The sequence below is a fragment of the Flavobacterium sp. MMS24-S5 genome (assembly GCF_050320125.1).
Classification (GTDB): Bacteria; Bacteroidota; Bacteroidia; order Flavobacteriales; family Flavobacteriaceae; genus Flavobacterium; species Flavobacterium tyrosinilyticum.
This window is the reverse complement of sequence record NZ_CP190016.1, coordinates 3,001,453-3,232,138: the sequence shown is the minus strand read 5'-3', so window position 1 is coordinate 3,232,138 and position 230,686 is coordinate 3,001,453. Positions and strand designations below refer to the sequence as shown.

Sequence of the window (230,686 nt, the reverse complement as noted above, 5' to 3'; positions counted from 1 at the left end):
TCTTTCCGTCAGTTGTAATAGCCGTAGATTTTTTTGATGCTACGTCGTATACATATAAGTTATTTTCTTTTGCGTAAGCGATTTTTGTTCCGTCAGGTGAGAATGTTGGCTCTTGAATTTGAAAATCAACAAGTTTGATCAGAGATTTTGCTGCGATATCATAAAGGTAGTAATCGGCAGTAAAAGAGTGACGGAAGATTTTAGAAGAATGACAAGCAATTAAGATCTTTTTTTCAGAAGCATCAAAAGTATAGCTGTCAATTCCGTCGGCAAGTTCTTTATGGTTCTTAGTATCAATAAGATTGGATACTTTTTTCAGGGTAGCAAAATCGTATAAATCAATCTGCATACTTCTGCTCGCTTGGTCAATATTTAAAACAGTATATTGATTTGTATTTTTCAGCGATTGTAGTTCATCCATTCCTTTAGCCCGGAAAGTACCGCTAAAAACATTTTCGACAGTTATTTTCTGCTGTCCAAAAACAACCGCAGTTAAGAATAAAAGTACTGCAGTAAATTTGCTTGTATTCATTAGAATTATTTTAAATATAAAAAGAGCCCAATTTTAGTAAAAAAAATAAACATAATACACATTTTAAGTGTTAAATGTTAAAAAAAATAACGATTGCGTACTTTCATGTCTGAAATAGATTGCAATCAAAACTCTTAAAATAGTATCTTTGTGCACACAATATTATTTAATACATTGAGAATGAACAACGCTGTTGCCGGATTTTCTAAATTATCCAAAAAAGAAAAAATTAACTGGATTGCAAATGAATATTTTTCAAATCCTGAAGAGGCACAAAATATTATAAGAAATTACTGGAATTCAGACGAAAAGCTTCAGCAGCTTCATGACGAATTTATAGAAAACACCATTACAAACCTTTATATTCCACTTGGAGTTGCCCCTAACTTTTTGATTAACGGAAAATACAAAACAATTCCGATGGCAATCGAAGAGAGTTCTGTAGTCGCAGCAGCATCAAAAGCCGCAAAATACTGGTCTACAAGAGGCGGATTTAAAGCTACTATTATCAATACTGAAAAAATTGGTCAGGTGCATTTTACTTATAGTGGAGATGCAGAAAAATTAACTGAATTTTTCGATCAATTAAAACCAAAATTCTTTTCAGAAACGCAAAGCATTACCAAAAACATGCAGCAGCGTGGGGGAGGAATTTTAGATATTAAACTAAAAGACAAAAGAAGTTTACTTGAAAACTACTATCAGCTTCATGCTACTTTTGAAACCAAAGACAGCATGGGAGCCAATTTCATCAATTCTTGCTTAGAGCAATTTGCTTCAACTTTAAAAGAAGAAGCTCAAAATTCTGATTTATGTGAAAATGGTGAAAGTTTAGAGGTCATAATGAGTATTCTTTCTAACTACGTGCCACACTGCCTGGTTAGAGCCGAAGTTTCTTGCCCAATTGAAGAATTGGCAGAAAAGCACATCACCAATCCTCAAGAGTTTGCTGAACGTTTTGTACAAGCCGTTCAAATTGCAGAAGTAGAACCTTTTAGAGCGGTTACCCATAACAAAGGGATTATGAATGGTGTCGATGCTGTAATTCTAGCAACAGGAAACGACTTTAGAGCCGTAGAAGCTGGTGTTCACGCTTATGCAGCACGAAATGGTCAATACGCGAGTTTATCTCACGCCAAAATAAAAGAAGGAATCTTTACTTTTTGGCTTGAAATTCCGCTTGCAGTTGGTACAGTTGGTGGCTTAACTTCTTTACATCCATTAGTAAAATTGTGCTTAGAAATTTTAGAAAAACCATCCGCACCAGAATTAATGCAGATTGTAGCAGTTGCAGGTTTAGCACAAAATTTTGCTGCCTTACGCTCGCTAACCACAACTGGAATTCAGGAAGGCCATATGAAAATGCACCTTAACAACATTATCAATCAATTTGAAGCTACCGATGAAGAGCGTCATTTAATTAAAACACACTTCAAAAAAACAGCAGTTTCTCATAGCGCTGTGGTAGAATTTATTGAAAACTTAAGAAAATAACAAAGTCAAAAAATTCCAATATTTAAAGTTCCAAATTCCAAATTTCCTACTTGGAATTTGGAATTTCACATTTGGAATTTGAAATTTAGATTTAGAATTTAAATAATAAACAAGTATGTCAACAACCTTTTATAGTAACGGAAAACTTTTTATAGCTGGAGAATATCTGGTTTTAGATGGAGCAGATGCTTTTGCGTTGCCTACAAAATTTGGTCAAGATTTAGTGATTGAAGATTCAGAAGACAAACAAATCGAATGGAAAAGTTATGATTACAACAAACACTTATGGTTTGAAGAGACTATTTCATTTGACGAAGTTATAAAAGGTTTAGACTCTCAGATTGACACGGTAAAATCGACTTTAGTCAACATACTGCATGAAGCTTATATCTTAAATCCAAAATTTATTGATAACGCTACAGGCTATAAAGTAAGCACACATTTGAGTTTTCCAAAAAACTGGGGATTAGGAACTTCTTCGACTCTTATAAATAATATTGCACAGTGGACTGAAATTAATGCTTTTACGCTACTAAATAATAGTTTTGGCGGAAGCGGTTATGATATTGCGTGCGCACAAAACAACACCCCTGTTTTATACAGAATAAAAGATAATTTTGTACAGCAAGTTGAATTTAACCCAGACTTTAAGGAGCACATTTATTTTGTTTATTTGAATAAAAAACAAAATAGCAAATCTGCTATTTTTTCTTACAACAACCATAAAAACAATCATTTAGCAGACCGAGTTGCAGAAAACAATAAAATTACAAATGCGATTCTTCATGCTCAAACATTAAAAGATTTTGCTTCTGCTGTTCAGAAACATGAAATTCATTTGAGCAAAGTCTTAGAAATGCAAACTATAAAAGAAGCTATTTTTCCTGATTTTAATGGTGTCATTAAAAGTCTAGGAGCTTGGGGCGGCGATTTTGTTATGGTAGTTTCTAAAGAAAATCCAAAAAACTATTTCTTTAATAAAGGATATGAGACGATTTTAACTTATGAAGAAATGATTTTATAAAATCAATTTTGAAAAAAAGACATTAATTAGCCTTTTTAGTGCTTTTAACGTGCTTTGTCTCCAAACGGCGCACAGCTTTGCTTTCTTGCTCATTAGACTCTATAAGCCTATTGTGCAAGCGTTCAGCCATTTTTTCGATGCTGTTTGTAATAGAATCGTAAACCACTTCCATTCGGCGGTGTTTCTCCTCTTTTACTGCCCTTAAAACATCTTCTACAAAAACTTTATCATATTTTTCGGCAACAGAATCATGTGTATTTGTCAATCTGATCACATAGTCGTTACTCAAAATAGTAACTTTAAAATGCTGCTCTTCATTACTCAAATAATACTTTCCACCCAATTCATCAACATTGATGTCGGTGCTGCCCACTTTTAAAAGTTCGATAATAATCCCATAAATATGACTCTCTATTTTGGTGTATACTCTCGGCTTCTTTCTAAAAAAATTAAAAGTAAAAAACATTAAATGATTAATTATTAAGGATATTGCTTTTGGTTTTGGATTCTTTCTTTTTTCATTTCCAGCAAAAGCCAAAAATATGTTAAAATGAAAAATCGAGCAAATAAACTGTAATATTTTGAAAATCACAAGTTTTTCAAATTAAATTTCGATAATCCCTATATACTTTAAGAAAATTAACACAAAGTAAAATATTTGCTTCAATAAGGACAGAAAACCTTTACCAATTTCTTGTTCGTGTTTTTATCTAATCTTGAAATAAAACTTATTTTTTAAAAATAAATAAACTCTTGATTAGATCTATAAAAATTAAAATACGCTAATTACCGAACCAAAATTTTAGCAAAGTCACTAAAACAAAAAAAGCCCAAAACTAAAATGTTTTGGGCTTTTATATATATTAACCTTTTTAACGCAATAAAACTAGTAGTTAAATTGTAATCTGTTATCTTCAATTTTAGCATTGTTTTTCAACGCTGGTAATACTCTACTTGCATCATTAGCACTTTGAGCTTTTACTTTCTCTACATAAGCAGCATGATTAGCAATTGCAGGAGCTTTTACAGTTTTAATGTTTTTAACAACATATACACCTGTATTTCCTTCAATTGGAGCAGAGATTTTGTTTGCTGCTAAAGCAAATGCATTACCTACTACTCTTGGCTCTTGTCCAACTCCGCCTGGCAATACAGGATTATCAAGAGTTACATCTGTAGCTTGTTGAACCGCAACACCTGCAGCTTTAGCAATAGCTTCAATGCTAGAACCTTGCATTTTAGCTTTTAACAATTCTGCTTTTTTCTTGTTTTTCAAGATTGGCTCAACATAAGGTCTTGCCATATCTACAGAAACTAAACCAGATTTGTTTTCCCCTTTATATTGTGCGATAACGTGTCCGATGTTTGCAATTTCAAAACGTTTTACATCTCCTTTGTCAGTTTCTTTATCAAAAGCCCACCTTACAATGTTACGTTGGTTTCCTAATGGTTCAAACGCTTCATCCATAGCTTTTGCATTCACTGGCTGAGCAACTTTTAAACCTAATTCTTTTGCTGCAGCATTGAAATCTTTATCAGCAGCATCCATTTCGAATTTAGTCGCTAATGTAAATACTTTATCAGATGTAGCTTCAGAAGGCTCGATTTTTTGAGCGATTGTAGCTAAACGAATTCCGTCTTGTTTGTCTGTAATTTTGATAATGTGAAATCCGAAAGGAGTTTCTACTAAACCAACTTTACCAATTCCGTTGCTGAATACAAAATCATTGAAAGGTTTTACCATTTGGTTTGGTCCAAAATATCCTAAATCACCACCTTGCTGTGCAGATGAATCATCAGAACTTGTAAAAGCCAACATCATAAAACTATCTGGATTAGCTTGAACTTGAGCTAAAATTTCTTCTGCTTTAGCTTTAGCTTCTTCTTTAGTTCTTTTTTCTTTTGGATTTGGAGTTTGAGATCCTTCATAACCAATTAAGATATGACTTGCTTTTGCATTAACACCCGCTTTAAACCCTAAAGATTTAGAGATCGCATAATATCTTCCGTAAACGTATGGTCCGTAGATTGCTCCAGCTGGCAAGCTAAATAATTTATCAGCATCAACTGCTGGCAATGCATTTTTAGGAACATAAGTAGAATCGTAAGGCACATCAGAATTTGCATTTACAAATTCAGCAATGTTTGTAGCACTTTTAAATCCTGGCAATGTATCGTTTTTACCTGTTTTTGCATTGTAAACAACACTTCCTGATAATAAAGCAGTTAATTTAGCTTTAATTTCAGCCTCATCTTCTTTAGAAGCTTTATCTTCAACTAAAACGTACTGAATTTCGCGAGTTGCATCAGCTTTGAATTTTTTCTCGTTTTTCTTCATGTAAGCTACGATCTCATCATCAGAGATTTTTACTTCACTATCTTTAATAGAAGAATAAGGAGCTGCTGCATAAGCAAAACTCACTTTATTAGCTTCCATTTCATACTTTAATTTTCCTTCACTAGCAGTTGTGTAAAGTCCTGATTTAATTAAAGTATTATAGATTTGAAACTTAGCATTCAATTCAGCATCTTTCTCTTTCTCAGCGATGTATTGTGCAGCTTCTGGATTTGTTTTAAAATAATCTTTAAACTTAACAACATCAAAAATTCCTGCTGCGTTTAAGAACATTGGGTTTTTACCAATATTTGGATCTGATTTCAAAACCTCTAAAATGTGTTTTTCACCAACTCTCAATCCTAATTTATCAAATTGAGATGACAATAAAGCGATTGAAACTTCTTGATCCCAAACTCTGTTTGCAGCTTCAGTGGAAGTTATACCTTGCCCACTTTTTTCAACATTACTAACTTTAACTCTAAAGTCTTCAAATGAAATATCTTTTCCATCGATGCTTCCTACATCTTTTGAACTTTGACCAAATGTTCCTCTTGTAAATAGATCTTGTATTATAAATGCAAATAATGCAAGTGCAATAACTCCTATCAATAAAGCGGAACGCTGTCTAATTTTTGCTAAAACTGCCATTTTATTATCGTTAATTTTATATTCAGTTTGCGAAAATACAATTATCTAGTTAATAACAATACAACTAGCGTTTTATTTTCAACATTTTTTTTCATTAATTTAAAAAATCAGTCTTTAATTGTCATTTTGACTAGTTCTATTTTCTTACTTGAAGCCTCTTCAATAGAAAAATGGAACTTATCTACTACAATTTTATCTCCTTTTTGTGGGATTTCTTTTGTATGATTGACAATAAAACCTCCTAAGGTACCATAAGAATCTTCTTCTGGAATCATTAATTTATAGGTCTCATTCAAATACTCAACATCTAATCGTGTTGAAAACAAATACTTGCCTTCTCCAATTTGCTCTTCGATCAACTCTTCATCTAAATCGTGCTCGTCTTCAATTTCTCCAAAAAGCTCTTCTACAATATCTTCAATTGTAATAATTCCTGAAGTCCCACCATATTCATCTAAAACTACTGCAACATTTTTTCGTTTTTTGATCAATAAATTCAGAACATCTTTAATCAAAATGGTTTCTGGAACAAATTCAACGGTCATTAAAACCGATTTTATTGTAGCTGGTTTTTTAAACAAATCGAAGGAATGAACATAACCTACAATATCGTCTAATGAATTCTGGCTTATGATAATTTTAGAATATCCTGTTTCGATAAATAAGGCTCTAAGATCGTCTACAGTATCAAACAAATCTATGTCGACAATCTCTGTTCGAGGCGTCATAATATCGCGTGCCTTAACGGCTGAAAATTCTAAAGCATTTTGAAAAATCTGAATTTCAGAATCTACCTCTTCATCTTCTTCAACCGTGCTCATTTGCTCTGTGATGTAATTTCCTAGCTCAATTCGACTAAACAAATGAATTTGACTGCCTTCTGTTTTAAAAAATTTACTCAACACAAAATCTGCAATCCAAATAAAGAAAGTCGAGATATAATAAAACAATCGGTAAAATAAATAAGCAGGAAGAGCCAAAATCTTAATTAAAGAATTGGCATATATTTGAAAAAATACCTTCGGAAAAAATTCTGAAGTCAGTAGCACTACAAATGTAGCCAGAAGTGTCTGGATAAGGATATTCCACCAATCAGAAAAAACTAAACCAAAATAAGCCATCCAATCTAAAATCAGATCGCCCATAAAAAAACCGTAAATCACCAAAGCTACATTGTTGCCTATAAGCATGGCAGCGATAAACTTAGAAGGATTTTCGGTTAATTTTGTTAAGATTCGAGACAAGAAATCGTCTTGTTTCTTTTCTATTTCGAGATAAATTTTATTGGCGGATGTAAAAGCAATTTCCATCCCAGAAAAAAAGGCAGCTAGTATTAAACAGAGTATTATAATACTAATTTCCATTTTTATTGTTTTTTGTTACGGTCATTATGCCTATTAAGAAATCTTCTCCTAAAGAAAAACATAAAAACAGCCATACCTGCAATTACAAAATAGAAAGGATAACTCTCATCGCTTTCATTTAGTTTTACAATACCATCATAAGTAAAGAAAACCGCAAAAAGGATGTAAACGTATTGTGTATATTTTAAATAACTCATAATATTATAATTCTTCGTCTGATTCAATTTCACCGCTTATTCGCTGCGAATTAATCACTTTAAAATCTTTACTAAAATCTATTCCCTGACCATAGGAAACCCCTTTTTTATCGGTCAATTTGAACTTTCGTTCTGTATAAAACCACTCGTTTTTCTGATCGAAATACAATTGTTCTGTTTCTAAAACCTGTCCTTCTTCAGAAGTAATCTTTACTTTACCGATCAAATCAATAATTCCGGTGTTTTTATAGGAAACAGCATAATTACCTCTGATAAAGGTACGCTTTTGCTTTTTATCATATAAAGTAACATCGATTCCTTTAGGGAATTCTGTAAAAGGAAAATCAAGATTGGAATAATCTAGCATTTTCGGACTGATCAAAACCCCTGTAATGCGTCCAGAATCTGTGTATTTAATATTTACAGTATCGGCATCACTGGCAGGAACAAATTCTGAGAAGTTAATTTTTTGAACTTCTTTAAAATTACTTTCGCATCCAAAAAATAGTGTCACAGCAATAACTATGACAACTAATAGACTATATCTTTTTGGTAAATTCATTTGCCAAATGTAGTAAATTGTAATGAGCTTCTAAAAGATAAAATATTCTGTTTATTGGAATTTGCTCTTCACAAACCATTTGTCGTTGAAAGAGAAACTCACACTAAAATTAACATAATTCTCTTGCACTAAATCTGATGCTGTTGTACCACGTTTACCAAATTCAATTCCGAAATTTAGATTTGAGAAAGATCCTGTAATTGGAATTCCAGCTCCTAAACTCATTCCAACATCTTTAATAGATTCATTATTTACAATAAGACCGATTTTTTCATATTTCAAACCAGCTCTATACGTAATTCTGCTCAAATAACTAGTAAAAGAAGTATAATTTGGAAGGTAATATCCACCAAGAGCGTATTTAGAATAGCTCTCATATCTTACATTACTTGCCTCATTGTAATAATTTGCTAGCTGTCCGTCTCCTTGAAAAGTCATGTTTGCTCCTACAAGCCATTTTCTAGATTCACCAATACCAAAACCAACACTCAATTTATTCGGAAGTTTTAATTTAGTTGTTTCTGTTGGAGAGATATAAGGGTCAGAATCTCCTTGAACCGAAATAGCTCTCCTATTGTCTGAATTCAGATTGCTAGCGAAAGTATAGCTTAAACTAGAAAAAATGCTCGTTTTTTTATCGATTTTTTTCTGATACATCGTACCGAAACTAAATGCCATGCCCGAAAGTTCAGACGTATTCACTTCTGCCGTTCCGCTTTCAACTCCAGTAATACCTTCTATAGTTGTAGTAGTAATTTTTCCAAAATTATATTGTGCATCTGCTCCAATATTCCAGTTTTTCATGATTTTATATGACAAACCAAAATATACTTTATTCACACCACCTTTTCCATCAAGCTGAGAATTTAATGCGCCTTCTGTAGCCGAATTGTCATTACGTATTTTGTATCCTACTGAACTTACCGGGATCAAACCAAATGAAGCACCAAATTTTCCCATCGGAATACCTAATGCTAAATAATCAAAAGTAGTTCTTTGTGCTTTTTCTGATTGAGAAGTCGTCTTTAAATTAGAAGTAGCAAATGTTCCTCCAACTGTAAAAGTTGTCTGAATTAAGCTGGCATAACTTGCCGGGTTTTCTATATTTAAGTGAATCGTATCTTGCTCTACTGCAACTCCTGCCATAGATCTGTTTTCAAGTGTTCCCTTGAATCTCACATCTCCTATTCCGAAAAAAGAATAAGGTGAAGCAGTACCTTGTTGAGCGAATGAAACGAACGATATAAGCAAACAAGCGCTTAGTATTACTTTTTTAATCATTGTCGATTTTATATTGATATGTTTGGCTCAAACTCTCCAGAAGGAAATTTGAATTGGCAAATATGGTATTTTTTAATCGTTTAGCCAAAAAATCTGCATCGCCACCCGTTAAAATTATGATAAAATTTGAAAACTCTTTCCGATATTCATCGATAAAACCGTCAATCTCATAGACGAAACCGTTGACAACACCAGAATGTATAGCCTGTGCCGTTGAGTTTCCTACATAAGAGTCCGGCTCTTCTAAGGTTAGTAACGGCAGTCTGGCCGTAAAATTATGCAGCGATTCATATCGTAAACGAAGCCCTGGAGAAATGGCTCCTCCTAAATAATTATTATTTTCGTCGATGAAATCGTAGGTTATGCAAGTTCCTGCATCGATAACCAAACGGTTTTGTTTTGGAAATTGAAGTGTTGCTCCTGCAGCCAAAATCATTCGATCTATTCCTAAAGTTTTTGGAGTCGCATACTTATTTTGAAAAGGAAAAACATCTTCGTGGGTAAAAAAGTAAACTTTTAGTCTGTTTTCAAAAGTCAAAAAGGACTGTTTTTCGATATTTCCTACCGAAGCAACAACCAAATCGGAGCATTTTGGATATTTTTCTAAAATTTTTTCAATTTTTTTTTCGATTTCATTTTTATCAAAAACAAAATTTTCTAGAGAAGTATTATCCTCAAATACAGACGCTTTAATTCTGGTATTGCCAACATCGATCGTTAAAATCATATTTCCTTTTTTGCTTTTGCGAAGATACGAATAGATTTTTTCTAAAAAATGTTTTGCACAAACCAAAAATGATTATATATTTGCACCCGCAACAAGCACGGTACCTTAGCTCAGATGGTAGAGCAATGGACTGAAAATCCATGTGTCCCTGGTTCGATCCCTGGAGGTACCACGAAACCCACTCAACAGAGTGGGTTTTTTGTTTTTTATACTTTTCTGTTTTTTTTAACCACAAAGAGCGCTAGGGTTTACGCAAAGGTTCGCAAAGTTATTTTTTAAGCTTTGCGAACCCTTTATGTGTTTTACTATTTACTTTTCTAAAAACGTAACTTATATAATATTTTATTTTTTTGTAAGAAATAAGCTTCTGTTTCAAGTATTTTATTCGTACTATTGCGCTTAAAATTAACATCTAAACCATGAAAAAAAAAATTAAAATCTTAGCCTTAGCACTAGTTAGTGTTTTATTAATTCAATCTTGTCAAAAAGATGAACTTCCTCAAAATGCGGAAAAGAGCAGTCTCATAAATGATGGACTAGCAACTGGATACATCCCATCTACACCTGAGCAACTCGCTCAAGTTAAAGAATTAAAAGCATCTTCGTTTACTAAAAAAGAAGCACTTCCCTCAAAATATGTTCTACCTGAACTACCTGCTGCTTTAAACCAAGGAAATAAGGGTGCTTGCGCTTCTTACTCTATTGCACATGCACTTACTATAATAAATGGCGAATCAAAAATATTGGCTAATGGAAGTCCAAATTACAATGCATATGCAAGTCCTGATTACTTACATGAAAAATATAAAGCTTTTAAAAATAGCTGTGAGAGTGGCGCCCAATTCATCGAAGCTCTTGACGCTTTAAAAACAGAAGGCACAACAAGTTACAGCGACATGGGCTATGTAGCTTGTGGCACACTCCCAACTGTAGCGCAAGTAAATAATGCTAAAAAAAATAGAATAAATGATTACTACAGATTAAAATCTGCTACAGGAAAACCTACATTAGAACAAATTAAGGAACAAATAGCAAATGGCAATCCAGTAATAGTTGGAGTAGCCGTTGATTGGGATTTCACATCTTTTTCACTTAGATTATGGGACATAAACAGCACTTCATATTATGGAGCCCATGGTGTTGTTTTAACAGGATACGACAATGAAAAACAAGCTTTTAGACTTCTAAACTCTTGGGGCCTAACTGGGGCGAAAACGGATATATTTGGGCTACTTACAGAAAAATAGAAAAAGCTTTATATGATGATGTCTATGTACTTCAAAAAGACAATCCGTTAACTCTAACAAAAAATGTAAGCGGAACTGCTGTTACATTCATTAAAGACATAAAAAAACGAGCAGACAATGTAAGTTTTTATCCTACTCAGCAAACGTTCACTAATCAGATGGTTCCCTTTATGAATAATGGCGAACTAAACTGGAATAATAATGTAATACTACCTCTTTACCAACAATATAACAATCCTATGCTATCATTGACCTATTGGACTTCAAATGATGGATTTGATATTAGTGGTGATTATACTATTGAAGTAAGAGTACGATTAGAATCTAACAAATCAACTAGCTATCCTGCCAATGCAACAAAAGGTGTTATGCTAGAATTATGGAATGGAGCTTATGGAGGTAGCAAAAGCAAAACCATAGATTGCTTCATGCCAATAACAGAATCTGATGGATGGGCTTATTTAAATAATGATCTAGGCGAAACTTACAAGTGGGGATCAAATTATATATTTAGCAACTATTATGGCAAATTACCGCTATCTAATGATGTAACAATAAGATTCCGTCTAAAAGATGGGCAATTTGTTATAAACAATATTTCTCCAAGCCCTAAACTACCATCAGGAATCAATCGATTATATACTTTTTATATAAACCTTGTTGGTGTAATAGGCGTAGTGAGTGACGTTAGAGTTTATAGAGGAGATAAACAAATTGGTATCGATACCTTTGACGACCGCGCACCAAAAATGCAGTGGTATGAATAACACTTAAAAAGAAGTATTATTAATTATTTTTCCGAAGCCTGTTTCTATAGAGACAGGCTTTTTACTTATAACATTATTGCAACAAAACCAAAAGTCAACAAATAAATAGTTTTTGTTAAAAAAGTATTAAGTGAATAACGAAATATCTTCTATATTCGTAAAACTGTATTTTTAGAATTCATTCACTAACAAGATCTCAAAGCAGTTTTATGAGCAAAACTTCTACTAAGGGCATTTGGAAAGTAATTTCGGCCTCTTCTATGGGCACCATGATCGAATGGTACGATTTTTACATTTTTGGCAGTCTCGCTGTCGTTATTTCAACTAAATTTTTTCCTAGTGACAATCCGACCGCAGCATTTCTATCTACTTTAGCCACATTTGCTGCCGGATTTGTAGTTCGCCCATTTGGAGCTTTGTTTTTTGGAAGGCTTGGCGATATTATTGGGCGTAAATACACTTTCATGGCTACCTTATTATTAATGGGTGGTTCTACTTTTCTAATTGGCTGTATTCCGAGTTATGAATCCATAGGTTTTTTAGCCCCTTTATTGGTTTTAATTTTACGCCTACTGCAAGGACTTGCTCTTGGAGGTGAATATGGCGGGGCAGCTACGTATGTAGCCGAACACGCTCCAGCGGGAGAAAAAGGATATTGGACTTCTTGGATTCAGACCACTGCTACTGTTGGTTTATTTATTTCGCTAATGGTTATTCTAGCTACTAAAAGCGTACTTTCTCCTGAAGCCTTTGATTTATGGGGATGGCGCGTTCCGTTTTGGGTTTCGATTGCTATGGTTGGCGTTTCGTATTTAATTCGAAAAAACATGGACGAATCTCCAGTTTTCGCGAAAGCTAAAAAAGAAGGAACCACAAGCACAAATCCGTTAAAGGAAAGTTTTGGAAACCGATACAATTTAAAATTTGTCCTTTTGGCTTTGTTCGGCGCTACAATGGGACAAGGTGTTGTTTGGTATACGGGTCAATTCTATGCCATGAGCTTTATGAAAACGGTAATGAATGTTGATTCTTCTCAAGTTGATGAATTGTTAGGAATTGCTCTTTTAATTGGAACTCCATTTTTTATTGTTTTTGGTTGGCTTAGCGACAAAATTGGACGCAAATACATTATGATGTTCGGAATGCTATTGGCAATTTTATCTTACAGACCTATTTATAAAGCCATGTACAACACGACAGACATTAGCCAAAAAACAGAAATCGCAGAAAATCCTAGAGAAACAACCGAAAAGAAAGCTGATGGAAGTTCCGTTACAACCACTCAAAAAAAATATACAGATGGTACAACCGTAATCGAGAAAAAAACGTACATGGAGAAAAAAGATGTGCAAACAAGTGTCTCAATTCAAATAACTCCTAATGATAAATGGACTTTAATTTTTCTGGTTTTTATTCAAGTATTATTTGTGACCATGGTTTATGGTCCGATTGCGGCATTTTTAGTGGAGATGTTTCCAACCAAAATTAGATATACTTCTATGTCACTGCCTTATCATGTCGGAAATGGAATTTTTGGAGGATTGCTCCCTGCTATCTCTACTTACTTTGTATCACACGCCAAAACAGCAGGCAAAGCCGATTTTTATCTGGATGGATTATGGTATCCTATAATTATTGCTGGAATCTGCTTTGTTATTGGGATGATTTATATTGACAACAAAAACAAAATTACTCACCTTTAAAATTTACAAAAAAATGAATGCGATTAAACAAGTTTTAGGGGCGTTATGGATTGCTTTGGCCGCAGCTGCTGCTTATTTTTGCGTGTTTGAATTTGGTTTGCCTAAACTTCTTTCAGACCAACAAGACGATTTAGTATTTGGTGTAATAATCTTATTTATACTTACTCCGCTAATCGTTATGGGATTAGGAACATTTGGATATTATTCTCTAATTGGAGAATATAACGACCATAAAAGAAAAACAAATAAATAATTATAAGCTAAACCACAAAAATAATGTCTCGTGATTTAATTACCTCAAAAGACATTAAAACATCAAAATAAAACATTTGCATAAAAAACTACTTAACAAAAAAAGGCTGTCCATTTCTAGACAGCCCTTTTCATTACTAACCAAACCTAATTTTTAATAAACTTCACTACTCGAACCTTATTATATTCGTCAAACGTTTTTACTAGATATAATCCAGATGCTAAACTGCTTACAGAAAATTGATAATCTGTATTTCCGTTTGTATTAAATGTTTTTACTAATTGTCCTGTAAGAGAATAGATCTCTACTTTTGAAGTTTTGAAACCTAAAGTAAAATAATCGGCAACAGGATTTGGATATAAATTAACTTGGTTTCCTTTTTCGAAATCTTCAATTGCCAAGCTTGCTGTTTTATTACCATAAATTCTATACTCTCCAGCTGGTAAATTAATTGGAGCATTTACATCGGTAACATTTATTGTCGTGTTATCCATCAAATTATACCAAGTTCCTGTATATGGAAAACCGGTTGAAATATTTTGTGACGAAGTATCGAAATTAGCCAGAATCAAAACGTCTTTTAACTGTGCTGAAGTAAGATTTGCATTCGTAATCTTTACATTTAAAGTTAATGTATTGGCGTCTGGAATTATGGCTGTACCTAAAAACACGGGCTCCGTCTTTTTAAGCGTAATCATTTTTGCCCAATTATTATAAATCTTATTACGATTTGAATTTCCTAGCCAATTATTTACCCATTGAGGCTGTGGCTTTGTATCTAATTTACAATCTCCACCAACAGCATCAAAATCAGTATTAACAGAATCATCATTGCAGGTAAAAATAGAATTCTCCCAACCTAGTTCACCAAAATGCCAAATCATTTTTGGCCATGGAATTAATAAAGAAACGGCTCCAATGGCAGACATTCTTGACAAAGCTGTATTTAATGTTTTTACATTATAACTTCCGTTTGAAGCTCCGTATTGCACATTTTTATACATTAAACGTTCTTCGTCATGGCTTTCTGCATACCCCATTAAACGATTGGCAGCAAATCCGCGGTTTGCACTATTCATTCTAAAAATATTACTTTCAGAAGCGTATCCCATTGACAATTGATTGTACTCTTTTGTCATTTTTCCCCACATCATCACTCCTTTACTTGGTGTTTCAGAAATTTTATAATCTGCCCATTGTTTTTCTTCGGCGTCACTTCCTAAATGCTCAAAAATGGTATAATGAGTTGGATCTAAACTCCAAGAATAATCGGCATATTTTTTTAAAATATCTACCCTATCTTGCTGATAACCATCGGTACATGCATTATCTGCAGCCGTACAAGCTTGAGTAAATCCTTTGGTTAAATCCCATCGAAATCCATCAATTTTATACTCTTCAATCCATTGTTTAATTACTCTTTCTACATAATATTGCGTTTTAGCCGACTGATGATTAAAGTCCTCACCTACACTATAAGTATGTTTTGCCAAGGTATTAAAATATGGATTTTCTACTGTTGGCGATCCAAAACCATCTCCGTCAGGATCATTCATCCACATTCTCACCATCGGATTTCTTCCAAAAGCGTGATTTAGGGCAACATCTAAAATTACTGCGATCTCATTTTGATGACACAAATCAATAAACTCTTTTAGCTTATCCGAAGTTCCATAAAACTTATCTAAAGCCATATGAAAAGAAGTATTGTAACCCCAGCTTTCATTGCCTTCAAATTCCATTACCGGCATTAGCTGAATAGCATTTATTTTAAGGTTTTTAAAATAATCTATCTTATCTATTAAACTTTGAAAATTGCGAGAAGCATCAAAATCACGAACCAAAACTTCGTAAACCACCAGTTTTTCTTTTTCTGGTTTTACAAAGTTTGTAACCTGCCAGTTGTATGGAGTCTGTCCTGTTTTAAGAACGGTAACTTCAAATTGTTGGCCTGTTGGGTAAACTGGTAAATTTGGATAGGAAGATGCTGGAATCCAAGGATCATCATAAGGAGATAAAACCAAAGTTGAGTAAGGATCTGCTGTTTTTACTATAGATGGTGAATTAGCCAGCGGCGAAGCATCTACAACCCAATATTGAAAAGTATTATTTACACCTGAAACCAATCCAGTCAATTCTAACCAAAACTTTCCCGAAATAGGATCTTTTTTCATGGCATACGCCGATGTAGGCAGCCAGTTATTGAAACTTCCGGCAACGTAAACAAAATCTTTTGATGGCGCATCAAGAACTAATGTTGCTTTTGAAACATCACTAGAATAATTAATTCCATCAACCAAACCTGTTGGCATTGCTTCAGAAACTGTATTCGGATTTACAACAACCGAAAACTTCTTTATAATGGTAACTCCTGCTTGAGTGACACTCAATTCATACATCTGATTGCTTGTAACATTTGTATGAGAATAGGAATAGCTTGCTGTATTTGCATTCGCATTTATAACTACTCCATTTGCTTTTAAAGAATAATTTGCTGCTCCATTTGTATTTGTTGCAACAATATTAAAATTTGATCCCGATGCTAAAATTACAGCACTATTTTCGATTGGCGAAGTGAGATTTACCTGAAAAGCTCCTACTTCAACAACGGCATCTTGAGATTGTTTTGATCCAGATCCATCTTTTGCTTTAACCAAAAAACCTATTCTACCTATTCCGTTTCTACCAAAATATACAGCAGGTATAAATGTTTTGGTATACGTATCGGTTCCTGCGTTGTATGTAAATCTGCTGGCTTCGTTTGAAGCAGTCCAAGATCCGTTTGAAGGAGAATCTGCTTGATTTGCATCATTAACATCATAAGACCATGACCAAAGATATAAGGCATTGTCTGTAATTCCCCAAGCGCCTTCATTAACACTTGTTCCTGCAATTGAAATAGTTATGGAAGTGGTATCTTCAAAAGTGGGCGGATTTATTGAAAAACTAACCGTTTGCTGTTGGGCAAAAGCAGTTAGCGCCATCAATAAAAATATTGATAGTAAAGTTTTTTTCATAATCATTGTGGTTATTTGATTAGTAAGTTTGATTAAAAAAGGGCTATCTGAGATAGCCCTTTTTCAGTTATTAACTGAAGTTTTTATTGATTAGGAATCATTACATAACTTCCGTCTAAATCATTAAAATAAATAAGATATTTAGATTTTGCAACCGGTATGTTTTCACCGTTTCCTCCACCTGCAAAGGCAGTAGTTCCTCCCCATGAAACATCCCAAGCGTCATTTGCTCTAAACTTCATTCCTCCATCATTTAGAGGAGTTACACCTAAAGTCCAAACATGCGCATTAAAAGTTGATTTTACCATTGGTGTTGATGCATCCCATCCTTTAGCAGTTACATCTCCAATAATACCTACAGTGCTGTATGTTGGTGCTGTCGCTCCTGCTGCATATGGCTCTAAAGTGTACGTTAACTTCTCAACATCCATCTTAAATTTGTAGTAACCATCAGAAGGGACTTCTATACTTGCAGGATTTGCATCACCATCTGTTGCTCTATAGATAAGAGAACCGTCTTTGCCTCCATACATTGGAGCCCAATTACCTAAATTTTTAATAGTTTTGAATACACCTTTTTTAAAGTATCCTGTAAATACATATTCATTAGCGTTTTTAGCGCTTCTAAACAAGATTTGATTTCCTTTATTATTGTCCCAACCTGAAACAGTTGCATCTCCAACTAAGTACCAATCAACAAAGTTATAATCTAACTTACCTACGTAAGGAGTTACAGTAATTGAAACTATACCTTTTGAAACTTGAACAAAACCTCCAGAAACATTAGCAGTAATTTTCACATCATACTGAGCCGCTTCTTCTGGTTTTCCTCCTAAATCAATTGCTGCTTGATTTAACTCTTTACCTAGAACAGAAACCTCAGTAAGACTGTTTGTAGTACTCTGCAATGTTTTTGCAGCAGTAAAATCTCCGCCTTTCTTATCAATAAGCAATGTATACTTTATTGCTACATCTGAAGAATATTGTGCAGCCGACCAAGTAAATTTAGCCACTTCGTCTGATGCTTTTTCAACATCAAGAACATAATTTTGACCTGTTGTTGGCGCTGTAATTTCTGGAGCTCCAGCAACATTCAGTACTGGTCTTTCGTCTACAGAGTCCGCATTACACGACACCAATAGCACACCAATAAATGCGATTAAAATTTTATATATATTTTTCATTTTACAGTTCTATTAGATATTAGTACCCAGGATTTTGTTTCAATGTAGGGTTCGCCTGAATTGTCTTAGAAGGAATCGGCATTAAGTCTCTATATGAATCTGTTGCCATACCATTCATTACGCCACCTTTCCATTGCCAGATTTTGCTTCCTCCTGTAAATTTTCCAAAACGAATCAAATCTGTTCTTCTGTGGCACTCCCAGAATAACTCTCTACCTCTTTCTGCCAAAAGAAAATCAAGGGTTAAATTTGCACTAGATATTGTAGTTGCTCCTGCTCTTGTTCTAATTTGGTTAACATAATCTACAGCAGTTGCCAAATTACCTGTAGTTGCACCACGTACAACAGCTTCAGCATACATTAAATAAGCATCAGAAACTCTGAATACTGGAAAATCAGTATCTGGAATATCAGTTCTTTGAGCTGGTGAACCATCCGATTTTTTATTAATATATTTAGTTACAGCATAACCATCTGTAAATGTTGAAATATTAGTAATATCTAAAGCTTGTCCATCAGTATGGAATGTTCCTCTTTTATCTCCAGTAGCAGTTGCATCAGGAAAAAGAGCTACGAATTCTTTACGAGTTCTAGTACCGAACCAACCCCCGTCCATTCCTCTTGAAGCAGCATCTATACTTCCTCCAATAGCAGCGTGAATAATAAAACTCATTCCTCCACCAGTTGCTCTAATTGCATTTCCATCACTTATGATTGGGAAAATAAATTCGTTTTGAGCACCATTTGTATTGTTATCTGCAGAGAATAGGTAAGCATAAGGAACGTTTGCAAATGTATATCCTGAATTAATGATTTCAGAACATAAAGTTGCTACGTCATTGTTTCTTTCTGTTCCTGTATATACCTTAGAGTTCAAATAAATTTGAGCTAATAAAAATTTAGCTGCTACTTTATCAACTCTACCGTATTCATTTGATCTAGCATTTGCTAAACTATTATCTAAATCTTTTAATTCAGACTCTACAAAAGCAAAAACTTCTGCTCTAGATTTTTGTACTGGATAAAAGAATCCAACAGGATCTGCTTCTGTTGTAATTGGCACATTACCAAATAAATCCATTAAGTTTACATAAGAATAAGCTCTTAAGAAACGTGCTTCTGCTCTAAAAGTTGCAATTTCAGCTTTTAGATTGGCATCAACACCTCTTGCTTCTAATTTCTCATCTGTAGTTTGTCTTAAAAATTCATTTGCCAAACTGATATGGTAAGATGCTCTAGAATAAGTTCCGTATAAAAACTCATTTACAGGAGACCATGTTTGTGTGTTTAATGTTGGCAAAGCACCATCAGCCCAAGCAATAACAGCCTCATCAGTAGGTAATTCCTGCGTTACAAAAAGCAAACGCAAGTAACTGCTGAAATCCCCGCTAAGACCAGCAATATCCGCTTGTCCGTCACCATCATTTCCTCCTACATAAAGTCCTGCGTATAATTTTGCTAAAACCTGCTTGTAAGATGCTGGATCTTCAAAAAAAGTTTCCGATAAAAATTCATCATCATCTTTTGGTGTCACGTTTAAATCGTCAGTACACGAAGTAAGCGTCATACTTATTCCTAAAATAAATAGGAAGAAATAAGATATATATTTAAATGATATTTTCATTTTGTATGTTTTAAAATTTTGTTTTTCAATGTACTATTAGAAACTTGCATTTACTCCAAACAAGAATGTTCTTGCTCTCGGATAAACGTTACCATCGATTCCGTTGAATTTCTCCGGATCTAATCCATCATATTTTGTAAGTACAAAAACATTTTGAACACCTGCTGAGAATCTTAAAGAAGCAGCTTTCAATAAAGCTTTATCCAAAGTATAACCAACTGTTACGTTATCTAATTTGATGAAAGAAGCATCTTTTACATAGTAATTAGATAAATAACGTTGAGTTCCATTATCTTCATAAGTAAATCCAGTATTTAAATAATCTGAACTTACGTTTGATAAGTCTGTTTGTCTTCTTAAACCTGCATCTGAATATCCCATGTTAGAATTTACGTTATCAAAAATGTAATTTCCTAAACTTGCTCTCCAGTTCATTGTAAAATCAAACTTTTTGTAGTTTAAAGTTGAGAATAAACCGAAAGTATAATCTGCTGTTGGTTTTTTATATCTGTAACGATCATTTCCATCAATTTTACCATCTCCATTTCTGTCAACATAAGCTCCAGCGATAGGTTTTTTGTTTGCATCATACAATTGCTCGTATACGAAGAATGAATTTGGAGCAGATCCAACTGTATTAATCAAAACTTTATTTCCGTTTCCTCCTTTAATATTATCTCCTACTTCATAACCTTGGAAACCTTCAACAGTCTGACCTAAACTTTCAATTTTTTGGTCTAAATAAGTAGCATTAACCGCTACGTTCCAAGTTAAATCATCTTTTTTGATGATATCTGACTGAAGGCTGAATTCAACCCCTTTAGTTCTTAAATCACCAATATTATTAAATCCTTGGTTTCTCAAGTTAGCACCATCTGGCACCAATACATCAGCTAATAAGTCAGATGATTTTTTATCAAAATAGTTAATAGATCCAGTGATTCTATCTTTTAAGAATCCAAAATCAACTCCGATATTCATCTCAGCCAATTCTTCCCATTTGATATTTTGGTTATATCCTTCTGGTCTAGCTGTTCTGTAAACAACACCATTAAATATATATTGAGTATTAACAGTACCAAGTGTAACTCTTCTTAAATAGTCATACTGAGCAGAAATATCTTGCTGACCTGTAGTACCGTAACCAACTCTTAATTTCAAACTAGAAAGTGTTTCGTTATCTTTTAAGAAAGACTCTTCAGCAATATTCCATGCAAAAGCACCTCCCATAAAGTTACCCCATCTGTTTTCTTCAGAGAAACGAGAAGTTCCGTCTCTTCTGTAATTTAAAGTCAATAAATATTTACTGTCCCAACCTAAGTTTACACGACCAAAATAGGATTGTAAATTGATGTCTGGATCAGTAATAACATCCTCATTTCTACTTTCTGCTGGCTGAGTTAAAGCTCCAGATTGGTATTTTTCTTTTTGGAATAACTGATAATTGTAACCAGCAGTAGCATCCAATTTAAGTTTTCCTAAATTTTTGCTGTAAACAAAATAAGCATTTAAGTTTTTGTTTTGAAGATCATCAGTATACGTATCATAGTTTCCTAAATTCACCCAGTTTCCTGAACTGAATGGATTTGGCTGATATCCTAAAGCACTTTCTGTACTTTGTCTGTTGTATCCGCTACTGTCAAATCTATCGATACCAGCTTCAGCAACAAATCTTAAATCTTCAAAGAAGTGGAATTTATAATCCAAGCTGATGTTACCCCATTTTCTAGTAGATTTAGATCTTTTGTCTTCTTGATTTAATCTTGCAACTGGGTTTTTAGCAGGTAATAATGCTAAGTTTCCGTTTGGTTCCAACCATTCGAAATATCCTCCGTAACGAGAACCCGCTTGGTAAGGAGATTGTGTTGGATCGAAGCTAATTGCAGAACCAATAACTGCATCTTCATCTTGAAATTGATTTTTGCTGAAAGATAAGTTTCCGCTAATATCAATTTTTAAGTGATTATCAAACAATACTGGATTTAACGATATCGATGTCGTTGTTCTTTCAAAAGAAGTGTTTCTTAAGATTCCTGGATTATCAACATTACCAACAGATAAACGCACTGGTAATTTATTGAATAAAGCACCGCTTACAGAGATATTATTATTTGTTGTTAAAGCAGTATGGAAAATTTCATCTTGCCAGTTTGTATTTGCAGTACCCATTAATGCTTTTTGAGCATCAGATCCTTTTGTGTTTACAAAATTTCTGAACTGATCTGCATTTAAAACATCAACTGTATTAGCCACTGTATTGATACCAACTTGAGAGCTGAAGTTCACTTTTACACCACCTTTAGTTCCTTTTTTAGTTGTAATTACGATTACACCATTTGCTGCACGTGAACCATAAATAGCTGCTGCAGAAGCATCTTTAAGAACTGTAAATGACTCAATATCATTTGGGTCAATTGTAGACAATATACTTGTAGCACCACTTGGAACAGCGTTGCTTAAAGGAAGTCCATCTAAAATAATCAATGGGTCGTTTGAAGCACTTAATGAAGATCCTCCACGAATTCTAATATCTGCTTTTGCTCCTGGAGCACCTCCTCCAACAACATTTACACCAGCAATACGCCCACCAATCAAAGATTCTGGAGTAACGTTGATACCTTTATTAAATTCTTTGGCAGAAATTTGAGAAACAGACCCTGTTGCGTCTTTTTTCTTAACAGTTCCGTAACCCACTTGCACTACAACTTCTTGTAATTGATTGGTATCTTCTTCTAAAGATACTGGCAAGTTTTTTTGACCATTAAAGACAATAGTCGTTGTTTTATATCCAATAAATGAAACTAAAATCTTGTCTCCATTTTTTAAATTTGGCAATTGGAATTTACCATCAAAATCTGTAGAGGTACCAACTGCGGAACCTTGTACATTTACATTTACTCCTGGTATAGGCTGACCTGTGGCATGATCAGTTACTACCCCACTTAAAGTACTCTGAGCTAGTACTGTAAACGGAAGCAAAAGGAATAAAAATAACAACTTTTTGTAAATTGTTTTCATACTTTTTGTTTAAATTAGTTTTGAGTTTTTGACTGTTAGTTAAGTTTTTAATTTTACTTCGAATTCCAAAATTATGAATTTATTAACATGCTCAACCAGAGACAATTTTTATTGCTTTACGAAAACGTGGTAGTGTTGAAAACTTTCTATTTTTTGTAATCTTTTAGCGTTAAAATTGCAAATACCAAAAATATTGCACACCTTTATTATTAATTAGATTTTTTTCAATTAACTCCATGAAACGTAAAATAACCCTCAAACAGATTGCAAAAGAGCTTGACGTGTCCATATCAACTGTCTCAAAATCACTTAGAAACAGTCTAGAAATTGGTGAAGAAACACGATTAAAAGTGCAGGCTTTTGCGAAGTTTTACAACTACAAGCCAAACAATATTGCCCTTAGTTTAAAGAACCGAAAAACCAAGAGTATCGGGATTATTATTCCCGAAATCGTACACTACTTTTTCTCTACTGTCATCAATGGAGTAGAACAAGTTGCAAACGAATACGGATACAGCGTAGTTATCTGTGTATCAGATGATTCTTTTGACAAAGAAGTTCTAAATATGGAGATGTTAGCCAACGGAAGTATCGATGGTTTTATCATGTCTCTTTCTAAAGAAACACAATTTAAAGGCGACTTTCATCATATTACCGAAGTGATCAATCAAGGAATGCCTGTCGTAATGTTTGATCGCGTTACAAATGATATATTATGCGATAAAGTAATTATTGATGATAAATCTGCAGCCTATGAAGCAGTTCAAAGTTTAATTGACAATGGCCGCAAGAAGATCGCTCTCGTAACTACAGTCGATTATGTAAGTGTTGGAAAACTGAGAACCGATGGTTACGAAAAAGCATTATTAGACAATGGATTGCCTTTTAATGAAGATTTAATCATAAAAATTGAAGATGTAGAAACTTGCGAAATAACCATTAGTCAGCTTTTGCATGAAAGAGCTTTCGACGCCGTTTTTGCTGTAAATGAGCTTTTTGCCGTAACAATTATCAAAACAGCAAATAAAATGGGGTTAAAAGTTCCAGAAGATTTAGCTGTAATTGCATTTACTGACGGAATCATTTCAAAATACTCAACTCCAACAATTACAACCGTTAGCCAAAGCGGAGAAAAAATGGGCAACAAAGCAGCGAAAATGCTTATTGAAAGACTTGAAGCAGAAGAAGATGACGACGAAGAACATACCGAAAATTACACCACAGAAGTTATAGAAACTCACTTAATAAAAAGAGAATCTACTGACTAAAAAACTTAAAATCAACACTTTCTAAAGCCATAAAAAATATTTATGGCTTTTTTATTAGCATAAATAAAAAAATAATTTATAATTTTACGCCCGTCAAGGCTTTTAGTTTTACTTCGAAAAGAACAAAGTTTTGATAAGCAAGGCGCTTATCGTATAATTTTTCAAATTACGATAATGGAAAAGCGTAAATTAAGTTTCTGGGAAATTTGGAACATGAGTTTCGGTTTCTTAGGAATACAATTTGGTTTTGCACTGCAAAACGCAAATACTTCAAGAATTTTTGAAACCCTTGGTGCTAAAATAGATGAAATCCCAATTTTGTGGATTGCTGCGCCTGTTTCAGGTTTAATTATTCAGCCCGTTATTGGTTATTTCAGCGATAGAACTTGGACTCGTTTAGGGAGACGACGCCCCTATTTTTTAATTGGCGCGATTTTATCATCGATGGCTTTGTTCGTAATGCCGAACTCTCCAACTTTATGGATTGCTGCAGGAACTTTATGGATAATGGATGCATCGATCAACGTTTCAATGGAACCTTTCCGTGCTTTCGTAGGCGATAATTTACCCGACCATCAGCGTGCCTTGGGCTTTGTTATGCAGAGTTTCTTTATTGGTACCGGTGCCGTTGTTGGTTCTGTTCTGCCCTATCTTTTCACAAATGTTTTTGATGTCAGCAATGTTGCGCCAAAAGGAATTATTCCAGATGCGGTAAAATGGTCATTTTATATTGGTGGAATCGTTTTTCTGCTTTCCGTTTTATGGACCGTTTTTAAATCAACCGAATATACGCCTGAAGAACTTCATGCTTTTGAAGCTAACAGCAAAAAAGACTCAGAAGGCATATCAAATTCTGAAACAGAATCTGGCGTTTCTACAAAAAAACAATTGCTTTTAGGATTATTGTTTGCTGGTATCGGAGCATTAATTTCATTTTTAATTTTCGAAAACAGCCTGGCAAAAGAACTTTACATTCTATTTATTGGTCTAATTTTCATGGGTGTTTTATTTTTAATTGCATCGCAATTACGAACAAAAAAAGTTCAGAATGGTTTTACCATAATCATGACCGATTTATTGAATATGCCAAAAACAATGCAAAAATTAGCTTGGGTTCAATTTTTCTCTTGGTTTGCGCTTTTCTCCATGTGGATTTATACGACTCAAGCAGTCACGCAACATATTTTTGGAACTACAGACACAACTTCGAAAACCTACAATGATGCCGCCGACTGGGTTTCGGTATTGTTTACAGTTTACAACGGTATCGCCGCAGCAGTTGCTTTCTTATTACCAGTTATTGCAAAAAAAGTAGGCGTTAGAGCAACACACTTATTGGCTTTATGCGCTGGAGGTGTTGGTTTAATTTCAATTTATTTTATTGGTGACAAACAAATGCTTATCCTTCCAATGCTGGGAGTTGGTATTGCATGGGCGAGTATTTTATCAATGCCTTATGCCATGTTATCTGGTGCTTTGCCAGCTGCAAAAATGGGTTATTATATGGGAGTTTTTAACTTTTTCGTAGTAATTCCGCAAATCGTAGCCGCTACGATATTAGGATTCGTAATCAAACAATTCTTCCATAATGAACCTATTTACGCTCTAATAATTGGAGGTGTATCAATGATTTTCGCAGGATTATTGACTCTTAGAGTAAATAGCAAAACTAAAATTGAAATCCATGAATAATAAAAAAGCATTCATCTTCGATCTTGACGGCGTGATCGTTGATACCGCTAAATACCACTTTTTGGCTTGGCAAAAAATTGCTCAGTCGTTAAATATAAATTTTACGCATGAAGACAACGAACTTTTAAAAGGTGTAAGCCGAGTTCGTTCGTTGGATATTATACTTGGATTAGGAAATGTTCAGGCTTCGCAAGAAGACAAAGACAAATGGTTAATTCAAAAAAACGAAGATTATTTATCTTATTTAGTTGACATGGATGAAAGTGAGGTTCTTCCAGGAGTTTTAAAAATTCTAAAACTATTAAAAGAGAAAAATCAGGGTATTGCATTGGGTTCTGCCAGCAAAAATGCAAGACCAATTTTAGAAAAAACTGGAGTTCTATCTTACTTCGATGTTATTGTTGACGGAAATGACGTTACCAATGCAAAACCAGACCCGGAAGTTTTCTTAAAAGCGGCTCAATTATTACATATTGATCCAAAAAATTCAATCGTATTTGAAGATTCTGTTGCCGGAATTCAGGCAGCAAACATCGCAGAAATGGTAAGTGTTGGAATTGGTGAGGAAACAATTTTACATGAAGCTGATCATATTTTTAAAGATTTTACCCAAATCGAAACAAGCTTTATTAACGATTTAATTAGTCAATGAGAAAATTTGATAATTAGATAATTTCTAAAATGAGAATTATTTAATGATCAAATCGACAAATTATTTCACTTAAAAAAAAACGTAGAACAACCAAGCAGTTCAAAAGGTAAAAAAAGCGTCAAAAAAATAATTATCTAATTATCAAATTGACACATTTTCTAATTCCTAAAATTGCCACATTATCTAATTTAAAAATGAATCAAGATTATATAAAACCAGACAATTGGTCCATAATAGAAGAAGGATTTGATGTCGAAAGAGTAAAATCGTCTGAAAGTCTTTTTAGTATCGGAAACGGTGCTATGGGGCAGCGTGCGAATTTTGAAGAAGCATATTCTGGCGAAACATTCCAGGGAAGTTATATCGCAGGGATTTATTATCCAGATAAAACAAAAGTGGGCTGGTGGAAAAACGGTTATCCGAAATATTTCGCCAAAGTACTAAATGCGCCAAACTGGATTGGAATTGATATTGAAATCAACGAAGAAAACCTTGATTTACACAATTGTACCGAAGTTAAAAATTTCCGCAGAGAATTGAATATGAAAGAAGGATGGTACAATCGTTCTTTTGAAGCTGTTCTTAAAAACGGAACTGAGATTGCGGTAAATATTCGTCGTTTTCTTTCCTTAGATTTAGACGAAGCTGGAGTGATCAAATACGATATTACACCTTTAAATAAAGACGCAAAAATCGTTTACAAACCGTATATCGATGCTGGTGTAACCAATGAAGATGCCAACTGGGAAGAAAAATTCTGGGAACCTTTGGAAGTTAAAAAAGGTACAAATGAAGCTTTTGTAACGGCTCAAACTTTCAAAACGCATTTTAAAGTAACGACTTTTATGCACAATACGATTTTGGCAAATGGAGAAAACATCAATGTTTCGCCATCAACAATCGATTCAACTGTAGATAAAGTTCAGTACACTTACGGTACTATTATCGCAAAAGGACAAACCTCAACAATCCAAAAAATTGGAGGTTATACGGTTTCTTTAAACCACGAAAACACTTTGGCTGGAGCCGAAAAAGTAATCAAATCTGCCGTTGCCTTAGGATATGATACTTTGCTTCAAAATCAAATTGAGGCTTGGGCAAAAGTTTGGGAAATGTCAGATATTACTATTGAAGGTGATGTAAAAGCGCAACAGGGAATTCGTTTTAATATTTTCCAATTAAACCAAACGTATTCAGGAAAAGATTCTCGTTTAAATATTGGTCCAAAAGGATTTACAGGAGAAAAATACGGCGGATCTACTTATTGGGATACTGAAGCATATTGCATTCCGTTTTACATGGCGACAAAAGATCAGCAGGTTGCAAGAAACTTGTTGACATACCGTTACAACCAATTAGACAAAGCAATTGAAAATGCTAAGGATAATTTAGGTTTCAAAAACGGTGCAGCGTTGTATCCAATGGTAACCATGAATGGCGAAGAATGCCACAACGAATGGGAAATCACACACGAAGAAATCCATAGAAATGGTGCGATTGCTTTTGCAATTTACAACTATAATCGTTACACGGGAGATTACTCTTATATTCCAGAAAAAGGTTTAGAAGTTTTAATTGGTATTGCACGTTTCTGGCACCAAAGAGCTTCTTTCTCAAAAGATAAAAATCAGTATGTGATTTTAGGAGTTACAGGTCCGAAATGAATACGAAAACAACATCAACAATAATTTCTACACCAATTATATTGCTAAATGGTGTATTGATTTTGCTGCTGAACAAATTGAAAAAGTAGCTTCAGAATATCCAGCAGATCACAAAAGAGTAATGGAAAAAGTTAATCTTTCATCTGAAGAAATCAAAGAATGGAAAAAAGTGGCAGACGACATGTACTTTCCTATTTCAAAAGAACTTGGAATCTACTTACAGCAAGATGGTTTCTTAGACAAAGATTTAGTTCCGGTAAAAGATTTAGATCGTTCACAGCGTCCAATTAATCAAAAATGGTCTTGGGATCGTGTGTTGCGTTCACCTTACATCAAACAAGCCGACGTTTTACAAGGTTTTTATTTCTTCGAAGATCATTTTTCTAAAGAAGAATTAAAACGCAATTTTGAGTTCTACGAATCATTTACGGTTCATGAAAGTTCACTTTCGCCTTGCGTGCACTCGATTCAAGCTGCAGCTTTAGATAAAATGGACATGGCATATACATTTTATTTAAGAACTTCTCGTCTTGATTTGGATGATTATAATAAAGAAGTGGAAGAAGGTTGCCACATCACGTCAATGGCCGGTACATGGATGAGTATCGTGGAAGGCTTTGGAGGAATGCGTGTTAAAAATGACCAGCTTCATTTCTCACCAAAAATTCCAAAAGAATGGAAGGGATATTCTTTTAAAATTAATTTCAGAAATCAAATTTTAAAAGTAGCTGTAAATCATAACGAAACAACATTTACTGTAGATGGCGATCAAGATTTAACAATTATCGTTAATGGAAAACCTGAAATTGCAAGTAAATTTGTACAAATAAATTAAATTACAATACACTAAAAATCTAAAAAACATGAAAAACTTATTTTTCGCAAGTTTAATTTTGTTTGCGTTTAGCACGGTTGCAAAAGCGCAGCAATTAAAATCACCCGAAGGCAAGTTCGTAATGGAATTTTCTCTTCAAAACGACGGAACTCCAACGTACAACTTAAAATACAAAAACAAAGAAGTTGTAAAAACTAGTAAATTAGGTCTTGAACTAAAAGATGACAAAAAATCTTTATTGAATGACTTTACAATTGCTGATACGAAAACTTCCACTTTTGACGAAACTTGGAAACCGGTTTGGGGAGAAGTAGATCACATTAGAAATCATTATAATGAGTTAGCGGTTACTTTAAACCAAAAAGGAACAGACAGACAAATCATAATTCGTTTCCGTTTATTCGAGGATGGACTTGGATTTAGATATGAATTCCCAGCACAAAAGAATCTTACTTATTTTGTAATTAAAGAAGAAAGATCTCAATTTGCTATGACTGGAGATCATACTGCTTTCTGGATTCCAGGAGATTATGATACTCAGGAATACGATTACACAAAATCGAAACTATCTGAAATTAGAGGATTATCTGAAAAAGCATACACAGCAAACGTTTCACAAAAATCTTTTTCTCCAACAGGAGTTCAGACTTCTTTGATGTTAAAAACAAATGAAGGAATCTACATCAACTTACACGAAGCGGCTTTAATTGACTATTCTTGTATGCACTTGAATTTAGATGATAAAAACATGACTTTCACCTCTTGGTTAACTCCAGATGCAAAAGGAGACAAAGGTCACATGCAGGCGCCAAATCACTCTCCTTGGAGAACGATTATCGTGAGCGATGATGCTAGAGAAATCTTAGCTTCAAAAATGACTTATAACTTAAACGATCCATCAAAAATTGACAATACCTCTTGGATTAAACCAGTAAAATACGTTGGTGTTTGGTGGGAAATGATTACAGGAAAAAGCTCTTGGTCTTACACAAATGATTACCCAACAGTTCAATTGGGTGTTACTGATTTCGCAAAAGCAAAACCAAACGGAACGCACGGAGCAAACAATGCTAATGTGAAAAAATACATTGATTTTGCTGCACAACATGGTTTCGACGCTGTTTTGGTTGAAGGCTGGAACGAAGGCTGGGAAGACTGGTTTGGACATTCTAAAGATTATGTTTTTGATTTCTTGACGCCATACCCAGATTTTGATGTAAAAGGTCTGCATGAATATGCAAAATCTAAAGGTGTAAAAATCATCATGCACCACGAAACTTCAGGTTCTGTTCGTAACTACGAGCGCCACATGGATGCTGCTTACAAATTCATGAATGATAATGGATATGATGCTGTAAAAAGCGGTTACGTAGGTGATATTTTACCAAGAGGTGAAAATCACTACAGCCAATGGATTGTAAACCACTACCAATACGCTATCGAAAAAGCGGCAGATTACAAAATTATGGTGAACGCTCACGAAGCAGTTCGTCCAACCGGAATTGCAAGAACGTATCCTAACTTAATTGGAAATGAAGCCGCAAGAGGAACAGAATATCAAGCTTTTGGAGGTTCTAAACCAAATCACGTAACTGTTTTACCATTTACACGTTTAATTGGTGAACCAATGGATTACACTCCGGGAATCTTCGAAATGGATATCAGCAAAATGAATCCTGAAAACAAATCTCATGTAAATAGTACAATTTGTAATCAATTAGCTTTATACGTAACAATGTATAGTCCTTTACAAATGGCTGCTGATACTCCAGAAAACTACAACCGTTTTCCAGATGCATTCCAATTCATTAAAGATGTGGCAGTAGACTGGTCAGAAAGTAAATATATTGAAGCTGAACCGGGAGATTTTATCACAGTTGCACGTAAAGCAAAAGGAACAAACAACTGGTTTGTTGGAAACGTAAACGGAGAAACTCCTCGTACATCAAACATCGATTTCAGCTTCCTTGAAAAAGGTAAAAAGTATACAGCTACAATTTACGCTGATGCAAAAGATGCGCATTACAAAACGAATCCGCAAGCTTATACAATCAAGAAAATTGCTGTAACGAATAAATCAAAATTATCTCAGTTTTCTGCTCCGGGAGGAGGTTATGCGATAAGCATTATTGAAACTAAATAATTTTAATTAACCATATAAGAAATGTAAGTCCATTTTAAATAGAAATCTCCCCAGTTTTTGTCTTAAATGTTCTTACATTTCTTATATGGTTTAAATTCCTTTTTAAGGGCCTTTACTTTAAAAAATAAGAAAAAACTTATTCATTTGTCTTTTTAGTTAAATTTGCTCAAAATTTCGAAAACCGAAATTCTATGATTAAAAATAATTAATATAAATGAAAAATATTACAGGTTTTTTTTTGACTCTTTTGCTGATTTCATGTCATCACAAAAATGAAAAAATCACTAAAACAAATACTGAAAGTAAGACATTCAATTCGTTAAATAGAATTGATACAAAAAAAAATGAAGAAGACAGCGTTACTATAGATACAACTCTTTTTTCTGTTTATAATTTATCAAAAAAAACAATAGCAATTGTAGCAAATTTAGAGTATGAAGGAGGTGATTATAGCGGAAATGAGTTTGATAAAATTTTTAATCAGGTAGATGCAAAAGATTCTTTATATAATGTTTTAATCGACGACCGTAATAAAGTTCGAAATTTTGAATACTATGATACTTTAGGAACTTTCAAACTCATAAGAAGTAATACATTAGAACTTGAGGTTAAAAAAATTGTAGACAAGAGTTACTACGTTTATGGTACAAAAGGATTTTCAAAAATCACAATAAATAAAGTGGTTTGTGCACTAAATACCTGTAGAACAAATTTTATTGCTTTTCCAATTGAAAAATTTGACACCGCTAAAAATGGAAAAGCGATTTTTTGCTCTAAACAATTACTAAAAATAAACTATCAAAAAAGTTATTCTGATATTGAAAGAAAGATTCGTCAATACGAGGAAAAAGAAAGCAAAAACTATGATTATAAAGATGAAATCAAACCCAAAGTATTTGCTAACATTGGAGATTACTATTTTACCTATAATGATGATTTTCAATGGGGAATGTATCCTGAAAAGTCTAAATGTGATTTTCCTGGAAGAACCATATACATTGTAAAAAAGGATAAACCTATAAAAAAATTCTGGGTCGATGGCTTAGATTTATTTGGAATCCCTTGTGATTAAAAAAAATTAGCAGAGAATTCATTTTTAAAACTATTACCTATTCACTACTGCTTCAAAAATCAATAAAAACATAAATTATGAAAAACCACAAAACATATCTTATAAACCATTCGATTTATAAATTAATCCTATTGGTATTGTTGTTTTCCGCTTCCGCGAAAGCGCAAATTCAAAAAGTAGAACCACCGTTTTGGTACGCAGGAATGAAAAATTCGGAACTGCAGATTATGTTCTACGGAAAAAACATTTCACAGTATGAAGCTTCGGTTTCAAACAATGTTGTAATTAAAAATGTAGAAAAAACAGAAAACCCGAACTATCTTTTCGTGACAATCGATACAAAAGACGTAAAAGCTTCTGAATTGGTTTTCTCTTTCAAAAACAATAATAAAATTGCCTTTAAACAAAAATATGCTCTAAAAGAAAGAAGAGCAAATTCGGCAGACAGAAAGAGTTACGACGCATCTGATTTGATGTACTTAATCATGCCAGATCGTTTTGCTAACGGAAATCCTAAAAATGACAGCGACGCTTCTTTAACTGAAAAAGGAAACCGTCAAGATCCAAGCGGACGTCACGGTGGAGATATTGAAGGAATTATTAAAAACTTAGATTATATTTCGTCTCTTGGTGCAACTACAATTTGGAGTACGCCTTTATGCGAAGACAACGACAAACAGCATTCGTATCATACTTACGGACAATCTGATGTTTACAAAATTGATCCTCGTTACGGAACAAATGATGATTATGCTCGTCTATCGGCAGAAATGCACAAAAAGAACATGAAACTGGTTATGGATTATGTTACCAATCACTGGGGAATTACGCACTGGATGATGAAAGATATTCCAACTAAAACATGGTTCAATCAATTTGAAACTTTTACACAAACGCACCACAGACGTGAAGTAATTACAGATATTCATGCTTCAAAAATAGACCAAGAAGTTTGTGTAGACGGATGGTTCGTTCCTTCAATGCCAGATTTGAATTTAAGAAATCCTTTAGTTGCAAAATACTTAACTCAAAATGCCATTTGGTGGATTGAATTTGCAAATCTTGATGGTTTCAGAGTAGATACTTATAACTACTCAGATAAAACGGCAATGGCAAATTGGGCAAAATCTATTACAGATGAATATCCTAATTTTAATATCGTAGGTGAAATCTGGATGCACAATCAAGCAAATTTAGCTTTTTGGCAAAAAGACAGTAAAATTGGTGCTATTGAAAACTACAATTCAAACCTTCCATCTGTAATGGATTTTACGCTTCAAAGTCAGATTACTTCTGCTTTCAACGAAAATGAACCAAGCTGGGACAATGGATTGATAAAATTCTACAACAATTTTGCAATGGATTTTTTATATCCAAACACGAATAACATTTTGGTTTTTGCAGAAAATCACGATACAGATCGTATGAATGAAAAATTCAAATATGATTTACCAAAATACAAACTGGCAATGACTTTATTGGCAACAGTTCGTGGAATTCCGCAAATCTATTACGGATCAGAAATCGGAATGGGCGGAGATAAAGGCAAAGGCGGAGATGCCGATATTCGTCAGGATTTTCCAGGCGGATGGGCTGGAGACAAAAACAATGCTTTCATCAAAGAAGGAAGAACTGCAGAACAAGCAGCTTACTTTGATTTCAGTGCGAAATTATTCAACTGGAGAAAAACAAACGAAGCGGTTCATTTCGGAAAAATGAAGCATTATATTCCAGAAAACAACACTTATGTATATTTCAGATATACTGATAATAAAACGGTTATGGTAGTTTTCAATAACAATGCAAAAGAACAGGTTGTAAAAACAAACCGTTTTAAAGAAAGCATCAAAAACTACAAATCAGGAAAAGATGTTATTTCAGGAAAAACATTCGATTTAGCTTCTGAAATTACTTTAGAACCAAAATCAGCTTTGGTTTTAGAATTGGAATAATTTTAAACACACAGCATATAACGTAGAGACGCACTGCAGTGCGTCTACGCAAAGTTTTTCCGCCACGAATTCACGAATTTTTATTCTCAAAGATTAAAAAAAATAATTCGTGAATTCGTGGCTATTTTTTTCAACACAATCCATCCTAAAATATTCTAAAATAATGAAAAAATACACTCTTCTTTTTTTATCTTTAGTATACTTAACAATGAGTTGTTCTGGCTCAAAATCAGTTTCAATGAATAAAGACAATACTTCGAAAACACCTTTCGTTTGGGAGGGGGCAAATGTTTATTTTTTACTTACAGATCGTTTTTATAATGGAGATACTTCCAACGACGTCAATTTCAATCGAACTAAAACCCCCGGAAAACTTCGCGGATTTGAAGGCGGAGATATCATAGGAATTACCAAAAAAATAGAATCAGGATATTTTGAAAAACTAGGAATAAATGCCATTTGGCTTACGCCGATAGTCGAGCAAATTCACGATGGCGTTGATGAAGGAACTGGATTGAGTTATGGCTTTCATGGCTATTGGGCAAAAGATTGGACGGCTCTCGATCCAAACTTTGGAACAAAAGAAGATTTAGCCAATCTGGTAAAAAAAACACACGAAAAAGGCATCAGAATAATTCTGGATGGCGTAATCAATCATACTGGCCCTGTAACTCCCGAAGATCCCGTTTGGCCTTCAGATTGGGTTAGAACTGGCGTTGTCTGCGATTATAAATCTTTTGAAAATACTACAATGTGTACTTTAGTTGAAAATCTGCCAGATGTTAGAACTGAAAGTGTACAAGAAGTCGAACTCCCTCCTTTTTTAATAGAAAAATGGAAAAAAGAAGGCCGTTACGAAAAAGAAATTGCTTCGTTGGATGAATTCTTTAAAAGAACTGGTTACCCGAGAACTCCAAAATATTACATCATAAAATGGCTAACCGATTATATTCTTGAATTTGGAATTGACGGCTACCGCGCCGATACAGTAAAACACACCGAAGAAGGAGTTTGGCCGATTTCAAAAAAGAATGCGATTATGCATTTGAGACTTGGAAAAAACACCATCCGATGCAGGTTTTAGATCAGAATCCGTTTTATACTATTGCCGAAGTTTACGGTTACGGAATCAGCGGTGGGCAGGATTATGATTTTGGAGACCGAAAAGTAAATTATTTTCAAAATGGTTTCAACAGCATGATCAATTTTGAGTTCAAATGGAATGCTGCTCAAAACGATTACGAAGGTTTATTTTCTAAATATTCGAATGCACTGAACAATGATTTAAAAGGATATTCTGTCCTTAATTATATGTCTTCTCATGACGACGGACAGCCTTTTGATGCCAACCGAACAAAAAGTATCGAAACAGCCAATAAGCTATTACTTTCTCCAGGAATGTCTCAGGTTTATTATGGAGACGAATCGGCTAGATCTCTAGTTATTGAAGGCACTCAGGGTGATGCAACTCTACGTTCTAATATGAATTGGGAGGATATTCAGAATAATCCAGAAATACAGAAAACGCTTTTGCATTGGCAGAAATTAGGTCAGTTTAGACGAAATCATCCTGCGGTTGGAGCTGGTGTTCACCAACTGATTAATCCGTATCCTTATACTTTTTCCAGAACATTTACAAAAGGCTCGTTTACAGATAAAGTAGTTATGGGAGTAGATTTACCAAAAGGCAGAAAAGAACTTCCAGTTGGCGATGTCTTCCCAAACGGAACAAAACTAAAAGATGCTTATTCAAATCAAGAAGTCGAAGTAATTGATGGGAAAGTGATTATAGACAATGATTTTGATATTGTTTTATTAGAAGAGCTTTAAAAGTTTAACCGCAAAGGTCGCAAGGGAAAATCGCAAGGTTCGCAAAGTTTTTTAGCCACAGATTATTAGGATTAAAAGGATTTTTAAAAATCTGAGGTAATCTGTGTAATCTGTGGCTAACTTTTTTTATAATCCTTGCGACCTTTGCGTAAAACTTTGCGAACTTTGCGGTTAAACACACAACAGATGCTCAAAATTGCACATCGAGGCGCCAAAGCCTACGAACCTGAAAATACTTTACAAGCTTTTCAAAAAGCCTTAGACTTAAACTCAGACGGAATTGAACTTGATGTACATTTAAGCTCTGACGGACATATTATCGTAATTCACGACGAAACCATAGACAGAACCGCCAATGGAAAAGGTCTTGTAAATGATTTTACTTTAGCAGAATTGAAATCATTTTTAATTGATGGGAAATACCAAATTCCAACTTTAAATGAAGTTTTTGATTTGGTTGACAAAAAATGTTTCATCAATATCGAATTAAAAGGTTTAGGAACTGCACCGAAAGTTGTTCCATTAATTGAAGAATATATCTCAAAGAAAAACTGGAATTACAATCAATTCATCATTTCAAGTTTTGATTGGAATATGCTGGAGGAAACTTCAACTTTAAATTCAAATATCCCAATTGGTGTTTTAACAGAAGAAAATCTTGATACCGCTTTGGCTTTCACCGAAAAAATAAAAGCAAAAGCCATAAATCCTGATTTTAATTTATTGAATAAAGAAAATGTGCAACAAATGCAGGAAAAAGGATTTTTGGTTTTACCCTGGACGGTAAACACAGAAGAAGACATTCAAAAAGTAAAAAGTTATAAAGTAAACGGAATTATCTCTGATAATCCAGATAAAATATAAAGTTTAAAATAGCCACGAATTCACGAATTTTTATTGTCAAAGATTATCAAAAAATAATTCGTGAATTCGTGGCTAACAAAAAAAGCATGATCAAAAATTTCGACATAATCATCGTTGGCGGAGGCGCTGCAGGTTTTTTTACCGCGATTAATATTGCAGAGAAAAATCCGAAACTGAAAATTGCTATTTTAGAAAGAGGAAAAGAAGTGCTTTCTAAAGTTCGCGTTTCTGGTGGCGGACGCTGCAACGTTACGCATGCCTGTTTTGAACCCAACGAATTAGTAAAATTTTATCCCCGAGGCGAAAAAGAACTTCGTGGGCCTTTTCATCAATTTTGTTCGGGAGATACAATCGAATGGTTTGAAAAACACGGTGTAGAATTAAAAATCGAAGAAGATGGAAGAATGTTTCCTGTTTCCAATTCTTCACAAACTATTATCGATTGCTTCTTAAAAGCAACCGAAAAATTAGGCATAAAAGTTTTGACAGGACAAAGCGTACAATCGATTTTCAAAAAAGAAAATCATTGGAAAATAGATACACAAAGCGACAATTATGCTGCCGAAAAATTAGTAATGGCAACGGGAAGCAACCCAAAAATTTGGGAAATGCTTCAGGAACATGGACACGCAATTGTGAGCCCCGTTCCTTCCCTATTTACTTTCAATATCAAAGATTCGAGAATTAAAGAACTGCCAGGCGTTGCGGCACAAGTTACCGTAAATGTAAAAGATACCAAATTAGAATCTACAGGGCAGCTTTGTTAATCACCCATTGGGGAATGAGCTGGTCCTGCAATCCTGAAACTTTCGGCTTGGGGCGCACGCATTTTACATGACAAGAACTATCAGTTTACCATTTTTGTAAATTGGTTAAATGATGTTGATTTTGAAGATGCCGAAAAAATCCTAAAAGACTTAAAACAGGAACACGCGAAAAAAGCCGTTTCAAAAAAATCTCCATTTGACTTTCCGAATCGTTTATGGGAAAGTTTAGTTTTGGCTTCGGGAATTGAAGTTGAAACCAAATGGGCCGATTTATCTAAAATTCAATTGCAGAATTTAACTTCACAATTAACAAAAGCCGAATTTAAAGTAAACGGAAAAAGTACTTTTAAAGAAGAATTTGTAACAGCGGGCGGAATCGATTTAAAAGAAATAAATTTCAAAACCATGGAAAGTAAAATTCACGAAAACCTTTATTTTTCTGGTGAAATTGTAAATATAGACGCCATAACGGGAGGGTTTAATTTTCAGAATGCTTGGACAAGCGGGTTTATTCTGGCTCAAAATATTTAATACAAAATGAAATTTAAAGGAATTATTTTCGATTTAGACGGCACATTAGTCAATTCTTTAGAAGACATATCAGATGCGATGAACAAAGTGCTTACCGCTTTAAATTATCCTACACATACTTACGACACTTATCAATATTTTATTGGGAGCGGTTTACGAAATCTAGTAAGTAAAGCTTTACCTGCTACAAACAATTCTGATGATGAAATCGAAAGTTGTTTTGAATGTATGGTCGATGAATACACTAAAATCTGTACGCTGAAAACAAAACCTTATGAAGGTATTGTAGAATTGCTAGAAAATCTCACTTCGCAAAACATCAAAATGGCTGTTTTCTCTAACAAAGCCGATGAATTGACGAAGAAAATAGCTTATGAATTATTTCCAAAACAATTCGACACAGCTATAGGCTTGAGTACAGAATCGCTTAAGAAACCGAATCCGTTTGAAGCGATTGAAATCAGTAAAAAATGGAATCTAAAACCCGAAGAAATCCTTTTTGTCGGAGATTCTGATATTGACATGAAAACGGCCATAAATGCTAATATGTTTCCTGTGGGAGTAACTTGGGGCTACAGAACAGCAGATGAATTGAAATCTAGTGGCGCAAAAGCGGTTATTAATAATGCTTCAGAATTAATCGAAATATTATAAATCGTGAATGCTGAATTACAAAAACAAATACTATCAATCGCTTCGTTTTCTGAAAAAGAAATCGAAAAGATAGATTCTTGTTTTGAATATGAAAAGTTTACAGCCAAAGACTCTCTTTCTTCAATGGGAAAAATCAGCAATAAAATCTTTTTTGTTGTCGAAGGTCTGGCGCGGGTTTATTATTTAAAAGATGGAAAAGAAATTACGACTTATTTAAGCTGTGATGAAGGTTTTATCGCTTCATACTCCAGTTTTATAAATCAATCCGTTTCTTTTGAAAATATTCAGTGTATTGAAGATTGCGAAGTTCTTTCGATTACTTTCGAAAAAATGCAGTTTCTGTATAACGAAATTCCGAATTGGGAACGTGTTGGAAGAATTTTAGCCGAGCAAAATTACCTTTGTATGGCGGATCGTGTTTTAAAACTGCAAATGATTCCGGCAAAAGAAAAGTACCAGACTTTTTTATCTTCGGCTCCAGCCAAAATAATTCAGCGAACGCCTTTAATTTATATCGCTTCTTTTCTCGGAATAACTCCAGAATCTTTGAGCAGAATTCGTCAGGATATTTCTTAACATTTATCAAGTGGATTAAGAATCTGAATTCAAATCTTTGCCAAAATAAAATTTGAAAAAGATGAATATCGCCAAAGACGTTTACCAGATTCCGTTATTTCCACGCAACGCCATTAATTGTTACATAATTGAAGATGTTTTAATCGATGCAGGAATTCGAACTTCTACCCATAAAATAGTAAAAGCAATTAAGGGTAAATCTATTACCAAACACGCCTTGACGCACGCTCACGCCGATCATCAGGGAAGCAGTAAAATAATCTGCGAAACCTTTAATATTCCCTTTTTATGCAGTGAACCTGAAAAGGCATTTGCTGAAAATGGAAATGTAATTACAGAATACCCAAATCCGAATCATATCATTTCTAAATTTCAGAAAAACTTTTGGGCAGGAAAAGGACATCCCGTTTCTGAAACTTTAAAAGAAGGAGATCAGATCGGCGGATTCACGGTTATTGAAACACCGGGACATTCAAGTGGACATATCTCTTTTTTCAGAGAAAAGGATGGCGTTTTAATTGTAGGCGATGTGATGACCAATATGAATCTTCTCACTACAAAAGTCGGTTTGCATGAACCTCCCCATTTATTTACTGCTAATAAAGAAACCAATAGAAAATCAATTCTCAAATTGGCATCATTGCAACCTAAAATATTGTGTTTTGGTCACGGACCAGTTTTATTTAATAATGGAGAACTGGGAAAATTTGTTCAAAATATGCTATAATTTTATTAACAAGAATTTACATATTCCGTAAGTTTTCATTAAGACAATTCTAATAATTTTACTCTCAACTAATTAATCCTATATGAGAGTAAAATTACTTACTACAATTTCTATTTTCACTTATCAGCTCAGCGTTTCTCAAACGGAAAAAGTATTAAACGGAAAAGTTTTTTCGCAAAACATTCCGCTTAATAAAGTAGAGGTAATTAACAAAACCGCTCGAATTAGTACCAGAACAAATGAGCTAGGCGAGTTTTCAATTTTAGTCCGTCCACAAGACAGCCTTCTTTTTTACTCCAAAGACTATTTCTTTAAAAGATTTAAAATTTCTCAGAAAAACATAGATCAAAATAACCTGGTTGTCAATATGATTTTGAAACCAGAAGAACTCGATGAAGTCTTAATTACAACTATAAAATTTCCTCATGTTGGTTAGCTACTCAAGAAGTTTCAGATTCGATTGCATTAATGAGAGCCTCGAGCGATTTACGAAAATATACTGGCGTTTATGACGGTACTATTGCAAACGGAATGAATTTCGCCGCTATGGGAGCAGGTCTTGTAAGTTTGTTTAAAAAAGAAGATAGAGGCAACAAAAAACCTAAAAAGAAAACTCCTGAATTGGATTTCAAAACATTCGCCGAAGCAACTTGTCCTTTAGATTTTTTTACAAAAGATCTAAAATTAAATCCTTATGAAAAAGCTCTTTTCCTAGAATTTTGCACAGCCAATCCGCAATCTGAAATTATTCTAAAACAGAAAAATTTACTTTATACGATGGATTTTTTATATGCTAAAAATGAAGAGTTTAAAAAATTGAATACTGGAATTAAAAACTAAAAAAATCCGTAAATGAAAGTAAAATTACTCACTACAATTTCTTTTCTTACTTATCAGCTTAGCATTTCGCAGACAGAAAAACTACTTCGTGGAAAGGTTATTTCTCAGGAGAATGCGCTTCAAAATGTAGAAGTCATTAATAAAACAGCCAAAACCAGCGCGAGAACAAATGAATTTGGAGAATTTTCAATTTTAGTGAAAGAGCAAGACAGTATATTGTTTTTTTCCAATAATTACTTATTTACAAGATTGAAACTAACCGCGAAAGATCTAGAAAAAAGCTATCTCATTGTCGAAATTGTAAAAGTTACTTATTTCGGTAACGGATTTATCATTTCAATTGGCTTTTTTCCATCAATTCCCTGATGTGGTCTTTCATGATTGTAATAATATAAATATTGCAACAGTTCCTCTTTTAGTTCTTCTTGAGAATCAAAGTCAGTATCTCGTAATAAATCCTCTTCCAGAGTTCTCCAAAATCGCTCTACTTTACCATTTGTCTGCGGACGGTAAGGTCTGGTGTATCTGTGTACAATCCCAAGTTCCATAAGCATTCTTTCAAAAGGATGCTGATTTTTTACCTTGCTTGTTTTAATTCCAAATTCAGCTCCATTGTCAGATAATAACTCTTCAAATTTTATTTCATAATGGCTGCTTAGAATATTTAAGCATTTTAATGAAGCAAACATTACGGTTAAACTGGTTATATCGGGAACCAATTCTGCCCAGGCAATCCGGCTGTAATCATCAATTACACAGACTAAATACAGTTTTTTGTTTTCTCCGCGAATTATGCTTTTACTTAAGTAATGGCAATCAATATGACCCAGCTGTCCCATTCTTTCTTTGATTATTTTCTGATGATTCTTTTTAATCTTCGGAGTTAATCTATTTATTTTATGCCGTTTTAAAATATTATAAACTCCAGAATATGATGGTGTATGTTTTCCTAATTTGGGATTTAAGATACTAACAATTTCATATTTGTTGTTTCCTTTTTCTCTTAATTCAACTACTTTTTGCTCTATAAAAGGCAAAGGGCGCCTGGTTTTATATTTTGGACCTCGCTTTTGAGGCAATAAATCTACAGCCTTACCACTTTGCTTATAGCGGTTATAATACTTTAAAAAACTTTTTCGGCAGGTATCATTTGCTGTGTAAAAATCCATTGCTTTTTTATGCACTGGATGAGTCTTGTTTTTTACCTGCTCGTATTCTCTTATTAAAAAACGATATTTCTCTAAATAGTTTCTCTCTAATGTCGAATCCTGACTGTTATTTCTCATCGCAACAAAATTTATTAAAGTTAAATTTTGTTACCGAATTATCTAACCTTTACAGAAATGACTCCAAAAGCTGAAGAACTGGAGAATGTTACGGTTTCTCGATCCATTTTTAATAAAGCTGAAATTAAAAAAATCGTCAATAATAAGGAAAAAATAAAGGAGATTAAAAATCGTAAACAATTTGACGAAGTGGCTTCAAAATTGAATGTTTATGACGGGAGGATCAAAAATGGGCTAGATTTTAGTTACCCCATTTTTGATAAACCGAAGAAAAAAATTGAGCCACGTGATGACCGTTTTAAAAAACTCGTCATCGCTACTTGTTCTCCGGATTTTTTTATCAAGAATTTGAAAATAAAACCCGAAGAAAAAGAAATTTTCTTAAACTTTTGTAATGCCGATTCGAAATCTAAAACACTTTTAGAAAAATCAAATGATTTGGAATTGATAGACTTTCTATATGCTAAAAATGAGGAATTTAAGAAGCTGAAGTAGACTTTTTCAGCTTCTTCCATTTTATAAAAAATGCAACAAAAGCAATTAATAAAATTAGTATTATCCCCGAAAGGATAACAATAATTATTTCAATTTGAGATATATAACCTGAATATATGTTCCCTTTGCTTTCTCTTAAAGCCCGAAGTTGAGAACCATAACTTTGAGCTCTTTCACTATAATAGTTAATTTCGTTCTGGGAACTATTAATCATTCTTTCTACAATTAAATCTCCCTCATAACCATATTTTCTGGCAGTCCTGTAAGTCTCAAGCGCACTGCTATTTTTTCCTAATAATTCTGCAAGATTTCCAAGTTCAAAGAGTAGAATTGAAATGATTTTATCTTTTGGTTCTATAAATGACATTCTTTCATTTACCTGAAAATAAATTGATTGTGCCAATTCATCAATCTCTTTTTGAGACAATTTTGTCTTAGGCTCATGTGACGTTCCAAAATTTGTATTAATTAGAAACTGACCAGAAACATCTTTTAGGTTCTTGATTTTTGCTTCTAATATTTTCAAGTGAAGCCATTCTGATCCTTTATGGGATTTGGGATTTATAGCAATAGACTTTTTAATCCAATTATAGGCTTTTTGGTTTTCGCCCATTAATTCATAAAGCGTCCCTAAATTTGATGCTGTCGAATATCTATTGGGTTTAATTTTTTCAATGTTCAGATATAATTTTAAAGCTTCATCATATTTCCTCAAAACAATTAAAAGATATCCTTTATCTGATAGATAATCTAGATCTTTGGTTCTCTTATATAAGCTGTCAAGTTCAATTATCAATCTTGGAAAATCTCCTTCGAAAAAATTATGCCCTTGAGGATTAATTCCATCATAATCTTCATAAGCATAAGCTCCATTTTTTAGAATTTTCGTTTCACCATTCAAACAAGCGAACCCTTTAAAGGAAATTAAAACTAAAGCAATAACAAAAACCTTAAATCTATTCATAAAGTAATACGTCTTGATTAAACCTGAAACAAAAAAAAACTTGAAACAAAAAACTACTTATTCAGCCACCAAATACTAGCATTCAAAACTGTAGCAAATCCAACCCAAGCTAAATATGGAATCAATAAATAAGCTGAAGTTTTATTGATTTTGACGAATTTCAAATATGTTTCATAAATCATCAGCCATAAAAGCGCGATTTCGACTAAAGCCAACATCGGGTTTTTTAATCCGAAGAATAAATAAGACCAAATAGCATTTAAAATCAATTGAATGATGAAGAAAAGCAGTGCTTTTTTAACTTCCTCAGTATGTTCTTTTATTCGGTCCCAAACTAGCGCTGCTGCAATTGCCATAAATATGTAAAGAACTGTCCAAACGGGCATAAAAATCCAATTCGGCGGATTAAAAACTGGTTTTTCCAACGTTACATACCAAGTCTCAATACTTGGTCTTGTTACTAAACTAGCAGAATATCCAACTGTTAAACAAATTACTAAAGCTATAGCGATTTTTACAAATTTATTCATGATATCAAATTTTGAATTCAAAAATAGTCAAAAGAAAAGTTTAAACCATATAGATAAAAAATTATCCCTTTAAGGCGAAAAAACTATCTTTGCCAAAATTTTATAATTCATGTTAACAGCAGCCGATTTTATACCAAATTCATATACTTCAGCAATCGAAAACGGAAACTTTGAATGGAGCGCTCCAAGCAACATTGCCTTAGTGAAATACTGGGGGAAAAAAGACAACCAGATTCCAGCAAATCCTTCTGTTAGTTTTACTCTAAATAACTGTAAAACAATTACAAAATTAGGTTTTGAAAAAAGAGACGCTTCGAGTTTACTCAACGTGACAAATGGTTTTTCTTTTGATTTACTTTTTGAAGGAAAACCAAAAGAAGATTTCAAACCAAAAATTCAGAAGTTTTTAGAAAGAGTTGAAGTTTATCTGCCGTTTTTGAAAGAATATCATTTTACAATTGACACTCAAAATACTTTCCCTCATAGTTCAGGAATTGCTTCTTCGGCTTCTGGAATGGCGGCTTTGGCAATGAATTTTATGAGTTTGGAGAGAAAATTGAATCCAGAAATGACCGATGAGTATTTCTATCAAAAAGCTTCATTTCTAGCGCGATTAGGTTCTGGAAGCGCTTGCAGAAGTGTGAAAGGGAATGTTGTCGTTTGGGGAAATCAGGAAAATATTGAAGGAAGCACCGATTTGTTTGGTGTAGAATTTCCATATACGATTCACGAGAATTTCAAGAATTATCAAGATACTATTTTATTGGTTGACAAAGGCGAGAAACAAGTTTCGAGCACAGTTGGGCACGATTTAATGCACAACCATCCGTATGCTGAAAGACGTTTTGCTCAGGCACATGAAAATCTGGATAAATTAATTTCCATTTTTGAAAACGGAGATTTAAACGAGTTTATAAAAGTTGTAGAAAGTGAAGCATTGACACTACACGCTATGATGATGACCTCTATGCCGTACTTTATTTTGATGAAACCAAACACACTGCAAATCATAAATGCGATCTGGAAATTTAGAAATGAAACCCAGATTCCAGTATGTTTTACGCTAGATGCTGGAGCAAATGTGCATGTACTTTATCCCGAAAACGTTAGCGAAAAAGTACTTCAATTTATTCAGGACGAATTAGTTGTATTTTGTCAGAATAGTCAATACATTTGCGACAAAATTGGGAGCGGTGCAATTGCATTATAATTTTCCGTATCTTTAATTAAATTTTCTTGGTTATGGATATTCAATTAGAAAAACGCGAAGCGATGGAGATGTTGAAAAAAACTGATGATCCTTCAATCATTATGGCAGTTGCAAAATTGCTTAGAAAAAACAAAAAAGATTGGTGGAACGATTTGACCGATCAACAAAAAGAGGATATAGCTCAAAGTGAATTAGAATTTGAAAGAGGAGAATTTACGAGCTATGAGGATGTGATGAAAAAATACAGATAGTGGATCTTAAAGTAAGTTTTTCAAAAACAGCGGAGAAAAATTTAGATTCAGTTTTAAAGTTCATTGAAGCAAGATGGTCAGAAAAATCAAAAAAGATTTTTATTGTCAAATTTGAAAAAGCAATTTCAATAATGGTGATGAATCCAGAAATTTTTCCAAATCAACTGTGAATAAAAAATATCGAAAATGTGTTATAACAAAGCAATCGAGCCTATTATATAGTTTTAGTGCAAACGAAATCAGGATTCACAACATTTTCGACACTAGACAAAACCCAAATAAAATAAAGAAAGACATAAAATAAATCATGAAAGGACCACTATTTTACTCAAAAATATTACTCTTTGGAGAATACGGAATTATCCGCGACTCTAAAGGACTTTCTATTCCTTATAATTTTTACAACGGCGCTTTAAAAAAATCTGAAGAGCCTACAGAAGAAGCGATTTCATCAAACAAAAGTTTAAGAAGTTTTGCATCTTATCTTGAAGTGTTGCATACGCAACAGCCAGAATTGGTTACTTTCGATTTAGAAACTTTAAAAAATGATGTTGAAACTGGAATGTATTTCGATTCTAGTATTCCGCAGGGATATGGTGTTGGGAGCAGCGGTGCTCTTGTTGCAGCTATTTACGATAAATATGCTACCAACAAAATCACTGTTCTGGAAAATCTGACTCGTGAAAAATTATTGCACTTAAAAAATATATTTTCTCAAATGGAAAGCTTTTTCCACGGAAAAAGTTCTGGTTTAGATCCTTTAAACAGCTATTTGAGCATTCCAATCTTAATCAATTCGAAAGACAATATTGAAGCAACTGGAATTCCAACTCAAAGTTTTGACGGAAAAGGTGCTGTATTTTTGTTAGACTCAGGAATTGTTGGAGAAACTGCTCCAATGGTAAGTATTTTTATGGAAAACTTAAAAGATAAAGGCTTCCGTGCTATGCTTAAAAATCAGTTTGTGAAATATACAGATGCCTGCGTAGAAAACTTCCTGCATGGCGATATGACATCTTTGTTTACCAATACCAAAAAACTTTCTAAAGTTGTCTTAAATCATTTTAAACCCATGATTCCAGAACAATTTCACGGAATCTGGCAACACGGAATTGACTCTAACGATTATTACCTAAAACTTTGCGGTTCTGGAGGAGGTGGTTATATCCTTGGTTTTACCGAAGATTTAGAAAGAGCCAAAGCATCCTTAAAAGACTATAAATTAGAAGTAGTTTATCAGTTTTAAAGTTAAACCTCTTAAAAATATTGTTGTGATGTATTGAATACCCTTTCCTAACATTTAATCTTAAAAAATTATTGCCTATGAAAAGTATTTTAAAGATTATCAAAGCAACTTTTTTAGGAGGAATTCTTTTTTTAGTGCCTTTAGTTGTACTATTAATTGTTTTGGAAAAAGGATATGGTATTGTACAAAAAACAACACTTCCGTTAGTAAGTGCTTTACCAAAAGTAAGCGTTTTAGGACTTGCAATTCAAGAACTTGTTGGATTATTAATCATAATTCTAATCTGTCTGGTTGCTGGATTATTGGCAAGAACTGCAGCGGCAGAAAAATTGGTTCAGAAATTAGAAGAAGGAATTTTAAGTTTTGTTCCCGGTTATTCATTTATGAAAAGCATGAATGAAAATATATTGGGATTAGAATCTAAAGACGATTTAAAAGTAATATTAGTTCCTACTGATGCTGGTTTACAATTTGCTTTTTTAATAGAACAAATCAGTGATGAGAAATCTACAGTTTTTATACCAGATGCTCCAAACCCTTGGAGCGGGTCGGTCGTTTTTGTAGATAAAAAAGATATTACAGAAATCGATATTACGCAAAAACAAGCTTTGGCCTGCATTCGAAAATTAGGTTACGGATCTGAAGAATTGTTAAAAAACAAGCTCTAGTTTTCAGAATCAAAAAATATACTTTAACTTCCCTACATCAAATTAATCCCACTATATCATCTATGTTAAGCAGACAACAAAAACTTTTAGTAATGAAAATTGTTAGTCTGTTCTCTGTAGTTCGAGGTTACAATATTCCAATTATCGTTTTAGCCCAGTATTTATCGGCAATTTTTATATTGGCGCCAGAAATTAGAGCGCTGGATATTTTGCTTGATTTTCACTTGTTTTTAATTGTTTTTGCTTCGGCTATTACAATCGCTTCAGGATATATCATCAATAATTTTTACGACAGTCAGAAGGATTTGATTAATCGTCCGAATAAATCGATGCTGGATCGTTTGGTTAGTCAGAAAACTAAATTGAACGTTTATTTCAGTTTGAATTTTCTCGCTGTTCTAATGGCTTTTATAGTTTCCTGGAGAGCTTTTTTGTTCTTTTCAGGTTATATTTTTATGATTTGGTTTTATTCTCATAAAATTAAAAAATATCCCATTATTGGAAATTTAATGTCTGCATTGCTTGCTGTAACACCGTTTTTTGCCATTCTTTTATATTTCTATAATAAGATTTCGTTTGAAGAAATTGAGAATCATATGAGTCATTTTGTAGTGATTTCGGCACATGCGGTTTTCTTGTTTCTGCTTTTATTGATTCGCGAAATGATAAAAGATTTAGAAAACCTGAAAGGCGATTTAGTAAGCGACTATAGAACCATTCCGGTTTTATACGGAGAAAAAATTTCTAAGCAAATTATCACGGGGTTGACTTTGTCTACCATTTTACCTGTTTACGTTTTGGTTAATATTTATGATGTAGGCTATATGGACATTTATTTTTATGTGTGTTTTGGAGTTTTGCTTTTCTTCCTGATTTATTTATGGAAATCGGACTCTAAAGAACAATATCTAAGACTACATAATGTTCTTAAGTTCCTGATTGTATCTGGCGTTTGCTGCATTGTTCTGATTAATCCAAGCGTCTTATGGCATGGTCGCGAATTGATTTCTAATTACTAAAGCTTTTTATTTCACAGAGATTCGCAAAGTCTTTTTGTGTAACTCCGCGAAATTCTTTGCGAATCTCTGCGGAACAATCTATTTTAAAAAGACCAATTATATTGCTCCTAAACCTCTTAAAATAAAGCGCTATTAATCTAAGAACATTGAACTTAAGATTTATTAGCAGGAAAAAACTATCTTTGCACAAATTAATGATTCTATGAACAACAAGGAAGGCAACAATAAAAGAGGTGGATCGAGACCAAATAGCTCACGACCAAACTCTAACAAGCCAAAACCTCCTATGGCTAAGCGCGCGCAAGGGCCTAAAAAAGTAAAACCTGAAGTTAAAGCTGCTCAGGAAGCTGCTGCTGAAAAATTGAGAAAACAAAATCAGCCAGCAAAGAGACAAAAGGCTTCAGATGAAATTCGTCTAAACAAATACATCTCTAATTCTGGTGTTTGTTCTCGTCGTGACGCCGACATTTATATTCAGTCTGGAAACGTTAAAGTTAACGGTACTGTAGTTACAGAAATGGGTTATTTGGTAAAACTAAATGATGTTGTAAACTTTGACGGTGTTACATTAACTCCTGAAAAGAAAGAATATATTTTATTAAATAAGCCTAAAAACTTTACGACTGCCTTTGACGAAGGTCAGGAATATCGTAACGTTCTAGAACTTGTTCGTGGCGCTACAAATGCAAAAATTGCTGCTGTAGGAAGAATGGACAAGAATACAACTGGTTTATTATTGTTTACAAACGATACTGATATGATTCGTAAGTTTACATTGCCAAACCAGAAATCGTCTAAAATCTATCAGGTTTCTTTAGACAAAAACTTAAAATTTGAAGATTTAGAAAAAATCAGCAAAGGTTTAGTTCTTGATGGACACCGCGTTTTTGTTGAAGAAGTAAGCTATATTGATAATGAACCAAAAAGCGAAGTTGGTCTTAAACTGCGTACTGCTAACGTAAAAGTGGTGCGTTCAATTTTTGAATCTTTCGAATACAATGTATTGCGTATTGACCGTGTTTCGTTTGCTGGATTAACCAAAAAGAATCTTCCTCGTGGAAATTGGCGCTTTTTGACCGATCAAGAAGTTATCAATTTGAAAAACACATAAGCATTTTTCAAATTTAAGTCATAAATGAATCCTGTTTTCTTCTAGAAAATGGGATTTTTTATTTTTAAAAACTAAAGAAATTATGTCCGAAAAGGGTAAAAATAGATCTTCCGATAGATTGGTTTTTATCTTCTACAGTTTCGTAAGATGAAAAACCTAGGATGATTTTAATTCCGGGAGGAATGCTGTTTAAAATATCTCTTTTTTGGTCTTCTAAAAGGAGTTTTAAACTTTCTATTAATTGAAGATTGTATCTTAAATAAGACATTACAAGTAATGCTGAAAAGTTAAGTATTTCTCTGGCTGTTTCGCTTTTAATGCCAACTTCGTTTGAAACCATTTCTGAAATTCTACCTTTTTTGTTGGAGAATAATTCTTTCAGTAAAGCATTTCCTTCTATGCGGTAACAATCGTCGACTGATAAAATTCTGCCTGCATTAAAGTCTATTTCTTGATAAAAAGTAGAATCTTCTTGGATTAATGAAACGATTTCAGAATAAAAATCAGATTCTTCGGCTTTGTTGTAGAGTCCCATTAAAATTGTACCGATCGAGACGTCTATTCCCTTTATTAAAAGTGCATCATTCTCAAAATAAAACTTGTTTAACTTGGAGACAACATTAGAAGAAATAAAGCGTCTAAGTTCAATTTGTAGGTTTGGGGTCATACTCATAACTTAAAAAATAATTATTTATACTGATTTAAAATAATCGATAAAATGAGGCTTTTTATCGTTTATCGAGATAAAAATATAAAAAATTTTAACATTTCCAAAAATTAAGTTAAAAATTTACCTTCTTAATAACCAGTTCTTAACACTAAAAACGTCTTAACGCTAGTAAACACAACCCTTTCGTTGTCAAACACAAAAGAAAAAAAGTTAAGAAAAGTTTGATGTTTATTTTTGCAAGCAACGCCAAAAAGCTGAAATTGTTATAGAATTAAAATAAAATGTTTCGATATTCCCACACAATATTCAAAAATATGCCCAAATAAACCACCGCAAACAGAAAGTTAACAAAACTTGAAGCGATGAATCCTAATAGAGATCCAGTCGCTGCTTTTAGAGCTCGTTTATGGTTTTGAGAATCATACATTAATTCGCCAATTAAAGCGCCTAAAAATGGTCCAATAATAATTCCAAAAGGAATTGGAGCAAAGATTCCGACAATTAAACCAATGTTGGTTCCCCATACTCCATAAGAGCTTCCTCCGAACTTTTTAGTGCCTTTTGAAGGAATAATATAGTCTAATATAGTAATGATGACCATTAGAACAAAAGTAATCCCTAAAACCCAATAATTATTTTCGACTGCTTTAGTCAGGTAAAGTAATAATATTCCAACCCAAGAACTAGATAATCCAGGAAGAACAGGAAGAAAACTTCCAAAAACACCAACGATTACACATATAAATCCTAGCAGTACTAAAAGTAAATCCATAATATTTTTGTAAGTTTGTACTTATTATTTTAAACATTTTAATAGTATGAGAACTCTTGTAAAAATAGTTTTTTTTCTATTCTTCGTATTCTCCATTAGCGAAAATACGATAGCTTAATCTAAGAAACTTTCTACAGATGACAAAGCAATACAGGACAGTCTTTACACCAGCAATAAGAAAAAAGTAATAAATTTTTCTATGAGAGACTTTGATAATCTGTTTTTCGATTTTTTTAATAAAAAAAACAATCCTAATATCTTTCTGAGTAAAATTGAATTTTACACCTATACGGTTCAAATAGCAGCTTTTTCAGACAGACTTATCAAATTATACCCTGATCAAAAGGAAGTTGCAGAAAAAAACAAAGAAAATTGGCTTTCGGAAAACTATGAAGATTATTTAGAATACAAAGCTTCTCAAAAAAAATAATCGTATTTTTGTTATATCATCCAATTTTAAAACTTTGAGGCAGTTTTTCCCTTTTTTTATTTGTATCCTATTTAATTCTTGTCAATACTTTGAGAAGCAGGTTCCGTCTGAAAAAGAATTACTTCAAAAAGAGTTGAAATCTATTAACTGGAAAGAAGTTGATGAATATCCTTCTTTGCCTGATTGCGATAAAATTGGTGATAAAAAGCTTCGCCAGCAATGTTTTTTTGAAGTGATGTCGAATCTTATTCAAGAAAAACTCAACGTTGATACTTTATCTATTTTATATCCAGAATTGGATACCATCGAAGTAAAAGTAACCGTTTTTCCTAACTCAACTATGAAGTTTGAACCTCAGTTTCCTAAAGATTCTGTAGTGTACGATACCATAAAAATTGACAGCATTCTGCACGCACGACTAGTCGATTTTCCGAAAGTAAATCCAGCCATAAAACGCGGTATTCCGGTAAAAACACAGTTTATTCTGCCTGTTATTATAAAAGCAAAAGAAGAAAAGTAATTATTTTTTAAACTGACGTCCTTTCCATTTATAAGAACCAAATAAACTGTACAAAGCAACAGTCGAACTAAAAAATGGATACCATAGACTACTTAACAAAAGACTTTTAATTCTCTTATTTGCCAAAAATCGATTAGTGATTAAAAGCAAAATAAAGTCAATTGAAATTTTAGAAAAAGCAAAAATTACAAAAATTGGATAAGAGCAAATCCCTAAAAGAAGAGAGAAAAATCCGATTACAAAACTCAGATTTCCGAAGAAAACAATCAATCCAAGAAACTTTCCAAAAGTGCTGTTATACGAACTTGTTTTAGCCGCCCAACGCACTCTTTGATGAAATAAAGATGTCCAGTTTTCAGTTGGTTTTGTTGTTACGATCGCTTCTTCTGCTTTTAAATAATATACTTTTTCAGGACACTTTTGAATCGCTTTTTGCAGTAAAAAAACATCATCTCCGCTGGCAATTTTATCATTCCCTTCAAAACCATTTAAACTTTCGAAGAATGCTTTTGTGTAAGCAAAATTAGCTCCGTTGCACATAAAACCCTTATTTAAACCAAAACTTCCAATTGTAGCGCCTTGCAGACTCGTTAAATCCAATTGCTGAAAATGATCTAGAAATGAGTTTTCACACTGATACGTTACAGCTCCAGCAAGCATGGAAACTTTGTTCTGCTGAATGTAATTATCAAAAGTCAACAGCCAATTTTCGGGAACAATACAATCGGCATCGGTTGTAATAACCCAATCGGTTTTTACGTGCTGCATTGCCGTTGTAATGGCATCTTTTTTAGGAGAATTGGAAATTCTGATATTGTCAATTATCGAAATTTGGAATTTGGAATTTAAAAATTGGAATTTCTCGTTAGAGCTATCATCAACTAAAATTACTTCAAATAAATCTGTTGGATAATTTAGCTTTGAAAGACTTTCCAAAAGTAGGGGCAGATTTTCTTTTTCATTTCTAAAAGGAACAATTATCGTAAAACTTGTTTTTGGCTTTAAATCACTTTTCTGATATTGTTTCACCTTGAAAAAACCATAAATCAGCAAAGAAATGCTAACGATATAAATGGCTAATATGGCAAACAATCCGAAAATCATTCTGGAGTTTTCGTTTTAAAATTCAGCACAAAAAAGCTTCCTAAAACTACTGGAAGAACTACGTTTAAAAACCACATTAAAGTACTTATAAAAACAACAATCCATTCGTTGACACCCAAAATTCCGAAGAAATAAATCGCAACACTTCCTTTTACCGCAAAGTCTAAAAACTGAAAAGTTGGCAATGAAGAAGCTAAAAAGTAAACTGATGTTATCGCTGCCATCAAAGTTAAATAAGGCAAATCGACATCAAAACCTAAAAACAAAAAGTAATACTGATGCGAGAAAACCAAATAACGACAGATACCTAAAAAGATATTTTTCTGATGAACCGATTTGGGAATTTCATTGATTTTATGAATCAGTTTTTCTATCGAATATCCTTTGACTTTTATCTTTTTAATGGAGAACAAAATAATCAGAATCAATAAAAATCCGCCAAAAAGAATCAAGACTGTTTTAGTAGTAATTACATTAAATTGCGCATTGAAATAGAGTAATCCGAAAATTCCAAAAATGATCGTTAAAATCATCTGGATTCCGTTGCAAATCAGGTTTAAGAAAACCACTCTTTTGGCTTCTGATTTCGGATAATACAGCGCTTTTCCTGCATACTCTCCTACTCCATTCGGTGTAAAAATTCCTGCCGTCAAAGCAGCCAAAACCTGTTTTGTCGCTTCATAAACCGATATTTTATGAATAACCTGCGCTAGATTCTGCCATTTCAAAATCTCGAAATAACGGTTCAAAACGCTCAAAAGCAAGATAAATGAAACCCCTAAAACCGACTGATTTTTTTGGAACAAAGCAATAAACTTCTGCCAGTCTAGTTTATCGTTGTTAGCCAACTGATTATAAATAAAATAAAATGCGCCGCCAACAATTAAAAGTTTGACTACGAGAACTAGGAATTGCTTAGCTTTGTGAGGAATTGAAATCATGCCGCAAAAGTAAAGCTATTTCACAAAGATTCGCGAAGAAATCACAAAGATACACGGAGAAAATAAAAACTTTAAGAATCTCTGTGGCAATTTGAAAATGAGAAAATGAATTGTTTCATTTTTCAAAAACTTGAAACTTGAAACAAAAAAACTTGAAACAAAAACTCTCTTGACACAAGAACGCATCATATTAGGTATTGACCCCGGAACCACAATTATGGGGTTTGGATTGATTAAAGTAATCAATAAAAAAATGGAATTTCTGCAATTGAATGAATTGCAGCTTTCCAAATACGACAATCATTACCAAAAACTAAGAATCATTTTTGAAAGAACCATTGAACTTATCGAAACGCATTGTCCAGACGAAATTGCTATTGAAGCACCTTTCTTTGGCAAAAACGTACAATCGATGTTGAAGCTCGGGCGCGCACAAGGCGTTGCAATGGCAGCAGGACTTTCAAGAGGCATTCCGATTACTGAATACGAACCTAAAAAGATAAAAATGGCGATTACCGGAAACGGAAATGCCAGTAAAGAACAAGTTGCCAAAATGTTGCAACAGCTTTTAGGATTAAAAGAATTACCAAAAAATCTCGATTCAACAGATGGTTTGGCTGCTGCGGTTTGTCATTTCTTTAATTCGGGAAAAGTTGTGGCTGGAAAAAGTTATTCGGGTTGGGATGCTTTTGTGAAACAGAATGAGGATTGAGTTAAAAAATGAGTCAATGTGTCAATTTGCCAATTTGATAATTTTATAAACAACGAATAAATTATCTAATTGACATTTTCTCTAATTATCTAATTAAAAAATGAGCGGTATCTACATTCATATTCCTTTTTGCAAGCAGGCTTGTCATTACTGCGACTTTCATTTTTCGACTTCGATGAAGAAAAAAGATGAAATGGTTTTGGCTTTGGCTAAAGAAATTGCTATACGCAAAACCGAAAGTGATAGTGAAATTGAAACCATTTATTTTGGCGGAGGAACTCCTTCTTTTTTAACCAATTACGAAATAAACTTTTTAATTTCTGAAGTTTATAAAAACTATAAAGTTGTAGAAAACCCTGAAATTACACTTGAAGCTAATCCGGATGATTTGTCTGCTGAACGAATTCTGGAATTATCTAAAAGCCCAATAAATAGATTAAGCATCGGAATTCAGTCTTTTTATGAAGAGGATTTAAAGATGATGAATCGTGCCCATAATTCAGCGGAAGCCAAAAAATGTCTAGAAGAAGCGACAAAGTATTTCGATAATATTTCATTGGATTTAATTTACGGAATTCCAGGAATGAGCGACGAGATGTGGAGACATAATATTCAGACTGCTTTAGATTTTGGCATTCCGCATATTTCGAGTTATGCTTTGACTGTTGAACCCAAAACGGCTTTAAGCAAATTAATTCAAACCGGAAAAGTTGCTGAACCACAAGACGAAGTGGCTTCAAATCATTTTATGATTTTGGTTGAAACGCTTCAAAAGAATGGTTTTATTCATTACGAATTATCAAATTTTGGAAAAGAAAAGTACTTCTCCAAAAACAATTCAGCGTATTGGCTGGGCAAGAAATACATCGGAATTGGACCTTCGGCACATAGTTATGATGGCGAAAAAAGAGGCTGGAATATTGCTAATAATTCGTTGTATCTAAAAGCAATTCAAAACAACGAACTTCCAATTGAAACCGAAATCTTAACTGTTTCTGATCGTTATAATGAATATATCATGACGGGTTTGCGAACCATTTGGGGCGTTTCTCTAGAGAGAATTGAAAAGGAATTCGGATCAGAATATTTGAATTATTTACTGGAACAAGCTCAAAAGTTCTTAAAGGACGATTTGCTATCGATCGAAAACAATATTTTAAAACCAACTCTTAAAGGAAAATTTTTAACGGATGGAATTGCTTCAGATTTATTTTATCTAAATTTGGATGAATAAAAATTAGCCACGAAGGCATAAAGGCTCAAATTTATTAAACTTTGTGACTTAGCGTCTTTGCGGCATAAAATCCAAATTTGTGTTAGCAAAAATCAACAACTTCGAAATCGACTTATCAAAACCCATTGATATTTCTATTCCATTAACCAATACAGATGAAAATCCGATTGCCTGGTATATTGAAAAACCAGTCATTGAACCAGTAGTTTTTGGCGATTGGATTGGAAAAGTTTCTGAAGGAAAATCATCTACGAATTTCAATAATATTTTCTTCAATCCGCATGGGCATGGAACGCATACGGAATGCTTGGGGCATATTACCAATGATTTTTACAGTATTAACCAATCTCTAAAACAATTCTTCTTTTTTGCTAAACTGATTACGGTTAAACCTGAAAAGATTGGAGATGATTTTGTGATTACGAAAGAAAACATTTCGACTTCGCTCAATGTGACATCACTGGATAGCGCTTCGACTTCGCTCAGCGTGACAAATGAGGCTTTAATAATTCGGACTCTTCCAAATCAGCTGGAAAAAAAGTCTCGAAAATATTCCAATACCAATCCGCCGTATTTGTCTGAAGATGCTGCAATTTTTATCCGCGAAAGCGAAATTCAGCATTTACTGATTGATCTCCCAAGTGTGGATAAAGAACATGACGAAGGAAAATTATTAGCACATAAAGCATTTTGGAATGTAAAAGACACAAATAATTTAAATCAAGATGCACGGTTCAATGCGACAATTACAGAAATGATTTATGTTGCAGACGAAATTGAAGACGGAAATTATATACTAAATCTTCAAATCGCTTCGTTTGAAAATGATGCAAGTCCAAGCAAACCAATTTTATATAAAATTTAAAAGGCCGCCACTAGTTGCACTAATTTTCGCGAATTTCTTTTTTTATTTGCCACAGATTAAAAAGATTCACACAGATTTAATCATTTTTAATCCTTTAATCTGTGGCAAAAAATAATTCGTGAAAATTAGTGTAATTAGTGACAAAAAAATTAGACAATATGATTAGTGTTTCAACTGACAAAACCAAACTCGATGTCCCATTTATACAGAACTTTTTAAAAGACATTTATTGGGCTGCAGGACGAACGATTGACGAAGTGCAACGAACTATTGATGCTTCGGTTTGTTTTGGAATTTATTTAGAGGACAAACAAATTGGCTTTGCACGTGTGATAACCGATTATGTCGTTTTTGCTTATTTAATGGATGTTTTTATTGATGAAGAACATCGCGGAAAAGGTTATTCTTCCATTTTAATTGAAGCGATGATGAAAGAACCTCAATTGCAAGAAGTTAAAATCTGGCGATTGGCAACAACTGATGCTCACTTTTTATACGAGAAATTCGGATTTACAAAACTAAATCATCCTGAAAAAATGATGGAAAAAATAGTCAAATGAAAACAGTTTTAAAACTTGAGGAAGTCGCATTATTCCTTCTTGGAATCTTTTTGTTCAACCGCTTAAATTATGAATGGTGGTGGTTTCTTACTTTAATTTTAGCTCCCGATTTATCAATGATGGGTTATGTTTTTGGAAACAAATCTGGAGCATTTCTTTATAACATCTTTCATCACAAAGGGATTGCGCTTTTGATTTATGCCATCGGATTTTATTTAAGCATTGAAATGGTGCAATTAGCGGGAATTATTCTATTTTCACATTCGGCAATGGATCGTATTTTTGGATATGGTCTTAAATATGAAAAAGGCTTTAAATACACACATTTAGGTGAAATTGGTAAATAAACAGTTATGAATTTAGAAACGTTTTACGAATATTGTCTTTCAAAAAAAGGAGCCAGCGAACATTTTCCTTTTGATGAAGATACTTTTGTCTTTAAGGTGGGCGGAAAAATGTTTGCTTTGTCTTCTCTTTCTCAATGGGAAAAAAATGAGCAATCAGCAAATTTAAAATGCGACCCAGACCGCGCACAGGAACTTCGAGCAGAGTATGACGAAATACAACCTGGATTTCATATGAGTAAAGTACACTGGAATACCGTGGCTTTGAACGGAAATTTACCTGATAAATTCGTGAAGGAACTTATAGACCATTCATACGAATTGGTTTTCAAAAGTTTGGCAAAGAAAATTCAAAATGAAATTATCGAATTAGAAAATTAGGCATTACATTTGCATCGTAAGAAAAAAAATTTAGCAGCTTAGCCGCTTTGAAACTTAGCAACTAATAAACAATGAAAGAACAATTTAAAAAATTTCTAAACGAAGAACAAGATCCAAAAGCGATTGAAAAAATAACTTCGAAACTTACTGATTTATTAATGAAAGGTGAAGAAGTTGGTTACATCGCCGTGCAAAAAAAGCCTGCAATTACTGTTTTTCCTGATAGTATAATCTTAACCAATAAACGTATTATTATTTGCACGCCTAAAAACTTAGGCCTTTCAATGAATTTTACAGATTATACTTGGGATGATATTACAAGCTCATTTGTAAAAGAAAATATTTTAGGTTCTGAGTTTTCATTTAGCACTAATACAGACCTGATTATTTCTATAGATTATATTCCGAAAATTCAGGCTAGAAAAATGTATACCTATGCTAAAGAGCAATTAGATTTATTAAAAAATCCTGTTCAGACAGCTGCTCCAGTTCAAGAAATTGTGGAAGAAGCAGAAGTTGAAGACGAAATCGAAGAGGTAGAAACAGAAGAAGTAACAAGCTTTGCAGAAATTTTACCTGCAGCTCCAGCTGTGACAGAAACTTTTGAACCGCTTTCGACGCAACCAACTCAACCTGCTGGAGAACGTAGACTAAGTGATTTATCTAAAGAAGAACTTTTTGATAAATTACAGAATTACAAAAAACTTCTTGATAATGGTTTGATCATGCAAGGAGAATATGATGCTTACAAAAAAGAGATTTTAAGTTATATGTAATTTTAAAGTACAAAGTTCTGAGTACAAAGTACAAAGATTATTGACTTTGTCTAAAATAAAAAGCCCGAAATAGAGATTCTATTTCGGGCTTTGCATTTATAACTTTGTACTTAGAAACTTTGCACTTACAAAGTCGCTTTTTGCTTTTCAACAAATTTATGAGATTGTAGTTCCAGTAACTCTTTTGCATTTTTTCGCTGCAGATCGAATAGACCTTTATCTTCTGCAATATCAGCATAAACTTTATCATGCATTTCGGCACTAGTTTTAACCAATAATTCACGTTGGTATTTATTTTGTGTCAAAGTTGCTTTCATTGCAGTTTCGGCTTCTTCTTGCTTGAAATCGAATTCCCCTTTTGGTGCTAATAATTTAGCGATAATCGGAGATGTTTCAATTGCCAGAAACAACAGCATAATGAAAAATGACGGAAGCCAAGGCAGTTTGTTCAATGCATTGATGCGCGCCATTAATCCGTCGAAGCCTTCTATGATCGGTTGTGTCTGCGAAACTTTTTTATCTAAATCGGCCTGAAGCTGTACGCCAGCTTTTTCTTTTTCAGCAATTTTAGCTTCATTTGCCTTTTTAAGCGTTTCAAATTCTTTTAAAGCCGCATCGTGTTTTTCTCGTTTCTCTTTATAAACCGGACCTTTTCCTAATTTTTTAGTTCCGGTTGTTCCTTCAGCTTCAGTAATATAAACTGAATACAAATCGTTTACTTCTTTCTCTTTCTTTAGAATGTCCGCTTTAAGCGCAGCAATTTCAGCTTTATTTTTATCTAAATCTGTTTTGAAGTACGTTCCAATTTGTTTTTTGTTGGCCAATTCCATTTCGTTTTTCTCTTTCAATAAAACGGTATTGATTTCCTTTTCGAAAATTTTAATCTCCAAAGGCTTAGAAATTACAATCGCAATAATAATAGCCAAAGCAATACGCGGAGTTGCCTGAAGGAATTCGTCCAGAAAACGGTCTCTTTTTTTAATCGTAGAAACGATAAATCGGTCTAAATTGAAGATTAGCAAACTCCAAACAAATCCGAAAATTAAAGCGGGATAAATAGAATCGAAAACAGTAAAAAGTGCATAAGCACTAGCTAAAAAAGCCATAACTGCTGTAAAGAACACGGTGGCGCCAATACCAACATATTTGGTTTGTTCGCCTTCTGAGCAGTCTTTCAAGAGATCACGGTCGGCTCCTGAACATAGGATAAAAAATTGTTTTAACATGATTGATGATTTTTGATTGTGATTGATATGGCAAATTTAACGCCAAATTTTCAAATACAGTCAAAATATCAATTTCTTTTTAGTTGTGAATCAAAGGTTTGAAAGCACAATGTTAGTTAAACATTAATAATTATAAGCAATAACTGACTAATCATAACACTATGTTAATTTTTTTTCAAGGCTTTAGTAATACACGGGTCTTAGTTTCGCAACCGAAATTAAACTAAACACACACAATGAAAAAATTTTATCTATTAACAGCATTCTTTTTATTCGCCTTTACAGGTTTTGCTCAGAAAGCTATTATATCTGGAAAGATATTAGATGCCGATGACAAACTGCCTCTTCCTGGAGCAATGGTTCAAATTGTAGGCGAGAAAAAATACACCGTTTCTGACTACAACGGTCGTTTTGAATTATTAAATATTAATGAAGGAACTTACCAAGTTGAAGTAAAATATATTGGATATACTTCTTTAACTCAAGAAATAAAAGTGGAGCAAGGAAAAAACAACGTAATTGATTTTTCTCTTAAAGCTTCTGAGAATGAACTGAAAGAAGTTATCGTTGGAGATATCTTAAAAGGTCAGGCAAAAGCGCTGAATCAACAAAAAAATAACAAAAACATCGGAAACGTAATCTCTTCAGATCAAATGGGTCGTTTTCCTGATGCTAACGTTGGAGACGCTTTAAAACGTGTTCCAGGTATCACAATGCAGAATGATCAAGGTGAAGCTCGTAACATTATTATTAGAGGTTTAGCTCCATCTTTGAACTCTGTAACTTTAAATGGAGACCGTATTCCATCTGCTGAAGGAGATAACAGAAACGTACAAATGGACTTAATTCCGTCTGATATGATTTCTACAATCGAAGTAAACAAAACACTAACATCAGACATGGATGCAGATGCAATTGGAGGTTCTGTAAACTTAATTACAAGAGCAACTCCAAACGGAGAAAGAATTTCTGCAACTCTTGCAGGAGGTTATTTACCAATTCGTGATCACGCTTCTTATACTGCTGGTTTTGTTTATGGTAACCGTTTTGCTAATGATAAATTAGGAGTTGTTTTCAGCGGATCTTATAACAATGTGGATTACGGTTCTGATAACGTCGAAAACGAATGGGTAAAAGATGAGTTTGGAAATGACTATTTACAAGCTTCTGAAATTAGAAAGTATGATGTACAACGTATTCGTCGTAGTGCGTCTGTTGCTTTAGATTATAAATTCAATGACAACAATACCATTTTTGCCAATGCAATCTACAACTGGAGAGATGATAGAGAAAACCGTTTCAGAACTACTTACGATGATATTGAGCCACTTTATAATGGCGAAGAAATTGTTGGTTTTGAAGGCCGTGTAAAACGTCAGACAAAAGGTGGTTTAGACAATAATAGAAACAAAAACAGAAGATTAGAAGATCAAAGAGTTCAAAACTATTCTATTCGTGGAGAACATTTAATCAATTCTACATTAGATTTAGATTGGTCTGCTAACTATGCAAAAGCTAGAGAATACCGTCCAGGTGAGCGTTATATCGAATACCGTCAAAAAGGTCTAGAAATGTTTGAAGATTTATCAGATATCAGATTTCCTTTAATCACTACTGTTGGTGAATCTGTTGACGAATTTAAATTTGACTCTGTTACTGAAAATACAGACGAAACAAGCGAAAGCGAATTTGGTGCTAAAGTAAACATTCGTTTCCCATTCTCTGTAATTGCAGGAGAAAAAGGAAGATTGAGAACGGGTCTTAGACTTCGCCTGAAGGAAAAAGAAAGAAACAATATGTTCTATTCTTATACTCCGCTTAATGATGATATGGAATTATTATCGCAAGTTCCGACATCTTATTATGATGGAAACGGGTTTAATCCAGGAAGCAAATATGTACCGGGAACTTTCGCTTCTGCTAACTATTTAGGAGGTTTAGATTTGAACAATGCTTCTTTATTTGAAAAAGAAACAGATCCAGCAGAATATTTAGCTGTAAATTACAATGCTAAAGAAAGAATTACTGCTGCTTATGTAAGATGGGATCAGGATTTTAACGATAAACTTTCTATGGTTTTAGGTTTCCGTGTGGAGAATACTCATATCGATTATACAGGAAACCGTGTATTAGACGAGGAAGAATTAGAAAGCAAAATCAACAACACCAACTCTTACACTAATTTATTGCCAAGTATTTCATTCCAATACAACGCAACAAAAGATTTAGTTTTGAGAGCTGCTGCTACAACTGCATTGGCTAGACCAAACTATTATGCATTGGCTCCTTATGTAAACAATATCGCTGCCGATAAAGAAATTACAGCTGGAAATCCAGATCTTAAAGCTACCTATTCATACAATTATGATTTCATGGCTGAGAACTATTTCAAATCTGTTGGTTTAATTTCCGGAGGTGTTTTCTACAAAAGATTAAATGATTTCATTTACAATTACAGCGACAATCAATATACAGATGCGAAATTTGCTGCAGATTTCCCTAATCAAGCAAACCCAGTTCCAGCAGGAGAAAATTGGTCTTTCTTACAATCAAGAAATGGAGAAAATGTAGATGTTTACGGGTTTGAAGTTGCATTCCAACGCCAATTGGATTTCTTACCAGGTAAATTCCTAAAAGGCTTTGGAATCTATTTGAATTATACTTACACGCAATCTAAAGCAAAAGGTATTGCCGATGAGGACGGAAACGAAAGAAATGATATTAGTCTTCCAGGTACAACTCCACACATGTTTAACGGATCTTTATCTTGGGAAAACAAACGTTTCTCTGCAAGAATCTCAACCAACTTTACATCTGATTATTTAGATGAATTAGGTTCTGAGTCTTACAAAGACAGCTACTATGACAAGCAGTTTTTCTTAGATGCAAATGCTTCTTATAAAATCACTCCAAAATTGCGCTTTTTTGCTGAAGCTAATAACTTAACAAACCAACCGTTACGTTACTACCAAGGAGTTGCGGCTCATACAAAACAAGCTGAATATTACCAGCCTCGTTACAATTTCGGATTGAAATTAGACTTGTAATCTGCACTTTTTTAAAATTCTTAAATTAGACAGAGTTTAGCGCTCTGTCTAATTGCATTAAAATATATAACATAATGAAAAATAAATCTTTAGTCGCTCTTTTACTTTTAGCTATTTCATTTACAGCTTGTAAAGACGATAAATTAGCGCCAGTTCAGCCAAACGCTGTAAAACCAACAGCCGTTACAGAAGCTTTACCTCACGATACAGACGATCCTTCAATTTGGATAAACCCAACAGATCCTTCAAAAAGTATTATTGTTGGAACAGATAAAGACACAGACGGAGGATTGTATGCTTTTGATTTGAGTGGAAAAATCCTTAAAAAATCAATTCCGTTAAAACGTCCAAACAATGTTGATATCGCTTACGGATTGATTATTGACGGAAAAAAAGTAGACGTTGCGGTTACAACTGAACGTGAAGAAAACAAAATCAGAATTTTCAGTTTACCAGATTTAGAGCCAATTGATAACGGCGGAATTCCTGTTTTTGAAGGAGAAGCGCAACGCGATCCAATGGGAATTTCGTTATATACGCGCCCAAGCGACGGAAAGATTTTTGCCATTGTAGGAAGAAAAACAGGTCCTTCTGGAAGTTATTTATGGCAATATGAACTTTCTGGAAACGGAAAATTTGCTGCAGCAAAAGTGGTTCGCAAATTCGGAACATACAGCGGTAAAAAAGAAATTGAAGCTATTGCTGTAGATAACGAATTAGGTTTTGTGTACTATTGCGATGAGCAGGCTGGAATTAGAAAATACAAAGCAGATCCAGCTTTAAACGATAATAAAGAATTAGCTTTCTTTGGCCAGAAAGATTTCAAAGCAGATCACGAAGGAATTGCGATTTACAAAAAAACAGATTCTACAGGATATATTTTAGTATCCAATCAGCAGGCCAATTCTTTTATGGTTTATCCAAGAGAAGGCGCAAACGGCAATCCAAACAATCATTCTTTATTGGCAGAAGTTCCGACTTCTACAATTGAATGTGACGGTGCAGATGTTACGAGCGTAAACTTAGGCCCAAAATATAAAAACGGACTTTTTGTAGCGATGAGCAACGGAATGACTTTCCATTATTATGCTTGGGATTTGATTCAAAAACGCATCGACGAAGCTAAGAAATAAAGATTCAGTGTTGATTTGAAATTGCAGTTTTTCGGTACTTTCCTTTAAACTGTACTGAAAACTGCGTTTCAATGTCTTTAAAAAGTACTTATTGTCAGGCTGAGCGAAGTCGAAGAATCGGGATCATTCAGGGAGGCACAAGAAGTATCAAACAAACACAAAAACAAAAAAAGCTGTTCATTTCTGAACAGCTTTTTTATTTTGAATTAAATAATTCCTTTTATTCTGTAATCGGTGCTCCTGCTAAGATTTCAGCATTTGCAAACTCTTCAAATTTGGCAAAATTAGCTTTGAATTTCTGAGCTAATTCTAACGCTTTTTTATCGTATAAATCTTTGTCTTCCCAAGTATTTCTAGGATTTAGAATTTCTTCTGGAACATTCGGGCAAGATTGTGGTTTTGCAATTCCAAACACTTTGTGATCTACATACTCTACGTTGTCTAATTCTCCTTTTAAAGCAGCAGTAATCATTGCACGAGTATATTTCAGTTTCATACGGCTTCCCACTCCATAAGGCTCGCCTGTCCAACCTGTGTTGATCAACCAAACTTTTACTCCCGCATCTTTCATTTTCTTGCTCAACATCTCTGCATAACGCGTTGGGTGTAAAGGCATAAATGGCGCTCCAAAACAAGCAGAGAAATTAGGCTGAGGCTCTGTTACACCAGCTTCTGTACCAGCAACTTTTGCTGTATATCCAGAAATAAAGTGGTAAGCCGCCTGACCTGGATTTAATCTTGAAATTGGAGGCAGAATTCCGAAAGAATCGGCCGTTAAGAAAAATATATTTTTAGGATTATGTCCAATCAAACCTGGCTGTACATTATCAATATGTGTAATTGGGTAACTTACACGAGTATTTTGAGTAATAGAAACATCGTCAAAATCAACTACGTTTGTTCCTTCTTTGAAAACCACATTTTCTAAAAGCGCTCCTTTTTTGATTGCTCTAAAAATGTCTGGTTCATTTTCTTCTGTTAAATTAATCACTTTTGCATAACATCCGCCTTCAAAATTGAAAACAGTGTTTTCGTTTGTCCAACCATGTTCGTCGTCTCCAATTAATTTACGCTCTGGATCTGCAGATAAAGTCGTTTTTCCTGTACCAGACAATCCGAAGAAGATTGCTGTATCTCCTGCTTCACCAACATTGGCGCTGCAGTGCATTGGAAGTGTATTTTTGAAAACCGGAAGAATAAAGTTTAATGCAGAGAAAATTCCTTTTTTCATTTCTCCCGTATAACCTGTTCCACCAATTAAAGCAATTTTTTTAGTAAAATCTAAAATAGCAAAATTAGACTGACGTGTTCCGTCTACAGCAGGATCTGCCATAAAACTTGGAGCACAAACTACGGTTCGATTCTGGAGTAAAATTAGCCAGTTCTGAATCTTCTGGACGTAAGAACATATTGTAGCAAAACAAGTTTGACCAAGCAGTTTCTGTTACAACACGAACATTTAATCTATAATTTGGATCAGAACAAACATAAGAATCGCGAACAAAAACTTCTTTGTCTGATAAAAATGCTGTTACCTTATTATAAAGCTTTTCAAAAGCTTGGGGCTCAAAAGGGATATTTACATTTCCCCACCAAACTTGATCTTTAGTGATATCATCTTTTACGATAAAACGATCTTGTGGAGAACGACCTGTAAATTCGCCTGTATTAATTGCTAACGCTCCTGTAGAATTCTCAACACCTTGTCCTGACTGCAAAGTAATCGCATGTAATTCATCTGCAGATAGTTGATAACGAACTTTTGCATTTTCAATTCCTAACTCTTTTAACGAAATCGATTGCGCGAAAACTGTATTAGTGTCCATAAGTTTTTAAGTTGTGTGTGATTTTTTGTTTAAAGCAAAATTACAGATTTATTTTTATTTCTTTTAAAATACTTAAATTTCACTTTAATTTATATGAAAAAAGAGAAATTTCACTTTAAAAATTATAAAAAGAAAAAAATAACTGCCTCTAATTTGTTTATTTACAACCTTATAAGCGAATTTGTTATATTATTTTTGTTTGACAACAGAAAATACAAAAAAGTCACATAAATAAAGTTATATGTTATTTATGTGACAAAATTAAAGATTAATTCTTAGACAGAATTTTTTTTTCGGGATTTTATGATTTTCTCTTCAATATCGTAAAGAATAATAGCGCCCAACCAATAATTAATAGAAAACCACCCACAGGAGTTGCGAATACGATAATTTTAGATTCAAACAAAGTGTAGTCTTTTGTAGACAATACATAAATTGAACCACTGAAAAGAACAACACCTGCTACTACAAAATTATAGATCGTTTTTAAGGTCTTTTCGGCTATATCTTTTTGAGTCGATAAAAAGAGAAGAAATAAGGCATGATACATTTGGTAACGAACACCAACTTCAAAAGTATTTAATTGATCAACTGAAAGATATTTTTTCAATAAGTGAGCACCAAAAGCACCCAAAATAATAGCTAACATACCGATAAAAGCTCCAGTTAAAACGATTCTTCTTTTCATAATATATCTCTTTTGAAATTTGAAACAAAAATACTTCAAACGAACCGAAAAAACACTTTAGTTGTTGGATTATTTAGAACAAAATCAGGTTATTTTTTATCCTATTCCAAAAAATAAATTGAATTTTATTTAATTTGAATTGTTATATTTATAACATTTAAATATATTTGCGTTAAATATTTGAGACATGAGAAACGTTTTAATAATTGGAGCAGGAAGATCTGCATCGTCTTTGATTCGATATTTACTATCAAAATCTAATGAAGAAAAGCTGCATTTAACCGTAGCCGATCTTTCATTGAATCTCGCAAAAGCAAAGACTCAGAATCATCCGAATGCCACACCGCTTGCCTTAGATATTTTTAATTCCGATGAAAGAAAAAAAGCTATTGCAAATGCGTCAATAGTAATTTCTATGCTTCCTGCACATTTGCATATCGAAATTGCAAAAGATTGTTTAGAATTTAAAAAACATCTTGTTACAGCTTCTTATATAAGTGATGGCATGCAAGCTTTAAACGAAGAAGCCATCAAAAACAATCTGATTTTCATGAATGAAATTGGTCTCGATCCAGGCATCGACCACATGAGTGCCATGAAAGTTATTGACGAAATCGGATCGAAAGGCGGTAAAATGCTTTTGTTTGAATCTTTCTGTGGCGGACTTGTAGCTCCTGAATCTGACAATAATTTATGGAATTACAAATTTACTTGGGCACCTCGTAATGTTGTTTTAGCAGGACAAGGCGGCGCTGCGAAGTTTATTCAGGAAGGAACTTATAAATATATTCCGTACAGTGCTTTGTTTAGAAGAACTGAATTTCTAGAAGTAGAAGGTTACGGAAAATTTGAAGCCTATTCGAATCGGGATTCTCTTAAATACCGTTCGGTTTATGGCTTGGATGATATTCTGACATTATATAGAGGCACAATCAGAAGAGTGGGGTATTCTCGCGCTTGGAATATGTTTGTACAGCTCGGGATGACTGATGATAGCTATGTTTTAGAGGGGTCAGAAAATATGAGTTATCGTCAGTTCATCAATTCTTTCCTTCCGTATCATCCAACTGATTCTGTTGAAATTAAAACTCGATTGATTCTAAAAATCGATCAGGACGATATTATGTGGGATAAACTTTTAGAATTGGATTTATTTAACCCAGATAAAAAGGTAAATCTGCCAAATGCTACTCCGGCTCAAATCTTAGAAAAAATTCTGACTGACAGCTGGGCTCTTGAACCAGAGGACAAAGATATGATTGTGATGTATCATAAATTTGGCTATGAACTAAATGGAGAAAAGAAACAAATCGATTCAAAAATGGTTTGTATCGGCGAAGACCAGACCTATACCGCAATGGCAAAAACAGTCGGGCTTCCGGTTGCAATTGCCACTTTATTAATCTTAAACGGAAAAATTACAACTCCAGGCGTTCAGCTTCCTATTAACAAAGAAGTGTATGAACCAATTTTGAAAGAGTTAGAAGAATATGGGGTCATTTTTAACGAACAAAATGTGCCTTATTTTGGATACAATCCGGACCTGTTTTAGTCTGGATCTGCATGTTTATTTTTAGATTTTTTTTTAATTAGTTTTTAATTTTATCCGCTTCTCCCATCAGAAGCGGATTTTTTTCTTTTAAATAGCTGGGGTAAGCGTAATGGGCAATTTATACAATACTCGTACTGGCAAACCATTGTTTGAGCCTGGAATCCATTTAGGAGAAAGTTTTATAACCCTAACAGCTTCTTCACCGGTTCCATACCCTATATCTTCTACTGCTTTAACATCAGATAGCGTACCGTCTTTCTCAATAATAAACTGCAGTTTGACCTTTCCTCCATATTTCAGTGCTTTTTCTGGAACTTTAAAGTTTTTGCCCACAAACCTATAAAACTTGTTTATTCCACCTGGAAAATCAGGCTTTTTCTCAATGCTATCAACCTTCATTTCCAAAGGTCTATCCTCATCTTTCGAAGTATTTTCCTGAGCCATACTTTTCGTACTCATGAAAATCAATATTAGTAATACAAAACTCTGAGTAAATATTCTCTTCATATTTTTAATTGTTTAACCGCTAAATATTATATACTATACTTACAAATATAGATTTTTACTTTAATTAAAGTTGTTCCAATTTTAGCGCCAGAACAAAAAAAAATCCGTTCAAAAAGAACGGATTTTTTTGTTTTTATTTAATGCCCTAAAGGTCTCGCCAATTGAACAACCATCGGTAAAATAAATTTAGAACTTACAGGTTCGCCATCCTTAGTTGCTGGAATCCATTTTGGGCAGATTTTCATAACACGAATAGCTTCGGCACCCAAACCATATCCTAAATCTTTTACAATTTTTATATTAGATAAAGACCCATCTTTTTCAATTGTGAAATGTATATAATACTTTCCATCTACTTTTTTTTCGTAAGCAATCTCAGGCATCTTATAATTTTGAGCATAAAAGATGTAAAAATCGGTTAAACCATTAGGAAATTCTGCCTGAGTTTCTACACTTACAGTATTATCAGATTTAGCAGAAAGATCTATTAGTTCTACTTCTTGTGCCCAACTTTTTGAATTACATGAAAGCAGTAAAAAAAAGGAAAAAGCAACTTTAAATATTAAATTAGAAAATGGTTTCATTTGTAGCATATTTTTTACAAATCTACACTAATTCTTATTTCTTTTAAATTTTTTGCTAATTATTATTTTGAATAGTAATTGGTAAAGTATAAAGGACTCTAACAGGTTTTCCGTGTTCGCTTCCTGGAATCCATTTTGGAGAAAGTTTTAAAACTCGAGTCGCCTCTTCTGCTACTCCATAACCTAAATCTTTTACGACTTTAAATTCAGACAAACTTCCATCTTTTTCGACCATAAACTCAATAAAAATTTTGCCATCCTTTTTTTGTTTCGAAAATTCTTCTGGCATTTTAAAATTTTGTCCCACAAACATATAGAACTTTTCTATTCCACCAGGAAATTGTGGTTGTTTAACATCTGCCTTTTCATTAACGCCAATACTGTTTTTTCCATTAAAACTGGTTTGCGCAGTAGCTTCCGAATTAAAAGCAATTAACAATAAAATAGAAACGACACTTACAGAACTCACTTTTAAAACCATTGCAATTGGCGATTTTTCTTTAGTCATCATGAGCAAACGTTTTTTTGTTATTTGATAATTGATAGTACTTGCCAAAACGACGGTATGTTTATTTGAAGCAAATTGCAACAATAAGTTCTGATAACTTCTAACTTCTCCAAATTTTTTATTTACAGCTTCATCAGCTAAAAATTCATGATTGAGCTTTATGGCTTTTTCAAACAAAACAAATATCGGATTAAACCAAAATACGATTTGCAAAACCTCAACAAAAAGAATATCCAAAGTATGTTTTTGCTCTAAATGTGCTTTTTCATGAGCTATTAATTCTGATGGAATTTTTCCATTTGTAAAATCTTCTTTACTAATAAAAATAGCATTCCAGAAAGAATGTGGTAAAACCGATTCTTTCATTAAAACAAGTTTCTGATTGTCTATAAATTGTACCGAATTCTTTTTCATTTTCAAGAAAAAGGAAGAAACATTTACAGCAAATCGAATCAATAAAATTGTTGCAATGAGAACATAAATTGCACTTAAAAAGAAATATACGATTTCATTGTATGAAACTTTGTTTAAGATTGATTGATTAGACACAATCATTATTTCATCCAGCTGAATTGTTTTAATTTTTGACGAAAAAAATGATGCAATCGAAAACAATTGCAGCGGGATAACTAGACTAAAAACCAAACTTCCGAGAAGATAAGCACGATTGAATCGAAACATTCTTTCGTTTTCTAACAACAATTTATATACCGCATAAAAAACAACAAGCAGTACACCGGATTTTAAAAGATACGTTATCATTTCTTCTTTTTTTGAATTTCTGAATCGATTATTTTTTTAAGATCTTCTAGTTCTGAAGCCGATAAATTGGTCTCAGTTGTAAAGAATGAAGCAAACTGTGAAGCCGAATTATTAAAGAAATTACTAATTAATCCTTTTACGTGTTTTGCAAAATAGTCTGTTTTCTTGACCAGCGGATAATATTCTCTCGAATTTCCGAATTCGGTATACGCCACAAATTTCTTATCGATCATTCGTTTTAAAAGCGTCGCCACGGTTGTTGTTGCTGGTTTTGGTTCAGGATACGCTTCGAGCAAATCTTTCATAAAAGCCTTTTCAAGCTTCCATAAATGCTCCATTAATTGTTCTTCTGCATTTGATAATTGTATCATGGTTTTGTGTTTTCAAGTTTTTCTGTTTCGGCCAATTCCTTTTTATATTCCTCCAAATTCCATTCAACATTCAATTTTGTCGCATATTCGGCCATAGTTCCAAGTCCGACTTCTGCACGCCTTTTATCGACATTATCTGGATCTATCATTGGCGCTATCCGAATTTTATTAGTCTTTTTATTCATTGAACTCTGACTGCCATAAATTTGTTTTTTTCCTTCTCTCAAAGCCACTCTATCTTCCAAATAGGCCAGATTCCCTGGATTGGCATTTCCGTTTTTAACCGCCTCTCTCATCATAGGCAGATATTTTTGTTGGTATTTTAAATCGGCATGCTGAATCACCAGAAACAAAGTCTGATTTCCCTGAGAACCTACAACATTTTTTCCCAACCAGCCTCTTTCGTCCAATATTTTCATCACCTTAATGAGGTTAATACTGTCTTTTCTTTCCATGATTTTACCAATGCTGTCAATTTTCTTTTTATCGGGTTTTGAAGCTCTATAAACATTCATAAATTCTCCTCGAATTTCCTGATCTTCGGTATAAATTTCTGCAAGCTGTTTTTCCAGCACTTTATCATAATTTGCTCCAATAATATCTAACTTCTTTTGCAGCTTATCAATTGTTTTATTCCATTGTTTTTCTGAGTGCAAAGACTTTAAATCGTTATCAATTTTAAGATGGGCAATATTCTCGTATCCGTTATCGATAGAAAGATTCAGCCATTTAAATGCTTTTTTATGCTGCCTTGCCATAGAAGCAGAACAGCCTGCGTTGTATAAGTCTCGATCGTCTTTCTGTTCTATTTTAAACGCTTTTTCATAATACGAAACAGACAATTCATAGTTTTTTGCTGTATAACAAGAATCTGCTTTACGAACCCATTCTTTATACGTTTGGGCTTGCAGAAAAATACAGTTCATCACTAATAAAGAGAGTGTAATTATTTTTTTCATGTTTTAGAGGTTAGTTGGTTTATCTAATATTTTGTTCCGAAATCAATTCTCCTTTTTCGTAATTTTTGATTCCTTTTAATTTTCCTTTGTCCGAATAAAACTTCCATTCTCCAAAATAAAACCAATGCGTTTCAACCGAATTCGTTTCTAATTTTGTTTTCCCTTTCGATTCCAGTTTTCCGTTTTCGTAATAACTTTTTACGATACAGATTCCGTTTTTGTATTTCTCCGTTTTGTAGATTTTTCCGTTAATGTAGGATTTCCACTTTTTTACCGGAAGATCATTTTTATAATATTCATACGATTTATAATCTGTTCCGTCTTGTGAATAGGTATCAATCCAAACACCTTCTTTTTTCTTGTCAATCTTCTGATTAATCGGCTGACTTTTACAACCCAAAAGCATTGAACCTAAAAGAAATAATAAAAAGATGTTTTTCATATTTACGTCTTAATTCTACAACTATAGATGCTGTTCTACAAATGTAGAATTAATTTTCAAACTTGCAAATATTTTTTTTAAGATTCTGATATCTTAAGACTTAAAAGTTCTTATAACCTAAATTTTCTTGATTTACCTAAATGCGTTAGGGATTGAGGCGGCATCCTTTTATGTAGCGGAGCGGAATAAAAGATATAGCCGAAAGCCCGACCGAAGGGAACGCCCATAAAAAAATCCGCTCATTTCTGAACGGATTCTATATCTAAATTCAACTTTGTCAAAGTTTAAAACTTTGACAAAGTATCAAAAAATATTTGCTACTTTGCTACTTTGCGAGCAAAAAAAACTTAGTGCCTTAGCGCCTTCGCGGCAAAAAAACTTATTTACTTAATTCCACAAAATACTTGTAAAACAACGGAATAGTTTCAATACCTTTCAAGTAATTAAAGATCCCGAAATGCTCATTTGGCGAGTGAATCGCATCGCTATCCAAACCAAATCCCATTAAGATTGTTTTACTTTTTAATTCTTTCTCAAACAAAGCCACAATCGGAATACTTCCGCCAGAACGAACCGGAATCGCAGGAACTCCAAACGTTTCTGTATACGCTTTGTTTGCCGCCTGATACCCAATGCTGTCAATTGGCGTAACATAACCTTGACCACCGTGGTGAGGTGTAACTTTTACCGTAACTCCAGCAGGCGCAATGCTTGTAAAATGTTTGGTAAAAAGTTCTGTAATCTCTTCCCATTCCTGATTTGGAACCAAACGCATTGAGATTTTAGCAAAAGCTTTACTCGCAATAACCGTTTTAGCACCTTCGCCAGTGTAACCGCCCCAGATTCCGTTTACGTCTAAAGTCGGACGGATTGAGTTGCGCTCGTTGGTTACATATCCCTTTTCACCATAAATATCAGCAATGTTTAGAGCATTTTTATATTTTTCTAAGCTGAAAGGCGCTTTTGCCATTTCGGCTCTTTCTTCTGCAGATAATTCTTCTACTTTATCGTAGAAACCTGGAATGGTAATATGATTGTTTTCGTCGTGAAGCGAAGCAATCATTTTTGCCAGGATATTAATTGGGTTTGCCACAGCTCCACCGTATAAACCTGAATGCAAATCGCGGTTTGGACCTGTAACTTCTACCTCAACATAACTCAAACCTCTTAAACCTGTCGTGATAGATGGCTGTTGGTTGGAGATCATTCCTGTATCTGAAATCAAGATGACGTCGTTTTTCAATTTTTCCTGATTGCGTTCTACGAACCAAGCCAAACTTGCAGAACCAACTTCTTCTTCACCTTCGATCATGAATTTTACGTTACAAGGCAACGTATTGCTTTGCACCATTAACTCAAGCGCTTTTACGTGCATGTACATCTGACCTTTGTCGTCACATGCTCCACGCGCGAAGATGGCTCCTTCTGGGTGAATATCTGTAGTTTTAATAACGGGTTCAAAAGGTGGTGAAGTCCATAATTCTAATGGATCTGGCGGTTGTACGTCGTAGTGGCCGTAAACTAAAACCGTTGGAAGATTTGGATCTATAATTTTCTCTCCGTAGATAATTGGGTAACCTGGAGTGTCGCAAGTTTCGACATAATCGCACCCTGCTTTTGATAAACTTTCTTTTACAGCCTCTGCTGTGTCAATAACATCTTGAGAATATGCAGTGTCGGCAGAAACCGACGGAATCTTTAATAATTCGATCAATTCGTTGATAAACCGATCTTTATGTTGTTGAACGTAAGACTTAATATTTTCCATTTAAATTATTTTTATAGAAACCCAAAAGTACAAAAAAGAGAATTAAAAAAAATTTTCAAAAAATGCTTTGATAATTCAAAAGTATGCCTATCTTTGCACCCACAATTACCGCGGATATGGCGAAATTGGTAGACGTGCCAGACTTAGGATCTGGTGCCGCAAGGCGTGTAGGTTCGAGTCCTATTATCCGCACAAAAAAAAGCTTCTGAAGATTTTTCAGAAGCTTTTTTGTTTTTACGTTAATTATTCACGCAATTATTGCTTTTTTGAAAATCAAACACTAATTAAATTTCATAAGAATTCTTTTCTATATTTGATTATTTAAAAATAGTAATCACATTTTGATATATTAACTAATGGGGTATGTAATAATAATATTGGTAATACTAATAATTTATTTTTGGTCTTCAAATAATTCTGCTCAAGAAAAATTAATTGAAGAAAAAAGTCGAATAGAGAATTTTATTATTTTATTAAATATATTAAAGGATTTTGATTGCGGGTTTCGTCTAGTATTTCCTTTCCATAATAATGCTACTCTTTATAAAGAAATAAGTCATCCTTCTTCAAAAAGTATTTCCTTCAGAACTACTAAAACTGATTTAAATATTACAATAACACTTACAGATAAAAACAATAAAAAGTTTTCAAAATATCTCAAATATCCAATAAATTTAAATCAACAAGATACTGCAGAAACAGTAAAAGCAGAATTTTTATATTTTGAAAGCAAATTATTAAAAGAGAATTCTCAATTTTATAAAATAACACTTAATTCAAACAAGTAAAATGAACGAATTAATTTCTCCCAAATACTTAATGAAACTTGTTAGATTAGTTGAAAATGCTATTTGGGAAGAGTATAAAACTTATCGAGAAGTTCGGATTTATATTGAGAAATGGCATGATACTGATCATTACAATTGGGAAAATTTCGCAATCGCAGAAAAACCATCAAAGGAAATTGATTTACTTCAAACTTTACACAATATAGATGGCGAAACACTATTAAAAATAGCTATAGATATGGGAGTGGAAACCCCAGATTTTATTCCATCCATTCCTACTTTTAAAAATGAATTAAAATCAGAATTCAAAACAGCCTATTCTACTTTCGAAAAAGCCCTTAAACAAATTAATACCGACCCGAGTTTAGCAATTGGATTAGCTAATTCCGCATTAGAAAGCATTATTAAAGAAATTTTAAAAGATAAAAGATTTAACAACAAAGTAACAGGAAACGAAACATTATACAAACTATCATCAATAATTCTTAAAGAATTTCACTTAAGAGATGATGAAAATCCAATAGAAATTAAAACTATTGGAAGTTCCCTCTTAGCAATTAATCAGGCTATTGAAAAACTTAGAAGTGAAAAAACCCATTTTCACGGAAAAACAGAAGCAGATTATTTAATAAATGATTCTATATATGCTTTCTTTGTTTTAAATTCTGTCACATCGGTTGGCTTGTTTCTAAATTCTTATTATAAAAATAAATTTCCAAAACCTCAAATTGAAAAAATTGAGGAACCTGATGACTTGCCATTTTAAAAGACCATATTTCTTTTAAGTCCTACACTCATATTTTCATAAACGAATTCACCTTGACGAAAGGAGTTTTTCAGCATTACCAACAGGTTGTCAAACTATGAAAAAAAATTGCGGAAATCACTCTGGAATTTTTTGTCGGTTTTGCTTTTTTCTCCTTTCGTCGAAATGAAGATGTTTTAAAACGTTATTTCCTGTTATTCAACTTCCAGATACGGATGCAAAATTTCGGCTAATTCATTCAGCCAATAAAAACCTTTTTCTAGGTTTTCTCTTTGAGCATAGGCATATCCTCTTTCGTCATCCCTCATTACAACCAATGCAATTGCATAATTTAATTGCCGTATTGCTTTTGCCAAATCTTTGGCATCAATAACATTATTAAAAAAATCTAAGAGTTTCTTTTCTGTTTCTTCCGAAAGATCATTTGTAGCCATTGTCTTATTTTTTTATTTGAAGCAAATATAATAATTTGTATGCTAATTAGCCTACATGAACAAAATAAATCTTTCCACTTTTGAAATATGAATATTTCAGAAGAAACTTTTCTCGTTAATCTTGGTATTCACGTTAGACAATTACGTGAAAAGAAAGGCTTATCTCAACAAGGTTTAGCTGACGACTGTAATATTAACAAATCTCAAATAGCAAGATTAGAAGTTGCGAAAGTAAATACTGGCATAAAGACCCTTGCAAAAATTGCCAATGCTTTAGATGTTGAACTTAAAGAATTGTTTGATTTTCCTTCGAAATGATTTTATCAAAATCCATATTGACAAAATTCAAAGATCTTGATCTAACACAGAAATTAGCTATTATAATTCCTATTTTATTTCTTCTTAGTTGCGCTACGAGACATTATCTGGAGAGTTTTAGAGGTACTTTGATATTTGCCTATGGCGCTACTTTTACCTTATTTTTAAATTTATTTCTTGTAGTTTTTTCTTTTATCAATTCCATTGTACTCATTAAAGATTTAAGATTAAAAATTGTTCCAAAATCCTTATGGCTTTTATTAAGCGCATCGATTTTTCTTTATCTATTTATTGCAATGACAATCACAATGTTTATTCTATAATTTTTCTTTCGGCTAAAGCCTTTTCTTTTTTTAAACATAAAAAAAACCTCCAGCTGAAGCAGGAGGTAATTCATTTAACTTTCTTATTTCATAAAGCATATCCGTCTAGTTTGTCATTTCGACGGAGGAGAAATCTCCACAAGAAACTCGACAAAGATTAGCTTTTCGTTGCGGAGCTACTTGTGGAGATTTCTCGTTCCTCGAAATGACAATACTTTATGGTTACAATGCGGAAAAAACTTTGCAGAGTTACTTGTGGAGATTTGCTTCGCCTATTCGCTATCGCTCGAGTCTCGTTCCTCGAAATGACAATACTTTATGGTTACAATGCGTAAAAAATCCTTTTAATCTTAATAATCTGTGGCTAAATAAAAAAAAACTCTGCGACCCTGCGACTTTGCGAGATTAAAAACCACCAAAAACTATAAATTCAGAAATTTCTTTAATTATTTTATGCTTTAGTATTTAAATATTCTTATTTTTAAAACACCAAAAACCTAATTCTCAAAATTTCACTTGTTTTTAAATCTCAAAAAAAACAATTAGAACACATGAGAAAATACAGATTACTAGTCATTTTTTTAGCAATTATTGCTGTCTTTTATTTTGCGAGAACGGTTCGAAGTTTTACTGTTCAGCACGAAACCAAAACTCTTAAATCGGAGCATTTTATTGTTTCCTATAACGGAATTTATAAAAGCGAGGCCGAAAAAGTCAGCAAACATCTCGAGGAAAATTATTCTAGAATAAGAGAAAATCTAAAAGACGTAGAACACGACCCGATAAAGGTTTTTGTTTACGGTTCGCAATTCAAGTTCAATGAAGCTACGGGCTTAAAAGAAAACACGAAAGGCACAAGTCGTGGTCCAAACGAATTTCATTTTGTATGGACGAATTGGTTTAATTCTATCTTTCCAGACGATCCGCTCAAAACGGCTTTGCATGAGTTTACGCATTGCGTTCAGCTGAACCTATTAATACACAAAGCAAAAGATACCATAATCACCCAAGACCGACTGACTTTTGAAAGGGAATTTGATAAAAAATTCAAAGCCAAATATCCGCGTTGGCTTTGGGAATCAATTAGTATGTTTGAAGCAGAAGAAGTAAATATGTTAAGCGTGAAATATGCCAAAAGCAAAAACTTGACTTTAGAAGATCTTAATAACGGCAATCAGATTTATAATATTGGCTACACGATAATCGAATATATGACCCAAAAATGGGGAAAAGACATTCTGCCCAAACTGATTGCGTCTTTTGGCAATATCGAAAAAACATTGAATGTAACGCAAGAGGAATTTGAAAAAGGCTGGATTGCTTTTTTGGAGGAGAAGTATTGATTCTGCTGTAAAAGTCCATCTAGTTTGTCATTTCGACGAAGGAGAAATCCTCGCGAGAAGCTCTACAAAGATTGGCTTTTCGTTACGGAGTTACTTACGGAGATTTCTCCTTCGTCGAAATGACAAGATTGTGGTTACAATATGAAAAAAAAAAAAAACAAACTTTGTCAAAGTTTAAAACTTTGACAAAGGCCTCTCATGCAGATTTGGAATTTGGAATTTTAAGAATTGGAATTTAATATTTCAATAATCTTATCCACATTCACTTCACTATAATCATTAATATAAAAATCACATGGCGGAAGCTGTTCTTTGGTATGCGTGCTCAAAACTCCAACGACTTTCATTCCGGCATTTAGTCCTGCTGTAACACCCGAAAAAGAATCTTCGAAAACCACACAATCAGAAGGAGAAACTCCAACGCGTTCTGCCGATTTTAGATATACTTCGGGATTTGGTTTATGAAATGTAACGTCTTCGCTGGACATCATCGAATCCATTTTTTCGTCTAGTTTCAGGAAATTGGCGATCAAATCCAAATTTGCACGCGGCGCCGATGTGGCAACTGCAGTTTTGAATCCACGAGATTTTAATTCGTTTAAAAAATCCATATAATGCGGAATCGTTTCGACTTTGTCTTTGTAAATCTCACGGAACATTCCTTCTTTCTCGTCTTCAAGCTTAATCAATTCCTCTCCCTCAATTGGACGTTTGAAGAAATGCGTCATGATATAACTATTGTGTTTTCCGTACATATGTTCTTCAAATTCTTCTTGAGTATACGGAACATTATATTTATCGAAAAACTTTTCAAAAGCGATTACATGATGCGGATTGGTGTGCGAAATCACGCCGTCCATATCAAAAATTACACATTGCTGGCTCATAATTTTGTTTTGTTGTTTTAACGGTTGCAAGATAAGTTTTTCCGCAGAGTTGCGCGGAGGTTTTTTTGCAGAGATTAGCTAAGATTATTTTTGAATCTCGCAAAGTCGCGAAGTCGCAAGGTTTTTTTGTTTCACGCAGATTTTAAAAAGATTTAAGCAGATAAGCGCAGATTATTTATTTTTAAAAATCTCAAAAATTAAATCTGCTAAAATCTGCCGAATCTGCGTGAAACAAAAATCCTTTTAATCTTTATAATCTGTGGCTTTAAAAATAAAACTTTACGCCTTTTGGAATTTGGAATTTAAAAAATTGGGATTTGCTTTCTAGCCGATCCAAATTTTACTTTTAACCAGAGTCATGGTTTGTCTTAAATGCTGATTGCATGCAATTAGAATAATCAAAACCACTAAACCATAACCAACAATCGTATAAATTTCCATATCGGCCAATAAAGTCGATTGTTTTGTGATTGTACTGAAAACCTTTTTCATGGCCAAAACATTTGCATTATCTGCCGAATATCCTTTGGCAATAAAACTTTGAGTTGTGCTTGCAATGGTTTGCTGTGCTTCTGGATTTTCACCAGTAACAAATTGACTTAATTTGAGAAAGTGTTTTTTGTTCAAGAAAACCATTGCATTCTGCATGACGCAGAAGCCAATTGTGCTTCCCCAAAAACGTCCAGAAACCCCAACAATTCCCGAAGAAACCGCCATATTTGCCGGAACCGATGATGTGGTAAATAAGATGAGCGGAACAAATAAAAATCCAACACCGATTCCTTGCAAAATATAGGGAATGATAATATCGCTTAGTGCAATATCTGGCACAAAAAGAAACGTAAACCAGAAATGGAAAATAGCAATAAGCGTAAAACCAATCATAAAAATAATTTTAGTCGAAACAGATTTCATCAGAAAAAATGCGGCTAAAATAAGTCCGATTACGTTTCCTAATCCGTTTATATACTGAACGCCCGCAACACGAGAAGGATCCCAATTCCAGATTGAAAACATTGCCGAATGACAAAGACTCAGTGTTGCTCTGCTGATATAGAAAAGGAAAAACAATAAAAATCCTATTCGCAGATTGGCGTATTTTATAACTTCAAAATTAAAACTTGGTCGTTTTACTAAACGTTCTTTAAAAATGAATAATCCGCCCGTAATGAGCGAAATCATCAAGATTAAAACCATTTCTGAAGACTGCAACCAATATTTTTTCTCAGCATAAACAAAAAAGTAGGCACCGCAAAGAATCGAAATTAAAACCAAAAAATAACTCATCCAGTCGATTTGATACAACGGAATCTTCTTTGTAATTCGGTGCCCCCTGAAAGTAACTAAGATTAAAAAGACGTTTAAAACTTGTAGTCCGCCCGAAACATACAACATATATTTCCAGTCGTAATGATCGAGAAACCACACAGCGATATTCATAATAAAAGGCGTAGACAACAACAGCGCGCCGTAGTAAAATGAAAACCCAATAATAATGGCATTTTTAGTATTGAACTGCTCAATAAGCAATTGTCTGATCGTGATTACAGGAAGCGCCATCAGGATTCCTTCGGCAACTCTCATCAATAAAAAAACCGAAAAATTAGTAATATAAGCTGATGAAATAATGGTAATTCCGATTAAGGAATAAACCGCCATCAGGTAATTTTTTGCAGGAAAAAAACTCGAAAATCGGCTTTCTATTAAAATGGTTGCCAGCAGAGTTCCGTACGTAACACACATCGCAAACTGCAAATCTTCTGGCTCAATATCCAGAAAACTCGCCGCATACGTTACGTTTGACGTATAAACTCCCAATAAAATCATGGAATGCAACAAACAAACGAACAAAATAATAATGATCGCCCATTTTGGAACCCATGATTTAAATATACTTTTATCTTCCATTTTATTTGTGTGCAGCAACAACCGTAATGTTCATTCCTGCTCTTAAAAAATCGGTTTGTTTGTCTTGTTCTTTTAACTGAATTCTAACTGGAATTCTTTGTTCAATTTTTACGAAGTTTCCAGTCGCATTATCTGGAGGTAGCAACGAGAATCTCGCACCACTCGCAGGCGATAACGAAGCAATTGTTCCCACAAAAACTTTGTCGCTTATTGCATCTGCTTTGATTTCAACTTCTTGCCCAACAGTTAAATATTGCAATTGCGTTTCTTTAAAGTTCGCTGTAATCCATTTTTCTTTACTTACAATAGAAAGCAAAGATTGTCCTTCTTTTACCATTTGTCCTGGCTGTAAAGTTCTTTTTCCGATCCATCCATCATAAGGCGCTGTGATTACAGTATATGAAAGAAACAATGCCGCATTATCTGCAACAGCTTGTTTTGAAGCAATATTCGTTTGCGTTGTTGGAACATTCGCTTCAGCGACAGAAGTGCTCAAAGTAGCCGAATGAATTCTGTTTTTCATTTCCTGAAAATGCGCTTGTGCCGACTCGTAATCTGCTTTTACTTTTTCCAATTGCTGAGAAGTTGCTGCTTCTTCGTTTACCAAAGCTTTATATCTTTCATATTCTAGTTTAGTTTTCCAAAGATTTGATTTTGCAGCTTCTAATTGCGACTCGTTAATTGCCGTTGCACTTGCTGTATTAATGGCATTTTTTTGAGCCACAACACTATTTTGTTGCGCATTTTGAACATCGGCAAGCGCCACATTCAATTTCGATTTATATTCTCTATTATCGATCACCACCAAAGTATCTCCTTTATGCACAAATTGGTTTTCGTCAAAACGAACTTCCTGCACATAACCTGTAATTCTCGACATAATTGGTGTAACATATTGTTCTACCTGCGCGTCATTGGTTTCTTCATGGTTTCGGTTAAACACATAAAACCAAATTCCCAAAATAACCCCACTTATAACCAGCGTACACGCAATAATTGTTATTAATATATGAAACGTTTTATTTCTCTTAGTTTCATTTTTTATCTTAACCATCTTTTTTATCTCTTTATCTAAGTTCTTTCTTTTAAATCTTTTCTCTTGCTTCTTTCCTCTAAGGCTTTAGCCTAATCTTTAACCAGCATTTAGCTCTGAGGCATGATCCCAGCCGTATGCATCATTTGGTAATGTTTCAAAACAGCATCCAATCGAGTAGAGATTTTGTTGTATTTTGCCTGAAGCAACGCATTATCAGCATCGACCATTTCGGTAATTAAAACCAATTGATTTAAGTATTTCAGCTTTACAATTCGGTAGTTTTCTTCAGCTAAATCCAAAGCTTTGTCAACCACGACAAATTTTTCAAGAATTTCCTGATACTGCGTATGCTCTTTGTATAACTGATCTTGAATTTCTTCTTTTATAATTTCAGTCTGCATTTTCTGCACATCGATTTTAGTACTCGCCTTTGCCACTTTCGTCTTGTTTTTATACAAAGCCGAAAGATCAAAACGCGCCTCGATTCCCACCTGACCTAAAGTATACAAATACGGATTTGGCGGAAAGAATTTGTAGTTTGGATAATAAAAGCCATAATTCCCGAAGAAGTTTACGCTAGGCAGATAATTCCCTTTTACCAATTGCATTTCGGTTTTACTGATGTTTAATTCCTGACTTGCAATTCGCATTTCTTCGTTCTGCATCGCTTTATTCAGATAAAAATCATACGGATCTAAACCGTTCATTTCGTCCAGACTTGCAGTCGTGTCGATTGCAATTTCTTCGTCTTCCGAAATCTGAATTAAAGTCTTCAGATCGTGAAGCGCAATTTTAATGTTTTTGGAGTTTGTAAGCGCGTTCAACTCACGATCTGAAAGCTGTAATTCGGCACGTATAACCTCATTTTTGGTTACCGTTCCGTGTTTTTGAAGCGATTGCACTTCTTTTAATCGGCTTTTTTCTTCTTTGATGTTTTCTTCAAATATCTTTTGAAGTTCCATCATTTTATAAATCGCCAGATAGTTTGCAACAACTTCCAGTTCAATATCATTTTCTGTTTTTTCCGATTTTATTTTTGCAATTTCGTTTTCCTGATTCGCAATTTTTATTGCGTTATTAATCTTGTTTCCAACGTAAATTGGCATTTTAAAAGTTGAATTTACCTCATAGATTTCAGGAATTGCTTTCGTAACTTCTTTTCCGTTTAAGAAACCATCTCCTTTAAATTCTGTAATGTTGGTAATTCTGGAGTACATCCCGTTTAGTTGTACATCCGGTAATCTAAGTTCTTTTCTTTCTTTGATGTTTTGCTCAGCGAGCGTAATCTCCAGTTGAGATTTAAGGATTTTTTTGTTGTTTTCCTTCGCCAGTTTCATCGCTTCTTGTAAAGAAACCGTATGAACTTCCTGAGCTTGTAAACTACTGAATACTAATACCATTAGTAAAATCAATAAGCTTCTGGGAAAACAATCTTCTTTAGAGTTTGTTTTTGTAAGGAACATGAATATTTGAATAATTTATGCTGCAAAGTTCCTTCATTTTTTGCTTGGCGGATGATTCTAAAAAGTCAATAACATATTCATTTCGGACAAATGTTAAAATTTCATTTTCCGAAAACGTTATATTAAATCACTGAAAAACAATTTATTACAAAATATATTTAGATTGTGATTTTTCACGCAGATTTTAATAGATTTTAGCAGATATGCGCAGATTTTTCTTTTTACTCTCGCAGATTTGCCAGATTGTGCAGATTATAAAGCATTTAAAAAAATCTCTCAAATCTGCGGAATCTGCGAGAGATTTTTTTTACGCATGGAACAAAAAAGAATCTGCAAAATCAGCTAAAATCTATTAAAATCTGCGCGAAACAAAAATATCTATTTACCACGCTCCAAAATTTCTTCTCCATTTAAGTAATCAGAAGGTCTTTGTCCTAAAATCTTAAAAAAAGTATTACTGAAAGTCGGAACACTATTGTAACCAACTTCTAGAGCTACCTCTTTTACCGAAAGTTTTCTTTCTAACAAAAGTTCAATTGCTTTAAGGATTCTTCGAATGGTATAATATTGAATAAAAGACATCTTGAGATCTTTTTGAAATAAGCGATACAAAGATCGTTCGCTAAACCCAAATTCATGCGCCACATCGGCAAAGAGAATCGTTTCTCCCAAATTATTTTCGATATGTCGAAGAATTTTTCCTAATCGTTTATCTTTAGGCTGAGGAAGTTCTAAAGGCAAATTCGTATGACATATCTGCGGAAGAATCGCTTTTATGGCTTTTGCAATCACAAAACTAGGACTTCCTTTTTTCAAATCGCCGTTCCACTGATTGGTAAACATCATCATTTGGAGCAGTAGATTATTCACCGGATAAATACCTTCGCTTTTATAGAAATCATCCTCATCCTTCTCAACCGGAAAATACAAATTTCGCATCATCACATGTTCCGACTTGGGCTCGATACTATGCTCTACTCCCGCGGGAATCCAAATAAAATGTCTTGCAGGCAAAAAATATGATTTCGTTTCAGTTGTCACAAAAACCACATCGCCTTCTGCATACAGCATCTGAGCTTTGTTGTGCTTGTGCGTTGGAACCAGTAATTCACCCATTATATCATGATGACAGTAAATGCTTTTCTTATCGGCATCTACTCTCTTGATGTAATATTTGTCTACTTTAAAAGGGGATTGTTCCATAATATAAAGATAGGAAAGAAATAAATTGCTTCGTCTGTTCGCTATCGCTCGGGGCCAATTTTTTAAATTCCAAAACTGGAGTCTAAAAATATTTAACCGCAAAGCACGCAAGGATTTTTTTCCAAGATTACGTTTATAAACGCAAAGTTCGCAAAGCTATATGATATAGCATTGCGAACTTTGCGTAAACCTTTGCGCTCTTTGCGGTTAAATTTCATAAACTGTATAAAAACAAAAAAGCTTCCCATTAAGAGAAGCTTTTTACAAACTTAGGCGGTCTGGACGGGACTCGAACCCGCGACCCCATGCGTGACAGGCATGTATTCTAACCAACTGAACTACCAAACCCTGCGTTATTGTGGGTGCAAAAATACAACAGAATTTCGTTTCTGCAAGTGTTTTTTCAAATAAAATTTAGACAATTTTTTAATTGGTTAAATTCCAATATTTTAAAAACTCAAGTTTTAATCAAAAAGTAGGAACTTTCTTTTACTTAAACGCTAATAGCGCTAAGATTTACGCAAAGTCCGCAAGTTTTTCATTCACATAACCTGTTGTTTCAAACACTCATTTTTAAACATAGCCCGTGATTTCAACCACGGGAGACGTATTTATATACATTGTGTTCCCGTGGTTGAAGCCACGGGCTATGTTTTTATATAATTAATGGAAAATCTTTATAGAGTTACTTGCGGAGATTACTTCGCCAGTTCGCTTTCGCTCGTGCCTTCGTACCTCAGAATTACAAACTGTGGGTTAAAATTAGAATTAAGAAAAAAAAGAAAAACTTTCTCAATTGTAAGCTTTGCGAACTTTGCATTCTTTAGAAAATATCTTTGCGGACTTTGCGTAAAATCTTAGCGCTCTTTGCGGTAAAATTTTCATCGCATTTAAACAAACCAAAAGTGTTTTAAATCAAAAAAGCCATCCACAAAAGTGGAAAGCTTTTCATTGGTCTAACTACTAAACCAGCTACGAGTTACAAAGTCGTAGCAAAACAACACAACTAATCTTAGATACCGTATTTGGACAAAAAAGCCTTTCTGTTAAGAAAGGCTTCCCCAATATTGCGGTCTGGACGGGACTCGAACCCGCGACCCCATGCGTGACAGGCATGTATTCTAACCAACTGAACTACCAAACCTCTGCGTTATTGCGGTTGCAAAGATAGTACAGAATTTCATTTCTGCAAGTGTTTTTGTAAAAAAAATGAAATAAATTTTCAAATATTTATCCAAAGTTTTGTTTTTCAACCAAATATGTAGTCAATATTTTTTCAAAATTATCGCCAACATTTACTGGAACGTACTTAATTTGGTTCTTCGCACAGGTTAAAGCCAAGTTTTTAAAGTAGGCCTCTACCCTTTTTTCATATTCTTCTTTTACGTTGTCAGCAAAAATCGAAACCTCTTCTCCTGATTCTAAGTCAATAAACTTTCTTGGCGTGTTATCAAAATCAAATTTCAATTCGGTTTCATTATCCACTACATGAAATAAAACCACTTTGTGTTTGTTGTGTTTAAGATGCTGTAAAGCGTTAAAAAGCTTTTCATCATCTTCAGTCTGAAACATATCTGTAAACAAAATAATCATCGAACGGCGATGCATTTTCTCTGCAATCTGATGCAGATATGTTATTGTATCGGTCGTTTTTTTGACTTTTGGCTGAACCAATAATTCTTCCAGTTTATTCAAAAGCATTCTATGGTGACGATCACTTCCTTTTTCTGGAGCGTAATATTCATATTTATCCGAGAAAACGCTTAACCCAACGGCATCGCGCTGTTTCTTTAGAATATTCATCAAGACCGCCGAAGCCAAAACCGCAAAACCAATCTTCTTTTCATAAAAAGGCTGATTCGATTTGAGCTCAGGATAATGCATTGATGACGAATTATCTACAATCAAATGACAGCGCAAATTGGTTTCTTCCTCAAAACGTTTCGTGTACAAACGATCCGTTTTGGCGAATAATTTCCAGTCGATATGTTTTGTGCTTTCGCCTGCATTATAAACTTTATGCTCAGCAAATTCGGCCGAAAATCCATGAAACGGACTCTTGTGCATTCCCGATATAAAACCTTCCACAACCTGATTGGCCAGCATTTCAAGATGCTGAAAACTGGAGACTTTCTCTATTTCCGATTCGATTTTCATTCGGTTTCTTTTTTAATATTTTGTGCTTTATAAAGCAAATCTGTCGCCTGAAACAATTTACGTTTCAAGATCGGACTAAAATTAGGGTTTTCTTTTAAGAATCGCTGTACTTCATCAAAAGCAAATTTCGACGAATATTTCCCAACGGTATTATCCAACCAGTCTTTCGGAAAGAAAATATCTCCCGTTCGCTGAATTTCATCAACCAAATCTAATGAAAATCTAATATATTTCTGCGCACTTTCTTGACGAAGCGGATGATTTACATTTGCCAAACCTACAGAAACCCAAGATTCTTTTTCACGATTTGCATCGTCTTTTAAAGATTCTATAAAAGCACTCCGAACCGATTCATCTTTGGATAATGAAGGCAATAAAAACTCAAAACGCTTTTGCTTATCCGGATTCGTAAATGATGTTCTGGTTTTCTCCAAGATTTCATCGGCTTTTGGATGTTCAAAAATAGCCAGATTCATTGCCATATTGGTATAATCGTCTTCGTTTAATTTCAAGTTCGGAATCGAGATTTCTCTGTTCCAAACTTTATACAAACTGGCTTTCGCCGAATCAGAATAGGCAATTGAGCTAAATAATCCGAATAAAGTCTTTTTGATATTCGCAGATAAATTGGCCTGTAAACACTCGTATAAAACACCTTCAAGCTGTTTCTGAACTTTACTTTGCTGTTTTTCTGTCAATAATCTCCAGTAAATCGTATTTAAATTTCCTGAAACAATTCTCAAAACCAATTCGTTTTGTTCTGTTTGAATCCCTTTTAGAAAACAATCAAAAGCTTTTTCTGGCGAAACATTGCCAATCAAAGTATTTTCATAAAGATTACTATAACTAGAAGCTCTTGCCATTTCATCTTTTAAATCAGCAATATAATTTAAATTGTTCCCGTCAAGCGGAAAAACTCCGTATCCAAAACCATTATAATTGTAAACAAGGGCAAGCGGTTTTTCAAGTCCGATAGCTTCTTTTATAACGGTATTTTTGTCATTAATATTAACCGATAAAACCTTTACCTCTTTACCATAAACTAAACCAATCTGAAAAACCTGAGGCCAAATATTCTCTGATTTATCCTCGGCTTGTTGTTGAATTTCAAAACTTTTAATTTGGTTTTTAGCATCATATTCGATTTGATCCGTAAAAATGGCTCTCCCCGATTTATTTACCCAGACATCGCTCCATTTTTTCATATCTAATGGAGTTTCGGCATCGAGAAGTTCTACGAGATTATTCCAATCGGCATTGTCGTTGGCATATTTCTGAATGTATTTTTCGATTCCTTTTTGGAACGCTTCCTTTCCCATCGAAGCCTCTAACTGACGCATCATAATTGGTGCTTTGTTGTAAATAATGGCTCCATATAGTGAACCCGCATCTTTTAAATTCGCCAAATGCTGTTTGATAGGATGTGTTCCTAAAGATCGATCTTCCGCGAAAGCGCTAGGATAATGCGCCGTGAAAAACTGCAGATTATGATTGACTTTCGGAAAAATCGGATTCATGATTTTATCGGCCATAAAGTTGGCAAATACTTCTTTCATCCAAACGTCGTCAAACCATTTCATGGTTACCAAATCGCCAAACCACATGTGTGAGGTTTCGTGTGCGATGAGTTTTGCGCGGTTTAATTTCTCACTGTCGGTTGCGCTGTTGTCTAGAAACAAAGTCGATTCTCTGTATTGAATTGCTCCTACATGCTCCATTCCACCATATTGAAAAACTGGAATAGATGCAAAATCCAATTTCTGAAACGGAAATTTATAATGGGTATATTTTTCTAAAAAATCTAAAGATTGTTGATGCAAATTGAAGATAGTATCAGCGCTTACGCGAAATTTCTCCGGACTATTTTCACGATACAACATCGTCATTTCTAAACCTGGCTTTCGTGTCGCGCTTTTGAATTTTCCGGCAACGAAAGAAAATAAATACGTGCTCATTTTGTCTGATTCTGCAAAAGTGTACAGTGTAAAATCTCCCTTTTCGGTTTTTTCTTTTACATGGGCTCCAGCCAAAACTGACCATTCTTTGGGCACAGAAAGACTTAGTCTATAAGTAGCTTTTATGTCTGGCTGATCGAAACACGGGAACAATGTACTTGCGCGATCTGGAACTAATAAAGTGTATAGAAAATCATCATTTCTATTTAATGATAAATTACCTGCAATAAAAGAAATTGAAATGCTATTTTTTCCTGAAACTAAAGCCGAAGAATCAATCACAATATGGCCATTTTCGTGTACAATTGAAACCTTTTTTCCATTGACTTCAATTGCTTGTATGTTTTCCGTTTTCTCTTTAAAATCTAAATAAACATAACGATAAGGATGATTTGGCAAAGTTACTCCTAAAACCAAATTGGCTTTAATTTGTTCTTCTTTTTTATTCGGAATTTCAAATGAAAGTCCGTAAGTGACATCTGAGATTTCCTGTTTTCTATAATTAGCCAATGACTCTGAAACACCTTTATCCAAAAGATAAACCTGCATTTCTTTTGACTGCGAAAAACCATTAAAAATCAAGATAAAAAAACAAAGAAAGCTGTAGAAAATTTTCATTTTTTAAGGAATATAAGATTTGCTAAAATTAGCAAAAGCATTGATTTTTCGCAAACAATTACTGCAACAACATTGCATTTAAAAATAAGATTTCTATATTTGCAACACTATTGCATTAATTCTGACTTTAAATGAGTCGGAAATAATCTCAACGAATGAAAAAGAAACTTAAACTTATTAATCTTTTAATGCCTTTAATTGTATTGTTCGCAATACTTTTTCCGGCTGTCCATTCGTACGAACACATTTTAGACACTCATAATTGCAAAGAGAAATTAGAGTTTTCTGTTTCCGAAAAACCGCAATTTAAAGCCAAACTGCATTCGTTTCATAAATGTTCGATTTGCGATTTTAAATTCAGTGCTGTTGGCACCTTTGAGTTTACTGCTTTTCAGTTCTTCAAGAATAAACCTGTTGTAAAACACCTTAATTTTTACAACAAACCGCATTTTACATTTTTTAAGGGCTCTTTATTTTCCCTTCGAGCCCCGCCTTTTACACTTTAGTATTTTTTTGTGTTCCCGATTGTTTTGCCATTCGGCTATTTAATTGTTTTTATGATTTCAAAATCCTAAAACATTCAAAGGCTATTTTATTCATTTTAAGCATTTAATACAACATATTGATATTGATATTGATATTGATATTGATATTGATATTGATATTGATATTGATATTGACATTGACATTGACATTGAAATAGCTTTTTCTACACAAAAAACACTTTCCAATTTTTATCGATTTACTGCATTCGAACTAAATCCCAATTTAGGTTTTTAGTTGCGGCTATGCTGTTTTAACTAGAGAAAAGATATATGTCGCTTCTCTGAGGCTTTTTCTTAGGTCGTAAATCTTTTTTCTATAAATATTTCGTCCCTCTGGGACTTAGCCAAATATCCAATTTTCTACCAGCATTCTGTCACAATGGGACTGGAATATTGAAATCGCTATGCCCTTTTTGTAACCCAAATACCCTTTATAAAATGATCAAAATCAAATCAGAAAAAATGAAAAAAACAAAACTCATTTTGGCTTCTCTCTTTGCTGCAATTGCTTTTACAAGCTGTAGCAATGACGATTCCGAAAAAGAACAGGCAATTCCCACCATTGATAAAATCGAACTTGGTCTTGGCAATAACGAAACAGCAACTATTGGTCAGGATTTCCATTTTAATGCAGAAGTGACAGCTGCTGATAAAATCAAAAATGTGCAAGTTAAGATTGTACAAAAAAGCACCGAAACGTATTCTAAAATATGGTCACATGAAATTACATGGACGCAATATGCGGACTCAAAAAATGCTACAGTTCACAAGCACTTTGATATTCCAGAAGATGCTGCAGAAGGCAAATACGACTTCATCATTATCGTAAACGATCAAAATGGAAGTAAGCTAGAAGTGAAGAAAAACCTAACCATTATAAATCAAAAAATATGAAAAAATTAAAATTCCTATTAGGCTTTTTTGCTCTTGCCTTCATTTCTTCCTGCTCAAGCGATAACGCAGAAATCGATACCGAATATCCTGTAATTGACATCACTGGAGCGAATGCTTTTCCGATTCAATGTAGTACAATCGAGCGCGGTCAAACCATCACTTTTAAAGCCATTTTTAATGATAATGTCGCACTTGGTTCTTACAGCCTTGATATTCATCACAATTTCGATCATCATACACACAGTACAGAAGTGACGAGCTGTGAAATGGAAGCGGTAAAAAAACCTGTAAAACCAATGCTTTTCATCAACAATTACACTATTCCTGATGGTTTAAAAAGTTACGAAGCAACAGCACAAATCACCATTCCTGCCGATGTTGATCCTGGAGATTATCATTTTATGATCCGCTTGACGGATAAAGAAGGCTGGCAGACGTTGAAAGGTTTAAGTATTAAAATTTTATAAGATCAGATTAATGAAGAATGCCCTATCCATGTATTGGAAATATTGTTTTTTACTCCTCAGTTTATTGGTTACAGCCGAAGCTTTTTCTCAAAATCAGCCTTCAGAAAAAAAACAAGAAATCAAAGCGCTTGACGAAGTTTTAGTTAACGGAAATTCTGCCGAAAAACGCAAAAAAGAAGAATCGCTGAATGTTGAAACGGTAAACAATAGTTTCATTCAGCGTAACCTTGGCGGAAGTTTAATGCAGTCTTTGCAGAAACTGCCTGGAGTTAAAACTATTTCGATTGGTTCTGGAGGTTCAAAACCGCTTATTCGTGGCTTGAGTTTCAATCAGGTTATTGTGGTGGAGAACGGCTTGAAACACGAAGGACAACAATGGGGCGCAGATCACGGATTGGAAATCGATCAGTATGCTGTCAATCGGGTAGAAATTATAAAAGGTCACTTCTTCATTTATTTACGGATCTGATGCTGTGGGGGGTGCGGTAAATATTAAACCTTTGCCTCTTCCGTTGCAAAACACTTTTGGCGGAAGCGTTGATCTTACTGGAAAAAGCAACAATGCGCAATTTGGAAGTTCTATTAATTTATTTGGAAGAAACGAAAATTGGTTCTTTGATTCTCGAGTAACCACAATGGATTACGGCGATTATCGCGTTCCGACCGATGTGGTTCATGTCTATAGTTATGCTGTTCCATTATACAAAAATCATTTACGAAATACGGCAGGACGAGAACTTGATTTCCACTTGAGTACAGGGTATTCGGGAGAGCATTTTAAATCGGTTTTCTATTTCAGCAATGTGCATACCAAAAGCGGATTTTTCGCGAATGCGCACGGACTCGAACCCCGAAATGTAGATTTAGAATTACACGACAAATCGAGCCGTGATATTTTGATGCCATATCAGCAAGTCAATCATTTAAAGGTGAGCAATACGACTTCTTTTCAATTGGAAAATCATGCTTTTGAGATGCAAATTGGTTTTCAGAATAACTTTAGAAGAGAATATAGCCATTATGTCAATCACGGTTATATGCCTCCAATTTATCCAGAAGATATGTACGCTCCACAAGATTTGGAACGCCAATATGATAAAGATGTTTGGTCGTTTTCTGCTAAAGATGAATTTAGAATTCAAAATCATCAAATTACGGTTGGTTCTAATGTAGTTTTTCAGCAAAACGAAATTGGCGGATGGAGTTTTTTAATTCCCGCTTTCACTCAATTTAATGCAGGTTTATTTGCTTATGACAAAATTGAACTGAACGAAAAATGGTTTTTAAACGGCGCTATTCGTTACGATTACGGAAAAATTAAAATGAAATCGTATTACGATTGGTTTCAAAGTCCGGTTTCTGAAAACAATCAAACCAATTTAGAATATTTACAGCGTTCTCAGGATCTCACGAAAACTTTTGACAGTTTTACATGGTCGGTTGGAGCAAATTACAATCCTGGAAAGCTTTCGCTGAAAGCCAATTTGGGTTCAAGTTTCAGAATGCCGATTGCCAAAGAACTGGCTTCAAACGGTGTAAATTATCATTATTTCCGATTCGAAAAAGGGAATCCGAATCTGGATGCAGAACGTTCGTATCAATTGGATTTGGGAATGGAATGGAAAGCGCAAAACTTCTCTTTTCAGTTTACTCCATTCGTAAATTATTTTCCAAATTTCATTTATCTCAATCCGACTTCAGCTCATGATATTTATTATGGCGCAGGAAATCAGGTTTTTGAATATGAACAAAGCAAAGTCTTTCGTTACGGTGCAGAATTTCAGACTCGTTATTATTTCCTAAAATCTTTAAGTGCAGAAATTGGCGCCGAATATCTTTATTCGGAACAAAAATCAGGAAGTAAAAAAGGCTATACGCTTCCGTTTTCACCTCCACCTTCTGTTTTGTTGGGATTGAATTACGAACCTCAAATTCCTTTTTTAAAAGAACCTTATTTCGCTGTTGATTATCGCTTTACAGCAGAACAAAATAATATCGTTCCGCCTGAAAAAAAGACCGCCGAAAGTCATGTTTTTAATATGGCTTTTGGTTCAAAAATAAAAACAGGAAAACAGGATATCAGCCTCAATATTCAGATCCAGAATTTATTTAATACCAGATATTTAAATCACACTAGCTTTTACAGACTTATCGAACTTCCAGAAGCGGGACGAAACATTATTGTTTCAATGAAGATTCCGTTTTCGTTTTCACGATAAGCAAACCATTCAAAACTCAATTATTTACAAATTTTAAACCCTTTATTACAATGAAAAACAAGTTTTACAAACTACTATTTTTATTTGCAGTTTCGCTTTTTGCAGTTTCGTGCAGCAACGACGATGACAACCACGACGATCATGATCATGACCACGACACTTCAGAAGAACATACATTTGTTCGAGTTTTACTTTCTGACGAAAAAACTACGGAGTTAACGCTTTTTGATCCGCATGAAGATAAAATCAGTTCTTTTACGGCAAAATTCCCAAAATCATCTTTGTACACAACAGAATCTGGACGTTTTGCAGGAATTGTTCACAGAGACAATAATTTTGTAGAAACTTTTGACAGCGGATTGGAATTACACGGCGATCATATTGATGTTGATGATGTTCCGAAATTTGGAATTTTAGCGACAAGCGCATTAAAACCAACACATTTTAAAAGTAAAATTGGAGAAATACTGACTTTTAACGACGGAGACGGAACACTTTCTGTTGGCAAAGAAGCCGATGTAAACAAAGCTGGTTCAACTTTCAAAACCATAAATGCTGGTTTATTGGCGCATCACGGTGCAATGGCAACTTTTACAAACGGAACTTATGCGATTACCGTAAAAGATAATTCGGTTACGGGAACGCTTCCAGAAAAAGTAAAAATCATTGACAACACCGGAAAAACACTTTTTGATGCTAAAATTGCGACAAAAGGAATTCACGGAAATGCTTCAGACGGTGTTTATGCTGTTTTTGGTTCGTCAAGCGGAATTTTGGTTGTAGAAAATAACGGAAACCAAAAACTAATCGATCATCCAGCAGATTTTGGCACAGCTTGGTTTGGAAGTATTTTAGAAACAGCTTCGGCAGGGAAATTTATTGGTTATACTGCTGCAAAAGGCGCTTATTTAATTGATGTTGTGGCTAATACTGTAAAACCAATTATTGCGAACACAACTATTATGCAGTGCAAAACAAGTTACGACCATAAAAAACTGGCTGTTTTATTACATTCTGGGGAATTTAAACTTTACGACATTAGCAGTTTACAAGCAGTAAAAGAAATTAAAGCAACTGCAGAAACGGCTACAGATGCAACATTAAAACCTCAAATGGCAGTTACAGACCGTTTTGCTTATATTACTTCGCCAACAACTGGAGAACTAGTACAGGTAAATCTTTCGACATTGGCAATCAAAAAGACTAAGGTTTCTAGCACGCCTTATATGATTACGGTTTTGGGTTACGAAAACAGCGAAACTCATAATCACTAAAATACTATTTAACTAGTCCTAAAAAATCTCTATCGATTTTTCAGGACTAGTAAATAAAAGTAACTACAATCGCAAGCTCATCTTCAGAACTAATTCTCAGTACAACAATAAAGAATTTAACAGATCAAAATATATAACCCAGACAATTACCAAATCATAATTTATGAAAACAAAACAATTTAGACTCTTGTTTTTCCTATGCATACTTCCCTTTATAGCCTGTAATGATGACGAACACCTAACCCAAAAACCAACAATCGATAAAGTTGAACTTGGACTAGGGAATAATGAAATCGGCGTTATAAATCAGGATTTTCATTTTAATGCTGAAATTACCGCTGGAGAAAAGATAAAAGATGTTAAGATAAAAATAGATCAGATCAATACTGAAACATATTCTAAAGTATGGTCGCATCAAATCATTTGGGAGCAATACGCAGGCGCTAAAAATGCTGTTGTTCATAAGCATTTTAATATTCCAGCAAATGCTGTAGAGGGAAAATATAACTTTATTATTATCGTTACCGACACGAATGGAACCCAACTTGAAGAAAAAAGAACACTAAATATATATGCTCCGGAAAATCTTCCGATTGATTTAAAATTTGAATTCGGAATAGAGGCCGTTGACTCAGATTTTAAGCATATCAGAACATTGTATTCACAGCGTAATATTTATGATACCGAATCTTACAAATCAGAAGAAAATATACAAGAAAATGAATTTCTATCCCCTATTGTTAACATTGCCTCAATAAAGGGAGAAGGAAAAATGTATTGTCTTATTATTAATAAAAAGCATAATCACAAACCGGAGACAATAGGCTCTATAGATTTCTCAAAATCTATTGTTGCTGACTATTGGGAACATAAAAACCTGTCAAAGTCAGAGTTTGGCTCAAATATGTATAACTTTACTACAACCCCATTAACGATACTTTCGCCAGCAATTAAAATCGGAGCTGCTTCTGACAAAAACTTTCCTATACCAAATCCCGTTCAAAATTTAAAAAAATGGGAATCAGGACAATACTATGTGGGTTTTATATATCACAACACCACCTACAATATGACGTTATTCCATTACGGAGAAATTACGGTGCAAATGAAATAGACTATGATTTGCTGAGCAATTAATGATCCGCTGTTATAAATAATGATCTCCTGTGTTTAGTATTTTACAGACGAAAAATATATGTAAGATAGTTCTTTTTAAGTTTATTAAAAGATCAAAAGATTTCTTCTTCACTTCCGTTAGATTTAAGAAGACAAGGAAAGTAGTAGTTTAATACCGTTTTAATATTAATTTTTAATGTAAATTCATTAGCATATATTAGAATTTCGCTTTTCTAATAATGAAAAAAGGTTTGACAATAGTCAAACCTTTTTTCAAATATAAATCGTAATCTAAGATTACAATAAAGCGTCTAAACTATCTGCGTAGGTTTGTTTCGGAGCTACTCCTACTTGTTTTCCTACTACTTCACCGTTATGAAACACCAAAACGGTTGGTATGTTACGCACACCATATTTTGCAGCAAATTCTTGGTTAGCATCTACATCTACTTTACCAACAACTACTTTACCAGCGTACTCTTCGCTTAATTGGTCAATGATTGGACACGAACCATTCTACAAGGGCCACACCATGCTGCCCAAAAATCTACCATTACTGGTTTATCTGATTTCAAAACTACTTCATCAAAAGTAGCATCTGTTATTGCTAATGCCATAATATATTAAGATTAAAATTAGGTTTGAATATTTAACTTTCAAACTACAGTACAAATTTAAAAATTTAAAATAAATCAAACACCATTACTAAATTAGTTTTCGTTATAAATGTATTATCATTAATTATAAGCCACATAGCTTTAAAATTACAATATATTTATCTGAAAATCAAACCAATAAAAAGTTAAAGTTTTTTGTAGTATCTTTAATACATCCAAAATTCGGCTACTATGAAAGAAGCTATATCCAAAACCAAATCCTTTCTGCAATCTGATTCTTTTAAAAAATATGCCAAACGCTTTGGATATTTTATCTTGGGTTTAATTGCAATACTTTTGCTGGCCTGCGGAGGTTTGTCGATTTATTTTAACCGAAATAAAGCCGAAATTATTGCTAAAGTCAATACCAAAATCAACGAAAATATAAATGGCAAATTCCATATTAGAGATTTTCATTATAAGTTTCTTACTGGTTTCCCAAACTTTACATTGGCACTAAGTGATGTCGAAATAAAAGACAATCAATGGCAGAGCCACAAACATACTTTGCTGAGAGCAAAAGAAATCGAAGCGCGTCTGAATATTTGGAGCTTACTGCAGAACGAAATCAACATTCATAAAATCTTAATCAACGACGCTGATATTTATATTTATAAAGCCGAAAATGGTTATTCGAACGCCAATATTTTTAAACCTAAACAGAAAAAAACGCAAACCGATAAAGAAAGACCCGAAACTACGATTGACGAAGTAAACCTCAACGATGTTCGTGTAATTATTGACAATCATTTGGGACATAAATTGTTTGATTTTGATGTGGCAAGTTTAAAATCTAAAGTAAATTATGATGATGACAGCTGGCAGACCAACCTGTATTTGAATACCAAAATCAATAGTCTAGCCTTTAATACCGTTCACGGAAGTTTTGCTAAAGAAAAAATTCTGGAAGGCAATTTTGATATTTCGTATGCCGAAGCCAATCAGAAAATAGATATTAAAACTAAAGGACTTAAAATTGGTTCTGATGCTTTTGACATTATCGCTTTTTTTAATATCGGAAAAAACAATTCGCTTTTCGGAATCAATATCGGAACGGATATTTTATGGCGAAATGCTTCCAATTTATTATCGTCAAACATTAGTTCGAAGCTTAATCAGTTTGACATCAAAAAACCGATTAAGGTAAACTGCGACATTAAAGGCGATTTGAATGTTGAGGGCAATCCGAAAATTGTGGTGCAGGCAGACATTCGAGATAACGAAGTGAGTATTCCTGACGGTTTGTTTACCAATTGCAGTTTCAAAGGAATTTTTACTAACACTTTTAAACCCAAAGAAGAATCCAGCGATCCAAATTCAGCCATTATTCTAACCAATTTTAAAGCTGAATACGAAAGCATTCCTTTAAAAATTACGCAAGCTGTAATTAACAATCTCGAAAAACCAATTGCCACCGGAGTTGTAAATTCCGATTTTGATATTTCGAAACTCAACGGAATGATGAACGAGAAAATCCTTCATTTTGAAAGCGGTCATGCCAAAGCCAATTTGAAATTTCAGTTTGATATTGTCGATTTGTACATCAATAAACCCAAATTTACGGGCGATGTAGATATTGCTGATGCCACATTTGATTATGTTCCGAAAAAGATTCACGCCGAAAAAACGGCTTTGCAATTGTCGTTTACACAAGAGGCGCTTTACATTAAAAAAATAGCTTACAAACACAAAAAGAACATTATCCGCATTGACGGAAAAATCGATAATTTCCTGAATCTCTATTACGATGCACCCGAAAAAATGGTCGTAAATTGGAATATTTATTGTCCGAATATCGATGTAAAACAGTTTTTAGGCGTTCTGCAAAATTCTCCGAAACAAAAAGTGGCAGAGAAAAAACCAGTTAAAAAGAATGTCAATTTTACGAATCAGTTGCGATCGGTAATAGAAAAATGTACGGCTGTAATTAATCTCAAAGCCGATAATATCACCTACGGGGCGCTTACCGCAACCAACACTGGGCCACAATCCAGATGCTAAATTCTAAGATCCTGCTCAAAAACGGAACATTAAATACTTCTGGCGGAAGTATAAACTTTAGCGGTTCTGTAGAGCCAAGCGGAAATCGTTATGTTTTTACTTCAAACGCACAAGTAAACCGAGTTGATATTGCGAGCTTTTTAAGGTCGTTCAATAATTTCGGAATCAAATCTTTTAGTCCAAAAAACATTCGAGGGCGATTGACCAGCAATGCGAATGTTGCAGGTTTAATGAGCAGTACAGGTGATTTGATTGTGAACTCTATGAAAGGAAAACTGGATTTTAATGTCAATCAAGGTGCATTAATCAATTTTGAACCGATTATGAAAGTCGGAAAATTTGCTTTTCCGTTTCGCGATGTAGAGAATATTACTTTCAGCGATTTGTCGGGTTCGCTTAATTTGCGTGGCGAACAAGTCGATGTCAATAAACTTACCATAAGTTCCAGTGTCTTAAATTTTGACATAAATGGTATTTACTCTTTCGGCCGAGGCACCAATCTTGCCCTTACCATTCCGCTAAGAAATTCTAAAAACGACGCCAAACTCGCCACCAAAGAAGAACGAAAAGCCGTTCGCGAAAAGGGTATTGTACTGCATTTGATTGCTTATGATAATGAAGGAAAAATGAAGGTTAAGTGGGGGAAGAAGGATAAGGGGTGATAAAAATGTATTTCTAAAAAAAATATGTTGCCTTATTTAAATGATCTTTAGCGAATTAAAAAAATAAACACTTTTTGTTCCAATTTATAACAAAAAAACAATCTTAATTTGAAAGTTTTTCCTTTAAATTTGTAACCATTGTATAATGTTAAACAACTTGGTTATGAGTGATTATATTTCATTGTCTGAAGCATCAGAATTATTAGGAAAGAGTAAAGAGACTTTAAGACGTTGGGATAATGAAGGAAGACTGAATGCTGTACGTGAACCTATGAGTAATTATAGAATGTACAAAAGATCTGAAATTAATAATTTATTTTCAAGTTTTATAGATAATGACATACAAGAAACCATTTCTAATTATGTAAAACCGCATAATGATTACACTGTTCTTGAACTTTTTGCGGGAGCTGGCGGACTTGCTGTAGGAATGGAAAAAGCAGGTTTAAAATGTGTTGCTTTAAATGAAGTTGATAAATGGGCTTGTGCAACACTAAGAGCTAATAGACCAAATTGGAATGTTTTAGAAGGAGATATAAAAGATTATAGTTTTTCAGAATTTCATAATAAAGTTGATGTTGTAACAGGCGGTTTTCCATGTCAGGCATTTAGTTATGCAGGAAAAAAATTAGGATTATCAGACGCTCGAGGCACATTGTTTTATGAATTTGCGAGAGCTGTAAAAGAAGTAAATCCTCCTATTTGTATTGGAGAAAATGTTCGTGGTTTATTAAGCCATGATAATGGTAAAACTCTGCAAGGAATGATTTCCATCTTAGATGAAATTGGATATAATGTAGTCCCTGTGCAAGTCTTAAAAGCAATTAATTTTAATGTTCCTCAGAAAAGAGAACGATTAATTTTAGTTGGTATTAGAAAAGACATTAATGTAAAATATGAATATCCAAAACCTTATAAAAAAATATACAATCTTGAAGATGCTCTAAAAAAAGGCGATTTATTTGATTGTGATGTTCCACATTCAGGGGGTTCAAAATATCCGCAATCCAAAATTGATGTTTTAAAATTAGTTCCACAAAAAGGTTATTGGAGAGACCTACCATTACACATCCAAAAAGAATTCATGGGTGGAAGTTTTTATCTTGGTGGTGGAAAAACCGGTATTGCTAGAAGAATTGGATGGGATGAACCTTGTCTAACTTTAACTTGTAGTCCGGCACAAAAACAAACGGAAAGATGTCACCCAGAAGAAACTCGACCATTTACTGTTCGAGAATATGCTAGAATACAAACATTTCCAGATGACTGGAAGTTTGAAGGTTCTCTTGCTCAACAATATAAACAAATTGGAAATGCTGTGCCTGTAAACTTAGGAAAGGAAGTCGGTTATTCTATAATAGATTTTTTGAATAAATACTATAATTTATCAAAACCTAAATAATAGCTATAATTTTCAAAAGTGATTTGATCCAAAACAGTTCGTTTAGAAGAATTTGCGATAGTTTTTATTTCATCTATAGCAGAATTATCATTTATCGTCTGATTTTTAGCAATTGAATTTAAATAATCTTCAATTGCAATTGGTAATTTTTTATATAATTGAAAAAATGCATCCTCTTCACCAGTAAGCAAGGCATAAAATCTATCTCCAGAAATTCTATAAACCCGAGAGTGGCTGTATTCTTTTCCATTTATATCACCATGCCATAATGTATTAAAACTTTTTTTCGCTAAAATTTGAACCCAATAACAATTTGCTTTTTTATATGTATCAGCATATCTAGCAAGTTTTTGAAAAAGCGCTTCAGAAGAACTACTATTCATGGTATTATGCTTATTCTTTATATCAGCAAATAATGTATCGTTGGTTGCTTTTATATCGAAACCACTTAGGCTCCCAATTTCATAACCATTTATTCCACCCAAAATTTGTTCGTGAAATGTTCCAATTGAATTATTTATAGATTTGTCTATTTGCCTTAATATTTCTGATTGAATCAGGCTTTCTTCATCAATATCATTAAACTTTGAATCAAGAGTCATTTTTATGGTATCTACCTTATTACTATAAAACTTGTTCTTGGTGATGTTATTTTTAGCTTTTAAATATGATTTATGTAGATTACCTATGCAATTTAAAAAATGCTCATCAGATATGAAGTTTAAATAAGTATTTGCCATAAAGAATAATTTTAGTTGCTAAATTAACTTTTTTTTGGATCTATTAAAATTGAATATATTTTTTAATATAATAATTTTCGTTTAAAAAATACAAATTACACAAAACTTAGCATAACTTTTTATTTTATATTTGAAAGAAAAAAGCCATGATTAGTTTAGCTGAAAAAATTAATTATTTAGAAAGATACTTAACACAGTCAAATAAAAACTATGCAGATAGTTTCAAAGAAGACATTGTATTATTCATTGATAATTTTACTGATAAAAATAAACTTTTACTTTTTTTAAATAAACTTAATTCAGAAAAAGAAATTGAAGAATGGGTTGAAAATTTATGCTCTAAAATAGTTCTAAAATTTGATTCTGAGGACGAACAAATAAATGATTTTATTTATGACTATATTCAATTTGGTTAATTTATGATTGAACATTCAATATTACATATACCAACTTCACTCAATCCTCCTATCAAACTTAATGACATAATTTATAATTGTCCTGTTTGTGACAACGAAATTGAAATAAATATGTTAGCTGATAATGAAAGTTCTATAAAATGTGACTTATGCGATCATATAATTAAATTTGAAATCAAAAAAATCTGAAGATCTTTAGAAAACAAAACACTAAAATAAAAAAAGCCACTTTCCCAAGTGGCTTTTTCTCATTTCTTACTCAATCACCAAATAAGGATCAAGAATTTCTGCTAATTCATTTAGCCAATAGAAACCATCTTCAATATTTACGGTTTCTGTTTTCATAAATCCATCTTCTCGTATGGCATTTAACGCAATTAGGAAATTTACTTGCCTAATGGTTTTTGCCATACTTTTAGAATCAATTGAATTGTTGAAGAATTCAGTTAACCTCAATTCGGTTTCTTTTGAAAGGGTGTTGGTACTCATAATTTTGAAGTTTAGGGAAAATAAAACCCGCACGGGTTAGCTGTCCTACGCCTTCAAATACGCGTTGCAGTTGTTTCCAATACCGCCAGCATTCCGCACGGGCAAAAAGTTTTTTTGTGTTCATTATTTGAAGTTTAGGAATTCCAAATATATGAAAAACAAAAAGAAATTGTAAGTTTTTTCTTTATTTAAAAATAAAATACTCTAAGTATATTTTCTCCAAATCGAAATTACAAAATTGAAAAATAAATCAATTTAAAATTTCATAATATTTCCTTAACCTACTTGTCTTTTATCTTTAAAATCGATAAGTTTGAGAATGAATCATTAAATTTTATTTGTTATGAAAGTACAAATCAACACCGACAAAAACATTGAAGGAAGTGCAAGATTAGAAAGTTATTTTTCTGGAGAAGTAGAAAAAAGCTTAGACCGTTTTCAAGATAAAATTACTCGCGTAGAAATTCATTTTGGAGATGAAAATGGAGAAAAATTCAGCTTGCATGACAAAAAGTGTGTGATTGAAGTTCGTCCTGTAAAACTACAGCCAATTACGGTTACAGAACACGCCGAAAGTCTTGAAAAAGCTTTTAGCGGTGCATTGGCCAAAGCTAAAAAAACATTGACGAGCACTTTCGAAAAAATAAAAGAACATTAATATAATAAGTTGCAAAGTAACAAAGTGACAAAGATTCTAAGTTTTCCTAGAATCTTTGTCACTTTGTTGCTTAATTACTTTGTCACTTTTACTACGATTTTGGCAGCGGTGCTCCAACTGCAATATCGCAACGATGGCCTGGTTTTCCGTGTGGTGGGTTCATTCCGTCTGCTACTGTAGCTTCAGTACCTTCTGTGCTTAACAAAGCTGGAACTGGGTTTGATGCTGGTGGAGTAACCGTAAAATTTTGCGTAACTGTTCCGCTTTGAGCGGTATTTGAAGCTGTTGTTGTTGTAGTTTTTGCAGGAGCAGAATTTAAAGGTGCTCCAACAGGAATATCGCATCTATGTCCTGGCTGTCCGTGTGGCGGATTCATTCCTTTTGCTACTTTAACTGGCGCAGCAGTTGTAGTCGTAACCATTTTCTGCTGGGTCGGATTTACCTGAACGGTTTGTGCTTGAGTTGCCTGCGCTTGCTGTGTTGGTGCAGAATTTAAAGGGGCGCCAACCGCAATATCGCAACGGTGTCCCGGCTGTCCGTGAGCAGGGTTAATTCCTTTTGTATCGCTTAAAACTGTATTTGGGTTTGTTGCAGGTGCTTGCACCAGTGGTGCAGCAGGTTTTGTGGTATCTTTTGCAAGTCCTAATCTTACTAATTCAGAAGTTGCTGTGCTTGCTTGCGGTTCTAATTCCTTTTTGCAGGAAATAAAAAGTAAAGAAGTAACAGCTATTGAGCTTAGAAGTATTTTTGCCTTCATGACTGGGGTATTTTTATTGAGAATCAAATATAGTGGTTTTTGAGATATTACACCATATAAGTATTGTAAGATAATTTAAGCTTTACTTACACTTGCCACAAAGGCACCAAGGCGCAAAGTTTTATTTTAAAGATTCTTAGTGCCTTGGTGCCTTTGCGGCAATAATTCGTTTTCTTTAGTTTTCTTATATCACTTATATGGTTCAAAAAAAATTATACCTTTAAACTCAAATAACATATCTCATGAAAAAAACACTTTTACTTCTTTTATTCGTTGCTTCTTTTGCCAATGCACAAGCAGACAAAAACAAAATCAATCAGACTTTAGATGCGTGGCACAAAGCTGCTGGCGAAGTAAAATTTGATGCTTACTTTAATGTATTGGCAGACGACGCGATTTACATTGGAACCGATGCAACTGAAAATTGAACCAAAAAAGAATTTGCCGTTTGGGCAAAACCCTTTTTCGATAAAGGAACTACATGGAATTTTAAAGCTTTAGAGCGTCATATCTTTTTTGATAAAAGCGGAAAGATTGCTTGGTTTGATGAATTATTAGATACGCAAATGAAAATCTGTCGCGGTTCTGGAGTTTTGGTTAAAGTGGGGAACGAATGGAAAATTCAGCATTATGTTCTATCGATGACCGTTCCAAATGACGAAGTTGATGCTGTAACCAAAATAAAAGCGCCCATTGAAGACGCTTTGATTGCAAAACTTCAGAAAAAATAAAACATTTTACGGTTTTCTTATTATAAACATAACTTTTTGAGCACTTTAGAAGCACTGTTAGCAGATTATTTTTAATTAATTCGGCAAAAACAGTGCTTTTTTGTAACTTTAGAATAAGATACTGTCAAAAAAAGAACCTGTATTTTGTAAATTTCATCAAAATAAAACCTACACCTCTATTTTATCAGCCTTAAAAACAAGAATATTTATTTTTTTCTAACTTTGACCCCAAAAAAAATAGGGTTAAACAAAGTATTTTAAAAATGAAAATAGAAAAACGCTGGATTATCTCCTTTATCATGATAAGCGTCGTATGTACGATAGGGGCTTTTTGGCCAACAGTTACCGAAAATAATTATGTTTTGTCAGAATTTGGAACGACAGATCATATTGTTCCTGCCGATGTTGCCTGGATGCTTACTTCGAGCTGTCTGGTTTTAATCATGACACCAGGATTGTCTTTCTTTTATGGTGGAATGGTAGGAAAGAAAAACGTTATTTCGACCATGCTTCAAAGTTTTATCTGTCTAGGTGTCGTTACGCTTTTATGGGTTGTAGTTGCATTTAGCCTTGCTTTTGGAGAACCGGTTGGTTTTGGTTCTGGCGATCATTTTTACAGCTTTTTTGGTAATCCGACCACTTTTGCTTTTATGGATTATGTTGGCGTTCTGCCTCATAAACAATTGGCCAATACAATTCCGTTTATGCTTTTTGCTTTGTTTCAGATGAAATTTGCCATCATTTGTCCTGCAATTATCACAGGTTCGTTTGCAGAGCGCGTTCGTTTTATTTCTTATTTAGTTTTCATTAGTTTATTTACCATTTTTATATATGCTCCTTTATGTCACGCAGTTTGGTACCCGACTGGCATTTTAGGAAGTTATTTTGGAGTTAAAGATTTTGCAGGAGGAACCGTGGTGCACATGAGTTCTGGTTTTGCAGCTTTAGCCGGAGTTATTGTTTTAGGAAAAAGAAAAAACAGCCAGCATATTCCAACCAATATTCCATTTGTATTATTAGGAACAGGAATGCTTTGGTTTGGATGGTTCGGATTCAACGCTGGATCTGCTCTTGCTGCCAACGGAACTGCTGCTATGGCTTTTGCTACAACCACAACTTCATCGGCTGCAGCGATGTTAACTTGGATTTTCTTTGACAGAATGAACGGAAGAAAAGTTTCTGCTTTAGGGGCTTGTATTGGAGCTGTCGTAGGTTTAGTTGCCATTACGCCTGCTGCAGGATTTATTTCTGTCCCAGAAAGTATGTTCTTCGGATTCATTACAGCTTTGGTTTCTAATACGGCTGTAAATTGTAAATATTCTAAAAAATTCGACGATACGCTTGACGTTTTTGCTTGTCACGGTGTGGGCGGAATTATGGGAATGATCCTAACCGCTATTTTCGCTCACGGCGAAAATGCAAGTTTACTTCACGGCGGATGGAATGTTTTCGGACATCACATGATGGCATTGGTTCTGGTTTCAGTCTTTACTTTCTTTGGAGCTTATTTCTTGTTCAAAGTAACCAATTTCATTATTCCGCTAAGAGTTTCAGAAGAATCAGAACACATCGGATTGGATTTATCACAACATGATGAAACATTAGATCCAAAATCAAAACCAATTACTGAGCCTCATTACGGTTAAAAATATTTTTTTCCGCCACGAATTCACGAATTATTTTAAAAATAAAATCCGTGAATTCGTGGCGGAAAACTTTTTAAACCTAATTACGCTATTTTCATTCGTTTATATTCCTTAATTTTGCGGAAAATTTTTGTAAAAGTGGGAAGTAAAAATAAACTAAAAAGATTCAGAGAAAACGAAACATTTCAAAACGTTTTTCAGCCAACCAGAGAAGAAGTTGTAGGCGATTTAATGCCTTTAAAAGGAAAATGGAACTCTGATTTCTTTAAAAATGATAATCCATTAGTTTTAGAATTAGGATGTGGAAAGGGAGAATATTCTGTTGGATTAGCAGAAAAGTACCCAAACAAAAATTTTATCGGAATTGATATTAAAGGTGCGCGTTTCTGGCGTGGTGCCAAAACTGCTGTTGAAGACGGACTTCATAATGTTGCTTTCGTTCGTACACAAATCGAATTGATCAATCATATTTTTGCTGAAGGCGAAGTAGACGAAATCTGGATTACTTTCCCAGATCCGCAGATCAAATACAAAAGAACAAAGCACAGAATGACCAATTCTGAGTTCTTGAAATTGTATAAAAAAATCCTGAAAAAAGACGGTGTTGTAAACCTTAAAACCGATAGCGAATTTATGCACGGTTATACTCTTGGACTACTTCACGGAGAAGGTCACGAAGTTTTATATGCCAACCATAACGTTTATAAAAACGAAGGAAGCCCAGAAGTGGTAACTTCTATACAGACTTTTTACGAAAAACAATATTTAGAAATTAATAAGGCAATTACGTATATTCGTTTCAAAATTAAAGACTAACTTTAATTTTGAAACTTTTATCTAACCGATTTTAATAACTAAATGACCTATCTTACCCCATTACTTTCAGGCTTTATTGCTGCAGCCATCGGGACTATTCCGCCAGGATTGCTCAACATGACAGCTGCGAAAATAAAAATGAAAGAAGGTAAAAAGAATGCTTTATGGTTTGTAATCGGGGCTGTTTTAGTTATTTTTTTTCAAGCTTATGTTGCCGTATTGTTTGCTCGTGTTATAGACAATCGTCCAGATGTTGTAACCTTATTGCGTGAAGTTGGTTTTGTCATTTTTTCGATCTTAACTATTTACTTTTTGTTTTTTGCAAAAGATCCGATAGCAAAGAAAAAAACGAAAATCAAAAAGAGTAAAAAAAGCAGTTTCTTTCTCGGAATGTTGCTTTCTGGATTAAACTTCTTTCCGATTCCGTATTATGTTGTCGTAAGTGTTACTCTGGCTTCATACAATCTTTTTACATTTCAAAACCCGATTATACTAACATTTGTATTAGGTTCTGTTCTTGGGGCTTTCGGAATTTTATACAGCTATATCGCTTTCTTCGGAAGAATAGAAAAGAAAACCGATTACTTCATGAGAAACATGAATACTATTATCGGGACCATTACTGGATTAGTAGCTCTAGCAACACTTTTTAATATCCTGAATTACTACTTCGGATAATTTTTATAGCCACAGATTAAAGGGATTAAAATGATTTTTTTCTTTGTGGTAATAATTTCTCACGCAGATTTTAGCACATTTTAGCAGATTAATAGTAATTTTAAAATCTTTATAATCCCTTTAATCTGTGGCAAAACATCATGGCAGAAGAGAATTTTTTTGAAAGAGTTTATGTAATCGCCAGACAAATTCCGTTTGGAAAAGTTACTTCTTATGGTGCAATTGCAAAAGCATTAGGCACAGCTCGTTCCGCTCGAATGGTCGGCTGGGCAATGAATGCCTGTCATAATATGGATGATGTTCCTGCGCACAGAGTGGTTAACCAAAAAGGTCTTTTGACAGGAAAACATCACTTTGACGGAACTAATTTAATGCAACAGCTTTTAGAAAATGAGGGAATCAAAGTGGTCAACAATCAAATTGTAGATTTTGAAAAACATTTCTGGAAACCTGAAGTTGAATCTTAAGAAACATTTTCACCATATAAGTAATATAAGTTCATTTAAACGACGTGTTTATATCTCTCGCAAAGACGCGAAGTCGCAAAGAAAATTTAAAATAAGCTTTGCGACTTCTCGTCTTTGCGAGATTAAACCATTATCAATATTTATTCTCTTTGTGTAGACGCACTGCAGTGCGCCTCTACGATAAAATCTTCGCGTCTTGGCGACTTTGCGAGATTAAAACCATTATCAATATTTACTCTCTTTGTGTAGACGCACTGCAGTGCGTCTCTACAATAAAATCTTCGCGTCTTGGCGACTTTGTGGCAAACCCACTAAATCAAGCAAATCACAAAACTCGTTTTATCTTCGTCGGTTTGATAGCTCAGATAACCTCCGTGTGCTTCAATAATATTCTTAGAAAGCGTTAATCCTATTCCGGCTCCGTCTTTTCTGGTGGTGAAAAACGGAAGGAAAACTTTATCTCTAATTTCAGCATCTACTCCTTTTCCGTTATCTGAAATCACAATGAAAAAACGATTATTTTCGGTATAGCTCGAGATTATTAGCTTCTTTTCTGTTTTCTCTTTTAAAGCATGAATACTATTGGTAATCAAATTGATAATTACCTGCTCCATCTGATTTTTATCAATCATAATAGAACGTGAACTGTGTATTTCATTCATCAACTCGATTTTTTCTTCCTTTAAGATCGGACTCATAATTCTAAGACAATCTTCAAACAGCGCATTGATTGGTGTCATTTGTTTATTCGGCGTTGGAAGCATTGCCAGTTTGCGATAATTTTCCACAAAAAACTGTAAATGATCGCTCCTATTTATGATGGTCGAAATACTGCTTTTGATATCTTCAAAATCATCATCTTCCAATTCATCCTGATCTACAATATGAAGCAGATTCTGCGAAAGCGCACGAATAGGCGTTAAAGAATTCATTAGTTCATGCGAAATAATCTTCATCAGATTAATCCATGCTTCTTTTTCTTTCTTCTCAATAACACGCTGAATACTGTCTAGTAAAATAATAAAATACTCTTTGTCATAAGTCTGCGTAAGAGAAGTTTGCAACATAAAAGTCTGCAGATCCTGATCTTCAATTTTAATTGAAATGGCAGTTTTTAATTCTGTAAAACCAACCTTCTCAATTTCGCCACACAAACTCGGAAGATAGTTTTTAAGGTATTTCCAATGACTTACTTTTGGCACTTTGAAAAGATTCGAAAAACAGTCATTCATTATAAAAATGGACCAATCGTCATTTTCTTTTTCTAAGATTAGAGCCGCGGTATCAATACTGTTCAGAATCGAACGGTAGATTAATTCTTTGGATATCTGCTCTTGTTTCTGAACTTTTAAAGTATCATACAAAAGATATAGACTATTAAAATTGTCTTTTTTATGTTCTTCTGGAAAATGGGCAGAAAAGTCGTCATGCAGAATAGAGTTGATCGTTTTGTCGTAAAACAGCAACTGGTTTTTGACAAAAAAATACATTTCGATTAGAAAAATCAAAACAAAAACACCCACTAATAAAGCGTTGTATTGAAATCCTTTATATAACAACAGCGCACTGCAAAGAAAGAGCGCCATGACAAACACAACTCTTATGAACAAAGCATTATAAAACTTCCAATTCTTCATTTATTATTTTTTTTTGCCACAGATTAAAAGGATTAAAAAGGATTTTTTACTTTAAATCTGTGAAAATCTTTTTAATCTGTGGCAAAATTATTATTCCTCTCTAATTCTTCAAGTCGTATTTTTCTATTCTTCTGTACAAAGCAGCGCGCGACAATCCTAATTCTTCGGCCGTTTTACTGATGTTTCCATTATGCTTAAAAAGTGCTTTTTCAATTGCGCCTTTCTCCATTTCCGATAACGGATTTTCATCGTTTTCCTGAATTTCTTCAAAGTCCAAAATATCCAGATCCATTACCGAAATAGTATTGTTTTCAGCTAAAATCAAAGCGCGTTCAATTTTGTTTTCCATTTCTCGGACATTCCCTTTCCATGGATATTTTTCAAGATAGGACGCAGCATTTTCTTCAAAATGCCAATTTTCCTGATTGTATTTTTCGGCAATCTGTTCCAGAATAAAATTGGCCATCGGTACAATATCGTCTTTTCTTTCGCGTAAAGACGGAAGATTGATTTCCATGGTATTAATTCGGTACAGCAAATCTTCACGGAACGTTTTATTTTTGACTTCTGTTTTAATATCACTGTTCGTTGCGGCAATAACACGAACATTCAGCGATCGTGGTTTGCTTTCGCCTAAACGCGTTACGGTTTTGGTTTGTAAAACGTGCAATAATTTAGCTTGAAGATGCAAGGGAATATTTCCAATTTCATCTAAGAAAATAGTTCCGTTTGATGCATTTTCGAAACGGCCAGCGGTATCAATTTTAGCATCCGTAAAAGCACCTTTGGCGTAACCAAAAAGTTCACTTTCAAACAGATTATCGCTTAGAGAGCCCAAATCTACATGGACAAAAGGCTCGTTTTTCCTTTCAGAATGCTGATGAATAAATTCGGCAAAAACATATTTTCCTGTTCCGTTTTCGCCCAAAATCAAAACATTGGCATCTGTTCGGGCGACTTTTTCGGCGATTGAATAAGCTTGCTTTATTTTTGCTGAAGTGCCGACAAAATATTTCTTTTCGGTCTTCTCTGCTTTTTCTGAAGCTGTTTTTTTACTGTTTTTTCTGCTTTCGGTAACAGCTTTATCAATAACTTCTATCAATTTTTCGTTATTCCAGGGCTTTAGCACATAATCAAAAGCTCCAATTTTAATACCCTCTACAGCGGTTTCAATTTTACCAAAAGCGGTCATTAAGATCACAATCGTATTCGGAGAAAGCGTTTTAATTTCTTTCAGCCAATGAATTCCTTCTCGCCCATCTTCAAAACCAATTCGGTAATTCATATCCAGCAACACCACATTTATGTCATTTTCGTTTAAGATCGAAATGATTTTTTTAGGACTATTGGTTGTAAAAATCGTCTCAAAATGTTTTTTAAGAATCATTTTTGCAGAAAAAAGAATTTCTTCCTGATCGTCAACAACTAATATTTGGGCTAGTTTTTTTCTCATTTGGTCTTTTTTCTGTCCGCTTCCGAACGGTCAACTGTTCATTATCGGACACTGCTTTTTAGAAGTGTTTTTTAGAGCCTCTTTAAAATCAATACTTTACAGATAATAAATTTTATGGCACAATATTTACCTATTGATTATCAGTAAAATAATTTAAAAAATGGACACGATAATTCCTCGTAAAAGTAAAAAATTTAGATATCTCGCAATAGCAATTGCTGTTTTTTTAGTTTTGCTCGTAATCGTCCTTTTTGCATTTAACACCAAAAGAACTTTAAATGTAAAAGCCGACGAATTGGTAATTCAAAAAGCAGAAAAAGCCTTTTTTGAAGATTTTGTTGTTTTTCAGGCAAAAGTAGAACCTCTGAATGTTATGCTTGTAAATGTTACTGAAGGAGGTTCTGTAAAAGAAATCTTTGTAGAAAATGGCGCAATGGTTACCAAAGGACAATCGCTGGCTCGTTTATACAATCCGAATACAGAATTGAATTATCTTACTCAGGAAACTGCAATTATTGAGCAAATCAACAATTTGAATACAGGGAAACTAAATATCAGAAATCAAGAATTAAATCTAAACAAAGATTTGGTTTTGATAGAGCATGATTATAACGACGCAAAGAGATTATATGATATGAACGCGAAGTTGTATGAGAAAGATGTAATTTCTAAAAATGACTGGAATACTTTTAAAGAAAGCCTTCGTTTTCAGGAAGAACGCAAAAGAACCATTCAGCAGAGCATTCAAAAAGAAAAACAAAGCAATCAAGTTCAGATTTCGCAAATAAACCGCTCGATCCAGACTATGGAAAAGAGTTTGGATATTCTTAGAAACAACAAAAAGAACTTCCTAATTACAGCGCCAGAAACAGGAAGATTAACCTCTTTTGAACCTGTTTTAGGGAAAACTTTCCAGGCAGGCGCAAGCATTGGAAGAATCGATTCTAACAAAGGATACAAACTTATTGCCGAAGTAGACGAATTTTACCTGGAAAAACTTAGAGAAGGCTTAAAAGGACAGGTAGAATTTAAAGGAAAAAATCTTGAAGTTATCGTGACCAAAGTAATTCCTGAGGTTAAAGGTGGCCGTTTTACTGTAGAACTTGCTTTTGTAAGTAAAGAAAATATTGTCCTGCAGGACGGACTTAGTTTTGGTGTAAAACTGATTTTATCAGAAAAGAATAGAACTTTAGTGATTCCGAGAGGAGCCTTTAATCAGGAAGCAGCTGGAAAATGGATTTTTGTAGTAAACGGAAACAAAGCCGTAAGAAGAAATATCAAATTAGGACGCGAAAATCCTTCTTATTATGAAGTCCTAGAAGGCTTAAAAGAAGGCGAATCTGTAGTAACTTCTTCTTACAGCGATTATAAGGATATCGAAGAGCTTTCTCTAAATAAAGAATAGTTTATTTTGTTTCAAGTTTCTGGTTTCACGTTAACGCTACAACCAACTTGAAACCTGAAACTTGAAACAACAAAAACAAAAAACACAATTTCAATCATCAATCAAAAAACGTATTTAATAACATTTCAAAACCTTAAAAAATTATGATCACAATTCAGAATTTAACCAAAGTTTTTAGAACAGAAGAAATAGAAACTGCTGCTTTGAGCGGTATCAATTTAGAAATAAAAAAAGGAGATTTTTTAACCATTATGGGACCTTCTGGATGTGGAAAATCGACTTTATTAAATATTATCGGACTTTTAGATAGCGCAAGCACAGGAAGCTACAAACTGCTAGACCAAGAAATGATTGGCCTAAAAGAAAAAGGCAGAGCGCAAGTGAGGAAAGAAAACATTGGTTTTATTTTTCAGAATTTCAACTTAATTGATGAGCTTTCTGTTTACGATAATATCGAATTGCCATTGCTTTACAACAACGTAAAAGCTTCTGAGAGAAAACAAAAAATCGAAGCGATTGCCGAAAAACTTAATATCTCTCATCGTTTGAAACATTTTCCGCAACAGCTTTCTGGAGGACAACAGCAGAGAGTCGCGGTTGCAAGAGCTTTGGTAAACGATCCGAAAATTATTTTGGCCGATGAGCCAACAGGAAACCTAGACAGTAAAAACGGTAATGAAGTGATGGAACTTTTAACCGATTTACATGCTAAAGGCGCTACCATTTTGATGGTTACCCACTCTGATTATGACGCTTCTTTTTCGCAAAGAACCATTCATATGAAAGACGGAGTTATATTTTCTGAGAAATTAAATCAACGCAATGTTGATGTTTTTATGGACGCTAAATAATAAAGTGATGATTAAAATTATTGTTACTGCACTTGTAGTTCTGGTAGAGCTAGTATGCAAAATATTTACTATGATGTAAAACCGAAAGGTTTACCAAAAACAACCATATCAACTATAAAAAATATACCACAAAATGATTTTTAACTGGTTTAAAATATTTATATATCATTTAAAACAAAGCAAATTGTTTTCGTTTTTAAATGTTTTAGGACTAAGCATCGGGATTGCTTCTGTCATTTTTGCGATCTTATATTGGAACAATGAAAACGCATACGATCAATGGAATCCTGAAAAAGAGAACACTTATCTTGTTCTAAACAAAATTGGTTCGGGAGATATTTGGGCAACTAGTTCAATCCCTTTTGGCGAGACTTGTAAAGCTACAATCCCTGAAATTGACAAAATTTGTTTTCTCTACAATTGGTACGAAGATGGTGTTGTTAAATTTCAAAATCTAAAAATATTAGATAAAAAAGTTGTTCGTACAGACGAAAACTTTTTTGATTTTTTCCCTTTTGAAATTATAAAAGGAAACAAACAGAACATTTTAAAAGAAAAAAATAGTGTTGCCATATCCGAAGATCAAGCAAAATTGCTTTTCAAAAACGATGATCCAATTGGTAAATCAATTTCGTATGGTAATGGCGATTATATCGTAAAAGCGGTTTTTCGTGTAACTACACCTTCTTCAATTGAACCAAATTATGTCTTTAACGGGGTTAAACGTGAGGGCGACAGAGATCAATGGGGGAATTTTAATTATGCTTTAATGGTCAAAGCTAAAAAAGGAACCAATTCTGCTGCTCTTATAAAGAAAATGCAAAATGTAATTTTTGTTAACAGAACCGTAAAAGATGCCAAAGCCAGCGGTCAGACCGTAGAGCAATATTTAAAAGAAAACGGACAGGTAGAAGTGATCCTAGATCAATTGAAAACGTCTCGTTTATATGGCACAATAAGTTCAGGAGGCCAAAATTTTCCTGAAGGACAGGGCAATTTGAAATTGCTTTACATTATGGGCGGTTTGTCTATTCTAATCTTATTTTTATCTATAGTAAATTATATCAATTTGGCAACTGCATCGGCCATCAAACGCGCCAAAGAAGTAGGTGTGCGTAAAATTGTGGGTGCAACAAAAAAGCAAATTGTTACGCAGTTTATTTTTGAAACTTCTATAATCGTAACACTTGCAATTGTTTTTGCACTTGCTATTGTAGAGCTTTCATTACCCTATTACAATACTTTTTTGAGAAAGACTTTGACTATGAATGGCGGCGAATTTTACCTGCAGCTCATTTTTATATTTGGATTAGTAATCGTTCTTGCGGGTATTTTCCCTGCTGTTTATATCTCAAATTTTGAAACATTAAAGGTTTTAAAAGGGAATTTTTCAAGAAGTAAAAGCGGTATTTGGATTCGAAACTCAATGCTTATCTTTCAATTCGGAATTGCTGCCTTCTTTATCATTGGAGCTTTGATTGTTAATTCGCAGGTTAGTTACATGATGAACAAAGATCTAGGCTTTAGCGGTGATCAGGTACTTTCTATTACGTACAATACAAAAGACCGATTAAGCAGAACAGATAAATATTTAGCAGAGAAACAAGAAATTAAAAAAATCCCAGGAGTTGTAGATGTTACTACATTTGCCGGCACTTTTGGAGGCAATTCGGGATCAAGTTCAGGATTTAAGCATAATGGAATTTTTGTACAGCCAAAAAACATCGAAATGGATTTTGGGTTTCTTGAAATGATGAAGATTAAAATAGTTGAAGGACGCGATTTATCTTCTCAATTTGCTTCAGACACTGTAAACGGCATGCTTATAAACGAGACACTTGCTAAAGAACTAAATCTTAAGAATCCAGTAAACACCATGATAACATCGGGCTGGAGTATTGGAAGCGGCGATAATTTGAAGTTTAAAGTTGTTGGCGTTGTGAAAGACTTTAATTTAATCAATTTACAGAATAAGGTTCCGCCAATGGTTTTTATTAGTTTAAAAACGCTAAAATGGAATAATTTCAATAAAGTGCTTGTAAAGGTTTCTCCAAATAATTTAACAGAAACGTTAGAAAAATTGAAATTATATTGGGAGAAAAACGTCAACCCTGACTATCCGTTTGATTATGAATTTGTTAACAAGGGATTTGCAAAAACTTATGAAGAGCAAGTCAAACAAAAAAACCTCTTTTTCATCCTAAATTTGGTCGTAATCATAATTGCTATATTCGGATTGTTCGCTTTGGCATCATTTTCGATGGAGAGAAGATTGAAAGAAATCGCCATTAGAAAAACATTAGGAGCTGAAACAGATATACTCTTAAAAGAATTGTCGAAACAATATATTGTTTTCTGTTTTATAGGATTTGCAATCGGGATTGTTCCTGCTTATATATTATTACAGAAATGGCTTGAAGATTTCGCTTTTAGAATTGGAATATCGACAGTTCCGTTTATAATTGCCCTGATTTCACTTTTGTTTTTAACATTAGTAATTGTTTTAACAAAAGCATTTCAGGTAACTAGAATAGATGTATTAAAATATCTAAAATACGAATAAGCTTGTAGACCATTTTTTTTAAAGAAGCCCGACAGATTTCAGTAAAATCCGTCGGGCTTTTATTTTTAATCTTTCATTGTAATGGCATCATTATAAATCAACTTATCCAAACTTTGGTCTCGATCGTATACATCTGGGAAAAAATTAACTTCTCCGTTGTCCTGAACCCAGCAGGTAAAATAACCTATATAAACCGGAATTTTACGTTTAAGCATACAGGTTGTTTCTTTTCCGCCATTCATAGCACTCTCAATTTTGTCTGCCGGCCAGTCTGGATCGTCTTTTAAAATATGCAATGCAAGCTGTTTGGCTTCTTTCACATTGATACAGCCGTGGCTAAAAGTACGTTTTTCAAATTCGAATAAACTTTTTGCAGGCGTATCGTGCATATAAATATCGTTTGGATTTGGGAACATGAATTTTACTAATCCCAACGAATTTTTGGCCCTGGTTTTTGTCGCACTTTACCTCCGTTCCATTCCATATTATGTTCTTCCAAATAGTTCTTATCACTTGCAATCTGGAGTTTTAATTCGTTTTGTATAATGCTATTTGGCACGTACCAATAAGGGCTAAAGACGATTCGATCCATGCTACCACTAAAAATCACCGTTTCACTAAGTCTGTTACCCACAAAAATGTCTGAAACCAGATCATATTTTCCGTCCTTAACATAAAACAGCCTAAACGAAGGAATATTAACCATGACGTACTCCTCTGCTTTTGCCAATTTGGTCGGAATCCATCTGCATCTTTCCATGTTTAGCATAATGGTTCTGATTCTCTTGCTAATCGGCTCATTCATTTGATTGATAATATCTCTCGTTAGCGCATAATTTATTTTTAAATTATATCTTTTTTTATAATTTAAAACTCCCGCCATCAATTCTTCATCATAAATATCACTGCCAGAATCTTGTTTTAAATCTCCTACTACAAATAAGCGATTTCTAATTTGTTTAATGGCGATAGCTGTATCGTCTGGTCTTAAATCTTTAAAAGTCGCACTGTCAATCGCAATTTTCTGCCATAGATTATCGGTTTCTATTTTACGGTATTTTTTCAGCGCACCTTTCAATCTGTAGTATTGACTGAATAATAGATTATCATCTTCATTCAATCGATTGGTATCTACCATTAATGAATCTAGAATATGAGTATATGAAATAGATTTTGCAGGCAAATACCATCCTATTTTTTTCAATGTCGCAGGATCAACTCCAGAATACACATTACTCGCATAAAACACATACATACTGGTAAGCAGTAATTCGGTATCAAGTTGAGATGGTTTGTTTGAAGAACTTTCATTAAACGCCTCATCAATTTGTTCTTTATAAGGCATTTTTTCTTCAATTCCCTGATCTTTCAGAACATTTACTTTCTGATACAATAAGGATCCAAATTCAGTGATACTTTTATCATCATACCAAAGAGATTTGTACTGTTTAGCTTTATAAATATCATCGACATCTTTTTGATATTTTTTAAGCTTTGGATATTTCTTGAAGAAGGCATTAATGGAAGCTGCATCAATTGTAATGACCGCAACAGCTTTTCGATCTGACAGATCAGAATTGCTTTTAGCATTGTTAGACAATGAATTGAATGAAAATGCAAAAAAACTGACTGTAACAATAATTAGAGAAAAAGTAAAATTTCGCATATTTTTAAAGTTTAAATTGGTAGAAATAACTTTAAAAAAAATACCGAAAACCCAAAAAATTACTCAAAAAACCTTAGTTTTCACATATTTTTTTCCTGTCTGGTAATCAATCGATTTGGGTAATCAAATATAACGAAGTTTTGTGAGAATTTTATTTATTTGAAAGAAAACTTACATAAAAGAACATTCTTTTAAATTGGAAGAACTTTTCTAAAAGCATCAAAATAGATAATGATCCTTAGATTCCATTTTAATAAAAAGTTATGTTGAATAATTTTGAATAATCTCAATATCAATAATTACAATCCAAAAACGCTTAATTTCCGAACTTAATCTGTTATCTTTGCACCCTGAAATCAGTTTAAATAAATATAATCTTATAAGACTGTTTTTAGAGAATAAAAAAATAGCCCATTACAATGAAACTAGATAGAAAAGAAATTCTAAAAGCCTTAGAGACAATCACTATTGCTGGAGAAGGAAAAAATATGGTTGAAAGCGGTGCTGTAACCAATGTGATTACATTTGGAGATGAAGCTGTTGTAGACCTTGTATTGCATACGCCTGCTATGCACATCAAAAAAAGAGCTGAAGATGATATTAGAAGAACAATTCATGAACTAATATCGCCAGATGCAAAAGTAAAGGTAAATATTAAAGTAGAAGCTCCAGAGAAACCGGAAATTAAAGGCCGTGCTATTCCTGGAATTAAAAATATTATTGCAGTTGCTTCTGGTAAAGGAGGAGTAGGAAAATCTACTGTAACTGCAAACTTAGCTGTTACACTTGCAAAAATGGGCTTTAAAGTTGGTGTTTTAGATGCTGATATCTATGGCCCCTCTATGCCAATTATGTTTGACGTTGAAAACGAAAAACCGATTTCTATAACAGTTGACGGAAAATCAAAAATGAAACCTATTGAAAGCTACGAAATCAAAATGCTTTCAATCGGATTTTTTACAGCGCCAAGCCAAGCCGTAATCTGGAGATGGCAATGGCTGCAAAAGCATTAAACCAAATGATTTTTGATGCAGATTGGGGAGAATTAGATTTCATGCTTCTTGACCTGCCTCCTGGAACTGGAGATATTCACCTTTCTATCATGCAGTCACTTCCAATTACTGGAGCGGTTGTAGTAAGTACTCCGCAAGCGGTAGCACTTGCAGACGCCAAAAAAGGTGTGGCAATGTTTATGCAAGACAACATCAATGTTCCTGTTTTAGGAATTATAGAAAATATGGCTTACTTTACACCAGAAGAATTGCCAGAAAACAAATATTATATCTTTGGACAAGAAGGTGCTAAAAACCTTGCTGAAGATTTAGGAGTTCCGTTTTTAGGAGAAGTTCCAATTGTACAGTCTATTCGCGAAGCAGGAGATTATGGTCGTCCGGCAGCATTGCAGACTGGTTCTCCAATAGAAACAGTTTTTGAAGAAATTACTAGAAATGTTGTACAAGAAACAGTAAACAGAAACGAAAGCTTACCAGCAACAGAAGCCATCAAAATTACAACAATGGCAGGTTGCTCAGCAGTTAAAAAATAATTAGATAATTGAGATAATGAAACTAATGAGATAATGTGAAAATTAGAAAATGAGATAATTTCACGCAACAAAGTGAATTTTCTAATTTTCTAATTGGCACATTTTCGAATTAAAAACATTCTCTAATTGACACATTAATATTATGACAACAGAAGAATTAACAAGTAATGTTTTATTGGCCTTAGATGAGATAAGACCATTTTTAAAATCTGACGGTGGAGATATTTCATTAATTTCTATCGAAGAGGACAAACATGTAAAAGTTCGTTTGGAAGGAGCTTGCATTAGCTGTAGCGTTAATCAAATGACCCTAAAAGCTGGTGTTGAAACTACCATAAAAAAATATGCACCACAAATTGAAACTGTGGTAAATGTAATGTAACAAAAACAGTGTCTTTTTTATCCAAATTAAACCCTCAGAGTTTAACAAGAATAATAGGTAAATTATGGTTTGATTGAAAAAATCATAAAATAACACTGAAAAAAAGATGTTTTTTGCCACATTCACAAAAAACAACGCAAAGATTTAAGAGTTTCCGTTAAGGAATTGTTACATTTTTAACTTAAATTTGTCACAAAACCCTTAAATCTTAAACTTATGAAAAACTATTACGCTCTTTTTTTATTATTGTTTTTTGTTTCTGTAGGATATGCCCAAAGTAAGAATGTTGTGGTTGACAAGGCTTGGGTAAGTGAATCTGAAGAATGGTCTGACTTTCAATATTCAGGTAAGATTATCTTTTCAATCAATCCAAACGAAGCACCTGGAACATTGCGAATTGGAAACTACGATTTCTTATATGATTTTGTAGAAGGAAAAGCAAAATTTACAGTAAAATCAACTTACAGTTCAGCAGAATTCTCAAATCCGAGAAAGCTTTCTGCTTCAACTGACAAACAAGGAGTATTAAACACGACTTACGAAGGAACATTGATTTTCCAGTCTGATAGAGATTATTATTCTGTAATTGCAGTGGTCACAATTCTTGAAAAAAACGATAACGTTCTTGGTGTAAAAATGCACTTAAAGGAGAATGATAGAAAAGAATACGCTTTTAGTACTAAACCTACTAGCTAATATAAATTAGGATTTTTTCACGTTATAAAATCCTGCCAAAAATTCCAATAATTAAAATGGATGTATTAATTAAAATTAAAGATCGAGAAGGAGTTATACACGAATTACAGGCTCCGACTGATATGGCAATGAATATAATGGAGTTATGCAAAGCATACGAACTTCCTGTTGAAGGAACATGCGGAGGTATGGCCATGTGCGCATCTTGCCAGTGTTATGTTCTAAATGATGTTGCATTACCAGAAATGGGAGACGATGAAGAAGCTATGCTTTCGGAAGCATTTTATGTTAAGTCTAATAGCCGTTTGGGTTGTCAGATACCAATTACTGAAGAATTAGAAGGACTAGAATTAGAACTGGCTCCGGAATATTAAAAATAAAAGAAAAGCGAGAATTTATTGATTCTCGCTTTTTTTATTTATATCTCTTCGTATTCTTTTACCAAATTATCTAAAGAAAACTCTCGTAATAATTTATCCAAATATTTACCTCTACTACTCGATTCTCTTTGATACGGTGCAAAAGAACTCGTAGATTTATTAAATTCTACATTAATTTTCTGTAACTCTATTTTTTCATCGTCTGTCAATGAAGTTGATTTCTTTTCTATAAAGCTCAAAATCCTTTTTATAGCGATTTCTTTATCAATAATGGCATTTTCGTTATTGTTTAGAGTACAAATTCCGTAAACGCCATTACAATAGTGATTCCATTCTTCTTCTAAAACCTTTTCGATTTTTTCGTTATCAATATTCCCGTTATCACCGAAAACATTTCCGTATGCAAAAGCTTTGTGGGGGTGATTTTTTAAGTTTGACAACAAATTTTCTTTGAACTCCAATTTAAACTTTTCAGGATTCGCATTATCCGCATTCTTTTTTATAAGTTCTAAAACACTTGGGTGAAAATACTTTTCTTCAACAATAATTCTATGATTATCATTTAATGAAGAACTAATGTTTATTTCTGAATTTATAATATAAGAAGGTTCAGGAACAAGTTTACTTTCAATTAACTGATTTAATTTATCTAATGAAATATTTGCTGTTTTTATTACTTCTTCAAACTCTATATAATTGTCTTTGATGTAATTTAAGTTTATGTCTATCATATTCGTCTAATTTCAAATCAAATATACCATAAAACAGCGCACAAAAAAACCGTAATTACATTGCTGCAATTACGGTTTTCTCTTTATAACAATTTTATTTAATCTCTAGATTATACCAAACCTGCTTTGATTAAGTATTCAGCGATTTGGATTGTATTTGTTGCAGCACCTTTTCTTAAGTTATCAGCAACAATCCACATATTTAAAGTGTTTGGCTGGCTTTCGTCACGACGGATTCTTCCAACAAAAACATCATTTTTACCTTCTGCATATAATGGCATTGGATAAGTAAAAGTATCTAAATTATCTTGTACCGTTACTCCGTCTGTATTGTGAAGGATTTCACGAACTTTGTTTACATCAAAATCATTTGTAAACTCAACGTTTACTGCTTCACTATGTCCGCCTACAACTGGTACACGAACTGCAGTAGCAGTAACTCTAATAGTTTTATCACCAAGAATTTTTTGAGTTTCGCGAACTAATTTCATTTCTTCTTTAGTGTATCCGTTTTCTTCAAAACTATCGCAATGTGGAATTGCATTTCTATGAATTGGATATTTGTAAGCCATCTCGCCTTGAATTCCAGCGTACTCGTTTTCTAATTGTTTTACCGCTTTTACACCAGTTCCTGTAATAGATTGGTAAGTAGAAACTATGATTCTTTTAATGTTGTATTTTTTGTGCAAAGGAGACAAAGCCAAAACCATTTGAATTGTAGAACAGTTTGGATTTGCAATAATTTTGTCTTCTTTAGTTAAAACGTCAGCATTGATTTCTGGAACTACCAATTTTTTAGTAGGATCCATTCTCCATGCAGACGAGTTATCAATAACAGTTGTTCCAGCAGCAGCAAATTTTGGAGCCCATTCTAAAGAAGTATCTCCTCCAGCAGAGAAAACAGCAATATCAGCTTTCATATCAACAGCTGTCTGTAATCCTACTACTTTATATTTGGTTCCTTTGTATTCGATTTCTTTTCCAACTGATCTTTCTGATGCAACAGGAATTAATTCTGTAACAGGAAAATTTCTTTCTGCTAATACTTTAAGCATTACTTCGCCTACCATTCCAGTAGCGCCTACAACTGCAATTCTCATTTTTATATGTTTAAATAATCAATTAATCTAATTTGTAAGGCAAAAGTAAGTATAATAAAAGTTTCCACAAGGCGATTCACAAAAAATAACAAAATGTTATAAAATAAACATTTTGTAAAAAAAACCGCCTCTTTAGAAGGCGGTTAAGTTAGACTTAGTGTAGCGGTATTATATTTTTATTTATTTTTCAATAAATCTCTAATCTGTATCAATAATTCTTCTTGAGTTGGTTCCAGCTGGAGGTGGCGGTGCAACATCTTTCTTTTTAGCATGGTTCATTGCCTTAATTATCAGGAATAAAACAAAAGCCACAATAATAAAGTTAATTACTGCCGATATAAAGACTCCGTACTTTACACCTCCAAAAGCAGTTAATTGCTCAATAGTAGACAAATGTGCAGCATCTAAAGCTGGTTTCAACAGCAATGGCGTAATTACATCTTCAATAAATGAGCTGACAATTTTACCAAAAGCAGCTCCAATGATCACCCCGACAGCCAGGTCAACCACGTTGCCTTTCATTGCAAATTCCTTAAATTCTGAAAAAAATCCCATATCTGATCTGTTTAGTTGAATAATAAATGAATATCGAAAATACGCAATTTTATTGAAAATTCTTAATATTATCTAAAAAATACCCTCTTAACACGTTGCGAAATACTCGTCATTATCTCATATGGAATTGTTTTTAAGGCTACAGCCATCTCTATCACAGTAGGGCTTTCGCCGAAAATAATCACCGAATCGCCTTCTTTACAATCTATGTCGGTTACGTTGACCATTAGCATATCCATACAAACACTTCCAACAATTTTGGCTTTTTGATTTTTGATGGTGACAAAACCCACTTCATTTCCCCATAATCTCGCAATTCCATCAGCATATCCAATTGGAATTGTGGCTATTTTAGTTGCTGCATCGGCCATAAAACGGCGTCCATATCCCACACTGTCACCACCAGGAATGGTTCGGACTTGAGAAATGATGGATTTTAATGTTCCAACATTTTCTAAATACTTTTGCTCTGCGGGATCATTTGAAACGCCATACAATCCAATTCCTAAACGTACCATGCTGTATTGCGCGTCAGGAAAATTACTGATTCCTGAAGTATTCAAAATATGTCGAATTGGATTAGTATTTAATTCTGCTATTAATTTTGAAGACAGTTTTTCGAACAATGCAATCTGCTGTCGCACAAAATCAAAATGTTTTGGATCATCGCTTGTTGCCAAATGCGATAAAATACTTTGAACACGAACCGTTGAATTTCCTTTTAAAGTTGCAATCAATTCGTCGATCGTATTGTTTTCAAAACCTAAACGATGCATTCCTGTATCTATTTTGATATGAATCGGGTACTCTTTTAAGTTCTTTTCGCGAGCTATTTTCAAAAAGGCATTTAGTCCTTTCAGACTATAAATTTCAGGCTCTAATTGATATTGAATAATAGATGGAAAACTGGTCGATTCTGGATTTAAAACCATAATGGGAAGTTTTATTCCGCCATTTTTCAACGCGATTCCTTCATCCGCGAAAGCGACACCCAAATAATCTACTTTTTGATGTTCTAATAATTTAGCAATTTCTAATCCGCCGTTTCCATAACCAAATGCTTTTACCATCACCATCATTTTGACATTTGGCGCTAGTTTTGACTTATAATAATTGAAGTTATGAGTGATCGCATCGAGATTAATTTCAAGAACGGTCTCGTGTGTTTTTTCTTCCAGAAGCGAAACGATTTCTTCAAATTGAAAAGATCTTGCTCCTTTTATTAGAATCGTTTCATTATTGAAATTCAGATTATCGATTTCAGCTATAAAATCGGTCGTGTTTTCAAACATTGTACTGTTTGGAAACTTCGCTTTAAAAGAAGAAATTGTGGATCCGATACCAATTACACGGTTTATTTTATTATCTGAGATTAACTGAGCAACTTTAGAATACAATTCTTCATTGCTGAATCCGCTTTGGAAAATATCAGATAAAATAACCGTTTTTGAAGCGCCTTTCTTCTTCTGACTTTCTAAAAAGTCCAAAGCAATTTTAAGCGATTGAAAATCGGAACTGTAGCTATCGTCAATAATACTGCAATTGTTAATTCCGTTTTTCACTTCCAAACGCATACGAACAGGATATAGCATCTCTATTCGATTCTGAATCGTTTCCTGATCGTAATCAAAATGCAATAAAACCAACAAACAAGAAATCGCATTTTCTACCGAAGCCGAATCGTTAAACGGAATTTCTAAACTGAAAATTTCGTTTTCGTATCGATATTGAATAAAAGTATGGTCATTTTTATGTTCTCGTTTTTCAATAAAAACATCTGCGTTTTGATCGGTAAAACTCCATGAGAAAAGTTTTCGCGGATGCACCATATATTCTGCTGCAAACTGCGTTAAACAAGATTCCACAACTTCGGTTTTTTGATAGATAATGATCGGACAATCTTTAAACAAAAGTAATTTTTCATCAATCTTTTGCACCAAATTTAGAAACCCTTCATCGTGTGCGCTTCCAATATTAGTGAGCACACCTATTGTAGGTTTAATTATTTTTTCCAGATGAATCATTTCGTTAACTGTCGAAATTCCAGCTTCGAAAATGCCTAAATTATGCTTTTCATTAATTGCAATTACCGAAAGCGGAACCCCAACTTGAGAATTGTAACTCTTTGGACTTCTAATAATATTATAATCCGGGCTCAATAAAAAATTAAGCCATTCTTTTACGATCGTTTTACCATTACTTCCCGTTAATCCGATAACTGGAAAATGGAATAAATTTCTATAATAAGCAGCAAATTCCTGAAGTGCAAAAAGCGTATTTTCGACAACCAAAAAATTAGCTTTATCAGCATAACCTTCTGGAATATATTGAACAACAAAATTTTGAACTTTGTTTTCTATTAAATCTGGAATAAACAAATGAGCATCATTATTAACCCCAGCCAGAGCAAAAAATAATGTTTGCGATCCGTTTTGAAGCGAACGGCTGTCAATTGATATATGATCGATTAAAACATCAGCATCTGAGCCAATCCATTTGGCATTTAATACTGAAACAAGGCTTTTTAAATTTAGACTCATTTAGAAATTTCTTTTTTTCAAATTTAAAAAAAGGTTTGCCACGAATGTCCCAAATTTTTACAAATTAATTTCACGCAGATTTAAAAAAATTTAAGCAGATGCGCGCAGATTTTTTTATTAATTAAATTGGCTTAGATCTGCCTAAATCTGCAGAATCTGCGTGAAAATTTTTAGCCACAGATTAAAAGATTATCACTGATTATAATCCTTTTTAATCCTAAAAATCTGTGGCAAAAAAAATAGTTAACCACAAATTCACAGACTAATTTCACGCAGATTAAAAAAGATTTGAGCAAATACACGCAGATTTTTTATTAATTAAATTGGCTTAGATCTGCCTAAATCTGCAGAATCTGCGTGAAAATTTTTAGCCACAGATTAAAAGATTATCACTGATTATAATCCTTTTTAATCCTAAAAATCTGTGGCAAAAAAAAATAATTCCCCTGAATTCATGTAATTCATGGCAGAAAAAATTTATTGATTATATTTGTTTTTACACTACAAATTTCCATGTTTTGAAAAAAGTACTTCCGATATTCTCCTATATATTACATCCGATTTTTATATCGTTATATGCAACTTTGTTTTACCTCTTTTACAAAGACGATATTTTCAGTACAAACGAAAAGTATTTTGTCTTAATTCAGATTTTGGTCATCAACGTCATTGTTCCTGTCTTATTTTATCTGTTGCTAAAATCGACTGGACACGTAAAATCGATAATGCTAAGTCAGACTTCAGAACGAACGATTCCGCTTATTCTGCAATGCTTCCTGTATATTTTATTAGTTAAAAGAAGCATCATAATTACGCGTTATCCAGAGCTTCATTTCTTTTTTCTTGCAGCATTATTCAGTACTATTTTGGCACTGGTATGTGTGCTGTTCAAGACAAAAGCAAGCTTACATATGGTTGCTATCTCAGGTTTAACGATTTTTGTTATCGGATTAAATATTCATCTTCAGCTTCATAATCCGTATTGGCCCGCTTTACTTATTTTATTATCGGGAATTGTGGCCTCATCCCGTTTAGAAATGAATGCGCATACTTCTAGGGAAATATTAATTGGATTGTTTGTTGGCATAATGCCGCAGCTTCTATTTTTATACCTGTGGTTATAAAATGTAAAAGATCAATCCTGCATTTAAGGTTTTCATATTGATTTTTTCGCCAGACAAAGTGGTTGCCGAATTAAACAAAGGACTTAAACCATAATAGATGTAGACATTCCAAGTGTTGTATCCCGCCGAAAGATATGGGCCGTACTGAAATTTATTGATATTATCGTTATTCTTAATTCTATATGTCGTTTCTCCATCATCCAGAATAGAGGAACTTGAAAACACATAACTCAATTTTATACCACCATAAATACGCCAGAATTTAGTGCTCTCGAAAGTCGAATTACGCCATCTAAATTCTATTGGAAGATCTACAGAATATTGTCGGTAACGATTAGAAACAAATTCTCCATAACTGTTAACTCCATATATAATTGTACCTGAAGCATCCTCAGAAATCGTTAAATTTTGATAATAATTCTGATAACTCAATCCCAAACCCGTAGCAATAGCAATAGTTCTCGATTTATTAACCGGCATATCACGCAAGAAACCACCTGAAAGTCCAAGAGAAAACTTATTCTGTTTGAAATTAACTGGAATATCGGTAAACATATTATAGGTAACCGAAAAATAAAACTGATCTTCTCGATACAAAGAATCTATTTTTACAACTGGTTTTATCTCAGGCTTAACGTCTTCTTGTGCAAAAGAGTTAAAAAAAGTGAGTAAAAATAAGCAGCTAAAAATAATTCGCATATCGTAAATTGGGTTTTAAAAGAGGATTTTAAAATAAACGCTTTTTTGGGTTTATTTATTTCATATACAAATATAATACAATGCTATTAGCAACACTAAGAAATGCAAATATTCTTATTTTACCTGCTAATAAAATTATTTGCTGCATATTTTTCAATAAATCGATTGGAAAAGCCAAAAATAAATCAATTATCTTTTTATGTTTTATACCTTTGCAGTAAATGAAGAAAAAACAGCTCATATTAAGTTTATCTTTTGCTGTCACGATATTGTTCTCAATATTGTTTCAGTCTATACATAGTTATGAGCATATTGTAAAACAGCTTTCAGAAAAACAGTGCCATCATAATTACAATGATCCAAACGGCGAAATAACGCATCAGCATCATGATTATGACGTTTGTTTTGTTTGCCATTTTGCTTTTGAATCTTTTATTCTTCCTCAAGATTTCTCTTTTGAATTTCATTCATTTGATAGAGAAACCCCTTATTTCTTCCCATTTTCAGAGAAGATTTTTTCAATTTCAACCACTTCGTATTTCTTACGGGACCGCCTGCCACTATAGTTCCCTAAGTTTCGATTATTCGAAAAAATAGCACATTTCTTTTAATTTAAAATTCAAATAACATTTAGTTTCCTAATCCTATTTTATCAATCGGGATCAGAATGCTTTATTGTTGACTTTTGGTTTTTCATTCGAAGAAAAAATTCCATTTAATTATAGCATCATTTTCAAATGAAAAAATTTATAATAGCCCTTATTTTAGGGTTTTCGAGCATACTTACTGCTCAAAATTCGGTTTCAGGAACCGTAACCGACAATCAGAATAATCCATTGCCCGGAGTTTCTGTTTATGCTCCAGAATTACACAAAGGAACTACAACAGACGCAAACGGAAAATACGAATTGAATAATCTTCCAAATGGAACCTTACGTATTGCTTTTACTTATGTTGGATATGCCAATCAAAATAAGACGATTGCTAAATTATTGAAACAAAACACACTAGATATTGTTCTTGAAGAATCTATTTTAGAAATGGATGAAGTAGTGGTTTCAACGCCTTTTAACAAACTGCAATCACAAAACGTAATGAAGATTGAGCACGAAAGCATTAAAACATTACAGCAAAAAGGAACCTCAACTTTAATTGAAGGTTTGGCAACAATTCCTGGAGTTTCTCAGATTTCTACAGGAACTTCTATCGGAAAACCTGTAATTCGCGGACTTAGTGGTAATCGTGTTTTGGTGTATTCTCAAGGCGTTCGTATAGAAAACCAGCAGTTTGGAGACGAACATGGTTTAGGTTTAAACGATGCAGGAATAGAAAGTGTTGAAGTGATTAAAGGCCCTGCTTCTTTATTGTACGGTTCTGATGCTTTGGGAGGTGTTTTATATTTCAATCCTGAAAAATTTGCAGATGCAGGCGATTTTAAAGCTAATTTCAGTCAAAAATATTTTACAAATACACAAGGAAGCAATTCTTCTATAGGATTGAAAACTTCTACCGATAACTGGAAATTCTTAGCGCGAGGAAGCTACAACACGCACTCTGACTACAAAATTGCTGACGGCGATCGCGTAACCAATTCACGCTATAACGAAACTGATTTTAAAACCGGAATCGGGTATAGCAATTCTACTTTTTCTAGTGTTGTAAGATATAATTTTAACAAACTGGACATTGGAATTCCAGAAGATGGAATTGCAGAACAATCTTCGAGCAAAGACACTCAATTTCCGAGACAAGGAATTTACAATCATTTATTAAGTTTGAATAATGTGATTTTCTTTGAAAACTCAAAATTAGATGTTGATTTAGGATACATCGCAAATGATAGAAGCGAATTTGAAGATAGCAACGAAGCTTCTTTACACATGAAACTGAATACTTTCAATTATAATGCGAAATATCACTTTCCTAAATTCGGAAAAATTGAAACTATTTTTGGCGTTCAAGGGATGCATCAGACCAACAAAAATTCGGGAGAAGAATACTTAATTCCAGATGCCACAACGAATGATTTTGGAGTTTTTGGAACTGCCAATTACGAATGGGATAATAGCGTTATTCAAGCTGGATTGCGTTTTGACAACCGAAACATTACTTCGATAGCACACGGAACAGAAGGCGAAGAAGGCTATTTTCAAGCTTTAGATCGCTCTTTTGATAGCTTTAACGCTTCTTTAGGTTACAAAACAAAATTTGCTGAGCCTCTAACTTTCCGCTTAAATGTTGCAACAGGATTTAGAGCGCCGAATTTGGCAGAATTGACTTCAAACGGTGTTCATGAAGGAACAAATCGTTACGAAATTGGAAATGCAAATCTGAAAACAGAACAAAACGTTCAGACTGATTTGAACTTAGAATATAAAAACTCTCATTTTGAATTCTTTGTAAACGGATTTTATAATCACGTAAACAACTATATCTACACTTCGCCAACAGGAGAGGTTTTAGAAGACAATGATGTTTTTGCTTATATTCAGGATAATGCACAGTTGTACGGTGGAGAAGTCGGCTTTCATTTTCACCCTCATCCATTAGATTGGTTGCATTTTGAAACGAGCTTTGAAACGGTTACTGGTAAAAAAGACAACAAAGATTATCTTCCTTTGATTCCTGCAAACAATTGGAATAATACACTTAGAACTGAATTTAATATCAAAAATTGGCTAAGCGAAGGTTTTGCATCTTTGAATGTTTCTTCTACTTTCAATCAAGATAATGTAAGCGGCTTCGAAACAGCTTCGAAAGGCTATACTTTGGTAAATTTAGGTTTTGGAGGAACGGTCAAACTAGGAAAAACGGCTTTCGACATTAACCTTAACGGAAACAATTTATTTGATAAAAAATACATTGCACACCTTTCTAGATTAAAAACAGACGGTATTCCGAATATTGGAAGAAACATCGTTTTAGGGGTTAATTTCAATTTATAATTTTAAATTTAACCGCAAAGAGCGCAAAGTATTACGCAAGGTTCGCTAAGTTTTATTTTATAAAATGACGATTAAAAGATTCTCGCAAAGACGCCAAGCCGCAAAGAAATTTTAAAACTTTGCACATCCGCGTCTTTACGAGATTAATTTTGCGTGCTTTGCGAAAACTCTTTGCGTTCTTTGCGGTTAGTAACACAACAATCTCACAAAAAGCGCTATTTTTGTTACAACAGATAAAACTAATTATGAAAAAAACATTTTTATTAATGGCACTTACAACTGCAGGGGTTTCATTTGCCCAAACTAAATATCCGGAAACCAAAAAAGGAGAAACTGTTGATGTTTATTTTGATACTAAAATAAGTGATCCGTACCGTTGGTTAGAAGATGATAAATCTGCCGAAACCGGTGCTTGGGTAAAAGCTGAAAACGAAGTTACATATGCGTATTTAGATAAAATTCCGTTTCGCGAAGAACTTAAAAAGCGAATGGAAAAACTATGGAATTACGAAAAAATAGGAGCTCCACATAAAGAAGGGAAATTTACTTATTACTCTAAAAACAACGGACTTCAGAATCAATCAGTAGTTTACAGAAAAGATGCAAACGGAAAAGAAGAAATTTTCTTAGATCCAAATACTTTTTCTAAAGACGGAACAACTTCTCTTGGCGGTCTTGACTTTTCTGAAGATGGAAGCAAAGCAGCTTATGCAATTTCTGAAGGCGGAAGCGACTGGAGAAAAGTGATTATTATTGATGCATTGTCTAAAAAAGTTGTAGAAGACACTTTGGTTGATGTGAAATTTAGTGGTGTTTCATGGTACAAAAATGAAGGTTTCTACTATTCTAGTTATGACAAACCAAAGGGAAGTGAATTATCGGCTAAAACAGATCAGCACAAATTGTATTTCCATAAACTGGGAACTTCTCAAAAAGACGATAAAGTAATTTTTGGAGCAGATCAAAAAAGAAGATATGTAGGCGGATATGTTACTGAAGACGATCGTTATTTAGTAATTACCGCTGCTAACTCAACTTACGGAAATGAATTGTACATTAAAGACTTGACAAAGCCTAACAGTCCAATTGTTACAATCGTAGACAATTTTAACAGCGACAGCAGTGTTATTGACAATGAAGGAAGCAAATTGTTTATCGAAACCGACTTTAATGCTCCTAACAAACGTGTCGTAACGGTTGACGCAGCAAATCCGAAACCTGAAAACTGGAAAGATTTTATTAAAGAAACCAAAGATATCTTATCTCCTTCAACTGGTGCTGGTTATATCTTTGCTAATTATACAAAAGATGCTGTTTCATTTGTACAGCAATATGATTACAACGGAAAATTAGTTCGTGAAATCAAACTTCCTGCTGTTGGAACTGCTGGCGGATTTGGCGGTAAAAAAGAAGATAAGATTTTATACTACAGCTTTACTAACTATACAACTCCAGGAAGCATCTATGCTTTGGAGCCAAAATCTGGTAAATCTGAAGTGTATCAAAAACCAAAAGTAGATTTCAAAAGCGAAGATTACGAATCTAAGCAAGTTTTCTATACATCAAAAGACGGCACAAAAGTTCCTATGATTATTACATATAAAAAAGGAACAAAATTAGACGGTAAAAATCCAACTATTCTTTATGGTTATGGCGGATTCAATATTTCTTTAACTCCAAGTTTCAACATTGCAAATGCTGTTTGGTTGGAAAACGGAGGTATATATGCTGTAGCGAACTTAAGAGGTGGCGGTGAATATGGAAAAAAATGGCATGACGCGGGAACTAAACTTCAAAAACAAAATGTATTTGACGATTTCATTGCTGCTGCAGAATATTTAATTGCTCAAAAATATACTTCTTCTGATTATCTAGCTATTCGCGGAGGATCTAACGGAGGTTTATTGGTTGGTGCAACTATGACACAGCGACCAGATTTAATGAAAGTAGCTTTACCAGCTGTTGGGGTTATGGATATGCTTCGTTACAATGCTTTTACAGCAGGTGCCGGATGGGCTTTTGACTACGGAACTGCTCAAGATAACAAAGAAATGTTTGAATACTTAAAAGGATATTCGCCAGTACACAATGTAAAAAAAGGAATTCATTATCCTGCTACAATGGTAACTACTGGTGATCATGATGATCGTGTTGTTCCTGCGCATAGTTTCAAATTTGCTTCTGAGTTACAGGAAAAACAAACAGGAGAAAATCCGGTTTTAATTAGAATTGATGTTAAAGCAGGACACGGAGCAGGAAAATCTGTTGCGGCTACAATTCAGGAAAATGTAGACATTCAAGCTTTCACGCTTTACAATATGGGTTTTAAAGCTTTGCCTAAAAAGTAAGACTTTAAACTGATTTTTTTTAGCCACGAATTCACGAATTATTTTTGTGAGCTCGTGGCTAATTTATTTTATGCCACAGATTAAAAGGATTAGATAGATTAAAAAATCTGTGAAAATCTTTTCAATCTGTGGCTTTTATTTTTTTTCACGCAGATTCTGCAGATTTAGCAGATTTAATTAAAAAAATCTGCGAGCATCTGCTAAAATTATTTTTAAATCTGCGTGAAATTAGTTCGCATAATTCGATACAGATTTTTTAAACATTCAGATCAAAAAATTCGTGAATTCGTGGCTAATTTTCTTTTAAATTTGAGAAACTTAAAACTTAAACCATGAAAATTATAAAATGGGGAATTATTGGCTGTGGAAATGTAACCGAAGTTAAAAGCGAACCAGCTTTTCAGAAAGCTCCAAATTCGGCTTTAGTTGCAGTTATGCGAAGAGATGCTGCTCTTGCCGAAGATTACGCCAAACGCCATAATGTTCCGAAATGGTATTCTAACGCTGAAGATCTAATAAATGATCCAGAAGTTGATGCCGTTTATATAGCTACTCCTCCGTCTTCTCATAAAGAATACACTATTTTATGCGCCAAAGCTGGAAAACCTGTTTACGTAGAAAAACCAATGGCTTTGACATTTGAAGAATGCAACGAAATGATTAGCGCTTGCAAAGAGCATAATGTTCCTTTGTTTGTTGCTTATTACAGAAGAGCGTTACCTCGTTTTTTAAAAATTAAAGAAATAATCGATCAGGGGAAATTAGGAACTATTAGACACGTAAATTGTGTTTTGTATCATCCTTTTGAAGCACGTTATGATGACGAAATCAATCTTCCTTGGACGGTTCTACCACATATTTCTGGAGGTGGAATTTTTGTTGATTTGGCCTGTCATACTCTAGATTTCCTAGATTTTGTTTTAGGTCCGATAAAATCAGTTCGCGGACATGCCACTTCTCAGTTAATGGCTTATCCTGCCGAAGATGCTGTTTCAATGTCATTTTTATTTGAAAACGGAATTCACGGATCTGGTCTATGGAATTTTGCGAGTTTTGAACGTTATGATAATACTGAAATTGTAGGCGATAAAGGTAAAATCTCATTTTCTACTTTTGGAAATGATCCCGTTCATATTCAATATACAAATGGAGAAAAAGAAAGCATTACAATAGAAAACCCGCTTCACATTCAACAGCCGTTTATTGAAACTGTTATTGCTGAACTTTTAGGGAATGAAAACGCTTCTCCATCAAAAGGTACTTCTGGCGCCAGAACCACTTGGGTTATTGATCAAGTTTTGAAGGAGTTTAGAGATTCGAAATTATAATTATCAATTAAAATACAATATGTCATCCTGACGAAGGAAGGATCACAGACACAGACAAGACTCAAAAAAAAGAGGATATTCTTTCGAATATCCTCTTTTTGTAAACTATAAAAAAAATTGGAAAATTATAGGCTGTATCTTAAACCTAAAGTCAAACCTAAACCAGAAATTCCAACATAAGAACTAATATCATCTGTAGCTCTTGTATTATCAAATCCTGCAGCATTAGTTACTTTACTGTTTGAAGTTGTATTAATTTGATCAACATATTTCGTATGACTTGCAGAGTATGAAGCATCAGGGCGGAAATTAGTTGGTGTATTTAATTTATCCACTCCATTTTCTGTATATACTTCAGTTTCTTTTGTTTTTCCGTGAACAGTAAAGTTACGGTATTCTAACTCTCCAAAAACAGCAATGTGTGTTCCTAATTTATAAGATGTTCCTAATGCAGCCAAAAATCCAACTGTTGGATTAGGTTTTACTACATCTTTAGCATAACTAGTGACAACACCTGCTGGGGTTGTGTAAGCTCTATTTGTTTTAATTGTCAAATCTCCATGAACAGGTACAATAACTCCTACTTTCGTGTAAGGTTCAAAACCGTTAGATTCTCCTAAAAACAAAACAAGAGCTGGAGCAACATCAAAAGCCTGAATTTTTCCTACTGCTTTTCCAGTAGCAAATACAGGACCAGCAGCAACTAATCTGTTAGTAGTTTCAACCATAGTTTTACTAGCACTACTGAAATAGTTAAATCCTACTTCTACTCCCAAACGAGTTGAAAAACGATATCCTGCAGTTATACCTGTACGAAATCCTTCTCCAAATGAACCATGATTTGTTTCTCTCGAAATTAAAGTTGTACCATCTGCTGCATATACATCTGTATTAGGCAATGCACCATTTACAATTGGAAATTCTGTAGCAGCTGTTTGAATAAAATAAGATCCACCCAATTTAAAATACCAGCTTTCTGGTTTTTCTGCTTTTTCTGATTGCGCCATTGTGGCCATAGAGCAAACTAATAACCCTAATAAAAATAGGTTCTTTTTCATAATTTTGATTTATTGATTAGTACAAACTTAGAACATTTTAACACATTCTTACAGTTTGTAAAGTTAGACTTGGAACGAAAACGTTGTAATTTGGGGCAATATTACTAAAAAACTATTATGCATGCATATTTTTAACATAAAAAATTAACATGTGTTTAAATTTTAACTGTTAATTTTTTAGTTCAATTTAAAATTAATCTGCATTTTCTCCAACTCCTGCAGTAATTCAGCAGAAATTTTAACCTTCAAACGACGGCTCGGCATGGTTAATTTGGTGACTACTTTTATCTCTTCAACCTCATTTACCTCTTGAATCTTAGTGTCTTCCATCGCACTATCTTCATTTTCATTTTCGGCTTCAAAAACAGCATCTTCAGCTTCAAAATCGGTTGGAGTTTCTACCTCAACCAATCGCTTTATTTTTTCTAGCTCCATGATTTCAAAAGTCACAGAATTCTCTCCTTTGTATTCAGCAAACAAATGACTCAGCTTATGAATAAATTCAGGATGAAGATCTTTGATATTCAATAATACGATCAATTTCTTAGCGAAAGCTTCTAAAATATCCTGCAACTGACGAATCTCTACAAACTGCATTCTAGGATTTGACTTTTTACCTGTATCATGGTTTACCCATCCGTCTTTGATTAATATTTTCAAAAAGGCAAAATTGTTCTGAATTAAGAAGTGGCGGAATTTTAAATATTCCTCACCAAAAATCTTAAACTCGTAACTTTCGTCATACCCTTCTAAATTGAAAGCAGCCCAACCTTTTCCATTTTTAGCTACACGATGCTGCACGTTATTGATAATTCCGGCAAAATTTAGATTTTTACCTACATATTCATTCATGCTTTTTAATGCTTCTAAACGAGCATTACAGAAGTATTTCATTTCAAACCTAAAATCATCCAGCGGATGTCCAGAAATGTAGATTCCGACAACCTCTTTTTCTTTAGCCAGTTTTTCCATGGTGCTCCAGTCTTCACATGGAGGAACAACAGGTTCTGCGATTTGTACTTCACTGGTTTCTCCAAACAAACTTACCTGAGATGAGTTTTCATTTTCCTGAAACTTCAATCCATAACGCATTGCTTTTTCGTAGAAAGTAATTCCGTCTCCATCATCGTGGAAATATTGTGCTCTGGTTGTTCCTTCGAATGAATCAAAACCTCCAGCCAGTGCTAAGTTTTCAATCGCTTTTTTGTTGGCAGCACGCAAATCAATTCGCTTCGCCAAATCAAAAATCGATTTATATCTTCCGTCTTTTCTATTTTCTACAATTGTTTCAACCGCTCCAGAACCTACTCCTTTAATCGCTCCCATTCCGAAACGAACCGCGTAATCATCATTTACTGTAAATTTATAGTACGATTCGTTTACGTCTGCAACCTAAAACCTGTAATCCCATACGTTTACATTCTTCCATGAAAAACGAAACCTGTTTGATATCGTTCATATTATTCGAAAGTACCGCTGCCATATATTCTGCTGGATAATGCGCTTTCAAATAAGCCGTTTGATACGCAATCCAAGCATAACAAGTCGAGTGCGACTTGTTGAAGGCGTAACTCGCAAAAGCTTCCCAGTCTTTCCAGATTTTCTCTAAAACCTTTGCATCATGACCTTTTGCAGCCGCTTGTTCAACAAACTTCGGCTTCATTTTATCCAGTACGTCTTTTTGTTTCTTACCCATCGCTTTACGCAAGACGTCGGCCTCACCCTTTGTAAATCCTGCCAAAGACTGAGACAAAAGCATTACCTGCTCTTGGTAAACCGTAATTCCGTAGGTTTCAGATAAATATTCGGCACAGGCATCTAAATCGTATTTGATCTCCTCGTCACCATTTTTTCTTCGAACGAAAGACGGAATATATTCCAAAGGTCCCGGACGATACAATGCGTTCATGGCAATTAAATCTCCAAAAACCGTTGGCTTCAGATCTTTCATGTATTTCTGCATCCCAGGCGACTCATATTGGAAGATTCCAACGGTTTCACCTCTTTGGAAAAGCGCATACGTTTCTTCATCATCAATCGGGAAATTATCTGGATCTAGATCAATTCCTGTTCTGTATTTTACCAGTTTTACGGTATCTTTTATCAGCGTAAGGGTCTTCAGACCCAAGAAGTCCATTTTCAGCAATCCGGCACTTTCTGCCACCGAGTTATCAAACTGTGTTACATATAAATCAGAATCTTTTGCTGTTGTTACAGGAACATAATTTGTAATATCCGATGGCGTAATGATAACCCCACAGGCGTGAATTCCCGTATTACGCATCGATCCTTCCAGAATTTTTGCCTGCTGAATGGTTTCTCCTGCCAAATCATCTTCATTGGCAATCGCTATTAATTCTTTTACATTGTCAAATTCGTCAGAACGAAGCGCTTTTTTAACTTCCTCTTCACTCTCAGAAATAAAACGCGCCAAATTCCACTTTGACGGCATCATTCCTGGAATCAGTTTTGCAATTCTATCGGCTTCAAACAATGGTAAATCCAGTACACGCGCCGTATCACGAATTGCCGATTTGGTTGCCATTTTACCATACGTGATAATCTGCGCCACCTGTTTTTGACCGTATTTGTTGATTACATAATCCATTACACGTCCACGACCCTCGTCATCAAAGTCGATATCAATATCGGGCATCGATACACGGTCAGGATTTAGGAAACGCTCAAAAAGCAAATCATATTTAATAGGGTCAATATTGGTAATTCCGAGACAATACGCAACGGCCGAACCCGCTGCAGATCCACGACCTGGCCCTACTGATACGTCCATTTTTCTAGCTTCGGCAATGAAATCCTGTACAATCAAAAAGTAACCTGGATAACCTGAGTTTGAAATCGTCATTAACTCAAAATCCAAACGATCTTGAATCGATTCGGTTATTTCGCCATAACGTCTTTTGGCACCTTCCATAGTAAGGTGTCTCAAGTATTTATTTTCTCCTCTTACACCACCATCTTCTTCATCTTCGGGCACCATAAATTCTTCTGGAATATCAAATTTTGGAAGCAAGACATCACGATAAAGTGAATATATTTCGACCTTATCTATAATTTCCTGAATATTGATAATCGCTTCGGGCAAATCGGCGAAGAGTTTTTTCATCTCGTCTTGCGACTTGAAATAGTATTCCTGATTTGGAAGTCCGTAGCGATAACCACGTCCGCGTCCAATAGGCGTTGCCTGCTTTTCACCGTCTTTTACACAAAGTAAAATATCGTGCGCATTGGCATCTTCTTTATTTAAGTAATAGGTGTTATTTGTCGCAATTAACTTAACATCATGTTTTTTTGAAAACTCAATCAGGGTTTTATTGACACGATTTTCATCTTCCTGATTGTGGCGCATCACTTCTAGATAGAAATCTTCGCCAAATTGTTCTTTCCACCAAATCAGAGCTTCTTCGGCTTGGTTCTCACCAATATTCAGAATTTTACTCGGAATCTCTCCGTATAAATTCCCCGACAAAACCATAATATCTCCCTTATATTGCTCCACAATCGCGCGGTCAATCCTCGGAACATAATAAAATCCGTTTGTATAAGCAATCGAAGCCATTTTAGCCAAGTTGTGGTAACCTGCTTTATTTTTAGCCATTAAAACAACCTGATAACCGTTGTCTTTTTTGCTTTTATCTAAATGGTTTTCGCAGATATTAAACTCACAACCAACAATGGGTTTTACTTCTGTTTCTGTTGGTTCTTCTCCAGCTTCAACCAAAGCTTTATTTTTTCCAGAAGCCGCTTTGTTGTGGTTCATTACAGTACTCACAAAATGGAAAGCTCCCATCATGTTTCCTGTATCGGTCATGGCAACGGCTGGCATTCCGTTTTTAGCGGCAGCGGCAACTATATTCCCAATTCCGATAGTCGATTGAAGTACCGAAAACTGCGTATGATTGTGTAAATGCGCAAATTTTGCTGCTTTAAAATCGGCCTTATCTTCTTCTGAAACGACATTTTGCTGCCCTTCTCCTGCTAAAGCTTTAAGCTGCTCTCTAATTTTATCTGAAGCCGCTTTTAAGTTGATATGTTTTAAACCAATTAACTTAAATGGCTCAGCATTTCTTTCCTGAAATTCTTTGAAATATTCCTTCGGAACGTCTAATTCTTCTTTTGTAAAAACTTCTCTTCTAACCAATTCTAAGAAACAGCGCGTAGTTGCCTCAACGTCGGCAGTTGCGTTGTGCGCTTCCGCGAAAGGCTGATCGAAAAGATAGCTGTGTAATTCGGTCAGAGTTGGAAGTTTGAATTTTCCTCCACGACCTCCAGGAAGCTGTAATAATGAAGCCGTAACTTCGGTACAAGTATCCAGAACAGGCATTGAAGCCATTTGAGACTCCACTCCCATTCTATGGAATTCGGCTCCCATAATATTAACGTCGAAACCTAAATTTTGTCCAACGATAAATTTGGTTTTGCTTAAAGCAATATTGAATTTTTCTAAAACTTCGGCCAAAGTGATTCCATCGGCTTCAGCCAATTCAGTAGAGATTCCGTGAATACGTTCGGCATCATACGGAATATTAAATCCTTCTGGTTTTACCAAATAATCCTGATGTTCGATGAGCTGTCCCATTTCGTCATGAAGCTGCCACGCAATTTGTATACAGCGAGGCCAGTTATCTGAATCGGTAATCGGGGCATCCCAGCGTTTTGGTAATCCGGTTGTTTCGGTATCGAATATTAAATACATAGAGTTGTAAAAGTCAAATTTTAAAGCTCCAAATCTCAAATCTTACACATTGCAAAATATTGACAACATGAAACATAACAAAATGCGAAATGAAAAATGGAAGGAAGTCAAATTTACGCTTTTTTTAGAGAAATAAAGAAGCGAAAGTTGTTAACAAAAGCATTTTTAACACGATTATGAAAGTACACCAAAAACCTTAAAAAGTACATTTAATTTCATTATTTTCTCTTAAAAACTTCAATTATTCATTTTGGATACTCATTGCACCAAAATGAACACTTTTAAGCTGTACTGTATCCTGAACTTTGCTTCATCAAATTAAAACAATTAAAAAGTAATAATCATGAAAACAATTTTTATCACAGGCGCATCATCAGGTTTAGGAAAAGCAACAGCAAAATTATTCCACGAAAAAGGATGGAATGTAATCGCCACAATGAGAACTCCTGAAAAGGAAACAGAACTTTCTCAATTAAAAAATGTAACACTTTTGCCATTAGACGTTACCAATTACGAACAGATACAAACTACAGTTCAAAAAGCTATTAAATTAAACGATATTGACGTTGTTTTTAATAACGCGGGATATGGGTTAATTGGGCCTTTGGAAAGTCTTTCTGACGATCAAATCACCAAACAATTAAACACTAACTTATTAGGAGTTATTCGAGTTACCAATGCTTTTATTCCGTATTTCAGAGAAAGAAAAAGCGGTTTATTTATCTCAACAACTTCTATTGGCGGATTAATTGCTTTCCCTTTAGGATCTGTTTATCACGCAACGAAATGGGGATTGGAAGGCTGGAGCGAAAGTATGGCTTACGAATTAAATCCGTTTGGCGTACATATTAAAACGGTTTCTCCAGGTGGTATTAAAACTGAATTTCTGCATGGCTCTCTTGATACAGGAGCAAAACCCGAATACGAGGCCATGACCAACAGTATGTTTGCAAGTGTTGACACAATGTTTGAAATGGCATCAACTCCAGAACAAATTGCCGATGTGGTTTATGAAGCTGCAACCGACGGAAAAAATCAATTAAGATATCTTGCCGGAGAAGACGCAAAAGCACTTTACAACCAACGATTAGAATTAGGCGCTGAAACTTTCCGCACCGAATTTGGAAAACAGTTTCTTGGAGCATAATAACTTCTAATAAGGCTGTCCAAAAAGCTTTCAATATTATTTTTTTAAGCTCTAGCGGAGCGAAATATTTATAGAAATTCAATTATGAAAGTGCAAAATAGCTCCAGCGGAGCTAAACACAACAGTATTAAAAATATTTCGCTCCGCTGGAGCTCTGCTCTCAATAATAAATACGCTTTCTATAAATATTTCGCTTCACCGAAGCTGATCTTTCAAAATCAAAGAGCTTGTTTAATACTTTTTGGAAAGCCTCATTAGTCTTTTAATTTTCTTATTTTTATATCATGGAAAAGAAAAACAATAATCCGGAAAAAATCTCTTCTATATCACAGTTTCATGACCTACTTCGATTGCCAAAACCGCTTCATCCAATGGTGAGCTTGGTAGACAATACACAATTGGTCATTAATGGAGACTTAGCGAATCATGCCTTTTTGCTTGATTTCTATAAGGTATCTTATAAGTTTTCCACTAATGGCAAAATGGGCTACGGTCAAGGTTATTACGATTTTAATGAAGGCGGACTCCTATTTGCTTCTCCAAAACAGTTAATTTTTACTGAAAATGAAGAAGGTGCTGAATATGGCGGTTACACGCTTTTATTTCATCCCGATTTTATTAGAAATTACCCTTTAGGAAAAGCCATCAAAAAGTATGGTTTCTTTTCTTATGACACCAATGAAGCACTGCATCTTTCAGATAGTGAAAAAACAATTATTATTGGATTATTAAAAAGTATCGACAACGAACTTAACACGGCAATAGACGAAATGAGTCAAGATGTGATTGTTTCTTATATCGATGTTCTGCTGAATTACAGCAATCGCTTTTACAAACGCCAATTTATTACCAGAAAAACCATCAGCCACGATTTGTTATTAAAAGTCGAAGAAACTCTGGATAACTATATCAGTAATGCAGAAACCCTAAAAAGAGGATTACCTACGGTAGAATTTCTAGCTTCACAGATTAATGTTTCTAGTCATTATCTCAGCGATATGCTTCGTAATCTAACCGGATTAAATGCACAACAACATATTCATTCGAAATTAATAGAAAAATCAAAAGATTTTCTGATTACGACTAATCTTTCGGTAGCCGAAATTGCTTATCAATTAGGTTTTGAATATCCGCAGTCGTTTAGTAAATTATTCAAAAAGAAAACTAGTCTTACTCCATTAGAATTTAAAAATTCGTTGAATTAATTTTCAAAAAAACTGCTCTCAAAAAATCAATTTCGGTCTTAAAAAATCATAAAATTTCATAAAAATACACCTCTTGGATGTCGTAGTATTTTGGTGCTTTATTGAATCTAAATAACACCAAAAAAACTCCTTTAAAAGCTTTAAAAAACCAAAAAACTACACTTTTTACAAAGAAATCAAAAATAACAATTATTACTATTTTTATTCATTTTGTTAGATTTTTTCAAACAAATTCTTATATTTTATATTGATTTTGAGATAAATTTGCAAACTATTAAAACAAAAAACAAATAAGAAAAATTAAAGCCGAAAAAGAAAAGCTAAATCAGTTTCTTAATCATTTTTCTTTCAAATTTTAGTTTGCAAAAGCCATTTGGCAATTTGTAATTTAGTTTGGGTATCGTATATAATGAAATATTGAAATTGACGCTTTTTTATCTTTTTTTACTTTTGTTTTGCTATTATAATGAACAGGAAATTGCTGTGGTTATAGAAATTACAATTAAAAAAAATAAAAAATGAGTAAGACATTATTTGACAAAGTATGGGATTCACATGTTGTGCGTAAAATTGAAGATGGACCAGATGTGTTTTTTATTGACCGCCATTTCATTCATGAAGTTACGAGTCCTGTTGCTTTTTTAGGATTAAAGTCAAGAGGCGTTAACGTTTTATACCCACAACGTACTTTTGCAACTGCCGACCACAATACACCAACCATAAACCAACATTTACCAGTTCAGGATCCGCTTTCTGCTAACCAGCTTCAAGCTCTTGAAGACAATGCTAACGAATACGGAATTTCGCACTGGGGATTAGGTCACCAAAAAAATGGAATTGTACACGTAGTAGGTCCTGAAAACGGAATTACTTTGCCAGGTGCTACTATTGTATGCGGGGATTCGCATACGTCTACTCACGGTGCTTTTGGAGCTATTGCTTTTGGTATCGGAACTTCTGAGGTTGAAATGGTACTTTCTACTCAATGTATTATGCAGCCTAAACCAAAGAAAATGCGTATTAACGTAAACGGCAAATTAAGCAAAGGTGTTGGTTGCCAAAAGACGTTGCGCTTTATATTATCGCTCAATTAACTACTTCTGGAGGTACAGGTTATTTTGTTGAATATGCTGGTGATGTTTTTGAAAACATGACTATGGAAGGTCGTATGACAGTTTGTAATTTAAGTATCGAAATGGGTGCTCGTGGAGGAATGATTGCTCCTGACCAAACTACTTTCGATTTCTTAGAAGGAAGACTTTACGCTCCAAAAGGAGAAGCTTGGACAAAAGCTGTTGAATACTGGAAAACTCTTAAAACTGATGCTGATGCTGTGTTTGATGCTGAATTGAACATCAAGGCAGAAGACATCGAACCAATGATTACTTATGGTACTAACCCAGGAATGGGAATTGGTATCACAAAACATATTCCGTCTGCCAACCAAGTTGAAGGTGGTGAGGAAACTTACAAAAAATCTTTAGCTTACATGGGCTTCAATGAAGACGATGTAATGATCGGAAAACAAATTGATTATGTTTTCTTAGGAAGTTGTACAAACGGACGTATTGAAGATTTTAGAGCTTTCGCTGAAATTGTAAAAGGAAGAAAAAAAGCAGATAATGTTACCGCTTGGTTAGTTCCAGGTTCTCACGTTGTTGAAGCACAGATTAAAGAAGAAGGAATTTTAGATATCCTGACAGAAGCTGGTTTCGTATTACGTCAGCCGGGTTGTTCAGCTTGTTTAGCAATGAACGATGATAAAGTTCCTGCTGGAAAATATGCAGTAAGTACTTCAAACAGAAACTTTGAAGGTCGTCAAGTGCTGGTTCAAGAACTTTATTGGCAAGTCCAATTATGGCTGCTGCTGCTGCTGTTACAGGAAAACTAACTGACCCGCGCGAATTATTTTAGATTGCAGATTTTAGATTTTAGATTCCTCACTTTGAGCAATCTTTATCTAAATTTCTTCAAAATAAAATTAACTAACATTATTAAAACAAAACATTTTAGATTCTGTGTTTTAAGTTTTCAAAAGAAAATCTAAAATCTAAAATCTAAAATCTAAAATTCCAAAAAATGGCATACGATAAATTTAATATACTTACCAGCAGTGCAGTGCCACTGCCAATTGAGAACGTAGATACAGATCAAATCATTCCAGCTCGTTTCTTAAAAGCTACAAAACGTGAAGGTTTTGGAGATAATCTTTTTAGAGACTGGAGATACAATGGAGATGATACTCCAAAAGCAGATTTCGTTTTAAACAATTCTACTTACAGCGGAAAAATTTTGGTTGGAGGAAAAAACTTCGGTTCAGGATCTTCTAGAGAGCACGCTGCTTGGGCAGTTTACGATTACGGATTCCGCGCTGTAGTTTCTAGTTTCTTTGCAGATATCTTCAAAGGAAACTGTTTGAATATTGGTGTTTTGCCAGTACAAATCAGCCCTGAGTTTTTGGAAAACATTTTCAAAGCTATCGAGGCTGATCCTAAAACAGAATTAGAAATCAATCTTCCAAACCAAACGATTACTTTATTATCAACTGGTCAGCAAGAATCTTTTGCAATCAACGGATACAAAAAGAATAACATGATTAATGGTTTTGACGACATTGATTATTTACAAGATATGAAGGAAGATATTAAAGCTTTTGCTGATAAACTTCCTTACTAAATAGAAATCTCATTCAGGATATTAGACCCGACAGGTTTCAAAAACCAGTCGGGTCTTTCTAGAATAATAGGACGCTGATTTTATTTTATTCAATATAAAAAATCTGTTTTATCAGGATCTTCGCAAAGCGAATCCGTAAAATCAGCGTCAAAATTAAAACAGGAATATTAAAAATATCCCACCCGTTAGAAACATCAATATGGAAAAAAGAAAAATTGAAATAATGGATACGACGCTTCGTGATGGTGAACAAACCTCAGGAGTATCTTTTTCTGCTGCAGAAAAACTAACCATTGCGCAATTGTTGTTGGAGGAATTAAATATTGATAGAATCGAAATTGCTTCTGCACGTGTAAGCGAAGGAGAATTTCAGGCCGTAAAAGGCATTACTTCTTGGGCTGAAGAAAGAGGCTATATTGAAAGAATTGAAGTGCTAACGTTTGTTGACGGAGGCGTTTCAATCGACTGGATGAAAAAAGCTGGAGCCAAAGTGCAAAATTTGTTGACCAAAGGTTCAATGAATCACTTAACGCATCAATTGAAAAAAACACCCGAACAGCATTTTTCTGAAATTGCTCAGATTATATCTTTAGCTAAAGAAAATAATATAGAAACTAATGTTTATCTGGAAGACTGGAGCAACGGAATGCGAAATTCTCCAGATTATGTTTTTCAATTCCTAGATTTCTTAGCAACTCAGCCAATTAAAAGAGTTTTACTTCCTGATACTTTAGGCGTTTTAATTCCATCTCTAACTTTTGAGTTTATTTCAAAAATTAGAGCGAAATATCCAAACATTCACTTTGATTTCCATGCACATAACGACTACGATTTAAGCGTTGCTAATGTTATGGAAGCGATAAAAGCTGGAATCAACGGACTTCATGTAACGGTAAACGGAATGGGAGAACGTGCTGGAAACGCACCTCTTGAAAGTACTGTTGCCGTAATTAACGATTATTTGCCACAAGTAAACATCAATGTAAAAGAAACTTCTCTGTATTCTGTAAGCAAGTTGGTAGAAACTTTTACAGGCTACAGAATTCCTGCCAACAAACCAATTGTTGGAGATAATGTTTTTACGCAAACTGCAGGAATCCATGCTGACGGAGACAACAAAAACAACTTGTATTTTAATGATCTTCTTCCGGAACGTTTTGGAAGAAAAAGAAAATATGCTCTAGGAAAAACTTCAGGAAAAGCCAATATCGAAAAAAATCTTCAGGAATTAGGTTTAAAACTAAACAACGAAGATTTAAAATTGGTTACCCAAAGAATTATTGAACTAGGCGACAAAAAAGAAACCGTAACTAAGGAAGATCTTCCATACATTATTTCGGATGTTTTGGACAGTCATACTTACGAAGAAAAAATAACTATAAATTCTTATATGCTGGTTCATTCTAAAGGAATGCGCCCATCTACGACTTTATCTTTAAATTTAAACGGAGAAATAATCGAAGAAAATGCACAAGGAGACGGTCAGTTTGATGCTTTTATGAATGCTTTATCCAAGATTTACAAAAGCAAAAAATTAACGCTTCCAAAATTAATTGATTATGCAGTAAGAATCCCTCCAGGAAGTAGTTCTGATGCATTGTGCGAAACCATTATTACATGGGTCAACAATGGAAAAGAATTCAAAACCCGCGGATTAGATTCTGACCAGACTGTTGCAGCAATTATTGCAACACAGAAAATGCTTAACATTATAACTTAATATAGTTGCAAAGTTTCAAAGTAACAAAGTGACAAAGATTTTAGTCTGCTTTTAAAAACTTTGTTACTTTGTCACTTTGTCACTTTGAACCTTAATAACACATATAGAAAATGAAATTAAACATAGCCCTTTTAGCCGGCGACGGAATCGGACCAGAAGTAATAAATGAAGCTGTAAAAGTATCTGATGCTGTTGCAAAAAAGTTCGGACATGAAATTACATGGAAACCGGCTTTAACTGGAGCAGCTGCAATTGATGCAGTTGGAGAACCTTACCCAGATGCAACACACGAAATTTGTAAAAATGCTGATGCCGTTCTTTTTGGAGCAATCGGACACCCAAAATACGATAACGATCCTTCCGCACCAGTACGTCCAGAGCAAGGTTTATTAAAAATGCGTAAAGCATTAGGTTTGTTCGCAAACGTAAGACCAACTTTTACATTCCCATCATTATTGGATAAATCGCCGCTAAAAAGAGAAAGAATTGAAGGAACTGATTTAGTTTTCTTAAGAGAATTAACTGGAGGTATTTACTTTGGTGAAAAAGGAAGAAAAGATAACGGAGATACAGCTTACGACAACTGTGTTTATACAAGAGCAGAAGTTCAACGTTTAGCTAAAAAAGGTTTCGAATTAGCCATGACACGTTCTAAAAAGTTATGCTGCGTTGATAAAGCCAACGTTTTGGAAACTTCTCGTTTGTGGAGAGAAACAGTTCAAGCAATGGAAAAAGATTATCCAGAGGTTGAAGTCAGCTACGAGTTTGTTGATGCGGTTGCTATGCGTTTGGTTCAATGGCCAAATTCTTATGACGTATTGATTACTGAAAACTTATTTGGAGATATCTTAACAGACGAAGCTTCTGTAATTTCGGGTTCAATGGGATTAATGCCTTCTGCTTCTATGGGAGCTGAAGTATCTTTGTTTGAACCTATTCACGGTTCTTATCCACAAGCTACAGGATTAAACATTGCAAATCCAATGGCTACTATTTTATCTGCAGCTATGATGTTTGAAAACTTCGGATTGATGGAAGAAGGAAAAGCAATGAGAGATGCTGTAAACAAAGCTTTAGAAGCTGGAGTTGTTACAGAAGATTTAGCTAATGGAGGTAAAGCATACGGTACTAAAGAAGTTGGTGACTGGTTAGCAGCGAATATATAAGAAATCGTAGAGACGCACCGCAGTGCGTCTTCTCGTTATATTAGACGCACTGCGGTGCGTCTCTACAAAAAAAAACATAAAAAAAGGGATCAACTTTCGTTGATCCCTTTTATATTTTAGAAAAAAAATATTAATATCCTCCTCTGTTTCCGCGGTCATTTCCTCCACGGTTGTTTCCGTAACCACCACGATCGTTTCCTCCGCGGTTGTTATTAAAACTTCTTCTTTCGCCTTCTGGTTTTGGCTCAGATTTATTTACAACGATTGTACGTCCTGATACAACAGCACCGTTCAATTCGTCGATAGCTTTCTGAGCTTCGCTATCATTTGGCATTTCAACAAAACCAAAGCCTTTACTTCTTCCAGTAAATTTATCAGTAATAATTTTAACAGAGTCAACTGTTCCATAAGCCTCAAAAGACTCTCTTAAATCTGCTTCCTCAATACTGAATGGAAGGCTTCCAACAAAAATATTCATAGATATTTATTTAAATAATAAGCAAATGTAGTCTTATTATTCTGTAATCTACTATATATTAGTTTATTTAAGTTTTTATTTTGATTTTGCAAAATATATTTAGACGAAGAACTTAATCGACGGGAACAAAATTCCCTTGTGGTGCAACTGGAATTTTATAAAAAACACCTTCCGAAAAGTGCATTTCTTGCTTCTCAGCACTAGGATCAGTATTAACTAAAGTAAATTTAAACGTTCCCGAAATAGTATTTTCGTCTGTATTATATTCCGTCACTACAATTTGTCCGCTTCCTTTGGCCGTTCCCGTACTAAATTCTGCTTCTTGTCCTTTATAAGTGTTTTTATAAGTCGCTTTTGTAACATCATCTACACCTAAAACATAGGTCTTTACAGTTGGCGTAGGAAGTTTAAAACTTATTTGTTCATTCCCTAGAGAACCATGTATAACAAAAGTTCCGTTCGATTCTGTTCCTGCTTCATAAGCTTGAGCCCTCCAAAAATTATTGTCTTTTAAAGTCTGAAAAGCTGGATTATTAAATCTTACATCTTCTGTACAAGAGATAAGTAAAAGTAAAAATGATAAAAAGTAAAAGTATTTTTTCATGTTTAAAATGAATTTGATGCAAAAGTATTGCATTAAGAACTAAATACTTAAATTAAAAAGTCAAAAAAATGCTAAAAAAACAACTCAAGTATATTTAATCTTCTTTAAAACGTGTTTTTCATAAAAAAATTATATCTTTGCGCCCTTAATTAACAGAGGTCGAGTACCTCAAAATTTAATCAATAAGATTATGTCAGTAAAAATTAGATTACAAAGACACGGTAAAAAAGGAAAACCTTTTTACTGGGTAGTAGCTGCAGATGCACGCTCAAAAAGAGATGGTAAATACTTAGAGAAAATCGGTACTTACAATCCAAACACTAACCCAGCAACTGTTGAGTTAAACCTTGACAGCGCAGTAAAATGGTTACATAATGGTGCTCAACCAACTGATACTGCAAGAGCTATCCTTTCTTACAAAGGTGCTTTATTGAAACACCACCTTGATGGAGGAGTTCGTAAAGGTGCTTTAACGCAAGAGCAAGCAGATGCTAAATTAACTGCTTGGTTAGAATCAAAAGCTGGTAAAGTTGATGCTAAAAAAGATGGTTTATCTAAAGCAAAAGCTGATGCTAAAGCAAAATCTTTAAAAGCTGAGCAAGAAGTTAACGCTAAACGTGTTGCTGATGCTGCTGCTGCACAAGCTGAAGCTGAAGCTGCTGCACAAGCTACTGAGGCTACTGAAGAAGTTGCTGAAGCTACTGAAGAAGCTCCTGCTGCTGAAGAGAATAACGAAACAACTGAAGCATAATTTTACTTAGCGATAATGCGTAAAGAAGACTGTTTTTATTTAGGTAAAATCGCTAAAAAATTTAGTTTCAAAGGTGAAGTCTTGGTCTATTTAGACACAGATGAGCCTGAGTTATACGAAAATCTGGAATCAGTGTTTGTTGAACACAACAAACACTTGGTTCCTTTTTTATTGAAACAAGTTCATTACACAAAAACGACTTTCTAAGAGTTCGTTTTGAAGATGTAAATACCGAAGAAGATGCAGATGCTTTATTAGGAAATGCAATCTACCTTCCTTTAACTATGTTGCCAAAACTTACCGGTAACAAATTTTATTTCCACGAAGTTATTGGCTTTGAAATCGAAGACCAGCGTTTAGGTGTTTTCGGAAAAATAACTTCTATCAACGATTCAACTGCACAGCCTCTTTTTGAAGTTTTAAATGGTGAAGTTGAAATCTTAGTTCCAATGATTGATAATTTCCTTGTAAAAATTGATCGTGAGAACAAAAAAGTAATCATGGATCTTCCTGAAGGTCTTGTGGAGATGTACCTTTAAAGTTAAAAATTCCAATTCTTAAAATTCCAAATTCCAAACCTTAATCAAGGTTAAATTCCAACTTTTTTAAATTTCAAATTCCAAACCTTAAATTAGGTTAAATACCGATTCTTTAAGTTCCAAACCTTAATCAAGGTTAAATTTCAATTTTTTCAAAATTCCAAATTCTGGGTATCAAAGTTTTCTTGTTTATTTTTGAAAGAAAAAACCTTCTTTTTGTGTCTTTTTATTTATATTTACGCTTAATAAATTGAAATTTGGAATTTAAAAAAATTGGAGTTTAGCAACCATGAGTAAACCATACAATCTAGAAGAAAGAACCTTTTTGTTTGCGAAAGAATGCAGAATTTATATTCGTGCTTTACCTAAAACCACCTCTAATATTGAAGACGGAAAACAATTAGTACGTTCATCTGGTTCTGTTGGAGCAAATTATATTGAAGCAAATGAAAACCTTGGAGATAAAGATTTATTGTTTCGTCTTAAAATAGCGCGAAAAGAAGCTAAGGAATCTAAATTTTGGCTTCAGCTCTTAAACGATTTAAATCCTGATCAAAACTCACTTTCAGAATCTTTATTATTTGAAATTGAAGAGTTACGAAAAATTCTTTCTGCCATAATTACTAAAACTTCTAAGCAATAAATTATTATTTAATCTTACTTTTGCAGCTCAACAAAACTATCCACTTCAATTGGAATTTGGAATTTTCATTTTGGATTTTCCGCTCTTAGATTGGAATTTGGTATTTTAAAAATTGGTATTTTAATTTATGTTTCAGTTCAAGCAATTTTCTGTTAAACAAGACAAAACCGCTATGAAAGTAGGCACTGATGGTGTTTTACTTGGCGCTTGGGCTCCCATTCATCATAATCCGTTTAGTGTTTTAGATGTTGGCGCTGGAACAGGAATTATTGCTTTAATGCTAGCACAGAGAAGTCATGCTGAACAAATTGATGCTATAGAAATTGATGAAGACGCTTACGAACAAGCGGTAGAAAATTTTGAAAGTTCTCCTTGGGGCGATCGCTTATTCTGTTTTCATGCTGGTTTAGATGAATTTATTGAAGAACCAGAAGACGAATATGATTTGATTGTTTCGAATCCGCCTTTTTATGCTGAAGATTACAAAACAGATAATGAACAGCGTGATTTAGCTCGTTTTCAAGATGCAATGCCTTTTGAAGAAATTGTTGAAGCTGCCGATTTATTGCTTTCAGAAAACGGAGTTTTAGCAGTTATTCTTCCTTTCAGAGAAGAAGAAAAATTTGTTGCTCTAGCAAAAGAGGCTGAACTATACCCTTTTAAAATTACTCGAGTAAAAGGAACCTCAAAATCTGAAATTAAGCGTAGTTTATTGGCTTTTAGCCGAAATGAAGCTTCAGAAATTGAAATTGATGAATTAATAATCGAAATTGATCGTCATGTTTATACGCCAGAATATGTTGAATTAACTAAGGATTTTTATTTGAAGATGTAATAAAACATCTTTGTCAAAGTTTAAAACTTTGACAAAGATTTATAATTTATTATTTACCATTTTTAGCAAAAAGAATAGCTCGATCTAGAATTTCATCTTTTCCTTGCTGAATGCCTAAAATACTAGGCTTCACTTCAATATCAGGAACAATCCCTATACGTTGCACTTCTTTTTTGTTTGGATAAAAAACTCCGTAAGTTGTAAAGGAAGTCCAAAGGCCTTTTATAATTTGAAATCTATAGTTTCTTCCATCCGTGCCTGCAGTCTGACTACCAATTATAGTCGTTTTTGGAGCTACCATTAGTGTCATAGCAGTAAATTCTGAATGGCTTATCGATTTTTCGTTCACTAAAAGAATTACGTTTCCTTTAAAATAATCCGGATTAACTTTCCCGCAAGGCGTGTCTTCTTTTCTCCAAATATAACGCCCTGGCCAACTTAAATCAGCATCTATAGATTTTACAAAATTTTTCGGTTCTGGGTTTAGATATTCTGCAATTGCAAAATTAGTTCCTTGAGGATAGTTTCGAATGTCGAAAATAATAGCTTTAGCATTTTTAAACTTCTCCATCATAGTAGAAACGTCATCTGGAGTTAAGACAGCCAAATTAGCGTAACCAATATTATTTTCTATGAATTTATATTTCTCACTATTGTTCTCATAATTAATTTTTAAATCTTTATACTCATAATAATTAATTTCTTTTACTCCTATTTTGCCATCTCTCACAAATTCAATTTCTGAAACATTAGATTTTTGACTAAAAATTGGCCATTCTAAATGATTTAATTGCGCAGGATAATTCAATCCTTCGGCATATTTTAAATTTTCTTTTATGAGAACATCTATTGACCTTCCTTGTATTTTTGTGATAACGTCGCCTATTTTTATATCATTTATAGCAGACAAAGAATCATTTTTAAAACCGGTAACAATAGCTTTATTTCCAATAAATTTAAACTCGAAAGGAACCGAATTCCATCCAAAAATTTCGAATAATTTATTTGCTCCAAACAAAGCATGAGTATCATTTAATTTAGCACTCATTTCTTTGAGCAACAAATAAAAATCTACTTCTGAAACAGGATTAATTGTTCTTGGCAAAAGTTCGGTTAGAGCTAAATCCCAGTTTTGATCCATTTGATATTTGTATGGAAAAAAATATTCAACATAATTCCAGAAGCGAAACAAAGCTAAAAGTCGAAAGCTTTTATCTTTATCATCGAATAAATCGTATTCTACTTCATTTGTAAACTCAACACCACTCTCAACATAATATTGTTTTCCCTTAATTCTATTTTGCTCAATAAATTTTAGTTTTTGACACAGACTCTTAGAGAACAGTACTGTATTTTGTGTCCAAGAAAGATCAAAATTTTTGTCAAAATAATCTATTTCTTCATTTGGAAGTTCTGCTTTATAAGCTTTAACCTTACCCAAAGAATTAATCCATTTTTCTATAACATTTGAAAACTGTATATCTGTTTTTGCCTCTTCTATTTTTGGCAAAACTTTAAAAAGCTGGTCGTCCCAATTAAAATTTCCTTTAGCAACATTTGGATGATAGTATTTTAAAAAGCCCCAAACTTTGCACGTTGCGGCTAATTTTTGAGTTTCCGTTATTGGTTTAGAAAAACAAAGTTGAAACAATAATACGAAAGTAATAAGTAATGTTCTTTTCATTTAAAAATTGCGATTCGGGTTCATTATAAAAAGACATCTTTGTCAAAGTTTAAAACTTTGACAAAGACTCTATTTAAATTTTCTATTTACCTTTTTTAGCAAAAAGAACAGCTCTTTCCAAAACCTCATCTCTTCCTTGCTGAATTCCTAAAACAGATGGTTTTACTTCAATATTTGGAACAATCCCTATTCGCTGCGTTTCTTTTTTGTTTGGATAAAAAACTCCATAGCAGGTAAATGAAGAACCAAATCCTTTAATGATTTGGAATCTGTAATTTGCACCATCAGCTCCACCAGTCTGACTTCCAATTACTACACAATTAGGAACCGTTTGTAAACTCATTACAGTAAATTCAGCATGACTTACAGCTTTTTCATTTGTTATCACAATTACTTTTCCTTTGTAATGATCTGGATTGCTTTTCCCGCACTTCTGAATTTCTTCTCTCCAATAATAACGTCCAGGATAATTTACATCTGGATCAAGAAATCTGGCAAATTCTTTCTCTTCAGGATTAAGCCAATCTACAATCGGATACATAACCTCGTGTGGTCGATTTCTATTGTCAAAAATTATTGCATTTGTATTATTTAAGGCTGAAATTAAGGCCGGAACATCTGCTGGATCAAGTTCATTAAAATCAACATAACCGATATTGCCCTCTAAAATTTTCCATTTTTCTTTATCTGGAAACTGAATTTTTAAATCTTCATACTCATATCTATTAATAGACTTTATTGAAGTTTTTCCGTCTCGAATATACTCGATTTCAAATGAAGGTGTTTTACCATTAAAAATTGCCCAATATACATTCCTTAAAACAGACGGCTCGTTAGAGCCTTCTACATACTTTCGGTTTTCATTCAAAATTTCTGCAATAGTCTTCCCTTCTACTTTTGTAATTACGTCGCCAATCTTAATGTCACTAACTTTTGCCAGAGAATCATTTTTCAATGCAACAACAATTGCTTTTTCATCAATGATAGTAACGTCTACAGGAATAAATTTATCGCCAAAATATTCAAACAATTGAGGCATACTAGTTGAGGCGTGAGTATCATTTAGCTTTACAGAGATCTCACGCATTGCCAAATTAAAATCCTTTTCAGATTCTGGCGCATAATATCTTGGCAGCATTTCATTTAATACTTTATCCCAATTTTGATCCATTTGGTATTTGTAGGGAAAGAAATATTCAATGTAATTCCAATATCTGAATAACGCCAAAAGACGAAGATTTTTATCAGTCCATTTAAAATCTGCATATTTTACTTCATTTTTAAATTGCAATGGAGGTCCATTACTTCCGAATTCATAAGCAACATAATACTGTTTTTCCTGAATTCTATTCTCTTCAATAAATTTCAATTTTTTTGAAAGTGATTTCGAGAACAATTCTTTATTATTGACCCAAGACAAATCGAAATTTTTATCAAAATATTCTTTTTTTACAGCAGGTTTTAAAGATTCCTGTTTTTTAATTTCTCCCAAAGAATCAATCCAATTTTCAATTATCAGAGAAAATGCTTCAGAAGTCTTCGCTTCTTCTACTTTTGGCAGAATTTGAAATAATTGTTCATCCCAATTTTTACTGCCATCGGTAACATTTGGATGATAATATTTTAGGAAACCCCAGACTTTGCAGGCTGCAGCAAGCTTTTGAGTTTCAGTTATTGGTTTTGAAAAAGTATATTGAAATAATAATAAAAAGGCAATAAGTACTGTTTTTTTCATTTAAAATTTGTGATTTTGATTAGTGGTTAGGTATGTGGGATTGGTTAATTTTTAAACTTGTTCAAAAATGCTTTTAAACTGATACAGAATTCGCTCAATTAAACGCAGATCTTCGGTTACAATCTCTGCATTTCCTTTCATTTCCTGTTGGAAAGTAATTTGTTTATTGTATGATGTTTTCAAACCGTTTGGAAGCGCAACATCTATAAGCAGATTTCCTTCTTTATCGGGCACTAGCGAAATATTTTTAATCTGTCCTTTTAGAACCCCAAATTCTCTATCAGGAAAATTTGCCAAACGAATATTCACTCTCTGCCCCACTTTTATTTTTCCTGAATTTAAAGCTGGAGCTTTTACTTTTCCTATGAAACTGTTTTTTGCATCTGGAATAATCGAAAACACGTTATCGCCAACATTTATGGTCTGATTTTCATTCCAAACCTGCAAAAAGGTAACCTTTCCGCTAATTGACGATTTTAAGGCATACGCCAACTCCCAATCTCTTATCACTTTTTTCAATTGATAAAAGGACTGCGAAACACTACGATCGAGATTAACTTCTTCTTTAGTGCTATTTATTTGCAAATTCTGGCTTGATTTTGTGTTGTCAATCAAAGAAGACCTCAATTGAGAAATCGAAGACAGCAGGCTTCGATAGTTCTTTTGCGCCTGAAGGAAATTCAATTTTTTAACTTCCATTTCCTGAGCAGAAATAATTCCTTTATTAAACAGCGTTTCAAAACGAGCTACTTCATTTTTCTGAAGTTCCAATTCGCGTTCGTTAATTATTTTTTGCTGTTGCAGGATTTCCAACCTTTCTGTTATTTGAACTTTTTCGGACTGTTGCGCTCTACTTTCGATCTGAAATGGATGCAGATCTTTATTGAGTTCCTGTGCCTGATAATCTTTCTGGAATACAGCATACGCACTTTCTACTTCACCGAATTGCGTATTTTTCAATTGCTCAAAAGGAAATTCTTTTTGCGAGTTGTTGATGTCGTATTTATCAACAATATCCTTTAGTCGAAAAATATCCTTGTAATTGGCTGTATTTTCAATAATAGCCAATGTGCTGTTTTTAGGAACCAGCATTTTATTTTTAACCAAAATAGCCTCAATACGTCCAGAAGATTTTGAAACTATTTTCTCTGGCGGAATATTAGTGGTAATTACAATTTCTGTTTTTACAACATCAGGATATTTGACAAACCAGGAAACAAAAAAAAGTAAAACAATTATGGCAAATATTAAAACCGTACCCCATCGTATCATCCAATGTGGCACTTTGGTCAGGATATCCTGAACCTCTTCGCTTCTTAATTCAAATGTATCTTTGTTCATGATTAATTTCCTAATTGCAGCTGATTTCTAACCAATTCAAAATAACTACCCTTTTGTTCTACCAATGCCGAATGGCTTCCTATCTCTATGATTTTCCCTTTATCTAAAACCACAATCTGATCAGCATTCATAACAGTACTCAATCGATGCGCGATTACCACAACCGTTTTGTCTTTAAAAAAAATATCGAGTTTTTTCATGATTTCTTTTTCATTATTGGCATCTAAGGCTGAAGTCGCTTCATCAAAAAATAAAATTTCGGGGTTTTTATAAACCGCCCTTGCAATAAGCAGACGCTGTTTCTGACCTGTACTCATTCCTAATCCTTCAGAACCAACCTTAGTATTAAAATTTAGAGGCAGCTCACTGATATACTGTTTAATATTTGCCACATCTGCAGCATAAAGCAATCTTTCTTTATCGATTTTATCCACTCCAATAGCAATATTATTAGCAATGGTATCGCTAAAAATAAAACCTTCCTGCATTACAGCTCCAATATTAGCTCTCCATGCATGTTGCGATATATTTTTAAGCTGTGCGTTTCCAATAAGCACTTCTCCTTTTTCAGGTTCGTAAAACTTGAGCAGGAGCTTCATTAAAGTCGTTTTACCGCTTCCGCTAACACCCACTATTGCTGTTACTTTATTGCTCGGAATTACAAGACTTAAATTGTCTAAAACAGGAATATCTGAACCTAAATATCGAAAAGAAAGGTTTTTAATTTCTATATCGACATCTTGCGGAACTTCACTTGTCTGGTTGACCTCTTGTTGGACTTCATCTTCTTTTTGATGAATTTCGGACAATCTGGCTAACGATATTTTAGCATCCTGAAGCTCCCTAACAAATTCAATAAGCTGCGTAATTGGCCCATTTAAACTCCCAACAATCGAACTGATTGCTAGCATCATACCTAAAGTTATAGAACCATCAATCACTAATTTTGCCGAAAGAAATACGATAAAAATGTTTTTTAATTCATTAATAATTGAAGAACCAATAGTTTGAGTCTGCTCCAAAACCAATCCTTTTATCGAAACCCTAAAAAGTCTCGCCTGAACATACTCCCAGCCCCATCGTTTTTGCTTTTCGGCATTATGAAGCTTAATTTCCTGCATTCCGTTTATCAGCTCTATTACTTTACTCTGCTCATTCGATATTTCCGCAAATCGTTTATAATCTAATGCTTCTCTTCTTTTCAAGAATAGAATTATCCAACCAAAGTATAACACACTTCCTGCAAAAAACACTAAGAAAATCTGCAGATTATAATAGGCCAAAACAGCTCCCATTATAAACATATTAATTACAGAAAATAGAACATTGAGTGATGATGTGGTCAGAATCTTTTCGATACGGCGATGATCATTTATTCGCTGCATGATATCTCCAGTCATTCGCACATCGAAGAAGGAAATAGGCAGATTCATTAATTTAATAAAGAAATCTGAAATAAGAGAAATGTTGATTCGGGTTGATAAATGTAGTAGAATCCAGCTCCTAATAAGGTCCAAACCTGTTCTTCCAGCAAAAAGAAAAAGCTGTGCAAAAAGAACCAGATAAATAAAATTAAGATTCTGATTTTGGATTCCGACATCAACAATACTTTGAGTCAAGAAAGGGAAGATAAGCTGCAGTAAACTGCTTGCCAGTAAACCGATACTCAACTGTATCAAAAATGATTTATAGCGAAGAATATAATGCGATAATAGTCCAAAACCTATTTCTCCACCTTCTTGTTTATCAAATTCAGACTGAAAAAAAACTGGTGTTGGCTCTAGCAACAGTGCAACACCTTCTTTGGTTTGATCGTCGGCATTATTGCCAATCCAGAATTTTAAAAAGTCTTCTTTATTATATTGAATTAATCCAAAAGCTGGATCAGAAATGTAATATGTCCCTTTTTTGATTTTATAAAGTACCACATAATGGTTTTGGTTCCAATGCAGCACACAAGGCAAGGGCACCTCTTCTAATCTCTCCAGACTTAGCTTTACCCCTAAAGTTCTAAAGCCTGTTTTTTCGGCAGCATCGCTTAAAAAAAGTAGATTACTTCCCTCACGAGTTGTCTCGCTTGCATCACGCAATTCCTGAATTTTGATTGTTTTTCCGTAATGTTTTGCAATTATTTTTAAACACGTTGGGCCACAATCTTTATAATCTGCCTGTTTATAATGGGGAAATTTTTTCAATTGTCATTCAATTTTTTGTACAGCAATATAATCTAAAATACTTACAAAAAGTATAAAATTATTAGATGAGATAAAAAATAAATCAGTAAACTCTTCTGTCAATATCTATAATCATTTTATACCAAAAATCTCTTTAGAAGCATTTCCTTCAATTTGTTTTTTTTCTAACCTTTTTACCTTTCTTGTTTTTTTATTATCTATGATTATAACTACCTCTGTAACATCATATGCGTTTTTATTAAAAAATAATAATGCAGCTGTTTTTAAATTTTCAAGCCATCTCAAAAATGCGTCTTTTAGATTTAAAATGCTTAAATAAAATTGAAAGAATATCTTATAGAACTTAATTCTAGCGGAGTTCTCGGGATAAGAGGAAAAGTAATTCTTACCGATGTAAAATTTTGAAGGTACTTTTTTCCAAAAAAAAGGTACAAAGTGTGGAAAATTCTTAAATGTGATTAAATGATACAATAGTATTTCGTACTGATCTTTAAAGCTGAGTGTACCATTATCCCAAAGTAAATTTCCTGGAATACCTTCGACAACAAAGAAATCAAAATAGGCTCTAATTTTTTCTTCCTGATTAAGTCTTTTTATCACATGAGTCATTGTTTCTATTTCCGATTCTAATTCAAAAATAGATTCTCCCGCCTGAAGCTCTGAAAACAAGTTGCCACATTCATCAAATACAAAGTTTTTTTCGTTTTGAAAAACAAACTTATAATCTTTACTTTCCTCATATAATTTATTTACAAACTCATTATTTCTAAATAAAGTAAAAAAACCTGTAACGTATTCATCCCTAACACAGATTACATCAAAATTATCTAAAACCTCATCGGTCATAAATGTCCTTATATTTCCAAAGATTAAATCAATGTCTCCATGTCCCCAAAAATCATAATCCGTAATAAATTCTGAAAAAATTACTCCGTATGCAGGTTTAAAATCACATAATTTATAAGGAGATTTCAATGAAACAGAAAAGCCCATTTTCTCACTTATTAATTTTTTCAATTCTAAAAATGAGTATTCAATTACGATTATATTTTTTGGCAGTTCTTCATTAATTTTTATGTCTGTGAAAATTATAAAATCAACTGATGGATTGTACTTACATGATTCAATGAAAAATTTAAAATACCATGGAAATTTCCCATAGTAAGGATACAGCAAAGCTATTTTCTTGGAATTATCCATGCTCTAGTTTATTTAATAAGGGAAGCCGTTATTTTATCATAAAATTTTTGTTTCTCACTTGGATAACCTTCAACTAAAGTTATTTTTTTTGTTTTGTAATTATAAACAAAATAATGAGGCACATAATCGATAACTTCTTTCATTATTTTTTCATTTCTATAAACCTCGCTTGCAAAAAGATGATACCCAACTAAACTGTAATCGCTAATCATTTTCTTCCATAAATCGACACTTGCTTCATTATCAATAGTCACATAAATCGTTTTGATATCCTGTTTGTTTAAGAACAGATGCAATTCGTCATTATATTCAAATTGTTTGATACATGGAGAGCAATATGTTGCCCAAAAATCAATGAATAAATTTTGATTTGGATATTTTTCAGCAATTGCCTCCTCAAAGGATTTCTTTACATCAATACGGCTATTTGAAATCGACAACCCAACAGCTGCGTCATACGAACTTAAACTTCCTATTGGAGAATTATTGTTCTCCTTTTGCTTTAGATCATCTTCAAAAAGAAGATTCTCTATTATTGTATTATAATTGCTTTCAGGGTATTTTTTTATAAAAGCCCTATAAACAGCTATTAAGTCTTTTTTATTTTTTACACAATTGAATCGTATTGACTCAAAAATACAACTTGCAATATATATTTCTTTGTATTGTTCGGGCTCTACAAAATCAATTACACCAAAATTTGATCTGCAACTTTTAAATAGCTCATCAAATTGATTCCAAAACCTGTTGACTTTTTTATTTGTCTTTTTGGCCTGTGCTTCCATATTCCAACCCGTCATATAGAGGTTTTGATCCAATATGGTACTATACAAACTATTTTCGCTAAATACAGAATATTTTGAATTATAAAACTCAACTAATTTTTGAGCTTCTTTAGTATCAAATGCTAATCCTAGTTTTTTTCTCGTTTCCTCGCTTCTTCCGTTTTCTGAATAATTACCCGCAAAAAAATTAATTCGGCCATCTATTTCAGCATTAACTGCTTTCAAACAGTTCGCACTAATTTTTTTCTCTTTGTGTAAAGCTTGGTAAAAATTAAATATTTTTTGTTTTTGAATATCTATATTTTTAATAACATCATCAGCATTTTTGTACTTTTTTAAAACCGTCAAAACATCAAAAACACTATCTGGACTTACTTTTAAATATGAATTATTTGTATAAAGGTTATTAAAAGCTGAATTATTCCCACTTATTTCAATTCTATCTTTCTTTTGTTCTATTATTATGGAATCTCCTTTCTCTACAAAAAAAGAAAAGCTTCCAAACATATATGGATCCTCATAAATGGTAACAAAGCCGTTAGAATCTAATTCTAATTCTTTTACAAATTGTCCATTTTCAACTTTTATATCGTCGCTATTTTTTTTATAAAAACTTTTAGGATAATTTCCAATTGGTTTTGCAACTTTAAGAAGTTTGCCATTTTGTTTATCAAAACCTTTGCCTAGAATAACTGCACTATTTTGCGAAAAAGTTTCCTGATTAAAAAATAGCACAAGAAGCAAAACTAGGAGTCTTTGTTGATATTTATAAATACTTATAATCATAATAATTTGAGGTAATTCTAGAGGCTTTATTGCTGGTTAAAAAAAGGTTTTATAAAGAGTAAGGAGTTGCCTCCTTACCCTACTCTGCAATTTAGCAACTTACATTGCAAGCAGAACAACATGCGCTCGCAGAAGAATACTCTCCTAGATAGCGACCATTGCAAGAGCAAGAAAATCCGCCATTAATACTTTTCATTTCAGCTTTGCTTAAAGCTTTACCAAATTTTTGTAAATTTTTCATAATTTAAAAATGTTATAGTTAAAAAATATTCTGCAGGAATAATTTTAAAATTTTATGATTTGCTCGCGATCAAATTTATAATTTTAAGATTAAACCTACTGTTATTATAAATATAACACTTTTAAACTTACATAATTGCAATATTAGAATTTTAACATAAAAAAACAGAGAAGATATGATCTTCTCTGTTTCGTATTTAAAAACAAATTTTTAGCAACACAATTTCTTTAGGACATGGTCGCGGTTACCCTAACCAAATAAAATTAACACAGCGACCAACTCCTAAGAATCTCAGTACCAATCATCAATACTGAGAATTTGCTCAATGTTCCACGATCGAGCGCCTATACATTCAAAAAAAACATGACTAAATTCTAAATAAGGCTATATCGTATTACTTTTAAAAAAGTTAAAAATCAACAACAAAGACGGCTTGTATCACAAATACCCGATGATGTATTTAGCGGACAAGTTTCGCCTAACGGTATTAAAATGCATCCTGCTTCCAAAGCATAAACCCAACAATCTGGAATTCCTCCTTTCATGGTCTTCTGTACACTTTTGTTAATGTACTGAGCACCTTCGAGTTTTAAGATCTTCTTTAACATATTTAATACCTTTTTTATATAATAACAGTGCTTGATTGTTACTATCTAAACATTAAAATTAGCAAGCATAATATTTCTCGACAGCAGTATCATTGCAATTCAGTTCTTGTGAATACTCACTTCCTAAAATGCTTTTCTGCTCTTTTTTTGTCAGCTTTCTTGTTTCTTTGCTTTTTAAAATTTTTTCTAACATAACTGGTTATTTACATTTTTGAGTTTAAGCCTCAAATCCTTAATAACTTGATGCTTAATATTTTCCTTAACAGCTTCCAACATAACTATTTGGTATGCAGTTCCAATGTGCCGGCACCGTTCCAAATTCTGTACATCTTTTCGCTTTAAATCCATCTTCACAAATAGGAGCATGATCTCCGTTCATTGTTTTCAGCTCATTTGCAGTCAATTCTACCGCACCTTTCAATTTCAAAATATTCTTTAACATAACTGCAGGTTTTAAATCGGGGATTAACATTTTCTATTTGAACAGTCGAAATTTCTGTTTTTTTTATGCTGTCTTCTCTAAAACTTGAACTTCCTCAACAAAATCATTCAAGAAATATTTCAGTTCATTCAATTCATATTCATTTGGAAACAGCCTTTCATTGACAATTTTAATAGGTGTATAATTAAAATTGTTCATAGAGCACCAATCATATTGTTTCTGAATTTCCTGATTTATCATCATGCTTACAGAATCAACATTCCATTTTTTAAGCCATTTTTTATGAACCATTCTCTTGATATACCAATCTGAGATTGCTTCAACTGTTTTTCCTGGCGTTGTTCTATTAATTGTTAATAGTCTTTCTACAACTGCTTTATAAGGATTATCGTTGTTTTCGGGGTTAATATTAAAAAGAACATTCAAAAATATTTTGTCTGGAAACTTCAATACTAAATCAAAAGCTTCTTGAAAAGTTTTATAACAATGTCCACAACTTGGACTAAGAATAACAGAAAGTCTAACTCCTGCATTTTTATTACCAAATGTCAAACCTCTCAAATCTTCAAATCCTTTTGTATATTTTACTTTTTTAGACAAGAAATTTAATAGTGAATAATTTCTTTTAAATTTCTTAAGCTCTTTTAAAGAATTCTCATTATCAAGCATTTTTTTAATCATCACCTTAACTGTCGCCCAGATTGGAATTAAAAGCAGTAAAGAAAACACATAAGGAAAAATGGCATTAAAACTAAAACTCAACGTAAAGAGATCTGACGAAAACCAAACTATACTTTGAACTAAGATTAAAAATGATATTGCTAAGCACATTATACACCATTTTTGAATCTCAAATTTCTGAATCCAAATCGAACAAACTATTATTGGAATGGCTAATAGACTTAAGAATCCAATAAAAATAGCCGAACTTAAAGGCTGAACTAATATGGCGATGATGCTTGATCCAAAGAAAAGCAATGGCAAATCTGAGAAACTCAACCATCTATTTGCAATATCATCATTGAAACTTATTACAGAGTGGCAAGAAGTATTTGAACTTAAATTACAGAATTTAGAAATTACTGTGTTTTTAACTCCCCATTTCTCCTGTACAATAAATATGCTTACGACAAAACCTAATACCGATGTTACCAAAAAGGAAGCGCTAAACCAATCAAAACGATTAAAAAAGAAAGATAATCCAGCTACTAGGGCAAGAGGCAGAAAATATTTCAACCAATTGTATTCTATTTTAAGATTATCTCTTGCTACTACATTGTTTGGTTCAATGGCTACAATTACACCATTCCAGTCTAAAAGAAATTTATCATAAGATAACTTTTGGGTTCCTTTTTTTGTGGTTGTGATTCTAACGCCGCTTTTAATTTTTTCTACCAGTATTAATTCGTCTTTAAAATAAGCCAAAAAGTTTGAAGGCAAATCTTCAATCTGCTCTTTCGAAACTCTCACTGCTGCGTTCTCCACAGAAAGCAAATCAAACGAGTCTGTAATGGCAAACAAACTCGGATAATTTGGATGTGACAAAAACAGATCCTTAAACTCATTTTTGATATCTGAGTAGCGATTGATTTGCAGAAATTTTTGAACAGCTTTAACATCGTTTTGGATCGTTTTTAAATCATAATTACACTGCAAAGATTGGGGTTTTTATTGATTAAAATCGCATGAACACATACATTTTATTAATTATACCACATACAATTTATAAATTATACCAAGTATAGTAACCACTACAAAGTATTGAAATACAAGGTTTTAAATGTTTATTTATTTATCAAAAAGCTTCAAAAGCCCATTTTCGATTAACGGTTTCGCTTTTTATCTAGTTTTGGATAAGTAATAATCTAAACATTAATAAACATGAAAAATAGGCCCTAAAAAAGAGTTGATTTTACAAGAAAAAATCATAAAAAGAGGATGCAAAAAATGACCAATTTTAGTCCATAATCGATCATCCAAAAGAACAAAAAACACTCCCAAAAAAGCAAAGAAAAACAATTTTAAAAAATCGGAATTAACTTATAAATAAATCTTTTTTCTACTGCTTTTAAAGACCAAAAAATAAACCCAAAAAACTTTACATAATCAATTTTTAGCGCTGTTTTTTATCGCATCTGATATGACTGCCAAAAAATATTTATGAAAGATTTATAGTACTAATTTTTAATAATACAAATATCAAAAACATGAAAAATTCAAAATTAACATTCAACGATTTTCAAATAGATAAACTTTCTAAAGAAGAAAAAAAAATAATAAGAGGGGGAAATATAGACCCTAATGATCAAAACGAGCCTAAAAAAACTGGCGGAAACGGGAATCCATAAACAATAGAAAAAACTCTTTAAAAACTCATCCAAAAAAAATAAAGTCATGAAAAATAGCAAATTAACATTCGGAAATTTTCAATTAGAAGCAATCTCTAGAAAAGAGCTAAAAACAATTAAAGGAGGTGATGATCCAATTGACCCAAATAATCAAAACGAGCCTAGAAAAACTGGCGGAAACGGGAATCCATAAACAATAGAAAAAAACTCTTTTAAAAACTAATCCAAAAAATAAAGTCATGAAAAATAACAAATTAACATTCGAAAATTTTCAATTAGAAACAATCTCTAGAAAAGAGCTAAAAACAATTAAAGGAGGTGACGATCCAGTTATTGATCCAAATAACCAAAACGAGCCTAGAAAAACTGGCGGAAACGGGAATCCATAAACAATAGAAAAAACTCTTTTAAAAACTAATCCAAAAAAATAAAGTCATGAAAAATAACAAATTAACATTCGAAAATTTTCAATTAGAAACAATCTCTAGAAAAGAGCAAAAAACAATTAAAGGAGGAGGTGACGATCCAACTATTGATCCAAACGAGCCTAAGAAAACTGGCGGAAATGGAAACAATTAAAAAAGTTATATCATATGAAATTAAATATTATTCGCAAACTGAGCTGGAGACACTCCAGTTCTTTTGCGAAATGATTTTGCAAAAGATACGGCATTTTTAAAACCAACACTTTCTGCAATTGCCTGTGTCGAATATTTTCGATACAAATGGTTTGTAATCATCTGATTGATAACATAGTTAATTTTCAATTCATTAGAATATTCACTAAAAGATTTTCCAAATCTTTTATTCACTACATAAGACAGATAAGTAGTATTGGTCTTTATTTTTTTTGCAGCATACGAAAGCGTAAAATCGGCATTTAAGTATTCTAGCTTTTCTTCCAAAAGCAATAGTTTTTCTACTATTTTATTTTCTTTGGCTTCGTCGATACTCAAATTAGCATTTTCTTTTTTCAAGGCAACATCCTCTACTTCTAGAATTTCTGTTACTATTGCTTCGGCTGCAACTTGCTCAGTTTCTGTTTTTTCAAGTTCTTTCCTTTCCAGATTAGCTTTGAACTCTTCAATTAAAGCGTTCATTTTCTTTTGCGCTTTATTTTTATCCCTAATATTTTTTATGAGAAAAAATACAATTCCAATTACGAGAATAACATAAAATATTTTCAATGCTTTATTCCAAAACACTTCATATTTATACTTCTCCTGAACGCTAAGCATTTCTCCACTAAGATCTGCCGTACCCAATTTATAGTTAACCTCTAATGCTTCATCTCTTAGATTCCCTTCATATTTTTCGTAAGAATCCAAGTATAGCTTAGAGTGCTTATAGGCTAGCTCAGGTTCATTTTTAATACTGTAAATCTTAGCCTGTATATAATTAGACCTAAAAAAACTAATGTCGACCTTTTTATTTTTTTGACTAATAGAATCTACCTTTTTTAAAAATATAAGCGCTCTATCATATTTTTTAATAGAATAATAAAGGTCTCCTAAATTAAAACAAGCAACTTGATATAGAGATTCATTATCCACTTGTTTTGCATAAAAAGAGATATCGTAATAAATTTTTTCGGCGTTGGTAAAGTCCTTTTTAAACACATAAATATTACCTAAACTAAGTTTAGCAGTAGTCTTGTTATCAATAAATTTATCTGAATACGCTACACTTTTTTTATAATAATATTCAGCAGAATCTAATAAATAGCTTTTTTGACGATTTTTAGAATAATATCCTTCATAAGAATTTCCGAGATTGGTATACGTGTTACTTTTAGAATTTTGAAACTGATCTTTTTCATATAGACTCTCATTCTTGTCTAAGAATGCTTCATTTTGTTTTAAGATTTTTATAGATAACTGATAGTTGCCAACACTTTCATTAAGCAAAGCAATATTGGCTTTGAATTTTACAATTTGAACAACATCATTTATTTTAGAAGAAAGCTTAACTCCTTCCTGATAACTGCCTAGAGCCTTACCATAATTAGATCTTTTCCAATAAGTAAGACCTCTATAGTTACACAGATAGGCTTGCAGTTTTGTTTTTTCGTTTGACTCAGGAATCTTGCTTAATTGCTTTATCGCTTCTGCATACATTTTATCAGACTTATCAGCATTTCCTTTTAACTGATACAAATACGAACCTGCCCCATAAGCAAAAGCTTTGTGCATGTCATTTTTAGACTTAAGCATCTGATTAACATAGCCTAAGCCTTCATCATTATCTCCATTAACACTAAAGCGGATTTTATCCTGTAATTCTAAGTACTTTTCTTCTGTAAGTTCTCCATTGTTTTGAGCCGCTCCACTGAAAAGTGTTAGTAATAAAAAGAAAAAAGAGATGATCAGCCTCATTAAGTTTGTTTTTGGAATTCAAAAATAGTCTATAAATTATCAATAAACTACAATTTATTTGCCAAATTCCTATTAATTTTATTTTTACCATAAAAAAATATAACAATTTTATACCTATTTGTTATATTTTTATTATGTAAATTTGCTTTGCTAAAATTAAATAACATGAAACCAGACCTATTTCAATCTCCAGATTACTATAACTTAGACGATTTGCTAACAGACGAACACAAATTAGTTCGCGAATCTGCACGTGCGTGGGTTAAAAGAGAAGTTTCTCCTACAATAGAAGAATATGCTCAAAAAGCCGAATTTCCTAAACAAATTATAAAAGGTCTTGGCGAAATTGGTGGTTTCGGTCCTTATATTCCTGTAGAATATGGAGGCGCAGGACTAGATCAAATTTCTTATGGTTTGATTATGCAGGAAATTGAAAGAGGCGATTCTGGCGTAAGATCTACCTCCTCTGTACAATCTTCTTTGGTCATGTATCCTATATGGAAATACGGAAATGAAGAACAAAGAATGAAATACTTGCCAAAACTAGCTACAGGGGAATTTATTGGCTGTTTTGGTTTAACAGAACCCGATCATGGTTCAGATCCAGGAAGTATGATTACCAATTTTAAAGATATGGGTGATCATTATCTTTTAAATGGTGCCAAAATGTGGATCTCAAATGCTCCGTTTGCCGATATTGCTATTGTTTGGGCTAAAAATGAAGAAGGCCGTATTCACGGATTAATTGTAGAACGTGGCATGGAAGGTTTTTCGACTCCAGAAACGCACAATAAATGGTCGCTTCGTGCATCTGCAACAGGTGAGCTTATTTTTGATAACGTAAAAGTTCCAAAAGAAAACCTTTTACCAAATAAGTCTGGTTTGGGCGCACCGCTTGGCTGTTTAGATTCTGCTCGTTACGGAATCGCATGGGGAGCAATTGGCGCAGCAATGGACTGCTATGACACTGCTTTAAGATATGCAAAAGAGAGAATCCAATTCGGAAAACCAATTGGAGGAACTCAATTACAGCAAAAAAAATTGGCCGAAATGATTACCGAAATCACAAAAGCTCAATTATTAACTTGGCGTTTAGGTGTTTTAAGAAACGAAGGAAAAGCTACGACTGCGCAGATTTCTATGGCAAAACGCAACAACGTAAACATGGCAATTACCATTGCGCGCGAAGCAAGACAAATGCTTGGAGGTATGGGAATCACAGGGGAGTACTCTATTATGCGCCACATGATGAACCTTGAAAGTGTGATTACGTACGAAGGAACTCATGATATACATTTATTAATAACTGGAATGGATGTAACTGGAATCCCTGCGTTTAAATAATTGATAATTATTAAAATATATACAAAATCAATCTTAAAAAGCTTCTTCTAAAAGAGAAGCTTTTTATCTTTGCATTAAAATTTTTTTAAAATGAATATCGAAACGATAAACAAAAGCATACAAACACAAAAAGACCAACTATTACATCATTCTTTATACAATAAGATTCAAAACATAGATGACTTACACAGCTTTCTAGAAACACACGTTTATGCTGTTTGGGATTTTATGTCACTTTTAAAAGCATTGCAGGCCAAACTTACTTGCACAACAACACCTTGGTTTGCAACTAAAAACCCAGAAACTCGTTATTTAATTAACGAAATTGTTCTTGCAGAAGAAACCGATTTGACAATTGACGGAAGAAGACAAAGCCACTACGAAATGTATCTGGAAGCAATGGAAGCTTGTGGAGCCAATACAACTGGAGTTTTAAACTTTTTATCAGATGTACATTCTCTTCAAAATATATTTGTTGCCATCAAACAAAGTTCATTACATCCAAATGTAAAATCTTTCCTTGATTTTACTTTTAGAGTTATCGAAGAAGGAAAACCACACGAAATTGCCGCTGCATTTACCTTTGGAAGAGAAGATTTGATTCCGAGTATGTTTACTCAGATTTTGAAAAATTTCCAGAAAAACCTTCCCGATACAGATCTAACAAAATTGCTTTACTATTTTGAAAGACATATCGAATTGGATGCCGACGAGCATGGACCAATGGCAATGCAAATGATTACAGAATTATGTGAAGAAGATGCTCAAAAATGGAAAGAGGTTGAAGAAGTTTCAATTCTTGCCTTAGAAAGACGTATCGCACTTTGGAACGCCATCGAAGAAGAAATCGTGATGAAAACCGAAATGGTTTAAAAATAAAATAAGTTATTTAACGTAACTCTTCTCTAAAAAATTCCAATAACTGAAACTGTTTTAACAACAGATAAGTTATTGGAATTTTGTTTTTCATACCTTTGACATTCAAACTGTTGAAAACACTTTCAAATGAAAATTATCGATTTCATTCCAACAGAACAATTAAAGCCTTTTGTCAAAACTTACAGAATTATTGAAAGCGAAGACGAATTGACAAACAGGGTTTTGCCCAGCACTTCGCTAGCAATTGCTTTTCGCTGCAAAGGCGACGTCAATTATATTCAAGAAAATCGGCATGATAAATTACCCCTTTCTACAATTTCGGGTATTCGCAAATCTGTACGATTAATTAATTATGCAAAAGATACGGCAACTCTTGTCGTTCAGTTTAAAGAAGCTGGTGCTAAAGCTTTTTTTAAAGAACCGCTTCATGAATTATTTGAAGAAAGTGTTTCGCTCGACAACTTTATTCCACGGCAAAAAATTGCCATTATTGAAGAACTTTTAGCCGAAGTAAAAACCAACAATCAAAAAATTGCAATTATAGAACAGTTTCTTTTATCAAGACTCCACAATTATAAACCAGACGATTTAATCTCGGCTGCCATTAATATCATACAATCTAAAAAAGGCATCGTTAAAATAAAAGAACTTGCCAATGCACTTTTTATCAGTCAAGATGCTTTTGAGAAAAGATTCCGAAAAACAATTGGATCATCTCCAAAACAATTTTGTTATGTTGTTCGTATAAAATCAATTATCGATCACAAACAAAAAAACCAAAACCTTATCGATCTGGCTTTTGATGCGGGTTATTTTGACCAGCCTCACTTCAATAAAGATTTCAAATTGTTTACAGGACAAACTCCAACAGAGTTTTTCAACTTTCCTTCACTTTGGTAAATCAATGATTTTTTACAATGATTAGAGCTTCGTAATTCTGAATTTTACATCAATAAAAACAAGAATTATGAAAACAAATATTTTAATCGGAATTGTCTTTTTGACATTCTTCAGCTATAGAACAAATGCTCAATCAACAACAATCAATTCAGAAATTGAACCTAAAAAATCAGAAACCATGCAGCAAATTTTTATCGATAAATTTATTGTTCCCGAGAAATCAAAACAAGAATTTTTAGAACGAGTGCGAATCAACCGAAACTTTATAAAACATTTAAACGGATTTGTAAATGACAATGCTTACGAACGCGTTGATGAAAAAGGCAATTTAATTTACATTACAATTGCCGTTTGGGAAAATGAAACGGTCTTGAAAAGCGCCAAAGAAGCTGTACAAGCTTACTATAAAAAAGAAAGTTTTAATATTTTTGAAATGTTTGAAAGACTTCACATTACTATGGAAAGAAATATTTACAAAGAAGCCACAAAACCGTAATCAGTCATTTAACGTAACTATTTGTTTAAAGCGACTAGAATATAATTGGAACAAATTATGAAACCACATTTTAAACAAATAGTTATTATTATACTTTCAGTATTTCTTTTGAGCTGCAGTTCAGACGAAACTACTCCCACAACTTCTCCACCAGTTGTAACTCCACCTAAAGCCACAGAACCACCAATTGCCAGCAAAGTAAATTATTTAGCTTTAGGCGACAGTTACACCATTGGTCAAAGCGTGTGTGCTACGTGCCGTTTTCCTGAGCAATTAAAGGCAAGTTTAAACGCCATGTATTCTAGTAGCATTTCTCTTAAAATAATCGCTACAACAGGCTGGACAACATCCAATTTAATTTCGGCCATTGATTCTCAAAATCCAGAATCCAATTATGATCTCGTAACACTTTTAATTGGTGTTAATAATCAATTTCAGCACAGAAGCTTTTCTATTTACGAAAAAGAATTCCCCGAATTAGTCAACAAAGCCATTATGCTAGCCAAAGGCGACAGAAAAAATGTTGTCGTTATTTCTATTCCAGACTACGCGTATACTCCATACGGACAAGCTCTTGCAGGAAATCAAAGCAGCACAATTTCAACAGAAATTAACCAATACAATTCTTTTGCAGAGAAATATTGCAACACCAATCAAATTGCCTTTGTATCGATTACAGAAATCACGCGCGAAGGACTTAACAATCCAATTTTGGTTGCTTCAGATGGTTTGCACCCTTCAGAAACCGCTTATAGAATGTTTGTCGATAAGATGATGCCGAAGGTTAAAATAGCTTTACAGAATTAATATTTTTAATTTTTAGAAGCAGAAAAACTCATTTTCAAAATCACGTTTAGTCCCGTCCCGATAGCTATCGGGACTGTATCTTTTGTGTTGAACCCCAACACAAAAGGATATCGCTTCTATCGGGGCTAGATTAGACGTTTTCTTTTTCATAAATTTGGCTTTTCGAGAATAATTATAAACCGTATCTTACAAAATCTAGCCTGTTTTTTACTGAAATCTATTTTTCTCTAAAAATTTTAAATACCTTTGAAGTATGAGCACAACAACAAGACCAAGTCATATAGGACGCAAAATCAGCCGAATTCGTGAGCTGAAAGACATGAAACAAGAAGCTTTGGCACAAGCTTTAGGAATGAGTCAACAAAGTGTTTCTGCTATGGAAAACAGCGAAACTGTAGACGAAGAGAAGCTTAAAGAAGTTGCAAAAGCACTTGGAATGACTGTTGAAGCTATTAAAAACTTTTCGGAAGAAGCTGTAATTAATTACTTTAATACTATTTACGATAATGACTTTAGTTATAGCAATGGAGCTATTCAATCAAATAATTGTTCTTTCAATCCTCTTGATAAAGTTGTTGAACTTTATGAGCGTTTGGTTCAGGCTGAAAAGGATAAAAATGAGTATTTGGAGAAGTTGTTGAAAGAAAAGTAAAGCCTTTTATAAATATAGTTATAGAAAAGAGAGCTATTAAGCTCTCTTTTTTTGTTTTATCAAATATTATAAACTGTAACTACAGAGGTCAATTTTATTCTGTCTGACCTTTAATATAAATGTAATCAAGCTTCCCAGAACCATTATCAAAAAAATTAATCTCTTTAATGTTCTGAATGTCTTTCCATCTAATAACATTAAAAGGACTATTAAAGTCAGGGTCTGAAACTTTTAAACCTAATAATTCAATTTTTTCAGCTTTTGTGTCAAATTCAGACACATTGTAAATCGTTATCCAATCTGCTTTATCATTAATAAATACAACTTCATATTTCCCTGATTTGTAAGTCAATCTATCACAAGCTCTATTTACACATGGTGTATTGGATGGTTTTATTTTTTCCGTATTTTCTGCCTTGCCCAAAACTTTTTCAACCGTTGTTCTATCTTTTCCTACTATACTTAAAATATTTACAATTAATTCTTTTTTGGATGTTTCCAAATCTTTCTTAGAAACATCTTCAACTTGATATTTCTTTTGATCATTACACGCTGAAATTATAAATAGCAATATTAAAACTGAGATTGATTTTTTCATTCTATTTTAATTTATGATTAATATTATCAAAATTACATTAACTATAACTTGCTATTTTACGGATTACCATAATGAATAAAATCCTGTACAAAAACTTGTTTATGGAAACATAAAAAGTAACTTCTGAAAATTTTCAACATCAAAAACTAATGCTATAAAAAATTCTTAAAGAAGATAAGTCACTAAACATATTAATAAAAAACCCCGAAATACAGATTTCGGGGTTTGGTATTATTTTAAATTAAAATCTTGCAGAAAGGAAGGGATTCGAACCCTCGATACAGTTACCCATATACAAACTTTCCAGGCTTGCTCCGTCAACCACTCGAAAATCTCTTCTAAATTATTAGTTAGATTTCTTTGTAAGTTTATCTTCCAATTGTTTCAACTCTTCTAAATCCTGTTCATCTGCCTTTTGGGCATCAAGTTGTTTACGCTGCTTATTAAATTCTTCATAAATCGCATCAACTTTTTCTTCCATTTGTAAATGCGTCACTTTTCCTTTATGAGTTAAAACTTCTTTGTCATTAAACTCTATAATTCGATCAACATTTGTTTTCCAAAAATTCATTGTAATATCTTGTGCATTCTTTGCTCGTAATTCTGCCGTTTCAAGAAACACTACTACAAATCGATTTAGCAAATCAATCTCATCACTAGTAAGATAATTTTTTGCTATATAAATATCCTGTTTTCGCACAATACCACCTTTCCAACTTGTAAGTGCCATATTTGGAACATCTGCATTGGCACGAGAAACAATTAATTCTGCGGCTGTTTTTCCTGTAATAGCGTAAAGCAATTTATTTTGCGTATCTGCAAAAAACATTTGAGTAGCTTTGTCTGTAGCATCATAATCGCTACTCAAAGCAAAAAGATCTCGAACTTTTTGATAGAATCTTTTTTCAGAAGCACGAATATCCCTAATTCGTTCGAGTAATTCATCAAAATAATCTGTTCTTCCGCTTGGGTTTTTAAGACGTTCGTCATCCATTACAAACCCCTTAATCATATATTCTTGCAGATTTTGATTTGCCCATTGTCTAAACTGTGTACCTCTTATACTTCGCACTCTAAAACCAATTGCCAAAATCATAGGTAAAGAATAAAATACAACATTATATTTTTTGCCATCAGAGGCAGTTGTCAAGTAATCCTTGACAACTGAATTTTCATCTAACTCGTTCTCTTTTAAGATATTTAGAATATGCAGACTAATATTTTGCTTAGAGGTGTCAAAAAGTTCTGCCAATTGGTTTTGGCTCATCCAAACATCACCATCTTTTGCAAAAAGAGCTACATTAGATTTTCCATCAACGGTGTTATAAAAAATAAATTCCTGCTTTTCCATCTTAAAAGGACGTTTAATATGAGTTGCAAAAAAACAATTGTACTACCAATTAATCCTATTCTAGTTAATCTAAATGTACATTGCGCAATTCTAGAAAGTTAATAAAAAAACCTCGAAATATACATTTCGAGGTTTGGTATTATTTTTAATTAAAAACTCGCAGAAAGGAAGGGATTCGAACCCTCGATACAGTTACCCATATACTAGCTTTCCAGGCTAGCTCCTTAAACCACTCGGACACCTTTCTAATTTGGTCTGCAAATAACACAAAAAAAACTGACTTTACAAAGGTAAAATCCAAGTTCCTTTTAAATGCTTTTTTTAAATTCTTCCATAAATAGTTTTACGGCTTTTTTCTGGTAACCTCCCATTGTCAACATGTAGGAATCTCTCTTTGTAGAAACTCCTGTAATTTGAATTGCTTGTAGGCTATCCCAATCTTTTAGAGCCATTTCGGCAACAATTGTGGCCCAATCGCTATTTTCGACCATTTGCAATAATGCGTGAATAGACTGGAGCTCTATCGAAATTTTAGGTTTCATATTAAACTTTTTAAACAATTCTTCGACATATTCTCGCGAATTGGATCCTTTCCCTGGCAATATCAGCGGAATATCCTCTATTTTCTTAAAAGCAATTTTGTCCAAATTGGCTAAAGCATGATTTTTAGAAACCACCATAACCATATTTGAAGTAAATAATGGCACTTTCTGAATCGGCATTTCAATTTCGTGTGACGAAATAACGAATACCAAATCCAATTCGTTGTCAATTAACTTCTGTTCTAAAACCTCGGTAGTTCCATATTCGACAATAATTTTGAGATTTTGGTATTTTTTAGCAAATGCATTAACCACAGGCAAGATCAATAATCCAAAAATATACGTCACGCCAATACGTAATTCGCCGCCAATCATTTCGTTTAAATCCTCAATGGCCTGTTTTCCGTTTTCTACATTCTCTACTACTTTTTTAGCATGAATTAAAAAAACCGAACCTGCTTCTGTCAATTGCACTTTTTTGCCGATACGCTTAAACAAAGGCAAACCAAGTTCTTCTTCGAGTTTTTTAATTTGTTGCGAAAGTCCCGATTGCGTTACAAAACACAATTCTGCCGCTTTGGTAAAGTGCAAAACCTCAGCTGTTTTGATAAAATATTGCAGTTGATAAATTTCCATATTGATAAGTTTTACTACTTATTATCAGTAAAATTATTAATTTTTCTAATGCTATCATAATCCCGACCTTTGTATTAAATATTTAGAGTCATGTTTAAAGCCTTAAAATCAAAAAATTTCAAATTATTTTTCTACGGTCAATCGGTATCTGTTATCGGAACCTGGTTGCAAAAAACAGCAGTAAGCTGGATGGTTTACAGCATTACAGGATCTGTTTTTTTATTAGGTTTGGCAACTTTCTTAAGTATGATTCCGTCTTTGTTTCTGGCACCTTTAGCAGGAAGCATTATTGGGCGTTATGACAGACATCGAGCGATGATGGTATTGCAATCTTTGGCAATGCTTCAAGCTGGAGCTTTGGCTCTGCTTATTTATCTTAAAATTTACAATATCAATTTTATACTTGCGCTAAGTCTTATTCAGGGAATTATCAATGCTTTTGATATGACGTGCCGTCAAACCATGATGATTGATATTGTTGATAATAAAGAAGATCTCCCGAATGCTGTAGCGCTAAACTCTACCATGAATAATTTTGCTCGTATTGCAGGTCCTGCTCTTGCTGGAATTATCTTGCATCAATATGGAGAAGATATCTGTTTTATTGGGAATTTCGTAAGTTACGTACCCGTTTTGATTTCGCTAATGCTGATGAAAATCACTCCTCATATTAAAGCTGAAAACAAGCTGAATATGCTAGATGATTTAGTAGAAGGTTTAGATTATGTAAAAAAAGAAACCGAAATGGCCAGAATGCTTTTAATGCTTACCTGCAGCAGTTTATTCGTCATTTCTTTTAATACTTTGATGCCGGTTTTTGCAAAAGATATCTTTAACGGAAATGCCGAAACTTTCAGCTGGTTTGAAAGCGCTGCCGGAATTGGTTCTGTTTTGTCTGCAATTTATTTGGCCAATCTAAAATCTGCTGAAAACATGAACAAATTGATGATCTCGGCAAGTTTACTTCTTGGTTTCAGCGTAATTATTCTAGCCGTTTCAAGCAGTATTACAATTGCATTGATCTGTATGACTTTAAGCGGAATTGGAATGATGGGACAAACTTCTTCTATCAACATTTACATTCAGACTCATAGTACTGTCAATATGCGGTCAAGAAGCATTAGCTACTACATGATGGCTTATCAAGGAATGATTCCTGTGGGAAGTTTAATTATTGGATATGTTTCTCACTTTTTAGGTGTAAGAGCTACAGTCGCTGTTCAGGGAATTATCTGTCTTATTTCTGTAATTGTTTATTTGTATTACAAAAAACATAAAGCAATCGAAGATTTGGAAACTTGTCCGGTTGAGTATCGAAATTCCAAGTTTTAAGTTTTAAATTCCAAAAAAGAAATTCCAAATTCCAATTTTTCCAAACGTTAGAGAATTAATAAACTACTTTGGTCAGCTTTGTCAAAGTTTTAAACTTTGACAAAGCTCTTTATCGTAAATGATTGGAATTTGGAATTTAAAACTTGATATTTCCTTTAAAAAATATTGGAATTTAAATTCTAAGAAATCTCCCCGCGAAGTGCAGTTTCAAAAATATCTTTAAACTCGTTTTGAGGAATATTATGACCAAGCAAATACATCAATTTAGTAATTGCCGCTTCTGTCGTGATGTCTTTTCCTGAGATCACTCCAAGTGATTTTAAAGCTGTACTGGTTTCGTATTGTCCCATGTTTACACTTCCGCCAGAACATTGCGTTACGTTTACGATATGCATTCCCGATTTGATTGCTTTTTCTATTAGGTTTAAAAACCAATCTTCGGTTGGAGCATTTCCTGAACCGTAAGTTTCTAAAATAATTCCTCTTAAACCTTGAGTTGCAAGGATTGAAGCTAGAACAATTTCGCTCATTCCTGGGAACATTTTAATGATTGCAACGTGATTATCCAAATTTTTATGAACGATCAGCTTTGCATCTTTATTTATTGGAAGAAATAAATGCTTGTTTAATTTTAAATGAACACCAGATTCAACCAATTCAGGATAATTTGGCGCCGTAAAAGCTCTAAAATGTTCTGCGTTTACTTTAGAAGTTCTATTTCCGCGGTATAATTTGTATTCAAAATACAAACACACTTCTGTAATAACTGGTTTCCCGTTTTCTTGAAGAGAAGCAATCTGAATTGCTGTAATCAAATTTTCTTTTGCATCGGTACGCAAATCACCAATTGGCAATTGCGAACCTGTAAACACGACTGGTTTGGCCAAATTCTCCAGCATAAAGCTTAATGCCGAAGCCGAATAAGACATGGTATCTGATCCGTGAAGCACTACAAATCCGTCGTAAGTAGTGTAATTTTCCTCGATAATGGTGGCAATTCTTGTCCACATTTCGGGATTCATATTAGAAGAATCAATTGGATGTTCGAACGAAATTGATTCGATTTCGCAGTCCAATTGTTTAATTTCTGGTATTTTCTGAATTAATTTACCAAAATTGAAGGCTTTAAGCGCTCCAGTTTCAAAATCTTTGCTCATACCGATAGTTCCTCCGGTATAAACCAATAATATTTTTGCTTTAGATGACATCTTGGTATTTCAATTTATTGACAACAGGGTTAGCATACATAGCCAAGAATCCTTGTCTTGTCACAGGATTATCGCTTCCGATACGCATTTCTAAACGACGCTCAAAAAGCTGTTTTTCGCTTTCTTTATACTTGTGAGCAAACTTGTCTGTTTCGTTTAAAATATCGTAAGCAATAAAGTTTGTTGGCCATAATTGGTAGTTTTTCAAAATAACATCATCAATAGTTTGTGCCAAAGCTTGAACTTGCTTGTTTGCATTATCGTTTTCAGCCACAATCTGATCGATTTCTGTATCCAGAACATCGCCAACAGAAATATGTATTCTTTTTTTAGTTCCCATGATACCACTCAAAATGGTCATGAAATCTTCGTTTTTGTCTTTTACGTAAACTTCGTTATTTGCTTCTGCCATTAATTGCGGCATTTTCAAAACATCAGTCGGATCGTATTCGTAAGAAATAGAAACTGGAACAATTTTTAATTTCTTAAAATAATCCATTAAGTTTTCTTCGTCAGACCCCATTCCAATCATTTTTAAAACTCCTGGATTGGTTTCGTCATTTCCATCTTTTGTTCTTCCTTCTCTTTGGGCAATCCAAACCGAACGATTTTCGCGAAGGAGTAATTGTCCCATATATTCAGACAATAACTTTGAACTTTGCAGCATTTCACGAGGCGTTAATCCTCTTAAAACCAAAAAGTTTCTATTTAATTTTGCTAAAGTTGCCAAGAACGCTTTCTTTACTAAATTATCTCCAATTGCCGAAGCAGTCATTACCAAACCATGTTCAAATAGACAAACATTTAATAATGTTGTATCCAAAAGAATGTCTCTATGATTCGAGATAAACAGATAAGAAGTATTAGGTTCCAGTTTTTCAAAACCTGAAGTTGTAAGACCTTCAGAACTTTTTTCTAAAACTTTCTGGATTGTGTTGTAAATAAAGTTGCATTGAAAATCACGAATAGAATGTGTTTTCTTTAATTGTTCCTTCCAAACCTCATCTTCTACGTCCGGAAAAGTAAAGTTCATCATGGTTTTCATCATAGGATGATTTACTACACCATGAAGTGCTTCATTTATTTCGGAATCATAAAACGGTCGAATGGCATCAAATCTCTGCATTATTTATTTGGGTTTAAGTGGGCAAAAGAACAAAAAAAAAATTAAAGTTTTGTAAGGTACAGGTTAAATCCCAAAAACGTCTTTCGAATTCTGGGTTGTAACTGCTGCAATTTCTTCTGTAGAAACTCCATATACATCGCTTAATTTAGCAATAACGTTGACCAAATAACTGCTTTCGTTTCTTTTTCCTCTAAACGGAATTGGTGCTAAATATGGAGAATCAGTCTCCAAAACGATGTGTTTCAAATCTATTTGATTTAAAAACTGATCGATTTTTCCGTTCTTAAAAGTAACAACGCCGCCAATTCCTAATTTCATTTTGTAGGAAATCGCACGTTCTGCTTGTTCTAAAGTTCCGGAAAAACAATGAAAAATCCCAAATAAATCTTCAGATTTTTCTTCTTCTAACACTTCAAAGATTTCATCAAAAGCTTCTCTGCAATGAATTACAATGGGTAATTTATATTGTTTTGCTAACTGAATTTGTCTTTTAAAAGCGATTTGCTGTTCTTTTAAATGTGTTTTATCCCAATACAAATCGATCCCGATTTCGCCGACAGCATAGAATTTTCTTTTAGATAATTCTGCTTCTACATGTGCTAATTCTTCCAGATAATTATCTTTCACGTAAGTAGGATGCAAACCCATCATTAGAAATACATTTTCGGGATAGTTTTTCTCCAAATCGTACATAGACTGTGTAGCGGCAGCATCAATTGCGGGAATAAAAAAACGAGTAATTCCCGCATCAATGGCGCGCTGAATCATTGCGTCACGATCCTGATCGAATTCTTCAGAATATAAATGCGTGTGGGTATCGGTAATAATGGGTGTTGAATTCAAAACTATAATTTTAAAGCGCCAAAATTACGACAATATTAAAAGAATAGCAATTTCGTAAATGGGACAAGGATAAAACGGATTTCACTTTCGTGAAAACGCTGATGTTGACTGATTTTCTCTTTTTACAAATGTCTGAAAATAAAAAACCTTTGTCAAAGCTTGAAGCTTTAACAAAGGTCAGAATAATAATCACCTAATTTTTGTTATTCTGAAGAACAAAGGGCCTCACAAGAAGCGTCGAAAAGAAAACCCCCATTTTTTCTCTCGATCAGCTAGTGTGACCCCTCGTTCTTCAGTATGACAAACGAGGTTTTATTTTCCCGTTTCTATATATAGCAAAGCCCGTTCCAAAACTTCATCTTTGCCTTGTTGAATACCTAAAATTGTTGGTTTTATCTCAATATCGGGAACAATTCCTATACGTTGGGTTTCTCTTCCGTCTGGGTAGTAAACGCCAATACCAGAGAAATTAGTATGATAACCACTAAAATCAAATTCAAAAACATTTCCGTCTGCTCCGGCAGTCTGACTTCCAATAATTGAGGTATTTCCTGCTGTTTGAAAACACATCGCCGTCCATTCTGACTGGCTTATAGAATCTTCATTAAGCAATACAACAACTTTTCCTTTGTAATGGTCTTTATTTTCAAATCCCACTTTTCTTCCTTCTTCCCAAGTATACTTTCCTGGATAATTTGAATATGGATACGTATAAAGGCAAAATTCTTTTTCTTCAGAATTCAAAAAATTACCAATTTCCCCAAAAGTTCCATTTGGATAATTTCTCATATCAAAAACTATAGCTTTTGTCGATTTCAGAGCATCAATCATATTAGGAACGTTTTTGGGTTTAATAACTCCCATGTTTACGTAACCGATATTATTGTCCAAAAGTTTAAATTTATCTTTCTTTATCTGTGCTCCTTTTTTATACTCATTTCGATGCGAATCGTGATAGTTAAACCAAGTCATTGACTTTGTTTCGTATTTTCCATCTTTTAGGAATTCTACATTTACCTTTTCAGATTCGCTCACTAAAATTGTGCGCAGAACTTTATCCAGAAAAGCAACCTCGTTTGAAGCAGAAATAATATCTCTTTTCTCTTCAATAATTTCTCTAATGCTCTTATCGTTTATTTTAGTAATTACAGTTCCAATTTTAATATTGTCGGCCTGTGCGAGACTATCTCCCAAAATCTCGGTAATTACTAATTTTTCATCTATTACTTTACCTGTTGCTGGAAAATAATAAAAACTCTTTTTTGTTGTTTCAGACGGGTAAATATGAAACTGAACATGAGTATCATTGAGTTTTGCAGCCGCTTTTCTCAATACTTTATAAAAATCTTCTGGTGTTTTGGACTCAACAACAGAAGGTAATAACTCATTTAAAGTTTTATCCCATTTCTGATCCATTATGTATTTGTATGGATAATAATATTCTACCACATTCCAATACGCATAAAACATTAAAAGCTTTGAATTTTTATTAGTGTAATCAAGATTAAAATAGTTTTTTAAGTTTTTAAAACCGTCAAAACTTGGTCCAAATTCTTCATTACTTTGAAATCTGTTTTCTTCGATAAATTTTAATTTTTTTGAGAGCCTTTTAGAAAACAATTTGTCATTGAACCAGCTTAGATCAAAGTTCTTATCAAAAAATTTAACCTCTTTTGGAGTAACAATTGGAGCAATTTCTTTTACTGGTCCAAGATCATCAATCCAATTTTCTAAGATTAAAGACAACTCTTCTTTTGTTTGTGCTTTTTCTATTAATGGCAATTTCTCCAAAAGCTGATTATCCCAATTCAATTCTCCATTAGCCACTTTTGGATGATAATATTTTAAGAAACCCCATACTTTACAAGTCGCAGCTAATTTTTCAGTCTCGGTAATTTTATTGAAACTAAAAATGGTTTGCGAACAAATAAAAAGAAACAACAGGATAACTTTTTTCATTTTGGTTTTAATGGTTAGGTTAAATTGATTTTGGGCTATTCCTTAAAAAGAAAATCGAATTTAGAACTAAAATTCCAAATTCGATTGAGGTTTCCCGTAAAGAGATAAAATTTTTCTTAATAATTTAATTTTACTCCAATTCTTCAAGTAATTGTTCTACATCATCATAGCCTTCATAGTCTTGCGAAATGGTCTGTAAAATGGCTTTGCATTCGTTATATTTTCCTTGTTTTAGCTTAGATAAAGCCAGATTCCACTTTGCTTTTTCTTTGTAAACAGAATTTCCGGCTTCCAATTCTTTAAAAATGGTTTCTGCTTTTACGTATTTGCTTACCTGCAATAATGAAACAGCATAAAAATATTTTATTTCATCTGAATTGTTTTCCTTCAAAATACTTTCAAAAATCGGAATCGCGGTTTCATATCTTTTTCCGTTAAAATTATTTTCTGCTTGTTTTAAAATGGCTTCAGAAACGCCTCTTTCTGTAAAATAGGCACTTTCTGGATGGTTATAATCTTCAAAATTAGGATAATGTCTATAATCAAAGAAAAACAATCCGAACATTACAATTATAGAAATTGCTACGGCAAAATACCAAGGTTTAAGCGACGCTGTTTTATGTTTCTTTTTATTGAAATATTTATCTGAAATTTTAGTCAGGTTTCCTTCAAAAGCAACTCTATCCTCTTCTATTTCCTGTTTATTTTCATTTCCGTAACGCTTTTGTTCTTCTTCAAATTTTTCTGTTTGAGCAATCAATTCGTGAGCAGATTCATTAACAGATACCACGTTTTCATAAATTGTTACATCTTTATGAGCAGAATTTTTGAGTTCGTTTAGCCATCGTCTTTTACAAAGCAAGAAAAAATAGGCATCAAATGGACATGTTAAGTGAAGTTTTCTCGCTTTCGCCTGATTAAAAAGCAAAACCATGATTTCGTGAACCACATCCTGCGCTTGATCTTTGTCTCCAGAATTATTGGTTATAAACTGGACCACTTTGGGCGCAAACTTTTTATATATCATTTCAATTACTACCGAGTCATTTGCAGCAAGTCCGTCGATATATTTTTGATCCGGATGAATTGTATTTAAATCCATAAAAAAGCATTTTATAGCTAATTTAAAAAAAAGAATCCTAAAAATCTTAAAAAACAAAAGGTAACCCCATTATAATCAACTACATATAATCAAAAAAAACTTAAAAAAAGCTTTAAAAATTTAAAAGGATAAAAATAGGAAACAAACCTTACGTATATTTTGAAACTCCAACAAGCCTTCCAATTATATCTTTTGCATATCATTAGTTTTTTGGGTTTAATTGCTTTATTTTTGAGTTTCAATCAATACTAGGAATGGAAAATCTTCACGAAATTCTCAAAATAGAGAAGTACAAAAAAATAAAGTTTAAAATAACCAAAACACAGCATTTGCTAATTAAAGCTAAAATTAATGGCTATTCTGGAAATTTTATTTTAGATACAGGCGCATCCAATACTTGTGTAGGTTTTGAGTCTATTGAACGTTTTGAACTTGCTGCAAAAAATTCTAAAACAAAAGCTTCTGGAGCTGGAGGAACCGGAATGGCAACACAGATTTCGTCTCAAAATAAACTGCAATTGGGCAGCTGGAAAAGTAAAGATTTTAGCATTGTCATTTTTGATCTTTCACATGTAAACGAAGCATTAGAATCATACAAAGCAAAACCAGTTCACGGTATTATCGGTGCCGATGTTTTATTGCAAGGAAAAGCAATTATTGACTATTTTAACCATTATTTGTATTTAAAATAAGACAATCCCTTTTTTTGATATATTTGTTGAGCTATTTTAACAAATATATCTGTATGAAAAAAACTCTACTTTGTTTTCTCTTTTTATTGCCTACTTTAATTTTTGCTCAGATTAGCAAACTTGAAACCTGCCAAAATTATCCTTTATTTGATTTGACTACTAAAAGTGCGGAACTAATTGGAAATTTAAATCCATTGCAGACAACCGTCAGCTATCATCTAAGTCTGGAAGATGCTAATAATAATGTAAATGCAATACCTGATCCTGTCAGGTATTCTTCTTATAATCCTCGCACTATATATGCCAGAATAAATAATAATGGCACTATTAGCATTAACTATTTTGAGTTAAGTTTCTATCCGTCTTTTGAAGTTCAATATCTCACAACTGCAATAACTTGTGATCAACCAAAATCACAAATTATGATAGTGGTGCCAGGAGGCAATACCACTTATTATTATTCTCTTGATTATGGAGAAACTTACAAGCCTACAAATTTCTTCTATTTAGATCCTGGAAACTATACAGTTCTGATTAGAGACAGTAAAAATTGTGCACCTCTCAATAATCCTTTACACATACAAGTAGGTAGCTATACTCCATTGATTGCAAATGCAACTGTTACAGAAGGTGTTAGTTGCGGCGATAAAGATGTTGTTACAATCACAGGAACTGGAGGGGCATCTTTTTATACTTATTCTTTTGATGGAAAAAATTACTCCGCCTCAAATGTATCAAGCGAATTAAAAGCGGGAACTCATACTGTATACATAAAAGATCAAGTTGGATGTATTGCTTCAACAAACGTTACAGTCAATCAATATAAATCTACTTTATCTTCAATGGCTGCGATAACCAATACTACTTGTAATAACAAAGGTTCAATTAAAATTGTTACCGAAGGCGGAAAACTGCCATACCAGTATTCTATAAATGGTGCTCCTTATATAACTAATCAAACATCTAACTTTACTTTAAACAACTTAGAACCAGGCGCTTATTCTATAACAACAAAAGATGATGCAAACTGTACATTTACACAAAACATTCTTATAAGACAATATAACCCAATATCTGTTGATTTAACAGCCAAAAATGTATCCTGTAAATCAGCAGCAGACGGATCAATTGAAGCAAATGCAACTGGCGGTGTTTTTCCATACAAATTCCAACTTAGAAACGCCATTGGAACTCAACTAACAGACCCGCAATCGTCTAATATTTTTAAATATCTAGGAGTGGGAGATTACACTGTTGATGTTATTGATGCCGTAAACTGCAGTATAAGATCATCAATAATACATATAAGCGAGCCTGATCCAATAATTGTAAGTGTAAATATTGAAAATCAGACCATAACTGTAAATGCAGTTGGAGGAACTGGAAAATATCTTTATTCTTTAGATCCTTTCGAACGTGTGGCTAATAATGTCTTTACAAATGTAAGTTTTGGAAATCATGAAATTTATGTTATCGATGAAAATGGCTGTTACACCATGCTATACATAACGGTTAATCCGCCAGCGCCTTTAATAGATGGTAAAAAAGAAATGGTTTTAGAGTTTAAATCTGGGCAAACTTTAGGTGATCTTGTTATTAATGGTCAAAACATTAAATGGTACAGTAGACCCGGAACTTCTCCAACCGGAAAAACAAGTAAAGTTGCCATAGAGCCTTCTTTACCATTATCGACAGTTTTGGTTGATGGCGTAACTTATTATGCTTCTCAAACTATAAACGGAATCGAGAGTAAAGAACGTCTTGCTGTAACTGCAAAATTAAATGGTTCGCTTTCTAATCCAGATTTTGACTTGACTGGTTTTCAGTTTTACCCAAATCCTGTAAAACATATTTTATCAGTCAAAAACAGATCAGTTATTGAAGACATTCAAATTTTCTCTGTTTCAGGACAATCTGTTATTTCAAAAAAATTAAATAGTACCGAAGCTCAAATAGATCTGTCACATCTTGCTTCTGGTCTGTACATTTTAAATATAAAATCTGACGGAAAAGAAAAAGCAGTGAAATTCATTAAAGAATAAAACTTCATAACAAATAAAAAAAGCCTTCATAATTTAAATATGAAGGCTTTTTTACTTTAAAATATATCTTTTTATTGTTCTATTTCTGTTTGCGGAACAGCATGTTTTTTCAACGAAAAATAAGCAACAACTGTACTTAGTAACATTAAAACTCCTCCTAAAATAAAAGGCGCTCCTGCAAATTTAAACGGTGCATCATCGTGCGTGAAAAAGTAAAATGTATTGGCCATCATTGGCGAACCAATAATAGAAGAAGCACTCATTAAGCTGGTTAAAGTTCCTTGAATTTCTCCTTGCTCGCTTGGCTCAACTTTACTTGCAACAACAGATTGAAGTGCTGGTTCAGCAATTCCGCCAAGGCAATACGGAATTAAAAACACAAACATCATCCAGCTTTCTGTTGCAAAAGCAAACAACAGCATTCCGATTGTATATAAAGCTAAACCGATGTAAATACTTTTCTCGTTCCCAATCTTCGGATTTACGTATCTAACCAATCCTCCTTGCACAACTCCTACCAAAAGACCGATTATTCCTAACGAAATTCCAATCATTCTTTCATCCCAATTAAATTGATAAATGGTGAAGAAACTCCAATTACTTTGTACAGCATGAGAACCTACATACAACAAAAATATTGCAGCAATTAAACCAATTAAAGTTGGATATTTTCTCAAACCTAAAATAGCTCCAATCGGGTTGGCACGTTTCCAATCAAAAGGTCTACGATTCTCTTTTTTAAGTGATTCTGGTAAAATAAAAAATCCATAAAGAAAGTTTACCATACATAAAATGGCTGCGGCATAAAAAGGAACTCGTGATCCGTATTGGCCTAAAAGCCCTCCAATAACTGGTCCGATTATGAATCCTAGTCCGAAAGCAGCACCTACTAATCCGAAATTCTTAGCTCTATTTTCAGGAGTGCTGACATCGGCAATATAAGCCGAAGCGGTTGTAATACTCGCACCAGTGACTCCAGCAATAATCCTTCCGATAAAAAGCCAGATAATGGTTGGCGAGAACGCCAGTAAAATATAATCTAAAGAAAATCCGAAAAGGGAAATTAAGATGATTGGTCTTCTTCCGAATTTATCACTTAAATTTCCAATTACAGGAGCAAATACAAACTGAGTTATCGCATACGCGAAAGTTAACCAGCCACCAATTTTTGCCGCTTCGCTGATGTCTCCATGAATCAATTCTTCGATTAGTTTTGGTATTACAGGAATAATAATTCCCCATCCTGTAATGTCTATTAACATGGTTATGAAAATAAAACCAATAGCTGCTGACTTATCTTTTTGTAGCATAATTATTTTAGTAAGGTGATGCAAATAAACAGATTTTTCAATTAACAATAGAAAAATTCCAAATCTCAATGTTTAAATTCCAAAGTTCAAATTCTAAATTCCAATTTAATAAACGCAGATTTCTTTCAATCTGATCTTCTCCAATATTCATCATTTTTATCAACATAACCCGTGGTTTCAACCACGGGAGACGTATTATATACATGGTGTACCCGTGGTTGAAACCACGGGTTATATTTTAATCCATAAAAAAATCCCAAATTCCTAATTGAAGGAACTTGGGATTTTAATGGGGAAATTCCAATTTCGGACTTTGGAATTTCTATTGAAAATCAAAACTATTAATGTGTATGTTTCGGATTAAAACCGTCTTCGCTTAATTCTGTATGCTCATAATCGGCATGCATTTCAGCTTCGTAATCGATTTTTTCTCCTTTAGAGAACTTACGGATAATTTTCTCCATAATGTCGTAGATAACTGGCACAACAATCAAAGTAAGGAATAATGATGAAATCAAACCTCCAATGATTACCCATGCTAATCCGTTTTTCCATTCAGCTCCTGCTCCAGATGCCAATGCAATCGGGAACATACCAAACACCATCGCAATTGTTGTCATCAAGATCGGACGTAAACGAGCGTGATTTGCTTGGATTAGAGCATTTCTAATTGATTCTCCAGCTGCTCTTCGCTGATTGGTATAATCGACAAGCATGATCGCATTCTTACACACTAGACCAATCAACATGATTACCCCTAAGATCGTAAAGATATTTAAAGTGTTGTTTGTTAACGCTAAAGCGAATAAAACTCCAATGAACGAAAGCGGAATAGCAAATAATACGACAAACGGGTGAACGAAACTATCATATAATCCAACCATTACAAGATAAACCAAGATAATAGCGGCTAATAATGCAATTCCTAAAGTACCAAATCCTTCAGATTGGTTCTCTTGGTCACCACCCCAGATGTAGTTAACTCCAGTTGGTTTTTGCAATTTATCCAGTTTTGCTTGCCATTGCTGTACAATTGTTCCTGCTGGCACCCCAACGTTCTGACCTTGTACAGTTACAGAAGCCGTTTTATCTCTACGCTCTAATTTACTTGGTCCAGAACCTTCAGTAATTGTTGCGAATTGATTTAATTTAATCTGCTGACCTGCATTGTTGATAAAAATCAAGTTACTAACATCTGTGATATTTTTTCTATCAAATTCGTTGTATTTGATATTGATGTCATATTCGTATTCACCAGCTCTAAATTTACCGTCTGTATTACCACTATAAGCTGTTTGCATAGTTAAACCAACCGTTTGAAGTGTTAATCCTAAAGCGGCCATTTTATCTCTATCAACTTGAACATTGATCTCAGGGTTTCCATCCTCAACTGTTAATTTAATCTCCGTTGTTCCAGGAATAGTACGTAATTCAGCTTCAGCCATTTTTGCAAATTTCATCGCGCTTTCTACGTTTGGACCTGTTACAATCAAACCTAAAGTTGCATCCTCAGCAGTACCTAAAATACCTACTGGAACCGTTTTAACTTTTGCACCAACTAAAACTTTTTCTAATTTACGTTTTACTTTTGCAGCATAAACATTGGCATCATCCGTACGATCTTTTTGATCAATCATTTTAACGTCAATCTCAGCTTTGTAAGCAGTTGCCTGAGCAGCTCCTAAACCTTCACTGGTTTGTCCTACAGTTGTAATTTGGCTGAAAACATATTTCTCTCCTTTTAAGAAAGCTTCTGCTTTTTGCGTCATAAAGTTAGTTTGCTCTAATGAAGCATCTTTTGGCATCTCAATTTGAACCAAGAACTCACCACTATCAGATGATGCGAAGAACTCTCCTCCAATATATCCACCTCCCATTAACCAGAAGATCGTACCAAAAAACAATACCAGAATAACTCCCATTGTTTTAATGTAGTGATCTAAACACCAGTTAAGCAAGTTTGATACCCAGTTTGTAAAACGAGTTAAGTAGCTTTCAAATCCAAGAATAATTTTTCCAAAAAGATTTTTACCTTCAATATGCTCTAGTTTTCCAAAACGAGAAGATAACCATGGAATAATTGTAAACGAAGCCAATAATGAGAACATCGTAGAGATAATTACCGTAACACAGAATTGTGTAATAATGTTCGATACTAATCCTGTACTCATTGCAATTGGCAAGAACACTACCACAATTACTAATGTAATCGAAGTTACTGTTGCACCAATTTCGGCAGTTCCGTCATAAGCTGCACGGATTCGGCTTTTACCCATCTCCATGTGTCTATAAATATTCTCCAATACCACAATCGCGTCATCCACAAGAATACCAACAACAAGAGATAAACCAAGTAAAGACATTAAGTTAAGGGTATAACCTAATAAATAGATACCAATAAATGTTGCAATCAAAGATGCTGGAATAGACACCATTACGATTAAGGAGTTTCTAATACTGTGCAAGAAAAACAACATTACGAAAGCTACCAGAATAACCGCAATTAACAAATCGTGTACAACAGAATCTGCTGCTTCAAGAGTAAAGACCGTACTGTCTTTTGCTACTTCCAATTTCAATTGAGCCGATTTATAATCGTTCTCTAAAGTTTTTATTGTCTTAATCAATTGCTCACTTACCGCAACGGCATTAGCATCTGACTGTTTTACAATTTGAAGTACAATCGCACTTTTTTGATCTACACGCGCAATTTTCTCCGCGATTTTTTGTGTATCTTGAACATCAGCAATATCTCCTAAACGAACTTGAATTCCGTCTTGTGAAGAAACTACTAAGTTTCTTAATTCATCAACATTTTTATATTTACCCGCTAAACGAATTAATATTTTTTGGTTACGAGTTTGAATGTTACCCGTTGGGAAATCCAGATTCGAAGTTAAGATAGTCTGCTGCACCTGAGGAACTGAAAGTCCGTACCCTTGCATTTTTACTGCGTCAAGGTTTACTTGAATCTCACGCTCTTGACCACCAATAATGTTTACCTGAGCAACCCCTTGTACACGAGATAAAACTGGAGCAATCTTTTTATCGATCAAATCGTAAAACGCTGCTTCGTCCATTTTTCCATTCGCACCAAGCGTCATAATTGGTAAATCACTCAAAGAGAATTTAGTTAATGACGGTGGATCTGCATCGTCTGGAAGATCACTTAAAATAGCATTAATTTTACGCTGCGCATCGTTCATCGAAATATCAACGTTTGCATTTGATGTCAATGTAATCGATACTACAGAAAGAGATTCATAAGATTTAGAATCAATTTTCTTGATATTTTCCAGAGACGCAATCGCATCTTCAATTTTCTTTGTCACTGTATTTTCAACCTCACTTGGAGAAGCTCCAGGATATACAGTTGAAACCGTAATAACGTTGGTTTCGAATTTTGGGATCAGCTCGTAGCCTAATTGGCTGTAGCTGAACAATCCACCAAGAGTCAGAATTGTAAACAATACAATTACCAACGACGGACGTTTTATGGATATTTCGGCTAATTTCATATATCTTATTTTTGGCTTTAGGCTATATGCTGTAGGCTTTAGGCTTTTATTAAAGGCTTAACGTTTATGGCTTAAGGCTTAAAGCGGTATAATTATTTAATAATTTCTACTGTATTTCCGTCTTGTAAATTGATCTGACCTGTAACAATTACTACTTCTCCGTCATTTAAACCATTAATGATTTCAACTTTATCTCCTAAAATTCTTCCAGCTACAACTTTTTTCAATTTAGCAACATTGTTTTCTACAACAAAGATTTCGTTGCTGCTCACACTTCCAACAAAAGCGTTTCTAGGAACCACTTTCAAGTTTTGTTTTTGGTTTTTAGCACCAAAGTTTGCCGTTCCGTACATACCCGCTTTTAGGTCATTGTTTGCATTGTTTGTAATTTCAATTTCTACAGGGAAATTTAAAGATGCATCTGCTTTTGCAGCGATAAAAGTAATTTTTCCGCTAAAAGATTTATCAGGATAAACACTTGCTGTAATATCTACAGTCTGTCCTAATTTTAAACTAGCAACTTGCGTTTCGTTTACTGTAACAGTCAATTTTAATTTAGAAACATTTACAATATCAAATAGAGCAGTTGCAGGCATTCCAGCTAAAATAGAACCTGGTTCGATATATTTTTTATTGATGTATCCGTTAATTGGAGCTTTTACTCTTGTATCTCCAACATTAATTTTAGCTTGAGTATAGTTAGATTGCGCATTAGTCAAAGCCAATTTTGCTTGATCTAATTGTTGTTTTGTAACACCACCTGTTTTGAAAGCATTTTCATATCTAGCATAATCAGATTTTGCATTTTGGTATGCTGCTTCTGCTGCTTGAGCGTTTACATTGATAACATCGCCTCTTACTGTTAAAAGAGTTTGCCCTACTCTTACGTAGTCACCTTCTTTAACTAAAACACTAATTACTTTTCCAGATTTTTCAGCAGAAAAAGTCAATTCCTGAATCGGTGCAAAGTTTCCGTTTGCAGTAAAACCTAAGTTAACATCTTCTGTTTTTACTGTAGCTACTTTTACAGAAACGGCTGCATTTTTTTCTGCTACAATTGCAGTTTTCGCTTCGTTTTCTGTTTTGTTCTTATTTAGAATGTAGTTAATCCCGACAATAGCCACGACTATGATTACGATTGTTATAATTATTTTCTTCATTGTAATAATTTGTTATTTAGTAAGAGATTTTAGTTCGCCTTTCGATTTGATTAGAGATATTTCGGCAATTTTATAATTTAAAACTGCTCTTGTAAAGTTATTTTGAGCTTCAAGCGATGCATTTTGTGCGTCTAACAAATCGGTTAAAGATGCTAAACCTTGAAGGTAATTGTTTTTGGTATTTGATAAAATATCAAGCGCTAAACGCATATTTTCTCTTTGGTTTTCAATGGTTACAAGGTTATTATTGATCTGCGTCATTGCATTTCTATAATCTAAATCCAAAGAAAGTTTAGTGTCTTTGATATCTTCTTGAAGAGATCTGATTTCAACATCAGCTTGTCTTACTCTAGAACGAGTTCCAAAACCTGTAAAAATCGGCACTCTCAAATTTAATCCGATTCCAGAGAAATCTGACCAGTATACTCCAGATGATGGTTTTGCAAACCAAGGAAATTCTGGCACCTTGACCTATATAGTTATATCCAGCTGTCAATGAAAGAGTAGGATAATATTCTGCCTGAATTGCCTTTTTATTAAATACTAAAAGCTCTTCTTGTTTCTTTAAAAGCAGGTATTCAGTTCTGTTTTCAACATTTGGCTCTTCTGTTAAAGACGTTGGAACCACTTCAAATTCTTCTTTAGGCATCACAAATTGAGATTCGATAGGCATACCCATGTAGAATTTCAATGCATTTTCCTGAAGTTCAATTTGATTTTTAACTTGTTGACGCTCTGTGTCAATGTTAGACATTTTTACAATAATACGGTCTAAATCTATTTTTTTAGCCAAACCATTATCAAATTGTCCTTGCACAATATCACGAACCTTTTGAGTATTTACATAGTTACTGTCTAACAATATCAGTCTTTCACGCTGTACATAAACAGAATAGTAGTTATTTGCAACTCTTTCAATAACTTGTTCGTCTGTCAATTGACTATTAATTTGATAAAATTCACGCGTAGACTGTGCTGCTCTTAAACCTGTAAAAACTGCCTGATCAAATATTGCCTGAGTTAAAGAAACCCCAGCTGTTGATGTCCATTTCTGACCAAAAGCAGCTTGAATTGTCGTTCCTGGCTGTCCAAATCCCGCACCATCAATAACTGTTGTTTGAATGATAGGGTTATAGGTTAAGTTACCATTTGCAGTTATTTGCGGTAATGCTCTCGAGCGTATTTCTTGAATTTTATATTCGCTGTTTTCGACCTGAAGTTTTGCCTTCTTAGCATCGGCTTTATTTTCAAGTGCATATGTAACAGCCTCTTTCAAGGTTAAGGTTTTGACTTGTGCGCCAGCAGTTATGCCTAGTGTACACAAAACTATAAGAAAGATTCTTTTCATAAGTAGTTACTATTTATTTTAAAAATTTGAGATGGCATCGTCATTTCATCTTTTACAACTCTCCCAGAATAAATGACGACAATTTGGATAATTAATTATTTATTTTTTTTAATTGCTTTTCTAATTCCTCTACTCCTTTTTCGGTTGCCATTGCACGAGTATGATACTCCAAGGCCTCCAACTCTATTCTTTGCGCTTCACTTTCAGAAACCGTATTTTCGTTTATATGAAAAACTAGAGTGTAATAAAACTTAACATATACCTCTACATTTAAATCACTTCTATATAGTCCTTCACGAATTCCTTTTTCGATATTTTCTCTAAAAAGTTGCGTACACTGATCAATTTCAAAAGACAAAATGTTCTGATAAATCTCTGGATAGTGTTTTTTCAACTGATAGATTGGCGAAGTGTCAATGTTGTTTTTAAACATATCACGAAACATTTCTCTAATCTCAAAATTCTCATGAATAGCGTTATAATTCTTTGCTATAATCGTGTCCATGATTTCGTGCACTTGGCCATGAACTAATGATGTGCTTTCCTCAATCAAAACTTCTTTGTTGCAGAAATATTTGTAAATCGTTTTTTTAGAAATACACATTTCTCCTGCAATATCATCCATTGTAACACTCTTAAAACCAAGCTTTAAAAACAACTCGCTTGCTTTTGATATAATCTTCTCTTTCATTTTAAATTCTCGAATTGCCTTACAAATATACTTTGGAAACTAAAATCAAAAAAATAGTTTCCGATATTTTTGTAATAATTTTACATTAATTTATTCTTTTAGTAAGATTTATATGCTAAATTCTAAATTTGCTATAAGTTTGATGTCTTTTCCCAAAGCGGCGCCAGAAGAATGATTAAAAGAGCTAAAATCTAAACCAAAGTCTTCTCGTTTGATATTTCCTTTAATTTCAAAAGCTACTTTCTTTTCTCCGTTATAAATATTTTCTCCCAAAAATTCAGCATCCAATTCAACTACTCTTGTAATATCTTTTATGGTTAAATCTCCTTTGAAGAAATTGATATTCTGATTTACTTTTTGAAATGAAGTCGATTTAAAGCTAATAATTGGATGCTCATCTTCTTCAAAAAAGTCTTGAAGCTGTAAATAAGCATCTATAGATTGGAAACTTTCATTTTTGTTATTGATATCCAAAGAGAATTCAACCGAAGCATCTTCAATCTCATTATCTTCTATGTTTACATAACCATCAAATTTATTTGTGTTTCCACCCATATAAGCAGTTCTCGATCTTCTCATTTCTAATAAAACATCTGACTGACTAGAATCTAAGGTTCCATTTTGTTTTCATAAATACTTGATTTAATTGAATTTATAAATCATTCAAACTCTTATGGAAACTTTTAAAGTGTTCTTAGTTTCCATTATAGTGCTGCAAATATAGACAGGAAACTCTAAATACCAAAAAAGTTTCCAAGTTTTTTATAAAAAATTTTAACATCTTAGAAATGAGAATAATTAAGACCCCCTTTCCAATTCTTTAAGAAGCTTTTAATCATTTCAATAATTGAAATTCATATTTGAATTGTATCTTTGAGCTTCGAAATCAGAATTCATTATGCACGATATAAGTCAGTACCAAGATTTTTTCATCAATTATCTTCAAAGCCAAAACATACATAAAGAGCCTAAAAATCTTTACGAGCCTATAGAATATATTTTAGGACTTGGCGGAAAACGCATTCGTCCTGTTTTAACTTTAATGGCTGCAGAGGTTTTTGACACTGATTATTCGATTGCGCTTCCGGCAGCAATGGCGGTTGAAGTTTTTCACAACTTTTCGCTGGTTCATGATGACATTATGGACGACGCGCCTTTGAGAAGAGGACAAGTTACGGTGCATGAAAAATGGGATTTAAACACTGGGATTCTTTCTGGAGATGCCATGCTTATTTTGGCTTATCAATATTTTGAACAATATGAACCGACTGTTTTTAGAAATTTAGCCAAATTATTCAGCAAAACAGCGCTTGAAGTTTGCGAAGGACAGCAGTGGGATGTAGATTTTGAAACTCGTAAAGATGTTACGATTCCGCAATATCTTAAAATGATTGAATACAAAACAGCTGTTTTGGTTGCGGCTGCCATGAAAATGGGCGCAATTGTATCTAAAACTTCTGAGAAAGAAGCCGATTTAATTTATGATTTCGGACTAAATTTAGGATTGGCTTTCCAGCTTCAAGATGATTATTTGGATGCTTTTGGAGATCCTGAAACTTTTGGAAAACAAGTTGGAGGAGATATTATTGAAAATAAAAAAACGTATTTGTATCTAAAAGCCTTAGAATTTTCTTCTAACGAAAAAGCTTCAGAATTAGAAAAATTGTTTACGCTTCAGCTAGAAGATAATGTAGAAAAAATAGAAACTGCCAAAGCAATTTTTAACGAATCTGGAGCATCAAAAGCAACACAGGAAGCAATTGAAATGTATACTTTTAAAGCTTTTGAAACGTTAGAAAAAATGGAAATCGGCGATGAAAAGAAAAACGTTTTGAGGACTTTCGGAGAAAACTTAATGGGACGCAAAGTTTAGTGTTCCGTTTTCAGAAATTAGTATTCAGAAAAAAATCTACAATCAGCAATCAAAAATCTAAAATCACATGTTTGTAGCACCAGTAAATACCGAATCATTATTAGAGCAAGCGCAGGCAGAGACTTTATATTTGAATCTTATTGAGCAGATTAATAAAGACTTCAATCTGGCCAATGAAGGAATCGATTTCCCATTAAGCATTTCGCCAGACGAATTAAAGATTCAGATTCATGAAAAAGTCTACCGAATGATTCAGTACAAATTTGCTGAATACTTAAATCTTCTCTACATCATTGACGTTCCCGAAAACGAAATCAAACAACTTGACGGATCAGATTTGGTTATTCTGGCCGAACAAGTTGCTTTCTTGATTCTAAAGAGAGAATGGCAGAAGGTTTGGTTTCGAAATTATTATAAATAGACTTTTCCCCCGAATTAAGTATATTGATAAACAACCTTCCCGAATTTATCAGATCCTAAATTATAGGTTTTATTGATAAACTCAGCCAAAGTATCGCCATCTGTAAAAATAGAATCAATCTTTATTTTATGTGTTTTATAGCTTTCAATACCTGTCAGCAAATCCTCCGTTGTTCCCAAACAATTACCAATAAAACTCACATTACGAATCATTAAATTGGCAATCAATAAAGGTAAATTTATTGGTTTTACATTTGTTATTTTATCTGATGACTGATTAAAAATGCCACAAGTCACGTATCGTGCATGCAAATTTAATTTTGAAGACAAAATAGGCAAATATGTGTCTGAAAAGGCATCCAAAACGACATCAAAAAATATTTTTTCGGGTATTTTATTTTCCTTTATCCCAAAAACATCTTTAATAAAAGTAAAATGCTCACGCACTATTTCTGTATTTTTCCCTGAATAAGATAATCCGTAAACATTGCAATCCAGATTCCAAAGCGCATTTAGGAAAAAGAAAGAAGTATTAGATGTAATTGATGTTACCAATACATTATCTCCTTTTTTGATATTGGCTTTTCTAATCATTGCCGTAGCCGTTTGAATTCCGATACTCATCGCTCCAGCTTCGACACTGGAAATATAATCTGGTACTTTGATTAGTTTTCCCCAATGATATATTTCATATTCTTTACTAGAATGATTAGAGGGAATTCCTGGGATAGTTCCATTTTCAGATTCAGGATAAAAGCAATTACCCATCACTAAATCACCTACTGCTAATGTGGTTACATTTTTACCAATAGCTGCCACGTGTCCTGAAAAATCAGATCCAATGGCGTAAAAAGTATCCTCTTTTTCAGCATTCAATTTTTTCCATGCGCCTTCAATTACGCCTAAATCTCTATAATTTAAAGAGAAACTTGATTTTTTTACCAAAACAAAATTCGCGTATTTATCAGAATCAGCTTCAAAATCAGGAGGAGTTCCTTCAATGAAAGCAATAGGAATTTTTAAGTTATCAATTTCGATTAAATGTTTTTGACTGTCTTCGATTTTATCAAATAAAGAAGAAGTTACTACTGCTAATGCTCTCATAATTTTAGTTTATTAATTCTGCTTTTTCTTTAAGTGTTTTACTTGCGTGCAATTTTTTACTGTAATATTTATACAAATAATCATAAACAACCATTTCGTGTGCTCTTTGTTTGGTTATAAAAATTCGATTACAAATCATGTGGACATAACTTAACATGATATTAAAAAGCAGCGTAGGAAGACGTTGGTCTTCGCTACTTCTTTTTATTGTAGCGATAGCATCGACATTTTTGTCTGAACGCTGTTTAAGAATTTGATTTAATGGCTCATACATTTCATCGATATTGTTTCTGTCTAAGAAAGCTTCAATTTCAGATTCATGAGTTACAAACATTTCATTAATCTGTTTATTAAGTTTTCCAGAACGATTAAATTCTTTTCCAAAACTGGTTTTGGCCACATTAAACAATTTGACTTTACTTTCAAGGCCAATATTGAAATCATCTAAAAAGTGATCAATAGACAATAAGGAGAACAGCCATCTTACTTTTTCTCCCGAATCTCCTTCAATCATATCAGTAAACTGCAAAGTACACTCGCTATCATTATGAAACAAGGTTTCAGTTTCTTCGATAACCTCATAACCATATCTCTGCAACTCTCTAAGATAATTATCTGTTTGTGTTTTCCAGATTATTTTCATTTTTTCAAGAGGCTCGATATGCTTTTTAACGATTTGAATACAATCTGTAAAAGAATCTGTCTTTTTTAACAAAACACGGAATCTGATATGATGTCCCTGAGTATCATGATAACGAATAAAAAACCATTTATCGATTAAATCACTTGACTTTAATTCTTCGACAATTGGGTTTATCGCTCTATTTAGAACCTCTTCTCCTGCTCTTTCTCCGCAGTAAAACTTATAGTAAAGCCATTTTTCTCCTATTGAAAATGAAGGAATAACATTTGACTTAGACTCTTTCGATACAAACTGAATTGTGGTGTCAGCTTCTTGTTTTTGATCGATATTTTTATGCGCCGTAAAAATTATTTCATTACAATAAGTGCCTGTTATAGTATCTTCAGCGAAGAAAAACTCTTTTAATTGAACGAATTTTTCACCTTTGAGCATAAAGTAAAAAACATTACAGCTCAAATCATTTTTGAAATTAATCAACACTTCATTATCTCCCTGAGTAAAATATACAAGATCCGGAATGTTTCTCTGTGCTACGAAATTTCGAATAAATTCAATATTTTTTGATTCACTAACTGCCAGAATACTTTCAATTTCAGTTTTACTGATGTTCCAGGTAGCTCTGCTTAAAACCGCATCTTTATAAGTTAATCGTGGTAAAAAATCAAACTGATTTTGAAGTGCCCCCCAACTAAATCCAAATCCAAAAGAGTTTTGATTTTGAAGATCACAAAGAAAATGATAGATTGGCAATGCATTTGCACTATAGTTATGTGCATTACTTAGTCTTGGAATAATTTCTTTATTGAGCTTTTTAGAGCGCAAAACGATTTTTCCTCCTTTAACTGAAACATAAAGATCTTCAATCATAATTTGATTCTCTTTTTCTACAGATGCATTTCCTAAATACGGAATTTCATATTCTCTTTGAAAATTTCTGTATAAGATATTTCCTGTTCTCGCCTGAGGCAAGTGTACTATTTCAGCAATAATTTTGTCTGGCTGCAGTTGATTTTCAATTGCAGTTACTTCATTGCATAAATCTAAAATTTTGGTATCTAAATGGCTAAATCTTCCTATTAATCCGTTTGCAGATCGAACCACTAGCTGTTTTTAAATTGATTTTTTCAACTCCATCTTCATGAAAAACATTTACAAATGCTGAAAAAGTATCTGGGTATAAAGATTCATTTTCTTCAAATTTATTGACTTCATCATCTGTAATTTCGACAGACTGAAGGTTATTTTTTGTAGCCTGAATCAATTTTTTGAATATAAACGCCTTTTTTGTGTCCATTGAAATCTGATTCACATCAGACTGTTCAGTGTTGATTAGCAATTCGTCAACCAAAGGAGATTTTGCTCCAGACTGTCTTCCGTAACCAATACCAATGTCCGGATCTAGAACGCTTACCAATGGCTGTTCATATTCTTCAAAACGTTCTTGAAATTTTTTCTTAAAATCATTCAAATTGGCATTGTTGTATTTCGACTGCAATTTATTTAGAACTGTTAGTGCAGGACGTAGTTTTTTTAAAGTTTTAAAACTAATAGAACCATTCTCTATCTTTCTAAAACTATCAACCTGGAATAATTTTGAAACATCAACATGATTTAGTTCCTCATTTACTAATTCATGAATTTCAGTATATAAAACAGGATCATTAGTATTATTTTCATCAAGGGTATTAATTTTTGTTTTTAGATTAGTAATTAATTCTTTGATAACCTGTGCTTCATAAAAATCAAATCGTTTTTCCGAAAATACTTTTACTAATTTATCCAGATAATCTTCTCCCGTTATGGTAAACTCAAGTTCACTTACGATAAATTGACTTTGTATAAGAGTATTGATAAATTCTTTGGCTTCATTTTCCGTGATTTCATCAGAAACCAAATTATTTACCAATTCACTTAACAAAACTCCGTTTTTAGCTTTCGTGAATATTTCTTCCAGATACTCACTGATTTCTACTTCAGAAATTTTATGAAATCTAACATTGTCTTTGAAATAGTATTCTACATACCTATATTTATCAAAAACGGTGTAAATTGAGTTGTTACTATGGTATTTTAAAACCTTTTGTATAGCATCATTTTGCAAGATCACAGGCAGAAAGCTCCCTAAGAAATACATATCAAATTTAGTAAACCTGCCAAAAACGCTCTCCTTAACATTCAAGTCAGTTTCCGAGTTCACATCTACAGCTGACACAGTAGCAAACATTCCAAAAGGCGTACTTCTGTTTGACAAACGGGAAACATATTTATACAAAGATCCCTTTAAGTTTTTCAAGTCATCTTCAGTCTGAAAAGCTTCTCCTTTTTCCCAAGATAAAAGCGCTTTGTAGATGTTTGGAGAACCAATAAATAATGCTTCTCTGTTTTCTTTTTTTGAAAAGATTTCTAAAATCTTCTCCCAAGTAATATCCAATTGTTTTTCTTCAATTGGAGTTCTTACAATAGCTGTTTTTGTAAAAGAGTAATTTTTCATTTTTTTAAATTTTCCTTATTCAACAATTATATTGTTCCACATTTTATAATAGTATTCTTTTTTATTTAGCAACTCTTCATGAGAACCTGACTCAATGATTTCACCTTTTTTAAAGGCATAGATAACATCTGCTTTTTTTATCGACTGCAACTTGTGCGCAATTACAATTATTGTTTTTCCCTGTGCTCTTAAATCTTCTACCAGATTTTTTATTACCAACTCTGATTCCGAATCAAGAGCTGAAGTAGCTTCATCAAGAATAAGCACTTCTGGATCTTTATAGAGTGCTCTTGCAAAAGCGATTCTTTGTCTTTCTCCTCCTGACAAATTAGCTCCAAACTCGCCTAAATAAGTATTAAATCCATTTGGTAAAGCCTCAATAAAATCATAAGCTCCCACTTTTTTACTCACATTAATTATTTTTTCCATGTCTGGATTGGATTGTCCGATTGCAATGTTAAAAGCAATGGTCCCATCAAAAAGCTCTACATTTTGAGGCACTGTGGTAATTAATGAATTGATACTTTGTTTAGAGATATAATTCAGATCATATTCCCCAATTAATATTTTACCTTCTTTTGGAGCATAAATATTTTGAATTAATGAGGCAATTGTACTTTTTCCGCTTCCGCTTTCTCCAACCAAAGCTGTAAATTGACCTTTCTTGATTGTTAAATTCAAATCTTTAAAAATGTATCTTCCTAATTCATAAGAGAAATCGATGTTTTTAAATTTGATATCATCAAAATTATTTGCTGTTAGATTTACTTTAGATTCCATTTCTTCACGATCAAGATCCATAATTCCAAACAAACGGTCTGAAGCAATCATTGCATTCTGAATTGCCTGATTAGTCCCAATCAATTGTGCTGCCGGACCAGTAAAATATCCAATAATAGAGTAGAACGAAAACAATTCTCCTGGTGTAATTTCGCCATCAATTGTATAATAAGTTCCTACCCATAAAAGGATTATAGTAAATAATCTGGAAACAAAATCTGTAGATGTTCTTGAAAAAATTCCATTCAATCCAGATTTATAAATGCTTTGAAGCAAATCAATAAATTTTAATTCTGTTTTTATTTTAGAGAAATCTTCCAACGATAATCTTTTAACAGTACCTATATTTTTTATAGACTCTACCAATTGAGATTCTAAAAGCGCGTTTTTCTCCATTATTTCGCGTTCTACTTTTTTATTTAGCTTGTTTGTTATGAAGTAAATAGCAACGTAAAACGGAATTATCAATGAAATAATTAAAGCTAATTTCCAATAAAAAGTAAACATAAAAACGAACGAAAAAATGACAATTAGAATGTTAACAGAAACGCTTAAAGCAGTTTCATTTATTAAGGCTCGAATTTTTACGGCATCTCCAATTCTTGACATAATTTCGCCAATTCGCATGGTGTCAAAAAACTTTTGAGGCATTGTAAAAAGATGCTTGTAATACCCTAATATTAATCTTGAATCTATTTGCTGGCTTGTTTTTAGAATAAATACATCTTTTAAAACACTGTATATAATTTGAAGCAACAAACAGCCTATTACTATTATACTCATTAAATTCAGCAAGCTTTTATTCCCGCTGACTAGTACAAAATCTGTAATCTTACCAACATAAATTGAAACAGAAAAACCTAAAAGCGTATATAAAACGGCTCCAATAATAGCTTGCAGTAAAATGTACTTATGCGGTTTTAATAAAAATAATATTCTTCTGAAATTTGATATTTTCTCGTTTTTCTCTTTAAAAATGTCATCATCAGGAACTAAGATTAAAGCATACCCAGTAAATATTTTTTGTAATTCAGCAAATGACTTTTTTTCCAATTTGCCGACCGCAGGATCCATTGTAAGGACATATTTGCTGGTAACTTTATAAGCTACTATATAATGAGGAAATTCATGCCCGTCTTTTATAATTAATACATGCAATATGGCAGGTAACGGAATATCTCTTAATCCTTCGAATTCAACTTTTACTCCTTTGGCTAGAAATCCTAATTTTACTGAAGCTTCTCTTAACCCTAATAATGTTGTTCCTTTTTGATTGGTATTCGCATATTGTCTAATTCTAGAAATAGGCAGACTTAAATTGTAATGTTCTGAAATTGAAGCTAAACAAGCAGCACCGCAATCTGAAGAATCATGTTGTTTTATTGCAATTTTACTCATTTTTGTTGTTATAAGGATTAAACCAATCGTCTACTTTGTCAAATAATAACTGATATGCAGTTCTTTTAGTTAGAAAAAAACGGCTTGTTAAACTCATTCCTTTTTTTAAGTTTCCTGTCGCCCCATTTTTTAGAGACAAAGTGTCTTTTTCTAGACTGCTCTTAATTTTGTAATAAGGAGCATTATTGATGATTAAAATATCTTTACTTATTTCGATAATTTTACCCCTTGCAAAACCCCATTGATTTGAATTAAAAGCATCAACCTGATATATGGCGTCTCCACCTTCTTTTAAAAACCCTATTTCTGACGGATTAACGTAGGTTTCTACAATAATATCCTTATCGGGAGAAATTTCAACAATTGGGTTTCCTGCTGCAATTCCGCTGCCTTTATGAAAACCCTGCATGTTTATTAATTCGCCATCTATGGGCGCAATTATCATATAATTATTTTCTTCTTCTTTTAACTGTTTTTGATTCGAATGAATACTTTTATTATTCTGACTTAGCTGTGTATATTCTTTTTGCCAGGATAATTCGGTTTGTTTAATTAAATTGATTCGATCGTTTTTAATCTTATCCAGATCCAGTTGTGCTTTTTCAAATTCGGATTTAGAAATAACTTCTTTTTGAAACAAGTATTCTTTTCTATTAAAATCGGATTGGGTGTTTTTAATAATAACATCTAGATTATATAATTCTTGCTGATGTTTTAAAAGCTCTCTTTTATATTGATCGGATTGTATTTGATTGTAATTTCGATCGATCAAATTCTTCAAATCATTTAAGTAACGTAAGTTTTCAGAACTTTGAACAATGTTCAGATTCTCTCTCTCTTTAATATATTGTGTTCTATTATTAGTAGAGTATCGCCTTTTTTTATCTTTTGATTTTCATCAACATTAAAAAAAGATATTTTACCACTTATGGGTGAGTATAGTGTCAGTTTTTTTTCTTGCGGAATTATGTTTCCTCTACTTGTCGTATAAATATCTATAACTATAAAAGGCAAAGAAACCGCTGCAATTAAAAGTGCTAAGAAAGTAATCACAAATAAAAGCGACGTTTTTTTATTATGCTTGATAATATGATTTTCAACTGTACTGTTTAAAATCTCTTTTGGAAAAATTTCATTATCGCTCATTTCTTTAGTATTAAATTGTTTGACAAATGAACCTAATATTTAAAGAAGAAAAAAGTGAAGAATCCCTATTTTTATAAAAAAAGCATATAAAAATACGATCTATATTGTTGATTTTTAGATAAATAAAATATCATTTGCATTTTTACGAGTCTTTATGCTTTCGGTTAGTTCTCATGGTTTTTAATGACAAAAAAAAGCGTTATCTGATTTTTAAAATCAATAACGCTACAATAAAACCAGCCCTTTTTGAACTATTAAAATATTATCTATAGTTTATTCTCAATAAAAAAAAACTACCTGCAAATTAATGCAGATAGTTTTTTTAAGAATCAATTGTGCTATCCTTAATTGAGTCTCTAATAACTTTACAAAAACACCCCTTAAACTATCTCGGTTTATTAGTAATAGTTTTTAATACTGCAAGTTCAGACGTATTAAAAATCATAATGTTGTTTCTGTTTTGTTTTTTTGATTTATTATTTATCAGCAAATAAATCTTTAGTGATTTGATAGCTGATCGCTACTGATGCCAGGAAACTTTCTAGAACACTACCTCCTCCGTTTACCTCCTTTAATAAATCATCATTTAATTCTGTGATTACAGATTTGTTAAAAACTAGCTTATTGTTTTGGTTTTGCGTTTTCATAATTTTAAATTTTAAATTTAGTCCTTACTCTTTTCAGGATTTTCGGGTTACTCCTATTTATTTAATATAAATTTAAAGAGCTCAGGAAATTGCTGCATAAAGAAATATATGATATTATCTGAAAATGCTATCTTATTGTTTGCATTTCTTTAATAACAATTTATTTTTACTCTTTTTTGTGGCTTTTCAGATTACTTTGTTTTGCAGTTTTATTTTCGATTTCATTTTTTTTAGAATATTGCTTCTTCTTAAAATCTCTAACAATAATATAACTTGTCAGAAAGGCTAATAAAAAAGTCAAAAGTATCTGATTACTTTCACAACTCATTGTTTATATTAATCAGCCATTAACCAAGCGATACCTGCACTAACAAGTCCACCAAGTACTGCTGAACAATATCCTGAAGAAGTTGCTACTGGAGAAGTTCCTCCATCTACTGAATACATTTGGTTGTCATTTAATTCGATAACACTAGCTTTATTGAACGCTAATTTGTTGTTTGCATTTTGCTTTTTCATAATTTTATTATTTAATTTTTATTCCCTACTCTTTTAAGGATTTTCGGGTTACTCCTTGTCATTCATTGTAACTTATCGTGTGGATTCTAATCTATTACTTGTCAGCAAATAAATCTTTAGTGATTTCATAACTGATCGCTACTGAAGCCAAGAAACTTTCTAGAACACTACCTCCTCCGTTTACTTCCTTTAATAAATCATCATTTAATTCTGTAAGTACAGATTTGTTAAAAACTAACTTGTTGTTTTGGTTTTGCGTTTTCATAATTTTTTAAACTTTAAATTCAATCCTTACTCTTTTCAGGCTTTTCAGGTTTCTCCTTGTTTGTTTTAATATAAAATTTAAGATCTCAATAAATTGTCGTCTAAGCAATACAATATGGGATACGATACGGTATTAAAATACTGTTAGTACTATAAAAATAGGTCTGCTATTTTATACCCATTTGGTTGTTTTTTAGCGGCAATTTATTCTTACTCTATTTTATGACTTTTCAGATCGCTTTGTTTTGCAGTTTTATTTTCGATTTCAATTTTTTTAGAATATTGCTTCTTCTTAAAATCTCTAACAATAATATAACTTGTCAAAGCGGCTAATAAAAAAATCAAAACTATCCGATTGCTTTTATAACTCATTGTTGCCATTAATCAGCCATTAACCAATAAATAGATGCACTAATGGCAGCTACACAATAATATGAAGAGACTGTCACGGTTCCTCCTTCTACAGATTGCATTTGGCTGTCATTCAATTCGATAACACTAGCTTTATTGAAAGCTAACTTGTTGTTTGCGTTTTGCTTTTTCATAATTTTATATTTAATTTTTGTTCCCTACTCTTTTAAGGATTTTTGGGTTACTCCTTTTTTTAGGATTGTTTTATCTTTAGTTAATTGCTAAAAAAACTTATAGATTTATTAAGCTACTGCAAGTAAAGTCTGCACACAGCAACATCCTGTACAAGTATCTCCGCCACCATCTATTGATGTTCCGCCGTTGATCTCGTTTAATTGATTTTCATTTAATTCTGTAACAGCTACTTTATTGAAAGCAAGCTTGTTGTTTGAGTTTTGTTTTTTCATAATTTTATTTATTAGATATTCTCTGCTTGACTAGTTAGAATTCCTAGTCCAATACTAGCAATTACAAGTATAGATGAAAGGATGCTTCCGCCATTTACATCTTGAAGCTGGGTGTCGTTTAATTCTGCAACGACAGTTTTATTAAAAATCAGCTTATTGTTTGAGTTTTGTTTTTTCATTTTCTAATTATTAGGTTGTTATTATTTTTAAAGTAAAGTCAAAACATAAATCGTAATAGAAATACTTCTGAGTGAATCAGTACCTCCGTTTATTTCTTGAAGTTGACTTTCATTAAGCTCTGTAATAGCCGTTTTATTAAAAGCAAGTTTATTGCTTGTGTCTTTTTTTTTCATGATCATTTGTTTTTTAATAATTTACTTTCATTTGAATTATGGCACGCAATAGATTCAGAGTCCGTATTGCCCAAATTTGAATACGTCCCATTTCTTTTTAGAACATACTGATGCCGCGTACTAAAATCTAAGCTGAGAAATAGGCCCAATTTTAGCAGTTTAGAACATAATGATCTGTATGATTTTTAGACAGTATTAACCCTTTAGGCAAATATATTCCTAGACATACACTCTGTTTTTGTAATCAAGTATTGGATAGAAGAAGTGCTTTTGAAAGCGTAAAAAACGAAATGACAATGTTTTTTACATCTGCAGAAGCAATTTCCAGTAAACTTTTAAGATTACGTTTTTTATTAAATTACCTTATAAAAAAGAGTCTCCACACCCTCTTTATTCTGTACAATTGTCTAGTTACTAACAAACTAATAGTAATGCTATTGCTCATTTGCTTTTTACACAACCATTAACCAAGTACCATATCCGGCAGTTATAATAAAACTTATAATTAAATCATTTGTGCCGCTATTGATATCTTGCAATTCATTTTCGTTTAATTCAGTAACAATAGCTTTATTGAAAGCTAATTTGTTGTTTTGAGTTAATTTTTTCATTCTAAAATGTCTGGATTACATATCTTGCATTATTATAATACTTATTTGCAAACAACAGCATCCTGTGCAATTGTCTCCTCCTAAAATAGTTGATCCTCCATTGATTTCATTCATTGAATTTTCATTTAATTCTGTAACATCTGCTTTTTTAAAAGCCAGTTTGTTGGTAATAATTGTTTTTTTCATTTGATTATTGTTTAATTGTTTAACGATTAATTTTTATAAATAAGAATCTCGCATAACACAGACAGGAAAAAGTCTGTACTATCATTCAATTCTTTTTACTTTGTATTACTTAATTAATTCAAGTATCTAGTGATCAGCGATTAAAACAACATCACTGTACCTAAAACTATTTCAACCTTACTCAAAATTACAATCAATAGATATTTATAGATAAAACACGAAAGCATATTATTGCTTCGGTAAAATATCCAAGCTGATTTATTTGAAAAAACCTTTAATTTTTTTTGATATTTTATAAAACAATGACTTAGAACTACTTATGCCCTGGTTGTCATAAATTTTAAAAATTGAATTTTTGCTGAGTCTTTTACGACCAGATTGATTACTTGTTTTCATAACCTTTGTTTCAAAAGCTAACAAGAAATGCTTTGTAGAAGTACTTTAGAATTTGTAAAAAAATGTATTATGAAGCACATTTTTTTTTACTTTTGCAGAAGTAATTTCTGGCAACCTTGCTAGGTATTACGTTTTTTTTAAAATTACCTTATAAAACAGAGTCTCCACACTCTGTTTTATTTTTTTAGATTTAAAAGTGGCTACTTATTTTCACCACTTTTTTAAACCCAATTGAAACATTTCGATATTCGAATTATTTCTGAGACAAAGTAAAATCTTTTTTTCCTGTCAAAAAAACAAAAAGCCCCCATATTTATAAAATAAGGGGGCAAAATATAAATTTAATTTATTGAAAATCAATAACTTACATAAGAATCACTTCTTTTCATCTTCTAGCATTTGATTTATCTTTTTTATATAAATAGAAGGGCTAATTCCGGTTGCAATCTTAAAATATTTGGTAAATGATTCAGGACTTTTATATCCAATTTCTTCTGCTATGGCATTAATTGAATAGGATCTTAACTTTGCATTATTCTTTAATTCAAGAATGATATAATTAATTCTCAATTCAGTTACATAAGTGCTGAAATTCTTGCCTAATTCATTATTCACTATTTTAGATAAATAGGCCGTATTTGTCTTTAATCTCTTTGCAACATTATGCAATGTAAAATCTTGTTTTAAGAATAATTTTTTTTCTTCCAATTTAATAAGCTTCTCCAAAATTTCTATTCTTGTTGTATCTTTTATAACAAATTGAGAGTTTGCGTCTTCTCCACTTTCTGTATTGTTATCTTCAAGATTATTTTTTTCAATAAATATTTCGTCATCAAGATCTGTAATAATAGGCATAATTGGATTTTGAACCTGTTCTAATTCAAATTTATCCTCTACCATATGATCTTCTAATTCTTCGCTTAAAAAATCTGTACTTTGTTCTTGTTCATCCACTTTTATGTGGGCTTGATGTTCAAATTTTTTAATTTTAAACATTAGCTCCTCAAATTTTATCTGATTTTGTATGCTGTCTTTTCTTCTTTTAAGTAAAAATCTAACAAATACTAGAATTAAAAAAAGAATTAAACCAAGTAAAATCCAATTTTGCTTTTTTTGTTCATTTTCACGTTCTTTAATTTCGTTGATGTCAATTTTATGCAAATGATCAATAGCTTCAATTCTCTTTTCTCCAATTTTCTTCGATTTTTCAATAAATTGACTATAGTAGTAGTTTGATTCAGAAAATTTCTTAATTGATTTATAGTTTTCTGCTAATAGATAATAGATTTCAGATAAAGTCTCTACCGGAATATTTGATGCAGCCTCCTTTTTTATTAATGAATCCAAGATCAAAATTGCTTTATCGTACTCTTTTTGGATAGAATACAATCTTGATATCTTGATATTGGTATCGATTATTAAATTTTTACTTTGGATATTTTGCGCAATAAGCAATGCTTTATCAAAAGTTGATTTAGCTTCTGAGTATTTTTTTTTATCTATATAAATTAATCCTAACTGAATCAAAAAATGAACTTCATGTTCTCTAAATCTACTTTCTTGAGATTCCTTAAGTCCACTTTTTATAAAGATATAGGCTGAATCTGGTTTGTTTAGATTAATATACGTTTTTACTAATCCCAATTTGAGGTTTAATTGACCTACAGGACTACTGCCTTTTTTATTTAGGTTTTCTTTGTAGATATTTAAAGCGTCCTGATATCGCTCCAATTCATAAGCAATACTTCCTTTTTTTATCGAAATGTAATCATAAGCATTTTCATCTTTCAGTTTTTTAGACAATTCCGAACATTCCTCATAAAGAGTTAAAGCTTCCTCAAAATCAAATTCGTTGAATAAAAAGTTTGCTTTATTGATCTTGAAGACCATTTCGAGTTTTTGATTACCGATTTGAATCGTCTTTTGGATTGCTTTATCAAAGTAATAATAAGCACTATCTTTTTGCATTAATGCACCGCTTAAGTCAGCTAAAACACAAGAAGATTTGGCTTCTTCTTCGAGCAAATTATTAGATTTAGCGTATTTTAGTATTTTATGGCAATAATATTTTGCTTTAACAGGATTAGTATACAGCAAACTTTTTACAGAATCCTTATAGACCTCTATTTTATTCTGAGAAAATAAATTAATAGAAAATAATAAAAGTAAACAGTACAACCTAGACAGTCTATTCATTTTCGTTTCTTTTTCAAAAAAATAGGAATAATTAATTTAATGCCGAAGATATATTTTTTTTATAAAAAGGCAGGCTATTTTTATAAAAATAAGGTACATCGGTTTTTTTTAATATCATTTTTAGAATAATTTCACCAAACAATTTAAAATATTAAACCCAATTTTAAAACCCAAAAACATTATGAAAAAGATTATGAACAAAATCAAACCAAAAAAAATAGTATTTAAGAAAACAAATATTATGGAACTTGACTCAAAACAAGCAAGATCAATTGTGGGAGGTAGTAATCCAGGTGATCCAATTACTGACCCAAGGAGCGTATATTCTATTTATGTAGAACAATAATAGTGAAGCATAAGTTTTCAAAATAAAAAAAGACCGATTCAAATTGAATCGGTCTTTTTTATTATATATAAAGTACTTTAAAAATACACCCTCACAAAAGGCATAAATCCTGAACCGTAAAGACTTTTATTAGGATCGTATAAAACATCGTAACGCGCTCCAATTGTCACGTTTCCTGTTCTATAACCTGCTCCTAGATATAATGCGGTATTCCAATAAGAATCGGAAAAACCGGGATGATAATAATTTTCATCGTAGTCGGTATCGACCTTAACTTGTTCCAATTCTGCAGATAATTGAAGTTGCGGAATCGGATTTACAAGCGTTATAAAACTTCCGCCGTAAACAAATGATTCGTAATAATTCTTTTGATATAAATAGCCAAACTGCAATCCAACTCCAAGGGCAACAATTTCGTTGACATTGTAAATGGCGCTTGGCATTACAGAGACATTAGTGTATCCTGAGCCAAACCCAAGACCTAAACCACCCCCAAATTGAACTTTTTCCCAAAAATGGTTACTGTTGTCAATGACATATTTTTGTTGTGCAATACTATAACTTGAAAATAAGACGGCCAAAATCACAAAAAAATATTTGCAATCGATTGAAAATTGAATTTTATTCATAGTTAACGTTTATTTTAACAAATTTTTACGTAAAAGTACGTAAAAAAAAGATTTAAATAAATGTGATTGTTGTACTTTTGCCTTTCTATATAACAAAAAAGTATATTCACTCATATTATGGATAGGTTTTCATTTTTAAACGCAGCGCATACCGAGTTTTTTGCACAATTATACGATCAATATTTAGTTAACCCAGACAGCGTTGAGCCTAGCTGGAGAAGTTTTTTTCAAGGTTTTGACTTTGGACAAACAACTTATAACGACGAAAATCCAGTGCAAACGATCGTTGAGTACGTGACTAGCGACAACGCAGACTGTAGTTTGGTTTCAGAAAAACTGCAAAAAGAATTCAATGTACTAAAATTAATTGACGGATACCGTACGCGCGGGCATTTATTCACGAAAACAAATCCTGTTCGTGACCGTAGAACTTCATCTCCAACTTTGGATATTGAAAACTTCGGGTTAACAACAGCCGATCTTTCGACTGTTTTTGATGCTGCTCAAACCATCGGCATGGTGCCTTCTTCTTTGCAAGATATCGTAAATCGTCTTAAAGCTATTTACTGCCAGCATATCGGTATTGAATATATGTACATTAGAAATCCTGGTGTTGTAAAATGGATTCAGGACAAATTGGCTGTAAATGTTAATCAGCCCAATTTCTCTACAGAAGAAAAGAAAACAATCTTAAATAAATTAAACGAAGCTGTTTCTTTTGAGAACTTCCTTCATACTAAATATGTTGGACAAAAACGTTTCTCATTAGAAGGTGGAGAATCTATCATCCCAGCTTTAGATGCTTTGATCGAGCAAGCTGCCGAGAAAGGTGTTGAACAATTCGTAATGGGAATGGCTCACCGTGGTCGTTTGAACGTTTTGGCAAACATCTTCGGAAAATCTACTCAAGATATCTTTGGTGAGTTTGACGGTAAAGATTACGATCAAGAATATTTTGACGGTGACGTAAAATACCACTTAGGCCTTACTGCCGACAAAAAAACAAGATCTGGAAAAAGCATCAACATCAATTTAGCACCAAACCCTTCTCACTTAGAAACTGTTGGAGCTGTAATTGAAGGTATCACAAGAGCTAAACAAGATAAATATTATGCTGACGATTTCTCTAAAGTATTGCCAATCGCAGTACACGGAGATGCTGCAATTGCAGGTCAAGGTATTTTATATGAAATCATTCAGATGGCTCAACTTGATGGTTACAAAACTGGAGGAACAATCCACATAGTAATTAACAACCAAGTTGGATTTACAACAAACTACTTAGACGCTCGTTCTTCTACTTATTGTACAGACGTTGCCAAAGTGACTCTTTCTCCAGTATTGCACGTAAATGCTGATGATGCAGAGGCTGTTGTACACGCTGTATCTTTTGCATTAGACTACAGAATGCAATTTGGACGTGACGTATTTATTGACTTATTAGGATATAGAAAATACGGACATAATGAAGGTGACGAACCTCGTTTCACACAACCTGTTTTATATAAAATCATTGCTAAACATAAAAACCCAAGAGACATCTACGCAGATAAATTACTTTCTGATGGTGTAATCGATGCATCTTATGTTAATGCTTTAGAAAAACAATACAAATCTGCTTTAGAAGAAAACTTAGAAGCTTCACGTAAAAAAGACTTAACAATCATTACTCCATTCATGAAAAACGAATGGGACGGATTTGTTCAGGTAACAGATACTCAAATGCTTCAAAAAGTTGATACTACTTTTGCTAAAGAAGGATTAGATTCTATCATTAAGACAATCTCAACTTTACCAGAAGACAAAAAGTTTATCAACAAAATCAGTAAAATTGTTACAGACAGAAAAGCTGGTTACGATAACAATACCATCGATTGGGGAACTGCAGAAGCACTAGCTTACGGTTCACTTTTAACAGAAGGATTCGACGTTCGTATTTCTGGTCAAGACGTTGAGCGTGGTACATTCTCTCACCGTCATGCTGTTGTAAAAGTAGAAGATTCTGAAGAGGAGGTAATCTTATTGAACGCTATTGAAAACAAAAAAGGAAACTTTGGCGTATTCAATTCACTTTTATCAGAATATGGTGTTTTAGGTTTTGATTATGGATATGCATTAGCAAACCCAAAAGCCTTAACAATTTGGGAAGCACAATTTGGAGATTTCTCTAACGGTGCTCAAATCATGATTGACCAATACATTTCTTGTGGTGAAGACAAATGGAACAACCAAAACGGTATTGTTTTATTATTGCCTCACGGATATGAAGGACAAGGTGCAGAACACTCTTCTGCAAGAATGGAACGTTACTTACAGCTTTGCGCAAGACACAACATGTATGTTGCCGATTGTACAACGCCAGCTAACTTCTTCCACTTGTTAAGAAGACAAATGAAAACGAATTTCCGTAAACCATTGGTAGTTTTCTCTCCAAAAAGTTTATTGCGTGATCCAAGATGTGTATCTACAGTTGAAGAAATTGCAAACGGAAGTTTCCAAGAAACAATTGATGACAATACCGTAGACAAAAAAGGTGTAAAAACTTTAGTTTTTGTTACAGGTAAATTCTACTATGATATCGTAGCAGAAAGAGAAAACAACGGAAGAAATGATGTTGCAGTGGTTCGTATCGAACAATTATTCCCTTTCCCTGTAGATCAAATCAAAGAAATTATTGCACAATATCCAAATGCTGACGATTATGTTTGGGCGCAAGAAGAGCCTAAAAACATGGGAGCTTACAGCTTTATGTTAATGAACTTTGATCTTGTAAAATGGAGATTGGCTTCATTAAAAGCATATTCTGCTCCAGCATCTGGAAGCTACACACGTGCGAAACGTCGTCATGCAGATGCAATTAGAATGGTATTCGATAAAAATTTATTCAGATAATAAAAAAATGTTTCAAGTTTCAGCCCCGATAACTATCAGGAATGAAGCCATAAAAACCTTAAACAAAGAAATAAGATGATTTTAGAAATGAAAGTCCCATCACCAGGGGAATCAATAAAAGAAGTTGAAATTGCAACTTGGTTAGTAAAAGACGGAGATTATGTAGAAAAAGATCAGGCGATTGCTGAAGTTGATTCAGATAAAGCTACTCTTGAATTACCTGCTGAAATGAGCGGTGTAATTACACTAAAAGCTGAAGAAGGTGATACAGTAGCTGTAGGTGCTGTAGTTTGTTTAATTGATACAGATGCTGCTAAACCAGCAGGTGGTGCAGCTCCAGCGGCGGAAGCTCCTAAAGCTGAGGCACCAAAAGCGGAAGCTCCAAAGGCAGAAGCACCAAAAGCTGAGGCTCCGAAAGCGGCTCCGGCAGCAACAAGTTATGCAGCTGGAACTCCATCTCCGGCAGCGAGAAAAATATTAGACGAAAAAAATATTGCTCCAGCAACAGTTTCAGGAACTGGTAAAGGCGGAAGAATTACTAAAGATGATGCTGTAAATGCAGTACCATCTATGGGAACTCCAACTGGTGGAAGCCGTGGAACTGAGCGTACAAAATTATCTATGTTACGTCGTAAAGTAGCAGAAAGACTAGTTTCAGCTAAAAATGAAACAGCTATGCTTACTACTTTCAACGAAGTAAACATGACACCAATCAACCAAATTCGTAACGAATACAAAGATGCTTTCAAAGCAAAACATGGTGGTCTTGGTTTAGGTTTTATGTCATTCTTTACAAAAGCAGTTACAAGAGCTTTAGAATTATATCCAGATGTTAACTCAATGATGGATGGTGATTACAAAATCGCTTATGATTTTGCTGACATCTCAATTGCAGTTTCTGAACCAAAAGGATTAATGGTTCCTGTTGTTCGTAATGCTGAATTATTGACTTTCCGCGGAATTGAAGCTGAAATCAAAAGATTAGCTTTAAGAGCTCGTGACGGTCAAATTACAGTTGACGATATGACTGGAGGAACTTTTACAATTACTAACGGTGGAGTTTTTGGAAGTATGTTATCTACTCCAATCATCAACCCTCCGCAATCAGGAATCTTAGGAATGCACAACATCATCGAGCGTCCAATTGCTGTAAACGGAAAAGTTGAAATTCACCCAATGATGTATGTTGCTCTTTCTTACGACCACAGAATCATCGACGGACGTGAGTCTGTTGGTTTCTTAGTTGCTGTAAAAGAGGCTTTAGAAAACCCAGTAGAATTATTGATGAATGGCGACGCTAAACGTGCTTTAGAGTTGTAATTTTTAAAGTAATTTTTGACAATAATAAAAACCTGTTCATTAATTTGAGCAGGTTTTTTTGCTTAAGATTAGCTTAATTTAAGCTTAAAATGTTAATTTTTTAAAAAAATGTAAATTTTACCCTTTAAAAAATATTTAATTTAGAATAAATAAGAATAACTTGTTTAGTTGCAGTCCAACAATTAAATTTGCACTATCAAAATTAATTCTAAATAAAAATGAAATTAAAATTTACAGTTTCTTTTTTGAGTTTTTGTTTTGCTTTAATGACCAGCGTATCTGCTTTGGCTCAGGAAAAAGCAACTATTAAAGGTCAAATTAGCTTAACAAATAATCAAGCTGCAGATAATGTATCTGTCACATTGAAAGGAACAAAAATAGGAACTAACACAGACGCCAACGGTTTCTATGAAATTAAAAATATTAAACCAGGCAACTATGTGATAAAAGTTTCTGGAATTGGTTATTCTTCTAAAGAAAAAAGCGTTAGCCTTAATGGTGGCGATTCAATTATTGAGGATTTTAGAATTAGTGAAAACTCTCAAGAATTAAATGAAATTGTTGTAAACGGAAACAGAAAAAATCCGCTAGCTCGTAAAGAAACACAACAAGTATCAAGATTACCTCTTAAAAATCTTGAAAACCCACAAGTTTATACTACAATTACTGCTGAGTTATTAAAAGAACAAGTAGTTACCAATCTTGACGATGCGCTTAAAAATGCTCCAGGATTAACACCTCTTTGGGCTTCTACAGGTCGTGGAGGTGATGGTGCGGGTTATTTCTCTTTAAGAGGATTTGCTGTACAGCCAACAATGACTAATGGATTACCAGGATTAACAAACGGAGGTTTAGATCCTGCTAACATAGATAAAATTGAAGTAATTAAAGGCTCCTTCTGGTACTTTATTCGGAAGCAGTTTAATCTCTTACGGAGGTTTAATTAACTTAACTACAAAAAAACCTTATGATCGTTTTGGAGGAGAAGTTAGCTACACTGCCGGAAGCAATGGTTTAAACAGAGTAACGGCAGATGTTAATACTCCTGTAGATGAGGAACACAGAATTAATTTCCGCGTAAATACTGCTTATCATACAGAAAACAGTTTCCAAGATGCTGGATTTAAAAAATCGTTCTTTTTTGCTCCATCATTATCTTACCAAGTAAATGACAAACTTTCGTTTTTCATTAATACAGAATTCATGAACAACAAACAAACGAACGCTACTATGTTATTTTTAGACAGAGCAGCTCCGTTAAGGGTTCACAATATGAATGAATTAGGTTACGACAACAAACGCTCTTACACTAGTAATGAATTGGCAATCGAAACTCCTTCATACAATTTGCAAGGTCAAATGATGTACAAATTCAACGACCAATGGACTTCACAAACTGTAGTTTCAAGAGGCTCATCTTCATCTAATGGATATTACAGCTATTTATACGAAGGAACCCAATATGCACCAGCTGAAATAAGTGAAGGAATTGTTTTAGGACGTTCTATGAATTATCAAAATTCTACAACTCTAACAACAGATATTCAACAAAACTTTATTGGAGACTTTAAAATAGGAAACCTAAGAAACCGTCTTGTTTTTGGTTTAGACTACTTCAACAGAGGTATGGTTGACAATAGCTCTAATTACGTAAGAAATGGTAATGTCTATATTGGTAATTTAGATGTTGCCACTGTGAATCAATATCTTTACAACATCACAGATCCTACTAAATACATTACTAATGGAGATAATGGAAACTTAACTAAAGCTGGAACTGATGCTCTTATTGCAAGTGCTGGAATTAGTATGAACAAAACAAAACAAGAAGTTTACAGCGCCTATTTTTCTGATGTAATCAATTTTACACCGGCTTTATCAGCAATGGCAAGTTTACGTGTTGACCGTTTTGTAACTGCTGGCGATGTATCAACAAGTGCAGATGACTTTAATCAAACTGCATTTTCTCCTAAATTTGGTATCGTTTATCAGCCAATTATAGATAAAGTTTCGCTTTTTGCAAACTATATGGATGGTTTTGCTAATTCTGCTCCAGTAACAGAAATTCTAGGTGACGGAACTACTCGCCCAAGAACTTTCAAACCAGAACACGCTAACCAATTTGAAATTGGTACAAAATTAAACGTGTTTAAAGATAAACTTTACGCGACATTTAGCTACTATGACATTCAGGTAAAAGACCAAGTTTATGTAGTTTATACGGCTACATCTCAAACACCTTATCAAGATGGGGCACAAAGAAATAAAGGTTTTGAAGCAGAATTTGTTGCAAACCCTATTGATGGTTTAAACATCGTAGCGGGTTACAGCTATGTTGATGCTGTCTTAAACGCTGGAGATCCTTCTTTTGTAGGACGTAGACCAGAAAGTTCAGGACCTAGAAACTTAGCAAATCTTTGGGCAAGTTATAAATTCCCAGAAGGAGATTTAAAAGGTTTTGGTTTAGGATTTGGAGGAAACTATGCTGACAAAAACTTAATCATGAACAGAAACGGTGTTGGTCAATTTACAATACCTTCTTATACTGTTTTAAATTCTTCTATTTTCTACGGAACAGAAAAATACACATTGACATTAAAATTAGACAATATTGCTAATGTTGATACATATGATGGTTGGTCAACAATTCATCCAAGAAACATGAGAACTGTAGCAGCGAACTTCTCATACAGATTCTAATAAAAAACAGCAAAAACACCTTTCTCATAAAAGAAAGGTGTTTTTTTAAATTTTAAAGATTATGATTACAACTGCCAGCGTTATCGTTTTTTTAGCTTTTTACACTCTTTATTACACTTCAAAAAGAGCTGTATTGTCTTATGATTTGGGTTTTGAAAAATGGATGCAGAAAAATCCAAAGCAAACTAAAATCATTGGCTTAATGCTTTTGTTATCTGCTTACATGATGTGGCTTTTTACACAATCATTAGGCTGTGGCACTTTGATGTTTTTTATTCAGCTCATGACCGTTGGAAGCTTAATCATTATCCTTACACCACTAAAAAAAATAAACAGTAAGTTACTTTTGGCATTACTTGTTTTTATTGCACTAACAGAATTCTACTACCAGTAATCATTATCAAATTATGCCAGCAAATTCAAAATATCTAAATCCCTCTTTTTGGCCACGCTTTTCCAAAATTACTGCTGCAATTTTAGGAGGATACTTTGTTTCTGTAACTTTTCATTTGGCTTTAGCTTCTTGGTTTAACCGTGCCAATGTATTAATTACAATGGCCTTTAGCGGTTTTATTCTATGGGTAGCTTTAATGATCATTGCATTTTTAGCCAAAAGTGGTTGGAAAATATGGGGAGTTTATATCTTGCTTTCTTTACTTTTTTGTCTTTTTATCTATTTGGGTCAAACCTATAATACGGCACAATAATATTTATGAATAACCGTCATTACAATATCTATTTTCACACGCATACTGTCAGCGGAATCGTTATCAGTGTAGTTCTTTTTGTAATTTTCTTCGCTGGATCTTTTTCTTTTTTTAGAGATGAAATCATCAATTGGGAAAGAAGTGAATCTACAGCAATCACAAGAGAAATTCAATTAGATTACAATAACGCACTGCAGCATCTGGACAAAAAATATGTTTTGCATGGAAGAAATATCACTATTTCTAAACCTTCAGTAGAAAATCGAGTTGCGGTTTATATGGAAGGAACCAAAGATACCTTGGCTCCTAAAAAACAGCAAGCAGGAGAGTTTTTTTATTTAGACAACAAAAATTACAAAGGCTATACTTATGAAGAATCGTATTCATTAGGTGAGCTTTTATACCGTCTGCACTTTCTGGCACAAATTCCATATCCTGTAGGATACTATTTATCTGGATTTACAGCTTTGTTTTTTTTATTCGCAATCATAACAGGAGTTTTATTGCATTGGAATAAAATTGTTTCTAATTTTTATATGTTCCGTCCGAAAGAAAAATTAAAAACACTTTGGACAGATGCACATACCGCTTTAGGAATGATTGGGTTGCCATTTCAATTTGTATATGCAGTTACAGGAGCATTTTTTATGATTAAACTTTTAATTGTCGCACCAGCAGTAATGGCTTTATACAAAGGAGACCAAGATAAACTATACAAGGAACTGGAATATACAGATCCCGATTATAAATTTGAAAATAAAAAACTGGCTAATCCATTTAATATTAATGAGCTGGTTGCCAAAACCAAAAAGAATTGGGCCGATTTTGAAATTACCCGTGTTTTTATCCAAAATTATGGAGATGCCAATATGCATGTTTTGGTAGAAGGCGAACTTTTAAGCCACAAAAAGTTTACTGGAATTGGAAAAGTAGTTTACAGAGTTGCCGACGGAAAAGAAATTGCCAAAAAAGACCCAATTGCACAAACCAGTTATTTGGATATTGTAAAAAATGTTTTGTATAGAATACATTTTGGCGATTATGGCGGATATGCTTTAAAAATTGTAAGCTTCATTTTAGGAATTATAACCTGTTTTGTCATTATTTCTGGAGTTATGATTTGGCTTGTTGCTCGACAAAAAAACAATATGCCAGAAAAGAAAAGACGTTTCAATAACGCTGTTGTTCGCATTTATTTAGCCATCTGCTTGAGCATGTATCCAATTACAGCACTGGCTTTTATAGGAAGTAAAATTTTCTACCCATTAAGTCAGTCTAATTTGTACGCACTTTATTTTGGAGGCTGGCTATTGCTGACTATTTTCTTTATTATTAAAAAGAATGACGCATTTACCAACAAATTCTGTCTGATTTCAGGAAGTATTTTAGGATTCTTAATTCCAATTACTAACGGAATCGTTTCTGGAAATTGGTTTTGGACTTCATTTATGGAAAACAAATTTCAGATTTTCTTTATTGACGTTTTCTGGATTTTCCTAGCTGGAATTTCATTATACACCGCTTATCATTTAAAGCCAAAAAAAGCAGTTTCTTAAATGATTTTTGCCACAAAGGCGCGAAGACGCTAAGTTTTTGTTCCACGCAGATTCTGCAGATTTAGCAAATTTTTTTTAATATTATTTTATCCATAAAATCTGCGGGAGAAAATCTTTTCAATTTCTGTGGTTTTAAAATAAAAACTTAGTGCTTTGAGAAATCAATTCTTTGTAAGCACAAACTCACACTTGTAAACAAAATACTTTAGAATAATTTGTCTCATATCGATTTTGCGTATACTTTTACGCTTTTAATCAAAATATGGGATTCAAAACCAAAATACGTTTTATACACAAATGGCTCGGATTAATTTCTGGGCTTATTGTTTTTATAGTTTGTATTACGGGCTGCATTTTTTGTTTTCACGACGAAATAAAAGACATAACAAGAAAAGAATGGCGTTTGGTTGAATCTCAAAACAAACCTTTTCTATTACCATCTCAATTACAGAAAAAAGCGAAGGAAGTTCTTCCGGCAAACAAAACCAGTATGGTTGCTTATTATGGAAAAAACAGATCGGCAATTGTTTATACCTATTCGGACACAGAGAATTTATATCTCTATTTTAATCCCTATACAGGCAAATATTTAAAAACAGAAAATCCAAAAACCGATTTCTTTATTATTGTAGAATACATTCATTTGTACCTTCTCCTACCCGATTATATTGGAAAACATATTATTGGTGGGGCAACCATAATTTTTATTCTATTATTAATTTCGGGAATTATACAATGGTGGCCGAAACGAAAAAGTGACATTAAAAGAAGTTTCACCATTAAATGGAATGCAAAATGGCGACGAGTAAATTACGACTGGCATAATACTACCGGTTTTTACATTTCATTAATTGCCTTAATTCTTGCTATAACCGGACTTACTTTTACGTACGAATGGGTTGGCGACGGAATTTATAAATCTTTCAATTTTGGCGGAGACAAAGCAGCCGAAACCAAAATGCCTGCAATTGACACAACCACTTTCAAAGCAAATTCAGTTACCGCAATTGACAAAGCATTTACTCAAACCTTAAAATTACAGCCAAAAGCAGAAATGTTCTTTGTAATGATTCCGCAACAAAAAGGCGATATTGTGAGTACAGGTGCTTATCCGCATACCTTACGTTATGATCACCAGAGCAATTATTATTTTCATCCGTCAAACGGAAAATTGATTCAAAGCCAGACATTTGATAAAAAGACTTTGGGATTACAAGTGGTAGAAATGAATTACGGAATACATACAGGGCAAGTTTTAGATCTTCCAGGAAAAATTATAGCCTTTACCGTGAGCTTAATTGCCGCCATACTTCCTATCACTGGATTTATAATTTGGTTTGGAAGAAACAAGAAATCTAAAAAAGTAAAAGTATAAAAAAACCGTCCCGAAGTATCGGGACGGTTTTTTTATAATTGGACTGAAATTATGTGATTAATTTCTGTTTGCTAAGGCATTTTTCTGTAAATTTTTAACCGAACTTACTTTGTTGTCAACATAGGCTACTTCTTTCAAGCTGTCTTCATTAAAGTAAATCCATTTGCCAGTTTTAACTCCGTCTGCGTATTCTCCAACGGCTTTTTTGTTTCCATTTTCGTCATAAGATACCCAAACACCGTCTAATTTACCGTCTTTAAAAAAGCCTTCTTGCTGCACTTTACCACTTTCATAGTAATACGTTGCTTTTACCTTGTTTCCAGCAGCTTCTAATTCAGGCTTTCCTTCTTGTGCAACTACAATTCCTGAGAACAATATTGCAGCTAAAATTACACTCTTTTTCATATCTTTAGGTATTAATGTTAAGAAATCTTTATCAAATATAGTTAATAGTTTACATTAAAAAAACTTTTACTTAACAATTTGATAACATTGATTAAAAACTTAACATTGGAAAAATAGTCCTAATAAAAAAACCAGCGCTCAGGCACTGGTTTTACTGGTATTTTAGAAATATTTAAACTTTACGATAACGTTGTAAATTTCGTAAATAAATTAGTTCAATAATGCTGTAAGTTGTTTATCCAATTCTGGGTCTGAAGGTCTTGCAGCATCATATTTTACAATATTACCACTTGGATCTAACAGAATAAATCTTGGAATTCCAGTTACATTATAATTAACTATAAACTCAGATTCCCAATCTTTATCAGCTAAAAGCTGTGTGCCTCCAAGACTTTTATCGGCAACAAATTTTCTCCATTTGTCGCTGTCTTTCAATTTATCAATAGAAATACTCACAAACTCGATATTTTTTCCATGATACTTTTCTTCCAGCTTTTTTAAATACGGAATCTCAGCTCTGCAAGGTGCGCACCAAATTGCCCACAAATCAATGTAAACATATTTTCCTTTAAAATCAGAAAGTTTGGTTTTTCCTCCTTTATAATTTTCATAATCAAAACTCGGAGAAGCTTTTCCTATAAATTTATTTGATTTTAAAACTCTCTCGTAATCTTGCGCTACATATTGATGAAAACTTTCAAAACTGCGCTTTAAAGCCGTTTTAAAGTCTGCCGAAAAATCACTCTTCTCTATTTTTTCTGTATCCGATTTCAATTTGCCATCCAGTAAAGCAGCAAATTCATTCGGTTCTTTAGTAAAAGCCTCTTTAGTAAAGTTTTCATCCTTTAAGGCCTGTTGCGCTAAAAAGTTACTTTCCTCTACTCCTTTACCTTTATATACAATCGTTTCATCAAATTCTTGCGCGTTTAGTGTTAAATTGACTTCAGAATTTGGTTTTAAATACAAATTAGAAGATTCCTTCCCATCATACAATACATAAAATCCTTGAGGAGCATTAAAAGTGGTTGCAAAAGTTCCTCTTTTATCAATTGGGATTATTTTCTCAAAATTATCTCTTCCCTTAATTATTAAAGTATCACTATTTCTATTGGCAATTGTAGCCGTAAACTTGATAGAATTTGTGTCTTGAGCGACTATGTTTAAAGTATTAAAAATTACTAATCCTGCAACAAAGAGTTTTTTCATAGGTATTTCAATTAGTTTTTAGATAATCAAAACTAAAGAAATTAAAGCTTCCACTTTTTGGAATTAACAAAATATTTAAAATTATTCTGCATCAACTTATCACTTTACTATATTATCTTGAATTTTGTATTTACTTTTGCAGTCTAAAATTTTGATTATGTATAGAAGTCATAATTGTGGCGAATTAAACGCTTCAAATATTAATACCGAAGTTACACTTGCAGGCTGGGTTCAAAAATCGCGTGATAAAGGATTTATGAATTGGGTCGATTTACGTGACCGCTACGGAATTACACAACTTATTTTTGACGAAAGTCGTACTAATAAAACTGTTTTTGAATTGGCAAAAACACTTGGACGTGAATTTGTAATTCAGGTAAAAGGAACTGTTATTGAACGTGAAGCTAAGAACAAAAACATCCCAACTGGTGAAATTGAAATTTTAGTTTCAGAATTAACGATTTTAAATACTGCACTTACTCCTCCTTTTACAATTGAAGATGAAACTGACGGTGGAGAAGATATCAGAATGAAATACCGTTACTTGGACATCAGAAGAAATCCAGTAAAAAATAGTTTATTATTCCGTCACAAAGTGGCAATGGAAGTTCGTAAATATTTATCTGATTTGGATTTCTGCGAAGTGGAGACTCCATATTTAATCAAATCGACTCCAGAAGGAGCGAGAGATTTTGTTGTGCCAAGCCGTATGAACGAAGGTCAGTTTTATGCTTTACCGCAATCTCCACAAACTTTCAAACAACTATTGATGGTAGGTGGAATGGATAAATATTTCCAAATTGTGAAATGTTTCCGTGACGAAGATTTACGTGCAGACCGTCAGCCAGAGTTTACTCAGATTGACTGTGAAATGGCATTTGTAGAGCAAGAAGATATCTTGAATATTTTCGAAGGATTGACAAGACATTTATTAAAAGAAATTAAAGGCATTGAAGTAGATAAATTCCCAAGAATTACTTACGACTACGCCATGAAAACATACGGAAACGACAAACCGGACATCCGTTTCGGAATGAAGTTTGGAGAATTAAATGAATTTGCACAACACAAAGAATTCCCTGTATTTAATGCAGCAGAATTAGTTGTCGGAATTGCTGTTCCTGGAGCAGGAAATTATACTCGTAAAGAAATCGACGGGTTAATTGACTGGGTTAAACGTCCACAAGTTGGAGCATCAGGAATGGTTTACGTAAAATGCAACGAAGACGGAACTTACAAATCATCTGTAGATAAATTCTACGATCAAGACGATTTGATAAACTGGGCAAAAGCAACAGAAGCAAATCCTGGAGATATGATTTTTGTTCTTTCTGGTTCAGCAAACAAAACACGTGCCCAGCTTTCTGCTTTACGTATGGAATTAGCAACTCGTTTAGGCTTACGTAATCCTGAAGAATTTGCTCCATTATGGGTTGTAGATTTTCCATTATTAGAGTTAGACGAAGAAAGCGGTCGTTACCATGCAATGCACCATCCATTTACTTCTCCAAAACCAGAAGATATGGCTTTACTAGAAACAGAACCTGGAAAAGTTCGTGCAAACGCTTATGACATGGTTTTAAACGGAAATGAAATTGGAGGTGGATTTATTCGTATTCATGATAAAGCGACACAACAATTAATGTTCAAATATTTAGGATTTACTGAAGAAGAAGCAAAAGCACAATTCGGCTTCTTAATGGATGCTTTCCAATTTGGAGCACCACCTCACGGAGGACTTGCTTTTGGTCTTGACAGACTTGTGGCAATTCTTGGAGGTCAGGAAACAATTAGAGATTTCATCGCTTTCCCTAAAAACAATTCAGGACGAGATGTAATGATCGATGCTCCTGCTGCAATTGACGACGCACAATTAAAAGAACTTCGAATTAAAGTAGATATTGCTTAATTTGAAGTAAATTATTCATAAAAAAACAAAAAGCCGCTGAAATTTCAGCGGCTTTTTTAATTTAACGAAATACTAAGAAAAATCTTAAATGCTATTTTTTGTGAATTATCATATTCCTACAAACGTAATGTTTTTATATTCCTACAATTAATGATTCGCAAATTATGGTATTTTATAAACAATTTGACGCAATAAACCGCGTAAAAACACTGTAAATCAATAATTTTTACAAAAAATTAACACGTATATGTCTTTTGTATGATTTTAAATATTACATTTGTTTATTATAAATTATTATTACATTACAAATGCGTACAGGTACAGTAAAATTTTTCAATGAATCTAAAGGTTATGGATTCATTACAGACGAAGAAACAGGAAAAGACATCTTCGTTCACGCTTCAGGAATTAACGCGGAAGAATTACGCGAAGGTGACCGTGTAAGCTATGAAGAAGAAGAAGGAAGAAAAGGGAAAGTTGCTGCTAAAGTAGCAGTAATCTAAGAAAAATATAGCAATTTATTTTTTTTGCCTCTGAATGGTCTCAGAAGACGTCCCGAAGTATCGGGACGTTTTTTTTTACCCAATTCTTAAAAAAATATTAAAATAACGCAATGTTATTTATAATGAATAAAAATTAGACATAAACGCGGTTTACTACCCTACTTAAATCCTTTTTTAGCTTGTGTTTTACAGAGTTCCAAGTTATCTTTGTGGCTCATTTTTTAAGTAAAAAATCGAAGTTTATGCAATCTGATCAATACAGTTACATTCCTATTTTAATGCAGTTTATTCTAGCTGTTGGTTTTGTGGTAGGAACAATCATTATTTCTGGAAAATTATGAGCAAGAAGAACCTCTGAAGTTAAAGATAAAAACTTCGAGTGTGGTATCGAATCTGTTGGTAACGCCCGTATTCCATTTTCTGTAAAATACTTCTTAGTTGCCATTTTGTTCGTATTATTCGACGTAGAGGTTATTTTCCTTTATCCTTGGGCAGTAAACTTTAAAGACTTAGGAATTGAAGGAATGCTAAAAATGTTAGTTTTCATGTCTTTGCTTTTAGTTGGTTTCTTTTACATCATCAAGAAGAAAGCATTAGAGTGGGAATAATAATTTTAGATTTTAGATCTGAGATTTTAGATTTATCTAATATTGAGATTTAAAATTTGAATTCAAATTTAAAGTACTGATTTAAAAAATTGATTTTACCTTTTACGATTTCAAAAATCTAAAACCTAAAATCAGAAATCTAAAATAAAATGAGCGATTCAAAAGTAAATATGGTTGCGCCGCCAGAAGGAGTTACGGGTGAAGGTTTCTTCGCTACAAAACTTAGTGATGTTGTTGGTTTAGCAAGAGCTAACTCATTATGGCCGCTTCCTTTCGCGACTTCATGCTGTGGTATCGAATTCATGGCAACAATGGCATCTCACTATGACTTAGCTCGATTTGGTTCTGAGCGTGTGAGTTTCTCGCCAAGACAAGCCGATATGTTATTAGTAATGGGAACTATTTCTAAAAAAATGGCTCCAATTTTAAGACAAGTATACGAACAAATGGCAGAACCTCGCTGGGTTATTGCTGTTGGAGCATGCGCTTCGTCAGGAGGAGTATTTGACACTTACTCTGTTCTTCAAGGAATTGACAAAGTAATTCCTGTTGATGTGTATGTACCAGGATGCCCGCCAAGACCAGAACAAATTGTTGATGGAGTTATGAGACTTCAAGACCTGGTAAAAAGCGAATCTGTGAGACGAAGAAGCTCACCTGAATACCAAGAATTATTAGCTTCATATAATATCTCATAAGATGGCTTTAGAAAACACCCTGATCCAAGATAAACTTACTGAAACATTTAATAACGATGTTTTCAATTTTCAGCAAGAAAGAGATATTTTTTCTTTAGAAGCTTCGGCTGATAAAATTACGCCCCTGATTCTATTCCTTAAAAATGATCCTGAATTACGCTTTCACTTCTTAACAGATTTGTGCGGCATTCATTATCCAGATAACGAAACAGAACGCCAGTTTGCAGTTGTTTATCATTTACACAACTGGTATGAAAACAAAAGATTAAAAATCAAAGTTTTCTTAAACGGCGAAAAACCAGAAATTAAATCGGTTTCAAACATTTTCTTGTCTTCTAACTGGATGGAAAGAGAAACTTTCGATTTCTATGGGATTGACTTTATAGGCCATCCTCAATTGAAACGTATTTTAAATATGGATGAAATGTTGTCTCACCCAATGAGAAAAGAATTCCCATTGGAAGACAGCGGAAGAACAGATAAGGATGACCGATTCTTCGGAAGAACAACAACAAATTGCTAAAAAATAATTCAACATTATAAAATGTCAGAACTATTATTACCACCAGAGCATCGATATGCTAAAATAATTAAGGAGAGACTAAACGAAGACGGAAGCGAACTTTCTGTACTGAATTTAGGTCCGACTCACCCTGCTACACACGGTATTTTCCAAAATATCTTGTTGATGGATGGTGAAAAAATTCTTGAGGCTGAGCCAACTATTGGTTACATCCACAGAGCATTCGAAAAAATTGCCGAAAATCGTCCTTTTTATCAAATTACACCTCTTACAGACCGTATGAACTACTGTTCCTCTCCTATCAATAATATGGGATGGTGGATGACTGTAGAAAAACTATTAGGCATTGAAGTTCCTAAAAGAGCTCAGTACTTAAGAGTTATCGTTATGGAGCTGGCTCGTATTACAGACCACATTATCTGTAACGGGATTTTGGGTGTTGATACTGGTGCGTATACTGGTTTCTTATACGTTTTTCAATTTAGAGAAAAAATCTACGAAATCTACGAAGAAATTTGTGGAGCTCGTTTGACTACAAATATGGGAAGAATTGGTGGCTTTGAAAGAGACTGGTCTCCAGAAGTTTTCAAAAAACTAGATAAATTCCTTGAAGAATTCCCGCCAGTTTGGCAAGAATTCCAAAACTTATTCGAGAGAAATAGAATTTTCCTTGATAGAACTGTAAACGTAGGTGGTATCACTGCTGAAAAAGCAATGGCTTACGGATTTACAGGTCCAAACTTACGTGCCGCTGGAGTTGATTATGACGTACGTGTAGCACAACCTTACTCCTCTTACGAAGATTTCGATTTTATTGTACCTGTTGGAAAATCAGGAGATACATACGATCGTTTCTGTGTTCGTAATGCTGAAGTTTGGGAAAGTTTAAGCATTATTCGTCAGGCGTTAGAAAAAATGCCTCCAGGAAACGAATATCACGCTGAAGTTCCAGATTACTACCTTCCTCCAAAAGAAGACGTTTACACTTCTATGGAATCTTTAATTTATCACTTTAAGATCGTAATGGGAGAAGTTCCTGTACCAGTTGCAGAAATCTATCACCCAGTAGAAGGAGGAAATGGAGAGCTTGGTTTTTATTTAGTAACAGACGGAAGCAGAACTCCATATAGATTACATTTCAGAAGACCATGCTTTATTTATTATCAAGCATTCCCAGAAATGATTAAAGGTGCCATGCTTTCTGATGCAATTATCATCTTATCAAGTTTGAACGTAATTGCAGGAGAATTAGACGCCTAAATAATTGTTGATTTTAGATTTTAGATTTTAGATTGCTGATTGAGAATGCAGATTTTAGAATTTAGGTTTAAAATTATAATTGAGAATTGAAAATTCAGATTGAAGAATCTAAAACTTAAAACAAAGATTGCAGAATAAGGATTGTAGATAAAGATTTGAAAAAATCTAAAGTCTAAAATCTAAAATCTAAAATAAAAATGGAACGTAAACATTACAAACAAGAAATAAACATGACTGAAGCATTGATCGCTCGTATCAATGAATTAATCAGTCATTATCCTGAGGGCAAACAAAAATCGGCTTTATTGCCTGTTTTGCATGAAGTTCAGGATGCACACAACAACTGGCTTAGTATAGAATTGCAAGATAAAGTTGCCGAGATTCTTCAAATAAAACCAATTGAGGTTTATGAAGTGGTTACTTTCTATACGATGTTCAACCAGAAGCCAATTGGTAAGTACATGTTTGAGTTCTGCCAGACTTCTTGTTGTTGTTTAAGAGGTGCCGAGGATTTAATGGATTATACTTCTGAAAAACTTGGCATTAAAATGGGCGAAACAACTCCAGACGGAATGTTTACCATTGCTGGTGTAGAATGTTTAGGTGCTTGCGGATATGCTCCAATGATGCAATTGGGAGATTTCTACAAAGAAAAACTGACAGAAGAAAAAATCGATCAGATCATTGCTGATTGTAGAGATGATAAAATAATATTACACGATAAATAAGATGTCACAAAAAATATTATTAGATAAAATCAATATTCCTGGAATTAAAACCTACGAAGTGTATCGCCAAAATGGTGGTTATGCTTCTGTAGAAAAAGCTTTAAAAACACTTACTCCAGATGAAGTTACTGAAGAAGTAAAAAAATCAGGATTACGTGGACGTGGTGGAGCAGGTTTCCCTGCGGGAATGAAATGGAGCTTTATTGATAAAAAATCAGGAAAACCAAGACACTTAGTTTGCAATGCCGACGAATCTGAGCCTGGAACATTCAAAGATAGATTTTTAATGGAATACATTCCTCACTTATTGATCGAGGGAATGATTACTTCAAGCTATGCTTTGGGCGCTAACCTATCGTATATCTACATTCGTGGAGAATATATGTGGGTTTTCAAAATCTTAGAAAGAGCAATCGCCGAAGCAAAAGCTGCCGGATGGTTAGGAAAAAATATATTAGGATCAGGTTATGATCTTGAACTTCACGTTCACTGTGGAGCTGGAGCTTATATCTGTGGAGAAGAAACAGCATTAATCGAATCATTGGAAGGTAAAAGAGGAAATCCTCGTATTAAACCACCTTTCCCAGCAGTTTCTGGTCTTTGGGCAAACCCAACTGTGGTAAACAATGTCGAAACAATTGCGACTGTGCCTTGGATTGTAAACAATTCTGGTGATGATTATGCTAAAATTGGAATTGGACGTTCTACTGGAACTAAATTAATTTCTGCTTCAGGACACATTAAAAATCCTGGCGTTTATGAAATTGAACTAGGTTTAAGCGTTGACGAATTCATGAATTCTGATGAATATCTAGGAGGAATGTCTTCAAGCAGACCTTTGAAAGCATTTGTACCTGGAGGTTCTTCTGTGCCAATTTTACCAGCTGAATTGATTTTCAAAACAGCAAATGGCGAAGATCGTTTAATGACTTACGAATCTTTAAGTGATGGTGGTTTTGCTACTGGATCTATGTTAGGTTCTGGAGGATTTATTGTTTATAACGATACTGCTTGTGTCGTTAGAAACACTTGGAACTTTGCTCGTTTCTACCACCACGAATCTTGCGGACAATGTACTCCATGCCGTGAAGGAACTGGATGGTTAGAAAAAATCTTATGGAGAATCGAAAACGGTCAAGGCCGTGAAGAAGATATCGAATTATTGTGGAGCATTCAGAGTAAAATTGAAGGAAACACAATTTGTCCACTTGGTGACGCTGCTTCTTGGCCAGTAGCTGCAGCGATTCGTCACTTTAGAGATGAATTTGAATATCACGTTCGTTTCCCAGAAAAAATTAAAAATAGAGATCACTTTGTTGCCGAGCCTTTCTCACAAGTTAAGCATTTAGTTGGCGGTAAAGTAATCGTATAAA

199 protein-coding genes, 6 tRNA genes and 13 pseudogenes (1 of these 218 cut by a window edge) are annotated in these 230,686 nt (G+C 33.4%); 117 read left to right on the top strand and 101 right to left on the bottom strand.

From position 1 onward, the window contains the following. Positions 1-532: the start of a S9 family peptidase gene (locus ACPWTF_RS14980; RefSeq protein ID WP_427871872.1), read on the bottom strand. 1,640 nt of this gene lie to the left of the window's left edge; the window shows 532 of its 2,172 coding nt (coding positions 1-532); it begins with the start codon at positions 530-532; its stop codon lies beyond the left edge, outside the window. A gap of 180 nt (positions 533-712) precedes the next feature. On the opposite strand from ACPWTF_RS14980, the gene ACPWTF_RS14975 reads away from it, so the two are divergent. Next, on the top strand, positions 713-2,026 hold the full coding sequence (locus tag ACPWTF_RS14975; RefSeq protein WP_427875760.1) for a hydroxymethylglutaryl-CoA reductase, degradative: 1,314 nt from the start codon (positions 713-715) through the stop codon (positions 2,024-2,026). Between the two features lie 115 nt (positions 2,027-2,141). Then, positions 2,142-3,050, top strand: a complete 909-nt coding sequence (locus ACPWTF_RS14970) for a GYDIA family GHMP kinase (protein WP_427871871.1) — start codon at positions 2,142-2,144, stop codon at positions 3,048-3,050. Positions 3,051-3,072: 22 nt separating this feature from the next. Here ACPWTF_RS14970 and ACPWTF_RS14965 read toward each other — a convergent pair whose 3' ends face one another. The 7 genes from ACPWTF_RS14965 to ACPWTF_RS14935 form a co-directional block, all read right to left on the bottom strand. Then, positions 3,073-3,516, bottom strand: a complete 444-nt coding sequence (locus ACPWTF_RS14965; RefSeq protein WP_095928139.1) for a hypothetical protein — start codon at positions 3,514-3,516, stop codon at positions 3,073-3,075. Between the two features lie 420 nt (positions 3,517-3,936). Further along, complete coding sequence (locus ACPWTF_RS14960) at positions 3,937-6,036, bottom strand: peptidylprolyl isomerase (protein WP_427871869.1); 2,100 nt, start codon at positions 6,034-6,036, stop codon at positions 3,937-3,939. A 107-nt stretch (positions 6,037-6,143) separates the two neighbouring features. Then, entirely contained in the window at positions 6,144-7,400 is a 1,257-nt protein-coding gene (locus ACPWTF_RS14955) for a hemolysin family protein (RefSeq protein WP_427871867.1), read from the bottom strand. A gap of 2 nt (positions 7,401-7,402) precedes the next feature. Beyond that, positions 7,403-7,597: a hypothetical protein gene (locus tag ACPWTF_RS14950; RefSeq protein WP_427871866.1), complete on the bottom strand. Its 195-nt coding sequence runs from the start codon at positions 7,595-7,597 to the stop codon at positions 7,403-7,405. A 4-nt stretch (positions 7,598-7,601) separates the two neighbouring features. Then, the gene (gene lptC / locus ACPWTF_RS14945) at positions 7,602-8,159 is read right to left on the bottom strand and encodes an LPS export ABC transporter periplasmic protein LptC (protein ID WP_427871864.1); all 558 of its coding nucleotides are present in this window, start codon (positions 8,157-8,159) and stop codon (positions 7,602-7,604) included. Positions 8,160-8,210: 51 nt separating this feature from the next. Beyond that, positions 8,211-9,440 (bottom strand): hypothetical protein, encoded by a 1,230-nt coding sequence (locus ACPWTF_RS14940; RefSeq protein WP_427871862.1) that lies wholly within the window; start codon positions 9,438-9,440, stop codon positions 8,211-8,213. Further along, positions 9,433-10,167 (bottom strand): type III pantothenate kinase, encoded by a 735-nt coding sequence (locus ACPWTF_RS14935; RefSeq protein ID WP_427871860.1) that lies wholly within the window; start codon positions 10,165-10,167, stop codon positions 9,433-9,435. The genes ACPWTF_RS14940 and ACPWTF_RS14935 overlap by 8 nt, the downstream gene beginning before the upstream one ends. A 99-nt stretch (positions 10,168-10,266) precedes the next feature. Here ACPWTF_RS14935 and ACPWTF_RS14930 point away from each other — a divergent pair. The 5 genes from ACPWTF_RS14930 (at position 10,267) to ACPWTF_RS14910 (ending at position 14,137) form a co-directional block, all read left to right on the top strand. Further along, a tRNA-Phe gene (locus ACPWTF_RS14930) sits at positions 10,267-10,339 on the top strand. Positions 10,340-10,586: 247 nt separating this feature from the next. Next, the gene (locus ACPWTF_RS14925) at positions 10,587-11,414 is read left to right on the top strand and encodes a C1 family peptidase (protein WP_427871859.1); all 828 of its coding nucleotides are present in this window, start codon (positions 10,587-10,589) and stop codon (positions 11,412-11,414) included. After that, the gene (locus ACPWTF_RS14920; protein WP_427871857.1) at positions 11,360-12,181 is read left to right on the top strand and encodes a hypothetical protein; all 822 of its coding nucleotides are present in this window, start codon (positions 11,360-11,362) and stop codon (positions 12,179-12,181) included. Before ACPWTF_RS14925 ends, ACPWTF_RS14920 begins: the two co-directional genes overlap by 55 nt. A 209-nt stretch (positions 12,182-12,390) precedes the next feature. After that, positions 12,391-13,884, top strand: a complete 1,494-nt coding sequence (locus tag ACPWTF_RS14915) for an MFS transporter (RefSeq protein ID WP_427871856.1) — start codon at positions 12,391-12,393, stop codon at positions 13,882-13,884. 13 nt (positions 13,885-13,897) lie between these two features. Further along, positions 13,898-14,137 (top strand): DUF6814 family protein, encoded by a 240-nt coding sequence (locus ACPWTF_RS14910; protein ID WP_427871855.1) that lies wholly within the window; start codon positions 13,898-13,900, stop codon positions 14,135-14,137. 146 nt (positions 14,138-14,283) lie between these two features. Here ACPWTF_RS14910 and ACPWTF_RS14905 read toward each other — a convergent pair whose 3' ends face one another. From ACPWTF_RS14905 to ACPWTF_RS14890, 4 genes are all read right to left on the bottom strand, one after another. After that, positions 14,284-17,154, bottom strand: coding sequence for an alpha-amylase family glycosyl hydrolase (locus ACPWTF_RS14905; RefSeq protein WP_427871854.1), 2,871 nt, complete (start codon positions 17,152-17,154; stop codon positions 14,284-14,286). A gap of 83 nt (positions 17,155-17,237) precedes the next feature. Continuing rightward, on the bottom strand, positions 17,238-18,338 hold the full coding sequence (locus ACPWTF_RS14900) for a SusE domain-containing protein (protein WP_427871852.1): 1,101 nt from the start codon (positions 18,336-18,338) through the stop codon (positions 17,238-17,240). Positions 18,339-18,357: 19 nt separating this feature from the next. Then, positions 18,358-19,962, bottom strand: coding sequence for a RagB/SusD family nutrient uptake outer membrane protein (locus ACPWTF_RS14895; RefSeq protein ID WP_427871850.1), 1,605 nt, complete (start codon positions 19,960-19,962; stop codon positions 18,358-18,360). Between the two features lie 36 nt (positions 19,963-19,998). Continuing rightward, positions 19,999-22,980, bottom strand: a complete 2,982-nt coding sequence (locus ACPWTF_RS14890) for a SusC/RagA family TonB-linked outer membrane protein (protein ID WP_427871848.1) — start codon at positions 22,978-22,980, stop codon at positions 19,999-20,001. Positions 22,981-23,216: 236 nt separating this feature from the next. Here ACPWTF_RS14890 and ACPWTF_RS14885 point away from each other — a divergent pair, with 236 nt between their 5' ends. The 16 genes and pseudogenes from ACPWTF_RS14885 (at position 23,217) to ACPWTF_RS14810 (ending at position 41,413) form a co-directional block, all read left to right on the top strand. Then, entirely contained in the window at positions 23,217-24,248 is a 1,032-nt protein-coding gene (locus ACPWTF_RS14885; RefSeq protein WP_095928151.1) for a LacI family DNA-binding transcriptional regulator, read from the top strand. 174 nt (positions 24,249-24,422) lie between these two features. Next, positions 24,423-25,940, top strand: a complete 1,518-nt coding sequence (locus ACPWTF_RS14880) for an MFS transporter (protein WP_427871846.1) — start codon at positions 24,423-24,425, stop codon at positions 25,938-25,940. Continuing rightward, complete coding sequence (pgmB, locus tag ACPWTF_RS14875; RefSeq protein ID WP_250834327.1) at positions 25,933-26,592, top strand: beta-phosphoglucomutase; 660 nt, start codon at positions 25,933-25,935, stop codon at positions 26,590-26,592. The genes ACPWTF_RS14880 and pgmB overlap by 8 nt, the downstream gene beginning before the upstream one ends. Before the next feature lie 194 nt (positions 26,593-26,786). Further along, positions 26,787-29,091: pseudogene (locus tag ACPWTF_RS14870) on the top strand (glycoside hydrolase family 65 protein). A gap of 28 nt (positions 29,092-29,119) precedes the next feature. Continuing rightward, positions 29,120-31,234, top strand: coding sequence for a glycoside hydrolase family 97 protein (locus ACPWTF_RS14865; RefSeq protein WP_427871844.1), 2,115 nt, complete (start codon positions 29,120-29,122; stop codon positions 31,232-31,234). A gap of 214 nt (positions 31,235-31,448) precedes the next feature. Further along, complete coding sequence (locus ACPWTF_RS14860; protein WP_427871842.1) at positions 31,449-32,306, top strand: hypothetical protein; 858 nt, start codon at positions 31,449-31,451, stop codon at positions 32,304-32,306. 77 nt (positions 32,307-32,383) lie between these two features. Beyond that, a complete protein-coding gene (locus ACPWTF_RS14855; protein WP_427871840.1) occupies positions 32,384-34,258 on the top strand; it encodes a glycoside hydrolase family 13 protein in 1,875 nt (624 codons plus the stop codon). 163 nt (positions 34,259-34,421) lie between these two features. After that, positions 34,422-36,088: pseudogene (locus tag ACPWTF_RS14850) on the top strand (alpha-amylase family glycosyl hydrolase). Between the two features lie 186 nt (positions 36,089-36,274). Then, positions 36,275-36,952, top strand: coding sequence for a glycerophosphodiester phosphodiesterase (locus ACPWTF_RS14845; RefSeq protein WP_427871839.1), 678 nt, complete (start codon positions 36,275-36,277; stop codon positions 36,950-36,952). Positions 36,953-37,038: 86 nt separating this feature from the next. Beyond that, a pseudogene (locus ACPWTF_RS14840) lies at positions 37,039-38,250 on the top strand (NAD(P)/FAD-dependent oxidoreductase). Positions 38,251-38,256: 6 nt separating this feature from the next. Beyond that, positions 38,257-38,904 carry an HAD family hydrolase gene (locus ACPWTF_RS14835; protein ID WP_427871838.1) on the top strand — a complete coding sequence of 216 codons (648 nt, stop codon included), beginning with the start codon at positions 38,257-38,259 and terminating at the stop codon, positions 38,902-38,904. A 3-nt stretch (positions 38,905-38,907) separates the two neighbouring features. Further along, positions 38,908-39,480, top strand: coding sequence for a Crp/Fnr family transcriptional regulator (locus ACPWTF_RS14830; RefSeq protein WP_250834335.1), 573 nt, complete (start codon positions 38,908-38,910; stop codon positions 39,478-39,480). Positions 39,481-39,541: 61 nt separating this feature from the next. After that, positions 39,542-40,207 (top strand): MBL fold metallo-hydrolase, encoded by a 666-nt coding sequence (locus ACPWTF_RS14825; protein ID WP_427871836.1) that lies wholly within the window; start codon positions 39,542-39,544, stop codon positions 40,205-40,207. Positions 40,208-40,289: 82 nt separating this feature from the next. Beyond that, positions 40,290-40,643, top strand: coding sequence for a hypothetical protein (locus tag ACPWTF_RS14820; protein WP_427871834.1), 354 nt, complete (start codon positions 40,290-40,292; stop codon positions 40,641-40,643). Between the two features lie 32 nt (positions 40,644-40,675). Continuing rightward, positions 40,676-41,047 (top strand): hypothetical protein, encoded by a 372-nt coding sequence (locus ACPWTF_RS14815; RefSeq protein ID WP_427871833.1) that lies wholly within the window; start codon positions 40,676-40,678, stop codon positions 41,045-41,047. A gap of 12 nt (positions 41,048-41,059) precedes the next feature. Further along, positions 41,060-41,413, top strand: coding sequence for a hypothetical protein (locus ACPWTF_RS14810; RefSeq protein ID WP_427871831.1), 354 nt, complete (start codon positions 41,060-41,062; stop codon positions 41,411-41,413). Here the strand turns inward: ACPWTF_RS14810 and ACPWTF_RS14805 are convergent. Beyond that, positions 41,359-42,333, bottom strand: a complete 975-nt coding sequence (locus ACPWTF_RS14805; RefSeq protein WP_427871829.1) for an integrase core domain-containing protein — start codon at positions 42,331-42,333, stop codon at positions 41,359-41,361. The genes ACPWTF_RS14810 and ACPWTF_RS14805 overlap by 55 nt on opposite strands. 57 nt (positions 42,334-42,390) lie before the next feature. On the opposite strand from ACPWTF_RS14805, the gene ACPWTF_RS14800 reads away from it, so the two are divergent. Further along, the gene (locus ACPWTF_RS14800) at positions 42,391-42,828 is read left to right on the top strand and encodes a hypothetical protein (protein ID WP_427871827.1); all 438 of its coding nucleotides are present in this window, start codon (positions 42,391-42,393) and stop codon (positions 42,826-42,828) included. On the opposite strand, the gene ACPWTF_RS14795 is transcribed toward ACPWTF_RS14800, so the two are convergent. Both ACPWTF_RS14795 and ACPWTF_RS14790 read right to left on the bottom strand, forming a co-directional pair. Then, positions 42,812-43,792 carry a tetratricopeptide repeat protein gene (locus ACPWTF_RS14795; protein WP_427871825.1) on the bottom strand — a complete coding sequence of 327 codons (981 nt, stop codon included), beginning with the start codon at positions 43,790-43,792 and terminating at the stop codon, positions 42,812-42,814. The two genes, ACPWTF_RS14800 and ACPWTF_RS14795, sit on opposite strands and share 17 nt — an antisense overlap. A gap of 53 nt (positions 43,793-43,845) precedes the next feature. Further along, positions 43,846-44,322, bottom strand: a complete 477-nt coding sequence (locus ACPWTF_RS14790; protein ID WP_427871824.1) for a TspO/MBR family protein — start codon at positions 44,320-44,322, stop codon at positions 43,846-43,848. 109 nt (positions 44,323-44,431) lie between these two features. Here ACPWTF_RS14790 and ACPWTF_RS14785 point away from each other — a divergent pair, with 109 nt between their 5' ends. The 6 genes from ACPWTF_RS14785 (at position 44,432) to ACPWTF_RS14760 (ending at position 49,827) form a co-directional block, all read left to right on the top strand. Then, positions 44,432-45,532, top strand: coding sequence for a diphosphomevalonate/mevalonate 3,5-bisphosphate decarboxylase family protein (locus tag ACPWTF_RS14785; RefSeq protein WP_427871823.1), 1,101 nt, complete (start codon positions 44,432-44,434; stop codon positions 45,530-45,532). A 32-nt stretch (positions 45,533-45,564) separates the two neighbouring features. Next, positions 45,565-45,783: a hypothetical protein gene (locus tag ACPWTF_RS14780; RefSeq protein ID WP_427871821.1), complete on the top strand. Its 219-nt coding sequence runs from the start codon at positions 45,565-45,567 to the stop codon at positions 45,781-45,783. Positions 45,784-46,090: 307 nt separating this feature from the next. Continuing rightward, a complete protein-coding gene (locus ACPWTF_RS14775; RefSeq protein WP_095928169.1) occupies positions 46,091-47,029 on the top strand; it encodes a mevalonate kinase family protein in 939 nt (312 codons plus the stop codon). A 77-nt stretch (positions 47,030-47,106) separates the two neighbouring features. Next, the gene (locus ACPWTF_RS14770) at positions 47,107-47,697 is read left to right on the top strand and encodes a DUF502 domain-containing protein (protein WP_095928170.1); all 591 of its coding nucleotides are present in this window, start codon (positions 47,107-47,109) and stop codon (positions 47,695-47,697) included. 62 nt (positions 47,698-47,759) lie between these two features. Then, the gene (locus ACPWTF_RS14765) at positions 47,760-48,716 is read left to right on the top strand and encodes a geranylgeranylglycerol-phosphate geranylgeranyltransferase (RefSeq protein WP_095928171.1); all 957 of its coding nucleotides are present in this window, start codon (positions 47,760-47,762) and stop codon (positions 48,714-48,716) included. A gap of 202 nt (positions 48,717-48,918) precedes the next feature. Next, the gene (locus ACPWTF_RS14760; protein WP_095928172.1) at positions 48,919-49,827 is read left to right on the top strand and encodes a pseudouridine synthase; all 909 of its coding nucleotides are present in this window, start codon (positions 48,919-48,921) and stop codon (positions 49,825-49,827) included. Positions 49,828-49,891: 64 nt separating this feature from the next. On the opposite strand, the gene ACPWTF_RS14755 is transcribed toward ACPWTF_RS14760, so the two are convergent. Next, the gene (locus tag ACPWTF_RS14755; RefSeq protein WP_095928173.1) at positions 49,892-50,494 is read right to left on the bottom strand and encodes a DUF937 domain-containing protein; all 603 of its coding nucleotides are present in this window, start codon (positions 50,492-50,494) and stop codon (positions 49,892-49,894) included. 274 nt (positions 50,495-50,768) lie between these two features. Next, positions 50,769-51,269 carry a DUF456 domain-containing protein gene (locus ACPWTF_RS14750; protein ID WP_427871819.1) on the bottom strand — a complete coding sequence of 167 codons (501 nt, stop codon included), beginning with the start codon at positions 51,267-51,269 and terminating at the stop codon, positions 50,769-50,771. A gap of 199 nt (positions 51,270-51,468) precedes the next feature. On the opposite strand from ACPWTF_RS14750, the gene ACPWTF_RS14745 reads away from it, so the two are divergent. Together ACPWTF_RS14745 and ACPWTF_RS14740 are read left to right on the top strand one after the other, a co-directional pair. After that, positions 51,469-51,699 carry a hypothetical protein gene (locus tag ACPWTF_RS14745; protein ID WP_427871818.1) on the top strand — a complete coding sequence of 77 codons (231 nt, stop codon included), beginning with the start codon at positions 51,469-51,471 and terminating at the stop codon, positions 51,697-51,699. 34 nt (positions 51,700-51,733) lie between these two features. Next, a complete protein-coding gene (locus ACPWTF_RS14740; RefSeq protein ID WP_427871817.1) occupies positions 51,734-52,219 on the top strand; it encodes a hypothetical protein in 486 nt (161 codons plus the stop codon). On the opposite strand, the gene ACPWTF_RS14735 is transcribed toward ACPWTF_RS14740, so the two are convergent. Together ACPWTF_RS14735 and ACPWTF_RS14730 are read right to left on the bottom strand one after the other, a co-directional pair. Then, a complete protein-coding gene (locus tag ACPWTF_RS14735) occupies positions 52,220-53,323 on the bottom strand; it encodes a glycosyltransferase family 2 protein (protein ID WP_427871815.1) in 1,104 nt (367 codons plus the stop codon). Next, the gene (locus ACPWTF_RS14730; RefSeq protein ID WP_427871813.1) at positions 53,320-54,264 is read right to left on the bottom strand and encodes a hypothetical protein; all 945 of its coding nucleotides are present in this window, start codon (positions 54,262-54,264) and stop codon (positions 53,320-53,322) included. Before ACPWTF_RS14730 ends, ACPWTF_RS14735 begins: the two co-directional genes overlap by 4 nt. A gap of 169 nt (positions 54,265-54,433) precedes the next feature. Between ACPWTF_RS14730 and ruvC the strand changes: the two genes are divergently transcribed. The 7 genes from ruvC (at position 54,434) to ACPWTF_RS14695 (ending at position 59,136) form a co-directional block, all read left to right on the top strand. After that, complete coding sequence (gene ruvC, locus ACPWTF_RS14725) at positions 54,434-54,976, top strand: crossover junction endodeoxyribonuclease RuvC (RefSeq protein ID WP_427871812.1); 543 nt, start codon at positions 54,434-54,436, stop codon at positions 54,974-54,976. Positions 54,977-55,076: 100 nt separating this feature from the next. Beyond that, positions 55,077-56,210: a radical SAM family heme chaperone HemW gene (gene hemW, locus ACPWTF_RS14720; RefSeq protein ID WP_427871811.1), complete on the top strand. Its 1,134-nt coding sequence runs from the start codon at positions 55,077-55,079 to the stop codon at positions 56,208-56,210. 79 nt (positions 56,211-56,289) lie between these two features. Beyond that, positions 56,290-57,075, top strand: coding sequence for a cyclase family protein (locus tag ACPWTF_RS14715; protein ID WP_427871809.1), 786 nt, complete (start codon positions 56,290-56,292; stop codon positions 57,073-57,075). A 158-nt stretch (positions 57,076-57,233) separates the two neighbouring features. Continuing rightward, a complete protein-coding gene (locus ACPWTF_RS14710) occupies positions 57,234-57,635 on the top strand; it encodes a GNAT family N-acetyltransferase (protein WP_250834351.1) in 402 nt (133 codons plus the stop codon). Beyond that, the gene (locus ACPWTF_RS14705) at positions 57,632-57,982 is read left to right on the top strand and encodes a DUF4260 domain-containing protein (protein ID WP_427871807.1); all 351 of its coding nucleotides are present in this window, start codon (positions 57,632-57,634) and stop codon (positions 57,980-57,982) included. The genes ACPWTF_RS14710 and ACPWTF_RS14705 overlap by 4 nt, the downstream gene beginning before the upstream one ends. Positions 57,983-57,988: 6 nt before the next feature. Continuing rightward, the gene (locus tag ACPWTF_RS14700; protein WP_427871806.1) at positions 57,989-58,360 is read left to right on the top strand and encodes an MmcQ/YjbR family DNA-binding protein; all 372 of its coding nucleotides are present in this window, start codon (positions 57,989-57,991) and stop codon (positions 58,358-58,360) included. A 71-nt stretch (positions 58,361-58,431) separates the two neighbouring features. Next, positions 58,432-59,136, top strand: a complete 705-nt coding sequence (locus tag ACPWTF_RS14695; RefSeq protein ID WP_427871804.1) for a PH domain-containing protein — start codon at positions 58,432-58,434, stop codon at positions 59,134-59,136. 125 nt (positions 59,137-59,261) lie between these two features. On the opposite strand, the gene ACPWTF_RS14690 is transcribed toward ACPWTF_RS14695, so the two are convergent. After that, positions 59,262-60,362 (bottom strand): DUF4407 domain-containing protein, encoded by a 1,101-nt coding sequence (locus ACPWTF_RS14690; RefSeq protein ID WP_427871802.1) that lies wholly within the window; start codon positions 60,360-60,362, stop codon positions 59,262-59,264. Positions 60,363-60,598: 236 nt separating this feature from the next. Between ACPWTF_RS14690 and ACPWTF_RS14685 the strand changes: the two genes are divergently transcribed. Both ACPWTF_RS14685 and ACPWTF_RS14680 read left to right on the top strand, forming a co-directional pair. Next, the gene (locus tag ACPWTF_RS14685; protein WP_427871800.1) at positions 60,599-63,409 is read left to right on the top strand and encodes a TonB-dependent receptor; all 2,811 of its coding nucleotides are present in this window, start codon (positions 60,599-60,601) and stop codon (positions 63,407-63,409) included. Positions 63,410-63,483: 74 nt separating this feature from the next. Continuing rightward, entirely contained in the window at positions 63,484-64,542 is a 1,059-nt protein-coding gene (locus tag ACPWTF_RS14680) for a phytase (protein ID WP_427871798.1), read from the top strand. A 220-nt stretch (positions 64,543-64,762) separates the two neighbouring features. Here ACPWTF_RS14680 and pckA read toward each other — a convergent pair. Both pckA and ACPWTF_RS14670 read right to left on the bottom strand, forming a co-directional pair. Then, positions 64,763-66,368: pseudogene (gene pckA / locus ACPWTF_RS14675) on the bottom strand (phosphoenolpyruvate carboxykinase (ATP)). A gap of 301 nt (positions 66,369-66,669) precedes the next feature. Continuing rightward, positions 66,670-67,056: a DUF423 domain-containing protein gene (locus tag ACPWTF_RS14670; RefSeq protein WP_427871796.1), complete on the bottom strand. Its 387-nt coding sequence runs from the start codon at positions 67,054-67,056 to the stop codon at positions 66,670-66,672. 187 nt (positions 67,057-67,243) lie between these two features. Here ACPWTF_RS14670 and ACPWTF_RS14665 point away from each other — a divergent pair, with 187 nt between their 5' ends. Next, entirely contained in the window at positions 67,244-68,608 is a 1,365-nt protein-coding gene (locus ACPWTF_RS14665) for a saccharopine dehydrogenase family protein (RefSeq protein ID WP_427871794.1), read from the top strand. A gap of 87 nt (positions 68,609-68,695) precedes the next feature. On the opposite strand, the gene ACPWTF_RS14660 is transcribed toward ACPWTF_RS14665, so the two are convergent. From ACPWTF_RS14660 to ACPWTF_RS14630, 7 genes are all read right to left on the bottom strand, one after another. After that, the gene (locus ACPWTF_RS14660; protein ID WP_427871793.1) at positions 68,696-69,067 is read right to left on the bottom strand and encodes an energy transducer TonB; all 372 of its coding nucleotides are present in this window, start codon (positions 69,065-69,067) and stop codon (positions 68,696-68,698) included. Positions 69,068-69,252: 185 nt separating this feature from the next. Beyond that, the gene (locus ACPWTF_RS14655; protein ID WP_427871791.1) at positions 69,253-69,699 is read right to left on the bottom strand and encodes an energy transducer TonB; all 447 of its coding nucleotides are present in this window, start codon (positions 69,697-69,699) and stop codon (positions 69,253-69,255) included. Positions 69,700-69,754: 55 nt separating this feature from the next. Further along, positions 69,755-70,969: a M56 family metallopeptidase gene (locus ACPWTF_RS14650; RefSeq protein WP_427871789.1), complete on the bottom strand. Its 1,215-nt coding sequence runs from the start codon at positions 70,967-70,969 to the stop codon at positions 69,755-69,757. Then, positions 70,966-71,340 carry a BlaI/MecI/CopY family transcriptional regulator gene (locus ACPWTF_RS14645; RefSeq protein ID WP_427871787.1) on the bottom strand — a complete coding sequence of 125 codons (375 nt, stop codon included), beginning with the start codon at positions 71,338-71,340 and terminating at the stop codon, positions 70,966-70,968. Before ACPWTF_RS14645 ends, ACPWTF_RS14650 begins: the two co-directional genes overlap by 4 nt. Next, complete coding sequence (locus ACPWTF_RS14640; protein ID WP_427871786.1) at positions 71,337-72,299, bottom strand: DUF6624 domain-containing protein; 963 nt, start codon at positions 72,297-72,299, stop codon at positions 71,337-71,339. The genes ACPWTF_RS14645 and ACPWTF_RS14640 overlap by 4 nt, the downstream gene beginning before the upstream one ends. A gap of 19 nt (positions 72,300-72,318) precedes the next feature. Beyond that, a complete protein-coding gene (locus ACPWTF_RS14635; RefSeq protein ID WP_427871784.1) occupies positions 72,319-72,741 on the bottom strand; it encodes a hypothetical protein in 423 nt (140 codons plus the stop codon). Positions 72,742-73,120: 379 nt separating this feature from the next. After that, positions 73,121-74,509 (bottom strand): dipeptidase, encoded by a 1,389-nt coding sequence (locus ACPWTF_RS14630; protein ID WP_427871782.1) that lies wholly within the window; start codon positions 74,507-74,509, stop codon positions 73,121-73,123. 110 nt (positions 74,510-74,619) lie between these two features. On the opposite strand from ACPWTF_RS14630, the gene ACPWTF_RS14625 reads away from it, so the two are divergent. The 3 genes from ACPWTF_RS14625 (at position 74,620) to ACPWTF_RS14615 (ending at position 76,063) form a co-directional block, all read left to right on the top strand. Further along, positions 74,620-74,701 (top strand) — tRNA-Leu (locus tag ACPWTF_RS14625). Positions 74,702-74,865: 164 nt separating this feature from the next. Beyond that, a complete protein-coding gene (locus ACPWTF_RS14620) occupies positions 74,866-75,297 on the top strand; it encodes a hypothetical protein (RefSeq protein ID WP_427871781.1) in 432 nt (143 codons plus the stop codon). Position 75,298: 1 nt separating this feature from the next. Next, positions 75,299-76,063, top strand: coding sequence for a hypothetical protein (locus ACPWTF_RS14615; RefSeq protein ID WP_427871780.1), 765 nt, complete (start codon positions 75,299-75,301; stop codon positions 76,061-76,063). A 194-nt stretch (positions 76,064-76,257) separates the two neighbouring features. Here ACPWTF_RS14615 and ACPWTF_RS14610 read toward each other — a convergent pair whose 3' ends face one another. Continuing rightward, on the bottom strand, positions 76,258-76,497 hold the full coding sequence (locus ACPWTF_RS14610; protein WP_095929767.1) for a hypothetical protein: 240 nt from the start codon (positions 76,495-76,497) through the stop codon (positions 76,258-76,260). 87 nt (positions 76,498-76,584) lie between these two features. On the opposite strand from ACPWTF_RS14610, the gene ACPWTF_RS14605 reads away from it, so the two are divergent. Further along, positions 76,585-76,815 (top strand): helix-turn-helix domain-containing protein, encoded by a 231-nt coding sequence (locus tag ACPWTF_RS14605; protein ID WP_427871779.1) that lies wholly within the window; start codon positions 76,585-76,587, stop codon positions 76,813-76,815. An 874-nt stretch (positions 76,816-77,689) separates the two neighbouring features. Continuing rightward, positions 77,690-78,481, top strand: coding sequence for a hypothetical protein (locus ACPWTF_RS14600; RefSeq protein WP_427871777.1), 792 nt, complete (start codon positions 77,690-77,692; stop codon positions 78,479-78,481). Between the two features lie 221 nt (positions 78,482-78,702). On the opposite strand, the gene ACPWTF_RS14595 is transcribed toward ACPWTF_RS14600, so the two are convergent. The 9 genes from ACPWTF_RS14595 to ACPWTF_RS14555 form a co-directional block, all read right to left on the bottom strand. Further along, the gene (locus ACPWTF_RS14595; RefSeq protein WP_427871775.1) at positions 78,703-79,368 is read right to left on the bottom strand and encodes an HAD family hydrolase; all 666 of its coding nucleotides are present in this window, start codon (positions 79,366-79,368) and stop codon (positions 78,703-78,705) included. Between the two features lie 324 nt (positions 79,369-79,692). Continuing rightward, entirely contained in the window at positions 79,693-81,276 is a 1,584-nt protein-coding gene (locus ACPWTF_RS14590; RefSeq protein ID WP_427871774.1) for an MFS transporter, read from the bottom strand. Position 81,277: 1 nt separating this feature from the next. Further along, positions 81,278-82,330, bottom strand: coding sequence for an HlyD family secretion protein (locus ACPWTF_RS14585; protein WP_427871772.1), 1,053 nt, complete (start codon positions 82,328-82,330; stop codon positions 81,278-81,280). An 89-nt stretch (positions 82,331-82,419) separates the two neighbouring features. After that, positions 82,420-83,712, bottom strand: coding sequence for a TolC family protein (locus ACPWTF_RS14580; RefSeq protein ID WP_427871771.1), 1,293 nt, complete (start codon positions 83,710-83,712; stop codon positions 82,420-82,422). Between the two features lie 441 nt (positions 83,713-84,153). Beyond that, entirely contained in the window at positions 84,154-84,978 is an 825-nt protein-coding gene (locus ACPWTF_RS14575) for an AraC family transcriptional regulator (RefSeq protein ID WP_250834377.1), read from the bottom strand. Between the two features lie 274 nt (positions 84,979-85,252). Beyond that, a tRNA-Asp gene (locus tag ACPWTF_RS14570) sits at positions 85,253-85,326 on the bottom strand. Between the two features lie 722 nt (positions 85,327-86,048). Beyond that, a tRNA-Asp gene (locus ACPWTF_RS14565) sits at positions 86,049-86,122 on the bottom strand. A gap of 86 nt (positions 86,123-86,208) precedes the next feature. After that, entirely contained in the window at positions 86,209-87,135 is a 927-nt protein-coding gene (locus ACPWTF_RS14560) for a DUF58 domain-containing protein (protein ID WP_248729114.1), read from the bottom strand. After that, a complete protein-coding gene (locus ACPWTF_RS14555) occupies positions 87,132-89,708 on the bottom strand; it encodes a M1 family aminopeptidase (protein ID WP_427871768.1) in 2,577 nt (858 codons plus the stop codon). Before ACPWTF_RS14555 ends, ACPWTF_RS14560 begins: the two co-directional genes overlap by 4 nt. Positions 89,709-90,715: 1,007 nt before the next feature. On the opposite strand from ACPWTF_RS14555, the gene ACPWTF_RS14550 reads away from it, so the two are divergent. The 6 genes from ACPWTF_RS14550 (at position 90,716) to ACPWTF_RS14525 (ending at position 96,221) form a co-directional block, all read left to right on the top strand. Beyond that, positions 90,716-91,147, top strand: a complete 432-nt coding sequence (locus ACPWTF_RS14550) for a DUF4625 domain-containing protein (protein WP_427871766.1) — start codon at positions 90,716-90,718, stop codon at positions 91,145-91,147. Further along, complete coding sequence (locus ACPWTF_RS14545) at positions 91,144-91,614, top strand: DUF4625 domain-containing protein (protein ID WP_427871764.1); 471 nt, start codon at positions 91,144-91,146, stop codon at positions 91,612-91,614. Before ACPWTF_RS14550 ends, ACPWTF_RS14545 begins: the two co-directional genes overlap by 4 nt. A gap of 10 nt (positions 91,615-91,624) precedes the next feature. After that, the gene (locus ACPWTF_RS14540; protein WP_427871762.1) at positions 91,625-92,083 is read left to right on the top strand and encodes a TonB-dependent receptor plug domain-containing protein; all 459 of its coding nucleotides are present in this window, start codon (positions 91,625-91,627) and stop codon (positions 92,081-92,083) included. A gap of 4 nt (positions 92,084-92,087) precedes the next feature. Beyond that, positions 92,088-93,833, top strand: a complete 1,746-nt coding sequence (locus ACPWTF_RS14535) for a TonB-dependent receptor (protein ID WP_427871761.1) — start codon at positions 92,088-92,090, stop codon at positions 93,831-93,833. Positions 93,834-93,883: 50 nt separating this feature from the next. Next, positions 93,884-95,107, top strand: a complete 1,224-nt coding sequence (locus tag ACPWTF_RS14530; RefSeq protein ID WP_427871760.1) for a hypothetical protein — start codon at positions 93,884-93,886, stop codon at positions 95,105-95,107. A 163-nt stretch (positions 95,108-95,270) separates the two neighbouring features. Beyond that, positions 95,271-96,221: a DUF4625 domain-containing protein gene (locus ACPWTF_RS14525; RefSeq protein ID WP_427871759.1), complete on the top strand. Its 951-nt coding sequence runs from the start codon at positions 95,271-95,273 to the stop codon at positions 96,219-96,221. 299 nt (positions 96,222-96,520) lie between these two features. Here the strand turns inward: ACPWTF_RS14525 and trxA are convergent. Further along, a pseudogene (gene trxA / locus ACPWTF_RS14520) lies at positions 96,521-96,840 on the bottom strand (thioredoxin). A 231-nt stretch (positions 96,841-97,071) separates the two neighbouring features. Between trxA and ACPWTF_RS14515 the strand changes: the two are divergent. The 3 genes from ACPWTF_RS14515 (at position 97,072) to dcm (ending at position 100,944) form a co-directional block, all read left to right on the top strand. Further along, positions 97,072-98,880, top strand: a complete 1,809-nt coding sequence (locus ACPWTF_RS14515) for an AsmA family protein (RefSeq protein WP_427871758.1) — start codon at positions 97,072-97,074, stop codon at positions 98,878-98,880. After that, complete coding sequence (locus ACPWTF_RS14510; RefSeq protein WP_427871756.1) at positions 98,874-99,542, top strand: AsmA-like C-terminal region-containing protein; 669 nt, start codon at positions 98,874-98,876, stop codon at positions 99,540-99,542. Before ACPWTF_RS14515 ends, ACPWTF_RS14510 begins: the two co-directional genes overlap by 7 nt. A 157-nt stretch (positions 99,543-99,699) precedes the next feature. Beyond that, positions 99,700-100,944, top strand: coding sequence for a DNA (cytosine-5-)-methyltransferase (gene dcm / locus ACPWTF_RS14505; RefSeq protein ID WP_427875759.1), 1,245 nt, complete (start codon positions 99,700-99,702; stop codon positions 100,942-100,944). Here dcm and ACPWTF_RS14500 read toward each other — a convergent pair. Continuing rightward, a complete protein-coding gene (locus ACPWTF_RS14500) occupies positions 100,920-101,684 on the bottom strand; it encodes an Eco47II family restriction endonuclease (protein ID WP_427871754.1) in 765 nt (254 codons plus the stop codon). The genes dcm and ACPWTF_RS14500 overlap by 25 nt on opposite strands. A 146-nt stretch (positions 101,685-101,830) precedes the next feature. On the opposite strand from ACPWTF_RS14500, the gene ACPWTF_RS14495 reads away from it, so the two are divergent. Further along, on the top strand, positions 101,831-102,100 hold the full coding sequence (locus ACPWTF_RS14495) for a hypothetical protein (protein WP_427871752.1): 270 nt from the start codon (positions 101,831-101,833) through the stop codon (positions 102,098-102,100). Between the two features lie 255 nt (positions 102,101-102,355). On the opposite strand, the gene ACPWTF_RS14490 is transcribed toward ACPWTF_RS14495, so the two are convergent. Further along, entirely contained in the window at positions 102,356-102,589 is a 234-nt protein-coding gene (locus ACPWTF_RS14490; protein WP_427871750.1) for a hypothetical protein, read from the bottom strand. Between the two features lie 343 nt (positions 102,590-102,932). Here ACPWTF_RS14490 and ACPWTF_RS14485 point away from each other — a divergent pair, with 343 nt between their 5' ends. Continuing rightward, complete coding sequence (locus ACPWTF_RS14485) at positions 102,933-103,247, top strand: HPF/RaiA family ribosome-associated protein (RefSeq protein ID WP_095929746.1); 315 nt, start codon at positions 102,933-102,935, stop codon at positions 103,245-103,247. 91 nt (positions 103,248-103,338) lie between these two features. Here ACPWTF_RS14485 and ACPWTF_RS14480 read toward each other — a convergent pair whose 3' ends face one another. Beyond that, entirely contained in the window at positions 103,339-104,004 is a 666-nt protein-coding gene (locus tag ACPWTF_RS14480; protein WP_427871748.1) for a hypothetical protein, read from the bottom strand. 242 nt (positions 104,005-104,246) lie between these two features. On the opposite strand from ACPWTF_RS14480, the pseudogene ACPWTF_RS14475 reads away from it, so the two are divergent. The 5 genes and pseudogenes from ACPWTF_RS14475 to ACPWTF_RS14455 all read left to right on the top strand — a co-directional run bounded on the left by ACPWTF_RS14475 (position 104,247) and on the right by ACPWTF_RS14455 (position 108,342). After that, positions 104,247-104,735: pseudogene (locus ACPWTF_RS14475) on the top strand (nuclear transport factor 2 family protein). A gap of 263 nt (positions 104,736-104,998) precedes the next feature. Then, positions 104,999-106,381: an ammonium transporter gene (locus tag ACPWTF_RS14470; protein ID WP_250834390.1), complete on the top strand. Its 1,383-nt coding sequence runs from the start codon at positions 104,999-105,001 to the stop codon at positions 106,379-106,381. Between the two features lie 138 nt (positions 106,382-106,519). Then, entirely contained in the window at positions 106,520-107,197 is a 678-nt protein-coding gene (trmB, locus tag ACPWTF_RS14465) for a tRNA (guanosine(46)-N7)-methyltransferase TrmB (protein WP_095929742.1), read from the top strand. A 42-nt stretch (positions 107,198-107,239) separates the two neighbouring features. Continuing rightward, positions 107,240-107,875, top strand: a complete 636-nt coding sequence (locus tag ACPWTF_RS14460) for a LysE family transporter (RefSeq protein WP_095929741.1) — start codon at positions 107,240-107,242, stop codon at positions 107,873-107,875. Positions 107,876-108,015: 140 nt separating this feature from the next. Then, the gene (locus ACPWTF_RS14455; protein WP_111286436.1) at positions 108,016-108,342 is read left to right on the top strand and encodes an MGMT family protein; all 327 of its coding nucleotides are present in this window, start codon (positions 108,016-108,018) and stop codon (positions 108,340-108,342) included. A gap of 311 nt (positions 108,343-108,653) precedes the next feature. Here ACPWTF_RS14455 and ACPWTF_RS14450 read toward each other — a convergent pair whose 3' ends face one another. Together ACPWTF_RS14450 and ACPWTF_RS14445 are read right to left on the bottom strand one after the other, a co-directional pair. Further along, a complete protein-coding gene (locus ACPWTF_RS14450) occupies positions 108,654-109,979 on the bottom strand; it encodes a sensor histidine kinase (RefSeq protein ID WP_427871747.1) in 1,326 nt (441 codons plus the stop codon). Between the two features lie 100 nt (positions 109,980-110,079). Beyond that, positions 110,080-111,432 (bottom strand): sigma-54-dependent transcriptional regulator, encoded by a 1,353-nt coding sequence (locus ACPWTF_RS14445; protein WP_427871745.1) that lies wholly within the window; start codon positions 111,430-111,432, stop codon positions 110,080-110,082. 160 nt (positions 111,433-111,592) lie between these two features. Between ACPWTF_RS14445 and ACPWTF_RS14440 the strand changes: the two genes are divergently transcribed. From ACPWTF_RS14440 to ACPWTF_RS14430, 3 genes are all read left to right on the top strand, one after another. Then, positions 111,593-112,837, top strand: coding sequence for an efflux RND transporter periplasmic adaptor subunit (locus tag ACPWTF_RS14440; RefSeq protein ID WP_427871743.1), 1,245 nt, complete (start codon positions 111,593-111,595; stop codon positions 112,835-112,837). A gap of 143 nt (positions 112,838-112,980) precedes the next feature. Beyond that, a complete protein-coding gene (locus ACPWTF_RS14435) occupies positions 112,981-113,688 on the top strand; it encodes an ABC transporter ATP-binding protein (RefSeq protein WP_248729096.1) in 708 nt (235 codons plus the stop codon). Between the two features lie 133 nt (positions 113,689-113,821). Further along, positions 113,822-116,251: an ABC transporter permease gene (locus tag ACPWTF_RS14430; RefSeq protein ID WP_427871741.1), complete on the top strand. Its 2,430-nt coding sequence runs from the start codon at positions 113,822-113,824 to the stop codon at positions 116,249-116,251. A gap of 65 nt (positions 116,252-116,316) precedes the next feature. On the opposite strand, the gene ACPWTF_RS14425 is transcribed toward ACPWTF_RS14430, so the two are convergent. Continuing rightward, entirely contained in the window at positions 116,317-116,685 is a 369-nt protein-coding gene (locus ACPWTF_RS14425) for a L,D-transpeptidase family protein (protein WP_427871739.1), read from the bottom strand. Continuing rightward, complete coding sequence (locus ACPWTF_RS14420) at positions 116,676-117,917, bottom strand: L,D-transpeptidase family protein (protein ID WP_427871738.1); 1,242 nt, start codon at positions 117,915-117,917, stop codon at positions 116,676-116,678. The genes ACPWTF_RS14425 and ACPWTF_RS14420 overlap by 10 nt, the downstream gene beginning before the upstream one ends. Before the next feature lie 419 nt (positions 117,918-118,336). Here ACPWTF_RS14420 and ACPWTF_RS14415 point away from each other — a divergent pair. From ACPWTF_RS14415 to ACPWTF_RS14400, 4 genes and pseudogenes are all read left to right on the top strand, one after another. After that, positions 118,337-119,463 (top strand): annotated as a pseudogene (locus tag ACPWTF_RS14415) (P-loop NTPase). Between the two features lie 142 nt (positions 119,464-119,605). Further along, on the top strand, positions 119,606-119,845 hold the full coding sequence (locus tag ACPWTF_RS14410) for a NifU family protein (RefSeq protein WP_379794860.1): 240 nt from the start codon (positions 119,606-119,608) through the stop codon (positions 119,843-119,845). A 216-nt stretch (positions 119,846-120,061) separates the two neighbouring features. Further along, positions 120,062-120,541, top strand: a complete 480-nt coding sequence (locus tag ACPWTF_RS14405) for a hypothetical protein (protein WP_095929731.1) — start codon at positions 120,062-120,064, stop codon at positions 120,539-120,541. A gap of 56 nt (positions 120,542-120,597) precedes the next feature. After that, positions 120,598-120,915, top strand: a complete 318-nt coding sequence (locus tag ACPWTF_RS14400; RefSeq protein ID WP_095929730.1) for a 2Fe-2S iron-sulfur cluster-binding protein — start codon at positions 120,598-120,600, stop codon at positions 120,913-120,915. Between the two features lie 44 nt (positions 120,916-120,959). Here the strand turns inward: ACPWTF_RS14400 and ACPWTF_RS14395 are convergent, their stop codons facing one another. The 4 genes and pseudogenes from ACPWTF_RS14395 to ACPWTF_RS14380 form a co-directional block, all read right to left on the bottom strand. Next, entirely contained in the window at positions 120,960-121,652 is a 693-nt protein-coding gene (locus tag ACPWTF_RS14395) for a DUF6058 family natural product biosynthesis protein (protein ID WP_427871737.1), read from the bottom strand. 110 nt (positions 121,653-121,762) lie between these two features. Continuing rightward, positions 121,763-122,752, bottom strand: a complete 990-nt coding sequence (locus tag ACPWTF_RS14390) for an aspartate-semialdehyde dehydrogenase (RefSeq protein ID WP_427871735.1) — start codon at positions 122,750-122,752, stop codon at positions 121,763-121,765. 176 nt (positions 122,753-122,928) lie between these two features. Next, positions 122,929-123,307, bottom strand: a pseudogene (mscL, locus tag ACPWTF_RS14385) (large conductance mechanosensitive channel protein MscL). 68 nt (positions 123,308-123,375) lie between these two features. After that, positions 123,376-125,847, bottom strand: a complete 2,472-nt coding sequence (locus tag ACPWTF_RS14380; RefSeq protein ID WP_427871734.1) for a bifunctional UDP-N-acetylmuramoyl-tripeptide:D-alanyl-D-alanine ligase/alanine racemase — start codon at positions 125,845-125,847, stop codon at positions 123,376-123,378. Between the two features lie 518 nt (positions 125,848-126,365). On the opposite strand from ACPWTF_RS14380, the gene ACPWTF_RS14375 reads away from it, so the two are divergent. Then, on the top strand, positions 126,366-126,971 hold the full coding sequence (locus ACPWTF_RS14375) for a hypothetical protein (RefSeq protein WP_253251814.1): 606 nt from the start codon (positions 126,366-126,368) through the stop codon (positions 126,969-126,971). On the opposite strand, the gene ACPWTF_RS14370 is transcribed toward ACPWTF_RS14375, so the two are convergent. Beyond that, positions 126,966-127,670: a porin family protein gene (locus ACPWTF_RS14370; protein WP_379794878.1), complete on the bottom strand. Its 705-nt coding sequence runs from the start codon at positions 127,668-127,670 to the stop codon at positions 126,966-126,968. The two genes, ACPWTF_RS14375 and ACPWTF_RS14370, sit on opposite strands and share 6 nt — an antisense overlap. Positions 127,671-127,891: 221 nt before the next feature. Here ACPWTF_RS14370 and ACPWTF_RS14365 point away from each other — a divergent pair, with 221 nt between their 5' ends. From ACPWTF_RS14365 to ACPWTF_RS14350, 4 genes are all read left to right on the top strand, one after another. Continuing rightward, positions 127,892-128,236, top strand: a complete 345-nt coding sequence (locus ACPWTF_RS14365) for a hypothetical protein (RefSeq protein ID WP_427871732.1) — start codon at positions 127,892-127,894, stop codon at positions 128,234-128,236. 171 nt (positions 128,237-128,407) lie between these two features. After that, on the top strand, positions 128,408-130,615 hold the full coding sequence (locus ACPWTF_RS14360; RefSeq protein ID WP_427871730.1) for a TonB-dependent receptor: 2,208 nt from the start codon (positions 128,408-128,410) through the stop codon (positions 130,613-130,615). 245 nt (positions 130,616-130,860) lie between these two features. Then, the gene (locus ACPWTF_RS14355) at positions 130,861-132,963 is read left to right on the top strand and encodes a prolyl oligopeptidase family serine peptidase (RefSeq protein WP_427871728.1); all 2,103 of its coding nucleotides are present in this window, start codon (positions 130,861-130,863) and stop codon (positions 132,961-132,963) included. Positions 132,964-133,295: 332 nt separating this feature from the next. After that, a complete protein-coding gene (locus ACPWTF_RS14350) occupies positions 133,296-134,291 on the top strand; it encodes a Gfo/Idh/MocA family protein (protein ID WP_427871727.1) in 996 nt (331 codons plus the stop codon). A gap of 125 nt (positions 134,292-134,416) precedes the next feature. On the opposite strand, the gene ACPWTF_RS14345 is transcribed toward ACPWTF_RS14350, so the two are convergent. Next, a complete protein-coding gene (locus tag ACPWTF_RS14345; protein WP_427871725.1) occupies positions 134,417-135,349 on the bottom strand; it encodes an outer membrane beta-barrel protein in 933 nt (310 codons plus the stop codon). A gap of 177 nt (positions 135,350-135,526) precedes the next feature. Then, positions 135,527-140,063 (bottom strand): annotated as a pseudogene (gene dnaE / locus ACPWTF_RS14340) (DNA polymerase III subunit alpha). Between the two features lie 343 nt (positions 140,064-140,406). On the opposite strand from dnaE, the gene ACPWTF_RS14335 reads away from it, so the two are divergent. From ACPWTF_RS14335 to leuB, 6 genes and pseudogenes are all read left to right on the top strand, one after another. Then, positions 140,407-141,210 (top strand): SDR family oxidoreductase, encoded by an 804-nt coding sequence (locus ACPWTF_RS14335; protein ID WP_427871724.1) that lies wholly within the window; start codon positions 140,407-140,409, stop codon positions 141,208-141,210. A 284-nt stretch (positions 141,211-141,494) separates the two neighbouring features. Next, positions 141,495-142,415 carry a helix-turn-helix domain-containing protein gene (locus tag ACPWTF_RS14330; protein WP_427871722.1) on the top strand — a complete coding sequence of 307 codons (921 nt, stop codon included), beginning with the start codon at positions 141,495-141,497 and terminating at the stop codon, positions 142,413-142,415. 518 nt (positions 142,416-142,933) lie between these two features. Then, a pseudogene (leuC, locus tag ACPWTF_RS14325) lies at positions 142,934-144,329 on the top strand (3-isopropylmalate dehydratase large subunit). A 165-nt stretch (positions 144,330-144,494) separates the two neighbouring features. Next, a complete protein-coding gene (gene leuD, locus ACPWTF_RS14320; RefSeq protein WP_427871720.1) occupies positions 144,495-145,091 on the top strand; it encodes a 3-isopropylmalate dehydratase small subunit in 597 nt (198 codons plus the stop codon). A gap of 199 nt (positions 145,092-145,290) precedes the next feature. Continuing rightward, a complete protein-coding gene (locus ACPWTF_RS14315) occupies positions 145,291-146,811 on the top strand; it encodes an alpha-isopropylmalate synthase regulatory domain-containing protein (RefSeq protein WP_095929713.1) in 1,521 nt (506 codons plus the stop codon). A 110-nt stretch (positions 146,812-146,921) separates the two neighbouring features. Further along, positions 146,922-147,977 carry a 3-isopropylmalate dehydrogenase gene (gene leuB, locus ACPWTF_RS14310; RefSeq protein WP_427871717.1) on the top strand — a complete coding sequence of 352 codons (1,056 nt, stop codon included), beginning with the start codon at positions 146,922-146,924 and terminating at the stop codon, positions 147,975-147,977. A 130-nt stretch (positions 147,978-148,107) separates the two neighbouring features. Here leuB and ACPWTF_RS14305 read toward each other — a convergent pair whose 3' ends face one another. Then, entirely contained in the window at positions 148,108-148,455 is a 348-nt protein-coding gene (locus ACPWTF_RS14305; RefSeq protein ID WP_057121565.1) for an RNA recognition motif domain-containing protein, read from the bottom strand. A gap of 112 nt (positions 148,456-148,567) precedes the next feature. Beyond that, entirely contained in the window at positions 148,568-149,059 is a 492-nt protein-coding gene (locus ACPWTF_RS14300) for a DUF6252 family protein (protein ID WP_427871715.1), read from the bottom strand. Between the two features lie 190 nt (positions 149,060-149,249). Here ACPWTF_RS14300 and ACPWTF_RS14295 point away from each other — a divergent pair, with 190 nt between their 5' ends. From ACPWTF_RS14295 to ACPWTF_RS14280, 4 genes and pseudogenes are all read left to right on the top strand, one after another. Further along, on the top strand, positions 149,250-149,810 hold the full coding sequence (locus ACPWTF_RS14295) for a 30S ribosomal protein S16 (RefSeq protein WP_248729074.1): 561 nt from the start codon (positions 149,250-149,252) through the stop codon (positions 149,808-149,810). Between the two features lie 15 nt (positions 149,811-149,825). Then, a pseudogene (gene rimM / locus ACPWTF_RS14290) lies at positions 149,826-150,349 on the top strand (ribosome maturation factor RimM). 289 nt (positions 150,350-150,638) lie between these two features. Next, positions 150,639-150,992, top strand: a complete 354-nt coding sequence (locus tag ACPWTF_RS14285; protein WP_095929707.1) for a four helix bundle protein — start codon at positions 150,639-150,641, stop codon at positions 150,990-150,992. 127 nt (positions 150,993-151,119) lie between these two features. Continuing rightward, the gene (locus ACPWTF_RS14280) at positions 151,120-151,827 is read left to right on the top strand and encodes a tRNA1(Val) (adenine(37)-N6)-methyltransferase (RefSeq protein WP_427871712.1); all 708 of its coding nucleotides are present in this window, start codon (positions 151,120-151,122) and stop codon (positions 151,825-151,827) included. Positions 151,828-151,876: 49 nt separating this feature from the next. On the opposite strand, the gene ACPWTF_RS14275 is transcribed toward ACPWTF_RS14280, so the two are convergent. The 9 genes from ACPWTF_RS14275 to ACPWTF_RS14235 form a co-directional block, all read right to left on the bottom strand. Beyond that, complete coding sequence (locus ACPWTF_RS14275) at positions 151,877-153,511, bottom strand: S41 family peptidase (RefSeq protein WP_427871710.1); 1,635 nt, start codon at positions 153,509-153,511, stop codon at positions 151,877-151,879. Positions 153,512-153,593: 82 nt separating this feature from the next. Then, positions 153,594-155,246: a S41 family peptidase gene (locus tag ACPWTF_RS14270; protein WP_427871708.1), complete on the bottom strand. Its 1,653-nt coding sequence runs from the start codon at positions 155,244-155,246 to the stop codon at positions 153,594-153,596. A 51-nt stretch (positions 155,247-155,297) separates the two neighbouring features. Continuing rightward, positions 155,298-156,587 carry an HlyD family secretion protein gene (locus ACPWTF_RS14265; RefSeq protein ID WP_427871706.1) on the bottom strand — a complete coding sequence of 430 codons (1,290 nt, stop codon included), beginning with the start codon at positions 156,585-156,587 and terminating at the stop codon, positions 155,298-155,300. A gap of 2 nt (positions 156,588-156,589) precedes the next feature. Further along, positions 156,590-158,782: a peptidase domain-containing ABC transporter gene (locus tag ACPWTF_RS14260; RefSeq protein WP_427871704.1), complete on the bottom strand. Its 2,193-nt coding sequence runs from the start codon at positions 158,780-158,782 to the stop codon at positions 156,590-156,592. A gap of 111 nt (positions 158,783-158,893) precedes the next feature. Then, the gene (locus tag ACPWTF_RS14255; RefSeq protein ID WP_427871703.1) at positions 158,894-159,982 is read right to left on the bottom strand and encodes a DUF6625 family protein; all 1,089 of its coding nucleotides are present in this window, start codon (positions 159,980-159,982) and stop codon (positions 158,894-158,896) included. 8 nt (positions 159,983-159,990) lie between these two features. After that, positions 159,991-161,553 (bottom strand): TlpA family protein disulfide reductase, encoded by a 1,563-nt coding sequence (locus tag ACPWTF_RS14250; RefSeq protein ID WP_427871701.1) that lies wholly within the window; start codon positions 161,551-161,553, stop codon positions 159,991-159,993. 657 nt (positions 161,554-162,210) lie between these two features. Continuing rightward, positions 162,211-162,402 carry a hypothetical protein gene (locus ACPWTF_RS14245; RefSeq protein WP_250834424.1) on the bottom strand — a complete coding sequence of 64 codons (192 nt, stop codon included), beginning with the start codon at positions 162,400-162,402 and terminating at the stop codon, positions 162,211-162,213. Between the two features lie 259 nt (positions 162,403-162,661). Then, positions 162,662-162,844: a hypothetical protein gene (locus tag ACPWTF_RS14240; protein ID WP_379794900.1), complete on the bottom strand. Its 183-nt coding sequence runs from the start codon at positions 162,842-162,844 to the stop codon at positions 162,662-162,664. Between the two features lie 63 nt (positions 162,845-162,907). Further along, a complete protein-coding gene (locus ACPWTF_RS14235) occupies positions 162,908-164,500 on the bottom strand; it encodes a vitamin K epoxide reductase family protein (protein WP_427871698.1) in 1,593 nt (530 codons plus the stop codon). A 551-nt stretch (positions 164,501-165,051) separates the two neighbouring features. On the opposite strand from ACPWTF_RS14235, the gene ACPWTF_RS14230 reads away from it, so the two are divergent. Genes ACPWTF_RS14230 through ACPWTF_RS14215 form a run of 4 tightly spaced genes read left to right on the top strand, consistent with a single transcriptional unit; the run spans position 165,052 to position 165,771 of the window. Beyond that, positions 165,052-165,192 (top strand): hypothetical protein, encoded by a 141-nt coding sequence (locus ACPWTF_RS14230; RefSeq protein WP_427871697.1) that lies wholly within the window; start codon positions 165,052-165,054, stop codon positions 165,190-165,192. A gap of 46 nt (positions 165,193-165,238) precedes the next feature. Beyond that, entirely contained in the window at positions 165,239-165,385 is a 147-nt protein-coding gene (locus ACPWTF_RS14225) for a TIGR04149 family rSAM-modified RiPP (protein WP_427871696.1), read from the top strand. Between the two features lie 46 nt (positions 165,386-165,431). Further along, on the top strand, positions 165,432-165,581 hold the full coding sequence (locus ACPWTF_RS14220) for a TIGR04149 family rSAM-modified RiPP (protein WP_427871694.1): 150 nt from the start codon (positions 165,432-165,434) through the stop codon (positions 165,579-165,581). 46 nt (positions 165,582-165,627) lie between these two features. Next, positions 165,628-165,771, top strand: a complete 144-nt coding sequence (locus ACPWTF_RS14215) for an rSAM-modified peptide (protein WP_379794904.1) — start codon at positions 165,628-165,630, stop codon at positions 165,769-165,771. Between the two features lie 20 nt (positions 165,772-165,791). On the opposite strand, the gene ACPWTF_RS14210 is transcribed toward ACPWTF_RS14215, so the two are convergent. Further along, positions 165,792-167,567: a helix-turn-helix domain-containing protein gene (locus ACPWTF_RS14210; RefSeq protein ID WP_250834431.1), complete on the bottom strand. Its 1,776-nt coding sequence runs from the start codon at positions 167,565-167,567 to the stop codon at positions 165,792-165,794. 165 nt (positions 167,568-167,732) lie between these two features. Here ACPWTF_RS14210 and ACPWTF_RS14205 point away from each other — a divergent pair, with 165 nt between their 5' ends. From ACPWTF_RS14205 to ACPWTF_RS14180, 6 genes are all read left to right on the top strand, one after another. Beyond that, positions 167,733-168,911, top strand: a complete 1,179-nt coding sequence (locus ACPWTF_RS14205; RefSeq protein ID WP_427871692.1) for an acyl-CoA dehydrogenase family protein — start codon at positions 167,733-167,735, stop codon at positions 168,909-168,911. Positions 168,912-169,001: 90 nt separating this feature from the next. Further along, positions 169,002-169,784 carry a DUF3050 domain-containing protein gene (locus ACPWTF_RS14200; RefSeq protein WP_250834432.1) on the top strand — a complete coding sequence of 261 codons (783 nt, stop codon included), beginning with the start codon at positions 169,002-169,004 and terminating at the stop codon, positions 169,782-169,784. Between the two features lie 132 nt (positions 169,785-169,916). Further along, positions 169,917-170,690 (top strand): AraC family transcriptional regulator, encoded by a 774-nt coding sequence (locus ACPWTF_RS14195; RefSeq protein WP_427871690.1) that lies wholly within the window; start codon positions 169,917-169,919, stop codon positions 170,688-170,690. A 67-nt stretch (positions 170,691-170,757) separates the two neighbouring features. Then, the gene (locus tag ACPWTF_RS14190) at positions 170,758-171,186 is read left to right on the top strand and encodes a hypothetical protein (protein ID WP_427871689.1); all 429 of its coding nucleotides are present in this window, start codon (positions 170,758-170,760) and stop codon (positions 171,184-171,186) included. Positions 171,187-171,243: 57 nt separating this feature from the next. After that, positions 171,244-171,993, top strand: coding sequence for an SGNH/GDSL hydrolase family protein (locus tag ACPWTF_RS14185; protein ID WP_427871688.1), 750 nt, complete (start codon positions 171,244-171,246; stop codon positions 171,991-171,993). Positions 171,994-172,246: 253 nt separating this feature from the next. After that, entirely contained in the window at positions 172,247-172,645 is a 399-nt protein-coding gene (locus ACPWTF_RS14180; protein WP_427871686.1) for a helix-turn-helix domain-containing protein, read from the top strand. Positions 172,646-172,739: 94 nt separating this feature from the next. Here ACPWTF_RS14180 and ACPWTF_RS14175 read toward each other — a convergent pair whose 3' ends face one another. The 5 genes from ACPWTF_RS14175 to ACPWTF_RS14155 form a co-directional block, all read right to left on the bottom strand. Next, a complete protein-coding gene (locus ACPWTF_RS14175; RefSeq protein ID WP_379794908.1) occupies positions 172,740-173,243 on the bottom strand; it encodes a hypothetical protein in 504 nt (167 codons plus the stop codon). Positions 173,244-173,495: 252 nt separating this feature from the next. Next, a tRNA-Ser gene (locus ACPWTF_RS14170) sits at positions 173,496-173,583 on the bottom strand. Positions 173,584-173,589: 6 nt separating this feature from the next. After that, positions 173,590-174,594: a virulence RhuM family protein gene (locus tag ACPWTF_RS14165; protein WP_379794909.1), complete on the bottom strand. Its 1,005-nt coding sequence runs from the start codon at positions 174,592-174,594 to the stop codon at positions 173,590-173,592. Between the two features lie 160 nt (positions 174,595-174,754). After that, positions 174,755-174,841, bottom strand: a tRNA-Ser gene (locus tag ACPWTF_RS14160). Between the two features lie 61 nt (positions 174,842-174,902). Beyond that, positions 174,903-175,772 carry a LysR substrate-binding domain-containing protein gene (locus ACPWTF_RS14155; RefSeq protein ID WP_095929681.1) on the bottom strand — a complete coding sequence of 290 codons (870 nt, stop codon included), beginning with the start codon at positions 175,770-175,772 and terminating at the stop codon, positions 174,903-174,905. Positions 175,773-175,862: 90 nt separating this feature from the next. Here ACPWTF_RS14155 and ACPWTF_RS14150 point away from each other — a divergent pair, with 90 nt between their 5' ends. Then, positions 175,863-177,104 carry an MFS transporter gene (locus tag ACPWTF_RS14150; protein WP_427871684.1) on the top strand — a complete coding sequence of 414 codons (1,242 nt, stop codon included), beginning with the start codon at positions 175,863-175,865 and terminating at the stop codon, positions 177,102-177,104. A 179-nt stretch (positions 177,105-177,283) separates the two neighbouring features. Here ACPWTF_RS14150 and ACPWTF_RS14145 read toward each other — a convergent pair whose 3' ends face one another. The 5 genes from ACPWTF_RS14145 to ACPWTF_RS14125 all read right to left on the bottom strand — a co-directional run bounded on the left by ACPWTF_RS14145 (position 177,284) and on the right by ACPWTF_RS14125 (position 183,342). Next, positions 177,284-178,312: an asparaginase gene (locus ACPWTF_RS14145; RefSeq protein ID WP_427871682.1), complete on the bottom strand. Its 1,029-nt coding sequence runs from the start codon at positions 178,310-178,312 to the stop codon at positions 177,284-177,286. Further along, entirely contained in the window at positions 178,302-179,438 is a 1,137-nt protein-coding gene (locus ACPWTF_RS14140; protein WP_095929678.1) for a 1-acyl-sn-glycerol-3-phosphate acyltransferase, read from the bottom strand. The genes ACPWTF_RS14145 and ACPWTF_RS14140 overlap by 11 nt, the downstream gene beginning before the upstream one ends. Positions 179,439-179,501: 63 nt before the next feature. Continuing rightward, a complete protein-coding gene (locus ACPWTF_RS14135) occupies positions 179,502-180,281 on the bottom strand; it encodes a TatD family hydrolase (RefSeq protein WP_250834443.1) in 780 nt (259 codons plus the stop codon). 312 nt (positions 180,282-180,593) lie between these two features. Further along, the gene (locus ACPWTF_RS14130; RefSeq protein WP_427871680.1) at positions 180,594-182,240 is read right to left on the bottom strand and encodes a S41 family peptidase; all 1,647 of its coding nucleotides are present in this window, start codon (positions 182,238-182,240) and stop codon (positions 180,594-180,596) included. Positions 182,241-182,370: 130 nt separating this feature from the next. Further along, positions 182,371-183,342 carry a CDC27 family protein gene (locus tag ACPWTF_RS14125; RefSeq protein ID WP_427871678.1) on the bottom strand — a complete coding sequence of 324 codons (972 nt, stop codon included), beginning with the start codon at positions 183,340-183,342 and terminating at the stop codon, positions 182,371-182,373. Positions 183,343-183,596: 254 nt separating this feature from the next. On the opposite strand from ACPWTF_RS14125, the gene ACPWTF_RS14120 reads away from it, so the two are divergent. Further along, positions 183,597-184,034, top strand: coding sequence for a retropepsin-like aspartic protease (locus ACPWTF_RS14120; RefSeq protein ID WP_095929782.1), 438 nt, complete (start codon positions 183,597-183,599; stop codon positions 184,032-184,034). Between the two features lie 53 nt (positions 184,035-184,087). Next, complete coding sequence (locus ACPWTF_RS14115) at positions 184,088-186,076, top strand: T9SS type A sorting domain-containing protein (RefSeq protein ID WP_427871676.1); 1,989 nt, start codon at positions 184,088-184,090, stop codon at positions 186,074-186,076. A 71-nt stretch (positions 186,077-186,147) separates the two neighbouring features. Here the strand turns inward: ACPWTF_RS14115 and ACPWTF_RS14110 are convergent, their stop codons facing one another. The 6 genes and pseudogenes from ACPWTF_RS14110 to ACPWTF_RS14085 form a co-directional block, all read right to left on the bottom strand. Continuing rightward, complete coding sequence (locus ACPWTF_RS14110; RefSeq protein ID WP_427871674.1) at positions 186,148-187,386, bottom strand: TCR/Tet family MFS transporter; 1,239 nt, start codon at positions 187,384-187,386, stop codon at positions 186,148-186,150. Between the two features lie 341 nt (positions 187,387-187,727). Continuing rightward, complete coding sequence (locus ACPWTF_RS14105) at positions 187,728-190,904, bottom strand: efflux RND transporter permease subunit (protein ID WP_427871672.1); 3,177 nt, start codon at positions 190,902-190,904, stop codon at positions 187,728-187,730. Between the two features lie 92 nt (positions 190,905-190,996). Next, positions 190,997-192,064 (bottom strand): efflux RND transporter periplasmic adaptor subunit, encoded by a 1,068-nt coding sequence (locus ACPWTF_RS14100; RefSeq protein ID WP_427871671.1) that lies wholly within the window; start codon positions 192,062-192,064, stop codon positions 190,997-190,999. A gap of 12 nt (positions 192,065-192,076) precedes the next feature. Further along, positions 192,077-193,412 (bottom strand): annotated as a pseudogene (locus ACPWTF_RS14095) (TolC family protein). A 91-nt stretch (positions 193,413-193,503) separates the two neighbouring features. Continuing rightward, positions 193,504-194,103, bottom strand: a complete 600-nt coding sequence (locus tag ACPWTF_RS14090) for a TetR/AcrR family transcriptional regulator (protein WP_427871670.1) — start codon at positions 194,101-194,103, stop codon at positions 193,504-193,506. A 108-nt stretch (positions 194,104-194,211) separates the two neighbouring features. After that, positions 194,212-194,682 carry a YceI family protein gene (locus ACPWTF_RS14085; RefSeq protein ID WP_427871668.1) on the bottom strand — a complete coding sequence of 157 codons (471 nt, stop codon included), beginning with the start codon at positions 194,680-194,682 and terminating at the stop codon, positions 194,212-194,214. Between the two features lie 319 nt (positions 194,683-195,001). Between ACPWTF_RS14085 and ACPWTF_RS14080 the strand changes: the two genes are divergently transcribed. Beyond that, entirely contained in the window at positions 195,002-195,976 is a 975-nt protein-coding gene (locus ACPWTF_RS14080; RefSeq protein ID WP_427871667.1) for a polyprenyl synthetase family protein, read from the top strand. 67 nt (positions 195,977-196,043) lie between these two features. Further along, positions 196,044-196,397: a hypothetical protein gene (locus tag ACPWTF_RS14075; protein ID WP_427871665.1), complete on the top strand. Its 354-nt coding sequence runs from the start codon at positions 196,044-196,046 to the stop codon at positions 196,395-196,397. A gap of 14 nt (positions 196,398-196,411) precedes the next feature. On the opposite strand, the gene ACPWTF_RS14070 is transcribed toward ACPWTF_RS14075, so the two are convergent. The 16 genes from ACPWTF_RS14070 to ACPWTF_RS13995 all read right to left on the bottom strand — a co-directional run bounded on the left by ACPWTF_RS14070 (position 196,412) and on the right by ACPWTF_RS13995 (position 209,555). Continuing rightward, entirely contained in the window at positions 196,412-197,500 is a 1,089-nt protein-coding gene (locus tag ACPWTF_RS14070) for an alcohol dehydrogenase catalytic domain-containing protein (protein ID WP_427871663.1), read from the bottom strand. Positions 197,501-197,504: 4 nt separating this feature from the next. After that, positions 197,505-199,244: a thiopeptide-type bacteriocin biosynthesis protein gene (locus ACPWTF_RS14065; protein ID WP_427871662.1), complete on the bottom strand. Its 1,740-nt coding sequence runs from the start codon at positions 199,242-199,244 to the stop codon at positions 197,505-197,507. Then, complete coding sequence (locus ACPWTF_RS14060) at positions 199,207-200,634, bottom strand: lantibiotic dehydratase (protein WP_427871660.1); 1,428 nt, start codon at positions 200,632-200,634, stop codon at positions 199,207-199,209. The genes ACPWTF_RS14065 and ACPWTF_RS14060 overlap by 38 nt, the downstream gene beginning before the upstream one ends. Before the next feature lie 15 nt (positions 200,635-200,649). Continuing rightward, positions 200,650-202,812, bottom strand: a complete 2,163-nt coding sequence (locus tag ACPWTF_RS14055) for a peptidase domain-containing ABC transporter (protein ID WP_427871658.1) — start codon at positions 202,810-202,812, stop codon at positions 200,650-200,652. Next, positions 202,805-203,593: an HlyD family secretion protein gene (locus tag ACPWTF_RS14050; RefSeq protein ID WP_427871656.1), complete on the bottom strand. Its 789-nt coding sequence runs from the start codon at positions 203,591-203,593 to the stop codon at positions 202,805-202,807. The genes ACPWTF_RS14055 and ACPWTF_RS14050 overlap by 8 nt, the downstream gene beginning before the upstream one ends. Before the next feature lie 41 nt (positions 203,594-203,634). Then, a complete protein-coding gene (locus ACPWTF_RS14045) occupies positions 203,635-203,958 on the bottom strand; it encodes a biotin/lipoyl-binding protein (protein WP_427871654.1) in 324 nt (107 codons plus the stop codon). 476 nt (positions 203,959-204,434) lie between these two features. Further along, entirely contained in the window at positions 204,435-204,605 is a 171-nt protein-coding gene (locus ACPWTF_RS14040) for a class I lanthipeptide (RefSeq protein ID WP_427871653.1), read from the bottom strand. 336 nt (positions 204,606-204,941) lie between these two features. Further along, positions 204,942-205,124, bottom strand: a complete 183-nt coding sequence (locus ACPWTF_RS14035; RefSeq protein ID WP_427871651.1) for a class I lanthipeptide — start codon at positions 205,122-205,124, stop codon at positions 204,942-204,944. Between the two features lie 94 nt (positions 205,125-205,218). Continuing rightward, positions 205,219-205,389: a class I lanthipeptide gene (locus tag ACPWTF_RS14030; RefSeq protein ID WP_427871649.1), complete on the bottom strand. Its 171-nt coding sequence runs from the start codon at positions 205,387-205,389 to the stop codon at positions 205,219-205,221. A gap of 379 nt (positions 205,390-205,768) precedes the next feature. Then, positions 205,769-205,933 carry a class I lanthipeptide gene (locus tag ACPWTF_RS14025; RefSeq protein WP_427871648.1) on the bottom strand — a complete coding sequence of 55 codons (165 nt, stop codon included), beginning with the start codon at positions 205,931-205,933 and terminating at the stop codon, positions 205,769-205,771. A 108-nt stretch (positions 205,934-206,041) separates the two neighbouring features. Further along, positions 206,042-206,206 (bottom strand): class I lanthipeptide, encoded by a 165-nt coding sequence (locus tag ACPWTF_RS14020; RefSeq protein ID WP_427871646.1) that lies wholly within the window; start codon positions 206,204-206,206, stop codon positions 206,042-206,044. Positions 206,207-206,217: 11 nt separating this feature from the next. Beyond that, the gene (locus ACPWTF_RS14015; protein WP_427871644.1) at positions 206,218-206,385 is read right to left on the bottom strand and encodes a class I lanthipeptide; all 168 of its coding nucleotides are present in this window, start codon (positions 206,383-206,385) and stop codon (positions 206,218-206,220) included. 27 nt (positions 206,386-206,412) lie between these two features. Beyond that, positions 206,413-206,559, bottom strand: coding sequence for a class I lanthipeptide (locus ACPWTF_RS14010; protein ID WP_427871643.1), 147 nt, complete (start codon positions 206,557-206,559; stop codon positions 206,413-206,415). Positions 206,560-207,011: 452 nt separating this feature from the next. Beyond that, positions 207,012-207,170: a class I lanthipeptide gene (locus ACPWTF_RS14005; protein ID WP_427871642.1), complete on the bottom strand. Its 159-nt coding sequence runs from the start codon at positions 207,168-207,170 to the stop codon at positions 207,012-207,014. 15 nt (positions 207,171-207,185) lie between these two features. Continuing rightward, a complete protein-coding gene (locus ACPWTF_RS14000) occupies positions 207,186-207,356 on the bottom strand; it encodes a class I lanthipeptide (RefSeq protein WP_427871641.1) in 171 nt (56 codons plus the stop codon). 771 nt (positions 207,357-208,127) lie between these two features. Next, on the bottom strand, positions 208,128-209,555 hold the full coding sequence (locus ACPWTF_RS13995; protein WP_427871639.1) for a helix-turn-helix domain-containing protein: 1,428 nt from the start codon (positions 209,553-209,555) through the stop codon (positions 208,128-208,130). 574 nt (positions 209,556-210,129) lie between these two features. On the opposite strand from ACPWTF_RS13995, the gene ACPWTF_RS13990 reads away from it, so the two are divergent. Then, positions 210,130-210,294 (top strand): hypothetical protein, encoded by a 165-nt coding sequence (locus ACPWTF_RS13990; protein WP_427871638.1) that lies wholly within the window; start codon positions 210,130-210,132, stop codon positions 210,292-210,294. A gap of 77 nt (positions 210,295-210,371) precedes the next feature. Here ACPWTF_RS13990 and ACPWTF_RS13985 read toward each other — a convergent pair whose 3' ends face one another. Further along, entirely contained in the window at positions 210,372-210,923 is a 552-nt protein-coding gene (locus ACPWTF_RS13985; RefSeq protein ID WP_379794922.1) for a hypothetical protein, read from the bottom strand. 117 nt (positions 210,924-211,040) lie between these two features. On the opposite strand from ACPWTF_RS13985, the gene ACPWTF_RS13980 reads away from it, so the two are divergent. From ACPWTF_RS13980 to ACPWTF_RS13945, 8 genes are all read left to right on the top strand, one after another. Further along, positions 211,041-213,815 carry a 2-oxoglutarate dehydrogenase E1 component gene (locus tag ACPWTF_RS13980; protein WP_248729027.1) on the top strand — a complete coding sequence of 925 codons (2,775 nt, stop codon included), beginning with the start codon at positions 211,041-211,043 and terminating at the stop codon, positions 213,813-213,815. A gap of 75 nt (positions 213,816-213,890) precedes the next feature. Continuing rightward, positions 213,891-215,135, top strand: a complete 1,245-nt coding sequence (gene odhB, locus ACPWTF_RS13975; RefSeq protein WP_427871636.1) for a 2-oxoglutarate dehydrogenase complex dihydrolipoyllysine-residue succinyltransferase — start codon at positions 213,891-213,893, stop codon at positions 215,133-215,135. A gap of 218 nt (positions 215,136-215,353) precedes the next feature. Then, the gene (locus ACPWTF_RS13970; protein ID WP_427871634.1) at positions 215,354-216,082 is read left to right on the top strand and encodes a carboxypeptidase-like regulatory domain-containing protein; all 729 of its coding nucleotides are present in this window, start codon (positions 215,354-215,356) and stop codon (positions 216,080-216,082) included. 256 nt (positions 216,083-216,338) lie between these two features. Further along, positions 216,339-217,835 carry a TonB-dependent siderophore receptor gene (locus tag ACPWTF_RS13965; protein ID WP_427871633.1) on the top strand — a complete coding sequence of 499 codons (1,497 nt, stop codon included), beginning with the start codon at positions 216,339-216,341 and terminating at the stop codon, positions 217,833-217,835. A gap of 61 nt (positions 217,836-217,896) precedes the next feature. After that, the gene (locus ACPWTF_RS13960; RefSeq protein ID WP_250834461.1) at positions 217,897-218,229 is read left to right on the top strand and encodes a hypothetical protein; all 333 of its coding nucleotides are present in this window, start codon (positions 217,897-217,899) and stop codon (positions 218,227-218,229) included. Positions 218,230-218,242: 13 nt separating this feature from the next. Beyond that, on the top strand, positions 218,243-218,542 hold the full coding sequence (locus tag ACPWTF_RS13955; RefSeq protein WP_427871631.1) for a hypothetical protein: 300 nt from the start codon (positions 218,243-218,245) through the stop codon (positions 218,540-218,542). Between the two features lie 5 nt (positions 218,543-218,547). Continuing rightward, the gene (locus tag ACPWTF_RS13950) at positions 218,548-220,098 is read left to right on the top strand and encodes a PepSY-associated TM helix domain-containing protein (protein ID WP_427871629.1); all 1,551 of its coding nucleotides are present in this window, start codon (positions 218,548-218,550) and stop codon (positions 220,096-220,098) included. Positions 220,099-220,360: 262 nt separating this feature from the next. Then, on the top strand, positions 220,361-221,473 hold the full coding sequence (locus tag ACPWTF_RS13945; RefSeq protein WP_427871627.1) for a PepSY-associated TM helix domain-containing protein: 1,113 nt from the start codon (positions 220,361-220,363) through the stop codon (positions 221,471-221,473). Between the two features lie 57 nt (positions 221,474-221,530). Here the strand turns inward: ACPWTF_RS13945 and ACPWTF_RS13940 are convergent, their stop codons facing one another. Both ACPWTF_RS13940 and ACPWTF_RS13935 read right to left on the bottom strand, forming a co-directional pair. Further along, entirely contained in the window at positions 221,531-221,878 is a 348-nt protein-coding gene (locus ACPWTF_RS13940; RefSeq protein WP_095929657.1) for a toxin-antitoxin system YwqK family antitoxin, read from the bottom strand. Between the two features lie 210 nt (positions 221,879-222,088). Continuing rightward, positions 222,089-223,084, bottom strand: coding sequence for a TlpA family protein disulfide reductase (locus ACPWTF_RS13935; RefSeq protein WP_427871625.1), 996 nt, complete (start codon positions 223,082-223,084; stop codon positions 222,089-222,091). 157 nt (positions 223,085-223,241) lie between these two features. On the opposite strand from ACPWTF_RS13935, the gene aspS reads away from it, so the two are divergent. The 8 genes and pseudogenes from aspS to nuoF all read left to right on the top strand — a co-directional run bounded on the left by aspS (position 223,242) and on the right by nuoF (position 230,685). Then, positions 223,242-224,993 carry an aspartate--tRNA ligase gene (gene aspS / locus ACPWTF_RS13930; protein ID WP_427871624.1) on the top strand — a complete coding sequence of 584 codons (1,752 nt, stop codon included), beginning with the start codon at positions 223,242-223,244 and terminating at the stop codon, positions 224,991-224,993. Positions 224,994-225,301: 308 nt separating this feature from the next. Next, the gene (locus tag ACPWTF_RS13925; protein ID WP_007137066.1) at positions 225,302-225,496 is read left to right on the top strand and encodes a cold-shock protein; all 195 of its coding nucleotides are present in this window, start codon (positions 225,302-225,304) and stop codon (positions 225,494-225,496) included. 242 nt (positions 225,497-225,738) lie between these two features. Continuing rightward, a pseudogene (locus ACPWTF_RS13920) lies at positions 225,739-226,104 on the top strand (NADH-quinone oxidoreductase subunit A). Positions 226,105-226,253: 149 nt separating this feature from the next. Beyond that, entirely contained in the window at positions 226,254-226,802 is a 549-nt protein-coding gene (locus tag ACPWTF_RS13915) for an NADH-quinone oxidoreductase subunit B (protein WP_095929653.1), read from the top strand. Position 226,803: 1 nt separating this feature from the next. Beyond that, entirely contained in the window at positions 226,804-227,325 is a 522-nt protein-coding gene (locus tag ACPWTF_RS13910; protein WP_095929652.1) for an NADH-quinone oxidoreductase subunit C, read from the top strand. 21 nt (positions 227,326-227,346) lie between these two features. Beyond that, the gene (locus tag ACPWTF_RS13905; RefSeq protein ID WP_095929651.1) at positions 227,347-228,585 is read left to right on the top strand and encodes an NADH-quinone oxidoreductase subunit D; all 1,239 of its coding nucleotides are present in this window, start codon (positions 227,347-227,349) and stop codon (positions 228,583-228,585) included. A 197-nt stretch (positions 228,586-228,782) separates the two neighbouring features. Continuing rightward, the gene (locus tag ACPWTF_RS13900) at positions 228,783-229,313 is read left to right on the top strand and encodes a complex I 24 kDa subunit family protein (protein WP_012023324.1); all 531 of its coding nucleotides are present in this window, start codon (positions 228,783-228,785) and stop codon (positions 229,311-229,313) included. A 1-nt stretch (position 229,314) separates the two neighbouring features. Further along, on the top strand, positions 229,315-230,685 hold the full coding sequence (gene nuoF / locus ACPWTF_RS13895; RefSeq protein ID WP_201999056.1) for an NADH-quinone oxidoreductase subunit NuoF: 1,371 nt from the start codon (positions 229,315-229,317) through the stop codon (positions 230,683-230,685). Position 230,686 lies beyond the last annotated feature (1 nt).

Coding starts and splice junctions, on each gene's coding strand:
- ACPWTF_RS14975 (WP_427875760.1), top strand. CDS start 713: ATGAACAACGCTGTTGCCGGATTTTCTAAATTATCCAAAAAAGAAAAA.
- ACPWTF_RS14970 (WP_427871871.1), top strand. CDS start 2,142: ATGTCAACAACCTTTTATAGTAACGGAAAACTTTTTATAGCTGGAGAA.
- ACPWTF_RS14965 (WP_095928139.1), bottom strand. CDS start 3,516: ATGTTTTTTACTTTTAATTTTTTTAGAAAGAAGCCGAGAGTATACACC.
- ACPWTF_RS14960 (WP_427871869.1), bottom strand. CDS start 6,036: ATGGCAGTTTTAGCAAAAATTAGACAGCGTTCCGCTTTATTGATAGGA.
- ACPWTF_RS14955 (WP_427871867.1), bottom strand. CDS start 7,400: ATGGAAATTAGTATTATAATACTCTGTTTAATACTAGCTGCCTTTTTT.
- ACPWTF_RS14950 (WP_427871866.1), bottom strand. CDS start 7,597: ATGAGTTATTTAAAATATACACAATACGTTTACATCCTTTTTGCGGTT.
- lptC (WP_427871864.1), bottom strand. CDS start 8,159: ATGAATTTACCAAAAAGATATAGTCTATTAGTTGTCATAGTTATTGCT.
- ACPWTF_RS14940 (WP_427871862.1), bottom strand. CDS start 9,440: ATGATTAAAAAAGTAATACTAAGCGCTTGTTTGCTTATATCGTTCGTT.
- ACPWTF_RS14935 (WP_427871860.1), bottom strand. CDS start 10,167: ATGATTTTAACGATCGATGTTGGCAATACCAGAATTAAAGCGTCTGTA.
- ACPWTF_RS14925 (WP_427871859.1), top strand. CDS start 10,587: ATGAAAAAAAAAATTAAAATCTTAGCCTTAGCACTAGTTAGTGTTTTA.
- ACPWTF_RS14915 (WP_427871856.1), top strand. CDS start 12,391: ATGAGCAAAACTTCTACTAAGGGCATTTGGAAAGTAATTTCGGCCTCT.
- ACPWTF_RS14910 (WP_427871855.1), top strand. CDS start 13,898: ATGAATGCGATTAAACAAGTTTTAGGGGCGTTATGGATTGCTTTGGCC.
- ACPWTF_RS14905 (WP_427871854.1), bottom strand. CDS start 17,154: ATGAAAAAAACTTTACTATCAATATTTTTATTGATGGCGCTAACTGCT.
- ACPWTF_RS14900 (WP_427871852.1), bottom strand. CDS start 18,338: ATGAAAAATATATATAAAATTTTAATCGCATTTATTGGTGTGCTATTG.
- ACPWTF_RS14895 (WP_427871850.1), bottom strand. CDS start 19,962: ATGAAAATATCATTTAAATATATATCTTATTTCTTCCTATTTATTTTA.
- ACPWTF_RS14890 (WP_427871848.1), bottom strand. CDS start 22,980: ATGAAAACAATTTACAAAAAGTTGTTATTTTTATTCCTTTTGCTTCCG.
- ACPWTF_RS14885 (WP_095928151.1), top strand. CDS start 23,217: ATGAAACGTAAAATAACCCTCAAACAGATTGCAAAAGAGCTTGACGTG.
- ACPWTF_RS14880 (WP_427871846.1), top strand. CDS start 24,423: ATGGAAAAGCGTAAATTAAGTTTCTGGGAAATTTGGAACATGAGTTTC.
- pgmB (WP_250834327.1), top strand. CDS start 25,933: ATGAATAATAAAAAAGCATTCATCTTCGATCTTGACGGCGTGATCGTT.
- ACPWTF_RS14865 (WP_427871844.1), top strand. CDS start 29,120: ATGAAAAACTTATTTTTCGCAAGTTTAATTTTGTTTGCGTTTAGCACG.
- ACPWTF_RS14860 (WP_427871842.1), top strand. CDS start 31,449: ATGAAAAATATTACAGGTTTTTTTTTGACTCTTTTGCTGATTTCATGT.
- ACPWTF_RS14855 (WP_427871840.1), top strand. CDS start 32,384: ATGAAAAACCACAAAACATATCTTATAAACCATTCGATTTATAAATTA.
- ACPWTF_RS14845 (WP_427871839.1), top strand. CDS start 36,275: ATGCTCAAAATTGCACATCGAGGCGCCAAAGCCTACGAACCTGAAAAT.
- ACPWTF_RS14835 (WP_427871838.1), top strand. CDS start 38,257: ATGAAATTTAAAGGAATTATTTTCGATTTAGACGGCACATTAGTCAAT.
- ACPWTF_RS14825 (WP_427871836.1), top strand. CDS start 39,542: ATGAATATCGCCAAAGACGTTTACCAGATTCCGTTATTTCCACGCAAC.
- ACPWTF_RS14820 (WP_427871834.1), top strand. CDS start 40,290: ATGAGAGTAAAATTACTTACTACAATTTCTATTTTCACTTATCAGCTC.
- ACPWTF_RS14815 (WP_427871833.1), top strand. CDS start 40,676: ATGAGAGCCTCGAGCGATTTACGAAAATATACTGGCGTTTATGACGGT.
- ACPWTF_RS14810 (WP_427871831.1), top strand. CDS start 41,060: ATGAAAGTAAAATTACTCACTACAATTTCTTTTCTTACTTATCAGCTT.
- ACPWTF_RS14805 (WP_427871829.1), bottom strand. CDS start 42,333: ATGAGAAATAACAGTCAGGATTCGACATTAGAGAGAAACTATTTAGAG.
- ACPWTF_RS14800 (WP_427871827.1), top strand. CDS start 42,391: ATGACTCCAAAAGCTGAAGAACTGGAGAATGTTACGGTTTCTCGATCC.
- ACPWTF_RS14795 (WP_427871825.1), bottom strand. CDS start 43,792: ATGAATAGATTTAAGGTTTTTGTTATTGCTTTAGTTTTAATTTCCTTT.
- ACPWTF_RS14790 (WP_427871824.1), bottom strand. CDS start 44,322: ATGAATAAATTTGTAAAAATCGCTATAGCTTTAGTAATTTGTTTAACA.
- ACPWTF_RS14785 (WP_427871823.1), top strand. CDS start 44,432: ATGTTAACAGCAGCCGATTTTATACCAAATTCATATACTTCAGCAATC.
- ACPWTF_RS14780 (WP_427871821.1), top strand. CDS start 45,565: ATGGATATTCAATTAGAAAAACGCGAAGCGATGGAGATGTTGAAAAAA.
- ACPWTF_RS14775 (WP_095928169.1), top strand. CDS start 46,091: ATGAAAGGACCACTATTTTACTCAAAAATATTACTCTTTGGAGAATAC.
- ACPWTF_RS14770 (WP_095928170.1), top strand. CDS start 47,107: ATGAAAAGTATTTTAAAGATTATCAAAGCAACTTTTTTAGGAGGAATT.
- ACPWTF_RS14765 (WP_095928171.1), top strand. CDS start 47,760: ATGTTAAGCAGACAACAAAAACTTTTAGTAATGAAAATTGTTAGTCTG.
- ACPWTF_RS14760 (WP_095928172.1), top strand. CDS start 48,919: ATGAACAACAAGGAAGGCAACAATAAAAGAGGTGGATCGAGACCAAAT.
- ACPWTF_RS14755 (WP_095928173.1), bottom strand. CDS start 50,494: ATGACCCCAAACCTACAAATTGAACTTAGACGCTTTATTTCTTCTAAT.
- ACPWTF_RS14750 (WP_427871819.1), bottom strand. CDS start 51,269: ATGGATTTACTTTTAGTACTGCTAGGATTTATATGTGTAATCGTTGGT.
- ACPWTF_RS14745 (WP_427871818.1), top strand. CDS start 51,469: ATGAGAGACTTTGATAATCTGTTTTTCGATTTTTTTAATAAAAAAAAC.
- ACPWTF_RS14735 (WP_427871815.1), bottom strand. CDS start 53,323: ATGATTTTCGGATTGTTTGCCATATTAGCCATTTATATCGTTAGCATT.
- ACPWTF_RS14730 (WP_427871813.1), bottom strand. CDS start 54,264: ATGATTTCAATTCCTCACAAAGCTAAGCAATTCCTAGTTCTCGTAGTC.
- hemW (WP_427871811.1), top strand. CDS start 55,077: ATGAGCGGTATCTACATTCATATTCCTTTTTGCAAGCAGGCTTGTCAT.
- ACPWTF_RS14710 (WP_250834351.1), top strand. CDS start 57,234: ATGATTAGTGTTTCAACTGACAAAACCAAACTCGATGTCCCATTTATA.
- ACPWTF_RS14705 (WP_427871807.1), top strand. CDS start 57,632: ATGAAAACAGTTTTAAAACTTGAGGAAGTCGCATTATTCCTTCTTGGA.
- ACPWTF_RS14700 (WP_427871806.1), top strand. CDS start 57,989: ATGAATTTAGAAACGTTTTACGAATATTGTCTTTCAAAAAAAGGAGCC.
- ACPWTF_RS14695 (WP_427871804.1), top strand. CDS start 58,432: ATGAAAGAACAATTTAAAAAATTTCTAAACGAAGAACAAGATCCAAAA.
- ACPWTF_RS14690 (WP_427871802.1), bottom strand. CDS start 60,362: ATGTTAAAACAATTTTTTATCCTATGTTCAGGAGCCGACCGTGATCTC.
- ACPWTF_RS14685 (WP_427871800.1), top strand. CDS start 60,599: ATGAAAAAATTTTATCTATTAACAGCATTCTTTTTATTCGCCTTTACA.
- ACPWTF_RS14680 (WP_427871798.1), top strand. CDS start 63,484: ATGAAAAATAAATCTTTAGTCGCTCTTTTACTTTTAGCTATTTCATTT.
- ACPWTF_RS14670 (WP_427871796.1), bottom strand. CDS start 67,056: ATGAAAAGAAGAATCGTTTTAACTGGAGCTTTTATCGGTATGTTAGCT.
- ACPWTF_RS14665 (WP_427871794.1), top strand. CDS start 67,244: ATGAGAAACGTTTTAATAATTGGAGCAGGAAGATCTGCATCGTCTTTG.
- ACPWTF_RS14660 (WP_427871793.1), bottom strand. CDS start 69,067: ATGAGTACGAAAAGTATGGCTCAGGAAAATACTTCGAAAGATGAGGAT.
- ACPWTF_RS14655 (WP_427871791.1), bottom strand. CDS start 69,699: ATGAAACCATTTTCTAATTTAATATTTAAAGTTGCTTTTTCCTTTTTT.
- ACPWTF_RS14650 (WP_427871789.1), bottom strand. CDS start 70,969: ATGATAACGTATCTTTTAAAATCCGGTGTACTGCTTGTTGTTTTTTAT.
- ACPWTF_RS14645 (WP_427871787.1), bottom strand. CDS start 71,340: ATGATACAATTATCAAATGCAGAAGAACAATTAATGGAGCATTTATGG.
- ACPWTF_RS14640 (WP_427871786.1), bottom strand. CDS start 72,299: ATGAAAAAAATAATTACACTCTCTTTATTAGTGATGAACTGTATTTTT.
- ACPWTF_RS14635 (WP_427871784.1), bottom strand. CDS start 72,741: ATGAAAAACATCTTTTTATTATTTCTTTTAGGTTCAATGCTTTTGGGT.
- ACPWTF_RS14630 (WP_427871782.1), bottom strand. CDS start 74,509: ATGGAAAATATTAAGTCTTACGTTCAACAACATAAAGATCGGTTTATC.
- ACPWTF_RS14620 (WP_427871781.1), top strand. CDS start 74,866: ATGGGGTATGTAATAATAATATTGGTAATACTAATAATTTATTTTTGG.
- ACPWTF_RS14615 (WP_427871780.1), top strand. CDS start 75,299: ATGAACGAATTAATTTCTCCCAAATACTTAATGAAACTTGTTAGATTA.
- ACPWTF_RS14610 (WP_095929767.1), bottom strand. CDS start 76,497: ATGGCTACAAATGATCTTTCGGAAGAAACAGAAAAGAAACTCTTAGAT.
- ACPWTF_RS14605 (WP_427871779.1), top strand. CDS start 76,585: ATGAATATTTCAGAAGAAACTTTTCTCGTTAATCTTGGTATTCACGTT.
- ACPWTF_RS14600 (WP_427871777.1), top strand. CDS start 77,690: ATGAGAAAATACAGATTACTAGTCATTTTTTTAGCAATTATTGCTGTC.
- ACPWTF_RS14595 (WP_427871775.1), bottom strand. CDS start 79,368: ATGAGCCAGCAATGTGTAATTTTTGATATGGACGGCGTGATTTCGCAC.
- ACPWTF_RS14590 (WP_427871774.1), bottom strand. CDS start 81,276: ATGGAAGATAAAAGTATATTTAAATCATGGGTTCCAAAATGGGCGATC.
- ACPWTF_RS14585 (WP_427871772.1), bottom strand. CDS start 82,330: ATGGTTAAGATAAAAAATGAAACTAAGAGAAATAAAACGTTTCATATA.
- ACPWTF_RS14580 (WP_427871771.1), bottom strand. CDS start 83,712: ATGGTATTAGTATTCAGTAGTTTACAAGCTCAGGAAGTTCATACGGTT.
- ACPWTF_RS14575 (WP_250834377.1), bottom strand. CDS start 84,978: ATGGAACAATCCCCTTTTAAAGTAGACAAATATTACATCAAGAGAGTA.
- ACPWTF_RS14560 (WP_248729114.1), bottom strand. CDS start 87,135: ATGAAAATCGAATCGGAAATAGAGAAAGTCTCCAGTTTTCAGCATCTT.
- ACPWTF_RS14555 (WP_427871768.1), bottom strand. CDS start 89,708: ATGAAAATTTTCTACAGCTTTCTTTGTTTTTTTATCTTGATTTTTAAT.
- ACPWTF_RS14550 (WP_427871766.1), top strand. CDS start 90,716: ATGAAAAAAACAAAACTCATTTTGGCTTCTCTCTTTGCTGCAATTGCT.
- ACPWTF_RS14545 (WP_427871764.1), top strand. CDS start 91,144: ATGAAAAAATTAAAATTCCTATTAGGCTTTTTTGCTCTTGCCTTCATT.
- ACPWTF_RS14540 (WP_427871762.1), top strand. CDS start 91,625: ATGAAGAATGCCCTATCCATGTATTGGAAATATTGTTTTTTACTCCTC.
- ACPWTF_RS14530 (WP_427871760.1), top strand. CDS start 93,884: ATGAAAAACAAGTTTTACAAACTACTATTTTTATTTGCAGTTTCGCTT.
- ACPWTF_RS14525 (WP_427871759.1), top strand. CDS start 95,271: ATGAAAACAAAACAATTTAGACTCTTGTTTTTCCTATGCATACTTCCC.
- ACPWTF_RS14515 (WP_427871758.1), top strand. CDS start 97,072: ATGAAAGAAGCTATATCCAAAACCAAATCCTTTCTGCAATCTGATTCT.
- ACPWTF_RS14510 (WP_427871756.1), top strand. CDS start 98,874: ATGCTAAATTCTAAGATCCTGCTCAAAAACGGAACATTAAATACTTCT.
- ACPWTF_RS14500 (WP_427871754.1), bottom strand. CDS start 101,684: ATGGCAAATACTTATTTAAACTTCATATCTGATGAGCATTTTTTAAAT.
- ACPWTF_RS14495 (WP_427871752.1), top strand. CDS start 101,831: ATGATTAGTTTAGCTGAAAAAATTAATTATTTAGAAAGATACTTAACA.
- ACPWTF_RS14490 (WP_427871750.1), bottom strand. CDS start 102,589: ATGAGTACCAACACCCTTTCAAAAGAAACCGAATTGAGGTTAACTGAA.
- ACPWTF_RS14485 (WP_095929746.1), top strand. CDS start 102,933: ATGAAAGTACAAATCAACACCGACAAAAACATTGAAGGAAGTGCAAGA.
- ACPWTF_RS14480 (WP_427871748.1), bottom strand. CDS start 104,004: ATGAAGGCAAAAATACTTCTAAGCTCAATAGCTGTTACTTCTTTACTT.
- ACPWTF_RS14470 (WP_250834390.1), top strand. CDS start 104,999: ATGAAAATAGAAAAACGCTGGATTATCTCCTTTATCATGATAAGCGTC.
- ACPWTF_RS14460 (WP_095929741.1), top strand. CDS start 107,240: ATGACCTATCTTACCCCATTACTTTCAGGCTTTATTGCTGCAGCCATC.
- ACPWTF_RS14455 (WP_111286436.1), top strand. CDS start 108,016: ATGGCAGAAGAGAATTTTTTTGAAAGAGTTTATGTAATCGCCAGACAA.
- ACPWTF_RS14450 (WP_427871747.1), bottom strand. CDS start 109,979: ATGAAGAATTGGAAGTTTTATAATGCTTTGTTCATAAGAGTTGTGTTT.
- ACPWTF_RS14445 (WP_427871745.1), bottom strand. CDS start 111,432: ATGAGAAAAAAACTAGCCCAAATATTAGTTGTTGACGATCAGGAAGAA.
- ACPWTF_RS14440 (WP_427871743.1), top strand. CDS start 111,593: ATGGACACGATAATTCCTCGTAAAAGTAAAAAATTTAGATATCTCGCA.
- ACPWTF_RS14435 (WP_248729096.1), top strand. CDS start 112,981: ATGATCACAATTCAGAATTTAACCAAAGTTTTTAGAACAGAAGAAATA.
- ACPWTF_RS14430 (WP_427871741.1), top strand. CDS start 113,822: ATGATTTTTAACTGGTTTAAAATATTTATATATCATTTAAAACAAAGC.
- ACPWTF_RS14420 (WP_427871738.1), bottom strand. CDS start 117,917: ATGCGAAATTTTACTTTTTCTCTAATTATTGTTACAGTCAGTTTTTTT.
- ACPWTF_RS14410 (WP_379794860.1), top strand. CDS start 119,606: ATGACAACAGAAGAATTAACAAGTAATGTTTTATTGGCCTTAGATGAG.
- ACPWTF_RS14405 (WP_095929731.1), top strand. CDS start 120,062: ATGAAAAACTATTACGCTCTTTTTTTATTATTGTTTTTTGTTTCTGTA.
- ACPWTF_RS14400 (WP_095929730.1), top strand. CDS start 120,598: ATGGATGTATTAATTAAAATTAAAGATCGAGAAGGAGTTATACACGAA.
- ACPWTF_RS14395 (WP_427871737.1), bottom strand. CDS start 121,652: ATGATAGACATAAACTTAAATTACATCAAAGACAATTATATAGAGTTT.
- ACPWTF_RS14390 (WP_427871735.1), bottom strand. CDS start 122,752: ATGAGAATTGCAGTTGTAGGCGCTACTGGAATGGTAGGCGAAGTAATG.
- ACPWTF_RS14380 (WP_427871734.1), bottom strand. CDS start 125,847: ATGAGTCTAAATTTAAAAAGCCTTGTTTCAGTATTAAATGCCAAATGG.
- ACPWTF_RS14370 (WP_379794878.1), bottom strand. CDS start 127,670: ATGCGAATTATTTTTAGCTGCTTATTTTTACTCACTTTTTTTAACTCT.
- ACPWTF_RS14365 (WP_427871732.1), top strand. CDS start 127,892: ATGAAGAAAAAACAGCTCATATTAAGTTTATCTTTTGCTGTCACGATA.
- ACPWTF_RS14360 (WP_427871730.1), top strand. CDS start 128,408: ATGAAAAAATTTATAATAGCCCTTATTTTAGGGTTTTCGAGCATACTT.
- ACPWTF_RS14355 (WP_427871728.1), top strand. CDS start 130,861: ATGAAAAAAACATTTTTATTAATGGCACTTACAACTGCAGGGGTTTCA.
- ACPWTF_RS14350 (WP_427871727.1), top strand. CDS start 133,296: ATGAAAATTATAAAATGGGGAATTATTGGCTGTGGAAATGTAACCGAA.
- ACPWTF_RS14345 (WP_427871725.1), bottom strand. CDS start 135,349: ATGAAAAAGAACCTATTTTTATTAGGGTTATTAGTTTGCTCTATGGCC.
- ACPWTF_RS14335 (WP_427871724.1), top strand. CDS start 140,407: ATGAAAACAATTTTTATCACAGGCGCATCATCAGGTTTAGGAAAAGCA.
- ACPWTF_RS14330 (WP_427871722.1), top strand. CDS start 141,495: ATGGAAAAGAAAAACAATAATCCGGAAAAAATCTCTTCTATATCACAG.
- leuD (WP_427871720.1), top strand. CDS start 144,495: ATGGCATACGATAAATTTAATATACTTACCAGCAGTGCAGTGCCACTG.
- ACPWTF_RS14315 (WP_095929713.1), top strand. CDS start 145,291: ATGGAAAAAAGAAAAATTGAAATAATGGATACGACGCTTCGTGATGGT.
- leuB (WP_427871717.1), top strand. CDS start 146,922: ATGAAATTAAACATAGCCCTTTTAGCCGGCGACGGAATCGGACCAGAA.
- ACPWTF_RS14305 (WP_057121565.1), bottom strand. CDS start 148,455: ATGAATATTTTTGTTGGAAGCCTTCCATTCAGTATTGAGGAAGCAGAT.
- ACPWTF_RS14300 (WP_427871715.1), bottom strand. CDS start 149,059: ATGAAAAAATACTTTTACTTTTTATCATTTTTACTTTTACTTATCTCT.
- ACPWTF_RS14295 (WP_248729074.1), top strand. CDS start 149,250: ATGTCAGTAAAAATTAGATTACAAAGACACGGTAAAAAAGGAAAACCT.
- ACPWTF_RS14285 (WP_095929707.1), top strand. CDS start 150,639: ATGAGTAAACCATACAATCTAGAAGAAAGAACCTTTTTGTTTGCGAAA.
- ACPWTF_RS14280 (WP_427871712.1), top strand. CDS start 151,120: ATGTTTCAGTTCAAGCAATTTTCTGTTAAACAAGACAAAACCGCTATG.
- ACPWTF_RS14275 (WP_427871710.1), bottom strand. CDS start 153,511: ATGAAAAGAACATTACTTATTACTTTCGTATTATTGTTTCAACTTTGT.
- ACPWTF_RS14270 (WP_427871708.1), bottom strand. CDS start 155,246: ATGAAAAAAACAGTACTTATTGCCTTTTTATTATTATTTCAATATACT.
- ACPWTF_RS14265 (WP_427871706.1), bottom strand. CDS start 156,587: ATGAACAAAGATACATTTGAATTAAGAAGCGAAGAGGTTCAGGATATC.
- ACPWTF_RS14255 (WP_427871703.1), bottom strand. CDS start 159,982: ATGGATAATTCCAAGAAAATAGCTTTGCTGTATCCTTACTATGGGAAA.
- ACPWTF_RS14250 (WP_427871701.1), bottom strand. CDS start 161,553: ATGATTATAAGTATTTATAAATATCAACAAAGACTCCTAGTTTTGCTT.
- ACPWTF_RS14245 (WP_250834424.1), bottom strand. CDS start 162,402: ATGTTAAAGAAGATCTTAAAACTCGAAGGTGCTCAGTACATTAACAAA.
- ACPWTF_RS14240 (WP_379794900.1), bottom strand. CDS start 162,844: ATGTTAAAGAATATTTTGAAATTGAAAGGTGCGGTAGAATTGACTGCA.
- ACPWTF_RS14230 (WP_427871697.1), top strand. CDS start 165,052: ATGAAAAATTCAAAATTAACATTCAACGATTTTCAAATAGATAAACTT.
- ACPWTF_RS14225 (WP_427871696.1), top strand. CDS start 165,239: ATGAAAAATAGCAAATTAACATTCGGAAATTTTCAATTAGAAGCAATC.
- ACPWTF_RS14220 (WP_427871694.1), top strand. CDS start 165,432: ATGAAAAATAACAAATTAACATTCGAAAATTTTCAATTAGAAACAATC.
- ACPWTF_RS14215 (WP_379794904.1), top strand. CDS start 165,628: ATGAAAAATAACAAATTAACATTCGAAAATTTTCAATTAGAAACAATC.
- ACPWTF_RS14210 (WP_250834431.1), bottom strand. CDS start 167,567: ATGAGGCTGATCATCTCTTTTTTCTTTTTATTACTAACACTTTTCAGT.
- ACPWTF_RS14205 (WP_427871692.1), top strand. CDS start 167,733: ATGAAACCAGACCTATTTCAATCTCCAGATTACTATAACTTAGACGAT.
- ACPWTF_RS14200 (WP_250834432.1), top strand. CDS start 169,002: ATGAATATCGAAACGATAAACAAAAGCATACAAACACAAAAAGACCAA.
- ACPWTF_RS14195 (WP_427871690.1), top strand. CDS start 169,917: ATGAAAATTATCGATTTCATTCCAACAGAACAATTAAAGCCTTTTGTC.
- ACPWTF_RS14190 (WP_427871689.1), top strand. CDS start 170,758: ATGAAAACAAATATTTTAATCGGAATTGTCTTTTTGACATTCTTCAGC.
- ACPWTF_RS14185 (WP_427871688.1), top strand. CDS start 171,244: ATGAAACCACATTTTAAACAAATAGTTATTATTATACTTTCAGTATTT.
- ACPWTF_RS14180 (WP_427871686.1), top strand. CDS start 172,247: ATGAGCACAACAACAAGACCAAGTCATATAGGACGCAAAATCAGCCGA.
- ACPWTF_RS14175 (WP_379794908.1), bottom strand. CDS start 173,243: ATGAAAAAATCAATCTCAGTTTTAATATTGCTATTTATAATTTCAGCG.
- ACPWTF_RS14165 (WP_379794909.1), bottom strand. CDS start 174,594: ATGGAAAAGCAGGAATTTATTTTTTATAACACCGTTGATGGAAAATCT.
- ACPWTF_RS14155 (WP_095929681.1), bottom strand. CDS start 175,772: ATGGAAATTTATCAACTGCAATATTTTATCAAAACAGCTGAGGTTTTG.
- ACPWTF_RS14150 (WP_427871684.1), top strand. CDS start 175,863: ATGTTTAAAGCCTTAAAATCAAAAAATTTCAAATTATTTTTCTACGGT.
- ACPWTF_RS14145 (WP_427871682.1), bottom strand. CDS start 178,312: ATGTCATCTAAAGCAAAAATATTATTGGTTTATACCGGAGGAACTATC.
- ACPWTF_RS14140 (WP_095929678.1), bottom strand. CDS start 179,438: ATGCAGAGATTTGATGCCATTCGACCGTTTTATGATTCCGAAATAAAT.
- ACPWTF_RS14130 (WP_427871680.1), bottom strand. CDS start 182,240: ATGAAAAAAGTTATCCTGTTGTTTCTTTTTATTTGTTCGCAAACCATT.
- ACPWTF_RS14125 (WP_427871678.1), bottom strand. CDS start 183,342: ATGGATTTAAATACAATTCATCCGGATCAAAAATATATCGACGGACTT.
- ACPWTF_RS14120 (WP_095929782.1), top strand. CDS start 183,597: ATGGAAAATCTTCACGAAATTCTCAAAATAGAGAAGTACAAAAAAATA.
- ACPWTF_RS14115 (WP_427871676.1), top strand. CDS start 184,088: ATGAAAAAAACTCTACTTTGTTTTCTCTTTTTATTGCCTACTTTAATT.
- ACPWTF_RS14110 (WP_427871674.1), bottom strand. CDS start 187,386: ATGCTACAAAAAGATAAGTCAGCAGCTATTGGTTTTATTTTCATAACC.
- ACPWTF_RS14105 (WP_427871672.1), bottom strand. CDS start 190,904: ATGAAATTAGCCGAAATATCCATAAAACGTCCGTCGTTGGTAATTGTA.
- ACPWTF_RS14100 (WP_427871671.1), bottom strand. CDS start 192,064: ATGAAGAAAATAATTATAACAATCGTAATCATAGTCGTGGCTATTGTC.
- ACPWTF_RS14090 (WP_427871670.1), bottom strand. CDS start 194,103: ATGAAAGAGAAGATTATATCAAAAGCAAGCGAGTTGTTTTTAAAGCTT.
- ACPWTF_RS14085 (WP_427871668.1), bottom strand. CDS start 194,682: ATGAGAAGATCGAGAACTGCTTATATGGGTGGAAACACAAATAAATTT.
- ACPWTF_RS14080 (WP_427871667.1), top strand. CDS start 195,002: ATGCACGATATAAGTCAGTACCAAGATTTTTTCATCAATTATCTTCAA.
- ACPWTF_RS14075 (WP_427871665.1), top strand. CDS start 196,044: ATGTTTGTAGCACCAGTAAATACCGAATCATTATTAGAGCAAGCGCAG.
- ACPWTF_RS14070 (WP_427871663.1), bottom strand. CDS start 197,500: ATGAGAGCATTAGCAGTAGTAACTTCTTCTTTATTTGATAAAATCGAA.
- ACPWTF_RS14060 (WP_427871660.1), bottom strand. CDS start 200,634: ATGAAAAATTACTCTTTTACAAAAACAGCTATTGTAAGAACTCCAATT.
- ACPWTF_RS14055 (WP_427871658.1), bottom strand. CDS start 202,812: ATGAGTAAAATTGCAATAAAACAACATGATTCTTCAGATTGCGGTGCT.
- ACPWTF_RS14045 (WP_427871654.1), bottom strand. CDS start 203,958: ATGAGCGATAATGAAATTTTTCCAAAAGAGATTTTAAACAGTACAGTT.
- ACPWTF_RS14040 (WP_427871653.1), bottom strand. CDS start 204,605: ATGAAAACGCAAAACCAAAACAATAAGCTAGTTTTTAACAAATCTGTA.
- ACPWTF_RS14035 (WP_427871651.1), bottom strand. CDS start 205,124: ATGAAAAAGCAAAATGCAAACAACAAATTAGCGTTCAATAAAGCTAGT.
- ACPWTF_RS14030 (WP_427871649.1), bottom strand. CDS start 205,389: ATGAAAACGCAAAACCAAAACAACAAGTTAGTTTTTAACAAATCTGTA.
- ACPWTF_RS14025 (WP_427871648.1), bottom strand. CDS start 205,933: ATGAAAAAGCAAAACGCAAACAACAAGTTAGCTTTCAATAAAGCTAGT.
- ACPWTF_RS14020 (WP_427871646.1), bottom strand. CDS start 206,206: ATGAAAAAACAAAACTCAAACAACAAGCTTGCTTTCAATAAAGTAGCT.
- ACPWTF_RS14015 (WP_427871644.1), bottom strand. CDS start 206,385: ATGAAAAAACAAAACTCAAACAATAAGCTGATTTTTAATAAAACTGTC.
- ACPWTF_RS14010 (WP_427871643.1), bottom strand. CDS start 206,559: ATGAAAAAAAAAGACACAAGCAATAAACTTGCTTTTAATAAAACGGCT.
- ACPWTF_RS14005 (WP_427871642.1), bottom strand. CDS start 207,170: ATGAAAAAATTAACTCAAAACAACAAATTAGCTTTCAATAAAGCTATT.
- ACPWTF_RS14000 (WP_427871641.1), bottom strand. CDS start 207,356: ATGAAAAAAACAATTATTACCAACAAACTGGCTTTTAAAAAAGCAGAT.
- ACPWTF_RS13990 (WP_427871638.1), top strand. CDS start 210,130: ATGAAAAAGATTATGAACAAAATCAAACCAAAAAAAATAGTATTTAAG.
- ACPWTF_RS13985 (WP_379794922.1), bottom strand. CDS start 210,923: ATGAATAAAATTCAATTTTCAATCGATTGCAAATATTTTTTTGTGATT.
- ACPWTF_RS13980 (WP_248729027.1), top strand. CDS start 211,041: ATGGATAGGTTTTCATTTTTAAACGCAGCGCATACCGAGTTTTTTGCA.
- odhB (WP_427871636.1), top strand. CDS start 213,891: ATGATTTTAGAAATGAAAGTCCCATCACCAGGGGAATCAATAAAAGAA.
- ACPWTF_RS13970 (WP_427871634.1), top strand. CDS start 215,354: ATGAAATTAAAATTTACAGTTTCTTTTTTGAGTTTTTGTTTTGCTTTA.
- ACPWTF_RS13965 (WP_427871633.1), top strand. CDS start 216,339: ATGAACAACAAACAAACGAACGCTACTATGTTATTTTTAGACAGAGCA.
- ACPWTF_RS13960 (WP_250834461.1), top strand. CDS start 217,897: ATGATTACAACTGCCAGCGTTATCGTTTTTTTAGCTTTTTACACTCTT.
- ACPWTF_RS13955 (WP_427871631.1), top strand. CDS start 218,243: ATGCCAGCAAATTCAAAATATCTAAATCCCTCTTTTTGGCCACGCTTT.
- ACPWTF_RS13950 (WP_427871629.1), top strand. CDS start 218,548: ATGAATAACCGTCATTACAATATCTATTTTCACACGCATACTGTCAGC.
- ACPWTF_RS13945 (WP_427871627.1), top strand. CDS start 220,361: ATGGGATTCAAAACCAAAATACGTTTTATACACAAATGGCTCGGATTA.
- ACPWTF_RS13940 (WP_095929657.1), bottom strand. CDS start 221,878: ATGAAAAAGAGTGTAATTTTAGCTGCAATATTGTTCTCAGGAATTGTA.
- ACPWTF_RS13935 (WP_427871625.1), bottom strand. CDS start 223,084: ATGAAAAAACTCTTTGTTGCAGGATTAGTAATTTTTAATACTTTAAAC.
- aspS (WP_427871624.1), top strand. CDS start 223,242: ATGTATAGAAGTCATAATTGTGGCGAATTAAACGCTTCAAATATTAAT.
- ACPWTF_RS13925 (WP_007137066.1), top strand. CDS start 225,302: ATGCGTACAGGTACAGTAAAATTTTTCAATGAATCTAAAGGTTATGGA.
- ACPWTF_RS13915 (WP_095929653.1), top strand. CDS start 226,254: ATGAGCGATTCAAAAGTAAATATGGTTGCGCCGCCAGAAGGAGTTACG.
- ACPWTF_RS13910 (WP_095929652.1), top strand. CDS start 226,804: ATGGCTTTAGAAAACACCCTGATCCAAGATAAACTTACTGAAACATTT.
- ACPWTF_RS13905 (WP_095929651.1), top strand. CDS start 227,347: ATGTCAGAACTATTATTACCACCAGAGCATCGATATGCTAAAATAATT.
- ACPWTF_RS13900 (WP_012023324.1), top strand. CDS start 228,783: ATGGAACGTAAACATTACAAACAAGAAATAAACATGACTGAAGCATTG.
- nuoF (WP_201999056.1), top strand. CDS start 229,315: ATGTCACAAAAAATATTATTAGATAAAATCAATATTCCTGGAATTAAA.